151 protein-coding genes, 29 tRNA genes, 1 rRNA gene, 1 pseudogene and 1 riboswitch (1 of these 183 running past the window's edge) are annotated in these 173,478 nt (G+C 37.4%); of the genes and pseudogenes, 157 read left to right on the top strand and 25 right to left on the bottom strand.

Features of this window, described 5'->3' with window-relative positions; genetic code table 11:
* The first annotated feature begins 7 nt into the window (after window positions 1–7).
* From rrf to AC2JF9_RS03195, 37 genes are all read left to right on the top strand, one after another.
* Window positions 8–124 (top strand): 5S ribosomal RNA (rrf, locus tag AC2JF9_RS03375).
* 5 nt (window positions 125–129) lie between these two features.
* Window positions 130–202, top strand: a tRNA-Val gene (locus AC2JF9_RS03370).
* Window positions 203–206: 4 nt separating this feature from the next.
* Window positions 207–279, top strand: a tRNA-Lys gene (locus AC2JF9_RS03365).
* 12 nt (window positions 280–291) lie between these two features.
* Window positions 292–373 (top strand) — tRNA-Leu (locus AC2JF9_RS03360).
* A gap of 31 nt (window positions 374–404) precedes the next feature.
* Window positions 405–477, top strand: a tRNA-Thr gene (locus AC2JF9_RS03355).
* 12 nt (window positions 478–489) lie between these two features.
* Window positions 490–561: transfer RNA gene (locus AC2JF9_RS03350), tRNA-Gly, on the top strand.
* Between the two features lie 10 nt (window positions 562–571).
* Window positions 572–657, top strand: a tRNA-Leu gene (locus AC2JF9_RS03345).
* Between the two features lie 9 nt (window positions 658–666).
* Window positions 667–740 (top strand) — tRNA-Arg (locus AC2JF9_RS03340).
* 5 nt (window positions 741–745) lie between these two features.
* Window positions 746–819 (top strand) — tRNA-Pro (locus tag AC2JF9_RS03335).
* Between the two features lie 37 nt (window positions 820–856).
* Window positions 857–930, top strand: a tRNA-Met gene (locus AC2JF9_RS03330).
* Window positions 931–942: 12 nt separating this feature from the next.
* Window positions 943–1,016, top strand: a tRNA-Ile gene (locus tag AC2JF9_RS03325).
* 29 nt (window positions 1,017–1,045) lie between these two features.
* Window positions 1,046–1,119 (top strand) — tRNA-Met (locus AC2JF9_RS03320).
* Window positions 1,120–1,122: 3 nt separating this feature from the next.
* Window positions 1,123–1,196: transfer RNA gene (locus AC2JF9_RS03315), tRNA-Asp, on the top strand.
* A gap of 6 nt (window positions 1,197–1,202) precedes the next feature.
* A tRNA-Phe gene (locus tag AC2JF9_RS03310) sits at window positions 1,203–1,275 on the top strand.
* Between the two features lie 13 nt (window positions 1,276–1,288).
* Window positions 1,289–1,359 (top strand) — tRNA-Gly (locus tag AC2JF9_RS03305).
* Window positions 1,360–1,364: 5 nt separating this feature from the next.
* A tRNA-Ile gene (locus AC2JF9_RS03300) sits at window positions 1,365–1,438 on the top strand.
* Between the two features lie 5 nt (window positions 1,439–1,443).
* Window positions 1,444–1,533: transfer RNA gene (locus AC2JF9_RS03295), tRNA-Ser, on the top strand.
* 273 nt (window positions 1,534–1,806) lie between these two features.
* Window positions 1,807–1,878: transfer RNA gene (locus tag AC2JF9_RS03290), tRNA-Glu, on the top strand.
* 35 nt (window positions 1,879–1,913) lie between these two features.
* Window positions 1,914–2,000: transfer RNA gene (locus tag AC2JF9_RS03285), tRNA-Ser, on the top strand.
* Between the two features lie 10 nt (window positions 2,001–2,010).
* Window positions 2,011–2,084, top strand: a tRNA-Met gene (locus tag AC2JF9_RS03280).
* A gap of 3 nt (window positions 2,085–2,087) precedes the next feature.
* Window positions 2,088–2,161: transfer RNA gene (locus AC2JF9_RS03275), tRNA-Asp, on the top strand.
* A 6-nt stretch (window positions 2,162–2,167) separates the two neighbouring features.
* A tRNA-Phe gene (locus AC2JF9_RS03270) sits at window positions 2,168–2,240 on the top strand.
* A gap of 7 nt (window positions 2,241–2,247) precedes the next feature.
* Window positions 2,248–2,329: transfer RNA gene (locus AC2JF9_RS03265), tRNA-Tyr, on the top strand.
* 4 nt (window positions 2,330–2,333) lie between these two features.
* Window positions 2,334–2,404 (top strand) — tRNA-Trp (locus AC2JF9_RS03260).
* An 11-nt stretch (window positions 2,405–2,415) separates the two neighbouring features.
* Window positions 2,416–2,488: transfer RNA gene (locus AC2JF9_RS03255), tRNA-His, on the top strand.
* Between the two features lie 7 nt (window positions 2,489–2,495).
* Window positions 2,496–2,567, top strand: a tRNA-Gln gene (locus AC2JF9_RS03250).
* 21 nt (window positions 2,568–2,588) lie between these two features.
* Window positions 2,589–2,659: transfer RNA gene (locus AC2JF9_RS03245), tRNA-Cys, on the top strand.
* 44 nt (window positions 2,660–2,703) lie between these two features.
* Window positions 2,704–2,788 (top strand) — tRNA-Leu (locus AC2JF9_RS03240).
* Window positions 2,789–2,908: 120 nt separating this feature from the next.
* Window positions 2,909–4,081 carry a glycosyltransferase family 4 protein gene (locus tag AC2JF9_RS03235; protein ID WP_500725373.1) on the top strand — a complete coding sequence of 391 codons (1,173 nt, stop codon included), beginning with the start codon at window positions 2,909–2,911 and terminating at the stop codon, window positions 4,079–4,081.
* Window positions 4,074–5,117 (top strand): glycosyltransferase family 4 protein, encoded by a 1,044-nt coding sequence (locus AC2JF9_RS03230; protein WP_500725372.1) that lies wholly within the window; start codon window positions 4,074–4,076, stop codon window positions 5,115–5,117. Before AC2JF9_RS03235 ends, AC2JF9_RS03230 begins: the two co-directional genes overlap by 8 nt.
* On the top strand, window positions 5,117–6,142 hold the full coding sequence (locus AC2JF9_RS03225) for a lysylphosphatidylglycerol synthase transmembrane domain-containing protein (protein WP_500725371.1): 1,026 nt from the start codon (window positions 5,117–5,119) through the stop codon (window positions 6,140–6,142). Before AC2JF9_RS03230 ends, AC2JF9_RS03225 begins: the two co-directional genes overlap by 1 nt.
* A 69-nt stretch (window positions 6,143–6,211) precedes the next feature.
* On the top strand, window positions 6,212–8,287 hold the full coding sequence (locus AC2JF9_RS03220; RefSeq protein ID WP_500725370.1) for an LTA synthase family protein: 2,076 nt from the start codon (window positions 6,212–6,214) through the stop codon (window positions 8,285–8,287).
* A 57-nt stretch (window positions 8,288–8,344) separates the two neighbouring features.
* On the top strand, window positions 8,345–8,578 hold the full coding sequence (gene secG / locus AC2JF9_RS03215; RefSeq protein WP_500725369.1) for a preprotein translocase subunit SecG: 234 nt from the start codon (window positions 8,345–8,347) through the stop codon (window positions 8,576–8,578).
* A gap of 72 nt (window positions 8,579–8,650) precedes the next feature.
* Window positions 8,651–10,963, top strand: a complete 2,313-nt coding sequence (gene rnr / locus AC2JF9_RS03210) for a ribonuclease R (RefSeq protein ID WP_500725368.1) — start codon at window positions 8,651–8,653, stop codon at window positions 10,961–10,963.
* A gap of 9 nt (window positions 10,964–10,972) precedes the next feature.
* Window positions 10,973–11,431 carry an SsrA-binding protein SmpB gene (gene smpB, locus AC2JF9_RS03205; RefSeq protein WP_500725367.1) on the top strand — a complete coding sequence of 153 codons (459 nt, stop codon included), beginning with the start codon at window positions 10,973–10,975 and terminating at the stop codon, window positions 11,429–11,431.
* A gap of 436 nt (window positions 11,432–11,867) precedes the next feature.
* Entirely contained in the window at window positions 11,868–12,524 is a 657-nt protein-coding gene (locus tag AC2JF9_RS03200) for a nitroreductase (protein ID WP_500725366.1), read from the top strand.
* Between the two features lie 81 nt (window positions 12,525–12,605).
* Window positions 12,606–13,958 (top strand): hemolysin family protein, encoded by a 1,353-nt coding sequence (locus AC2JF9_RS03195; RefSeq protein WP_500725365.1) that lies wholly within the window; start codon window positions 12,606–12,608, stop codon window positions 13,956–13,958.
* A gap of 49 nt (window positions 13,959–14,007) precedes the next feature.
* Here the strand turns inward: AC2JF9_RS03195 and hpt are convergent, their stop codons facing one another.
* A complete protein-coding gene (gene hpt / locus AC2JF9_RS03190; protein WP_500725364.1) occupies window positions 14,008–14,577 on the bottom strand; it encodes a hypoxanthine phosphoribosyltransferase in 570 nt (189 codons plus the stop codon).
* A gap of 242 nt (window positions 14,578–14,819) precedes the next feature.
* On the opposite strand from hpt, the gene AC2JF9_RS03185 reads away from it, so the two are divergent.
* The 4 genes from AC2JF9_RS03185 (at window position 14,820) to AC2JF9_RS03170 (ending at window position 18,070) form a co-directional block, all read left to right on the top strand.
* The gene (locus AC2JF9_RS03185; protein WP_500725363.1) at window positions 14,820–15,905 is read left to right on the top strand and encodes a M42 family metallopeptidase; all 1,086 of its coding nucleotides are present in this window, start codon (window positions 14,820–14,822) and stop codon (window positions 15,903–15,905) included.
* A gap of 68 nt (window positions 15,906–15,973) precedes the next feature.
* Window positions 15,974–16,065: riboswitch (TPP riboswitch) on the top strand.
* Between the two features lie 43 nt (window positions 16,066–16,108).
* Window positions 16,109–16,687: an ECF transporter S component gene (locus AC2JF9_RS03180; RefSeq protein WP_500725362.1), complete on the top strand. Its 579-nt coding sequence runs from the start codon at window positions 16,109–16,111 to the stop codon at window positions 16,685–16,687.
* Window positions 16,688–16,809: 122 nt separating this feature from the next.
* Window positions 16,810–17,556 (top strand): tyrosine-protein phosphatase, encoded by a 747-nt coding sequence (locus AC2JF9_RS03175; RefSeq protein WP_500725361.1) that lies wholly within the window; start codon window positions 16,810–16,812, stop codon window positions 17,554–17,556.
* 25 nt (window positions 17,557–17,581) lie between these two features.
* Window positions 17,582–18,070 (top strand): cupin domain-containing protein, encoded by a 489-nt coding sequence (locus tag AC2JF9_RS03170; RefSeq protein WP_500725360.1) that lies wholly within the window; start codon window positions 17,582–17,584, stop codon window positions 18,068–18,070.
* Window positions 18,071–18,123: 53 nt separating this feature from the next.
* Here AC2JF9_RS03170 and udk read toward each other — a convergent pair whose 3' ends face one another.
* Window positions 18,124–18,765, bottom strand: a complete 642-nt coding sequence (gene udk, locus AC2JF9_RS03165) for a uridine kinase (RefSeq protein ID WP_500725359.1) — start codon at window positions 18,763–18,765, stop codon at window positions 18,124–18,126.
* Between the two features lie 180 nt (window positions 18,766–18,945).
* On the opposite strand from udk, the gene AC2JF9_RS03160 reads away from it, so the two are divergent.
* The 9 genes from AC2JF9_RS03160 to AC2JF9_RS03120 all read left to right on the top strand — a co-directional run bounded on the left by AC2JF9_RS03160 (window position 18,946) and on the right by AC2JF9_RS03120 (window position 27,963).
* The gene (locus AC2JF9_RS03160; RefSeq protein WP_500725358.1) at window positions 18,946–19,812 is read left to right on the top strand and encodes a LysR family transcriptional regulator; all 867 of its coding nucleotides are present in this window, start codon (window positions 18,946–18,948) and stop codon (window positions 19,810–19,812) included.
* A gap of 101 nt (window positions 19,813–19,913) precedes the next feature.
* Complete coding sequence (locus tag AC2JF9_RS03155; RefSeq protein ID WP_500725357.1) at window positions 19,914–21,389, top strand: FAD-binding protein; 1,476 nt, start codon at window positions 19,914–19,916, stop codon at window positions 21,387–21,389.
* Window positions 21,390–21,401: 12 nt separating this feature from the next.
* Window positions 21,402–22,136 (top strand): SDR family NAD(P)-dependent oxidoreductase, encoded by a 735-nt coding sequence (locus AC2JF9_RS03150; RefSeq protein WP_500725356.1) that lies wholly within the window; start codon window positions 21,402–21,404, stop codon window positions 22,134–22,136.
* A 15-nt stretch (window positions 22,137–22,151) separates the two neighbouring features.
* Window positions 22,152–23,588 (top strand): vinyl phenol reductase, encoded by a 1,437-nt coding sequence (gene vprA, locus AC2JF9_RS03145; protein WP_500725355.1) that lies wholly within the window; start codon window positions 22,152–22,154, stop codon window positions 23,586–23,588.
* Between the two features lie 10 nt (window positions 23,589–23,598).
* The gene (locus tag AC2JF9_RS03140) at window positions 23,599–24,786 is read left to right on the top strand and encodes an MFS transporter (RefSeq protein ID WP_500725354.1); all 1,188 of its coding nucleotides are present in this window, start codon (window positions 23,599–23,601) and stop codon (window positions 24,784–24,786) included.
* A gap of 122 nt (window positions 24,787–24,908) precedes the next feature.
* On the top strand, window positions 24,909–25,379 hold the full coding sequence (locus AC2JF9_RS03135) for a Dps family protein (RefSeq protein ID WP_500725353.1): 471 nt from the start codon (window positions 24,909–24,911) through the stop codon (window positions 25,377–25,379).
* Between the two features lie 124 nt (window positions 25,380–25,503).
* Window positions 25,504–26,196 (top strand): ribose-5-phosphate isomerase RpiA, encoded by a 693-nt coding sequence (gene rpiA / locus AC2JF9_RS03130; RefSeq protein WP_500725352.1) that lies wholly within the window; start codon window positions 25,504–25,506, stop codon window positions 26,194–26,196.
* A 108-nt stretch (window positions 26,197–26,304) separates the two neighbouring features.
* A complete protein-coding gene (locus tag AC2JF9_RS03125) occupies window positions 26,305–27,225 on the top strand; it encodes a nucleoside hydrolase (RefSeq protein WP_500725351.1) in 921 nt (306 codons plus the stop codon).
* A gap of 12 nt (window positions 27,226–27,237) precedes the next feature.
* Window positions 27,238–27,963: a GntR family transcriptional regulator gene (locus tag AC2JF9_RS03120; protein WP_500725350.1), complete on the top strand. Its 726-nt coding sequence runs from the start codon at window positions 27,238–27,240 to the stop codon at window positions 27,961–27,963.
* A 44-nt stretch (window positions 27,964–28,007) separates the two neighbouring features.
* Here the strand turns inward: AC2JF9_RS03120 and AC2JF9_RS03115 are convergent.
* Both AC2JF9_RS03115 and AC2JF9_RS03110 read right to left on the bottom strand, forming a co-directional pair.
* A pseudogene (locus tag AC2JF9_RS03115) lies at window positions 28,008–28,386 on the bottom strand (bacteriocin immunity protein).
* A 4-nt stretch (window positions 28,387–28,390) separates the two neighbouring features.
* Window positions 28,391–29,155, bottom strand: a complete 765-nt coding sequence (locus AC2JF9_RS03110; RefSeq protein ID WP_500725349.1) for a DeoR/GlpR family DNA-binding transcription regulator — start codon at window positions 29,153–29,155, stop codon at window positions 28,391–28,393.
* 287 nt (window positions 29,156–29,442) lie between these two features.
* On the opposite strand from AC2JF9_RS03110, the gene AC2JF9_RS03105 reads away from it, so the two are divergent.
* Window positions 29,443–31,842 carry a phosphoketolase family protein gene (locus tag AC2JF9_RS03105; protein ID WP_500725348.1) on the top strand — a complete coding sequence of 800 codons (2,400 nt, stop codon included), beginning with the start codon at window positions 29,443–29,445 and terminating at the stop codon, window positions 31,840–31,842.
* Window positions 31,843–31,912: 70 nt separating this feature from the next.
* On the opposite strand, the gene AC2JF9_RS03100 is transcribed toward AC2JF9_RS03105, so the two are convergent.
* The gene (locus AC2JF9_RS03100; protein WP_500725347.1) at window positions 31,913–33,274 is read right to left on the bottom strand and encodes a PTS transporter subunit EIIC; all 1,362 of its coding nucleotides are present in this window, start codon (window positions 33,272–33,274) and stop codon (window positions 31,913–31,915) included.
* A gap of 306 nt (window positions 33,275–33,580) precedes the next feature.
* Here AC2JF9_RS03100 and AC2JF9_RS03095 point away from each other — a divergent pair, with 306 nt between their 5' ends.
* Window positions 33,581–36,250 (top strand): calcium-translocating P-type ATPase, PMCA-type, encoded by a 2,670-nt coding sequence (locus AC2JF9_RS03095; protein WP_500725346.1) that lies wholly within the window; start codon window positions 33,581–33,583, stop codon window positions 36,248–36,250.
* A gap of 85 nt (window positions 36,251–36,335) precedes the next feature.
* Here AC2JF9_RS03095 and AC2JF9_RS03090 read toward each other — a convergent pair whose 3' ends face one another.
* Window positions 36,336–36,782 carry a GAF domain-containing protein gene (locus AC2JF9_RS03090; RefSeq protein WP_500725345.1) on the bottom strand — a complete coding sequence of 149 codons (447 nt, stop codon included), beginning with the start codon at window positions 36,780–36,782 and terminating at the stop codon, window positions 36,336–36,338.
* 327 nt (window positions 36,783–37,109) lie between these two features.
* Between AC2JF9_RS03090 and AC2JF9_RS03085 the strand changes: the two genes are divergently transcribed.
* The 12 genes from AC2JF9_RS03085 to AC2JF9_RS03030 all read left to right on the top strand — a co-directional run bounded on the left by AC2JF9_RS03085 (window position 37,110) and on the right by AC2JF9_RS03030 (window position 49,832).
* Window positions 37,110–37,847 carry an amino acid ABC transporter ATP-binding protein gene (locus AC2JF9_RS03085; RefSeq protein ID WP_500725344.1) on the top strand — a complete coding sequence of 246 codons (738 nt, stop codon included), beginning with the start codon at window positions 37,110–37,112 and terminating at the stop codon, window positions 37,845–37,847.
* An 11-nt stretch (window positions 37,848–37,858) separates the two neighbouring features.
* Window positions 37,859–38,674: a transporter substrate-binding domain-containing protein gene (locus AC2JF9_RS03080; RefSeq protein WP_500725343.1), complete on the top strand. Its 816-nt coding sequence runs from the start codon at window positions 37,859–37,861 to the stop codon at window positions 38,672–38,674.
* Window positions 38,671–39,309 carry an amino acid ABC transporter permease gene (locus tag AC2JF9_RS03075; RefSeq protein WP_500725342.1) on the top strand — a complete coding sequence of 213 codons (639 nt, stop codon included), beginning with the start codon at window positions 38,671–38,673 and terminating at the stop codon, window positions 39,307–39,309. The genes AC2JF9_RS03080 and AC2JF9_RS03075 overlap by 4 nt, the downstream gene beginning before the upstream one ends.
* A gap of 15 nt (window positions 39,310–39,324) precedes the next feature.
* On the top strand, window positions 39,325–39,978 hold the full coding sequence (locus AC2JF9_RS03070) for an amino acid ABC transporter permease (protein ID WP_500725341.1): 654 nt from the start codon (window positions 39,325–39,327) through the stop codon (window positions 39,976–39,978).
* Window positions 39,979–40,270: 292 nt separating this feature from the next.
* Window positions 40,271–41,893 carry a peptide ABC transporter substrate-binding protein gene (locus AC2JF9_RS03065; protein ID WP_500725340.1) on the top strand — a complete coding sequence of 541 codons (1,623 nt, stop codon included), beginning with the start codon at window positions 40,271–40,273 and terminating at the stop codon, window positions 41,891–41,893.
* A 79-nt stretch (window positions 41,894–41,972) separates the two neighbouring features.
* Window positions 41,973–42,905: an ABC transporter permease gene (locus AC2JF9_RS03060; protein ID WP_500725339.1), complete on the top strand. Its 933-nt coding sequence runs from the start codon at window positions 41,973–41,975 to the stop codon at window positions 42,903–42,905.
* Window position 42,906: 1 nt separating this feature from the next.
* Window positions 42,907–43,815, top strand: a complete 909-nt coding sequence (locus AC2JF9_RS03055; protein WP_500725338.1) for an ABC transporter permease — start codon at window positions 42,907–42,909, stop codon at window positions 43,813–43,815.
* Window positions 43,816–43,823: 8 nt separating this feature from the next.
* Window positions 43,824–44,903 (top strand): ABC transporter ATP-binding protein, encoded by a 1,080-nt coding sequence (locus AC2JF9_RS03050; RefSeq protein WP_500725337.1) that lies wholly within the window; start codon window positions 43,824–43,826, stop codon window positions 44,901–44,903.
* Window positions 44,893–45,792, top strand: a complete 900-nt coding sequence (locus AC2JF9_RS03045) for an ABC transporter ATP-binding protein (RefSeq protein ID WP_500725336.1) — start codon at window positions 44,893–44,895, stop codon at window positions 45,790–45,792. The genes AC2JF9_RS03050 and AC2JF9_RS03045 overlap by 11 nt, the downstream gene beginning before the upstream one ends.
* A 136-nt stretch (window positions 45,793–45,928) precedes the next feature.
* Window positions 45,929–46,462 carry a ClbS/DfsB family four-helix bundle protein gene (locus AC2JF9_RS03040; protein WP_500725335.1) on the top strand — a complete coding sequence of 178 codons (534 nt, stop codon included), beginning with the start codon at window positions 45,929–45,931 and terminating at the stop codon, window positions 46,460–46,462.
* Between the two features lie 684 nt (window positions 46,463–47,146).
* A complete protein-coding gene (locus AC2JF9_RS03035; protein WP_500725334.1) occupies window positions 47,147–47,581 on the top strand; it encodes a transcriptional regulator in 435 nt (144 codons plus the stop codon).
* A complete protein-coding gene (locus tag AC2JF9_RS03030) occupies window positions 47,553–49,832 on the top strand; it encodes an ATP-binding cassette domain-containing protein (protein ID WP_500725333.1) in 2,280 nt (759 codons plus the stop codon). Before AC2JF9_RS03035 ends, AC2JF9_RS03030 begins: the two co-directional genes overlap by 29 nt.
* A gap of 56 nt (window positions 49,833–49,888) precedes the next feature.
* Here AC2JF9_RS03030 and AC2JF9_RS03025 read toward each other — a convergent pair whose 3' ends face one another.
* Genes AC2JF9_RS03025 through AC2JF9_RS03015 form a run of 3 tightly spaced genes read right to left on the bottom strand, consistent with a single transcriptional unit; the run spans window position 49,889 to window position 52,396 of the window.
* On the bottom strand, window positions 49,889–50,509 hold the full coding sequence (locus tag AC2JF9_RS03025) for a TetR/AcrR family transcriptional regulator (RefSeq protein WP_500725332.1): 621 nt from the start codon (window positions 50,507–50,509) through the stop codon (window positions 49,889–49,891).
* Window positions 50,510–50,531: 22 nt separating this feature from the next.
* Window positions 50,532–51,671 carry an ABC transporter permease gene (locus tag AC2JF9_RS03020; protein ID WP_500725394.1) on the bottom strand — a complete coding sequence of 380 codons (1,140 nt, stop codon included), beginning with the start codon at window positions 51,669–51,671 and terminating at the stop codon, window positions 50,532–50,534.
* Window positions 51,671–52,396 (bottom strand): ABC transporter ATP-binding protein, encoded by a 726-nt coding sequence (locus AC2JF9_RS03015; RefSeq protein ID WP_500725331.1) that lies wholly within the window; start codon window positions 52,394–52,396, stop codon window positions 51,671–51,673. The genes AC2JF9_RS03020 and AC2JF9_RS03015 overlap by 1 nt, the downstream gene beginning before the upstream one ends.
* A gap of 236 nt (window positions 52,397–52,632) precedes the next feature.
* Between AC2JF9_RS03015 and AC2JF9_RS03010 the strand changes: the two genes are divergently transcribed.
* The 18 genes from AC2JF9_RS03010 (at window position 52,633) to AC2JF9_RS02925 (ending at window position 72,146) form a co-directional block, all read left to right on the top strand.
* The gene (locus AC2JF9_RS03010; RefSeq protein ID WP_500725330.1) at window positions 52,633–53,481 is read left to right on the top strand and encodes an aldo/keto reductase; all 849 of its coding nucleotides are present in this window, start codon (window positions 52,633–52,635) and stop codon (window positions 53,479–53,481) included.
* Between the two features lie 116 nt (window positions 53,482–53,597).
* Window positions 53,598–54,740 carry a CDP-glycerol glycerophosphotransferase family protein gene (locus AC2JF9_RS03005; RefSeq protein WP_500725329.1) on the top strand — a complete coding sequence of 381 codons (1,143 nt, stop codon included), beginning with the start codon at window positions 53,598–53,600 and terminating at the stop codon, window positions 54,738–54,740.
* 10 nt (window positions 54,741–54,750) lie between these two features.
* Window positions 54,751–56,181: an oligosaccharide flippase family protein gene (locus AC2JF9_RS03000; protein ID WP_500725328.1), complete on the top strand. Its 1,431-nt coding sequence runs from the start codon at window positions 54,751–54,753 to the stop codon at window positions 56,179–56,181.
* A 2-nt stretch (window positions 56,182–56,183) separates the two neighbouring features.
* Window positions 56,184–56,882 (top strand): glycosyltransferase family 32 protein, encoded by a 699-nt coding sequence (locus AC2JF9_RS02995; protein ID WP_500725327.1) that lies wholly within the window; start codon window positions 56,184–56,186, stop codon window positions 56,880–56,882.
* 1 nt (window position 56,883) lies between these two features.
* A complete protein-coding gene (locus AC2JF9_RS02990; protein ID WP_500725326.1) occupies window positions 56,884–57,345 on the top strand; it encodes a SprT family protein in 462 nt (153 codons plus the stop codon).
* 96 nt (window positions 57,346–57,441) lie between these two features.
* Window positions 57,442–58,131, top strand: coding sequence for a MarR family winged helix-turn-helix transcriptional regulator (locus tag AC2JF9_RS02985; protein WP_500725325.1), 690 nt, complete (start codon window positions 57,442–57,444; stop codon window positions 58,129–58,131).
* 75 nt (window positions 58,132–58,206) lie between these two features.
* On the top strand, window positions 58,207–59,958 hold the full coding sequence (locus tag AC2JF9_RS02980; RefSeq protein WP_500725324.1) for an ABC transporter ATP-binding protein: 1,752 nt from the start codon (window positions 58,207–58,209) through the stop codon (window positions 59,956–59,958).
* Window positions 59,959–60,512: 554 nt separating this feature from the next.
* Window positions 60,513–60,599: transfer RNA gene (locus tag AC2JF9_RS02975), tRNA-Leu, on the top strand.
* 160 nt (window positions 60,600–60,759) lie between these two features.
* Window positions 60,760–61,407: a glycoside hydrolase family 73 protein gene (locus AC2JF9_RS02970; RefSeq protein WP_500725323.1), complete on the top strand. Its 648-nt coding sequence runs from the start codon at window positions 60,760–60,762 to the stop codon at window positions 61,405–61,407.
* Between the two features lie 80 nt (window positions 61,408–61,487).
* A complete protein-coding gene (pcrA, locus tag AC2JF9_RS02965) occupies window positions 61,488–63,731 on the top strand; it encodes a DNA helicase PcrA (RefSeq protein ID WP_500725322.1) in 2,244 nt (747 codons plus the stop codon).
* A 44-nt stretch (window positions 63,732–63,775) separates the two neighbouring features.
* On the top strand, window positions 63,776–65,788 hold the full coding sequence (ligA, locus tag AC2JF9_RS02960) for an NAD-dependent DNA ligase LigA (RefSeq protein WP_500725321.1): 2,013 nt from the start codon (window positions 63,776–63,778) through the stop codon (window positions 65,786–65,788).
* 13 nt (window positions 65,789–65,801) lie between these two features.
* Window positions 65,802–66,941: a CamS family sex pheromone protein gene (locus tag AC2JF9_RS02955; protein ID WP_500725393.1), complete on the top strand. Its 1,140-nt coding sequence runs from the start codon at window positions 65,802–65,804 to the stop codon at window positions 66,939–66,941.
* A gap of 12 nt (window positions 66,942–66,953) precedes the next feature.
* A complete protein-coding gene (gene gatC / locus AC2JF9_RS02950; RefSeq protein ID WP_500725320.1) occupies window positions 66,954–67,256 on the top strand; it encodes an Asp-tRNA(Asn)/Glu-tRNA(Gln) amidotransferase subunit GatC in 303 nt (100 codons plus the stop codon).
* Window positions 67,256–68,695, top strand: coding sequence for an Asp-tRNA(Asn)/Glu-tRNA(Gln) amidotransferase subunit GatA (gene gatA, locus AC2JF9_RS02945; RefSeq protein WP_500725319.1), 1,440 nt, complete (start codon window positions 67,256–67,258; stop codon window positions 68,693–68,695). Before gatC ends, gatA begins: the two co-directional genes overlap by 1 nt.
* 3 nt (window positions 68,696–68,698) lie before the next feature.
* A complete protein-coding gene (gatB, locus tag AC2JF9_RS02940; protein ID WP_500725318.1) occupies window positions 68,699–70,129 on the top strand; it encodes an Asp-tRNA(Asn)/Glu-tRNA(Gln) amidotransferase subunit GatB in 1,431 nt (476 codons plus the stop codon).
* A 30-nt stretch (window positions 70,130–70,159) separates the two neighbouring features.
* Window positions 70,160–71,080, top strand: coding sequence for a diacylglycerol kinase (locus tag AC2JF9_RS02935; RefSeq protein WP_500725317.1), 921 nt, complete (start codon window positions 70,160–70,162; stop codon window positions 71,078–71,080).
* A 323-nt stretch (window positions 71,081–71,403) separates the two neighbouring features.
* Window positions 71,404–71,784 (top strand): YbgA family protein, encoded by a 381-nt coding sequence (locus tag AC2JF9_RS02930; RefSeq protein ID WP_500725316.1) that lies wholly within the window; start codon window positions 71,404–71,406, stop codon window positions 71,782–71,784.
* The gene (locus tag AC2JF9_RS02925) at window positions 71,781–72,146 is read left to right on the top strand and encodes a TIGR02328 family protein (protein ID WP_500725315.1); all 366 of its coding nucleotides are present in this window, start codon (window positions 71,781–71,783) and stop codon (window positions 72,144–72,146) included. Before AC2JF9_RS02930 ends, AC2JF9_RS02925 begins: the two co-directional genes overlap by 4 nt.
* A 152-nt stretch (window positions 72,147–72,298) precedes the next feature.
* Here the strand turns inward: AC2JF9_RS02925 and AC2JF9_RS02920 are convergent, their stop codons facing one another.
* Both AC2JF9_RS02920 and AC2JF9_RS02915 read right to left on the bottom strand, forming a co-directional pair.
* The gene (locus AC2JF9_RS02920) at window positions 72,299–73,306 is read right to left on the bottom strand and encodes a choloylglycine hydrolase family protein (protein WP_500725314.1); all 1,008 of its coding nucleotides are present in this window, start codon (window positions 73,304–73,306) and stop codon (window positions 72,299–72,301) included.
* A gap of 289 nt (window positions 73,307–73,595) precedes the next feature.
* Window positions 73,596–74,300, bottom strand: coding sequence for a Bax inhibitor-1/YccA family protein (locus AC2JF9_RS02915; protein WP_500725312.1), 705 nt, complete (start codon window positions 74,298–74,300; stop codon window positions 73,596–73,598).
* A gap of 174 nt (window positions 74,301–74,474) precedes the next feature.
* Here AC2JF9_RS02915 and rlmD (AC2JF9_RS02910) point away from each other — a divergent pair, with 174 nt between their 5' ends.
* The 8 genes from rlmD (AC2JF9_RS02910) to AC2JF9_RS02875 all read left to right on the top strand — a co-directional run bounded on the left by rlmD (AC2JF9_RS02910) (window position 74,475) and on the right by AC2JF9_RS02875 (window position 83,058).
* Window positions 74,475–75,827 carry a 23S rRNA (uracil(1939)-C(5))-methyltransferase RlmD gene (gene rlmD / locus AC2JF9_RS02910; RefSeq protein WP_500725310.1) on the top strand — a complete coding sequence of 451 codons (1,353 nt, stop codon included), beginning with the start codon at window positions 74,475–74,477 and terminating at the stop codon, window positions 75,825–75,827.
* 24 nt (window positions 75,828–75,851) lie between these two features.
* Window positions 75,852–76,421 (top strand): DNA-3-methyladenine glycosylase I, encoded by a 570-nt coding sequence (locus tag AC2JF9_RS02905; RefSeq protein ID WP_500725309.1) that lies wholly within the window; start codon window positions 75,852–75,854, stop codon window positions 76,419–76,421.
* A 411-nt stretch (window positions 76,422–76,832) separates the two neighbouring features.
* Window positions 76,833–77,585, top strand: coding sequence for a GntR family transcriptional regulator (locus AC2JF9_RS02900; protein WP_500725307.1), 753 nt, complete (start codon window positions 76,833–76,835; stop codon window positions 77,583–77,585).
* Window positions 77,586–77,697: 112 nt separating this feature from the next.
* Window positions 77,698–78,474: an SDR family NAD(P)-dependent oxidoreductase gene (locus AC2JF9_RS02895; protein ID WP_500725305.1), complete on the top strand. Its 777-nt coding sequence runs from the start codon at window positions 77,698–77,700 to the stop codon at window positions 78,472–78,474.
* 10 nt (window positions 78,475–78,484) lie between these two features.
* Entirely contained in the window at window positions 78,485–79,915 is a 1,431-nt protein-coding gene (locus AC2JF9_RS02890) for a PTS mannitol transporter subunit IIBC (protein ID WP_500725303.1), read from the top strand.
* Window positions 79,905–80,336, top strand: a complete 432-nt coding sequence (locus AC2JF9_RS02885) for a PTS mannitol transporter subunit IIA (RefSeq protein WP_500725301.1) — start codon at window positions 79,905–79,907, stop codon at window positions 80,334–80,336. The genes AC2JF9_RS02890 and AC2JF9_RS02885 overlap by 11 nt, the downstream gene beginning before the upstream one ends.
* Window positions 80,336–82,333 carry a transketolase gene (gene tkt / locus AC2JF9_RS02880; protein ID WP_500725299.1) on the top strand — a complete coding sequence of 666 codons (1,998 nt, stop codon included), beginning with the start codon at window positions 80,336–80,338 and terminating at the stop codon, window positions 82,331–82,333. The genes AC2JF9_RS02885 and tkt overlap by 1 nt, the downstream gene beginning before the upstream one ends.
* A gap of 278 nt (window positions 82,334–82,611) precedes the next feature.
* Window positions 82,612–83,058, top strand: coding sequence for a DNA-3-methyladenine glycosylase I (locus AC2JF9_RS02875; RefSeq protein ID WP_500725298.1), 447 nt, complete (start codon window positions 82,612–82,614; stop codon window positions 83,056–83,058).
* A 295-nt stretch (window positions 83,059–83,353) separates the two neighbouring features.
* Here AC2JF9_RS02875 and AC2JF9_RS02870 read toward each other — a convergent pair whose 3' ends face one another.
* Together AC2JF9_RS02870 and AC2JF9_RS02865 are read right to left on the bottom strand one after the other, a co-directional pair.
* Complete coding sequence (locus AC2JF9_RS02870) at window positions 83,354–83,836, bottom strand: DUF3021 domain-containing protein (protein ID WP_500725297.1); 483 nt, start codon at window positions 83,834–83,836, stop codon at window positions 83,354–83,356.
* Window positions 83,833–84,267 (bottom strand): LytTR family DNA-binding domain-containing protein, encoded by a 435-nt coding sequence (locus AC2JF9_RS02865; RefSeq protein WP_500725295.1) that lies wholly within the window; start codon window positions 84,265–84,267, stop codon window positions 83,833–83,835. The genes AC2JF9_RS02870 and AC2JF9_RS02865 overlap by 4 nt, the downstream gene beginning before the upstream one ends.
* A gap of 378 nt (window positions 84,268–84,645) precedes the next feature.
* Here AC2JF9_RS02865 and AC2JF9_RS02860 point away from each other — a divergent pair, with 378 nt between their 5' ends.
* The 14 genes from AC2JF9_RS02860 to wecB all read left to right on the top strand — a co-directional run bounded on the left by AC2JF9_RS02860 (window position 84,646) and on the right by wecB (window position 101,740).
* Window positions 84,646–86,223: a type I restriction-modification system subunit M gene (locus tag AC2JF9_RS02860; RefSeq protein WP_500725293.1), complete on the top strand. Its 1,578-nt coding sequence runs from the start codon at window positions 84,646–84,648 to the stop codon at window positions 86,221–86,223.
* 20 nt (window positions 86,224–86,243) lie between these two features.
* Window positions 86,244–87,446 carry a restriction endonuclease subunit S gene (locus AC2JF9_RS02855; RefSeq protein ID WP_500725291.1) on the top strand — a complete coding sequence of 401 codons (1,203 nt, stop codon included), beginning with the start codon at window positions 86,244–86,246 and terminating at the stop codon, window positions 87,444–87,446.
* Between the two features lie 17 nt (window positions 87,447–87,463).
* Window positions 87,464–90,472 (top strand): type I restriction endonuclease subunit R, EcoR124 family, encoded by a 3,009-nt coding sequence (locus AC2JF9_RS02850; RefSeq protein WP_500725290.1) that lies wholly within the window; start codon window positions 87,464–87,466, stop codon window positions 90,470–90,472.
* A 158-nt stretch (window positions 90,473–90,630) separates the two neighbouring features.
* Window positions 90,631–91,173 carry a DUF7010 family protein gene (locus tag AC2JF9_RS02845; RefSeq protein ID WP_500725288.1) on the top strand — a complete coding sequence of 181 codons (543 nt, stop codon included), beginning with the start codon at window positions 90,631–90,633 and terminating at the stop codon, window positions 91,171–91,173.
* Between the two features lie 21 nt (window positions 91,174–91,194).
* Window positions 91,195–92,082 carry a restriction endonuclease gene (locus tag AC2JF9_RS02840; protein ID WP_500725286.1) on the top strand — a complete coding sequence of 296 codons (888 nt, stop codon included), beginning with the start codon at window positions 91,195–91,197 and terminating at the stop codon, window positions 92,080–92,082.
* Between the two features lie 196 nt (window positions 92,083–92,278).
* Window positions 92,279–93,487, top strand: coding sequence for an MFS transporter (locus AC2JF9_RS02835; RefSeq protein ID WP_500725285.1), 1,209 nt, complete (start codon window positions 92,279–92,281; stop codon window positions 93,485–93,487).
* The gene (locus AC2JF9_RS02830; RefSeq protein WP_500725283.1) at window positions 93,480–93,965 is read left to right on the top strand and encodes a prolyl-tRNA synthetase associated domain-containing protein; all 486 of its coding nucleotides are present in this window, start codon (window positions 93,480–93,482) and stop codon (window positions 93,963–93,965) included. Before AC2JF9_RS02835 ends, AC2JF9_RS02830 begins: the two co-directional genes overlap by 8 nt.
* Before the next feature lie 355 nt (window positions 93,966–94,320).
* A complete protein-coding gene (locus tag AC2JF9_RS02825; protein ID WP_500725281.1) occupies window positions 94,321–95,505 on the top strand; it encodes a metal-dependent hydrolase family protein in 1,185 nt (394 codons plus the stop codon).
* Between the two features lie 180 nt (window positions 95,506–95,685).
* Window positions 95,686–96,687 carry a D-2-hydroxyacid dehydrogenase gene (locus tag AC2JF9_RS02820; RefSeq protein WP_500725280.1) on the top strand — a complete coding sequence of 334 codons (1,002 nt, stop codon included), beginning with the start codon at window positions 95,686–95,688 and terminating at the stop codon, window positions 96,685–96,687.
* 132 nt (window positions 96,688–96,819) lie between these two features.
* On the top strand, window positions 96,820–97,527 hold the full coding sequence (locus AC2JF9_RS02815; protein ID WP_500725278.1) for a GH25 family lysozyme: 708 nt from the start codon (window positions 96,820–96,822) through the stop codon (window positions 97,525–97,527).
* Window positions 97,524–98,762: a DEAD/DEAH box helicase gene (locus AC2JF9_RS02810; RefSeq protein WP_500725392.1), complete on the top strand. Its 1,239-nt coding sequence runs from the start codon at window positions 97,524–97,526 to the stop codon at window positions 98,760–98,762. Before AC2JF9_RS02815 ends, AC2JF9_RS02810 begins: the two co-directional genes overlap by 4 nt.
* Window positions 98,759–100,087 (top strand): PTS sugar transporter subunit IIC, encoded by a 1,329-nt coding sequence (locus tag AC2JF9_RS02805; protein ID WP_500725276.1) that lies wholly within the window; start codon window positions 98,759–98,761, stop codon window positions 100,085–100,087. Before AC2JF9_RS02810 ends, AC2JF9_RS02805 begins: the two co-directional genes overlap by 4 nt.
* Before the next feature lie 53 nt (window positions 100,088–100,140).
* Window positions 100,141–100,213, top strand: a tRNA-Arg gene (locus tag AC2JF9_RS02800).
* 384 nt (window positions 100,214–100,597) lie between these two features.
* Window positions 100,598–101,740: a non-hydrolyzing UDP-N-acetylglucosamine 2-epimerase gene (gene wecB, locus AC2JF9_RS02795; RefSeq protein ID WP_500725274.1), complete on the top strand. Its 1,143-nt coding sequence runs from the start codon at window positions 100,598–100,600 to the stop codon at window positions 101,738–101,740.
* Between the two features lie 34 nt (window positions 101,741–101,774).
* On the opposite strand, the gene AC2JF9_RS02790 is transcribed toward wecB, so the two are convergent.
* Together AC2JF9_RS02790 and AC2JF9_RS02785 are read right to left on the bottom strand one after the other, a co-directional pair.
* Window positions 101,775–102,308, bottom strand: coding sequence for a GtrA family protein (locus AC2JF9_RS02790; RefSeq protein ID WP_500725271.1), 534 nt, complete (start codon window positions 102,306–102,308; stop codon window positions 101,775–101,777).
* The gene (locus AC2JF9_RS02785; RefSeq protein ID WP_500725269.1) at window positions 102,301–102,747 is read right to left on the bottom strand and encodes a flavodoxin; all 447 of its coding nucleotides are present in this window, start codon (window positions 102,745–102,747) and stop codon (window positions 102,301–102,303) included. The genes AC2JF9_RS02790 and AC2JF9_RS02785 overlap by 8 nt, the downstream gene beginning before the upstream one ends.
* A gap of 140 nt (window positions 102,748–102,887) precedes the next feature.
* On the opposite strand from AC2JF9_RS02785, the gene map reads away from it, so the two are divergent.
* From map to AC2JF9_RS02755, 6 genes are all read left to right on the top strand, one after another.
* On the top strand, window positions 102,888–103,715 hold the full coding sequence (map, locus tag AC2JF9_RS02780; RefSeq protein ID WP_500725267.1) for a type I methionyl aminopeptidase: 828 nt from the start codon (window positions 102,888–102,890) through the stop codon (window positions 103,713–103,715).
* Window positions 103,716–103,720: 5 nt separating this feature from the next.
* On the top strand, window positions 103,721–104,638 hold the full coding sequence (locus AC2JF9_RS02775) for a YihY/virulence factor BrkB family protein (RefSeq protein ID WP_500725265.1): 918 nt from the start codon (window positions 103,721–103,723) through the stop codon (window positions 104,636–104,638).
* A gap of 65 nt (window positions 104,639–104,703) precedes the next feature.
* Window positions 104,704–105,603: a UTP--glucose-1-phosphate uridylyltransferase GalU gene (galU, locus tag AC2JF9_RS02770; RefSeq protein ID WP_500725263.1), complete on the top strand. Its 900-nt coding sequence runs from the start codon at window positions 104,704–104,706 to the stop codon at window positions 105,601–105,603.
* Window positions 105,604–105,736: 133 nt separating this feature from the next.
* Window positions 105,737–106,879 carry a thiolase family protein gene (locus AC2JF9_RS02765; RefSeq protein ID WP_500725262.1) on the top strand — a complete coding sequence of 381 codons (1,143 nt, stop codon included), beginning with the start codon at window positions 105,737–105,739 and terminating at the stop codon, window positions 106,877–106,879.
* Between the two features lie 3 nt (window positions 106,880–106,882).
* A complete protein-coding gene (locus tag AC2JF9_RS02760) occupies window positions 106,883–108,094 on the top strand; it encodes a hydroxymethylglutaryl-CoA reductase, degradative (protein ID WP_500725261.1) in 1,212 nt (403 codons plus the stop codon).
* The gene (locus AC2JF9_RS02755) at window positions 108,094–109,257 is read left to right on the top strand and encodes a hydroxymethylglutaryl-CoA synthase (protein ID WP_500725391.1); all 1,164 of its coding nucleotides are present in this window, start codon (window positions 108,094–108,096) and stop codon (window positions 109,255–109,257) included. The genes AC2JF9_RS02760 and AC2JF9_RS02755 overlap by 1 nt, the downstream gene beginning before the upstream one ends.
* Before the next feature lie 180 nt (window positions 109,258–109,437).
* On the opposite strand, the gene AC2JF9_RS02750 is transcribed toward AC2JF9_RS02755, so the two are convergent.
* The gene (locus tag AC2JF9_RS02750) at window positions 109,438–109,722 is read right to left on the bottom strand and encodes a hypothetical protein (protein WP_500725259.1); all 285 of its coding nucleotides are present in this window, start codon (window positions 109,720–109,722) and stop codon (window positions 109,438–109,440) included.
* Window positions 109,723–109,854: 132 nt separating this feature from the next.
* Here AC2JF9_RS02750 and AC2JF9_RS02745 point away from each other — a divergent pair, with 132 nt between their 5' ends.
* A complete protein-coding gene (locus tag AC2JF9_RS02745; RefSeq protein WP_500725390.1) occupies window positions 109,855–110,748 on the top strand; it encodes an alpha/beta hydrolase in 894 nt (297 codons plus the stop codon).
* Window positions 110,749–111,041: 293 nt separating this feature from the next.
* On the opposite strand, the gene rlmD (AC2JF9_RS02740) is transcribed toward AC2JF9_RS02745, so the two are convergent.
* The gene (rlmD, locus tag AC2JF9_RS02740; protein WP_500725257.1) at window positions 111,042–112,418 is read right to left on the bottom strand and encodes a 23S rRNA (uracil(1939)-C(5))-methyltransferase RlmD; all 1,377 of its coding nucleotides are present in this window, start codon (window positions 112,416–112,418) and stop codon (window positions 111,042–111,044) included.
* A 125-nt stretch (window positions 112,419–112,543) separates the two neighbouring features.
* Here rlmD (AC2JF9_RS02740) and recX point away from each other — a divergent pair, with 125 nt between their 5' ends.
* Both recX and AC2JF9_RS02730 read left to right on the top strand, forming a co-directional pair.
* Window positions 112,544–113,359 carry a recombination regulator RecX gene (recX, locus tag AC2JF9_RS02735; RefSeq protein ID WP_500725255.1) on the top strand — a complete coding sequence of 272 codons (816 nt, stop codon included), beginning with the start codon at window positions 112,544–112,546 and terminating at the stop codon, window positions 113,357–113,359.
* A gap of 8 nt (window positions 113,360–113,367) precedes the next feature.
* Window positions 113,368–113,844, top strand: a complete 477-nt coding sequence (locus AC2JF9_RS02730; RefSeq protein WP_500725254.1) for a hypothetical protein — start codon at window positions 113,368–113,370, stop codon at window positions 113,842–113,844.
* On the opposite strand, the gene AC2JF9_RS02725 is transcribed toward AC2JF9_RS02730, so the two are convergent.
* Window positions 113,845–114,306 (bottom strand): hypothetical protein, encoded by a 462-nt coding sequence (locus AC2JF9_RS02725; protein ID WP_500725252.1) that lies wholly within the window; start codon window positions 114,304–114,306, stop codon window positions 113,845–113,847.
* 99 nt (window positions 114,307–114,405) lie between these two features.
* Between AC2JF9_RS02725 and AC2JF9_RS02720 the strand changes: the two genes are divergently transcribed.
* Complete coding sequence (locus tag AC2JF9_RS02720; protein ID WP_500725250.1) at window positions 114,406–115,275, top strand: hemolysin family protein; 870 nt, start codon at window positions 114,406–114,408, stop codon at window positions 115,273–115,275.
* Window positions 115,275–116,846: a peptide chain release factor 3 gene (locus AC2JF9_RS02715; protein WP_500725248.1), complete on the top strand. Its 1,572-nt coding sequence runs from the start codon at window positions 115,275–115,277 to the stop codon at window positions 116,844–116,846. The genes AC2JF9_RS02720 and AC2JF9_RS02715 overlap by 1 nt, the downstream gene beginning before the upstream one ends.
* 45 nt (window positions 116,847–116,891) lie before the next feature.
* Here the strand turns inward: AC2JF9_RS02715 and AC2JF9_RS02710 are convergent, their stop codons facing one another.
* Both AC2JF9_RS02710 and AC2JF9_RS02705 read right to left on the bottom strand, forming a co-directional pair.
* Complete coding sequence (locus AC2JF9_RS02710) at window positions 116,892–117,173, bottom strand: DUF1827 family protein (protein ID WP_500725246.1); 282 nt, start codon at window positions 117,171–117,173, stop codon at window positions 116,892–116,894.
* 124 nt (window positions 117,174–117,297) lie between these two features.
* Complete coding sequence (locus AC2JF9_RS02705; protein ID WP_500725245.1) at window positions 117,298–119,496, bottom strand: ATP-dependent Clp protease ATP-binding subunit; 2,199 nt, start codon at window positions 119,494–119,496, stop codon at window positions 117,298–117,300.
* 171 nt (window positions 119,497–119,667) lie between these two features.
* On the opposite strand from AC2JF9_RS02705, the gene ykzS reads away from it, so the two are divergent.
* The 6 genes from ykzS (at window position 119,668) to AC2JF9_RS02675 (ending at window position 124,346) form a co-directional block, all read left to right on the top strand.
* The gene (ykzS, locus tag AC2JF9_RS02700) at window positions 119,668–119,859 is read left to right on the top strand and encodes a protein YkzS (RefSeq protein ID WP_500725243.1); all 192 of its coding nucleotides are present in this window, start codon (window positions 119,668–119,670) and stop codon (window positions 119,857–119,859) included.
* Between the two features lie 114 nt (window positions 119,860–119,973).
* On the top strand, window positions 119,974–120,240 hold the full coding sequence (locus AC2JF9_RS02695) for a phosphocarrier protein HPr (RefSeq protein ID WP_046306433.1): 267 nt from the start codon (window positions 119,974–119,976) through the stop codon (window positions 120,238–120,240).
* Window positions 120,240–121,973: a phosphoenolpyruvate--protein phosphotransferase gene (ptsP, locus tag AC2JF9_RS02690; RefSeq protein WP_500725241.1), complete on the top strand. Its 1,734-nt coding sequence runs from the start codon at window positions 120,240–120,242 to the stop codon at window positions 121,971–121,973. Before AC2JF9_RS02695 ends, ptsP begins: the two co-directional genes overlap by 1 nt.
* A gap of 208 nt (window positions 121,974–122,181) precedes the next feature.
* Window positions 122,182–122,580, top strand: a complete 399-nt coding sequence (gene spxA / locus AC2JF9_RS02685) for a transcriptional regulator SpxA (RefSeq protein WP_500725239.1) — start codon at window positions 122,182–122,184, stop codon at window positions 122,578–122,580.
* A gap of 107 nt (window positions 122,581–122,687) precedes the next feature.
* On the top strand, window positions 122,688–123,410 hold the full coding sequence (locus tag AC2JF9_RS02680) for an adaptor protein MecA (protein WP_500725237.1): 723 nt from the start codon (window positions 122,688–122,690) through the stop codon (window positions 123,408–123,410).
* A 90-nt stretch (window positions 123,411–123,500) separates the two neighbouring features.
* The gene (locus AC2JF9_RS02675) at window positions 123,501–124,346 is read left to right on the top strand and encodes a competence protein CoiA family protein (protein ID WP_500725235.1); all 846 of its coding nucleotides are present in this window, start codon (window positions 123,501–123,503) and stop codon (window positions 124,344–124,346) included.
* Here the strand turns inward: AC2JF9_RS02675 and AC2JF9_RS02670 are convergent.
* Window positions 124,332–124,967, bottom strand: coding sequence for a DsbA family protein (locus tag AC2JF9_RS02670; RefSeq protein WP_500725233.1), 636 nt, complete (start codon window positions 124,965–124,967; stop codon window positions 124,332–124,334). The two genes, AC2JF9_RS02675 and AC2JF9_RS02670, sit on opposite strands and share 15 nt — an antisense overlap.
* Window positions 124,968–125,031: 64 nt before the next feature.
* Window positions 125,032–125,655 (bottom strand): CYTH domain-containing protein, encoded by a 624-nt coding sequence (locus AC2JF9_RS02665; protein WP_500725231.1) that lies wholly within the window; start codon window positions 125,653–125,655, stop codon window positions 125,032–125,034.
* A 394-nt stretch (window positions 125,656–126,049) separates the two neighbouring features.
* Here AC2JF9_RS02665 and yjbM point away from each other — a divergent pair, with 394 nt between their 5' ends.
* The 3 genes from yjbM to AC2JF9_RS02650 are packed head-to-tail and all read left to right on the top strand — an operon-like array spanning window position 126,050 to window position 128,362.
* Complete coding sequence (gene yjbM, locus AC2JF9_RS02660) at window positions 126,050–126,685, top strand: GTP diphosphokinase (RefSeq protein WP_500725230.1); 636 nt, start codon at window positions 126,050–126,052, stop codon at window positions 126,683–126,685.
* On the top strand, window positions 126,682–127,488 hold the full coding sequence (locus AC2JF9_RS02655) for an NAD kinase (RefSeq protein WP_500725228.1): 807 nt from the start codon (window positions 126,682–126,684) through the stop codon (window positions 127,486–127,488). The genes yjbM and AC2JF9_RS02655 overlap by 4 nt, the downstream gene beginning before the upstream one ends.
* Window positions 127,475–128,362, top strand: coding sequence for an RluA family pseudouridine synthase (locus AC2JF9_RS02650; RefSeq protein ID WP_500725227.1), 888 nt, complete (start codon window positions 127,475–127,477; stop codon window positions 128,360–128,362). The genes AC2JF9_RS02655 and AC2JF9_RS02650 overlap by 14 nt, the downstream gene beginning before the upstream one ends.
* 109 nt (window positions 128,363–128,471) lie before the next feature.
* Here AC2JF9_RS02650 and AC2JF9_RS02645 read toward each other — a convergent pair whose 3' ends face one another.
* On the bottom strand, window positions 128,472–129,506 hold the full coding sequence (locus tag AC2JF9_RS02645; protein WP_500725225.1) for a lactonase family protein: 1,035 nt from the start codon (window positions 129,504–129,506) through the stop codon (window positions 128,472–128,474).
* Window positions 129,507–129,674: 168 nt separating this feature from the next.
* Between AC2JF9_RS02645 and AC2JF9_RS02640 the strand changes: the two genes are divergently transcribed.
* From AC2JF9_RS02640 to AC2JF9_RS02570, 15 genes are all read left to right on the top strand, one after another.
* Window positions 129,675–132,431, top strand: a complete 2,757-nt coding sequence (locus AC2JF9_RS02640; RefSeq protein WP_500725224.1) for a cation-translocating P-type ATPase — start codon at window positions 129,675–129,677, stop codon at window positions 132,429–132,431.
* Between the two features lie 81 nt (window positions 132,432–132,512).
* Window positions 132,513–132,893 carry a PTS glucitol/sorbitol transporter subunit IIA gene (locus tag AC2JF9_RS02635; protein WP_500725222.1) on the top strand — a complete coding sequence of 127 codons (381 nt, stop codon included), beginning with the start codon at window positions 132,513–132,515 and terminating at the stop codon, window positions 132,891–132,893.
* Window positions 132,894–132,906: 13 nt separating this feature from the next.
* Window positions 132,907–134,106 carry an AI-2E family transporter gene (locus AC2JF9_RS02630; protein ID WP_500725221.1) on the top strand — a complete coding sequence of 400 codons (1,200 nt, stop codon included), beginning with the start codon at window positions 132,907–132,909 and terminating at the stop codon, window positions 134,104–134,106.
* A 51-nt stretch (window positions 134,107–134,157) separates the two neighbouring features.
* Window positions 134,158–134,715, top strand: coding sequence for a tRNA (cytidine(34)-2'-O)-methyltransferase (locus AC2JF9_RS02625; RefSeq protein ID WP_500725220.1), 558 nt, complete (start codon window positions 134,158–134,160; stop codon window positions 134,713–134,715).
* A 3-nt stretch (window positions 134,716–134,718) separates the two neighbouring features.
* The gene (locus tag AC2JF9_RS02620; protein ID WP_500725219.1) at window positions 134,719–135,111 is read left to right on the top strand and encodes a DUF1149 family protein; all 393 of its coding nucleotides are present in this window, start codon (window positions 134,719–134,721) and stop codon (window positions 135,109–135,111) included.
* 19 nt (window positions 135,112–135,130) lie between these two features.
* Window positions 135,131–137,566, top strand: coding sequence for a DNA translocase FtsK (locus AC2JF9_RS02615; RefSeq protein WP_500725217.1), 2,436 nt, complete (start codon window positions 135,131–135,133; stop codon window positions 137,564–137,566).
* A 173-nt stretch (window positions 137,567–137,739) separates the two neighbouring features.
* Window positions 137,740–138,468 carry an elongation factor P 5-aminopentanone reductase gene (gene ymfI, locus AC2JF9_RS02610; RefSeq protein WP_500725215.1) on the top strand — a complete coding sequence of 243 codons (729 nt, stop codon included), beginning with the start codon at window positions 137,740–137,742 and terminating at the stop codon, window positions 138,466–138,468.
* Window positions 138,469–138,535: 67 nt separating this feature from the next.
* Complete coding sequence (locus AC2JF9_RS02605) at window positions 138,536–139,591, top strand: helix-turn-helix domain-containing protein (RefSeq protein ID WP_500725213.1); 1,056 nt, start codon at window positions 138,536–138,538, stop codon at window positions 139,589–139,591.
* Window positions 139,592–139,621: 30 nt separating this feature from the next.
* The gene (gene pgsA, locus AC2JF9_RS02600) at window positions 139,622–140,182 is read left to right on the top strand and encodes a CDP-diacylglycerol--glycerol-3-phosphate 3-phosphatidyltransferase (RefSeq protein ID WP_500725211.1); all 561 of its coding nucleotides are present in this window, start codon (window positions 139,622–139,624) and stop codon (window positions 140,180–140,182) included.
* 238 nt (window positions 140,183–140,420) lie between these two features.
* A complete protein-coding gene (recA, locus tag AC2JF9_RS02595) occupies window positions 140,421–141,533 on the top strand; it encodes a recombinase RecA (protein ID WP_500725209.1) in 1,113 nt (370 codons plus the stop codon).
* A 130-nt stretch (window positions 141,534–141,663) separates the two neighbouring features.
* Complete coding sequence (rny, locus tag AC2JF9_RS02590) at window positions 141,664–143,295, top strand: ribonuclease Y (protein WP_500725207.1); 1,632 nt, start codon at window positions 141,664–141,666, stop codon at window positions 143,293–143,295.
* Window positions 143,296–143,438: 143 nt separating this feature from the next.
* Window positions 143,439–144,434 carry an AraC family transcriptional regulator gene (locus tag AC2JF9_RS02585; RefSeq protein WP_500725205.1) on the top strand — a complete coding sequence of 332 codons (996 nt, stop codon included), beginning with the start codon at window positions 143,439–143,441 and terminating at the stop codon, window positions 144,432–144,434.
* Between the two features lie 29 nt (window positions 144,435–144,463).
* Window positions 144,464–146,275, top strand: a complete 1,812-nt coding sequence (locus AC2JF9_RS02580) for an FAD-dependent oxidoreductase (protein ID WP_500725204.1) — start codon at window positions 144,464–144,466, stop codon at window positions 146,273–146,275.
* A 14-nt stretch (window positions 146,276–146,289) separates the two neighbouring features.
* A complete protein-coding gene (locus AC2JF9_RS02575) occupies window positions 146,290–148,086 on the top strand; it encodes an FAD-dependent oxidoreductase (protein WP_500725202.1) in 1,797 nt (598 codons plus the stop codon).
* 170 nt (window positions 148,087–148,256) lie between these two features.
* Complete coding sequence (locus AC2JF9_RS02570; protein ID WP_500725200.1) at window positions 148,257–149,414, top strand: glycosyltransferase family 4 protein; 1,158 nt, start codon at window positions 148,257–148,259, stop codon at window positions 149,412–149,414.
* 13 nt (window positions 149,415–149,427) lie between these two features.
* Here AC2JF9_RS02570 and AC2JF9_RS02565 read toward each other — a convergent pair whose 3' ends face one another.
* Window positions 149,428–150,090 (bottom strand): YigZ family protein, encoded by a 663-nt coding sequence (locus AC2JF9_RS02565; protein WP_500725198.1) that lies wholly within the window; start codon window positions 150,088–150,090, stop codon window positions 149,428–149,430.
* A 45-nt stretch (window positions 150,091–150,135) separates the two neighbouring features.
* Here AC2JF9_RS02565 and AC2JF9_RS02560 point away from each other — a divergent pair, with 45 nt between their 5' ends.
* The 17 genes from AC2JF9_RS02560 (at window position 150,136) to whiA (ending at window position 171,001) form a co-directional block, all read left to right on the top strand.
* Window positions 150,136–151,419 (top strand): helicase-related protein, encoded by a 1,284-nt coding sequence (locus tag AC2JF9_RS02560; RefSeq protein ID WP_500725196.1) that lies wholly within the window; start codon window positions 150,136–150,138, stop codon window positions 151,417–151,419.
* Window positions 151,416–152,105, top strand: a complete 690-nt coding sequence (locus AC2JF9_RS02555) for a ComF family protein (RefSeq protein ID WP_500725195.1) — start codon at window positions 151,416–151,418, stop codon at window positions 152,103–152,105. Before AC2JF9_RS02560 ends, AC2JF9_RS02555 begins: the two co-directional genes overlap by 4 nt.
* A gap of 83 nt (window positions 152,106–152,188) precedes the next feature.
* Window positions 152,189–152,737: a ribosome hibernation-promoting factor, HPF/YfiA family gene (hpf, locus tag AC2JF9_RS02550; protein WP_500725193.1), complete on the top strand. Its 549-nt coding sequence runs from the start codon at window positions 152,189–152,191 to the stop codon at window positions 152,735–152,737.
* A gap of 131 nt (window positions 152,738–152,868) precedes the next feature.
* Complete coding sequence (secA, locus tag AC2JF9_RS02545; protein WP_500725191.1) at window positions 152,869–155,268, top strand: preprotein translocase subunit SecA; 2,400 nt, start codon at window positions 152,869–152,871, stop codon at window positions 155,266–155,268.
* Window positions 155,269–155,342: 74 nt separating this feature from the next.
* Window positions 155,343–156,459, top strand: a protein-coding gene (gene prfB, locus AC2JF9_RS02540; protein ID WP_500725190.1) for a peptide chain release factor 2 whose coding sequence is annotated in 2 segments (ribosomal slippage) — window positions 155,343–155,414 and window positions 155,416–156,459 — 1,116 coding nt in all. Because the reading frame shifts where the segments join, the coding sequence is not laid out codon by codon here.
* Window positions 156,460–156,467: 8 nt separating this feature from the next.
* Window positions 156,468–156,740 (top strand): hypothetical protein, encoded by a 273-nt coding sequence (locus AC2JF9_RS02535; RefSeq protein WP_500725188.1) that lies wholly within the window; start codon window positions 156,468–156,470, stop codon window positions 156,738–156,740.
* A 17-nt stretch (window positions 156,741–156,757) separates the two neighbouring features.
* Window positions 156,758–157,720, top strand: a complete 963-nt coding sequence (gene hprK, locus AC2JF9_RS02530; protein WP_500725187.1) for an HPr(Ser) kinase/phosphatase — start codon at window positions 156,758–156,760, stop codon at window positions 157,718–157,720.
* Entirely contained in the window at window positions 157,717–158,553 is an 837-nt protein-coding gene (gene lgt / locus AC2JF9_RS02525; protein WP_500725185.1) for a prolipoprotein diacylglyceryl transferase, read from the top strand. The genes hprK and lgt overlap by 4 nt, the downstream gene beginning before the upstream one ends.
* 40 nt (window positions 158,554–158,593) lie before the next feature.
* Window positions 158,594–159,613, top strand: coding sequence for an NAD(P)H-dependent glycerol-3-phosphate dehydrogenase (locus tag AC2JF9_RS02520; RefSeq protein WP_500725183.1), 1,020 nt, complete (start codon window positions 158,594–158,596; stop codon window positions 159,611–159,613).
* A 56-nt stretch (window positions 159,614–159,669) separates the two neighbouring features.
* Window positions 159,670–160,596 carry a thioredoxin-disulfide reductase gene (trxB, locus tag AC2JF9_RS02515; RefSeq protein ID WP_500725182.1) on the top strand — a complete coding sequence of 309 codons (927 nt, stop codon included), beginning with the start codon at window positions 159,670–159,672 and terminating at the stop codon, window positions 160,594–160,596.
* Between the two features lie 187 nt (window positions 160,597–160,783).
* Entirely contained in the window at window positions 160,784–162,463 is a 1,680-nt protein-coding gene (locus AC2JF9_RS02510; RefSeq protein WP_500725389.1) for a phospho-sugar mutase, read from the top strand.
* A gap of 99 nt (window positions 162,464–162,562) precedes the next feature.
* Entirely contained in the window at window positions 162,563–164,605 is a 2,043-nt protein-coding gene (uvrB, locus tag AC2JF9_RS02505) for an excinuclease ABC subunit UvrB (protein ID WP_500725181.1), read from the top strand.
* Window positions 164,595–167,447 (top strand): excinuclease ABC subunit UvrA, encoded by a 2,853-nt coding sequence (gene uvrA, locus AC2JF9_RS02500; protein ID WP_500725180.1) that lies wholly within the window; start codon window positions 164,595–164,597, stop codon window positions 167,445–167,447. Before uvrB ends, uvrA begins: the two co-directional genes overlap by 11 nt.
* A gap of 50 nt (window positions 167,448–167,497) precedes the next feature.
* Window positions 167,498–168,040: an HdeD family acid-resistance protein gene (locus AC2JF9_RS02495; protein ID WP_500725179.1), complete on the top strand. Its 543-nt coding sequence runs from the start codon at window positions 167,498–167,500 to the stop codon at window positions 168,038–168,040.
* A gap of 103 nt (window positions 168,041–168,143) precedes the next feature.
* The gene (gene rapZ / locus AC2JF9_RS02490) at window positions 168,144–169,022 is read left to right on the top strand and encodes an RNase adapter RapZ (RefSeq protein ID WP_500725177.1); all 879 of its coding nucleotides are present in this window, start codon (window positions 168,144–168,146) and stop codon (window positions 169,020–169,022) included.
* A gap of 5 nt (window positions 169,023–169,027) precedes the next feature.
* Complete coding sequence (locus tag AC2JF9_RS02485; RefSeq protein ID WP_500725176.1) at window positions 169,028–170,062, top strand: gluconeogenesis factor YvcK family protein; 1,035 nt, start codon at window positions 169,028–169,030, stop codon at window positions 170,060–170,062.
* A gap of 3 nt (window positions 170,063–170,065) precedes the next feature.
* Window positions 170,066–171,001 carry a DNA-binding protein WhiA gene (whiA, locus tag AC2JF9_RS02480; protein WP_500725174.1) on the top strand — a complete coding sequence of 312 codons (936 nt, stop codon included), beginning with the start codon at window positions 170,066–170,068 and terminating at the stop codon, window positions 170,999–171,001.
* Between the two features lie 47 nt (window positions 171,002–171,048).
* Here whiA and clpP read toward each other — a convergent pair whose 3' ends face one another.
* Window positions 171,049–171,633 carry an ATP-dependent Clp endopeptidase proteolytic subunit ClpP gene (clpP, locus tag AC2JF9_RS02475; protein WP_500725173.1) on the bottom strand — a complete coding sequence of 195 codons (585 nt, stop codon included), beginning with the start codon at window positions 171,631–171,633 and terminating at the stop codon, window positions 171,049–171,051.
* A gap of 360 nt (window positions 171,634–171,993) precedes the next feature.
* Between clpP and AC2JF9_RS02470 the strand changes: the two genes are divergently transcribed.
* On the top strand, window positions 171,994–173,478 hold the 5' portion of the coding sequence (locus AC2JF9_RS02470) for an SH3-like domain-containing protein (protein WP_500725388.1). 81 nt of this gene lie beyond the right edge of the window; only the first 1,485 of its 1,566 coding nucleotides appear in the window; its start codon is at window positions 171,994–171,996; its stop codon lies beyond the right edge, outside the window.

The raw sequence follows: 173,478 nt of genomic DNA, 5'->3' as shown, positions 1-173,478 counted from the left end.
GAAAAAGTACGGTGGCAATAGCAAGAAGGAAACACCTGTAACCATGCCGAACACAGCAGTTAAGCTTCTTAACGCCGAGAGTAGTTGGTGGGAGACTGCCTGCGAGGGTAGGAAGCTGCCGTGCTTTATGGAGGATTAGCTCAGCTGGGAGAGCATCTGCCTTACAAGCAGGAGGTCACAGGTTCGAGCCCTGTATCCTCCATACCGAGTCGTTAGCTCAGTCGGTAGAGCATCTGACTTTTAATCAGAGGGTCGACGGTTCAAGCCCGTCACGACTCATGGCCCCATTTTGCGGGTGTGGCGGAATTGGCAGACGCGCTAGATTTAGGTTCTAGTGTTTTCGGACGTGTGGGTTCAAGTCCCACCACCCGTATTCGCCAGTGTTATTTACATATTTACATTATGCCGATTTAGCTCAGTTGGTAGAGCATCTGTCTTGTAAACAGGGGGTCGTACGTTCAAGTCGTATAATCGGCATTTCATAATAATGCGGAAGTAGTTCAGTGGTAGAACATCACCTTGCCATGGTGGGGGTCGCGGGTTCGAATCCCGTCTTCCGCTTTCATTAAATGCCGGGGTGGCGGAATTGGCAGACGCACGGGACTTAAAATCCCGCGATTGGTTTCAATCGTACCGGTTCGACTCCGGTCCTCGGCATCTAATGATGCGCCCTTAGCGCAACTGGATAGAGTGTCTGACTACGAATCAGAAGGTTGAAGGTTCAAATCCTTCAGGGCGCATATCACGGGAAGTGGCTCAGTTTGGTAGAGCACCTGGTTTGGGACCAGGGGGTCGCAGGTTCGAATCCTGTCTTCCCGATTTGTAATTACCTGTTTGGTGGGTTATTACATTTGTTGGCGGTGTAGCTCAGCTGGCTAGAGCGTCCGGTTCATACCCGGGAGGTCGAGGGTTCGATCCCCCCCGCCGCTATTTCTAGAGCTCGGACCTTTAGCTCAGTTGGTTAGAGCAGACGGCTCATAACCGTCCTGTCGTAGGTTCGAGTCCTACAAGGTCCATAATTGGGTTTTGTATTTTTTAATAACATCGCGGGATGGAGCAGTCTGGTAGCTCGTCGGGCTCATAACCCGAAGGCCGGTGGTTCAAATCCACCTCCCGCAATATGGTCCATTGGAGCAGTGGTTTATCTCGTCTCCCTGTCACGGAGAAGATCATCAGTTCAAATCTGATATGGACCGTAAGATGGCTCGGTAGCTCAGTCGGTAGAGCAAAGGATTGAAGCTCCTTGTGTCGGCGGTTCGATTCCGTCCCGCGCCATTTTTTTAATAGTGCGGGTATAGTTTAGTGGTAAAACGAAAGCCTTCCAAGCTTTAGTCGCGAGTCCGATTCTCGTTACCCGCTTTTTGGGGCCTATAGCTCAGCTGGTTAGAGCGCACGCCTGATAAGCGTGAGGTCGATGGTTCAAGTCCATTTAGGCCCATTTATGGAGACTTACTCAAGTGGCTGAAGAGGCGCCCCTGCTAAGGGTGTAGATCGGGTTATTCCGGTGCGAGAGTTCAAATCTCTCAGTCTCCGTAATATGAGAGAACCTATGAACTGAAGTTTGTGGGTTCTTTTTAATTGCAACTATCTTAGAATTCATGGACTATTTAAGTAGTGTGCTGAAGTTCTTGAGAAAACTGTTTTCTCTTAAAAAGGTCTTGCAAGATACTTTATAATCCTGTATGATAAATAGCGTTGTGACTTAGGTCATTGCGCAAATGTTGAGTTTAAAGATATAAGTAGTTGACTTTTTATATCAGATTCGATATTATAATTAGGCGTCTTATGGCATAAGAGCAGTAATATGACCCGTTGGTCAAGTGGTTAAGACATCGCCCTTTCACGGCGGTAACATGGGTTCAAATCCCGTACGGGTCATTACCACATATATTGTATTTGGTATTTTTACATTTGGAGGATTACCCAAGTGGCTTAAGGGGACGGTTTTGAAAACCGTTAGACGGTCTTGCCGTGCGTGGGTTCAAATCCCACATCCTCCTTTAATAACATCGCGGGATGGAGCAGTCTGGTAGCTCGTCGGGCTCATAACCCGAAGGCCGGTGGTTCAAATCCACCTCCCGCAATATGGTCCATTGGAGCAGTGGTTTATCTCGTCTCCCTGTCACGGAGAAGATCATCAGTTCAAATCTGATATGGACCGTAAGATGGCTCGGTAGCTCAGTCGGTAGAGCAAAGGATTGAAGCTCCTTGTGTCGGCGGTTCGATTCCGTCCCGCGCCATCAGCCTGGAGGAGTAGCGAAGTGGCTAAACGCGGCGGTCTGTAAAACCGCTCTCTCTGAGTTCGGCGGTTCGAATCCACCCTCCTCCATAATAGGGATATAGTATAAAGGTAGTACATCGGTCTCCAAAACCGCTAGTGTGGGTTCAATTCCTACTATCCCTGTTTACCTCATGGCGGAATTGGTGAAGGGGTTAACACACCGGTTTGTGGATCCGGCATACATGGGTTCGAATCCCATATTCCGCCCTAGCATTGGGATATAGCCAAGCGGTAAGGCACTAGACTTTGACTCTATTATGCGCTGGTTCGAATCCAGCTATCCCAATCTATTAAAATAATATTCAATGGCGGTGTAGCCAAGTGGTAAGGCAGAGGTCTGCAAAACCTTAATCGTCGGTTCAAATCCGATCCCCGCCTTATATGGTTCATTCGTTGAACTTTTTATTTTATAATTTTATTATGGCGGTGTGGCGGAATTGGCAGACGCGCCAGACTCAAAATCTGGTGTCCGTTTAGGACGTATCGGTTCGACCCCGATCACCGCTATTAGGTTGGCAGCTCTTTTATCGGAGCTGCTTTTGTTTTATAAAAATTACGCGATTTCTTTTGTATAAATTGCACAAGCAAGGCAGAATCTTTATAATACCTTTATACGGAGGTATTCAAATGAATATTGGTATATTTACCGATACATATTTTCCACAGATTAGTGGAGTAGCAACATCGATTAAAACTTTAAAAGATGCACTTGAAGAACAAGGCCATAATGTATTTATTTTTACTACGACGGATCCACATGTCGAAAAAGGAACTGTTGAGGCCAATGTTTTTAGATTTAGCAGTTTACCTTTTATTTCATTTACTGATCGAAGGGTAGCATTTAGAGGCTTTTTTGAAGCTACTAAGGTTGCTCGAGAAGTTAATCTGGACGTTGTGCATACACAAACCGAATTTGCTCTAGGAATGATTGGCAAGTACGTAGCTCACCAATTGAAAATTCCAGCTATCCACACTTACCATACAATGTATGAGGATTATTTGCATTATGTTTTAAACGGCCATTTGTTGCGACCATATCACGTTAAGCAATTTACAAATGTTTATCTTAAAAATATGGACGGCGTGATTGCCCCTAGTAAGCGCGTAGAAGCTCTTTTAAAGCGATACAAGGCAACTATCCCTATGAAGGTCATTCCGACCGGTGTGGACGTCGAGAAGCTGGAAAAACCGGCAACGCATGATGTACGTCATGAATTAGGGATTCAACCTGATGCTCCGGTGCTTTTAACACTGAGCCGCATTGCTGGTGAAAAAAAGATCAATCGCATTTTAAATGTCATGCCAGAAATTGTTGATGAGTTTCCAAATGTTCAGCTAGTAATTGCTGGTGACGGACCTGACATTGAAACTTTACAGGAGCAAGTTGAGCGTTTGACTTTGGAAGATAACGTTATTTTTACAGGTGATGTACCTCATGATGACGTTGGTGCTTTTTATAAAATGGCCAATCTTTTTGTTTCAGCCAGTGATACGGAAACACAGGGATTAACCTACATTGAAGCCTTAGCTGCTGGTACCAGATGTGTGGTTTATGATACCGACTATACTGAAACAGTCTTTGATGACCGGTGCTTTGGTATGGTTTTTACCCGTCCTTCAGACATGCGTGATGCCATATTGTCGTACTTGAACGAGGATCCACAGCCGATTCCTGAAGATAAGTTAAAAGCAAAGCTCAGTCAAATTTCTGCCAAGCAATTTGGCCTAGAAGTTTACAAGTTTTACGAAGAAGTAATTGAAAATTACCAAGAAGACCTTGAAGAGGATACCAATGATTAGAATCAATATGTTTTCGCAGGCGGATTCAGTAAAGGGTCAAGGAGTTGGTTCAGCTTATAAAGAACTAATTGGCTTACTTAGAACACATTTAGTTGACGAGTTTTACGTAACTAATAACAAGTATGGTAACAGCGATTTGACACATTACCATACTGTCAATCCAACTTATTTTGCTAATAGTTTCTCGCTAGCGCGTGGAAGAAAAATTGGTTATGTGCACTTTTTGCCGGAAACACTTGAAGGTTCGGTTAAACTTCCGCCATATGCAAAAAAGATCTTTTATCAATATGTAATTGATTTTTATAAGCGAATGGATGAGATTGTTGTTGTTAACCCAATCTTTATTGATAAGTTAGTCAAATACGGCATTAAGCGTGAAAACGTAAAGTATATTCCTAATTTTGTTGCAAAAAACGAATTCTATCCTGAACGTCAGGAAAAGAAAAATGCTTTTCGCCACCAGCTTGGTATCCCCCTTGATAAATTTGTTGTTTTTGGTGACGGCCAAGTGCAGGCGCGTAAAGGTGTGGATGATTTTGCCAAAATGGCCGAAGCTAATCCCGAAATGCAGTTTATTTGGGCTGGTGGTTTTTCATTTGGCAAAATTACTGATGGTTATGAGCATTTTAAAGAACTTGTCGACAATCCACCTAAGAACTTAACATTTACTGGCATAATTGACCGCTCAAAATTAGTTGATTACTTAAACATTGCTGATTTATTCGTTTTACCGTCATATGACGAACTTTTTCCAATGTCTGTACTCGAGGCGTTCAGCTGTGGGACACCAGTTTTGTTACGAAACCTTGACTTATACGAAGCGATTATCAGTGGTTACTATTTGATGGGTAATGATTTTGCCGAAATGAATGCCCAATTACGTAACGTGGCTAGTGATCAGACGGTGTTAAAAAAATACAGTAACTTATCAAATTTAGCCAGCGAAAAATACTCGGAAGATAACTTAGCCAGAATTTGGAATGAATTTTATCACGAGCAATATGAGCTTGGCCGTGAGCTTGGACAAATTCGCTAATGAACAAAAAACATTTTTGGGGAATTGCTGTTGTACTACTGATTAGCTGCGTTGTCTTATATGTCGATTTAAAAGACACACCAGTGACGCAATTGCTTACCGCCGCAAGGAATATCAATATTTGGGCATTGGTCTTAGTTTTTGCCTTAATGGTACTTTCTTATGTTTTTGAAGCAAGTATTTTAGCAGTGTTAGCCCAGCGCAAAAATGAACCAAAGCGATCGAAATGGTCTTTTTTAAGAATACCAGTCGTTCAGGCATTGTTTAACGCAATCACACCAATGTCTACAGGTGGTCAACCATCACAGCTAGCTGCTATGGTTCAAATGGGAATAGAAGGCGGCCGGGCTACGTCACTTTTATTAATGAAATTTATCATTTACCAAATTGTGGTCTTTTTAGCTTATGTAGTAACAATTATTACTGGTTTTCATCTGGTTGCAACCAAGTTTGCTGGTTTAGCTTTTTTTATTGGCGTTGGTTTCTTAATTCATGTTAGCTCAATTATTTTCTTGCTCGCGATTTTGTTTGCCTATAACTGGACAAAAAAAGCAGCAAATTGGTTAATGGATTTTTTAGCGAAGTTCATCAAACCCAGTCGGGTTGAAGTTTGGCGCAAAAATACTGTAGAGAAAATTGATACATTTTACAATGAGAGTCAAAAGTTAAAAAAAGAAAAAAAGAAGTTGTTACTTAGCGGAATTTTAACCATCTTACAGCTACTGTGTTACTATTCCATTCCGTTCATGATTTTGATAACTTTGGGAGTGCCAGCTGACTGGGCTAGCGTGACGCAGATGAATATTATGATTATCATGTTTATGGCTATTATTCCAATTCCTGGAGCTTCTGGCGGTGCTGAGTATAGTTTTCAAACACTTTTTGCCACATTTGTTTCTTCTAAAGGGGCCTTAATCCTAGCGATGTTTCTCTGGCGTTTTGTTACTTATTTTTTAGGGATGATATTTGGAATTTTTGGTTGGATTTTCAAACCCAAAAAAATTACTAGTCCTACAATTGATTAATTTTTACTAAAATCACTATGTTTTATTCAGTTTAAGGGTAATATACTAGCATAGTGAGAGGAGATTAGAATGACACGGATTAAGTCTTTCTTGCAATGGCTAACTACCACTAAATTAGGCTTTTTTGCAATTGTTTTAATAACTTTTTGGCTAAAAACTTATGCAATTTACTTAACAAAATTCAATTTGGGTGCCGTTGGCGCGATGCAGAACTTCCTTTTGTTTCTCAACCCACTGCCAACTGCGATGCTTCTTTTAGGAATAGGCTTGTTTTCTAAAGGACGTAAGTCCTATTGGATTATTATCGCAATCGATTTGATTCTAAGTACTTGGCTATTTGCTAATATCCTGTATTATCGCGAGTTTTCCAATTTTTTGTCCCTGTCAATTATTAAAACTTCGGGCTCAACTGCTGATAATCTTGGCAAGAGTATTGTTGGAATTACCAGATTTACTGATTTTTTAGCCTTTTTAGACGTGGCAATTATCATCGGTTTGATGATTGGAAAAGTAATTAAATACGACCTACGCCCCCTTAAATTGAGATTTAATCTCTTATTTGAAGGTCTAGCTGCTGCCTTAATCTGTATTAACTTAATGATGGCCCAAAAGGACCGCTCGGGTCTTTTAACCAGAACTTTTGATAACAGTTACATTGTAAAGTATCTTGGAATGAATCAGTACGCTGTTTATGATGGTTTTAAAACAGCTCAAACCAGTGAGCAGATGGCTAAAGCTAATGTTTCTGATTTGCATTCGGTCAAGCGATATTTAAAAATTAACTATGTTAAACCCAATTCGCAATACACTGGGGTAGCAAAAAGCAAAAATGTAATGGTGATACATCTTGAGAGCTTCCAACAGTTTTTAATTGATTACAAGTGGAAGGGCAAAGAAGTAACACCTAATTTAAACAAACTATATCATTCAAAAAATACTTTGAGCTTTGCCAACTTTTATAATCAAGTTGGTCAGGGTAAAACTTCCGATGCTGAAATGATGCTTGAGAACTCGCTTTATGGTCTACAATCTGGTTCTGCTATGTCCAGTTATGGAACTTCAAATACTTTTGAGAGTGCACCAGCGATTTTAACACAAGAAGGTGGCTATACTACTGCCGTAATGCATGGTGGAGCTGGCTCATTTTGGAACCGTAATAATGCTTATAAGCAATTTGGCTATCATTACTTTATGCCACTTTCTTATTATGAAAACAAGCCTAAGTACTACATCGGCTATGGCTTAAAAGATAAAATTTTCTTTTCACAATCAATTAAGTACATTGAACGCTTACCACAGCCTTTTTACCTTAAACTGATTACCGTTACTAACCACTATCCGTATGATCTAGATAAACCAAACCAGTCAATTGAACGAACCGATACTGGGGATGAAACGGTTGATGGATATGTGCAAACTGCTCATTATTTAGATCAAGCGATTGGTGAACTGCTCAGCTGGATGAAAAAAACCGGTCTTGACAAAAAAACCATGTTAGTACTTTATGGTGATCATTATGGTATTTCTGGTAACCACCATAAGGCTAGTGCAGAGTTACTTAAGCAAACTGAATTTACCAATTTTGACAACCTTAAGTTTCAGCGTGTGCCTTTAATGTTTCATATGAAAGGACTTAAGGGAGGGGTTAAAAATACATATGGCGGTGAAATTGATGTTTTACCGACGCTATTAAATCTCTTAGGTGTTAATAATAAAGGCATGATTCAGTTTGGTCATGATTTGCTTAGCCCTAAGGCGCCGCAAATTGTAACACAACGTAATGGTGATTTTATTACTCCGGAGTATGCTAAAGTTGGAAGTACATATTACGATGCAAAAACTGGCGAGGAGATTATTGATCCCGATAAAAAGCTTAAGTCCGAACTGGTTGCCATTTCCAACAAGGTAACCACCCAGTTGTCATTATCTGATCGTGTAATTGCTGGAAACTTGTTACGTTTTTATAAGCCAAAATGGTTTAAAAAGGTCAAGCCGCATGATTACGACTACAATAAAGATAAAGCATTGACGAATTTATATTCTTCTAAAAATAAAACTTCCCTGTGGTATAAGAACCATCAGAAGACGACGCAAAAGAAGTTTAGGACAGATGCGCCGGAACTAGAAAATAAAAGCTCGAAATAAATCTTATTTTGTGCTAGAATTTAGCAGTAATCGTATCTGAATATTGGAGGCAGCGTATTGTATAGTTTATTTATGACGCTACTAATTATTGTTTCAATTTTAATCGTTATTGCGACAATGATGCAGCCGCAAAAGCAACAAGATGCATTGAATGCCTTATCTGGCGGTGCAGTTTTTAGTGGTCAAACGAAGAAACGTGGTTTTGAAGCATTTATGGAAAGAGTAACTTCGGTACTATTAGTTCTCTTTTTCGTTTTTGCTATTGTATTAGCTTATTTGTCTTCAAAATAGTATTGGTTCCTCCCGCTCAAACGATGGAGGGACTTTTTTTATCTTTTTTATTAAGAAATGGAGATTAAGTGCATGGCCCAAAACGAGAAAATCTTAGCTAGTGTTTTAGAGATCTTTCGCCATAATCCCAAAAAAGAATATCAAGTTGAACAAATTGATCGAATGCTACGGCGTGATCGCCTTGGTAGTTTTTCTGATATAGTTAAAGCTCTTTCTTTTTTGGAACAGGAAAAGAAAGTTATTACTGATGGTAAAGGACGCTATCAACTAGCTCAAGAAAACATCGTTGTTGAAGGAATATTTAAAGCTAATAGCAAAGGATTTGGTTTTGTCAAAGTCGAAGATGAATCTACGGATGACATCTTTGTTGCTAGTGACTATACTGCTTATGCCGTTGATGGAGATCAGATTCGCGTTAAAATTACTGCTGGCGGCAATCCATGGAACGGTAAGGGACCTGAAGGCCAGGTTGAGAAAATAATTGCACGCGGCACAACGGCATTAGTGGGTGAGTTCCATCCCATGACGGATGAACAAGTGAAAGCTAGTCATTTTGTTGGTTACGTTTTAAGCAATAATAAAAAGTTAGCAAATTATCGTGTTTATGCTAGTGAAGACGGTTTGCGTCCACAAAAAGGCGATATGGTTAAAATCGCCATTAGCAATTATCCTGATAAAGACAATCCGGAATCAATGACTGGTCATGTTATTAACATCATTGGTAATAAGAGTCTTCCTGGCGTTGATATTATGGCAATTGTATCTGCTCATGATGTCCGCACGGAATGGGATCAAGAAGCCATGGATCAAGCTAATGCTATTCCTGATCATGTTACTCCGGAAGAAATAGCCAATCGCGAAGATAATCGGGACCAGCCAGTGGTTACGATTGATGGTGATGATTCAAAGGACTTTGACGATGCCGTAGTATTATCAAAGCTACCAAACGGAAATTATCATTTAGGGGTTCATATTGCCGATGTTGCACATTATATTAAAGAAAATACTCCTCTTGATAAAGAAGCCTTTACACGTGGCAACAGTACTTATTTAGTTGATCGAGTAATTCCAATGCTACCGTTTAGACTTTCAAATGGAATTTGTTCTTTAAATGAGGGCGTAGATCGACTCGTATTATCTTGTGATATGGAAATTTCACCGGAAGGTGAACGGATAAACTACCGTATTTATCCATCTGTCATACGTTCTCACGGACGTATGACTTATAACAATGTTAACAAGGTTTTGGATCCGGACAACCATGATGTTTTGGAAGACAAGTATGTCAAATTAGCACCTATGTTGAAAGACATGGCTGAATTGCATAATGCCCTCTATCAGAAACGGCATCAACGCGGAGCAATTGACTTTGAAGAACCGGAAGCAAAAATTTTGGTTAACGATCAAGGCAAACCAACTGATATAGTTTTACATGATCGTGGAACTGCGGAAAAGATGATTGAGTCTTTCATGTTGATGGCCAATGAAACAGTTGCGGAAGACTTTTACAAAAAACATGTACCGTTCTTGTATCGGGTGCATGAAACCCCAGATGGAGAACGAATCAAGAACTTTTTTGAGTTTTGCAGCGCCTTTGGATTGAATATTACGGCAGACCCAAACCATATTAAACCAGTCGACTTGCAAAAAGTTGTGGCCAAAACCACTGGTACGCCTGAAGAGGCTGTAGTCCAGATGATGATGCTTAGAAGCTTAAAACAAGCGCATTATTCTGAAGAGCCTCTGGGTCACTTTGGTTTGGCTGCTAAGTTTTATACCCATTTCACTTCACCAATTAGAAGATATTCAGATTTAATGGTTCACCGTATGATTCATGCATATAGTGAAGAGGGCACTAATAAAAAGGTACAAGATCATTTTGCAAGTTGTTTACCTGAAGTAGCTGATCAAACTTCAACCCAAGAACGTGTTTCTATCGACACAGAGCGGGCAACTAATGACTTGAAGATGACGGAATACATGGCTGATCAAGTTGGCCAACACTTTGAAGCAGTTGTATCTTCAGTAACTAGTTTTGGGATGTTTATTCAGTTACCCAACACAGTTGAAGGTTTGATTCACATATCAAATTTAAACGATGATTTTTATAGTTTTAACGAAAAAAGTATGACGCTGACCGGTCGGGGGACGCATAAACAATACCATGTGGGGATGCCAATTAAGGTAACTTTGACTAATGCCAACGTTGAGCAACATCAACTTGACTTTGAAGTTTACGATCCAAATGCGCCTAAATCGCAACACAATAACCGTGGCAATAATAATCGTCGTCATGGTAATCGCGGCTTTCATAATGACCATGGTCACCGTGGTGGCTTTAATAAAAGTAATAATCATCCTCATTTTAGTAAATATAAACATTAGGATAAAAAATTGAAGAAAGAAAACAATGAGAACTTAATTGCTCAAAATAAAAAAGCTCATCATGACTATTTCATCAAAGATACCTATGAAGCTGGCATTGCCTTAACTGGAACCGAAATCAAATCAGTTCGTGCCCGTCGTATCAACTTGCGCGATGGTTATGTTCAAATTGTTAATGGTTCGGCCTTTTTAGAAAATGTGCACATTAGTGAGTATAAAGAGGGTAATCGCTATAATCACCAGCCACTACGCAACCGGCAGTTACTTTTGCATAAAAAAGAAATTGCTCGTTTAGCTAAAGAGCAAGCTGAACGAGGCACTGCAATTATTCCGCTCAAGGTTTACCTTAAGCATGGATTTGCTAAAGTTTTAATTGGTGTTGGTCAAGGTAAAAAGAAATATGATAAGCGAGAAACAATTAAGAAACGGGACCAAGAACGAGAATTACGTCGGCGATATAAAGTATAAAAACAGTTTGATTACGGTTTAATCAAGCTTTTTTTTAATATAAAATAATTATCTATACATGACACATTTTACTGGCGTTAATTTGTGTCTTCAGTTAATATATTTTATTAGAGTACATGAATAGCTATAAAGCCAATTTTATATTTGCGACGTAGATATTACTCACAATATCTTATTAAAACCATTTCTTTAGGGTGTTTTTAACCTTTGCAATATTGCTGATTATTTATTAAGATAAATGATGTATACGTAATTTGTTAAATTAAGTAGTAATACTCTCACTTATTGCTCTTTGACAAAAAGATATAAATGAGTAAACATTAGAAGTATATTCAGTAGATAGTACTTTTGTTTAAATTAGACTGTTTAAAGAAATTTTTGTTTAATGGGATTTAGTGTTAAAGTGCAGGTTTAGTATTTAAGGATCTGAATTGTAATGGAATTTAAAAAAGTATACGACAAGGAACGAGTAACTCGTAAATTTACTAATAGAAAGGTCAATGAGAAACTGCTTGCTAAGATAATTGAACAGGCCCAGCAGTCACCATCATTATTAAATTCTCAACCCTGGAAAGCCTACGTGTTGACTGGGGAAGCACTCGAGAATCTTAAGCATGATGTAGCAAAAGAAATTGAAGATGATGTTGATCCTCATGAAGATTTTGCTACCACGTTATCACTTAAATGGGATCAGTATCCTAGTCAAAGCATAGCAGTAGTTGGTGCATCGCAACCGTACTTTTTCCATAATAGAATGGAAATGTTTACGGAAGCAAATGATACCATGTTTAATGCGCAAGACATTATTTTTTTGACTATTCCCAAGGCTTCTCCTGCGTGGTCGGTCTTCGATTTGGGGATTTTTTCTCAGAGTATTATGCTTTTGGCTATTGATGAAGGCCTAGCTGTGATGCCGGCTCATTCAATGGTTGCGTATCCAGAGCTCGTGCGTAAATATGCGCAAATTCCCGGAGACGAGCTCGTTGGAATGGCGATTGGACTTGGCTATCGTGATAATGCTGCCGAAGTCAATGATCCTAAGTATATTCCGGCGCGATTACCACTTAAGAAAATCTATAAAATAATTAAATAAAAAGGGACTTTTAGGTCAATAAAGCGCTTTTGATGGTAAGATGTATATCATAGAATTTTTTATTTAAAGGTGATATAAATTTTGAGTACGCCCCAAGTGATTACTAATCTAATAGCAACTTTAGTAATTTTTGTTTTTGCAGCTTTTTTTGTGGCTGCTGAATTTGCTTTGGTCCAGACTAGATCAAGCCAGCTAGAAGATATGCTGGCAAATAATAATGGCAGCCGTCGTAAAATAAAACGTGCTTTGCACATGACACACAATTTAAACGAATACTTGTCAACAACCCAAGTTGGAACAACTTTAGTAGGGGTTGTTTTAGGTTGGTTTTCGGCAGATACATTTGCTGCCTTATTTGTCTATTTGTTTAACTTAACCCAGCTTAATCACTCGATTGTGCGCTCAGTAAGTGCAATTTTAGGGGTGATTTTGCTGACCTACTTAGAGGTTGTAGTTACGGAAATCGTCCCTAAAAATATTGCAATTGATATGCCAGTCAAGATTCTGCTGAAAATTGTTACACCTTTGCAGATCTTTCATACTTTAGTATATCCATTTGTCTGGTTGCTTAACACTAGTTCTAATGGTTTGTTGAAGTTATTAGGCTTTGAGCCAGCTGATGAGGAAAATCAAGTATATTCACAATCCGAAATTATCAAGTTATCACGTAAAGCTGTTCATGGTGGTTCACTCGATAAAAACGATTTAACCTATATGAAGCGTGCATTTGAGCTTAATGATAAAGTCGCCAAGGATATTATGACGGATAGAACCAGACTAATCGTTATTAATTCAACCGATTCTATCAAGCAAGCGCTAAAAATGTATCTGGATGAGGGCTCAAGCCGGATTCCGGTTGTTCGTGATAATAATAAAGATGATATTGTGGGCTATATTTATGCTTTTGATGTAGTTCAGCAGAGTCAAATTGATGAAAATGTACCAGTCACAAGAATCATTAGAACAATGATTACAGTTCCGGAGTCAATGCAGATACAAGATATTCTACATTTGATGATTAAAAAGCATACACCGATTGTTTTGGTTGTAGACGAATATGGTGGAACAAGTGGAATTGTAACTGATAAGGACATCTACGAAGAACTGTTTGGCACAGTTAAAGATGAAATTGATGATGTTTCGGATGACTATATCATAAAAGATCAGGCTAGCAATATACATGTTTCTGGGAAAACGACCTTATATGACTTTGCTCGCTATTTTCGTAGTGACCTAAAGAGTTTTCAAGATAGTGACATCATAACTATTGGTGGTTATATGATGGAACATTATCCGGATCTAAAAAAAGATGAATCCGTTGAACTTGAAGGTTTTGAATTTAAACTAGAAGAAATTGAACAAGGCTTTATGCGCTGGTTTATTGTTAAGCCCTTAAATGACGAAACAAAAACGCTTGAACCCGAAGCTGAATAAAAAAGTTAAATTAAAAAGAGCTGTCTATATTAGACAGCTCTTTTTATAGTTATTTATTGGTTGCAAGTTTAATTGCTTCCGGTTTTAAAACACCGATATAGTTAAGGTTGCGATAAAAGCCCATGAAGTCAAGCCCATAGCCAACAACAAACTCATTGCCAACTTTTGAACCATAGTATTCAACGCTGACCTCATTTTTCCGATTAGCTTCTTTATTCAACAGTACGCAACACTTAACGCTTTTAGCGCCACGCTTATTGAGTAGCTCTTTCATGTAATTCAAGGTGAGGCCGGTGTCAACAATATCTTCAACGATTAAAACATCTCGGTTTTTAACATCAGTTGCCAAATCAGAAATAATCTTGACTTTGCCAGATGATTCAAATTCGTTGCCATAGCTGGACACATCCATGAAGTCGATTTCGGCTTTAACATCCATTTCCCTTACTAAATCGGTTAAAAAGAAAATTGCTCCTTTGAGTGCTCCAACAATTAGTGGATTTTTCCCAGCATAATCTTCAGTCAACTGTTTACCAAGTTTGATACACATTTTATGTATATCATTTGTAGTAAACAATTTATGATCAATAATACTATCAATGTTGTCACTTTTCGGCATTTATCTACCCTTCAATTTAAAAACTAAAATTTTCTAATAATTTCGATTATAGCATTTTTATCTAAAAAAACCACGTTTTTCAACATTTTTGCCCCATTTTTGGCTAGATTACGTACAAAAACTACTTATTGAAAGAAAGTAGTAAGATTATCTGAAAAATAGCTTAAATTGATGGTTTAATTAGCAGGGTTTTTGCTACAATGGAAATTAAGAATTTAGTCTAATGAAAGGTCAATACACTAATGGAAAAAGAACAAGAAATAAAAATGCTTAAAGCTTTTTCAGATGCTAATTCAACTTCTGGCTTTGAAGAAGAATTCGTTAAACTATTTACTGATACTGTAAAAGATTTTGCAGACGTTAAAGTAGATGGAATGCTTAACGTTTTTGCTTCCAAAAAAGATAATCAACCTGATCGTCCAGTTATTCAACTTGATGCTCATTCGGATTCGGTTGGTTTCATTGCCCAAGCTGTTAGACCAAATGGTATGATCAAATTCGTGCCACTTGGTGGCTGGGTTAAATACAACATTCCCGCTTTACGTGTACGAATTAAAAACCGCGCTGGCGAGTATATTCCTGGAGTTGTGGCGACCAAACCACCGCACTTTATGACTGATGCTGAGCTTGACAATGTGCCAGATGTTGCTGATATGTCAATTGATGTTGGTTCATCTTCGCGAGAAGAAACAATTAATGACTACAAAATTGATACTGGCTGTCCGATTTTTGTTGACGTAAAATGCGAATATAACGAAAAATCAGGCTTGTTCTTTGGCAAGGATTTCGATGATCGTTTCGGAGCTGCCGCAATGGCAGACGTTCTTGACAATTTAAATGGTGAAAAGACTGATTTCAATGTTGTTGCAGCGTTATCAAGCCAAGAGGAAGTGGGACTGCGCGGAGCCTATGTTACTGCAAGAGCCGTAAAGCCGGATTTAGCGATTGTCCTTGAGTCTTGTCCTGCTGACGATACTTTTACACCAGAATGGCTTTCTCAGACTGGACTAAAACGTGGACCAATGTTGCGAGACATGGATACTTCATTTTTACCGAATCCGAAGTTTCAGCAATACGCCTGTGAGATTGCCGATAAGAACAATATTCCTTATACGCGTTCGGTTCGAACTGGTGGTGGACAAGATGGTGCGGCGATTTACTATGAAAATGGTGCACCAACAATTGTTATTGGCATTCCAGTTCGTTATGAGCATTCAGCATATTGCTTTAGCGCCTATCAGGACTTTAAGGCATCCGTCAATTTAACTCTTGCTATTATTCGTGACTTAACGAAAGAAAAGCTAGCTGGTTTTAGTCAGTTTAAATAGTCAGCGCGGTATGTCAGAATCGGCAAATGAAATTAGTAATGTATGTTATAATGTATAAAACTTAAAAAAAGAGTCGCTAGGGGTGCCACATTAAGCTGAGAAATACCCTCTGAACCTGAACGGGATAATACCTGCGCTAGGGAAGTGTTAAAAAGTACTTATGATGCTCCTACTGACTTTATTAGTTGGTTAGGAGTATTTTTATGTTTACAAGATCGTCAAAATGGAATGTTAAATCGATTATTTTAATTGCCTTAATTGCAATTGTTATGGGAGTAATATATACGTATGGTTTTAATTGGGCTTTTAACCTAGTTAAGATGGCTTTGCTACCCACTGGCTATGCTCCGGTAACGGATACCGTTTTTTCTGGATTGTGGTTAATTGCTGGACCATTGGCAATGTATTTTGTGCCTACGACTGGTTCGGGTACTATTGGGGAATTGCTGGCAGCCGTTGTTGAGATGGCAATTGGAGGACAATGGGGTGCGACCACTATTCTCTCTGGGTTCATTCAAGGAGCCACTAACGAGATTGGTTTCTTTCCTAAAAAAGAGCGTTACCAGAGGTTTTCATGGCAAAGCGTATTAACTGGTGCTTTCTTTGCAGGTTTAGGTGGTTATATACCATCTTACTTCTTATATGGATGGAGTAAATACAGTGTTCAACTTCGTGTAATTATGTTTATTACTGCTATTATTTCAGCATTAGTTTTTGATGGTGTTTTGGTCAAGCTGATAACAAACTTATTTGATCGAGCACTAAAGCCAAAATTAGACTAAAATAAAAAGCACTTCATTTTGGAGTGCTTTTTATTTTGGAATAAATGGACGGCAACGGCGATAAAACTTATAATAGTAATTTATAAGGAAAAATTAGCTTTTTTATAAATTTGAGGAGAACTATGGCAAAAGAGATTACAAATTGGCGTTCTTTAGGTGGCTATATTAGTGCAAATGGGCAAAAGGTCAAAGAAGGCTTGCTTTTTCGCTGCGGTCAGTTGTTTGACTTAACTGCTGAACAAAAGGATGCTGTGCAAAATCAGTATCAGATTAAACGGCTAGTTGACTTCCGTGGATCGGACGAACGTGCAGAATATCCTGACTATCTCTGGCAAGGTCTTGATTATGTTGTGCTTGACGTTTTAAAAGACAGTGGAACAAACCAAGCAAGTGTAGATGAAATTATTTCTGCCAATAGCCACGTAGAAGAAGATATGCTTAAGACATATGAAGAACTGGCATTATCTAAATCAGCTAAAGAGGGCTATCGTCAATTTTTAATGAGCTTAATTGAAAACCCCGTTCCAACTGCTTTTCACTGCTTTGCTGGAAAGGATCGTACCGGAGTGGGCGCGGCCTTAATTTTAAAAAGTTTAGATGTTAGTGATGATCAAATCTTTACTGACTACTTAAAGACAATTGATGCTCGTAAAGAAGCCAATGAAGAAATTTTAAATTATTTAAAAGATAAAGTGACTTCTGCTAACTTAAAGGATGTTGCTATTGCATTAACTGTTGAACGTCAATACTTAGAGCGCTATTTCCAAACAGTTGCTAAAAATTATGGTGACTTTAATCGTTACTTTACTGAGGGCTTACAATTACCAACTGACTTTAAAGCTCGAATGCAAGAAATTTATCTTGTTTAACTCAATAGTAGGAGAAAATTCTAAAATGAAACGTGAAGATTATATTGAAAAACTGCACCTTGAACCTCATCAAGAGGGTGGCTGGTTTCGGCAAATTTATACAAGTGACGAACAGTTTTATGCTGAAGATAGTCAAGGTCAACGCTATTATTACACCTCAATCTACTTTTTATTAGACGATACTAGTTGTTCACATTTCCATCGTCTAAACCATGATGAATTGTGGTATTACCATGATGGCGAGCCAATTACTATCCACTGTATTTCACCTGAAGGAAAATACTCGGCTGTTAAGCTAGGGAAAGATGTTACTAAAGGCGAAGTGATGCAATTCAAGGTGCCAAAGAACACAATTTTTGCTTCCGAAGTGACTAAGTCGGATAGTTTTTGTTTAGTTAGCTGTGTTGTTTCTCCCGGCTTTGATTATCATGACTTTGAAATGATGAACAAAATTCAATTGTTAAAGCAATATCCTGACTACGCGGAAGTGATTAGTCGGTTAGCAATTGACTAACACTAAAAAGAAAAAGGAACCAAATCTGAAAAGTAGATTTGGTTCCTTTTTTGCTATCTAGTATTTTGACTTAAAACCGAGTGAACTTTTGTGGTCAACATGTCAATTGCCACATCATTTTCACCACCTTCAGGCACAATAATGTCGGCATAGCGTTTAGTTGGCTCGATAAATTGATGATACATTGGTTTAACTGTATCAAGATATTGTTCAATAACTGAATCAATTGATCTACCACGCTCTTTAATATCACGTTCAAGTCGTCTAATAAAGCGAATATCGTCGTCCGTGTCAACATACACTTTAATATCCATTAAATCGCGAATTTCTTGGCTTGCAAGTACTAAAATTCCTTCAAGAATAATAATATCTGCTGGCTCAATGTGAATCGTTTTTTGACTTCTAGTGTGTTCCTTAAAATCGTAAACAGGCATTTCAATTGACTCATATTTAAGCAATTTACCAATTTGCTCTTCCAGCAAAGGAACATCAAATGCATCCGGATGATCATAATTGATGTTTTCTCGGATGTCCATAGGAATACCAGTATTATCCTTGTAATAAGAATCTTGCGTCATAATTAAGACGTGTTCATTTTCACGCATCTGATCAACGATTTTACGAGCAATGGTTGTTTTACCACTACCTGAACCACCGGTAATGCCTATCACAATAGGCTTTTCTAGTTTAGACATGAAGACACTCCTTTTTATCAAGTAACATTTTACTGTAAATTCCCTTGAATTACCAACATTGAGGGTAAAATTGATGTTTGTCGTAGAATTGTTAATCATACTATTTAATTCATGAGAATATTTCGATAACATAATATGTGAAAATAATAATTTGATTGTCTAGAAAAATTGGTGAAAAAAATGAATTATAATCTAATGCCAGTTAAATACTTTATCGATGTTGTCCAAACTCGTGGTTTTATATCTGCTGCTAAAAGAAACTATGTATCTGAAACTGCGGTTAGCTCGGCAATTAAGAAGTTAGAAAATGAATTAGGGCAAAAGCTATTAAACCGCTCAGCTGGGAAGTTTTCGTTGACGCCGACTGGCAAAGAATTTTATCGTCGAGCTGTAGAAGTTGTCAATTTATATACTGAAATATGGCGTCACCCAGATCCGCATGTAGATCAGCTTATAAGGATACATTTTCTTCAGGGACTTGAAAATGAGGCTGCGATGTTTGCATCCAAGCTTCCTAAGGAATGTTGGACAAGTTTTGATGAAGAAAATTTTGATTCAGGAATTAGCAGATTAATTAATGAAAATTATGATTTGCTTATAGGTTTTCAGCTTGCGTTTACAAATAACAACAAGATTGAGTATTTGCCACTTAAAAAAGTCAGTTTTGACCTACTATTTAATCAGATGGAAGTTGATAAATATCAGAATAATATAAAAGAATTGGCTCAAAGCAGTGTTTTTTATACTCAAAACTGGAAATCAACAGGAATAACGGATGTTCAAACCTCAATTATTAATACTTATTGCAAAGAAGGATGGAAATACAGTCAAATTGCTGAAGTAAATAGTTTTGCTGCGGCATGTTTAAATGTTAACTTTAAAGGAGGTATAACAATGGTGCCAAAATCATTTGTAGTACCACCCTTTTGCAAAAATACATACCGTGTTTCGCCCAAACATTTAGCAAATGCTTTTACTACTGTAGTTGCATTTAATTTGAGTGCGTCAAGTGAGTTAAAGAAGTTGGTAAAAGTGGCAACAACTTAAGCTTATTGACAATAACTTAAATATGTTAGCGCTTACTTAAAAAATGCTTTAAAATCCAATTGTAAATAAAATCACAAAACCGATGAAAGGATGAGATTACATTGGATTTTTTTTCTACTAAAGTTGTTGTTGTAGGTTCTGGTTCATCAGGAATTTCTGCATGCTTTGAACTATATCAAAAGAAAATTCCGTTTGTTTTATTAGAAAAAGGCAATAAAGTTGGGGGTGCAGGAAAGTTTGGTGCCCACGGGGTTTTCGCTATCAACTCGGAGGAGCAAAATAAAAAAGAAGTTGACTACGGCTACCAAGAAGCCTTTAACGGCTTGACGGATTATAATCATTACTTCGTAAATGGTGAATTATTGAGCCGCTTTTTGAAAATGTCTGGTGAAAATATTAAAAGATTAGATGAGATGGGTTTACCAGTAACAGTGGAACAGAGCGAGCAAAAAGCCCACATAGATGATCCTCTCGTTTATCATAAATTTAATAGTTTTAAAGAGAAAATGACTAATTGGGACAAACTTTCTGAAAAGTTTGAAGCCGCTGGGAATAAAGTTTTTCTTGAAGCTGCCGCAGTCGACATTGAATACAACAATGGTTTAAAAGCAGTAATTGCTGAAAATGCTGAGAAGCAAAAGTTTAAAATTCAAGCTCAAAAAGTAATTTTTGCAGATGGTGGATACTGTGGTAATGAGTGTATGCTCAAGGAAAAATACTCTGATGAATCTGAGTTTTTAAATTTAGGGGAACGCAAGTCTGTTGGCACAGGCATTGAGCTTTCTCATAAACTTGGTGCTGATATTCGTCACTCTCCAGTGTTATTTGCTCATGGTTGTGCCCCTAGCATGAACATTAATCCGATGAAACGTGACAGTTCAGTTGAAGCTTTAACAAATTTGCCACTTTTGTGGCTAGACCAGACTGCCAATCGCTTTGTTAACGAAGACATTGTTTATGACTTTGCAATGTGGGGAAATGCGGCACATAACGTTCATGGCAAATACTATGTTTTGCTAGACCAAGCTACTTTAGATACTTTTAAGTCAACTGAAGTAAACCTCGAAGATACTTTCGAACGGCAATTTTGTGATGTGGGTGAAACACCAAAAGCTACGGTTGGGCCATTACCAAATATTCAAAAAGATTTTGATGCCGCTGTCGAATCTGGTGAGGTGGTTAAAGCAAGCAGCCTTGAAGAATTGGCGCAAAAACTGCATTTACCGGTTGATTCACTCAAACAAAGCGTAGCTAAGTATAATAATGCAGTTGATCAGCATAATGATGAAACATTTTTAAAGTCGTCCGATGAATTGCTGTTTGGAGTACACGATGGTCCTTTTTATGCGATTATTGAGCATTGTGCTATTTTAGGCACTTTGGATGGCGTTAATGTTGATCGCAATTGCCAGCCAGTTAGGGAAGATGGGTCACCAATCAGTGATTTATATATTGTTGGCAATAATGTTAATGGACTTTACTCAGATGGCTATCCAAGTTATGAAGGTATTGCCAACGGCTTTGCCTTTGTTTCAGGTTGGATTGCTGCGCAAGAAGCTATTAAAAGCTTGAATTAGGAGGATATAAAAATGTTAGAAGGAAAAGTTGCTGTTGTTACTGGGGCTGCCCAAGGAATTGGTTTTGCAATTAGTGATGAATTTGCTAAACAGGGTAGTGACGTGGTATTAACAGATTATAATCCAGAAGTTATTCAAGTCGCTTCCAAGTTGAATGATAAATATCAAAGTAAAATATCAGGTCTTGTTTTAAACGTAATGGATAAAGAAAGTATCAAAAGTAGCTTGAACCAAATAGTTTCAGAGTATGGCAAAATTGATTACGTTATGAATAATGCAGGTGGTGGTATACTGAAACCATTCGCCGAGCTTACTGACGATGACTTTGATAAAACAGTCAATTTAGATCTTCGTGGGACTTTTCTGTGCATGCGCGAAGAAATTAACTTGTTTTTAAAACAAGGATACGGCTCAATAGTTAATACCACCGCTTTGGGTAGCATTTACAATCCCGGTGGCATGGGTGCTTATAATGCAGCTAAAAATGGCATCATTGGTATGACCCAAGCTGCAGCCGTTGATTATGCTGATAAAAATATACGCGTTAATAGTGTTGCTCCTGGTCTAACCAAAACTGCATTAAATGAAGGCGGCTTTTTGGAAAAGGTCTTGCCAACGGTTCCGATGAAACGTGCTGAAACTGCCGCAGAAGTTGCTAAAGTTTTCGTTTTTGTAGCTAGTGAAGCCACATTTATGACTGGACAGACCATTTTAAGTGATGGTGGCGTTTCCGTTGGCTTGAAGTAAGGAGGAGGCTACAAAATGTTTCCTAAAGAAAATAAATACGATTTAGTAATTGTGGGTGGGGGTTTAGCAGGACTTTCTGCTGCTGTCAGCGCAGGTGAATACAATCTTCATACTTTGGTAATTGAAAAAGGCAGAACACTCGGCGGCGACGGCAATTACGTTGAAGGAGCCATGGGTGTTGATAGTTATTTGCAAAAAAAGGAAGATATCAAAGTTAATTCTACTAAGCTTTTACAGGATGAGCTTAACTATTCACACTATGAAGCCAATGCTCTTCATTTGAAAAAGTATATTTCGGCCAGTGGTAGAACAATTGACTGGCTCCATTCACTTGGGGTTGAATTCAGCAAAGTCGGTCCCCAGGGCAAAAGCTGGCCAACAATTCATACTTTTTCAGGCGGTGGTCACGCAGTAATTGAGCAGCTAAAACAAACGGCTAAGCAGTATGAGATTGAAATTGTAACCAGTGTCAGTGCGCAGAAGATTTTGCAGGAAAATGGTCATGTTAACGGTCTACTTGTGCAAAGTGAGGCTACTGGACAGGAAAGAGAAGTTCTAACGCACAATGTCATTCTGGCAACTGGTGGTTATGTCGATAATCCAGATTTAGTTAAGAAAAGGTCACCGTTTACTGCTCGTTTGTTATCAGTTAGCGATGGCAAGTCAACTGGTGACGGCATGCAGATGGCCTGGCAAGCTGGCGCTGAGCATTACCAAATGGGAGCAATCCAATATGGTGGCGGAGCAATTTTGGATAAAACACGGCCAGCATATGTTCATATGCCTGCACAGCTTGCGGCTGCGGCAACTCAGGAAGCCATTTTATGGGTTAATGAACGTGGTGAACGTTTTATTAATGAAGATGTCAATGACAATATGTGTCACGCAGGAAGTGCAATCCTAACTCAGTCACGAACTTTTTCAATTTTAAGTCAGAAGGCTGTGGATTATTTAACTAATGTGGGCTTATATAAGGAAGTTGGTAATTCGCCAGTTTCGCCAGATAAATTTGATTGTTTGGTTGAGGAAATCAATCGTGATTTAGCTAATAATGAAAAGTACCTCACCAAAGGAGATACTGTTGAGGAGTTAGCTCAAAAGCTTAATCTGCCAAACTTGCAAGCTACAATCAGTCACTATAACAAGCTAACGGCTCGGGGAGAAGATACTGATTTTGGCAAGAATCAAAAGTATCTTACCCCAGTTGAACAAGGCCCATTTTATGCTGTTGAACTAGGTGTTGGCATGGCTTGTGCTATTGGTGGAATTCGTGTTGACAATGATAATCAGGTCTTGAATAAGTATGGGTACCCTGTTTCTGGTCTGTATGCGGCTGGCAATGATTCTGCTGGAATGCTGGTTGGTGATACCTACGCGGTAACTTTACCGGGAAGTACTGCTGGTTATGCAGTATTTTCTGGCCGGAACGCGGTAGAAAGTATCGTAAAGTGAGGCCTGATTGATGGATAATCAGGAAAAGACATATGTAACCAAAACTAGGATTGGGGTTCTAGCTGTTAGCTTGATGGGCATGGCTTCTTTAGCAATCACACCGTCGTATGCCGCGCTAGCAAAGGTATTTGCTTTGAGTAATACAGGCGTGCAGATGTTGACGTCTTTACCTAACCTATTTATGATGGTTGCCGGAATTCTAATTGGCAAGCTAACTGCAAGCAAGGTTAACTTGAAAAGTCTGACGGTTTCATCAATTATTCTGGTTGCAGTCGGTGGGTTGTTACCGTTATTGTTTCATAATAATTTTATCTTTTTAGTATTTTGCTCCTGCATGGTCGGTTTAGGCCAAGGGGCGTGTACTAATTTGACCCAAGTTTTGATTTCCCAAATTTTACCGAAAAAAGAACGAGAATCAACGATGGGGTTATCAACCACTTTTATTAATATCGGCGGAGTCGTATTTATTATGGGTGGCGGACAGTTTGCGGCAAAGAGTAGTTGGGTCAACAATTATTGGATATATCTTTTTTCACTCTTGATTCTTGTCGTTGTGATAGCGTTATTACCGTTTAAGCCAAAAATTTTGGATCAGGAAAGAAAAGATGCTTCTAGTGCAAAAATAACTTTAAGTAAATATATTTTTTACTGTGCTGGTTGGGCGTTTTTGACCATGCTGTTAAACAATGTCTTGAATAATAATATCGCATTATTCGTGGTCCAGGAAAATCTGGGTGCGACTTCGCAAGCGGCTCTTACTTCGACAATTTCGCTAATTGGTGGCATGCTTTGTGGATTAGTTGTTGGCATTATTGGCAAGAAATTCAAATACTCCTCAATTGCACTTTCATTCTTAATGTATGGCGTAGCGTATTTGTTAATTGGGCTGTTTCATTCCCTCTTAATTGTTTTTATTGGCAGTTTTTTAGTAGGAGCAGCGATGAGTATTGCAATGGGACAATTCCCTTATTTGATTTCAATTTCAGTTGATGACAATAGCGTTTCTATGGCACTGGGCGTATACGTCGCAATATATTCGGTTGGTGGCGTAATTAGCCCCTTGATCATCAATCCGTTAACAAATTTAGTTAAAATACTTGGCTTAAATGTATTTTCTGCTAGTGGAATTTTGGCCTTATTTATTGGAATAATTTGCTTAATGACGAGATTTCAAAAAAACATAGTAAGAAATAATTAGTGGCGTCTGAAGGTTCAGCTATCGGTTTTTAAAAAAGCAATCAAACATTATTTTAGTAATTAATTGCACTACTGGATATAATTAAGATGTAACAATAGTTTTTATTTGGGAGGCATTTTTATATGAAATATCCAAAGACTAAAGAAATCTTGAATCAACTAGTTGCTGATTTAACGCAAATGCACATGGTAGTGCATCAACACCATTGGTACATGCGTGGTAACCGTTTTTTGAAGTTGCACCCATATTTAGATAAAGTGATGGATGAACTTGCTGATCAACTTGATCAAGTCTCTGAGCGCTTGATTACTCTGGATGGTTCCCCAGTTTCAACTTTGAGTGAAATTGCTGAAAAAACTCATATTAAAGATGAGAAGGGCAACTGGAATGAAACAATTGATGAACGTTACGCGAAGATTATTGATGGCTACCATTATCTTGACGACTTATATAGGGAAGGCATCAAGGTAAGCGATGAAGAAGGCGACTACGCCACTAATGATATGCTAACTGGATTCTTAGCTGATGTTGAGAAACGAATTTGGATGATGTCTGGTGAAATTAATAAAGCACCTGAAATTGATCCCGAATAATAATTTTGAATGAAAAGGCAGTTTTAAAACTGTCTTTTTTTGCTGTCTTCATTTAAGTTGATCTTTGCTATAATGTAGTTGATTTGCAGAATATAGATAATTATTATATGAAGAAAGTAAAAAAATGGATAAAAAAGAACAAGACAAATTAAAACAGCAGGCCGCTGAGAAAGCAGCCAGTTTGGTAACATCCGGAATGAAGCTTGGCATTGGTACGGGGTCGACAGTAGCTTTTTTAATTGATGCACTAGGCAAACGAAAAAAAGAAGAGGGACTCGAATTAGCTGCAGTTGTAACAACTTCAAGTCGCAGTAAGAAACAGCTCGAGAGTTGGGATTTCAAAGTTAATGAGCTAGCTGAAGTGGATCAACTAGATCTTACAATCGATGGAGCGGACAGATTTGCTACCAATTTTGATGGCATTAAAGGTGGCGGTGGTGCTTTGACCATGGAAAAAAATGTCGCTGTAAATTCTGAAAAAGTAGTTTGGATTGTTGACGAATCCAAATTGGTTGATCGTTTAGGCGGTTTTCCGCTACCAGTAGAAGTTCTTCCCATTTCCTGTGAACAGAACTTTCGCTTGTTTCATGAAGATGGATTAAATCCCAAGTGGCGTATTGATAATGGTAAACGATTCGTTACGCACTATGGCAACTACATTATTGACCTAGACATTGATCCTATTCCTGTACCTTATGGCTTAGAAGACTATTTAGATAAAGTTGTTGGAGTAGTCGAAAATGGACTGTTTCTAGATATGTGTGATGAAGTCATTATTGCTCATTCAAACGGGATAATCGAAGACCGTAAACGTTAAAGTTAACCGTGAATTTGGTGAATACTTATCAGCATTTTCGTAATTGAGAGCATCAATATATTATCTTTGGTATGATGGTCTTATATTTTTAAAAAAAGAGGAATTTCAATGAATAAAAAACCTTTGATCATCAGCACTGATCCGGGCATAGATGATGTTGTTGCGCTGACTATTGCTTTGTTTGCGCCTGAACTTGACGTAAAGCTAATTGTTCCAACTTGGGGTAATGTCCCTCTAGATAAAACTCTGGTCAATACTTTGAAATTGGAAACTTTTTTAGGAACTAGAGTACCAGTGGTTTCTGGAGCTAGTTGCCCATTAATGCGTCAGTCAATTGATGCCTCGGATGTTCATGGTAAAAGCGGAATGGACGGTTTTGAGTTTCCCGATCCGGACATGTCGTTGCTTAAACCAGGAATTGCAGTTGAGGCAATTCATGATGTAGTTGCCAATAGTGCTGAAAAGGTTACATTGATGCAAATTGGTCCAGCTACTGATTTTGCTTTGTATTTTAGACAATATCCGCAAGACCTATCAAAAATTGAAAAGTTGGTAATTATGGGTGGAGCGATTGGTAGAGGAAACTGGGGACCGTACAGTGAATACAACGTTGCTGGTGACCCGGAAGCCGCTCAGATTGTTTTTTCAAGTAGCGTAAAAATTATGCTAGCACCGCTGGAATTAGGTCATCAAGCATTCGTAACTCCGCAGACGCTTGAAGAAGTTAAGCATATGGGCAAGATTGGAGATATGCTATATCACATTTTAACTCACCTACATGATAAAACTGATACTAATGGACGTGAGATCTACGATGCACTGGCTGCGGGGATGCTACTTAATCCCGAAATGTATACGTTCAAAGATGCGTATGTTGTTGTAGATACTAAGAGTCCTTATGCTTATGGTGCTTCTTTGATTGATTTTGATAATTTCTTTGAACACTCCGCTAATGCAAAAGTCGGTGTAGAAGTTAATCAAGCTACTTTTGTTAAGTGGTTTATTGACCAAATTAAGCAAACAAGATAATTGAGGTAAAAAATGACAGATTTCGTTTATCGAACAGTAATGCGCGATATAAAACAAAATATTTTAAATAATAAATATAAAGGAATGCGTCTTCCCGATGAACGAAGTCTTGCCGAGCATTACCAAGTTAGTCGTTCTTCAATGAAACGGGCGATGGAGCTATTATCTCAGCAAGGAATCGTATTTAAGAAACGAGGAAGTGGCACTTTTATTAATCCACTTTATTTAAAAAATCAGTCTTTATTTCGGTATGAAGGTTCTAACTTGGGGTTAACTGATAGCTTGAAAGTTCCCGGTAAAAAGCAAGGAATTAAACTATTAGATTTTAGTGTAATAAAGGCTCCTGAAGCAATTAAGCAGGACTTGTTTTTGAATGAAGATGATTTTGTTTATGAATTTAAACGTTTGCGTTTACTTGATGAACAGCCGTTTTTAATTGAAACCGGCTATTTACCTATTAAAATTGTTCCGGAGTTAAAGCCCGATCACCTGCAGAAATCACTGTTTAATTATCTAGAAGATACGCAGAATAAAGTTGTCACCAAGGCCTTTCTCAACATCACGGTTGAATCTTCCAGTGAGGAAGATCAGAATCGTCTCAGCCTGAAAAGAACGGAGCCAGTTGGAGTCATTGAAGGGATATTTTTCCTTGACGATGGAACGCCGTTTGAAGTTTCAACGATGAGAATACACTATCAGTACATGAAGTTTAATACTTTCGTTAACTTAAATAAATAAAAAAGACGAGCAACAGCTCGTCTTTTATCTTGGATACATTTTGTCTAAAGGAAAAAACTAAATATTTGTAAATTGACAGAAATCTGTGATTCTTCCGAATATACATAATTTAAATTAATATGCTTTATTTGGTAGGACAAGCTTTGTAACAGTTTCTGTTGATTAGCGGTTAATGCAGTTGCTGAAAAACAACGCTTGCTTGAATATACATCACTAATTTTCCTATATAGGATAGGGGATGATCGTCGCTTTCAAATTTGCGCATTACTAAACTAATTGCATCACGAATTGGCCGATATTTTACAATATTCAATTCATTATAGATATCACTAAAAAACTATCATAGAATTGATCTAATTCTTGCGGTACTTTTTTAGTTAGTTGTTCTTTTTTCTTAAGAAAAAAGAACAAAAAATTTATCATAACCTCACTTCCTTAGCACCGAAATAATCTGGGTATGCGGTGAAAATTTTTGTTTAATCTCTTGAGACAAGGAGCTATCTGTTATTAAAACATCTACTTTGCTTAAGGGAATCGACATAAATGGAGAAGTAATCTGACTGTTGAACTTATATTGCTCGGCCACAACAACTACCTGCTTTGCTCGTGTCGCAGCAGTTCTAATAAGTTCAGAATCGCTCATCCTATTTGAATAAATGCCATCACTCTTGACACTTGATGCCCCAATAAAGGCAGTATTAAAACTCAAACGTTCGAGTGTTTTTAATGAGGTCACCGAATAGCTGAATCGATGCTCTTTATCAATCTTCCCACCCAGTAAACGTACGCTTGGCTGCCTTGATTGCATTAACTCTAATGAGTTATCAATTGAATTAGTTACAATTTGCAAATTAATCCCGTTAATGAGCTCACACAGTTTTTTAAGTGTAGTAGATGGACCGATAAAATCACACTGATTAGGATGGACAAAGCGTAATGCCATTTGCGCCATTTTAGTTTTGACTGGGGAATCAATTTGGCTTCTCATTAAAAAATTAGGTACACCATCTTGATTATTTGCCAATAAACCACCGTGAACACGAATAGCTTGACCAGTTGAAGTTATTCGCAATACATCTCGACGAGCAGTATCAAAGGAAATATTAAAGTGTTCGGCTATATCTCGAGTAACTAAATGGTGACGTTTATTTAATAGCTCTTTTATTTCGCGGATTCGTTCTTCTTGAGTCATTTTACTTCTCCTAAAAATAATTTAGCACTCTTTTCAGTAAGTTTAAGTAAATTATCCAATATTTTGATAACAACTTAAGTGTTTGTCTGTATTTGACCATATGTTTGCTGATCTGTAAACCGAAAACGTCAAAGCAAACGCATTTTTTGTTTCTCTATCTTAAGTAAATGCTTAAATAAAAAAATTGGAACGAACCAATTTATAAAATGGTTGAACTTAATAGATAAATTGGTATAATACTCGTATAAAGTGAATTTAGAAAATAAATAATTATCAGGAGAATTAAAATGACAGTTGATTATGATTCAAAAGAGTTTCTTAAAAGTGTTGACGCCCACTGGCGTGCAGCCAATTATTTATCTGTTGGACAGCTCTTCTTAATGGGCAATCCTTTGTTAAAACACGACCTTGTGGCAAGTGAAGTGAAGCCAAAGCCAATTGGACACTGGGGTACAATTTCACCTCAAAACTTTATTTATGCGCACCTAAACCGTGTCATTAAAAAGTATAATTTGGATATGTTTTATATTGAAGGCTCTGGTCATGGTGGTCAGGTAATGGTCTCAAATTCATACCTAGATGGTTCATATAGTGAGCTTTATCCAGATATCCAACAAGACGAGCAGGGGATGGCAAAATTATTCAAGCGCTTCAGTTTTCCCGGTGGTTCAGCTTCTCATGCTGCGCCTGAAACACCAGGATCTATACATGAAGGTGGGGAATTAGGTTATTCAATTTCTCATGGTGCTGGTGCAATTTTAGATAATCCCAATGTGATTGCTGCCGTTGAAGTCGGTGATGGAGAAGCTGAAACTGGACCATTGGCGGCAAGCTGGTTTAGTGATAAGTTCATTAATCCAATCAAAGATGGTGCGGTCTTACCAATTTTGCAGATCAATGGTTTTAAAATATCTAATCCAACCATTGTTTCAAGAATGTCTGATGAAGAGTTAACCAAGTATTTTGAAGGAATGGGATGGGATCCATACATTATCTCGGCATACAATGGCGGTGAATTTGATGGTTACAAGGATCACATGCAAGTTCACGAAGAAATGGCTCAATTGATGGATACAGTCATTGAAAAAATTCAAGCTATTCAAAAGAACGCTCGTGAAAATAATGATGAGACTTTACCGCATTGGCCAATGATTATTTTCCGCGTGCCAAAAGGCTGGACAGGTCCAAAATTTGATGTTGATGGTAACCCGGTTGAAAACTCATTTAGAGCTCACCAAATTCCAATTCCGGTTACACAAGATTCTATGGAACACAAAGAAATGTTGATTGACTGGCTGAAGAGTTATAAGCCGGAAGAACTATTTGATGAAAATGGTGTTCCAACTGACATTGTTGTAAAAGATAATGTTGAAGGTGACAGCAGAATGGCTACGAATCCTATCACTAATGGAGGTAAAAATGCTAAGCGCTTGAACATGCCTGATTACCGTAAATATGCGATAAAATTTGACCAACCAGGTTCGGTAGAAGCTGAAGATATGACGGAATGGGCTAAATATCTGAATGAAATTGCTGAACTCAATCCAGAAACATTCCGCGGTTTTGGTCCGGATGAAAGTAAATCTAACCGTTTATTCAAGTTTATTGATGAACAAAAGCGTCAATGGGAAGGCTCAGTTCACACTCCAAATGATGAAAATCTAGCTCCAAGTGGTCGACTAATTGATTCCCAGTTGTCGGAACACCAAGCTGAAGGGTGGCTTGAAGGATATGTTTTATCTGGTCGTCACGGTTTCTTTGCAACCTATGAATCATTTGGACGTGTCGTCGATTCAATGCTGACTCAGCACATGAAATGGTTAAGAAAAGCTAAAGAGCAATATTGGCGCAAGGACTATCCTTCACTTAACTTTGTTGCTACTTCAACAGTTTTTCAACAAGACCATAACGGATATACTCATCAAGATCCAGGTATTTTAACCCATATGTACGAGAAAAACCGCCCAGATCTTGTTCACGAATATTTGCCCGCTGATACTAACTCGCTACTAGCAGTTTCCGAAAAAGCCTTTAATGATCGTGAGTGTATTAACATTTTAGTAACTTCAAAACAGGAACGTCCACAGTGGTTTTCGGTTGAAGAAGCCGCTCGACTTGCAAATCACGGTTTATCTTATATCGACTGGGCTTCAACAGACGGATGTGAGAAACCAGATGTGGTTTTTGCGTCAACCGAAACTGAACCAACTATGGAATCTTTGGCAGCGATTGATCTTTTACATCAAAATTTCCCTGATTTGAAAATTCGTTACATTAATGTTGTTGACGTGATGAAGTTGGTAAACACCAAAGATAATCCCGAGGCAATTTCTGATGAGGAATTTAACCGTCTCTTTCCAAGTGATGTGCCCGTAATTTTTGCTTGGCACGGATACAAAGCAATGATGCAGTCAATTTGGTTTGATCGTGGACGCAGCAACGTTCACATTCATTGCTATGAAGAAGAAGGCGATATTACTACTCCATTTGATATGCGGGTTGTAAATGAACTTGATCGTTTCCACTTGGCAAAAGATGCTATTTTAAGTGTATCTAGATATGCTGAGAAGAGTGCGAAGTTTGTTAACGAAATGGATCGACTTCTTTCTAAACATCACCAGTATATTCGTGACAATGGTAAGGATATGCCTGAAGTTACAAATTGGAAATGGACAAGCTTAAAGTAAAACTAATTTATCACCGAAAACAAAAAAGCCGACTTTTAAAGTTGGCTTTTTTATGATCCACTTAAATAATTTAATCTTGTTTATCCGATTTAAATCCAAAGAAATAAGTTAGTAGTGTTGCTGAAATTAATGAAATCCCTGAGCCTAATACCATGAATCCAATAGGCTTATACATCATCATTAAAATTGAAAAAATATTATCAATTAAAAAGGAAGTTACCATTACGTGTAAAGATGCGTTAATTGCACCGCCAATTCCTCCAGCAATTGCTGTGATGATAATCAATCGCTTTGAAGGCATAATTAAGCCATATAAAATTGGTTCGGTTACGCCGGCGAAAATTCCAGTAACCGTAATTGAACCAGATAAACCTCGTAGTTTAGTATCTTTATTTTTAAATAAACTGTATAAAAAAGTTCCTAATGCGACACCAATTTGTGCCCAGACTGCACAAACACCGACACCGCCAATTACATCACCACCATACATTTTTAAATTTTGTAGTGTGATTGGAACAAATCCCCAGTGTAATCCTAAAACGGTTAAAAATGAATATGCTGCTCCTAATATTAAACCTGCAATCAATCTACTCTTGCTAAACAGCCACATGATGATTGTTGAAATCCAGTTTCCGACTGTATTTCCGAATGGTCCAAAAATTAAAACGGTAGCGGGTACAAGAATAATTAAACAAATCATCGAATTTAAAAAAATTTGTAATTGTTGAGGAATAATTCGTTTTAACAATCGGTTCAATAGGACATAGGCTCCAATAATAATGAAAATTGGAAAAACAGTGGTCGAATAGTCAATCGGATCAAGCGACATTCCCAAAAGGTTAAGCCCGTGTTTGCCAATTAATTGAGTAAAATTAGGTTCAAGTAATGCTGCTCCCAGTGCACCCCCAACAAATGGGTCGGCCTTAAACTCTTTTGCTAAAGTTATTCCTACAAAAACCGGTAGGAAATAAAAAATTGAATTTCCAGCAGCTGATAAGACAAAATATGTTGTGCTGGTGGCTGAAAGCCAGTGAATATTAGTTAAAACGGTCAAAATCGCTTTTACCATACCTGCACCGGCCATCACCGACAATAGGGGCATAAAAGCACCGGAGATGATTTTTGTTAAGGAAATTTTTGATTTGCGCTTAGTTTCAGTTTGACTTGACTTTGCAATTTTAGAACTACTTAGTTCTTTTTGAATCACATTGTAATAGTCTGCAACATTAGTGCCAATTACAACTTGTTCCTGTCCGCCGCTACTAACTACGCTGATAACACAGCCAAGCGAATTTAATTTATCCTTTTGAACTTTGCTATTGTCTTTTAGCTCAAATCTCAAGCGAGTTACGCAATGAACCAAACTAGTTACGTTTTCTGGGCCGCCAACATATTTTAAAATTGCTTTGGAATCTTGTTTTAGATTACTCATACGCTCTCCTTAGTTAATGTATTATGAGTTTATATTTAATTAATCCGCTAAATATCTCATATAATTTTAAAATAGCAATATTATAATCTTAGATATACTATTATGTCAATGTGCTATATTTAAATAAATACATTAGTTGGGCTTGTTAAAATTAAAAATTTTATTTATAATAAATACCATCATAAGGGAGTAACAGCAATTACTTGCGATAAGCCCAACAACCGAAGATATACTTCTGGACTTATCTTAATTAGTGAGACTTGTGTGTGTTAAACGCATAAGTCTTTTTTGTTTTAGGAGGTCAAAATGCCCCAGAGCTTTTACAATCAATCAGTTAAGGAAGTTGAAAAAGAACTTTCAACATCTTGTAGTCAAGGATTAACTACAGAGCAAGTTAGCCAACTTCAGGAAAAATATGGTCCCAATAGTTTAGCTACCAAAAAGAAGACGAGCATGTTGCAAAGATTCATCGCTCAGTTTAAGGATTTTATGATTATTGTCTTAATCATTGCCGCTCTTCTATCGGGTTTTGTTGCTCAAGAATGGACTGATGCTGCAATTATTATGATTGTGGTACTTCTTAATGCAGTTTTGGGAGTTATTCAAGAAGCGCGCTCTGAAGAAGCAATTAATGCGCTAAAGAAAATGGCGACTCCTAATGCTCATGTGCGCCGCAGCGGTCAAGTAATTGAAATTCCAAGTACAGAAATTGTACAAGGCGATATTGTTTTGCTCGAGGCGGGAGATGTTGTTCCGGCGGACTTACGGCTAACTGTTACCAAGAGCTTAAAAGTCGAAGAATCTGCTTTAACTGGTGAGTCAGTTCCTGTCGATAAAGAAAATGATCAAATCAATGAAGATAAAGTTGCGCTTGCTGATCAAGTAAACATGGCTTTTGCCAATACGAATGTTACCTATGGTCGTGGTGAAGGTATCGTAACGCAAATTGGGATGAACACCGAAGTTGGTAAAATTGCTACCATGCTTAACGAAACTGACGAAACCGATACTCCTTTGAAACGTAACCTTAATCAACTAGGTAAAACTTTAACCATTATGATTTTGGCAATCTGTGCAGTTGTCTTTGTGGTAGGCTTCTTTACTAAGAGAGGAACTGAACCAACTGATAAGTTGGCAATCGACATGTTTTTAGTAGCAGTTTCCTTAGCGGTTGCTGCCATTCCGGAAGGATTACCAGCAATTGTTACGATTATTCTAGCGCTAGGAACGCAAGTAATGGCAAGACATAAGTCAATTGTCCGTAAATTACCAGCGGTAGAAACCCTAGGAGCAACAGACATTATTTGTTCTGATAAAACTGGTACCTTAACACAGAATAAAATGACAGTTGAACAGGTATATTATGACAACCAGCCACACAAAGCCATTAACGAAATTGATGCTGATAGTCATGTACTAATGTCAATGGTGCTTGCAAACGACTCCAAGATTGATGATAATAATAAACTGCTAGGCGATCCAACTGAAACTGCCCTAATCCAATATGCTCTTGATCAAAAAATTGATGTGCATCTGTTAATTGCTAATCATGAACGAGTTCAAGAAGTACCGTTTGATTCGGGTCGTAAGTTGATGAGCACTATTAGTCGCGATAACGACAATTACTTTGTTGCGGTCAAGGGTGCTCCGGACCAATTACTTAAGCGAGTAACTAAAATTGAAATTGATGGCAAAATTGAACCAATTTCTGAAAAACAAAAAGAAGAGATTTTAACGGCCAATCAAAATATGGCTAGAAAAGCACTACGTGTTCTAGGTCTTGCCTATAAAATGGTCGACGGGTTATATGATGACCCAGCAACCGATAATGTTGAACAAGATTTGATTTTTGCTGGATTAGTAGGAATGATTGACCCTGAACGGCCGGAAGCTAAGAAGGCAATAGTTGAAGCTCATGAGGCTGGTATCAAAACGGTGATGATTACTGGCGACTTCCAAGTTACTGCCCAAGCGATTGCGGAGCGACTAGGAATTTTAAAGCCTGGTCAAGATGAACGTGTTGTAACTGGGGCTCAACTTGATGAGTTTAGTGACGAGTATCTGCAAGAACATGTTCCTGACTTTAGTGTATATGCTCGAGTTTCTCCAGAACACAAGGTGCGAATTGTTAAGGCTTGGCAACATAGAGGAAAAATTGTTGCTATGACTGGAGATGGAGTTAATGATGCTCCGAGCTTGAAACAAGCTGATATTGGAATTGGCATGGGAATTACTGGTACCGAGGTTTCTAAAGGCGCTAGTGACATGATTTTAGCTGATGATAATTTTGCGACTATCGTTGAAGCTGTTAAACAAGGACGTAAAGTTTTCAGCAATATTCAAAAGGCAATTCTTTACTTAATGAGCTGTAATGTCGGTGAAGTCCTAACAGTTTTCATGATGACAATGCTAGGCTGGGATATTTTAGCTCCGGTTCAGTTGCTCTGGATTAACTTGGTTACGGATACACTACCTGCAATTGCACTTGGACTTGAGCCAGTTGAAAAAGGCATTATGAAACGCGAACCACGTGGTAAAAAGTCCAACTTCTTTAGTGGCGGTGTTTCCAGTTCGATTATTTACCAAGGTATCTTAGAAGGTATTTTAGTGTTGACTACGTACCAACTTGGTTTGAACTTTGGTCCGCACATGAATAACGCCGACTTGCAGCATGCTGATGCATTAACTATGGCCTTTTTAACTCTTGGTTTAATTCAACTATTCCATGCCTTTAATTCGAAATATATTCACCAATCAATTTTCTCAGCGCACACATTCTCTAATAAGTGGTTTAACTGGGCAATTTTGATTTCAGCAGTCGTTATGGCAGCAGTTGAACTACCATTTATGACCAAATTCTTTGATGTAACTGAGTTAAACGGTATACAATGGTTAATTGTCTTAGGTGCGGGAGTATGTATGATAATTATTGTCGAAATTGTTAAGCTATTCCAACGTTTAGCTGGCAAAAAGTAACAAATAGCAAATATAAATATAAAAATAAAAACTGATAAACTAGCGTTTTTACGAAGTTTATCAGTTTTTTTGCTTATTTGACTTATTAGAAGATGCATTTGGCAATCTTAGTTAAATACTTGCTATCAATGTCATCAAAACGATTAAAGTTTTTACTGTCAAGATCTAGTACAGCAATCAAGCTATTGTTTTGAATTAGCGGAATTACAATTTCAGAATTAGTCGCTTCATCACAAGCAATATGTCCAGGAAATTCATGAACATCAGCTACGATTTGGGTTTGTTTAGTCTTAGCGGCAGTTCCGCAAACACCATTTCCAATTTTAATATGCATACAGGCAATGGGTCCTTGGAATGGTCCGAGAATTAATTCGTCATTTTGGTACCGGTAAAAGCCAGCATAACTAACATTAGGTAGATTGTTGAACAATAAAGCACTGATGTTACTCATATTAGCAATCAAATCGAATTCATTTTCCAGTAAACTTTTTGCTTGTTTGACAAGTAGTTGATAATTTTCAATTTTATTCATGGGATTTCTCCTTTGTTAACCAGTGTAAACTAACTTGTTTTCTTTTGAAAGTGGTACCAGGGTATTTACAATTATTTTTGAAGTGTGTAGTATTGAACAAGTCGTTTTAAATTTAGCGAATTTGAATGACAAGCAATTGCAAATAAGTAAATTAAGCTATTGGTTTTAAGACGTTTAAAAGCTATTTTGGCACTATTTTATCTAAAAAACACATTATAATTTTTCATTAAAAAGAGTGTATAATTTTTAAATTTCTTAACTGCTATAGTAAAATGGAGTCAAAGACTTATATTATCTTATTGCAATGATTATGAAAGGGGCGATAAAATGTCGATGATAGAGTTCCATGACGTGCAAAAATATTATGGCCATTTTCATGCACTGCACGACATTAATTTAGAGATTGATGGAGGCGAAACGGTGGTTCTTATTGGACCATCAGGTTCAGGTAAAAGTACTTTAGTACGTACTGTAAACGGCTTAGAATCAATCCAAAAGGGTAAGTTAATAGTAAATGGACATGACTTGTCTGATCCAAAAACTAATTTAAATATTTTACGTAGTGATGTTGGAATGGTGTTCCAGCACTTCAACTTGTATAAGAACAAAGATGTTCTCGAAAATATTATGTTAGCGCCAAGGATCGTCAGTCATATTCCCGAAGAAGAGAATAAAAAGCGAGCAATGGAATTGCTTGAAATGGTTGGCTTGGAAAAATGGGCACACAATATGCCATCGCAAATTTCAGGTGGTCAAAAGCAACGTGTCGCTATTGCGCGGACGCTTGCTATGCGTCCTAAGCTCATTTTATATGATGAACCAACGAGTGCTTTAGACCCCGAAATGATCGATGATGTTTTACAAGTTATTAAAAAAGTTACTAACGAGAGTGGTATGACTTCTTTAATCGTAACTCACGAAATGGGTTTTGCTAAAGAAGTGGCTAATCGCGTAATCTTCATGGACCAAGGTCAAATTGTTGAAGATGATGATAGTAGCACTTTTTTCAAGCAGCCTAAGACCGTGCGGGCGCAACAATTCTTGAGTAAAATTATCTCTCACTAAGGAGGTCAATTATGAAAAAGAAATTTTGGCTACTTCCGTTATTAGTGTGTGTGTTGATGTTAACTGGCTGTGGGAAAAGTTTGAGTGATCAATCTGTTCTTAATAATGTTAAGAAGTCAAACACAATTACTTGGGGTGTAAAAGGCGACGTTAGACTATTTGGACTAATTGATGTTAAAGATGGTCAGCAAAAAGGGTTCGATGTTGATATGGCTAAGGCCATTACTAAACACATTTTAGGACCGAAAGGACGAGCAGAATTCGTAACAACAACTTCTCAGTCAAGAGTACCGCTATTAAAGAATGGTAATGTTGATGCCGTAATTGCTACTATGACTATCACTCCTGAACGTGAAAAGGTAATTTCATTTTCAAAGTCCTACTTTGATGCTGGTCAATCCCTACTAGTTCCAAAAAGTTCAAAAATAAAGAGTGTTAAAGACTTAGCAGGTAAAACTGTTATTGGCGTTGTCGGTTCAAACTCGGTGGACAACATTAAAAAAGCTGCCCCAAAGGCTAAAATTATTGAACTTCAGGATTATGCTCAAGCCATGAATGCCTTAAAATCTGGGCAAGGTGACGCTTTGACAACTGATAATGGTATCTTGTTTGGTTTAGCAGTTCAAAATCCAAATTATGAAGTTCGTGGTGGTACCTTTACAGTTGAACCATATGGTGTTGCGGTTAATAAGGGACAAACCGGATTTACCAAAGCTGTTGATAAGGCTGTTCTTGAAATGCAGCGAAGTGGTGAATATAACCGCTTAATTAAAAAGTGGTTTGGCGATGTTCCAGGATTTAATTATAAGGAGCTGTATCGCCGATGATTAATATTTTTACAAAGTTCAGCAGTCAACTTTTTGTTGGACTAGGCTGGACCGTTCTTTCTAGTGTGATTGCGCTATTTTTCAGTTTAATCATTGGAACAATATTTGCAATCATGGAAGTACTTCCAAGCAAGGCAATGCGTGTAATTGGTCGCGCTTATGTGGAAATTTTTCGTAATATTCCCTTGCTTGTAATTACTATGTTCTTCTACTTAGTTGTTCCTATGTATGTGGTCAAAATCAATGGTTTTGCAGCTGGTACAATTGGCTTAACTCTTTATACTTCTGCCTTTATTGCGGAAACAATTCGTTCAGGTATCCAGTCTGTATCTGGGGGCCAAATGGAAGGAGCTCGCTCAACAGGGATGAGCTATTGGCAAGCGATGCGTTACATTATTTTACCGCAGGCCTTTAAGATTGTGATTCCGCCGTTGGGTAACCAATTTGTTAACTTGGTTAAAAATTCCTCAATTCTGGCATTTGTGGCTGGATTTGACTTAATGTATCAAGCTAACTCAATTGCCTCTACGACTTTTGATACCATTAACAGTTATTTAGTTGTTGGTGTCCTATATTTGATTATCACTTTGCCATTAAGTTACTACATGCAACATTTGGAAAAGAAAGCATCATAGAGGAGGGATAGTAAAATGCAAAATTGGGTTAATGCCTTTTCATGGCTAAACATGCGCTTTTTATTGATGGGCCTCTGGGTAACTATCTATATTTCAGTGATATCAGTTATTTTGAGCTTTATTTTTGGTTCGATTTTAGGGATAATCAGATATTCAAAGATAAGGTACGTTTCGAAGTTTGTTGGTTTTATAATCGATATTATTCGTAATGTTCCGTTACTGCTAATTATCTTCTTTACCTATTTCGGCTTACCTAACTTTGGCTTGAGACCGGAAACTATTCCAGCCGCAATTATTGCGATGACTGTTTTTGAATCGAGCATGATTGCTGAAATTGTTCGTTCCGGTATTCAGTCAGTTTCCATTGGTCAAATGGAAGGTGCAAGATCAACGGGAATGTCGTTTGTTCAAGCTTTATGGCATGTTGTACTACCTCAAGCTTATAAAAATATGATTCCAACAATTATCAGTCAGTTTGTTTCATTAATTAAGGATACATCATTGGCAACAATCATCGTTGTGCCGGAAATGATGCAGCATGCGCAGGTTATATATGGGCAAAATGCTAATTATATTTTGCCGATGTTTGCTGCTTTAGCGTTTCTTTACTTCATTGTGTGCTTTACTTTATCAGTAATTGGTAATGTTATCGGTAAGCACTTGACGTAGTCTAAAAGCAAAATTAAATTTGAAGAGAACCTCACAGAGATGTGAGGTCTTTTTTTGTCGATTTTTTCATTCAGAAATTTTAAATATTATGGTTTTTGGAAAAATATGAACTATATTAAAATAAATTTAGATAGTTAGGTTGACAGATTAAAAAATTACAATTATCTTAGTATATAGCTTTCCTAGTAGCTAAGCATCAGAAAGTTATTAACGGGAAAAGCAGACCTGATAGCGTCTACAAACCAATTGTAAAACCAAAAATTCCATGATCTTTTAGAAAAGAGTGAAAATTATGAAAAAAGGTGCAATACTTGCTACCGCTGTAATTGCATGTTTCGGCATGTTATTAACCGGTTGTCAAAATAAATCAGATTCGTCTTCTAGTAAGCAAGATAAAATCACCGTTGTTCAAAATGTCCCAGTTGACTCGCTGGATCCAACAATTGCTTATCAAGTTACTTCGTGTTTGACAGTGGCTAATACGACAGAGGGTCTATATAATATAGACCCCAACGATAAGCCTCAACTAGGGTTGGCTTCAAAAGTTGAAACAAGCAATAATGGTTTGACCAAGACTTATACTATTCGTAAAAATGCTAAGTGGTCAAATGGCGATCCAGTCACAGCTAATGACTTTGTTTTTAGCTGGCGGCGTTTTTCTGATCCCAAAATAGGTTCACCATATAACTTTGAGCTTGTTGCTTCAGGAATAAAAAACGCTAGCGCAATTATTGCGGGAAAAAAGCCGATTACTTCGCTTGGAGTTAAGGCTGAAGGTGATAGAAAACTAGTTGTTGAATTAGAACATGCTGTACCTTATTTGAGCAAAATACTATCATTCAGTACTTTTGCGCCAATTAATCAAAAATATTTCGAAAAGAATGGTAGAAAATTTGCTCAAGATTCAGCTCATCTAATTGCTACAGGTCCATACATGATTAAGGATTGGAAGCTAGGCGACAATACCGTTCAGCTGGTGAAGAATCCAAAATACTGGGATGCTAAAAATGTTAAAGTTAAAGAAATCAAGATTGATGTGATTACTGATCCGGAAAAGGCTGCAATTGCTTTTGAGAATGGTAGTGCCGACTACGTACGCTTAAGTGGACAACTTATTTCTAAATATCGTAATAATAAAAATCTTGAAAAAGAAGCAAGTAATTTTATTCATTACTTAATGTTCAACTTGAAAAAGCCGGGTCTTAACAATCCGGACTTACGAAAAGCAATTTCATATAGTGTTGATCGTAACGAAATCACTAAGCATATCTTAAAGGATGGTTCAGTCCCAGTCCATTCAATGGTAATCAAGGGTTTAGAAAAGAATCCGACTAGTGGCAAGGATTTTGCTGATGAATCAACAACTGATTTTTCGCAATATTCACCTACTGAAGCAAAAAAATATTGGAATAGAGCAAAAGCAAAAACTAAGTTGAGATCAATCACTTTACTATATGATGATAGTGATCCAGTTTACTCAAACATTGCTGCTTATGTGAAAGCACAAGTAGAAAAGAATATGCCAGGAATGAAGGTTGACTTACAACAGGTCGCTAAGAAAACTAGACTAGACAAAATGGCTAAGTCTACATTTGATGTTGCAATTACTAGATGGGCTCCCGATTATGCAGATCCGACAGCAATTTTAGGAATGTACACGACTAATAATGCAAGTAACTACGGTAAATGGTCAAACTCTGAATTTGATAAATTGGTAGATCAAGCGGGCAGAACGTCAAATCAAGCAAAAAGATACCAAATGTTACTCAAAGCAAACAATATTTTAATTGATAGTGCTGCTTGTCCGCCGCTGTACCAAAATAGTGCCCCATCATTAAAGAGGTCAAACATAAAAGATATGCCAATGCACTTATCTGGAATTCCATATTTCTTTAAGTATGTATCAATTAAATAAACTAAAAATTAGTTATAAATAGGAGCTGAGATATTGTCTCAGCCCTGTTTGATTAAAGAGAAAGTGAGGAGAAACGAGTGTGAAAAAATATGTCTTTAAGAGAATTTTGATTGCTATCGTAACCTTGTTTTTAATTACATTAATTCTGTTTGTGATGGAGAAGGCCATGCCGGGTTCACCTTTTAATGATGAAAAAATGTCTCGTGCTCAAGTTGCAGCTTTGTATCGCAAATATGGTTTAGATGGTCCAATTCCACTGCAGTTCTTAAATTATCTAAAAAATATGCTGACTGGCGATTTTGGGGTGTCTTATACTGTTCAAGTTAATACCCCGGTTACAACAATGATTTTTCAGCACTTTAAAGTTTCATTGCAGATAGGCTTGCAGGCCACTGTATTAGGCTCAATTTTAGGCTTTTTTATGGGTGTCCTTGCTGCAATCAAAAAAGGTTCCATTTGGGATAATCTAATGACTGGTATTTCAGTATTAGGAATCAGTTTGCCAAACTTTGTAGTAGCTTTAATTGTTTCCTTACTATTTTCATATAAATTAATGGTTTTTCCAGGTACTTATCAACAGACACAGCCATTTGTTTCCAGCATATTACCGACAATTGCGCTAAGTACTTTTACGATGGCCAGTATTGAACGGTATGTCCGTAATGATATGATTACCATTATGGATTCAGATTACTACCGGTTGGCAGATTCTAAAGGAATTAAAAGGTATCAGTTAATCTTGCACCACGTAATCAGGAATACTCTAATTTCTGTAATCACAGTTTTAGCACCATTAATGATTGATTTAATCGCGGGTAGTATGGTAATCGAAAAAGCCTTTGCTATTCCAGGTTTAGGTACCCTATATATAAGTGCAATCCAGGCTAATGATTACAATGTTGTACTTGGCATTACTTTCTTTTATGCAGTTTTGTTTATCGGCATTATGCTGGTTGTTGACATTCTATACGGTTTAATTGATCCACGAATTAGATTAGATGAGGGTGAATAAAATGACAGATAATACTAACAATGATTTTGAATTTGCCCAAAATCCAGAAGTCGAAGACCATTACACCGGGAAATCATATACATACGGTCAGCTTATCTGGCGCCGCTTTTTAAGAAATAAAGGGGCAGTCGTAAGTGCAGTGGTATTAATCATTATTGCCTTAATTGCTTTTCTAGCTCCTTATATTAGTCAATATTCACCAACTACGCCATATCCAAGTCAGTCGAATTTAGCTCCTGGAGTTAATGGTCACTGGTTTGGTACCGATAACTTAGGAAGAGATATCTTTGTTAGGGTAGCAGCCGGAACTTCGGTTTCACTGCGTGTTGCATTAGTAGCAATGGTAATTGACCTGATTATTGGTACTAGTTACGGTCTTATATCAGGCTATTTTGGCGGCAGGGTTGATCTATTTATGCAGCGAATTACTGAAATTTTGAGTACCATTCCGATGATTATCATCGTTACGCTCTTAGTGCTAGTTATGAAACCCGGACTAATTAGTATTATTGTCGCAATGATGATTGTGGGATGGATAAACATGAGTCGAATAGTCAGAGCTCAGGTTTTGGAGCTTAAGTCGCGGGAATATGTTTTATCCGCTAGGACAATGGGTGAGTCAAACTTTAAGATCATTTTCTCTCAGATTTTGCCCAATACTTTAGGTCAGATTATTACTACGTTTATGTTATCCATTCCAAATGCTATTTTCCTTGAAGCGTTTTTAGCTTTTATAGGATTAGGTGTTCCCGCACCACTTGCTTCGTTAGGAACAATGATTAACGATGGTTATACGCAAGCAATTGTATATCCTTATATGGTATTTTTCCCAGTACTATTTTTAGCTTTAATAATGCTAAGCTTTAACATTATTGCTGATGGACTGCGTGATGCGATTGAAGGAAGCTAGGTGACACAATGTCTGAAACAGTTTTAGAAATTAAAAATTTGCAAATTGAGTATCACACCGAGCATGGCGACGTTCAAGCAGTAAGAGGAATTGATTATCAAGTCAAAAAGGGTGAAACTGTCGCCTTAGTTGGTGAATCTGGTTGTGGAAAATCAGCTAGTGTTAAAGCCATTATGGGCGAAAAAGAAGCTAATCAGGTGATTAAAGCTGGTGAGATTAACTTTACTTATCAAACTACCGCTGGCGAAAAGACAGTCGATTTGCTAAAGATCCCGCAAAAAGAAATGCAAGGCCGGATTAAAGGTAAGGAAATTGCTATGGTCTTTCAGGACCCGATGACTTCACTTGATCCTACAATGAAAATTGATAAGCAAATTGCTGAAGCGATTAAAGCTTCAAATCCAGAAATGGATAAGGATAAAGTCAACAAAAGAGTCTTGGAGTTAATTGAAACAGTTGGAATCCAAAATGCTGAAATAGTCAAAAATCAGTATCCGCATCAACTTTCTGGTGGAATGAGGCAAAGAATTGTTATTGCAATTGCTTTATCAGGTAATCCTAGCTTGCTTATTTGTGATGAGCCTACAACAGGTCTTGATGTGACGATTCAAGCTAAAATTTTAGATTTGATTAAAAACATTCAAAAAAACAGAAAATTGTCAGTAATCTTTATTACTCATAATTTAGGCGTGGTTGCTAACATTGCGACGAATGTTAATGTGATGTATGCCGGTAAAATTGTCGAAACTGGAACTAGTGAGGACATCTTTTTTGATCCTCGTCATCCTTATACCTGGGGATTATTAGAGTCAGTTCCAGATATCAACGAGTCCGTTAAAAAGTTACCAACCATTGCTGGTACAATCCCTAATCTTACTCAGCCAATTGTCGGAGATGCCTTTGCGCCGCGTAATAAGTATGCCCTGAACATTGACTTTAAAAAGCAACCACCAATGTTTAAAGTTAATGATCACCATTATGCTGCCACTTGGCTTCTCGATAGTAGAGCACCTAAGGTACAAATACCGGAAATACTCCAAAAGAGAATTGAAAAAATGAAGAAAGAAGCTGAAGCAAATGGCGAATAATATTCTTGAAGTACACCATTTAAAACAGTATTTTCCAATTGGAAAGAACAAAGTTGTTAAAGCCGTAGACGATGTTTCTTTTAATATTGCAAGTGGTGAGACTTTCGGGCTTGTAGGTGAATCTGGCAGTGGTAAGACAACAATTGGTCGCTCAATCATTCGTTTATATAAGCCAACCTTTGGCGAAGTACTTTTTGAAGGAACACAGATTGGTGGAAATTTAGACAAAAAGCGTACTGCTAAATTACGTAAAGATATGCAGATGATTTTTCAGGACCCGATGTCTTCTTTAAACCCACGCAAGAAGGTTGGCGATATTGTTAAGCTCGGCTTGGATATTCATTATCCAGAATTGAGCAAAGACGAAAAAATGAATCGTGTGGTTGAAATGCTAAAAGTCGTTGGACTTGATAGTTCATTTGTTAACCGCTATCCGCAAGAATTGTCAGGAGGGCAACGTCAAAGGGTTGGAATCGCTCGGGTTGTAATCATGAATCCGAGATTGATTATTGCCGACGAAGCGATTTCGGCTTTGGATGTTTCGGTTCAGGCTCAAGTAGTTAACCTGCTTCAAAAAATTCAAGAAGAAACTGGGAGTGCAATGCTTTTTATTGCACATGATTTGGCGATGGTCAAGCATATTTCCAGTCATATTGGAGTAATTCACCTAGGTCATATCGTTGAATCAGGTCCAACTGATGAGATTTTTGATAATCCGGTTCATCCATACACTCAGAGTCTTTTGACAGCTATTCCGATGACTGATCCGATTGCTGAACAGAACAAGCAGCTTTCGAACTATCACGCTATGCGTCATCAGTATGTTGATAAAGCCATGACTGATTTAGGTAATGGGCACCTAGTTTTAGATGATGGTTCGTGGTCTTAGGCTTATTTTTTCTGTCTTAACTAAATTACCAAGTTGCAAAAGCTTTTGTTTTCATATATCCTTTTTTGGTAGTTATATAGCATAAGATATGAAGATGATCATATCTGACAGTGTTTTTGATTAGGAGAAATAGATAATGGCTAGACCAACAAATAAGACCGACTTGATTGAAGCAAGTAGCACAGCTTACGACAAGCTAGTTAAGTTGATTGCTTCTTTACCAGAAGAGGCTCGCATTGCAAATTTTACTTTTGATACTAGTAAGCTGAAGGAAGCACACTGGGAACGTGATCATAATGTGCGCGATGTATTGATTCATTTATACGAGTGGCAACAATTATTGATTAATTGGATAAAAAATAATGAATCCGGCAAGCCTCAGGAATTTTTGCCAGACGGCTATAATTGGCGTAATTACGGTGAAATGAATCAAAAGCTCTGGGAAAAACATCAAGCAACTAGCTTAAAAGAGGCTGAACAATTACTAGAAAAGAGTCATGAGGAAACAATGCAACTACTTGAAGACTTCTCAAATGAAGATCTCTTTAACAAGAATGTTTTTTCTTGGACTGGAAATAATGCTTTAGGAACTTATTTTATTGCTAATACTTCTAGTCACTATGAGTGGGCATTAAAGAAATTGCGTAAATATAAAAGATCTTTGAAATAAATATAAAAGAAGAGTCTGTAAAGTAGCTCTTAAAATTAATAAAGAGGTAGGTAGAATACTGGAAAAGGTGTTGTACCTTGATCATTTATTTTGACCTTAATCAGATAATTAATATAACAATACTGTATCTACATGATTTAAATGACTAAAACTAGCAAACTTGAAATAGATATTATTATGTAACCAAGTTAAAAAGTCTGTTTGTTAAATTCTGTTGATTGAGTTTTATAATTTTTAAAAAGAGTATCAAGCTGCTAATTAGCTTGGTACTCTTTTCTTGGCCACAATTTTTGTCTTTTCTAGCTTAGTCAAGCCTGAATTCAGGTGGATAAGTTGTGTTCGCGGGCGAAGTCTCTGATAGCCATGTAATCAATGCCATATTCTTTGTTTAAATCGGTCAAAGAACCATGGTTCGGTAACTATTTACAGATAACTTCAATTTTCAAAGCAGTAGAATATTTAGTCATGAAAAAGTGCTCCATAATAGTTAGATTAATATCTATCTCTTATGGGGCACTTCAATATCATTAAAAGTAAAAGATAATTTATCAACAGAACTTAGTATAGTGCGATTTTTACTAGGATCTTTTTTAATCAAGTTATTGGTTAAAATCAATCTAGTCTTGACAAATGCTAATAATAATTTTATTCTTAAAAAGAAATATTTACTAAAAGGAAATTATAATGAAAAAGAAACTATACGAGACCCTGATGAATTTACAATGTGAATTAGTAGCAGAAAGAAATTTAGTTAATCCAGAACAAATTAGTTGGTTGCAGTATGATATTTTAACCGTTTTGCAATGTCAAGCAACCAGGCCGACAGATTTAAGCAAGCGACTAGGTATTACGCAAGTAAAACTATCAAAAAATTTGAAGAAATTGCTCGATTTAGATTATATTAGGCAATCAACTGCTTTAAAAGATCGACGAGAAGTTAACACAGAAATTACACCAAAGGGACGGCAATTTATGATTGAAATTGCCAATAAGCATGATGAATTATTTCAAACGACCGAGCGTGCATTAACTAAAGAAGAACAAGCGTATTTTATGATTGCTGCTAATAAGCTAATTACTGAGTTAAGAAATGAGCGTATGGCAAGTGTTAACCGATAAAATTAATGTAAAAGGAGCACGTACAAATAATTTAAAAAATATTTCTGTTACTATACCGAAAGGTAAAATTACAGTTCTGGCTGGTGTTTCTGGCTCCGGAAAATCTTCATTGGCATTTTCCACAATTGCTGCTGCGGCGCAACGACAAGTTAATAAAACTTATAGTGCTTATGTTCAACAACTTCTTCCTCAATATAGAGAGCCTGAAGTAGATAGTATCGAAAATTTACCGTTCACCATTGTTGTAGATCAAAAGGGAGTAGGAATCAATAAGCGTTCAACTTTAGGCACATACACAGATTTATATTCAGCATTAAGATTATTATTTTCGCGAATTGCTAAGCCGTTTATCGGTTATTCAATGAACTATTCGTTTAATAATCCTGCTGGGATGTGTTCGACTTGCGACGGACTGGGAAAAATTCGAAAAATTGTTCCACATAAACTATTAGATTTTAATAAGTCACTGAATGCTGGTGCAATTAGATTTCCAACTTTTCAACCTGGTGGCTGGCGTTTATTACGATATACGGAGTCAGGGTTTTTTGATAATAATTTACCTCTCAAAGAGTGGCCTGATAGCAAAATTAAACTGTTGTTAAATGCGAATAAGCAGATTCCACCACATCCGACTGCTAAGTGGCATAAAACGGCAAAATATATGGGCATAATTCCTCGAATTGAACAGACCTTTTTGAAAAAGGATAGTGCAAAATATCAAACTGAACTAAAAAGGATAGTTAAAGTAAGTATTTGTCCATCATGTAACGGAAAGCGATTAAACTCCAAAGCGCTTTCAGCTAAAGTCCTTAATAAAAATATTGCTGACTGCAGTGAAATGAGTTTGGAAGATTTAAGTGCTTGGCTTGATGTAATTTCTGGTTCACAGGTGCAAACGATTATTCAAGAATTAAAAGAAAAGATAGCTAATTTAATCGAAGCCGGTCTCGGATACTTGAATCTAGCTCGAACAACTTCGTCATTGTCTGGTGGAGAAGCACAACGAGTAAAGATGGCTAATTATCTAAATAGTAATCTAAACAACGTGTTATATATTTTTGACGAACCAAGCGTTGGACTCCATCCTTTTGACTTAATTAAAATCAAAAAAATATTTCAGCTTTTACGTCAAAAAGGAAATACAATTATTATTGTTGATCATGATCCCCAAATGATTGAGTTAGGTGATCAGATTATTAATTTGGGTGAGTTAGCCGGTGAAGCAGGCGGGTATGTTACTTTTAATGGCACTTTTCAACAATTAAAGCAGAGCAATACCTTAACTGGCAAAAGTCTGCGTAACTTGGGCAAAATCAAAAAAGCCAAACGATCAATTACCGGCTTCTTACAAATAAATGATGCTCACAAAAATAATTTGAAACATGTCAGTGTAAAAATTCCCAAACAAGCTTTAACGGTAATTACCGGGGTTGCCGGTTCAGGAAAGAGCAGCCTGGTTTCAGCAATTGAAGAACAATATCCAGGAGCTGCGGTTTTAAATCAACGTCAAATCAATGGCAGCAATCGCTCTAACGTTTTAACTTATCTAAACGTATTTGATCGGTTACGGCAATATTATGCTAGAGCAACTAAGCAAGATCTGAGTTTGTTTTCATTCAATAGTAAAGGGGCCTGTCCAGTATGCAAAGGCAAAGGATTAATTAAGTTAGATTTAGCGTATCTTGGAGAATCAGACTCATTATGTGAAGCTTGTCACGGTTTGCGATACTCATCTGAAGTCTTACAGTTTAAAGTAAGTGGCTTAAATATTGCTGAAGCAATGGACTTAAGTGCTGGGGAATTTTTAAAGAAATTCACGATCTTTAAAAAGGAAATGCGGATTCTGCAATTAGTTGATTTGGGCTATTTAAAATTAAAACAGTCTTTGGATACATTTTCGGGAGGAGAATTACAAAGATTAAAACTGGCAAAATTTCTGTTAAATAAAGAAAGCAATATTTTGATTTTGGATGAACCAACTAATGGTCTTCACGAATACAATATCCAGGAACTAATTAATCTCTTAACTAAGTTAATTAGCAAATTTGGCATATCGATTATTATGATTGAACATAATTTACGTGTGATGGGGCAAGCTGATTGGCTTGTTGATATTGGACCATATGCTGGTAATAAAGGTGGCAAAGTCTTGTTTTCTGGGCATCCTCTGGATTTACTTAAGCGTGGGAATACATTGACAGCCAAGGCCTTAAAAAAATATTATCAAAATAGTGATATTGAAAAAGGGTAAGCTTGGAGTAGCTTACCCTTTTTGTATACTTATTTTGAATAAAATCGTTCTGCGAGTTATTGAGTTAATCCAAGGTAAATTTGTTTTTTGATTAAGGCTAAATCAGTGGTTTTATTGCTAGAGTTAATGCCAAATATTTTGACTTGAACTACGTACAAAAAAATTGGACTAATAAAAATTCGTAAGAGTTGAATTGATGTCAGCTCAGAATTGATTTCGTCAAAACGCTCTTTTAAGTCGTCAAAATAAGCAAAAACACCATTTTTACCTGTAACCTCAGTTTTAATCAGGGCGATAATCTTATCATTCGTTAATAACTCTTGGATAAATAATTTTAGAAAATCAAAATTAATTAGTAAAAACTGTATGCGATCCTCAACTAAAAATGAAATCAATTTTTTTAAATCATGATAGTCATCCAGTTGCACGAAGAAACTATCTTTAATTTCAGTTAGCATTGGGCTTAATAATTTGGCCAATAAATCATCCTTAGATTTGAAGTATTTGTAAATTGTTCCTTCACTAACGCCAGCTTCATGAGCAATTTCTGCTGTTGTGGTCGCATGAAAGCCTTGCTTTGAAAATAGCTTCAAACCTGCTAATAAAACTTTCTTTTTACCAGAAGGAATCTCTTTGCTTTCAATTTCTCCTTGATAGCTTGCTAAAACTCTTACCATAACTTTATCTCCATTATTTAGTTTAAACTTTACGATACCGTTTCAAACCGACAATATTCAGGTACAACAATATTACCAAAAAAATCATTAAAGCTAAAATATCGCCAGTTATACTCGACAAGCCTTTGCCATACATCATGATTTTAGTTAGAGCATCGCCAGTATACGTTAGAGGTAAGATTTTTCCAATATATTGAACCCAATTTGCCATCGAATCAAGTGGAATAATGCCAGAAAAGAAGACTTGTGGCACGATAATTACGGGAATCAGTTGCATCATTTGAAATTCGGAACTTGCTAAAGTTGATAAAAGCAGTCCAAAAGCCAAAGCTACAATTGCCAAAAGGAAGCTAATTAGTATAACGTCAAAAATACTGCCGACTACCTCAATATTTAATAACCAAATTGTTGCGACTACAATTACAGTTGCCTGAGCAATTGAAATTAAACCATAGCCAATCATATAGCCAAAGACGATTTCACTGCGTTTAACAGGCGTTGCTAACAACCGATCTAAAGTTCCACTAGTACGTTCTTTTAATAAAGCCATACCAGAAATCAAGAAAACAAATAAAAAGACAAAGAAACCTAATAAGATTGGTACCATCTTTGCAAAGAAACCTGTGTCCTTATTACCGTATTGATAATGATTAACAATCTTGACTTTTTTAACCTTGGAACTTTGCTTTGGCTTAGACAGCTTCTGCGCAAGCATTGGATTTTCTTTAATTAGCTGGACTTGCACTTTTTGCAAACTGGTTAGTTTTCCAGTTAGTACCTGAAAGTTCTCTTTTGTCAAAGCTGCGTTTAAGGCCTGTTTGGTTATTGCAGTTTTACCGGAGTCAGTATTGGCGTATGTAACATCGTATTTATTTTCGTGATAATAAATTACCGCATCTACTTTATTCGTTCTCAGCTTTTTATCGGCTCGATTTTTGGACTTATAGCTTGTTACATCAATGCCATCAATTTTTGCTAACTTTTGGTTTACTGATTGAGTGACGTTAACGGTAGCTAGTGTTGCTTCTGATTTCGAATTAGCCGAAAACATTACATTCATTAACCACATGACCAGAATTGGAGCAAGAAACATCAAAGCTAGTGATCGTTTATCCCGAAATAATTCTGTCAAGACTTTTTTGGCAATAGCTAAAGTTCTCATCATTTTTGTTCCTCACTTTCTGCTTTTAAAAAGACTGATTCGATGTTGTCAACACCATATTGCTTTTCTAATTCTTTTGGTTTAGCAAATGCGATAATTTTACCTCCCAAAAGAAGTGCCACTCGATCGGTTAATTCAGCTTCATCCATAACGTGGGTGGTGATTAAAATGCTGCGCCCCTGATTACGAATTAATTTTAATTCCTGCCAAATTTTGCGCCGCAAAGAGGGGTCGATTCCTACTGTTGGCTCATCTAAAACCAATAAGTCAGGTTTACCAAGCAATGCAATTGCAAGTGATAAACGACGTTTCATCCCACCAGAATAATTACTTACTCGTTTGTTTAAGTCATTTTCTAATTCAACAACTTTAGCTGTATATTCAATTTCTGCGCTTAGTTCATTACCAAATACACCTTTCATATTGCCAAAAAACTCGAGATTCTCCTTGGCAGTTAATGTTTCATATAGTGCGTCGGACTGAGCCATGTACCCAATATCTCTGAGAATTAAACGATTGGGCATTTTGGTATTTAAAACAAGCGCTTCACCTTGACTGGCTTTTTCCATTCCGAGCATGGTCATTATTGTGGTAGATTTTCCAGCACCGGAAGGTCCAATTAATCCGACTATTTCCTTTGGTTTAACGTTTAAATTAATATCATCTAAAACCAGTTGTTTTCCATAAGACTTGTGTAAATGGTTTAGTTGAATTAGATTTTCCATATTTTCCTCCTTTTGGTGAGTGTACACTCACTTTGTATTTTAGTATTCTAGTGAGTACATACTCACTTGTCAAGGAAAAATATGAAAGTTAGTTTACGGTTTGTTATTTTGAACTTAATTTAGTAATATTTAAATAACAAAAGGGTGCTGTGATGAATACTGATAAATTAAATGATGCTGTGATATCGCAAATCTGGGCTGATAGTCACATTTAGTTTACAGAAAGGAAAAATCCGATGAAAACAGTAACTATTAACCATCATGAACTGCCATCTTTAGGAATTGGCACTTGGGAAATGGGTGATAATCCTAAAGCCCTAAATGAAGAAATCGAGGCTATTCAAGCGGGGTTGAATGCTGGCCTTAGGGTGATTGACACTGCAGAAATGTATGGCAACGGTCGCTCAGAAAACTTGGTAGGCGAAGCAATCAAACCCTTTAAACGAGATGACTTGTTTTTAATTTCAAAAGTTTTACCGCAAAATGCTTCTGTCAAGCGAATGCGTCAAAGCGTAGAAGCAAGTCTTGAACGTTTACAAACTGACTATTTAGACTTATATCTTTATCACTGGCGTGGAACTGTTCCTTTAACCGAAACAATCAGTATACTTCAGCAATTGCAAGAAGAAGGATATTTTCGCGCTTGGGGTGTTTCAAACTTTGACCTTGACGATATGGAGGAGCTTTGGCAGGTACCGGCAGGTCGCAATGTTGCAGTTAATGAGGACTTATATAATCTTGAAACAAGAGGAATCGAGTACAGTTTATTACCCTGGCAAAGAAAACACTTCATTCCGTTAATTGCTTATAGTCTCCTTGGTCGTGGGCCTAAAATGGGTACTGCGATGATGGACAATCCGGCTGTTTTACAGGTGGCTGAAAATCATGCCGCAACCGCTTATCAAGTTTTACTAGCGTGGGTGATGCAGCAGTCTGATGTGTTAGCAATTCCAAAAAGTAGTAGTGCAGCGCATGTTTTGTCAAACATCAAGGCGCTAGACCTTGAATTAACACCTAATGATCTACAGATATTGGAAAAAGCTTATCCCAAACCAACTAAAAAAGAACCTTTAGCTATATATTAATGAAAATGCGTTTGCTAGCTAATAGTTAAAAAATAGAAAAATCAGGGAAAAAAGCTTGAGTTATCTCAGGCTTTTTCTGTACTCTTATACTTAGTAAGAATTTGGGAAGTTAAATAATGAAAAATTTTTTATTTCGATTATATATGGACCTCATGAAATTTGGTGCCCATTTTACAAAAATGCAAAATAATAAAGTTGTAGTTTTAAATGGAGCTGGGCGCTCCGGCTCTAATGGATATTTATTTGCAAAGTATCTTAAAACTGAGCACCCAGAATATGAAGTAAGCGTGATTGAACCGTGGCCGTCTTCGCACTTGTCATTTGCTACTTGGCGTGAGATTGGTCGAGCTAAGTTTGTTTTAACTACGCACCAACCGTTTAAAATTCGTAAAAAGCAAGTCAATATACAATTTTGGCATGGGATTCCCCTTAAGCGTATGGGCATCATGGCTAAAAATACGAACCGCAAAACTGATCTTCGTAATGAGAATTTATGGCAAAACAACACCGACGTTGTAACTTCGACTTCTGATCTCTACGAGACTCTTATGAGTTCTTGCTGTGCAATTGAAACAAATAAGTATCAAAAGGTTGGTTTCCCGCGACTTGACAGTTTGCAGCATCCGGTAATTTCTAAAGAGCAACTTATGCAAGACTTTTTTAAAACTGCTGACGAACAAGCTCAAGTAGGGATATATTTACCAACATTTCGCTATGAAATAGAAGATAATCAAGCTATGATCCAGCTAAAAAACGGCAATTTTTTAACGGTGCCAGATTTTGATGCCGAGAAGTTAAATAGTGACTTAAAACAGCGACATCAATATCTGCTAGTTAAGCTGCATCCATATGAAACGCGTCTTTTTAACCACTTATCCAGTCAGTTTTCCAATATTGCTTTTCTCAATAATGATTATTTATTAGAACATGACTATGATTTATATGAACTGTTAGGAGATACAGACTTTCTGATTACTGACTTTTCATCAGTTTACTTTGACTATTTAAGCTTAAATAAACCAATCATTTTTATCACTAACTATTTAAAACAATACGAGAAAGCTCGTGGTCTGCTTATTGGTCCGTATGAGCAAGTTGTACCCGGTATTTGTGTGAAAAACCAAGAAGAGCTACAGACAGCTTTAGGCGGTCCAGATAATTATCATTCCCAAAGAAAGTACTGGCTTGATTTAACTAACCAAATTCAAGGACATTCTTATTGCGATGATGTTTTTACCTTAATGACAACGAAGTATTAGAGGGAAAATTGTGAAGAAAACATTTCTAAATATTTTATACAATGCGGTCTACCAAATTTTCCTTGTTTTGGTACCGCTAATCACGGTCCCCTACTTATCGAGAATTTTGGGACCGAAAACATATGGTATTTATAGTAACGTTAATAACATTGTCCAATTTTTAATGATTTTTTGTACCCTATCTGTTTCGTACATTGGCATGAGAACAATCTCGCAAACGCGTGCATTTGGCAGCCAAGCAGATTTAACAGAAGCCTTTTGGGGCTTATGGTATTTCCAAGCTTTAGCAGGTTTTGTAACGATTGTAATCGTAGTTTGCTTAACGAGCTTTTTTCACATTAAATATTGGAACTATCTTCTTTTGATGGTACCATACCTTATTTCAGCTCAGGTTGATATCTCTTGGTTTTTTCAAGGACTTGCTGATTTTGGTAGGGTAGTACTTAAAAATACTGCGGTGAAATTGGTATCAGTTGTCCTGATTTTACTTTGGGTAAAACAACCTAGTGACCTGTGGAAATATATGCTCATTATGTCAGTTTCTACAATGCTAGGCTCATTTGTATTTTGGTTAGATATTCGTCGCTATGTTGGTCGACCAGTAAGACACTTTTACCAATATAAGACAACTGTCAATGCGATTATTACTTTGCTTATTCCGCAAATTGCAACTCAAATTTATACCTCTTTAGATAAGCCAATTCTGGGTCTTTTTCAAAATTCAACTCAAGTGGCATATTATGACAATTCGCAAAGAATTTCTAATATGGTTTTGGGTATTGTAACTAGTATTTCCTTAGTAATTATGCCTAAAATGGCTGGTGAAGGTAAAAGAGAACAACGCGTGATTTTGAAAAAGTCGCTTGAAGCAACTGTAATGCTGGGGACCATGTTTGCAGTAATTATTATGGCTAACACCAAAGAATTTGTGCCATTCTTTTTCGGCAGCAAGTTTATTCCCATGACTCCGCTAATGTTCTTTTTTGCTTTGACTATTGTAATGATTCCAACTGGGGGCGTTTTTGCCAATCAGTTTGCACTTGCTAACCACCGCGACCGTGATTACGCAATACCAGTAATTATTGGTGCATTTTTAGAAGTGATTTTGAGCTATTTTTTGGATCGCTGGTACGGTGCAACTGGCGCGATGATAGCAATTTTAGTAACTGAGTTCATTGTATTGTTATTACGTCTGTGGATTGTTCGTGATGGCTATGATTTTAAGTATTCATTTAAAGAAATTCCCAAGTACTTAGTAATTTCTGCGATTGTTCTTGCGGCTGGGTTATTTATTCCGCAAATCGTCTCGTCTGCCTTTTTCAATATGGTACTAAAGTCAGCTATCATGTTTGTATTATATGTGGCACTGATGTTTTTAATGAAACTCGACTTTAACCAAGATATAATTATGCTGCTAAAAAAGTTTTTTACACGAGGTTAAATATGATTCCAAAAATTGTTCATTATGTGTGGGTTGGTGGCAATCCGAAACCCAATAATATTCAGCGCTGTATGAAGACTTGGGATAAGCACTTGCAGGACTATCAAATTATTGAATGGAATGAAAGTAATTTTGATATTCATGAAAATAAGTATGTCGAACAAGCTTATCAGGCGAAAAAGTGGGCATTTGTTTCAGACTACATTCGTGCTAAAGCTGTTTACGAGATGGGCGGTATCTATTTGGATACCGATGTCTTGGTTCTTGATAACTTAAGTAGTCTCCTTGAAAACCGTGCTTTTGTTGGCTTTGAAAATAAAGAAAATCCGTTTACGGCCACCTTTGGTGCGGAAAAAGGACATCCATTATTAAAAGATATGCTGGCATATTACGATGACCGAAACTTTACTTTTGATCAAAAAGATCAACTGGCAGGTGTCAATACGGTTTCGGTTTCCGATATTTTAAAAAATAAGTATGGTGCTAGGCCTAACAATCAAGAACAAGTGCTTAAAGAAGATATTCATGTGTATCCGGACGGCGTTTTGTGTAATCCGTCAGCTAATTCAAAAACAATTCACGTTTTTACCGGAACATGGATGGAAGGGGAAAAACCACTTAAACGTAAAGTTGTAACCGCACTTAAAGTTAGAATTAAAACACCCAAAGAAGCAGCGTTATATGCTAAGTTAATTAGGTAAAATGACCGAGCAAGAACTACAAAAATTGGTGGAAGCAATCTCTCTTGAGTATTTTAAAAAAACCTTTTTACATCAGGTAAAGATAAACCGCAGAATGCGAACAACAGGTGGTCGTTATCACTTAAGTGATCATCATCTTGAAATTAATGCTCATTTTTTAGCACCGCAGTATCGTAAAGAGCTAATTGGTGTTATCAAGCATGAATTAACGCACTACCATTTACATCTTACTATGCGTGGATACCGGCATCGCGATTCTGATTTTAAGGTTTTGCTAGCAAGAGTAGGCGGTAGCCGTTATGCTCCAGACATTGGATTGCAGCGTAAAAAGACTCCTAACTATGTTTATTCGTGTCAGAAATGCGATCGTACCTTTTATCGCGTTCGTCGCCTTAACTTGCAACAATATGTTTGTGGAAATTGTGGTGGCAGGTTAAAGCTGGTTTCAATGAGTCAGAAATAAAATAAAAACTGTTTGACAAGTTATTAGGTACCAAACTATAATTTTGATATAAATATTAGGTACCTAACAAATATATGAAGGGAAGGAGTCTTTATCATGAGTCAAGCAAGTGACAATTTAATGGATCAGCTTCATTTCATCATGCGAGCTAGTCGCTACTTTATGTTTGAAAATAAACAGCCTGTTTCTGGGCAAAAGCGTGTGTTAGCGGTTCTCAAGCTTGAGGATGGGTTAACCCAAAATTACTTAGCGGAAATCTTAGCGCTTAAGCCAGGTTCACTGGCCGAATTATTGAAAAAGATGGAAATCAAGGGCGAAATTAACCGTCAGACTGATGAGCAGGACAAACGCGTAAAACGCGTTTATTTGACTGAAGATGGGAAAAAAGCAGCTGCTCAGTTGGATGAACTACAGAAAAAGCATGACACTTCAGCCTTTTTTGCTGGTCTTGATACCAAAGAGCAAGCACAATTAAGCAAGTATCTTGAAAAAATCGCAAATGGTTGGAGCGACGACTTTAAGCAAGAAGCACAAAAATTCGTTGATCCTGCTTTCAGAATGAAAGTTTATTCTAAGTGGCGTAAATACGCTCAAGCGCATGATTACTCTGAAGAAGAGATTAAGGAAATGTGTCACAAAATGCATCGACAGCACCATCATCCTAGGTACTGGTCTGATCACCATCATGAGTACTTTAATAAAGATTATTGTGAATTTGATAAGAATAGTGAAGATGAGAGCGACTTTTGGCGCAAATTTTGGCATAATAAAGATGAAGAAATGTAATTAGAATATGATAAAGAGTTTTTCATTAATTGAAAAACTTTTTTATTTAGACTAAGAGGGAAAGCCGGTATTATTATGGCATTCAAGTCTCGAAAAGATGAGACTAAACCAGTCAAGCTAAGTGACTTTTTTCATCTACTAAAAGAATTAAACTTAAAAAAATCGTTATTCGTGTTAGGAATAGCTTTTAGCTTAATTACTAGTGTGACTAATTTAGCTTTACCACTTTTAACAAGAGATTTGGTAGACACCAGTCGCTGGGACAAGTTTAATTATTCTACTATGGTTATTATCATTGTGATTTTTATTGTCCAACTTGTTTTAGGTACGCTGGGCGGTTATGTTTTACGTTATTTTGGCGAAAATGTAGTGAAAAGTTTGCGTGAAAAACTGTGGAATCACTTGCTAACCCTGCCGATTTCCTATTTTGATGAGAAAAAAGCTGGCGAAACTAGTTCACGGTTAGTCAATGATACGGGTGTAATCAAGGACTTAATTGCTTCACAATTTCCTAATTTTATTACTGGAGCTATTCAGTTATTCTTTTCATTGATTATCCTCTTTGTAATGGACTGGCAAATGGCTTTATTAATGTTTACTATTGTGCCATTTGTAGTCTTAATTTTATTACCAGTTGGAAGAATCATGGCTCGACTTGGACGTAGACTACAGGGAGCTACCGCTGAATTTAATGGTGATGTTAGTGAAAAACTCTCAGAAGTTCGCCTCATTAAAGCAAGCAATGGCGAGAAGTTTGAACGTAAACGCGGTCAAAGTATGATTCAAAAAATCTTTGATATTGGGGTAATTGATGCTCGCGTGGAAGCGATCCTGCAACCAATTATGACCACCTTAATGATGGCAGCCTTTGCGGGAATTTTAGCTTTTGGCCTTATTCGTGTTGGTAAAGGGAGTTTGACCAGTGGATCACTAGTTGCTTTTCTCTTATATTTATTCAACGTTATCACACCAGTTGCTAATTTTGCGACCTTTTTCTCTCAAATTCAAAAAGCTTTGGGATCCACTGAACGAATTCAGGAAATTTTGCAAATTAAGCCGGAAAAGGGTTTGACCAACCAGAAAACGGACTTGACTAATAAAACTCTAACTGCTGAAAATTTGAGTTTTAGTTACGAGCCAAAAGAACCAGTTTTGCAGTCGGTTTCGTTCGTTTCAAAACCTAACTCGGTGATAGCTTTTGCTGGCCCTAGTGGCGGTGGTAAGTCAACAATTTTTGCCTTAGTTGAACGATTTTACCAACCTGATAATGGGAAAATCATGGTTGGTGATCAAAACATTAATGATATTGATTTAGAAAATTGGCGCTCGCAAATTGGTTATGTTTCGCAAAACAGTGCCATTTTTTCCGGTACTATTCGAGATAATTTAACGTATGGTCTGCCGCAAAGTCTGACAGATGAGGAACTTTGGCACGGATTATCGCTGGCTTATGCTGACAAATTTGTCCGTGAGTTCCCTAATCAGATGGAGACGGAAATTGGCGAGCGCGGTATCAAGTTATCCGGTGGTCAAAAGCAACGCCTTGCTATTGCTCGGGCTTTTTTACGTAATCCCAAGATACTGATGCTTGATGAAGCAACTGCTAGCTTAGATTCTGAGTCCGAAAGTAAAGTGCAACAAGCACTAGATAAGCTAATGGTTAACCGTACAACATTAGTGATTGCACATCGGCTAGCAACTATTGTCAATGCTGATCAAATTTACTTTATTGATCACGGCAAAGTGACGGGGCATGGCACGCACCATGAACTTATGAAAACTCATCCGTTATATGCCCGTTATGTCAATGAACAAATGGTCGACTAAGCTAGTAATAATTATTTTGGTATTTCATCGATAATGAACTTTAGCATCGCTATAAGCAATTAAAGATGCTCTTCAAGATACGCATTCACAGTTTATTGAGCTTGCACCGCTTGCCTACCTTTACCAAAATGGTACCGAAATTAGCCAAGTTGACATATCAAGGCAATCAAAAAGCAATGTAATGATCGTTTCCACAATTTTAAAAAATCTGGAAAAGCAAAATATAATTAAGCAACAAGTTTCATTTGAAAAAACCGTACTAAGACAACTGAATTAACTATTTAGAGTCTAGAGAAAGTTAATTACGCAACCCTTGCTGAACACTTGATCAACAGTTCTTTGCAGTTTTAGGAGGCAAGCAAGCTAAGTTGAGTATGACTTTATTGAATTTGTCCGTATATAAATAAAATAATAAGATAGTGACTTATTTAATCCAATACTTTTTTGTTTTAAATTAGCAACTTTTTGTAGTGACTTGGCTTTAATTCTCAACTAATTGTTTTAGAAAAAGTCTTGTGCTAGAACCAATTTTGGGTTATAGTATTGAATGTGCTGCGGGCATGGCGGAATTGGCAGACGCGCAAGACTAAGGATCTTGTGATCGCTTTTAGATCGTGGAAGTTCGAGTCTTCTTGCCCGCACTTATTCAATGGAGCTTCGGCTCCATTTTTTAATTGATTAAAAAGACATTCCGCGTTTGAAGAGTGTCTTTTTTATTTTAAAAATTAATTACATTACATAAATTCAGCTCGGAAGAGTTTATACTTAAAGATAGTAATCTAAAGAGTAAGGAATATTTTTATGGCAAAAAGACGTAGGGGCAAAAAACAATCTAATTTTGTTATTATACTGCGTACATTTATCATTTTATTTTTGTTAATTATCGCGTTTGCAGCGTTTAGATATTATCGGCGTCAGGCAATTTTGTCTGAGCAAACCAGACAAGAGCAGATTGCACGTGAAGAGGCTCGACAAAAAATTATTAGACAGCACAAGGCATTTATTAAAGAAATTGGACCAATTGCCCAAGAAGTTGACAAGGAATTTGATCTCTTGCCAAGCATTACAATTGCCCAAGCTTGTTTAGAAAGTGACTATGGAAAAAGTAGCCTTTCTCAAAAATACAACAATTTATTTGGGGTTAAGGGTAATAATCCAAATACTTCAGCCATTTTAACGACAAAGGAATATGAAAAGGGAAAATGGGTTGTTGTCAAAGCCCGTTTCCAAATTTACGATTCATATGAGGCATCAATTCGTGCTCACGCTCGGCTTTTTCAAAAAGGTACCACCTGGAATTCAGAGCAATACGAGCACGTTAAAGCAGCCAAAAATTATAAAAAACAAGCACGCGCACTGGTTCAAGATGGTTACGCAACTGATCCTAACTATGCCGATAAGTTAATTAAGTTAATTGAACAGTACGACTTAGATCGGTTTGATAAATAAAAGGCAAGTCACTCAGAATGTTGCCCTCATTTTTGGTACAATAATGTAGTTACAAAATTAAATTTGTGAAGGGAAATAGAATGAGCGAAGAATCAATATTAGCTGGATTAAATTCACAGCAAGCACAGGCCGTCAAGACAACTGAAGGTCCACTTTTGGTTGTTGCCGGTGCTGGCTCAGGAAAAACTTCGGTTTTAACCAGGCGCATTGCGTACTTAGTTGAAGAAAAAGGTGTTTTGCCCTGGAATATACTAGCCATCACGTTTACTAATAAAGCTGCTAGCGAAATGCGTGATCGGGAGCAGAAACTGCTTGGACCTAAAGCCAATGATATTTGGATGTCGACATTTCATGCCCTTTGTGTGCGAATATTACGCCGTGATTCCGAGCAAATTGGTTACGGACGTAATTTTTCAATTGCTGATTCTGCCGAGCAATTAACCCTTGTTAAACATATTGAAAAAGAGTTGAACATTAATCCTAAAATGTATGATCCGCGTGGGATTTTGTCAGCTATTTCAAATGCTAAAAATGATCTGTTAACGCCCACTGCATTTGAGGCTAGTGCTGCATCACCATTTGAAAAGATGGCGGCAAGTGTTTATCAAGAATACCAGAAGCGCTTAAAACATGATCAAATCATGGACTTTGATGATTTGATTATGCAAACCTTGGTTTTATTCAAACAAAATTCAGAAGTTTTACACTATTATCAAAATAAGTTTCGCTATCTACTGGTTGATGAATATCAAGACACAAATCAAGCTCAATATGAGCTTTGTCATGCATTAGCTGCCCAATATAAAAATATCTGTGTAGTTGGGGATGCCGATCAATCAATCTATGGTTGGCGCGGTGCTAACATGGAAAATATCATGAACTTTGAAAATGACTACAAGAAGGATGGTGTTCAAACTGTTAAGTTGGAACAAAATTACCGTTCAACTGGTCATATTTTAGCCACTGCAAATGCGGTAATTAAAAATAATCGTAATCGAAAAGCAAAAAGACTTTGGACCGATCAGGGCGAAGGTGAGAAAGTAACTTACTACCGAGCTCAGAGCGGGGATGACGAAGCGCATTTTATTATTTCAAAGATTCAAGAAGAAGTTGCTGATAATAAGCGTTCTTATCATGATTTTGCCGTTTTATATCGTACAAATGCGCAGTCAAGAACAGTCGAAGAAGCTTTCGTAAAATCAAACATTCCTTATCAAATTGTTGGTGGACACAAGTTCTATGATCGTAAAGAAATCATGGATATTATGGCCTATCTTAAATTAGTTGCTAATCCCAATGACTCAATGAGTTTTACCCGCATTATTAATACGCCTAAAAGAGGTTTAGGTGGAGTTAGTGTGACAAAATTCACCGATTTTGCTCAAGGAAATGAGCTATCATTGCTTGAAGCGTTTAATCACATTAATATGTCGGGAATTGCTTCTCGAGCAGCGACAAAATTAACTGATTTTGGTGCAAAATTAACTGATGCTATTGCTTACGCCAAGGATCATAGTGTGACAGGTTTAACTGAAAAGTTACTGCAAGATTTTGGTTATATTGATGCACTTAAAGCTGAAAAAACAATTGAGGCTGAAACTCGTCTCGAAAACTTAGACGAATTTTTATCTGTCACAAAGCGTTTTGATGATCAATATGAACCCGAAGACGATGATTCAGATGCGTTGAGCGACTTTTTAGCGGAAGTTTCTTTATTAAGCGATCAAGATGACTTGGCTAATAATGATGATCAGGTTGCTTTAATGACGCTACATGCGGCAAAAGGTCTTGAATTTCCAGTAGTCTTTTTGGTGGGTATGGAAGATGGACTATTTCCTTTATCACGTGCACTTTTAGAAGATGACCAGTTGGAAGAAGAACGCCGGTTAGCATACGTGGGCATTACGCGTGCTAAGCAGAAACTATTTTTGACTAATGCATACTCCCGAATGATGTATGGCCGAATGCAAAACAATCCTCCGTCAAGATTTTTGGAAGAAATTGAACTGACTGACCTTGATACTGAAAATTCAGTTCCCGAAAATGTTGCAAATGGCAATTTTCAAGTACAAACTGCGCCGTTTGCTAACGCTGATGAACGTGCTCGGGCCCAAGTTTATACGCCGAAAGTTAAACCTGCTGGTGCCGTTGGTGCTGAAAAGAAAGGCTGGAACGTTGGCGATCAAGTTGAGCATAAAGCGTGGGGACGCGGCGTTGTAGCTAAGGTCAGCGGTAAAGGCGAAGACATGGAGCTTGATATTGCCTTTCCAAATAAAGGAATCAAACGACTTCTGGCAGCCTTTGCTCCAATTAAAAAGGTATAATGAAATTGATAACCATAAAGTGATTTTTAATCAGGAGGAACGAAATGGCAGAAATAACTCTTGATGAAGCCAGAAAAGAAGTTGCTTCGCTTAGAGATAAGCTTGACGAATGGGCCAATGCGTATTATTCCAATGATGCCCCAGAAGTTGAAGATAATGTTTATGATCGAAACTATAGTCGCTTAGTCGAACTCGAACAGAAATTTCCGCAGTTAGTAACGCAGGATTCAATTACACAGCGAGTAGGTGGGAAAATCGATAGTGAGTTTGCAAAAGTTACTCATAAAGTACCGATGCTGTCGATGGGCGATGTTTTTTCTAAGCAAGAATTACGTGAGTTTGATGACCGTGTTCAAAAGCAAGTTGGTCATCCGGTAGACTATAATGTTGAGCTGAAAATTGACGGTTTGTCAATAAATCTTGAATACACCGATGGAAAATTAACGCGGGCTTCTACTCGCGGCAATGGTCAAGTTGGTGAGGACGTAACGCCGAATGCACGCTTCATCGCAGATATTCCGCAAACTTTGCCTGAAAGGCTGACAACAGAAGTTCGTGGTGAATGTTATATGGGAAAAGCGGCTTTTGCCAAGTTAAATAGCGAGCGAGATGAAAAAGGTGAGGCAGTTTTTGCTAATCCCCGCAACGCAGCGGCTGGTTCTTTGCGCCAACTAGACGCAAGTATTACCAAGCATCGTAACTTAAGTACTTTTATTTATACATGGGTCAACCCACCCGAGGAAATTACCAGTCAGCATCAAGCAGTTGAAAAGATGGCCGATTTAGGTTTTCACACTAATGAAACTGGGAAAAAACTGTCTAGTATGGATGATATTTTTGCCTTCATTGATGAGTACACTGCTAAGCGTGACTCACTTTCATACGGTATTGATGGGATTGTGCTTAAAGTAGATGAACTAAGTTTGCAAAGTGAACTGGGAAATACCGTCAAAATACCACGCTGGGAAATTGCGTATAAATTCCCACCGGAAGAGCAAGCAACAGTCGTACATGAAATCAAGTGGACTGTTGGTCGTACTGGCGTTGTAACGCCAACCGCAATCATGGATCCGGTTCAACTTGCGGGAACAACCGTCTCCCATGCTGTTCTGCATAACGCCGATTTGTTAAAACAAAAAGATGTCCGGATCGGCGACACCGTTATGCTGCACAAAGCAGGCGATATTATTCCAGAAATATCTGAAGTAGTTATGTCCAAACGTCCAAAAGACGCCAAGCCATATCCAATTCCAACTAAGTGTCCTTCATGTGGCGAAAAGCTGATCCACTTGCAAGAAGAAGTTGCATTGCGCTGTGTTAACCCATCTTGTCCAGCTCAAATTGAAGAAGGTATTACACATTTTGCTTCACGACCAGCAATGAACATTGACGGACTTGGTCCTAAAATTGTGCGGCAGTTGATTACTAACAAATTAGTACATAATATTGCTGACTTATATCAGTTGCAGTATGACGACTTAGCTCAGCTTGATCATTTTAAAGACAGGTCAATTAACAATTTGCTGACAGCAATTAATAATTCAAAAAGAAATTCCGTTGAATTGTTGTTAACGGGGCTTGGAATCGATCATGTTGGTGCGAAAGCAGCTCGTCTAATTGCGCAAAAGTTTAAAAATATGACAAAGATTATGCAAGCGGACGTGCAAGAAGTCGCTGCAATCGATACAATAGGAATGACAATTGCCGAATCGTTAACAACTTATTTTGCTCAAGACGAAGTAGTTGAATTAGTCGATCAGTTGCGAACAAGTGGCGTAAACATGGATTATCTTGGTGAAACTGCGGAGCAAGTTGCGGAAATTCCTGATAATTACTTCAAGAATAAAACTGTTGTTTTGACGGGAACACTATCTCATTTTACGCGTAGCGATTTTACCAAACGGCTTCAATCTCTGGGTGCGAAAGTAACTAGTTCAGTTTCTAGTAAAACTGACTATGTTATCTATGGCAAAGATGCTGGTTCAAAATACACTAAAGCGCAAAAACTGGGCGTACCGTTATTAACTGAGGAAGAAGCAGTTGCTCAAGTTAAATAAAGGAACAATTAAATTGAAGAAATACTTGCAGATTATGGCGGTTTTAGGAGCTTCATTATGTCTAACAGCTTGTGGAAACCTAAAAAACTCTAACTTGGCCAATAATGCTAAAACATCATCTAATAACAACACTAAAACTTTTCAAACTGCCGAAACTGGCAATAATGGTTACACCGTTTTATTAAAAAATGGTCATTATGTTACTAGTCAAATTACTGGTTTAACCGCAACAGGCAATGATAATTCGGTTGATACCAGAGAACTTGAACGTGGACTAGTCCAAATCTCTAAAGGTGTTTATTCACCTAATTCTTATGTTTTTCAAGAAGGTCAATATATCAATTCGACAGTTGCTAACGACTGGTTGAAAAGAAAGTCAAAGTCTAATCCGCTTGGTTTAAATCCAGTACTAGGTACTAAGGAAAAATATCAACCATACTATTTAGAGGAAATTCTTGAACAAGACTTTTTAACAGGGTCAGGATCAAACTATCGTATCGGTGGAATAAGTATTGGTTTAGCATTAAACTCGATTGATTATTATCAAAAGAAAAAAGACGGTCCGGAATACCAAATGGCTATCTCGCGGTCAAAACAAAAGCAATATGGGCAAAAAATTGCCCAAGAAGTTGTAGCCCGTTTGCGTAAAAAAAAGGCACTCAAAAATGTACCAATTACAATCGGTCTTTTTTCTAAAGAAAGTAAAGACTCCCTTGTTTCCGGAACTTACTTTTTGAGCGGGACAGCGAATGCTAATAGTAGTAGAATATCTAAATGGAAAACTATTAATACACAGACCGAAGTGTTGCCGACCATTAATAATAAAAAGGCAATCAATAGTAGCAATGCGTCGAGTTTTAACAGTTTTAAAGAATCAATTCAAAACTACTTCCCTAATATTAGTGGTGTTACGGCAACTTTGCGCTATGAAAATGGTAAATTAGTGCAAGAGAATATTTCAATCACTACCCAATTTTATGGGTATGAACAAATTCAAAGTTTTACGCGATTAGTGTTAGCAACAGCGAAGAAGTATTTAGCTAATGATGTTCCAATTGAAATTAAAATTGGTTCAGTAAACGACATTCAGGCGCTGGTTGCCAAAGAAACAAAAGACAGTAGTTATCAAGTCCATATTTATGGCGGTGAATAAGGAGGTATATGAGTGGAAATTACGGAAGAAACAATTAAGCACGTTGCAGCTTTGTCACGGCTTGAAATTAATGAAAAAGATATCAGTAAGGTTACTGAGCAAATGAGTTCAATTATCAACATGGCTGATCAGCTATCACAAGTAGATACTGAGGGCGTTGAGGAAACTGTTCAAGTTGTAGATCGCGACACAGTTTTTAGAGAGGATAAACCTGAACACTGGCAAGATCGGACTGAATTAATGAAAAATGTTCCTGAACAAGCTAACGGTTTTATCAAGGTTCCTGTGATTATTAATAAGGATGAGGACGAGTAATGAACTATTTAAATGAAGACATTGACTCATTAAATGAAAAGCTTGCCCAAGGAACTTTGTCAGCTGACAAATTGGCGCAAGATACTGTTGCTAATATTAAGAAAACTGATGGTAAGCTGAATGCTTGGATTACGGTTCAAGAAGATGCCAAGCCTGATCAGAATCTGGATTTTGCGAACAATAAACTGGCCGGTATTCCCATTGCTATCAAAGATAATATCATCACTAAAGATGTTAAAACAACTGCAGCTAGTCATATTTTGGATAACTATATTCCAGTTTATGATGCAACAGTTATTGAACGCTTAAAGAAAGCGCAAGCCACTTTTGTTGGTAAAACTAACATGGATGAATTTGCAATGGGTTCATCAACTGAGCACTCATACTTTGGCGCAACTCACAACCCATGGAACTTAGACAAGGTACCAGGTGGGTCATCTGGTGGTTCTGCAGCAGCAGTTGCTGCTGGACAAGTTGTTGCCGCACTAGGTTCTGATACTGGTGGCTCGATTCGTCAGCCATCTGCCTTTAACGGGATTTTTGGTATTAAACCAACTTATGGGCGTGTATCTCGTTGGGGTCTAATTGCATTTGCATCGTCTCTTGATGAAATCGGTGTGATGAGCAAACGTGCTAAAACTTCTGCTCAAGTATTAAATGCAATTGCTGGAGCGGATGATCATGACTCCACTTTATCGACTAGAGCTGTTCCTGACTTTACTGAATCAATTGGTAAAGACATTAAAGGAATGCGTGTTGCGGTTGTAAAGGAATATATGGCTGCCGTAGACGGCGAAATGCGTGAAACAATCCAAAAACAGATTGATACTTTAAAAGATGCTGGTGCAATTATTAATGAAGTCTCACTGCCACTGACTAAATATGTTGTTCCAGATTATTACATCATTGCTTCCAGTGAGGCATCATCTAACTTGCAAAGGTTTGATGGAATTCGCTACGGTTATCGTTCTGAAGATGCTAAAAACTTGCTTGATGTTTACGTTAAGTCTCGTTCTGAGGGCTTTGGTGAAGAAGTTCAGCGCCGGATTTTGCTTGGCTCATTTGCTTTGTCAGCTGGATCTTACGATCGTTTCTTCAGACAGGCTTCTAAGGTTAGAACTTTAATTTGCCAAGATTTTGATCGGATTTTTGTAGAAAATGATGTTATTGTTGGGCCAACAACTACTACGCCGGCGTTTGACATCGGTAGTGAAATATCTGATCCTATTAAAATGTACAACAATGATATTTTAACGATTTCTGCCAACTTAGCTGGCGTTCCATCAGCGAGTGTACCAGCTGGTCTAGTTGACGGTATGCCAGTCGGCTTGCAAATCATGGCTAAGCGTTTCGACGAAAGCAGTATTTTCCAAGTGGCTGACTTTATCGAGCGCAGCAACCGGTTTTATGAAAAAACACCAGCTGGAATGGAGGATTAATTGATGAATTTTAAATCAACGATTGGGTTCGAGGTTCACTTCGAGCTAAAAACAAAGAGTAAGATTTTTTCTCCTTCACCAGTAAGTTATGGTGCTAAGCCCAACACAGAAACAAATGTTATTGACTGGGGTATGCCAGGAGTTTTGCCTTATGTAAACAAGGATGTTTACCGCTTAGGTATTATGGTCGCTTTGGCAACACACTCCCATATTTTACCAACCACTCATTTTGATCGAAAGAACTATTACTATCCTGATAGTCCCAAAGCTTATCAGATTACACAGTTCTTCCAACCACTTGCTCGCGATGGTTATGTCGAAATAGAATCTCATGGTAAAAAGAAGCGTATTGGCATTCACGAAATGCACATCGAAGAGGATGCCGGCAAAAATACCCACGGAACCAACGGCTTTTCCTATGTTGACTTAAACCGTCAGGGAGTTCCGCTACTTGAAGTTGTTTCGGAACCTGAAATTGAAGATCCAGATGAAGGCTATGCTTACCTTGAAAAACTGCGTAAGATTGTGCAATTTACCGGAGCTTCTGACGTCAAGATGGAAGAGGGTTCAATGCGTGTTGACACCAACATCTCTATTCGTCCCGCTGGACAAAAAGAACTTGGTACTAAAGTTGAAATGAAGAACTTAAACTCATTTGAGCATGTCCGTAAGTCACTTGCTTATGAGGAAAAACGGCAGGCTCAAGTACTGCTTTCGGGTGGTCGAGTTCAAATCTCGACTCGTCGTTTTGACGAAGCAACCGGTAAAACTGTTTTAGAACGGGTCAAGGAAGGCGACGCTGATTATCGTTACTTCCCTGAACCTGATATTGCACCTGATCATATTAGTCAAGAATGGATTGACGAGATTGAGTCATCTTTGCCACGTTCGGCTGAAGAACGTTATGATCAATATGTTAACGAGTTTGGGTTAAAAGAATACGATGCTAATGTCCTTTTGCAAACTAAGGAAAGTTCTGACTTCTTTGATAAAACAGTCGCTGCCGGTGCAGATCCTCAACTTGCAGCTAACTGGATGAACACGCAAGTTAACGGTTATTTAAATGATAATCGTGTTGAACTGGCTGACATTAAGCTAACGCCAGAGAACTTAGCTGCAATGATTAAACTGATTAAAGACGGGACAATTTCATCTAAGATTGCCAAGAAGGTTTTTTCTGAAACAATTGCTAATGGCACTGATCCTCAAAAATATGTTGAGGATAAGGGCATGGTTCAATTATCTGATACCAGCGTATTGGCACCAATGGTTAAAGAAGTTGTTGACAACAACCCGCAATCCGTTGAAGACTTTAAGAATGGAAAAGACCGAGCAATTGGTTATCTTGTTGGTCAGATTATGAAACAAACTCGTGGTAAGGCCAACCCAAAGGTGATTAACCAACTTTTAAACCAAGAATTACAAAACCGTTAAAGTAAATTTAAATATAATAAGGTAGTAACTATGACTAACAAAGCAAGATTGATTTATAATCCTGTATCTGGTCACGAACAGATGCCTAAAAATGTCGCTGGTATTTTAGACATTTTGGAACAAGCTGGTTATGAGGCTAGTGCTTTTAAGACAACACCGGATGAACAGAGCGCGCAAAAAGAAGCTACTCGGGCTGCTAAAGAGGGTTTTGATCTGATTGTTGCCGCTGGTGGTGATGGCACAATCAATGAAGTGGTTAACGGTATTGCTTTTTTGGATGAAAGACCCAAAATGGCAATTATTCCAGCCGGCACAACTAATGACTATGCTCGGGCACTGCATATTCCACGTGATGATATTGAGGACGCAATTAAAGTTGTTCTTAATAATAAAACGCGCAAAATGGATATCGGTGAGGCGATTTTTGCTAACAAAAAGCAATATTTTGTTAATATTGCAGCTTGTGGTTCTTTGACAGAATTAACTTATGGAGTTCCTTCTGAAGTTAAATCGGCACTAGGCTATACGGCTTATCTAATTAAAGGAGCAGAAATGCTGCCACATTTGACTGAAAATGAAATGCGCCTAACTTATGATTCAGGTGTTTATGAAGGTAAACTGTCAATGCTGCTGTTGGGAATGACTAATTCAATTGGTGGCTTTGAGCAAATTATGCCTGATGCTGAACTTAGTGATGGCTTGTTCCAGTTAATCGTTGTAAAACCAGCTGATCCAGTTAAATTGTTGAAGCTCTTGGCATTAGCATTGAATGGTAAACATGTTGATGACCCAGATATTATCTATACCAAAACTAGTAGTTTGAAGATTGATTTAGTTGGTAAGAGTGCTGGTACAAAATTACCAGTCAATTTGGACGGTGAAATTGGCGATTATTGTCCAGTTACTATTAATAATTTACAACAACGCATTGAATTTTTTGTTGGTGAATAATTAAAATCAAAAAAAGGAGCAATTACTTCTACGAGTAATTACTCCTTTTTGTTTGTCGCTATTACAGTTAATTTTTCTGACCGGTTACTTCCATATAAAACCAATAATATTGGTATTCAATTTCAACTTTATGTCATTTTTAATTATGATTTACTCAAAAAGGTAAAAATCTTTGCAAGAACCAACTCAAATCCTTGAACGTTTTTCCGAACTAAAATTTGCTAGGTAAGGGTAAATTATTTGTTTGAAGATGGTACTTAGTAATAAAATGCAATTAAAGTTAGTTTATTACTAAAATCATATAAAAAGCCGAGGCAAGAAAAATGGATAAATGGCAAGAAGAGTGGGCTTATAACAAATATTGGGTGATGGCTCGTTCCCAACAGTATTACGAGCAGATCAGACTGCTAGCCAAAGACAACGAATGGTCAACCGCAAAAAATGCTGAATTTGAGAAATTATTGGCAAAAGCTGCCAATGAGCCGCCAACAGTTAAAACGCTAACTAATGCTTACCAGCATGTCTGGGGTTATTTTAAGAAAATTGCAACGACTGAAGGAAAACAAACTTATTTACGTTTGTTGCAAGAATTATCACCGCAAACTGATAAATTAGGGCCGTTTTTAAGCCATTTAACTGAAAAGTATCAAGTTACTTATTTATTAAACTCACGTTTACTTCAGGAGTGTAATGAAAAACCATGAGATTATGGCATCAAGATTTAATTTGGCAATTGCCACGCCAACAATTATTAGGACAGCATCGTGAAATTACCGCTTTACGTGGACGTGGTTGGGGCAAGCCTCATGCCACCGTTAATTATGTTTTCCAATATTCGGCTTATAAATTGTATCAATATCATTTGCTGGTATTAGCGGAAATGGAACGACGCCATTATCACCCGAATGTTAATTGGTTTGATCCATACTATCGCGGACAATATTGTCCTAAGTATGAAAATTTAGCAGCTATCCCTTGGGCTAATCCCATTTATCCCGAACATGACGCTACTTATTTACAAAGTTGCTTGGATAATTTGTCCCAAAAAGGAATTATTTTAAAGTAGGCTAGGATTTATAAAAAAGGTAAATTTACTAGCGTGTGCGTTTTTACAAAGATAACTACTTAAGTCATACGCGAAATAATAAAAAAAGATGAACATTCTTGTTCATCTTTTTAGCTAAATTTGGCAATGTCAATGCTTTTTTGGGTTAAGTGTCAATTTAGTCGTTCAATGTCTTCTTTAGGATTTACTTTAAATTCCCGGTAATCAGTTTCGGCTTCAAGCTCTGGGGTTAGTTGAACACATCGGATGCGCTGATTACCATAAGTTGAGTAATAATAAGTCTTTGATTCAGCACAAATATAAGCACCATAACAAGTGAAATCAAGGGTCTTATCCGGTGTCACAACGATGCCACGCGGAATGCTGACTGATTCCAAGATATGGTGAGCTAAACTAACCGCAGACAACTCGTCTTTTGGCTGTTCAGCATTGTTTTTCATAAAGGCAGTCCGAACAAAACGTGAAGTTGGAGTATAGTCACCTGGCAAGCCAAAGGTTCCAGAACCTTGACTAAATGGCATCAAGGTTTTATTGATAAATTCAACGTTTTCATGTTGATTAGGAGATACTACAAGATAGTTGCGCAAGTTCGTTTCATGCCAGTGGTAATCTGGACTGTTAGTCATTACACCGATTGAGTCTTCAATCACGTGTACACCATCTGTTTGAGGCTCAACAATCAAGCTGTCGCCAGTTGTATCGGAAAAAATAAAGTGTAATGGCGGAATAACTTTCAAAGTTGGGTTACCTTCGCTAACAATGGTCAGTTTTTTAGCAAACAATTCTTTAACTTCTTCAAGGTTTGCAGCTTGAGCTAACACAGCCGAAATAACCTTATCAGGAGAAACAGCAAAAGTATCTCCTGCTGGCTTTTCTTCGTAGCTTGCATAACCAGGGAAATACAAAACTGCCCCCGTTACACCCGCATCGTTGACGCCGTCACAGGTAATTGGAGCATCATCGAGTTCTTGAATACTACCCATACCAATAAAAGAGTGTTTACTCGTAAATTCTTGTTTAACATTGTAAGAAATAGAAAAAGCCTTGTTTTTAGGAACAAAAACAACTTGTTCTGCCATTTCAATCATGAAATCCATCGTTCGTGATAAAAAGTGTTTTTTATCTTTAGTTTCCATTGTAAAACTGCTACAACCAATCATGTTAGTACCTCCACTCGCTTGAGTAAAAAATGTTTATATATATGATAAAAAGTATAAGTGGGTTTGTAGCATATTTCAAGCTATTTTTGATAAAAATATTAAATGATGAGTATTAATTTAAAGAGCATTTAACTAATAAAAATAAAACATTTAGCAATTAAGTGAATAAATAAGCTATGACTAAAAAGCAAAAATTAAATAAATTTATAATTTTATTGCAAGAAAAACCCCGCTTTTGGATTAGACGTTGCTAATCAAAAGCAGGGGAATTTCGCTTAACTATCTGGTTTTAATTATTATTGCTACCTGTACCACCGAAAATTTCCAGTAAAAACATAAAAATGTTCACAAAATCAAGGTAGAGCTGTAAAGCGCCTAAAACGGCCAAACCGTTAGTTGATACTTGATCACCATAGTTATTGTAAATAACTTTCATTTTGTTGGCATCGCTGGCAACTAGACCAGTAAAGATGATTACACCAATAAATGAAAAGACATAGGTTATAGTTGGGTTATTCATAAACATGTTGACAATCCAGGCAACTAAAAAGCCCAGTAGTGCTGCACTTAAATATGAATTCCAATTAGACAAGTCTCTCTTAGTAAAGGTTCCAAACAAGGCCATCGCAATGAAAACAGCGGCTGAGGAAATAAAAGCGGTCGTAATTTGTGTGCCAGTGTAAAAACCAGCAATCAGAGCAAATTCAAAACCATAAATCGCTGCTAAGATGCCAAGCATGACTAAACTAGCTACTGGACTTCTGTCAGCTCGGAAACTAATACCCATTGATAGTCCAAACGGAACTAACAAAATGAGCCACATAATGCTAACTGGCATATTCATAACTGCTGACCTAAAAACAGTCATGGTTAAATAGGCCATCAAAGCTGAGACAAGCACAGCTCCACCCATTAAAGCGTACATTTTTGTTAAAAAACTGTTCGTCTCCGAAATGGTGTGGATTTGTCGTCTATCTGAATCAAAATTATTCATAAAAACGTCCTTTCTGTTGATATGATTAGTAATAAAACTAACACATCTAAAGCCAAGTGTGAAGAATAATACGTGAAATTAAATCAAAGTTAAGAATAGTTTGCACAGTTACTTTTACCGTTGTTTTTAGTAAAATAGATATGTTAACTAATTGTTTGTAAAAAAGGACAAAAGATGGAAAAAAACCAAATTATTGAATTAGAAATTACTGACTTATCATACGAGGCCATGGGTGTGGCTCACTACGAAGGGATGACCGTTTTTGTCACCAATGCTTTGCCAGATGAAACGGTCAGCGCTAAAGTCTTAAAGGTCAAAAAGAATTTTGCTTTTGCTAAAATTGAACAGATTATCAAAGTAAGCCCAGATAGGGTGAATATTGAACTTAATCAGTGGGTGCAAACTGGTCTGGCATCGCTTGCGCATATTAAATATGATAAACAACTAGAATTTAAGCGTGACCAAGTAGTTAACCTATTGAACAAAGCGCACTTAGACGACATAGAAGTTGGTCAAACGCTGCCAAGTCCGGAAGAAACCGGCTACCGTAATAAAGCACAAGTTCCAGTGCGCGAAGTAAATGGTGAACTTGAAATCGGCTTTTTCAGACGCCATTCACATGACCTTGTGCCGTTAACTAATTTCTTTACGACTGATCCCGAAATTGATCGGGTTTTAGTAGCTGTGCGTGATGTTTTGCGTCAAAATCGTGTTCCAGCTTATGATGAAATTCATAATCAAGGTGAAGTTAGGTATTTAGATGTGCGTCGCAGCAAAGCTACCGGTGAAATTATGGTAATTTTGGTTTGTCTGCATAAAGACTTTCCGCAATTGCCAAAAGTTGCGGAAGCGATTAAAGCAATCAAAGGCGTGACTAGCCTGATTCTAAACTACAATTCCAAGAAAACTAATGTCATTTTAGGTAAAGTTGACTACCTGATTTTTGGTAAGCCGCAGATTACTGATCAAATTGGTGACGTTAAATTTAGAATTTCACCAGAAAGTTTTTTCCAAATCAATTCCCTGCAAACACCGCGTTTGTATGATTTAGCTATTGAAAAAGCTGATCTTAAGAGTGATGATGTTGTCGTCGATGCCTATTCCGGCATTGGCACGATTGGTTTGACCGTTGCCAAACATGTCAAATCGGTTCGCGGAATCGAAAGTGTGCGTGACGCCGTGAAAGACGCCAACAATAATGCCGAAATAAACGATATTCATAATACCAAATATGTGACTGGTAAGGCCGAAGAAGTGATGCCCAAGTGGGCAGCCAAAGGGATGAAGACCGACGTCATTTTTGTCGATCCACCAAGAAAAGGACTGACGCCGGAATTTATTAAGGCAGCGGTTGAAACTGGTCCCAAGAAGATTGTTTATATTTCCTGCAATCCTGCCACCATGGTGCGCGACTTACAAGAATTTCAAAAACATGGTTATAGCTTCAACCATATTGATCCTGTTGATATGTTCCCGCAAACGCCTCATGTAGAAGCGGTGACGGTGCTGGAAAGATCTGACTCATAGTACTATTTAAAGAGAGCGTTATAGATGACAAATGAAATTAAGCGTTGCGATTGGGCAACCAAAAGCCAAATCGAACAAGACTATCATGACAGGGAATGGGGCATTCCCGTACATGACGATCACCAGTTGTTTAAAATGTTAGTATTAGAAGGTAAACAAGCCGGTCTTAGCTGGTCAACAATTTTAGCTAAAAGAGATACACTTTGTGAAGCTTTTGATGATTTTAATCCAGAAATTATGGTTACTTACGATGATAATAAAGTCGCTGAATTGTTACAAAACAATGGCGTAATTAAAAACAAGTTGAAAATCAAGGCTGCTATTAGTAATGCACAAGCATATTTTAAAATATGTGAAGAATCTAACTCCCTTGATAACTATCTTTGGTCATTTGTAAACCAAAAGCCAATTATTAATTCATGGACAAGTACGGAACAGGTACCAGCAAGTACAGAATTATCTGATAAAATAAGTAAAGACTTAAAGAAACATGGTTTTAAATTTGTTGGCTCTACCACGGTTTATGCCTTCATGCAATCGGTTGGGATGGTCAATGATCATTTAGTTTCATGTGCTTTTAGGAATGCGGATTAGATATGAAACTTTTTTATGAGATAGTGTAAAAGCCATTAATTTAAGTACGTTTGCGCTTTTGCGACAAGTAATTGCTAGTGTTTACCAGCAATAAAATAATTTTTTATATACATATACTAAATTTATGATTGCTAAAGTTTGATTAGATATATATGACGAGAAACCACCTTCTCGAAAAAATAGTCTTCATAACTTGTAAAACGTATTGCTGACTCCATACGTCCGGATTACCTAATGGAGTTAATTTCATGAGAAGAGAGACAATTTTTTTAAAAGTTGTCTAGCTTAATTTCTTTCTATAAGAGACAACAATATTTGATGCTATTAGAAATGTACTATTCTATTTTCTTTTTTTTATGGTGTAATTTTGTTATGATATCACTATTAGTAAAAAGGAGGGTTAACTTGCAAGTGAAGAAATTTCAAGCTGATATAAATAGTCCAGTTCCTTTATACTATCAGTTACAACAATTTATGATAGAAGAAATAAAGGCGAGTAGGTTCACAGATGACAATCCTTTTCCTTCTGAAAAAGAGTGGATTGAGTATACAGGACTAAGTCGCACCACTATTAGACAAGCAATAGAAAACCTTGTTTCTGAAAATATATTGGAGAAGCGTAGAGGTATAGGTACATTTATTAAAAAAAATGATTTTAAAAATACGTGGAATTTTGAACGATTAAGAAGCTTTCGTGAAGAGGTTGAAATGAATGGTGGGTCATGCGCCACCGAGCAACTAAGTATTAATACTATAGAAATTTCTGAAAAGGACAAATTGTTTGAAGTATTTAATAAGAAATATAAAATTTTCTATAAATTACGTAGACTTAGATATCTAGATAATACCCCTGCAATATATGTAACCACTTATGTACCTCAAAAATTAACACCAAATATAGATAAGTATAACTTTAATGAAAGATCATTGTTTGAAACAATGGTTAAAGAATATAAAATTAATATCGGTTTTGCAGAAAAAGAGTTACATGCTAGTTTAGCTACAGCTGAGGAAGCTAAACTATTAAATATTAAAAAGAATTCTCCAATACAGATGGTAAAGACCAGGACTTTAGATGTAAAGGAATCACCAATTGAATATTCGGTTTCTCGTGATAGAGGAGACATTAGTTTATATACTTTTAGACTAACATATCGTGGATGAGAAAAAGACAATCTCTTAAAAGATTGTCTTTTTTTTCTTGAGTTTTAAAAAAACAACGATATAATGATGTTGAGATGTAATGATGTCTTAATAAGAGATTAGGAGGAAAGCTATGAATTTTAGCAAAAAGGTTGCTATTGTAACTGGTGCTGGTAGCGGTATCGGAAGAGAAATTAGTTTGGAACTAGCTAAGGAAGGAGCCTATGTCGCATGTACAGATGCAAATGAGAAAAGTGTTTCAGAAACGGAAAAGCTGATTTCTGAAGCAGGAGGCACTTCTATTTCTTTCGAGATTGATGTAAGAGTTAAGAATGATATAGACAAAATGGTTGATTCGGTTGTGAATAAATTTGGTACTATTGATTATTTAATTAATTGTGCTGGTATTTCAACTATCACCCCATTTTTACAGCATTCAGAAACTTTATGGGACAATACGCTTGATGTTAACTTAAAAGGACAGTTTTTGATGTGTCAGGGAGTTATTCCGATAATGTTGAAGCAGCGAAGCGGAAGTATTGTTAATATGTCCTCGCAATCGGGAAAAGTTGGAACAACGCAATATGCTGCTTATTGTTCTAGTAAATTTGGGGTTATTGGTTTGACACAGTCGTTAGCAAAAGAATTTGGACCTGATGGTATTAGAGTAAATAGCATAGCCCCTGGAGTAGTCTATACACATATGTGGGAAAAACAAAAGTTTGATTATGCGAAAAAGAGGAATCTTGACCCAGATCATGTTATGGATTATTTCAAAGAAAAAATTCCTTTAAGACGTTTGGGAACTGAAGAAGATGTTGCTAAATTAACAAAGTTTCTTTTAAGCGATGATTCAAGTTATATTACCGGACAAACTATAAACTTAAACGGCGGAGACATTATGTTTTAGGAGAGAAAAAATGGATGATTTTAAATTAAAAATACAAAAATTTGGCGGTTTCTTGGCTGGAATGGTTATTCCAAATATTGGAGCATTTATAGCTTGGGGACTAATTACTGCTATGTTTTTGGATTCTGGATGGTTTCCTAATAAGCAACTAGCAACATTAATTTCGCCAATGCTACAATACTTGCTACCAACGCTAATCGCTTACACGGGTGGAAAAATGGTTTATGGCCAAAGAGGGGCTGTAGCTGGCGTAGTAACCGCTGCAGGAGCTATTTTTGGGTCCAAGATTCCGATGTTTTTAGCAGCAATGATTTTAGGCCCTCTTGGCGGCTGGGTTATGAAAAAAGTAGATAAATTACTTGATGGTAAAGTAATGACAGGCTTTGAAATGTTGGTCAACAATTTTTCAATTGGAATAGTCGGATTATTGTTAGCTGTTATTTCTTTCTACGTAATAGAACCAGTTATAGCCTCTGCTACGCAAGCTGCAACGGTTGGAGTAAATTATCTAATTAAGGCTAATTTATATCCTTTACTCGCAGTAATTATTGAGCCAGCAAAGGTGCTTTTCTTGAATAATGCTATAGATCAAGGAATTTTTGTTCCATTAGGATCCGCTGAAATTTTGAAACACGGAGGAAAGACACTTTTTTATATGCTCGTTTCAAGTCCCGCTCCTGGCGCTGGAATTTTGTTAGCATATAGTTTATTTGGCAAAGGAAATAGTAAAAAGTCTGCTCCTTCTTCATTAATTATCGAATTTATTGGGGGAATACATGAAGTGTACTTCCCATACGTTCTTATGAAACCGCTTATGTTTTTGGCTGTAATAGCTGGTGGTGTATGTCAAATTGTAGTTTGGGTTCTTTTGAAATCAGGATTAGCCGGATATCCTCATCCTGGAAGTATAATTTCTTTTCTAATTATGCTTCCTAAAGGTGGAGCTTTATCTGTTCTTTTAGGATTAGCAGCTGGAATCTTAGGAAGTTTAACAGTTGCATTCTTTATATTAAAAGCGGATCACTCGGATCAAGAAGGTGATGTTTCTCTGGCTGGTGATATACAAGATATGCTTGGAGTGAAGCAAGAAGACAGTGGTTCGGATAAGAGCGTTTCCCAATCTTCTAAGAGAATTAATGCTTCTGATGTTAAAGAAATTATATTTGCTTGTGATGCTGGTATCGGCTCTAGTGCAATGGGAAGTGGTATTTTAAAGAAAAAAATCAAAGAAGCTGGGTTTGATATTAATGTTACAAATTGTGCAGTGGATCGATTAAGCAAAGACGCGCAAATTGTTGTTACTCATGAGAATTTACTTGAAAGGGCCCAACAGGCAGCACCTAATGCAGCTATTTACACAGTTAAAGACTTTTTAAATGACCCAACATATGATGAAATTGTTGATGACTTAAAAAAGGGAGTGTTATCTGGTGAAAATTGATGAAAGTCAAATTTTGCTTAATGAGAAGGCTAAATCCAAAAATGAGGCAATTATTAAAATTGGAGAGCGCATGCTTTCAAATGGTCTAATTGAGTCTGAGTATATAGATTCAATGCTAAACAAAGAGAAAACTGATGTAACTTTTATTGGCAATGGAGTAGCTATACCTCATGGATTAGACAACGATAGAGTTTATGTTAAAAAGCCGGGAATAATTATAGCTCAGTTTCCTTATGGCGTAGATTGGGGAAATGATAAAGCCTTTTTAGTTATCGGAATTGCTTCAAAGAATAATGAGCATTTGGAACTCCTTCAAGATTTAGCTATTAAGCTTTCAGATATTAACTACGTTAATAAACTCGTTAATTGTACTTCGATTCAATCTTTTTTAGAAATTTTTAACAATGGTGAGGTTAGTTAATGTTTAATCAAACAGATCAATTGGCGGTTAATACCATTCGTACACTTAGTATTGACATGATTCAAAAAGCAAATTCTGGACACCCTGGTTTGCCAATGGGTGCTGCACCCATGGCATATGTCTTATGGACGCGGCATTTGAAAATTAATCCTACAACTTCGCGACGCTGGCCCGATCGAGACCGCTTCATTTTATCCGCTGGACATGGTTCAGCTTTATTGTATAGCTTGCTGCATTTAGCAGGTTATCAGGTCAGTTTGGACGATTTAAAGCAATTTCGACAATTAGGATCTAAAACGCCAGGTCATCCAGAAGTGTTTCATACCGATGGAGTAGAAGCAACAACAGGTCCACTCGGTCAAGGAGTGGGCATGAGTGTAGGCATGGCAATGGCCGAAGCTCATTTGGCATCAATGTATAATAAACCTGGTTTTCCAGTCGTTGATCATTATACCTATGCGTTATGCGGGGATGGTGATTTAATGGAAGGAATCTCTCAAGAGTCAATTAGTTTAGCTGGTCATTTAAAATTAGGCAAATTGATTCTGTTATACGATTCAAACGATATTTCACTTGATGGCCCACTGAATAAAGCGAATACAGAAAGCACAAAAGGGCGGTTTGAAGCAAGTGGGTGGCAACACCTTCTTGTAAAGGATGGTAATGACTTAGAAGCCATTAATGCTGCGATTGAAGCAGCAAAAGGAGAAACAGAAAAGCCAACCATCATCGAAGTTAAAACGGTGATTGGCTTTGGTGCTCCTAATGCGGGTACAAATAAAGTGCACGGAGCTCCATTAGGCGAAGAAGGGGTAATGGCAGCCAAAGCAGCGTATGGTTGGAATTATCCACCATTTACCGTACCAAAAGAAGTAGCCCAACTGTTTAAGGAAACTATTGGTGAAAAAGGAGCTTTAGCGGAAGAAAAATGGCAACAATTATTTGCCAAATACCAAGTTGCTTATCCAGCTTTAGCAAAGCAATTTGAAACAGCATTTGCAGGTAAATTACCAGCTAATTGGAACGAAGATTTGCCAACTTATACTTCGGATTATAATAAAGCAAGTAGGGTTACAAGCAAGGAAATAATCCAAGTGCTTGCGAAAAACAATCCAGGCTTTTGGGGTGGTTCTGCTGATCTCTCTAGTTCAAACAACACGTTGATTGCCAATGAAAAAGATTTTGAACCTGGTCATTATGAGGGACGAAATATTTGGTTTGGAGTACGTGAGTTTGGCATGGCGGCGGCAATGAACGGAATTGCTTTACACGGCGGAACCCGAGTTTATGGCGCAACATTCTTTGTGTTTGTTGATTACCTAAGACCTGCTGTTCGTTTGGCAGCGTTGCAAAAATTGCCAGTTACTTTTGTGCTAACCCATGATTCGGTTGCAGTAGGAGAAGATGGTCCAACGCATGAACCTATCGAACAACTATCAAGTTTGCGGGGAATACCCAACCTTTCTGTACTTCGTCCTGCTGATGCAAATGAAGTAGTTGCAGCTTGGAAATTGGCAATGGAAGCTCAAGATCATCCTACCGTTTTAGTCTTGTCGCGCCAAAATCTTCCGGTGCTAGCTGGTACAGCTGAAAAAGCTGCTTCGGGAGTTGCAAAAGGTGGCTATGTGGTTTCGCAAGAAAAAGGGGAGAAACCAGATGGTATCTTGATTGCAACAGGATCTGAAGTATATTTAGCTCAAGTAGCGCAAGAAAAATTACGTGCCAAAGGGAAAGATGTACGAGTGGTTTCTTTACCAAGTTTTGATTTGTTCGAAAAACAGTCAGAAGTCTATCGCGAAAGCGTTTTGCCAAAAGCCGTGTCCAAGCGGGTAGCTATCGAAATGGGAGCATCCTTCGGTTGGAAACGCTATGTGGGAGAACAAGGTGTGATTATCGGTATTGATCGCTTTGGAGAAAGCGGAAAGGGAAACTTAGTTGTTGAGTCATTTGGCTTTACGATTGAAAATATCGTTGCGGTTTATGAGTCAATAAACTGATGCTCCTAAAATAAATTCCAATAGATGTTTACTTGGAGACACACTCTAAAATGCAAAGAAACACTACTTTCTGTTCTTTGTCAAATTGTGTTGGCTTTCAAAAATCAATAGAGGAAGCGTTTCGGCGTTTCCTTTTTTTGTCCAATTTTTGTACTTATTTCGCTATGCTGTTTACATTCGTAGTGGATATGGAAGCCTTACCGATAATAAAAAAACTGATTCGTAAGAGTTTATTTAATGAAGAGAGTTTAGATGACAAATGAAATTAAGTGTTGCGGTTGAGTAAGCAAGCTCGTCTTAGCTGGTCAACAATTTTAGCTAAAAGAGATACACTTTGTGAAGCTTTTGATGATTTTAATCCAGAAATTATGGTTACTTACGATGATAATAAAGTCGCTGAATTGTTAGAAAACGATGGCGTAATTAAGAACAAGCTGAAAGTCAAGGCTGCCATTAGTAATGCACAAGCATATTTTAAAATATGTGAAAAATTTAGCTCCCTTGATAACTATCTTTGGTCATTTGTAAACCAAAAGCCAATTATTAATTCATGGACAAGTACGGAACAGGTACCAGCAAGTACAGAATTATCTGATAAAATAAGTAAAGACTTAAAGAAACATGGTTTTAAATTTGTTGGCTCTACCACGGTTTATACCTTCATGCAATCGGTTGGGATGGTCAATGATCATTTAGTTTCATGTGCTTTTAGGAATGCGGATTAGATATAGTTAATTAATGTTTTAAATTAAAAATGCCGAGTTATGCAGTAGCTTGGCATTTTTTAGTAATCCAAGGTATATTGTTTTAGTCCAGTTATTGCTTTTTAGTTTAATAAATATAGATATAAAATCGATAAACTACAAAGAAAAGTGCGTGGGCAAAAACGGATGTTTTGTCATAAATTTCTGTTCTTGTAAAAAGCACAATCAATCGCTGGCGGTTCTTGAAAGGGAGTAATTTAGACGTAAAAAAAGTTGAACATCCTAGTTAAGGGGGTGCTCAACTTTTTATTTCCTCTTAATTCTTTTTATTCTTGATTTTTTGATTAATTTCTCTGATTTCTCTAGCTGCCTTCCAGTAATAAAAAGTCCAAATTATCAAAAAGATTGCAATGAACTCAGCTGTGAAAATAATCATGTTTACCCAGCTTAAGGGAAACCAACCTGCAAGAATAGCCAAAGGAGTGAAACCGACATAATAGATAATAAAACTAGTTATTGTTTGCTTCAGGTATGACCATTTTCTGATGGCATAAACCATGCTGCCAAAGCCGAAGACCATTCCCATTAGAGCCCAAAGCAAAATTGAAACTGTAAACGCGGTTAGAGGACTGAAAAATTTTTTAACAAATGTTGGCGTTGAAGGATAATAATATAAGGGATAGTAATATAAATCTGGTCTTGCCAAATAGTTGCTAATTAGTGAAATTACTAAGCCGATAAAAACGCCAATTGCGGCGAACCGAAAAGCGTAAGATAAATATTTAACGATTTTTTTCATATGCCAAGCCTCTCTTTCAGGTTTTTGATATTACGTCTGGAAATTTGGATTCGATGATCATTAATCAAAACGACATCAATCAGTCCGTTGTCAAGTAGCTCCAAATGGTCAATATAGTTATAATTAAAAATTGCACTACGCGAAGCTTCAATGAAGTAGCTGGGTAAGTTGGCCTTCATGTTTGCCAAATGGTCGTTATACGAAAACAGTTGGTTTTCGGTAAAAATGTTCGTTTCCCTGCTGGCCACCTCTAATGAATAAATATCCTGATATTTGACGGGAATAATTTGGGATTCATAATGACACCATAGAACATCATCGTTTGAGGTCATTACTTGTAAAAAGTCATTGATCTTGGGTGTCATTTTTTTAATCCAAAGCTCGCCGTGTTCCTCTTCCAAATTCGGATCCACATGACAATTAATTTTCATTTCTTTGCCTCCTTTGAACTTTAGTATAGATGATAAACAAGATTTTTTTCTCTTTCTACATGAAATGGTCGAAAAATTGTCATAAATGGTTTTCAGGAATGTAATTGCGGCAAAAATTTTTGATCGGCTAGTTGAATGAATAAATCGGGTTTTTGAGAGTATAGTTAACTATTTAAAATAATCTTATTTGGATTTTGAGTAGGACCAAAAAAAGCAATTTTTAGAATTTTAATTTGTGTAAATTAAAGAATGGTACAATTAATGATGGTTATATATGTTATCTACATAAAATTACGGTTCATTTAAAAAAACTGTATATCATAACTTTTACTAAGTGTAAGTTATTAAGTTAAGGTCATGGCAAAAGGCGGAGGAAAGATGTCAAATACAACTACAAGCTTGCAGCAAGGGCTATTTAGTGCTGCTGACTCATTGCGCTCGAAGATGGACGCTAATCAATACAAAAATTATTTATTAGGAACAGTTTTCTATAAATATCTTTCTGACCATATGCTTTATTATGTTTTGGAGCTGTTAACTGATCAGTCGGATGGAACGCTTGAGCAAGCTCAGGAAGTATATGAAGAAAACGCTAATGAGCAGGACCTGATTGATGAGCTAAAAATGTCCTTGGGCTATGTAATTGAGCCAGAATATACATATAATAGTATTTTAAAAGCAGTAAATGATCATTCTTTCCAAGTGAAGCAAATGCAGGATGCTTTTAATAAACTTGAAAGTAGTGATCAAGACTTTGAAGGCCTGTTTGACGACTATGATCTGTATTCTAAGAGCCTGGGAAGCACGGCGCAGAAGAGAACGGACACGGTTGCGAACGTAATTCAAGCGATTGGCAAAATTGAATTAGTAAAAACTCCTGGTGATAGCTTAGGCGATGCTTACGAGTATTTGATTAGTCAGTTTGCTTCAGAGTCTGGTAAAAAAGCGGGCGAATTTTACACGCCGCAACAAGTTTCTGAATTATTAACACGTTTAACATTAGTCGGTAAAGATTACACTAATGGCATGGCAGTTTACGATCCGGCAATGGGGTCAGGCTCTTTACTATTAAACTTTAAAAAGTATGTTCCCAACCATGACCGTATTACCTATTATGGTCAGGAAATTAATACTTCAACTTATAATTTGGCCAAAATGAACATGATTCTGCACAATATTGACCAAGCTAATCGTCACCTTCGTAACGGTGATACATTAGACGAAGATTGGCCGGCTGAAGAAGTTAATAATTTCGATGCGGTCGTCATGAATCCACCATATTCGTTAAAGTGGTCTGCAAACAAGGGCTTTTTGGATGATCCACGCTTTTCTCCTTATGGCGTTTTGCCGCCAAAATCGAAAGCCGATTATGCCTTCTTATTGCATGGACTTTATCATTTAAAGCACAGTGGGGCAATGTCAATCGTTTTGCCACACGGAGTTTTATTCCGGGGAGCTGCTGAAGGTAAAATTAGGCAAAAGCTGCTTGAGAATGGTTCTATTGATGCAGTAATTGGTCTGCCAGCAAACCTGTTCTACAGTACCAGTATTCCAACGGTGATTATTGTGCTAAAGAAAGATAAGCAGGATCGTGACGTCTTGTTTATTGACGCTTCTAAGGACTTTGAAAAGGTCAAAACGCAAAACAAGTTACGTGAAGAAGATATTAACCGAATCTTGGATACATATGCCAAGCGGACAGATGTCGAAAAGTATGCTCATAAAGCCAGTTATGACGAAATTAAAGAAAATGACTTCAATTTAAATATTCCACGTTATGTAGATACATTTGAAGAAGAGCCTCCTGTAGATGTGCAAAAGGTAGCTTCTGATATGCAAGCTATTAAAAATGAAGAAGCACAAGTAACTGATGAAATTATGCAAGCGATGGACGAGCTGACTGGAACGGATGAAGAGGCTCAAAAAGTACTTGACCAGTTGAAGGATATTTTGTAGAAGTTAGTAAGGTTAGATAAATGACTGAACGTAAATTAATGCCACATATCAGATTTAAAGGATTTGAGGATGTGTGGAAGAAAGACCAAATAAATAATGTAACTTCTACTAAATCTGGTGGAACTCCCAGTGTTAGTAATAAAGAATTTTATATTGGAGAAATACCATTTATTAGGTCTTCTGATATCAACAAGACTAACACGGAATTGAAAATTAACAATGAAGCTATAAATAGCTCAGCTACTTTTATTGTAAAAAAGGGTAATATTTTATACGCTTTATATGGAGCTACAAGTGGTCAAGTAGCTATTTCAAAAATCACTGGTGCAATCAACCAAGCAGTATTAGCTATTTTTCCAAAACCTTTTATTGATAAATATTTTCTGATGTATTGGCTTGCGAAAAATAAACAAAAAATCATAGCAAAATATTTACAAGGTGGCCAAGGAAACTTATCTGCTAAATTAATAAAAAAGCTTATACTCATATTTCCAAGTGGACCTGAACAACAAAAAATTGGCGCTCTTTTTGCTAAGTTAGACCGACTACTTGATTTACAGCAGCAAAAGCTCGATCAGCTGGAATTGCTGAAAAAAGCTCTGCTGCAAAAGCTATTTCCAAAGCAAGGCGAAAAAATACCGGAATTGCGGTTTAAAGGCTTTGCGGAGGAATGGAAAAAAGACACAATCGGTGAAATAGCAAGAACAAAGTCTGGCGGAACACCAAGTGTGAATAATAGAAAATATTATGATGGGAATATCCCATTTATAAGATCTTCTGATATAAATAAGACAAATGTTGATTTAAAAATAAATGATGAAGCAGTTTCATATTCATCTGCTTTTGTTGTTGAAAAAGGAAATATACTATATGCATTATATGGGGCAACAAGCGGACAAGTTGCGATTTCAAGAATTACTGGTGCAGTGAATCAGGCAATATTAGCTATATTTCCTAAACAATATATAAATAAAATGTTTCTTATGTACTGGCTTTCATATAACAAAGAAAAAATCACTACAAAATATTTGCAAGGGGGGCAAGGTAACCTATCTGCAAAATTGATAAAAAAGTTACTAATTACATTTCCACTAAAAGATGAACAACAAAAAATTGGCAACCTTCTCGCAAAAGTGGATCACTTAATTGAACTTGAAAATAAAAAATTGCACAATTTAAAACAGGTTAAAAAGTCCTTATTGCAAAATATGTTTGTTGAATAATTGGGAAGGAGAATGGCATGGTATTGACTTCGGTAAAAGAATCCCAAATGGAAGAAGCACTGATTGATCATCTGACGCAAGGGACGAATCAGTGGCACCTTCGGGAAGATTTAAGAACGATTCCACAATTGTGGGCTAATTTTTTTAAAATTCTGGAAGATAATAATCGTGATCAACTTCATGATGTTCCTTTGACGACTAATGAAAAAGAGACCATTCGGACACAAATCACGCAGTCCAATTTTTATCAAGCTGCCAAATTTTTGTCAGGTGCCAATCGGCAAGTGCGGCACCATTTAAAGCGCGATAATTCGGCTTTGCCAGACGCTGATTTATTAATTTTAGACAATACTAACGTTTCTGGTGGTTCATCCGTATACGAAGTTGTTCACCAAGTTGAAGTCAATGCTTCTGGCATGTCAGCTCTTGATCAGGATCGACGCTTTGATGTTACTCTGCTTATCAATGGTTTGCCTTTGATTCATATCGAATTAAAAACACCCAATTTTCCTTATATGGATGCCTTTAGACAAATTCAAAAGTACATTGATGAAGATAAATTTGGCGATATTTATAACTTTGTTGAAATGCTTGTTGTGACCAATGGCACCACGACGCGCTATATTGCAGCGGGACAGAAGTTGAATGCCAATTTTTTGACCACTTGGATCGATCTTAATAAAAAACCGGTAGATGATTATCTTCAGTTTGCACAGGTAGTTTTATCAATTCCTATGGCACATCATCTGATTGCTGATTACACGGTTTTAGATGATAAAGCACAAAAGATCATTTTGCTTAGACCGTACCAAATTCAAGCCATTCAAGCAATTTTTAATGCTTCAAAATCCCGTAAGTCTGGCTTTGTTTGGCATGCTACTGGTTCAGGTAAAACCTTAGCGTCATATAAAGTGGCGCGTAATTTATTACAAATTCCTGCCATCGATAAGACAATTTTTTTAATTGATCGTAAAGACTTGGACATGCAAACTACGACTGCCTTCAAAACCTATGCCAACAACGATACGATTGATGTCGACGATACAGCAAATAGTTTTGAGCTGGCAAGGCAACTGGGTGATGGCAATCGCAGTATGATTGTGACCACTAGACAAAAAATGCACGCAATTTTTAAACGGATGGAGAATTCACCTGAGATTGCGACAAAATATGCGAAACTAAAAGATTTGCAGTTAGCTTTTATTGTTGACGAGTGCCATCGAGCTGTTACGCCAGCGCAAAAACGTGAACTAGATAAATTTTTCAATCGTCAACCGTTATGGTATGGCTTCACTGGCACGCCTATTTTTGACGAAAATGCTCGAACAGAAAATGGCCAGGAGGCCAGAACAACGGAGCAATTATACGGTCCGGTTTTACACACTTACACCATTGAAGATGCGATTCATGATAAAAAGGTTCTAGGGTTTAAAATTGACAATCAAGGCGATAGCAATCAAAGTGATAACGACGACATTTATTTGACCGATGCTCACATGAAGGCGGTAGTTAAACGAGTTTTGGACTTGGCATATCGTAAGCAGGGCCTTAGCAACGGTCACCGCTATTCGGCGATTTTTTCTACTTCGTCAATCAAACAAGCGCAAAAATACTATCGCATTTTTAGCGAGACTATTGATAAAGGTGAAGTTCCCCGTCGGATTCAAAAAGTAGCCCCTGATTTTCCACGAATAGCTATTACCTATTCAATTTCGCAAAATGAAGCTGAATCGGCTGCTAATCAAGAAGAGATGAAGGCATCATTGCGAGATTACAATAAGATGTTCCATACTAGTTTCTCTATGTCTGAATTAGGTGGTTATAACCACAATGTTAACGATCGCTTAGCTTGTAAAGATAAGGCATATCAAAAGCCCAATCAGCAACTTGATATTGTAATTGTGGTTGACCGACTGTTAACTGGTTTTGACGCACCGCGTCTTTCGACCTTGTACCTTGACCGGCCACCGATGAATCCCCAAAATCTCATTCAAGCTTTTTCAAGAACTAACCGGATTTATGATGCGGGTAAAACTTGGGGGCAAGTGGTTACTTTCCAATATCCTGATCAGTATAGTGACGCTATTGATACTGCACTGACGCTGTATGCCAAGGGTGGCACGAATGATGTTTTAGCGCCAGATTGGACAACTTCTAAAAAACGTTATCAAAGTGCTCGGAAAAAGCTTGATCAGTATGTGCAAAATCCGGAAGCACTAGAACAGCTTGCAAATGTACCGGAAAAAGAAAAAAAGGAGTTTCTCAAAGCCTTTCAAGAATATGATAAGTCGCTTGCAGCCATTAAAACCTATGATGAACTAGACAAGCAAGAAGATCTTCCGTCGACTGAACAGGTAGATATTAATGATATTCCTTCTGCAATTCTTGATCGACTTGAGGGCATTTACAATAACATTATTGATGAACTCAAGTCTGACAATGCTGATAGCGGTGAACCAATTGATATCGGGGTTGACGAAGACTATGAGCTGGAATCTTTCCATACCAAAGAAGTAGATGAAGGTTACATTATGGGTTTGATCAAAAGCTATATTTCTGATGCTAATAATGAAGTGGAGCGGCAGGCTTTACCGCAAGACTCAGGTAATCAAGCGCAAGTCGACGATTATATTGATCAATATGCTAAGACTAATAAACCGCGCGCCGATCATATTCGGAGTCTTTGGAATGACGTTCAACGTGAGTCTCAAAAATTTTCTGCTCAAAAAGTTGAAGAAATCTTGCAGGAGGAAATTGATCAAGAAAGCCAGAAAATTTTGCAAGGATTTGCGAAAAACTATGGCTTAAATTATAGTAATCTCCAATATGTCGTTAAGAACTATGATCCTGATGTTAAAAATACGAAGGGGATGGGCGATTTAACGAGTAAGAAGTTTTTTGACCAATATAAAGAAGAACATCCTAATAGCGATTTAACTAACTGGTTGAAATGGAAATCCGAGGTTCGTGAACAGGTGAAGGCCGTCTACACCACCAAGATTAAGCCTTTAGAAAACGAAAACTAAATAGTTAACAAGTGAAGTAGCCCATACTGGTAAAAATAGTATGAGCTTTTTTTATCAATTTGCAGTTTATGGCCCTTATTGAATGCATGTAATTTCTAATATATAATTTATATTTAGATACGGTTGTGAATTAAAAGTACGGTTTTGGGAGTATTTACATGCAAAAGATCAACCAATTACAACTAGATTGTGCAATCAAGCAAAAAAAGGGTCTTCATATTATTTTAGCTTCTGTTTTAATCTGGATGGCAATCACCTGTGTTCACCTAACAACGTGGCCGATTTTGACTAAAAACTTATTCACGTTTGTTTGTGCAGCTTTTTTGCTGCCAACTTCCTTTATAATTTCAAAACTAATTAAAGTGGATTTTCAAAATAAAGCAAATCCATTAACTGAGTTAGGAATTATCTTTTCAGTCAATCAGGTGCTTTACCTTTTAATTGCAATGTGGATCTATCCAACAATTCCTGACAAAATGCTAATGGTTATCACCATTATTTTTGGTGCACATCTATTGCCTTATGGTTGGCTATATCGATCTCAAGCTTATTTTATTTTTTCATGTGTAATTCCCTTCTTAGCTTTAATAGTTGGACTCAATTTTAATCCGTCAACTTTAGCAGAAGCAATGATCGTATTAGAAATATTATTTTGCTTGGCTTTAGTATGGGAAAACAAAAAACTAAAAAACAAAAGATAGTTAAAAGTGGGGGTTTTTATTTTGGCAAATAATAATATTACAAATCAAAATTTAGCAATGAAAGAAGTTTTAATTGCTATGCATAAACTTGGCGGTCAAGTGACAAGAAAAGATATACGTAATGAAATTCGTGATAGCTCTAAAGTCTTTTCCGAAGCTGAAGTTGATAAAACACGGGTATCTAAAAAAAGTGGTGAAAAATATCATCCTTTTGATTACACAATAAACTTTGCCGTTAAATATTTGATTTTAGTTGGTTTTATTAATACGGATGATAATAGAATACTTGAACTGTCAGAAAAAGGGCGCAAGATTGACCTTGACACTTTTGATGCAGAAAAAGATGTTCGTCCGTTTTTGGAAGACAACAATTCAACTGAATTAAAGGCAAAAAGTTTAGATGAAGTTGCTGCAAGTAATATTTCAACTGATGAAGAAACAGAAGAGGACCAGTGGAGAGAAGACTTGCTCGATGCCTTAATGAAAATGAATCCCAAGAAGTTTGAACTGTTTTGTCGGGGTCTTTTAACCAAAATGGGTATTGACGTCGACGACAAAATTGGTGTTAGGTACGTAGCTGATGGTGGCTTAGACGGTTTTGGTTATGTTCGTTCAAATGATTACCGTACAACTAGAGTTGCTCTACAAGCAAAGCGTTGGCAAGGCAAAGTTTCTTCTCCTGAAATTGATAAATTTAGAGGAGCCATGGATAAATATAATGCGGAATTTGGCATTTTTATTACTAATTCTGACTTTACGCGTGATGCTGTGAGGACTGCTCGTCAGGGAACAAGAATCATCACCTTGATCAATGGCGATGAAATCTGTGATTTAGTTGCTAAGTATAATTATTACGTTGAACCTGTGACCACATATCGTTTAAAGGACTTTTACACTAAAAAAGACTAACTACTAATGCGCAATCTGAAATAAATTAGTGGATGTATTATTTTGTAGTTAAAGATGAAAAAAACGACCGTTTTTTGAGTTGATATCCATTTTACAGCATGCCTCAATCTTGTTAACCAAAATTTTAATACAAAACCAATGTACCATTTATTGAAATGTTATCCATTAACTATCTAATAACTACCGGACTTTAAAAATGACCAATACAATTAAATATTATCTTTATACAGCCTTCAAAAATACACGCTTTTCTCGAATAATTAGCGTGTTATTTGTTGTTCAGGTTTTAAAACTAAATTTAGTTCAATTCTCACTATTAGAATCAATTTATATGTTCGCACAGTTTTTCTCAGAAATTCCTAGCGGAATCTTAGGTGACCTATTTCAAAATAAAAAGGTGGTGCTTTCCGGACTACTGCTATCAGTGCTAACACCGTTGATTACAATTTCCACTCTCTTTCTGCCTAGGAGTCTAGTTTTTCCAGTATTGGTACTTTCCTTTGGACTGGAAGGAGTGGGCAATGCTTTAACTAGTGGTGCTGATGATGCTTTATTTTATGAAGGTATCCGCAACGATGGCGAAGAAAATAGTTATGGTAAAATTCGCGGGAATATGCAGCTGATTAGTTCAATTATTCTAGGCATAGCCACGGCTGTCGGGGGCTACTTATTCACTGCTAGCACAAAATTGCCATACCTTTTTCAATCATTATTTTTACTTGGTGCAGTATTCATTATTGCTACAACTAAAGAACAGAAAAATGTTGAAATAGCTAATCATGAAGAAAAAGAATCATATTCAAGTATGTTGAAAAGTATTTTGTCAGTTTTCAAGGATATGGCTCATTCTTCAAATATTCTATTTTTGTTTATTTTTATGATTATCATTACGGCTGTAGTCAATGCGATTTTCATGTTACTGCCCAACTATCTTTCACAGCTAGGCTTTGATGCTTCGACAAATGGCGGTGTTTTTATGATTTATAGTTTTGCAGGCGGGCTTGTGGCCACACAGGCTTATCGCTTAATTAAGTTAAAGTTTTCGACGTTAACAATTCTGATTGCGGGCTTATTGTTAGTTTCAACCGGCCTGCAATTACAAAGCAACAAGTATTTCTTTTTACTGGGTGCCGGGTTACTGTACATTACCTTAGATATTTTAGATCCGGTGGTCATGCAAATGCTGAATTTATGGGTTAGTGATAAATCGCGTGCAACATTTATTTCTGGCTTATCATTTGCAACTAGCTTAGTCACGATGATAATCAATCCGATTATTGGTGCAATCGTACAAAAATTTGGAACAATTAGTATGTTGACATCGACGACAATAGTTACAGTCATGATGATCGGAATTGCCTATATCCTAATTTTACGAACCAAAAAGAGTTCTAATCATGAATAAAACTGAAACATTACGTTACCTTGACCAACATCAAATCGATTATGAAAAAGTTGATCATCCAGCTATCTATAACATGCTAGATTTAGCCGAACTTCATTTGCCACATCCCGAAGCCGATGCAAAAAATTTGTTTATTTGTGATGATAAGAAAAAGCAATATTATTTACTGACTGTTAAGGGTGATAAAAAAGTCAATCTAAAAAAGTTTCGTCAAGAAAACGGTACTCGAAGACTAACATTTGCAACCCCGACTGACTTGATGACTATGCTGCAACTAGAGCCGGGAGCGGTAACACCGTTAGGACTATTAAATGACCAAAGTAAGCAAATTCCACTTTACTTAGATTCGTATTTTATTGCTCAGCCTTTAATTGCAGTGCATCCAAATGAAAATACCGCAACAGTTTGGCTTAAAAGTGAAGATTTAATTGCTTTGATTAAGGAACACGGTAATCCGGTTTACATTACTAAAATGTAAAAACTCAAATGAATGCTCCATTTTCTTATTGACAACCTTAAATCTTGGTGATAAATTAAAGATTAATTAAATAGTTTCATCTTGAAAAGCAGAGTAGTTATTGTAGTTGTCAATAAAGAGAGCTGGCAAAACGGTGAAAGCTAGTAGGCAAACAGTAATGAACATGGGCTTCTAATTGATGACTATTGGCGAACTAACTGAGCCAGTGGCGGAATTGCATCCGATAGCATTGCAAGCTATTGTTAGATAGCTAATGAGTTTTATTACGTGAGTAATAAATAAATTTAAGGTGGTAACACGAAGCACTCGTCCTTGTATAAGGGATGAGTGCTTTTTTATTTTTGGAGGTATTCTAATGACACAGACGGTTTTTACAAATGTCAATTTATTTAATGGTGCAGATGAAGAAATTAAACCGGATACTTTTTTGCTAGTGGACGATAATAGTGGGAAAATCACTAAAATAGGCAATGGGCAAATTCCTCAAGCTGATAAAACGGTGAATCTTGAAAGTAAGTACGTGATCCCTGGTCTGATTAACTGTCATACTCACATTATCATGGATCCGCTGACACCAGATGGCGGTACTGATACTGGCGAGGTTGCAGCCGTAGTGCAAGCACTGAGTAACTTGCATGACTTGCTAAAATCAGGTGTTACTTATATTCGCGAATGTGGCAGTACCTATGATATTGATATCGATTTGAGTAAGTTGATTCAACAGGGAAAAATCACTAAAGTTCCCGAAATTATGCCATCTGGTCGACCGTACTCGATGACTGGGGGACATGGCGACATGCCCAATTTTGGACATTTGGTTGATTCACCAGATGAGATGCGCAAGTTGGTACGTCAGGGAATTAAGCGCGGTGCTAAAGCAATCAAAGTCATGGCTACTGGAGGCGTAATGACCGAAAATGACTTCATGGATGATCCGCAACTTAGTGAAGACGAAATTCGGGTAGCTGTAGAGGAAGCTCATCACAAAGGTTTTATTGTTGCTGCACACGCCGAAGGTAACCCGGGAATTTTAAATGCTATTAAAGCTGGCGTCGATAGTATTGAGCATGGCTTTTACGTTAATGATGAAGAAATTAAGCTGATGCTAGAAAAAGGCACCTATTTGACACCTACGATTGTTGGTGCTTGGGCATTTATTGAATACGCTCCGGGTAAAATTCCTGATTGGGAAATGAACAAAATCGCTGCTGCTTGGAAAGATTTGCGCGGTAATATTACCGCCGCTAAAAATGCGGGAGTTCCGATTACTTTAGGCACGGATGCTGGTACTCCGTTTAACGACTTCAAAATGACGCCGGAAGAACTACCATTACTGGTCGAACAAGGCTTTACTAACTTTGAAGCGTTGCAAACCAGTGTGAATTCAGCTAAATTAATGAAAATTGACAATGAGTATGGCACTCTTACAGAAGGTAAATACGCTGACTTTTTAGTGCTTGATGAAAATCCTCTAGAAAAAATTACTGCAGTGGTTCAAAAGGACAAGGCCGTTTATAAGAAGGGGCATCGGGCATATTAAAAAGACAGTCCAAAGAAGCTATCGTAAAGATGGCTTTTTTAGTTAAAAAATAGTAATGCAGTATTGAAAAGTATAAGTCAGTCAAGTTTAAAACATCCTTCAAATAAATCTTTAATCTTTACCTAATTTTAGGTAGAATATTAAGTATACAGTTTAATCCAAAAAAGGAGGATTTATTTAATGAGAGCATTACTATACAACATGACCCCGGAGCAAAAGATCTATGTTGATAAATGGAATGAAGATCATCCCGAAGATGACTTGGTAACTACTGACGATGAGCTTGAAGCCGACACTGTCGATCAGGCTAAAGGCTTTGATGTGGTTAGTGTCTTGCAGATTTTTGACATCGACGATGAAGTAGTTTATCAAAAATTAGCTTCATTTGGAATTAAACATATTGCTTTACGTTCGGTTGGTTTCAATATTATTAACTTTGACTATGTAAAAAAATATAACATGTTGGTAACCAATACGCCGGCATATTCACCACGTGCCATTGCCGAAAACACTTTGACTTCGGCAATGTACTTGTTACGTAAATGGGGGCCGATTTTTAAAAATGAAAAAGAGGACTTGAACTTCGTTCGTGAAGAAAACCTGATGAGCGATGAAATTTACAACCAAACTGTCGGTGTTCTTGGCGTTGGCCGGATTGGTGGTGCAGTTGCTGAACTTTTCCATGCCATAGGTGCACGGGTAATTGGTTACGATGTGGTTGAAAATCCCGCTAACGAAGTTTTTCTTGAATATACTGATTTCGATACGGTAATTGAAGAAGCCGATATTCTGACTTTGCATACACCGTTAAGCCCTGAACTTGAAAATATGATTAGTGCCAAGCAGTTCAAACAAATGAAAAACACCGCTTATTTAATTAATGCTGCGCGAGGTCCACTTGTTAATACTGAAGACTTGATTGATGCATTGAAAAAACAAGAAATTGCGGGTGCTTCCCTTGACGTTATGACTGGTGAAGAGGCAATTGTCATGAAGAAATTCAAGGATATTTCTGAATTACCTGAAAATTATCGCGAGCTTGCTGCCATGCCTAATGTAATCTTTACCCCGCACTCTGCTTACTATACTAAGACTTCGGTCAAGAATATGATTAAGCAGAGTATGACCGATGCCAAAAGGGTTTTAGCTGGAGAAAAGCCAGTTTACCCTGTAGAAGGTTAATTGAGTTGATAAAAAAGACGACTAGCTAAATTAGCTAGTCATCTTTTTTGCAAATTATTTAAATTTAACTTTTATCAATTATAAGCTGATGTTGGTATAATAGACTAGTATATAAAAAGGCGGAGGAAAAAGATGAAGAGATTTCATCACAAGTACACACTGCCTGCAATTATTATACTGTTAATGGTTGCGGTTGGAATACTCATTGCCGGAGTATACAACTTACGTAGCCAAACAACACTCCCACCTGATTCTAATTCAAGCGCAATTGGGGTGGAACTCAACCAGAATTTTGGTTATATTGATTTACATGAATTGCAGTCAAATGGTGTCTCATTTGTTTATTTAAAAAGCACGCAAGGGCGGTCATATTTTGATGATGACTACTTGTCATACCGGGATCAAATTTTGGGCACTAAATTAGCTTTTGGTACGAGTATTGCTTATAGTAATGAATCAACCCCGTTAGAGCATTATCAATATTTTATGAAAAAAGTAGGTTTTAATACAGGCTCCTTACCGATTCTAATCGAACCGGCCGTTGATGATCGTAGTTTACGTTATATTAAGCAGATGGCTGAATTTGCGCGTATGCTGCAGAGTCAAAACAAGTTGGTTATGGTGGAAATAGAAGTTAAATATAAAAAGCACTTTCCGCCTAACGTACTCTTTATGACTAGCTGCAGGCGAGCCCCTAATAGAATGCAATATTCATTTTGGCGTTATACGAATGATGGCCGGGTAAAATCTGTCAAGGGGTTGGAAGATGGTGTTACGATGCTAGCATATAACGGTACCGTATCGCAGTATAAACAGAAATATGGACAGCTAACACAATAATGAAAACAGAAATTCAAACAGTTTTAACTAAATTAGGACTAACTAAGCCGACTCTAATTCAAGCAAAAGCAAGTGATCCAATTCGTAATGGTGCTAGTTGTATTGCTTTAGCTAAAACCGGTACGGGAAAGACTTTAGCGTATGCGCTGCCCGCGCTTGAACGGTTAACAGTGGGACAGCCAAATAGCTTAGTAATTTTTGCACCAACTACGGAACTTGCAGTGCAAATCCGGCATGCCATCAATCCTTTTATTCATGCACTGGGTCTGACTGGTATTACTCTAGTTGGTGCGGGCAATCGTAAGCGCCAAGAAGATAATTTGAAGAAAAAACATCCTGAAGTTGTGGTTGCAACGCCAGGAAGATTTTTCGACTTTTTCTCTAGTAATCGAATTAAGGTTAATCAAATTAAGACTCTGGTTATTGATGAAGCCGATGATATTCTTGAGTTCAATAAAATGGAACTGCTTAGTTCACTTGGTCAGAATATGCTTCCTGATTCACAAATTTTATTATTTGGTGCCACTGAGTCTGAGATTACCCAAAATGCCGCAGATATCTTTGCCCGTGAGTTCATGCTAATTGATGTTCGTTCTGAGCAAGAAACTACTGTGAAAAATTACTTTTTGCAGATTGATAATGCTCATAAAATTGACTTTTTGCAGCGTTTGATGCGACTTGATCGTTTTAAAGGAATTCTGTTTTTTGACTCTAATCAGACTATGATGCGTTTTGCGGGTATTCTTGCCCACACTAAAACTAAGTTCGGACTATTAGCAAACGAATTTGGTAAGCAAAAGCGTGAGGCTGCTTTGCGTGACTTTAAAGTTGGTTACACTCGACTGTTGGTTGCTACTGACTTAGCTGCTCGCGGTCTTGATATTCCAGGTGTTACTTATGTAGTCAATTACGATATTCCAAGTGAGACTAATACATATTTGCATCGCGCGGGGCGAACTGGCCGTATGGGGGCTAAAGGATACGTAGTTACTTTAGGTGATGATCACGACTTGCGCGACTTGAAAAAGTTATTGGGTGAGACGGTTAGTATTGAGCGAGCCTATTTTGCCGGCTACCATTTAACAACTGAGCTACCACAAAAGAAAACAGTTGAAGATAATTCTGAAAAAAAGAATACCAATCCCGTGCCAGTAAAAAAGAAAAAGCATAAAAAACACCAAAATAAAAACAAAGGCTACCATCCACACTATCTAAAGAAAAAGGAGCAAAAATGAGTCGATTAGTGGCTTGGCTAGAAGACTATATCTTACCTTTAGCCAACAAATTAGCCCAGACCAGCTGGTTAGTGGCATTGCGAGATGCATTTGTCTCGGTAATGCCGATTACGATTGCTGGTTCTATTGCGGTTTTAATCAAGAGTTTGATTGAAGCAGCCCGAATCAATTTGGGCTGGCAAACCTTTGCCTGGATAATGCAGCCTCTGACCTTAGTCAGCAATGTGGTTTGGCGAGGAACGTTTGCCTTATTTGCCCTGTTTTTGTCTATGTCGCTAGGCTACCATTTGGCTAAAAGCATGGAAGTTGACCCGATTGCAGGGTCAATTGTTTCCTTATCTTCTTTTGCCATGAGTATTGCCAATCTAACAAAACTTAAAATCAATGGCAAAAATGTGTCAATTCATCATGCATTTGATATTTCGCAATTTTCGACTACCGGTATTTTTACAGCAATTTTGTTTGGGACGATTGGTGTTTCGGTTTTTGCACTATGCTTGAAAGCGCGAATTAAATTTAACCTTTCGGCAACCTTGCCATATGCTGAGCAAATGGCGCTTGATTCGCTTATCCCAGCAATTATTGCAATTTTTGTTGTTGGAATAATCAATTTCATTTTTCAGACAGTTACCGGGACTTATTTTGGCAATTGGTTACTCAACTCAATCCAAACGCCGCTAGTAAAACTAGGTCAGGGTTTTGGCATGGTTTTATTAGTGACCTTGCTGGTTCAGATTTTTGGTTTTTTTGGTATCAACGGACTTGGTGTTTGGGCACCGCTGCTTGATTCAATTTGGCTGACTGCGCAAAACGTTAATGTCACTAATGTCCGAAACGGCCATGAAGCTTCATATATTTGGGTTCGCGGCTCCTTTGATGCTTTTGCATGGTTTGGCGGAGCAGGTGGCACGCTGATGTTAATCGTTGCGATATTACTATTCTCAAAACGTAGTGATTATCGAACGATTGCCAAAGTTGCTTTGGCACCAGGAGTTTTTAACATTAATGAGCCTATTGTTCTAGGTCTTCCTGTTGTTCTTAACCCAGTTTACTTTATTCCTTTTGTTTTAGCGCCATTAGTTAACGTAGCTTTTTCGTACTGGGTTACTTTAATGGGACTAGTAAATCCGGTACAAGTGGCTGTTCCGGGGATTGTACCGCCAATTATTGGACCGTTTTTAGCCTGCAATTATGATTGGCGTGCGATTGTTTTAAGCATTATTAATATGTTAATTGCTTTAGCTATCTGGACACCATTTGTTTTTGCAGCTGATAAAATTGCCGATTCAAACAATTCGGATCCATATTTTATGCGTCAGTTTTAGTTACTAAAAAAATTGGCTTTTAGCCATTAAATTTGGTAAAGTTAATTTACTGTGACCCTGTAGTTCATCTGGATAGAACAATGGTCTCCTAAACCGTAGAGGTGAGTTCGAATCTCACCGGGGTCATCAAAAAGCCTAACCGATTTCTAAAAAGGTTAGGCTTTTTAGTTATGCTTGAATTAATATAAAAAATGATTGCTAAGCAAAAAAACTAATTATCTATAGACGCTTTTACATTGGCCATTTCATTAATATAGCAGTTAGAATTCCGATAATGATGAATAGTAATATTGCTAGCAAAAGCAAGATCTTGCGGCTTTGAGTAGTGCGCTTACGATCAAAGGAAAAAACTAGAGAAAAGCTTGCTATAACAATAAGCGGAGCGGCAATTAATAATAAGATAAAATTATGGTCCATTTCTTCACCATTTTCTTGTTTTTACTAATTATTAAAACATAATAGCTTGAGTTTTTCTTACGAAATTAATATTATATAGAAATGGAGGCAGTTATGACAAAAGTAAAAGTAATGATGGTTTTTGGCACGCGCCCAGAAGCAATCAAAATGGCACCGTTAGTGCTAAAGTTGCAGACCGATGAGCGTTTCGATGAGGTTACGGTTGTTACTGCCCAGCATCGAGAGATGCTGGATCAGGTGCTCAAAATTTTTAAGATAACGCCTGACTATGATTTTAATATCATGAGAAAAAATCAATCACTTGAGAGTATTACTTCCAAAGTGATGATTGACATGGCAGAAGTTATCCAGAAAGAAAAGCCTGATATTGTTTTAGTTCATGGTGATACGACAACCAGTTTTGCCACTAGTTTAGCTAGTTACTATCAGCAATGCCCAATAGGTCACGTGGAGGCTGGTTTGCGCACTTGGAATAAGTATTCGCCTTTTCCCGAAGAAATGAATCGGCAGATGACTGATGATTTAGCTGATCTCTATTTTGCTCCTACCAAGTTGAGCAAAGCGAACTTGTTAAAAGAAAATCATAGTGCAGAAAATATCTTTATTACTGGTAATACTGCAATTGATGCCTTGCAGCAAACGGTTCAAGCTGATTATCATCACGAAGTGCTTGATTTAATTGAACCAGGAAATAAAGTGATCTTGGTAACAATGCATCGGCGTGAAAATCAGGGTGAACCGATGCGCCGTGTATTCAAGGTAATGAAGGAAGTTGTTGATAGTCATGATGACGTGGAAATTATTTATCCCGTGCATATGTCACCCAAGGTGCAAACCGTTGCAAATGAAGTTCTGGGTAATGATCCCCGAATTCATTTGATTGCACCGCTTGATGTGGTTGACTTTCACAACTTGGCTAAACGCAGCTACTTCATCATGACTGACTCTGGTGGTGTTCAAGAAGAAGCACCAGCGCTTAATAAACCAGTTTTGGTTTTACGTGACACAACAGAGCGTCCCGAAGGTGTTGCAGCTGGCACGCTTAAGTTAGTTGGAACCCAAGTTGATGAAGTTCGCTCAGCCATGTTGGAATTGTTAGAAAATAAAGCAGTTTATGAGCAAATGGCTAGTGCTAAAAATCCATATGGTGACGGTCATGCTTCGGAGCGTATTATGGATAGCATTGCTTATTATTTTTCAGATAAAAAGGGTAAGCGCCCAACAGATTTTGAATAAAAAAACCTGAATTCGTCGGTTCGAATTCAGGTTTTTATTTATTCAGTTTATCTTTTTGGGATTTAATTTTCGCTTTGGCCCGTTGAATCATCGTTGTTTCTTGAGCTTGAAAGACGGAACGGGTCGTTAAATAGTTAAAAATACCGACCAGAACTTGGTCTATTATCTTAACCAATAGAGCATTTAACTTTAGCCATGAAAGACCAACTAGCATAATTAAACTGTCTGGGATCAAGCTGATGATTCGATAGGTAAAGAACACTAGCAATTTTTGCCAAGTTGAGTGTTCCTGGTCAACATTATTAGTGAAAACAGCTTTTTGGTTAAAGAAAAAAGATGCCAAGTTGGAGACGACAAATGCCGTTGTATTAGAAATTAATACCGGGCTATGTAAGTATTTATGAATAACCATAAAAACTATAGTATTAATTAATGCTGCAATAAAGCCAAAAATCATATAGACAAACAAATTGCGATGTCTTTTGATCAGCTTTTGGCCCAAACGACGGATTGCCGGATCCGACCGCGAATTAAACTTGGCTGAACTGTCATTCTTTTCCTTAATCATTTAACTGATCAGCCATTTCTTTTGCGGCATTGTCAATTGCAGCAATTGCCTCATCATCAGGTGCATTTTCAATTGTTACTGCTTTAGTAATCTCTTTTGCACCAACCTGTTTAAACATTTTTTCGAAGTCAAACACATTTTCGCAAAAATGGTCAGCATAAATCATATCGCCGCTACCCATAACAGCAAAATATTTACCACTTAAGTCAAGTTCTTTTAGTTGCTCATAAAAATCAGCAACATCGTCGGTCATTTTACCTTCGCCATAGGTATAAGTAATGAAGATGCAAAGGTCACTGGTTAAGTAGTCGCTAGCATCGGTAAATTCTGCTTCACTAGTTTCAACATCAAAGCCATAATCTTGCAAATCTTCTTCTAAAATATCTGCAATATCCGCATCGTTGCCGGTCATACTGGCATAGACAATTCTAGCTTTCATCCTACTCCATACCCTCCATTTTCATTGGTTCATCATAATATTATACATAATTTATTCGGGTTGATGAAATTCTTTAGTAAAGTTTTTAAAAAAAGCTATAATATTAGTAAATATGATTTTACTACGAGGAGAAGTTAATTTTGATAACAATTAAATCCGTTCGGGAACTTAAAGGTATGCAAGCTTCAGGACGACTTTTAGCATCAATGTTTGAAGGACTACGTGAGGTAATTAAACCAGGAATTACGACTTGGGAAATTGAAGAATTTTGTCAAGAGTTTGTCAAAAGTAGAGGTGGACGTCTCTCAGAACAAGGCTTTGAAGGATATAAGTATGGTACTTGTATTTCAGTTAATGACCAAATTGCCCACGCCACGCCACGCAAAGATACAATTTTAAATGAAGGCGATTTGGTAAAAGTTGATGTTACCTGCAACCTTAATGGTTTTGAAACAGATTCCTGCACAACTTATGCAGTTGGTCAGATTTCTGATCAAGATCGTGATTTAATGGATGTAACCGAAAAAGCAATGTATCTGGGCATTGATCAAGCTGTTTTAGGTAACCGAATTGGTGACATTGGAGCGGTGATTCAGCATTTCGTAGAAGATGAGCACCACTATGGTGACGTGAAAGAACTAGTGGGTCACGGTATTCAGCCAAGTATTCATGAAGATCCTGAGGTTCCGCATTGGGGCAAGGCCGGTCATGGCTTGCGTTTGCGTGAAGGCATGACTATTACCGTTGAACCGATGGTTGAGGCTGGCGGTGACTGGCGCATTGCGCAAAAATCGGTTTCGGATCCTAACGATGACTGGGTATTTTATGCAACTCCTGACGGTTCGAAGTCGGCTCAATTCGAGCACACTTTTGCAATTACTAAAGACGGTCCTAAGATTTTGACTTTACAAAAGCCTTATGATGGTTATGAAAAGTACTTGCCTCATTTTGACGAAATGGATGACTAAATTGAATGGGTAGAAAAGCTGCCGCAGCCAAACGACGTGTTGCTTTGTTTTATAAAACACTATCAGTTAAATTCTCCCAAGGGGAAGTTCTGACTAGTGCAATTGCAATTGCTTATTATGTGCTATTCTCAATATTCCCACTGATAATTATCATCGGAAATATTTTACCTTTATTTCATATCGATACGGGTCCAATTGCTAGTTATTTAAAACTGATTTTTCCTGATCGAATTGCCAAATTTATCATGCCGATTATTGATTCATTGCTAAAAAGTAATTCTACCGGATATATTTCCTTTGGTATTTTGCTGGCCCTTTGGTCAGTATCGTCACTGGTTAACGCAATTCGTATTGGGATGAACCGAGTTTACGGGGTTCGAGAAGTTGAACTGCGCCAAAAGTGGCAGGTTACTGTATGGACGAGGTCAATTACCATTATCTTGACTAATGCAATGATTTTGGTGTTCACTTTGCTTAACTTAACCTTGATTTTTGGACAACAAGTTTTGAATTTTTTGCGACCGATTTTTTCGTTTTCAGTTGGAGAAATTGAAAGAGTATTCAGTTACCGTTATCCCGTAATTGTAATTACGTTGATGGCGGCACTGTATTATTTTAATTACTTTTTGCCAAATATTAAGCTGAAAAAAAGGGTTATTTGGCCGGGAGTCTTTACTACCTTGATTGGATGGTTACTTTTGTCATGGCTATTTAGCTTTTATCTGCACAATTTCCATATTAGTTGGGAAAACTACGGCATTATTGGCACCTTTATCATTTTCATGTTATGGCTCAATATTTCGTCAATTCTCTTTTTACTTGGAACTTGTGTTAATGCTGCAATTGTTTCGATGAATTACGGTGAAGTACAGTATTCGGTGGGACATTTGGCTGAATATGTCCAAAGAAAGCGCCGCCAATAAAACTGGCATCAAACCACTGAATTTGATATATTAGGTTCTAAGATTTAAAAGAAAGTGTATAAGGGATGAAAGTAAGGAAAGCCATTATTCCGGCAGCTGGACTGGGTACCAGATTTATGCCAGTCACTAAGGCGATGCCTAAGGAAATGTTGCCGATTGTCGATAAACCAACGATTCAGTTTATCGTTGAGGAAGCCAAAAAATCTGGAATTGAAGATATTCTAATTGTTACTGGTAAAAATAAACGCTCGATTGAAGACCATTTTGATTCGAACCCGGAGCTAGAACAAAATCTCCAAGAAAAAGGCAAAACGGGGCTGCTTAAAATGTCTCAGGAAATTACTCATTTAGGGATTAACATTTATTACACCAGACAGCCATATCCTGCCGGATTAGGTGATGCTATTGCACGTGGTCGCAGTTTTGTCGGAGATGAGCCTTTTGTAGTCATGTTGGGCGATGATTTGATGATGGACAAAGAGCCACTGACTAAGCAGCTGATTAACCGTTATAATGAAACTCACGCTTCGACTATTGCGGTAATGCCTGTTCCCCATGAAGAAGTTTCTAAGTATGGTGTAATTGAACCTGCAAATGAAATTGTACCTGGCTTAATTAATGTTAAATCATTTGTTGAAAAGCCTGATGTTGATCAAGCTCCAAGTGATTACGCAATTGTTGGTCGGTACTTACTGACTCCGGAAATTTTCGCAATTTTGCGTGACCAAAAACCGGATAAGGGTGGAGAAATCCAACTGACTGATGCAATTGATACCATGAATAAGACGCAGCGCGTTTTTGCTCATGTCTTTAAAGGTGTGCGCCACGATGTTGGTAACAAGGAAAATTATCTTGAAACTTCAATCGAATATGGTTTGCAGCATCCGGAAACTAAAGAGCAATTACGCCAATACATTATTGACTTAGGTCAAAAATTACAAGCGCAAGACAAGAAGAATAAATAGTTATTTTTCGAAACCATAATTTAATGGTTTCTTTTTTTGTCTAAATTTTTTCTAAATGTGGTTCGAATTACTATTCTTGAGCAGAAAATTTCGGTAATATGCAACATGAATATTTCGCTAGGAGAATAACTTAATGAAAAATATTTATGTTGTTGCGGCTAAAAGAACACCTTTTGGCCGTTATCGTGGTCTTTGGAATCAGAAAAACGCTATTGAGTTAGGTAAAATCACCTTAACCGAGACTTTGAACAGCATCAATTTGGATCCGCAAAAAGTTGACGCTTTATATATGGGTAACGTCTTGAGTGCAGGTCTGGGACAAAATATGGCGCGCCAAATTGCCCTTGGTGCTAGTATGAGAAAGCAAAGCAGCTGCGTAACCATTAATGAGGTCTGCGGTTCCAGTTTAAAGGCAATTCGGCTTGCACAAGGCCAGATGGAGCTCGGTGATTTTGGTATTGTTGCCGTTGGTGGCTCAGAGAGCATGACTAATTCGGTATATTTGGCAAAAGACAAAAGCGGTCAGGACTTGCAGAGTGAAATGATCAAAAATGGTCTGACTGATGCTTTTTCCGGTAAACATATGGGATTAACAGCTGAAAATGTTGCTGAAAAATATCAAATTTCGCGATCGGAAATGGATGAGTTTAGTGTTTGGTCTCACCAAAAAGCAGCTCAGGCCAAGCTTAATGGTTATTTTGATGATGAATTGATTAATGTTGCGGGCGAAAGAGTCTTTGATGAGAACATTCGCGATGATACTAGTGTTGAAGCCTTAAACAAGTTAAAACCAGTTTTCAAAGCTGATGGCTTAGTTACCGCTGGTAACGCTTCACCGCTAAGTGATGGGGCCAGTATCGTGGTGTTGGCAACAGCGGAAAAAGTTCAAGAACTAAACTTGAAGCCATTAGCGCGGATAGGTGAATTTGCCGAATCAGGAAATGATCCAGAATATATGGGATTTGCTCCATATTATGCCGTACAAAAGCTACTTGCAAAGACCAACGGTACCATTAATGACTACGATACCATTGAAGTAAACGAAGCTTTTGCAGCGCAATGTTTGGCTTTGAAAAACGCACTTGCAATTCCAGAGGATAAGCTAAATATGTTTGGTGGTGCCATTGCGCTTGGTCACCCATTAGCCGCAACTGGTACTCGCCTTGTTGGAACAGCTATTAACACATTGAACCGGGTTGCTGGTCAAAAGGCGTTAGTTACCCTTTGTATCGGTGGTGGACAGGCAATCGCTTGTGAACTGATTAGAGATTTTTAACTAATGAAATTTTACGAATTATCTCCAGAAAAAAGGCGCGCTATTTTAAGCGAGCAGGGAATAGAACTGGAAGAAGTAGAACCGCAAATTTTAAACGAACTTGATCAGTTAAGCGAAAATGTTATAGGTGAATTGCGCTTTCCAGTTGGTTTGGTGCAGAATTTACGGGTTAATGGCCAAAATTATCAAGTACCACTAGCAACTGAAGAGCCTTCAGTTGTGGCGGCGGCTAATCATGGAGCCAGTGTTTTTGCTCAAAATGGTGGCGTGAAAGCATCAGGGCAGCGTGATGGAATTTACGGTCAGATTATTTTGCAAGTTAATGCCGCTTTTGCTGCTGATGATTTGCAGTCGGCTTTTCCTCGGCTAATTGAACAAACTAATGCCGAATTTCCTAGTTTAATTCGGCATGGTGGTGGGGTCAAGACGGTTGAAATGACCCAAGCCGATGAACTGGTATATTTAAAAATTTTGATTGATCCAGCAGAAGCAATGGGTGCCAATCGAGTAAATTCAATTTTGGAATTTATGGCTACTGAAATGGCTGCTTTTCCAGGTGTTATTAGCAAACTTTTTGCAATTTTATCCAACTATCCTAGTCAATTTGCGCAAGCAGAAGTAAAAATAAACATTGCTAGTATTGGGGGGTTAAAAACTGCCAAGCAAGTTGCATTGCTTAGCGAAATTGGACAACATGATCCATATCGTGCAGTGACCAACAATAAGGGCATTATGAATGGTGTCGATGGCGTTTTAATGGCTACTGGCAATGACACTAGGGCAATTGAAGCAGCCTGCGGAGTTTGGGCTAATCAAGATGGACATTATCGCAGCTTTAGCAACTGGTCAGTTAAAAATGATCAATTAGTTGGCAAATTAAAATTGCCACTAGCAATTGGCACAGTTGGTGGTTCAATTAATTCGCGCCAAGATGTGCAACAAAGCTATCGAATATTAGGTAAAAAAATCACTAGTCAGGAACTAGCGAATGTAGTTGTGGCAACAGGCTTAGCCAATAACTTTGCTGCGCTTTTAGCTATTGCCACTACTGGCATTCAAGAGGGACACATGAAATTACAAGCCAAAAATATGGTGGCTAGTCTTGATGCAACACCCTCAGAAAAAGAAGCGGTACGCCAAAAAATGATTGCCCACAAGTTATATACATTAGATAGCGCAAAACAATTTTTAAAAGAAATGAGAGCAGGGAAATGATGCAAGTTGGAATTGATCGTATCGGTTTTTATACACCAAATAAATATGTAGACATTGCGGATTTAGCACGTGCGCGCGACGTAGATCCAAACAAGTTTTTGATCGGAATCGGTCAAAGTAAAATGAGTGTGGCTGACCAAACGCAAGATGCTGTTTCAATGGGCATCAACGCAACGCTGAGTTATATTGATGAAATTGAACGTGAAAGAGTTGGCTTGCTAATTTTGGGAACAGAAAGTGGCGTTGATCAATCAAAATCAGCTTCACTGTTTGTTAAAAGTGCACTAGAGCTTGCACCTGATGTGCGAACTTTTGAAGTTAAAGAGGCTTGTTTTGGTATGACAGCGGGAATTATGATTGCGCGTGATTATGTCCGTTTGCATCCGCATCATAGCGCAATTGTGATTGGTAGTGATATTGCCCGTTATGGTGTTAAAACCGGCGGAGAAGTAACCCAAGGTGCCGGTAGTATCAGTATGCTTATTAAGGCTAAGCCACAGATTATGGCGTTAAGAGATGGTCACAGTGCTTATAGTGCTGACATTAACGATTTTTGGCGTCCCAACGATTCTGCGGTTGCAATGGTTAATGGTAAGTATTCAAAAGAAGTATATTTAGACTTCTTTAAACGCACTTTTACAGAATACCAAAAAAAGACAGCGCTCCAAACTAGTGCTTTTACTGCTTTGATTTATCACCTTCCATTTGTCAAAATGGGTTTTAAGGCTAATCAGTTGGCTATTGAAGGTCAAGATGAAGTAACCACCAAACGGCTCGATAATAACTTTACTGCTGCAGCAAAATATAGTCGGGAAGTAGGAAATATTTATACGGCTTCACTTTACTTAAGTTTACTTAGCTTGCTGGAAAATGGTGCTTTACCTTCTGATGCTATTATTGGTTTATTTTCCTATGGTTCAGGTGCAATGGGTGAATTCTATGCTGGTCAAGTTATTTCTGGCTATGAAAATGCGCTTGATGTAAAAGCAGACCAAAAAATGATTACTCGGCGGCAAAAATTGTCGGTCGCTGAATATGAAGAAATTTTTAACCAAGCTCTGAATTTACCATTAGACAATCTTGAACTTACAAGTGACGAAGAACAAGGCTATTGGTACTTTGCCGGCACTAAAGATCACGTTCGTCAATACAAACAAAAGTAGTCTTACGCAGTTTAACTATAAAAAGGTCTCAAATGATTGATTTCTTTGAGACCTTTTTTGATATTCTAGTTTTTTAGAAAGTTTAACTTGCTTATCAAGAACTGGTAGCTTAGATTCAGCAAAATATTTTACGTCGTAAGTTTTTGATGGAAATTTCAACGGGAATTAAAAAATAGGTTTTTATGTTAGTCTAATTGAATTGCTTTCCGGTAATATTTGAATACCGTAAACCGGAATTTTCTCATCATTATTTTGAATAAATAATGGAATACTGCGACCATGTAAATTTTTAACTAAATAAGTCATTTTTGCCTTAGTCATGGGCTTTTGACCGGGGTAAACCAAGCACTCACTACTTGAAATTTTTAATTTTGCTAGAGGCTGAATTTGGTCATGAACTGTTAAAAATAGGGTGGTTTCATTACTTAAGTCACTCGTTAATTGCAATAGATCAGTTAATCTCATCTTATCATTCCTATACAAATTTTAAGTGTTATACTATTCTTTATTATTATAAAAAAGGTGGCTTTATCATTGAGACAATTAAAACATAAAAAATTGTGGCTTTCACTAGTCATTTTTGTTTTATTAATCTGTATGTTGTTCACTGGAGCGGGCATCTACTTCTTTAAGATGGCCTGCGTGCCTGGACCTAAGAGCTTTTTAAGTTCTTCTAGTAATGTAATTAAGAAATCTGATCCGCTATATAAGGAAAAAACATGGTTTAAAAAGACAGCAAAACAAAAATGGTATATCCAATCAGCTGACAACCAATACAAGTTGGCTGCTAACTATATTCCCAGTCGTGATTCGAAAAAAACTGTTGTTGTTTTACCGGGCTACATGGATACCAAAGAAGATATGGGCGAGTACGATGCGCTTTTCCACGAGCTAGGTTATAACACATTGACTCCTGATCCTCGTTCGCAAGGAAAAAGTGAAGGTAAGTACATTGGCTATGGTTGGCCCGAAAAAGAAGACGTTAAAAAATGGATTAATTTATTACTGCAAAAAAATGGTTCTGATCAGCAAATTGTGGTTTATGGTTTAAGCATGGGTGCCGCTACTGCAATGATGGTTAGTGGACTTAAACTACCTGCGCAAGTTAAGGCATTTGTTGAAGATTGTGGTTATACGAGTGTTAAAGACGAAATCGAGCACGAGGCCAAAGAGCTTTACAATATGCCCGCATTTCCACGTTTTCCGCTAGTCGAGATTTTGAGCGGAATTAATAAGCTAAAAGTTGGTTACTTTATGGCTGACGGTTCAAGTATCAATCAGCTTCATAAAAATCATCGACCAATGCTCTTTATTCATGGTGATAAAGATACTTTTGTTCCAACCAAAATGGTCTATCAAAATTATCATGCTACTAACGGCCCCAAAAAACTCTGGGTCACTGAGAACTCTAAGCACGCAAAATCTTTTTCTAATCATCCTAAGGCATACCGCAGGCATATTGAAACTTTTCTAAACAAGTACATTAAGTAGCTAAAGCAAATATATTGCAAGCGTTTACATAAAGCGCTAAGATATGAATGTGGCAAGAGGTGTATCGCGTACCAGGTTTTATCTCCATAATTCGTAAATTATTAAAATAAAGCTCATTGCATAACGAAATAGTTTGCTTTTTCTGACTATTGGAAACTAGTACTTCCAAAGTAGATTATATTTATCAGGCATTGACCACTATGAATCCCGATCAATAATATCTATACCCAAGATAAAACGAATCCTTGTCCACAAAAAATAGTTGTCGTTAATCCGGCAACTATTTTTAATTATTAGCGTAAAGTTAACTTAACTACACTTTCACATCGTGGCGTCTGAGGCAGCATATCGACATTTTCAATCAAGCGAACATCATAAACTTCGCTAAGTAAAACTAGATCTTGAGCAAGTGTTGATGGGTTACAAGAAATATAAACAAAAGTCTTTGGTTTGATTTTAAGCAGGGTTTTAATTAGGCTTTTTGCTAATCCCGTTCTTGGTGGATCAACAATTAATGCGTCAATTGGCACACCATTTCTCTCCAATTCAGGTAAGACTTTTTCGACGCTACCTTGAATATAATTAGCATTTTTAATCCGATTCAAATCAACATTATGCTTAGCATCTGCCACAGCTTCGGGAATAGTCTCAATTCCAATTACCTGTTTAACTTGTTCTGCTGCTAAAATTCCCAATGTACCCACGCCACTATATGCATCAATCAGTGTATCTTCAGGAGTTAAGTCAAGAAACTTAAGGGCTTCGGAATATAAAGTTGAAGTTTGGACTGGATTTAATTGGAAGAATGCTCTAGGTGATAATGCAAACTTTTTACCCAAAATTTCGTCAGTAATCTGGTTTTTACCAGCTAATTTTTCAGTTTTATTTCCCCAAACTTGCGGATTGCGCCAATCAGTTTCGTTTTGATAAACGCTAGCCACATTTGGTAATTTCATTATTTCTTTACTTAGGGCAATCAAATTTTTAATTACATGACCAACTGTAATTAAGGTAACTTGAATTTCCTTAGTAGCATGTGCTTGCCGCACTACAATGGTCTTTAAACCATCAAAATGACGGTAAGGATCAGCGACTGGAACGTGGAGTTTTTCTACTAAATCTTTGATTTCGCGTTCAGTTTTTTGACTTGCTTCATTTTGTGTTGGCATAATCGGCAAATCATATAGTTCATGAGAGTTTGGTGCGAATAACCCTAAACTAGTTTTACCGTGGTCTTGTTCAATTTGGTATTGCGCTTTGTTGCGATAATGCCATTCAGCTGGCGCAGGAATAGTCTTTTTAACCTTATATTTACTGAAATCACGAGGATGATATTTCTTTAGCGCCGCTAAAACATTATCACGTTTAAATTCCAGCTGCTTTTCGTAGGATAAATGTGCCAGCTCTAATCCGCCGATTGCAGGATCAACTCCCTTAGGGAAAGGAACCCGATCGGGACTTTTTTCTTTAATTCGAATAAGTTCTGCTTCGATGTAGTGTGGATACTCTTGGATAATCTTAGCAACCACAACTTCATTAGGCAAAGCGCCGGGAATAAAAATGATTTTCTTACGGTAATAGCCGATGCCCTCGCCGTTGATACCCAGACGCTTAATTGTAATAATTACGTCTTTTTCTTTAGTTTCGTTTTGTTTAAAATTCTTGTACATAATTTTTCTTTCTACAATAAAACGTTAAAATGATAACAATTTATTGTACTACCTAGGAAAAGTTTTTAGCAAGAAGGAAAGAAATTTGCTAGCATGTACTTATACCATAAGAAAGGTGAACTTAAATGCCAATTATTACTAAAGTGAGCAGTCAAAAAAGACCTGGTCGTTATAACGTTTATTTAGATGGCAAATACGCTTTTTCAGCTAGTGAAAAAACGGTGGCGGAATTTATGCTTTTAAAAGGGCAGGAACTAACCGCTGAAAAAGCTGCCGAAGTCAAACAGTTTGATGAAGATGCTAAGGCAACTAACTTGGCTTCAAGCTACTTAAACTTTGAGCCTAGAACAGTATTTGAAGTTTTGCAATATCTAAAAGAGCATAATGTAGCAAATGAACCAGCTCAAAGAGCAGTTGCTCAGTTAACCGAAATGGGATTTTTGGATGATCAAAAGTATGTTGATTTAGCTATTAGGCAAAATTTACGGATTGGCACCGATGGTCCGTTAAGTTTGTCAAAAAAGCTCACCCAAAAAGGCATTGATCCAGAAACTGTCCAATTAGGACTTGAGCAAGTTGCTGATGATGACTGGCAGGATGCGGGGAAGCGTGTTCTTAAGTCAATGAAGAGCAAAATTGGTCGCCTATCTCAGCGTGAGCTAGAGCAAAAAATGCGTACTAAGTTATTAAGCCACGGTTTTTCAGGTGCAATTGCCAGCGCAATCATTGAGGGACTCGGTTTGGAATCCGATGAAGATGAGCAACTTGAGGCTTTAAAAAAGCAGGGTGTGAAAGCATATAAGAGATTTCGTCGTTTTTCAGAAAGTGAACGAGAAAGCAAAATGCGCAATTATCTTTATACTCATGGCTTTTCAAGTGATGAGATTGACGCTTTTCTTGCTGGCGAGATCATTCCGCTAGATGAATTGGCAGAATATTAGGAGTTTTTATGAAGAGACAACAAAACGAAATAACATTTATTGGTAAACCATTTGCTGATCAACTGATGGATGAGCAAAAAACTTTTAACGGTTGCAATTTAGAAATGGAACAAGATCAGGTTTTTCAAAGTTTTTTAGCAACTAACCAGCTACAAAATTATCGCAGTAGCATGATTGTTTTTGGACCAGAAAACTTCATGTACTGGTACGGAGTAGTTGTACCAAATAAAGTAGAAGTGCCAACTGGATTAATGAAATTTGTTTTACCTAAAGCTCTGGTTGCCGTAGAAGAAGAGCCCCAAACGATGACCTTTTTTAGTCAGCCGCTTAATCAAGTTGTACCAAAATTGCTTGAAAAAGTTAGAGCTGAAGGTATACAAACTTATGAGAATCCAGGTGATAGTTTAACGCCATACCTTGTTCAGAATCTTAATTTAGAGACTAAAAAACTGACCCAGATGCTCTATCTTGAGGTCAGTAATTAGTTAATGTTGTTTAGGGTCAATCGATAGGTTATCGTATTCAACATAGGCTCCCAAACAAGTTGATAAAAGCATTACCAAGAAGACAAAGCCAACCGATTTTCCAACAATTTGGTCTAAAGTGAGAAATTCTCGCACTACAAAAGTAGCAGCAAAGCAAAGAATAAAGTCTAAAACAACGTTGGCAAGCTGAATAAGAGGCCGGCGTCTAATGCTGAAAAAGCGTAGTAGTTGTTTAAGCAGGCCATCGTTAACTTCGACTGCTAGTAAATCAACGGGTCGCTGAATGGTAGCTTTAATTGCAAACATGATTAGCGCGCCAACAAAAGCACCAATTGAGGTTCGAACCAAGTCACCAGAATGCAAGACTAGGGCATTGTAGCCAATTCCGATAATGGTCAAGCTGCATAAGTACGGTATTAAAAGTAAAAATGTAAATACAAGTAAGACGTGACTTTTTTTCATTGATTAAACCTCATTTCTTACGTGCTATTCTAACATATCATTTAAGTACATGATATAATAGAAATATTAAACTTGCTATTTAAGAAAGAGAGAAAAAATATGACTAGCGACCCTGATAAGGGGAATTTATTTAATATTCTGAAAAATAAATTATCCCCTTCAAGCGATGAAGAAACCAAAGAGCATTTAACTGAGGAAATTCAAGCACTTCATGATAAACAAAAAATCAGCGATACGGAATTTTCCATGTTAAATAATGTTTTGGATTTTCAGGGACGGATGGTTCGTGAGGTCATGGTACCGCGAATCGATGCCTTTATGGTTGATTGTGAGGAGAGCTTACAAGATAACTTGGAAGAAATCCTGCGTGAACCATATTCGCGGATTCCGGTTTATAAGCAAGATAAAGACAAAACTGTCGGCGTTATCCATATTCGAACTGTTTTACGAAAAGCTTGGGAAAAGGGCTTTGATAAGATTGATTATGATGATGTGATGAATCCGCCATTGTTTGCACCTGAAACAACTGACTTAAGCGAGCTTTTAGTTGAAATGCAAAAAACGCAGCAACAGCTTGCCATTTTAACCGATGAGTATGGTGGCATTGTCGGAATCGCTACAATCGAAGATTTAATTGAAGAAATTGTCGGTAATATTGACGATGAAGTTGACCGTACTGAGGTTTTATCTAAGCAAATTGCGCCAAATAAATATGTCATTTATGGTAAAATGCCCCTCGATGATTTTAATGAACAATTCGGCACCGATCTTGAAATGGAAGATGTTGACACCATTGCTGGTTATGTGATTACTAAGCTTGGTATTATTCCAGCCAAAGGCGAAAAACTATCAGTCAAACTTGACAACGGCATGATTTTAACCACGCGCAGGATGATGCGTTCAAGATTGCTGACAGTCTTATTGACAATTCCAGAAAAGGAACAAAAGGAAGAAGAGCAAAGTAATTAATGAGTGAAAAACTTATTGACAAAGTTAAAAAAAGAAGAACATTTGCGATTATCTCGCACCCTGATGCTGGGAAAACGACGATTACAGAGCAAATGCTTCTTTTTGGTGGCGTTATTCACAGTGCAGGTACAGTAAAAGCCCGTAAAACTGGGCATTATGCAACTAGTGACTGGATGGAAATTGAAAAGCAACGTGGAATTTCAGTTACCAGTTCAGTAATGCAGTTTGAATATGATAATAAGAGAATCAATATTTTAGATACTCCTGGACATGAAGATTTTTCAGAAGATACCTATCGAACATTAATGGCTGTTGACTCAGCTGTGATGGTAATCGATTCGGCTAAAGGAATTGAGCCGCAGACAAAGAAGCTGTTCAAGGTGGTCAAACAACGCGGTATTCCAATATTTACTTTTATGAATAAGCTCGATCGTGATGGTCGTCCGCCTTTGGACTTGATTGCAGAGCTAGAAGACTTGCTTGGCATTGAAGGGGTGGCGATGAACTGGCCAATTGGTTCAGGTCAAACTTTGCAGGGATTATATGATATTGCTAATAACCAAGTTGAATTGTATCGTAAGTCAGGCTCAGAACGCTTTTTACCACTTGACGAGAAGGGTAAACTACCTGAAAGAGATCAACTCAGCCAAAATCCCCAGTATCAAGACACACTAGATGAGATTGAACTGATTAAAGAAGCTGGCAACACTTTTGATGCCGAAAAAATTGCTAAAGGTGACCAAACTCCTGTCTTCTTTGGTTCAGCTTTGACTAACTTTGGTGTGGAAACGTTTTTGAAGAGCTTTGTTAAACTTGCACCTTCGCCGGAAAGTCATACCGTTAATGAAACTGAAACATTAAGTCCGGAAGATTCTGAATTTTCTGGCTTTGTTTTTAAAATTCAAGCTAATATGAATCCTAACCATCGTGACCGAATTGCCTTTATTCGAATTGGTAGTGGAGAATTTAAAAAAGGGCTAGATGTTACCTTAGCAAGAACTGGCAAACCAATTCGTCTCAATAATGCAACTGAATTTATGTCTAGTGAGCGAGTGCAAGTTTCCGATGCTGTTGCTGGTGATATCGTGGGTCTTTATGATACTGGTAATTTTCAAATTGGTGATAGTATTTATGCTGGCAAAAACGAAATTATTTATCCGCCACTTCCGGAGTTTACGCCAGAGCTTTTTGTACGTGTAACTGCTAAAAACGTAATGAAGCAGAAATCGTTTCATAAAGGCATAAACCAACTAGTCCAAGAAGGTGCGATCCAGCTTTACCGAAATTACCAGACGGATGATTATATTTTAGGAGCGGTAGGACAATTACAATTCGAAGTTTTCAAGTTTAGAATGAAGAACGAATACAACTCAGATGTTGAACTAGATAGTATTGGCCATCGAGTAGCGCGCTGGATTGATCCGGAACAACTTGATCCGGCGATGTCAAACAGTCGTAACTTATTGGTTAAAGATCGCTATGATCAACCTTTATTCTTGTTTGAAAATCAATTTGCGGAGCGTTTTTTCCAAGACAAATATCCAGATGTTAGATTAACCGAAAAATTATAAATGAAAAAACAAACAAAAAAGCTGACAGATTGTCAGCTTTTTTGTCTACTTGTCAATGTGGATTTCGATTAAACGTTGACTTTTGTCAAAAGTTACCACGTACGAAGGATCTTTCTCCTTAACTAGTCGCTTAATGACAAACTCCGCTTCTTCCTTACGGATTCGACGATCGTGATTTTCTAAGGCAATTCCAATTGCTTCGTTGCTTTCGGTGTAAATAACACTGGTATTGCCCAAAGAATATACCTTGACGTAATTAACGTTTGTCGAATTTAGTTGGCTATGAACTAGGTCCTTATAACTATTGGTTACATCTATTAAATGCATGGATTTCACCCGTTTCTTCTAGTAGTTCTTTAATATTAGTATAACGCTAATTTTGACATTTTTCTCTAATAAAAAACTAGATTGTTGTAATTTGTTACCTATGTGTTTTAGCTAAAACTCAGTACTACTCTTTTTCATTGTCATCGGTTACTATATTAGCTTTTTCTTGCTCGCTAATCACAATTTTACCGTCAGCAACACTCACTAAAAGGTTCTTAGCAGCTGGGTGGTCAAGCTTATAGTCTGCTACATTATCTTCAACTTCTTCTTGAATTGTTCGACGTAGCGGCCTTGCGCCCATTGCTGGATTGTAGCCTTCTTCAACAAGTTGTTTTTTAGCGTCATCAGTTACGGCGATTTGCATACCTTGATTCTTTACCATGCCATTTACTTCATCAAGCATCAAGTTAACTATCTTGATTAAATCATTCTTAGATAGTTCATTGAATTCAATTACATCGTCTAAGCGATTTAAAAATTCTGGCTTGAAAAATTGATTCATTGACGCTCTGGCGGAATCTGGTTTCTCAGTAGAATTTTCAGCGGTGAAACCAACGCTAGTTTCTTTAATTCCTTGACCAGCATTTGAAGTCATAATAATGATTGTATCCTTAAAAGAAACGGTTCTACCTTGTGAATCGGTTAAACGACCGTCATCCAAAATTTGTAAGAATAAGTTCATTACTGAAGGATCAGCTTTTTCAATTTCGTCAAGTAAAATTAAACTGTACGGGTTACGCCGAACCTGTTCGGTTAACTGTCCAGCTTCTTCGTAGCCAACGTAGCCAGGTGCCGAGCCAATTAATTTTGAAACTGAATAAGACTCCATATATTCTGACATGTCAATCCGAATTAGCGCTTCCTCAGACCCAAACATTTGCTTAGCAAGTTGTTTAGCAAGTTCAGTTTTACCTACACCAGTAGGCCCAATAAAGAGGAATGAACCAATCGGCCGACCAGATTTGTTAAAACCGATTCGATTGCGCCGAATTGCGCGTGCCACTTTGTCAACGGCCTTATCCTGACCAATTACATGGGCTTTTAAGTTAGTTGCTAAATTTTGCAATTGATTTTCTTCTTGCTTTTGCAAGTCACCAACCGGAATCCCAGTTTTTTCTTCAACAATCTTGTTCATAATTTTGCTAGTAATCGTTGGTGACTTGTCAGGATCTACTTTTTGATCCTTCATCTGGCTATACTTCTCAATTTGATCGCGATAATATGCGGCTTTTTCATAGTCTTCGTTTTTCAAAGATTCTTGTTTTAACTGTTGTGCAGCGTCAATTCGTTCTTTTACCTTTTCTTTATCAACGTAAGGTATAGTTAAGTTCATGCGCGATCCAGCTTCATCTAATAAGTCAATTGCCTTATCGGGTAAAAATCTATCTTGAATGTAGCGCTCAGATAACTCAGCTGCAGCTTTAATTGCGTCGTCAGTATAGTGGACATGGTGGTAATCTTCATAGCGCTTTTGAATACCTTTTAAAATCTGAATTGTTTCAGCTATTGAAGGCTCTTTTACGTCAACTGGTTGGAAACGACGTGCTAATGCGGAATCTTTTTCAATTTCGCGGTACTCATTTAAAGTAGTAGCACCGACTAATTGCAGATCTCCACGGGCAAGAGCTGGTTTAATGATATTTCCAGCGTCCATACCACCTTCAGCATTACCAGCCCCGACAATTTCGTGAATTTCATCGATGAACAGGATAATATCATTATGGTCTTGTAATTCTTTAATTAATTGCTGCATACGTTGTTCAAATTGTCCCCGGATGCCAGTTCCTTGCACAAGTGAAACGACATTTAGTGAAACAATGCGCTTATCTTGTAATTTCGCAGGTACCGATCCGTCAACAATCTGTTGAGCAAGTCCTTCTACAACTGCAGTTTTACCTACACCAGCTTCACCAATTAAAACTGGATTATTTTTAGTTCTTCTATTTAAAATTTCGATTACTCGAGCAATTTCTTTATCGCGTCCAATAACCGGATCAATTTTGCCTTTTCGAGCTAGAGCAGTCAAATCGGTTCCATATTGATCAAGTAGGGAGCGGTTATTGCCACCGCCATTAGGTGTGCCATTGCCACCATTCATACCAGGGTCATTTGGATTGCCGTTCATTCCGTTATTTCCGTTGAAACTAAAGAAATCACCGAGATCACCGAAGGGTCCGTTGTTTTCATTATTCATATTAATATTTCCTTGTTGCTTAAGTTCTTGATAGCATTGTTGACATAAATTAATTTCGCGGCTTTGCCCATTAACCTTTGCGTACAGGTGAATAGAAGCAGGTCGCTTTTGACAGTTTTGACAAAGCATTATTTTACCGCCTTTCTTTTCAATGATTAAATTATATAATTAGCACTCGCAATATGCAAGTGCTAAAACTGAAAAAACTTATTTTTTGTAAGAACCAAATATGCTAAAATTGACCTTGGCAAAAAGCCGGAATTTGCTAAGAACAATGCAGGTTAGTGTATTTAGGAAACGGTGGTATATTTGGATTATCAAGAAATTCTCAAGCAGTTGGCAAATGGAGAATTAGATCATTATGAAGTTGAGCCAGATAAAGCATTTGACTTCCAAGCTGCCTTGAGATCTTTTGGCAAACGACAGAACATAACTGGTAAAGCTCTACGTGGTGGAAAAATAGTTTACAGTCAGTCAAAGTCAGAACTTTAATGATGTAAACTGTTACATTTTTGTTGTCTATTTCACAAAAAAATGATAGTCTAAATACACGAATAGGTATTTATTACCGGTTTGATTTTTTCAATTCAAAGGAGATATTTTATAATGGAAAAACGCGATTTTCATGTTATTGCAGAAACAGGTATTCATGCTCGTCCAGCTACTTTATTAGTACAAGCAGCTTCAAAGTTTGGTTCAGACATCAACTTGGAGTACAACGGCAAGTCAGTTAACCTGAAGTCAATCATGGGTGTTATGTCACTCGGTGTTGGTAAAAATGCTGATGTTACTATTAGTGCTGATGGCGACGACGAAAAAGATGCAATCAACGCTATTTCTGAAACAATGAAAAAAGAGGGTTTGGCTGAATAATGACCAAGACATTAAAAGGAATTGCTGCAAGTGATGGTATTGCTGTAGCTCCAGCCTACCTCTTGGTTGAACCGGATCTTTCGTTTTCAAAAACTACTGTGAGTGATGTTGAAAGTGAATTGGCTCGCTATAAAAAAGCAGTTTCAGTTTCAATCGCTGAAGTTGAACAAATTCGTGATAGCGCGAAGAAGAGTTTAGGTGAAGACGAAGCTCAAGTTTTTGAAGCTCACTTGATGATTTTAAATGATCCAGAATTCACTGGGGCCATTGAAAACGAAATCAAGGAACAAAAGATTAATAGTGAAGCTGCGCTTGATGAAACTTCTCAAAAATTTATTGAGATTTTTGAAGGTATGACTGATAACGCATATATGCAACAACGTGCTGCTGATGTTCGCGATGTTTCAAAGCGAATCATGGCTCACTTGTTAGGTAAGGAATTACCTAATCCGGCAGCCATTGACCGCGAGGTTATTGTTGTTGCTCACGACTTGACGCCAAGTGACACTGCGCAATTAAACAAGAAATTCGTTAAGGGCTTTGTTACTGATATCGGTGGACGAACTGCCCACTCTGCAATTATGGCGCGTTCGCTTGAACTGCCAGCTGTTGTTGGTACTGAATCAATAACTCAAGACGTTGAAAGCGGTCAGCCATTGGTTGTTGACGGTTTAAACGGTGATGTTGTTATTGAACCAACTGATGAACAAGTTGCTGACTATAAGAAGAAAAGCGATGCCTTCCTAAAGCAGAAAGCAGAATGGGAAAAGCTAAAGAATGAACCATCAGTCACGGCCGATGGTAAGAAGTTTACTATTGCTGCTAACATTGGTACACCGAATGATATGTCAGGTGTTCACGAAAATGGTGCTGAAGCTATTGGTTTGTACAGAACTGAATTCTTGTACATGAATTCTAAAGACTTTCCAACGGAAGATGCCCAGTTTGAGGCTTATAAAGAAGTCATCGAAGGTATGAATGGTAAGCAAGTTATTATCAGAACCATGGATATTGGTGGTGATAAGCATCTTGATTACTGGGATTTACCTGAAGAAATGAACCCATTTTTAGGTGTTCGGGCAATTAGATTATCCCTGCAAAATGAAGACATTTTCCGTACTCAATTACGTGCACTTTTACGTGCTTCGGCATTTGGAAAACTTGGAATCATGTTCCCAATGGTAGGTACACTAGACGAATTACGCAAGGCTAAGTCAATTTTAGCTGAAGAAAAAGATAAGTTGACTGCCAAGGGTATAGAAGTTGGTGACAATCTTGAAGTTGGGATGATGATTGAGGTTCCAGCGGCAGCTGTTTTGGCTGACCAGTTTGCTAAGGAAGTTGACTTCTTCTCCATTGGTACTAACGATTTGATTCAGTATACAATGGCTGCGGATCGTGGTAATGATAATGTTTCTTATCTGTACCAACCAGCTAATCCATCTGTTCTTAGGTTAATTAAGCACACTATCGACGCAGCCCATGAAAATGGTATCTGGTGTGGTATGTGTGGTGAAGCTGCTGGTGATAATACGATGTTCCCTATTTTACTTTCAATGGGGCTTGATGAGTATTCAATGAGCGCAACTTCAATCCTGCGAATTAGAAGTTTAATGAAGAAGCTAAATACTGAAGACATCAAAGAGTTAGCAAACAAAGCATGTTTTGTTTCAGAAACTGCTGAAGAAAATGAAAAATTAGTTGACGACTTGATGAAAAAAGTGAATAATTAGGTTTGTAAATAAAAAGACACATTAATTTAGGTTGGTGTGTCTTTTTCAATTTCTTTACCTTTTCTTGAGACAATATTCACAGTTTGTTCACTATTTGGATCTATCATAATGATATAGATAGTGTTATTGAAGTTACTTACAAAAAGAAAGTGCTATGATATACTATTTGAGGTAATGAAATAGTATTTTTCAAAGGAGCGTGAAATATATGGTTAATTTATATATATCTCCAAGTTGTACCTCATGCCGTAAAGCTAAGGCGTGGTTAAAGAAGCACAATATTGACTTCAAAGAAAGAAACATCTTTTCGGAGCCTCTCTCTAAAGAAGAGCTTATTCAAATTTTACGAATGACTGAAAATGGTACTGAGGAAATTATTTCTACCCGTTCGAGAGCGTTTCAACAATTAAAGGTTAATTTAGATGATTTATCAATTGATCAATTACTTGATTTAGTTGAAAAGAATCCTAGCCTGTTAAGAAGACCAATTATCATGGATGATCGTCGACTTCAAGTTGGATATAACGAAGACGAAATCAGAAGATTTTTGCCAAGGAAAGTTCGTCGCTTAGAACTTGAAGAAATGCAAAAAATTGCTGATTTATAGTACTTAGTTCTTCTGGAGAAAAAAGCGTTAGTTTTTGAACTAACGCTTTTATTTTATTTGCAAAATACGCTACAATAGAACAAAGGATCTGACGGAGGTGAGAACTCATGCAAGTAGAACACATTAACGAAAATACTATCCGCGTGAGAATTGATAAAGTTGAATTAGCTAAACGTGGTCTCAAAGTTCTAGATTTGCTGGGCGATAAAAATAAGATCCAACACTTCTTTTATTCAATTTTGGATGAAATTGATACTGACCATTCTTTTAGCCAAGATGCCCCGGTAACATTTCAAGTAATGCCAAACAATGGTGGACTAGATTTATTAATTACAAAAGCAACTGAAAAAGATCACGATAGTTTATCGAAATTGTTTGATGGCAACTTAAACGATTTAAAAAGCGATGTCACTGAAGACACGCGCAGATCATTCTTAGATTTAGAAGATGATGACGATGAAGATAGTGGCAAAGAGCTTAATACAGACGATGCTAAGCCAAAGGTAAAGAAACAATTTTGGAAGTTGCAGAAACGGCAGGCTTATAGTTTCGATGACCTTGACAAGGCTATCGAATTAGCTGAAAGCTTGCGCGTTAGTGATTTAGCCTCGAGCCTGTACTTTGAGCGTGGCAAGTTTTACTTGGATTTAGCATTTGAAAGCGAGAATTATTCAGAGCTTAAGCCAGCTGATGCCTGGACAATTGCTAATGAATATGGGATTAAGGTTAAACAAAGTGAAATAGCACGAGTCAGAACAACCGGTAAGTGCTTAATGGAAAGAAATGCTCTGCAGAAACTGCGCCACTATTTTGGCAAGATTGAGCACTAAAAATAAAGGACCCTATAGTTAATTTGGGGTCTTTTTGTTTGTTTGAAAATTAGCCGTATTTTTAGCGTACTTAAATTGTGGGTGATAAATTTGTACGCAGCGCTGTTAAATAATGAACTAGTTTTGGCAACGGAACAAGCTAAAATAGTAAAAAATAGTTCGCGGCTATTTAAAAAGCACTATTTATGTCCGCATTGTCAGCAAGAAGTGCAGCTTATTGTAAAAAAGCAGACAGCTTATTTCAAACATATACCGCTAATAATTAATCAAGTTGGCGAAAAGCAGGAACATGCTTTAAGCAAAAAACTGCTAAAAAAGGCGTTGCTTGCCGCTAATTTTGCTGCTGAGACTGAAGTTGTTTTGGCTAATAAACAATTACGGGCAGATGTTCTCGCAGGCACTGATTTAGCTTTTGAAATACAATGTGCTCCTTTAAATCGCTCCGAATTTCGGCACCGCCATTTGCTATATGGACAAATAGGGATAACGGACATTTGGATAGTAGGTCAGCGTCACTATTTGCAACATAATATCAAAAAATCGCAGCTTATTTTCTTTCGTCAAAACAAACAGTGGCATGATTATTATTTAGAAATAAACCCTTTCCAAAAGATAATTAGCTTGAAATTCAATGTTTTACTTGAGCCGATAACCAATCAAGCACACTATCAAGTAAAAGCATTCGCACTAAATGGCACGGGAATAGCTGAACTATGGCGTTTCTTGCCTAAGTTCAAAAAATATCAGATAAATCCAACTTTACAAAAAAATTATTTGCAAATGCAATTAAAACAAAAAAGCATTGAAGGATTGCAAGTTGCCTCAATGCTCTATCAAAATCATTTAACTGTTGAAGATTTGCCAAGTTGGGTTTTTAGGAAATTTCGTTCAGTTAATTCATGTAACAATGCTATTTCATTTTTACATAAGACGTAAGTGATTTGCCTCAAAATAATTTTTTTCTTCCGCTTCTTCTGGCTCAAAAAGATGCAGACACTTATTATTTTGGAAAATTTTAACTAACTTGTCTTGACTAATCAAGCCTTCAAGTAGAATGCCATAATTGTTATTTTCGTTGAAAATAACTGTTGTAGGAATATTCTGCACGTTAAATTTTTGAGCAAGCTCCTTATCTTGTTCTGTGGAGTCATCAATATACTTACTAATGCGGGGATCAATTATTCTTTGGAAGTTTAGCCCTAAGTCTTGTGCAACTTGCTCTGGCAAGTCTTGCGAATATACATTAAAGTCTGCACTTATAGCTTTTTGCAGGTTAACTAAATAAGAGCGCGCTTTTTTGTTGCCGTATTCGAATTTAATTGCATGATAATTGCGCAAAGCCTGATAGGAGGCCATAGTGTATTGCGGAATGTCATTAACAGTCTGACCAATAGTTTTTCTTCTTATAATATCTTCCTTAATGACCTTGGCGTTAGTAATAGGAATAAAACGAAAACATGATTCAACGCCGAGTTCATCGATTGCTCCCTTAATTGCCATTTCAGCATCATAACAATGAATGCCAATTGGATTGACAAAAAGAAAAATCTCAAACATGTTCAGGCTCCTTAATAAGGTGATTAATTTAAGTAACACTTAAAATCACAAAATACTCATTCGGTTATATTTTACCACGATGACTGAAAGCGCGTGCAATTTTTGCTTGGTTTGTGGTTAATGAATTTTGCCGGAAGCCATATTTTTCCTTTAAAACTGCTAGAACTTTCTTAATCAGATTGGGGTTAGAATTTTCAATTTCTAACTCAAAATCTTCAGATTGATCTGGATAACTTGTTTTGTCGAAGGTTAATTCACAGTTTTTAGGACCATTGGCTAAAATTCGATGAGTTTTGCTATAAGTTTGAAATTTTAGGTTAATATTATTGCCAAAATAATCTTGAAGAAATTGACCTACATTTCCTTGAAAAGCAAAATAAATATTTTGTTGGCCTTTTTCAATTAAACTACGCGCTTGAGATAATGATAAATTGTCATTAATTTCGATGGCTTCATGAAATTTTTGTTGTACTTGATTTTTGTTGGGCACTTTTAAAGTTTGTTCGGCATGGTCATCAAATAAGCGAATGCGGCAGCTGATTTTTTCTTGCTTTAATAAAGCGTTATCCGTGTCGAAATAGTAGTTTTCTTGGTTGAAACTGCTTTTTACGACAAAATCACGGCACATTTTTTGATAAGTGCTTTTAGGCAAAAGAATTTTAGCTTCTATTTCATCATTTTTTGACATCAAATTTCTCTCCAAATTTGCAATCTAGGTAACCAAAAATAAATAGGTTTTCTAAAAGAACTTAAGTATAAAGCTCTAACTGGTACTATTTTGTATCATTACTACCTAAATAGTCAAAAAAAAGGTTTACAAACTTAAAAAGATATAGCAAAAGAGTTTTTTATCAATATTTGTAGTATAGAAACGAGTTAACTTGTTGCTTTTATGTTGACCGTAGTTAGTTAATTTATCATAATCTTAGCATATTAATAGCGGTAGCAGACAATTGGTACTTGGATTCTTAGTGTTACAGCAATTTATTCCTAAATAAAATCATCTAAAGATACACCTAAAAAAATTGCTAGCATTTGTTTTATGTTAAAATAAGTGTGCTGCAAAGAAAGGAATTATTTCTATGAATGATATTGAATGGGATAATTTTTTATGGCCTTATAACGAGGCTGTTCGAGAATTAAAAGTAAAGTTTCGCTCCCTTAGACAGAGTTTTTTAACTAAAGGGGAACATTCTCCAATTGAATTTGTGGTTGGACGAGTAAAAACGGTTGATTCAATCAAGGAGAAAATGCAGCGTCGGGTAATTAGTCAAGACGTGATTGAAACTGATATGCAGGATATCGCCGGAATTAGAATCGTTTGTCAATTTGTAGATGATATTTATAAAGTGGTTGACTTGATTCACGAACGTGACGACATGGAAGTTATTGAAGAACGTGACTATGTCCAAAATGCTAAGCCATCTGGCTATCGTTCATATCATATGGTTATCTCTTATATCGTTTATTTACCTGAAGGTTCTAAAAAAATACTGGCTGAGATTCAGATTCGCACCTTAGCAATGAACTTTTGGGCAACAGTTGAGCATACTTTAAATTACAAGTATCAAGGATCATATCCTGATGATATTTCTAAGCGGCTTAAGTCAACGGCTGAGACAGCATATAAACTTGATGAAGAGATGTCGCTGATAAAAGATGAAGTACAAGAGGCGCAAAAAGTCTTCACGAAAAACAAAGGTAAGGAAAAACAATGAGGATTACGATTGCTCATAACGCCAATCCAGAAACACTCAAGGTTGTGGCGCATCTCAAAAATGTGCTCGAATCAAAAGATGGCGTCGTTTTTGATGCTAAATATCCTGACGTTGTAATTACTGTTGGGGGCGATGGCACATTAATCAGTGCTTTTCACCGCTATGAAAGTCAAATTAGTTCAATTCGCTTTATTGGCATCCATACTGGGCATTTGGGTTTTTATACTGATTGGCGTGGCCCTGAAGTAGATAAAATGATTGATGCTCTATTTTTGCGTGAACCAGAATCGGCTAAGTATCCGTTGCTTGAGGCCGAGTTGGTCACTGAATTTGGCGAAAAAAAGTATTATTTGGCTCTAAATGAGTCGGCTGTGAAGAGAATATCGCATACGCTAGAAGCTAGTGTATACATTGATGGTAAATTTTTTGAGAGTTTTCGTGGGGACGGATTGTGCGTTTCAACTCCAACAGGTTCGACAGGATATAATAAGTCATTGGGTGGGGCGGTAATTCACCCCCGTTTAAAAGCTCTTCAAATGGCTGAAATTGCTTCGCTTAATAATCGGGTTTTTAGGTCATTATCTTCGCCAATTGTGATTGCACCTGAACAATGGATAACAATTGTGCCTAATTCAGACCATTTTGTGATGACAGTTGATGGTAAGAGGATCGATGTTCATAATGCCAAGCAAATAAATTACCGTATTTCAAATAAGGAAATTCGGTTTGATCGTTTCGGACATACGCATTTTTGGTCGCGCGTGCAAAGTGCATTTATTGGTGACAAAGATGACCCTATTTAAAATTATTGTTGAAAAGAATGCTCCCAAGGAATTAGGAGCTTTTTTAATGAAAAATGGTTTTTCTAAGAAAGCCATTAATAGTGCTAAAAGCAATGGTGGCATGATTTTAGTCAATCACAAACGGCGCTATACTAACTATCGTCTTCATTTGGGAGATGAAATTATCTTTGTTCCCGGAAAAGAAAGAGTTAATTCTTGGCTACAACCCTCTCGGAGGCCCTTAGAAATTATTTTGGAGACAGAAGAGTATCTAGTAGTAAATAAACCAGCTGGAGTTTTATCAATTCCTTCGCGCTATAATGATAACGCTTTAGTTAACCAGGTTTTGGGTTATTTTGAAAAAGAAAAAATAACGGAAACTAAGCCGCATGTGATAACTCGACTTGATCGCGATACTTCCGGTCTCGTATTAATTGGTAAAAGTGCGATTGCGCATGCACGTTTTAGCAAAATAAGTAAGGAAAATTTCGAAAAAAAATACCATGCAATAGTACATGGAAATTTTCCTAAAGATCAATTAGAAGGAATAATTGATGCACCAATTGGCCGAAAGGGTAAGGCAGTTGAGCGCTGTATTGATTCGCAAGGCAAACGCGCCCTCACGGCTTACCGCGTGCTTGAACAGGCATCAGGTATTAGTTTAGTTGAGCTGCGTCTTTTTACTGGACGCACTCATCAAATTCGTCTACATATGCAATATATTGGGCATCCGTTGTTTGGTGATTCCTTATATGGTGTAGAAGATGAATTCAACCGACAAGCACTCAATTGCTTTTATTTGGCTTTTCCTGATCCTTTTATTGAGGGAAAGCAAGTTGCAGTGACGGTTGAGGATCCAGCTGATATGCAGAAGCTGTGGCAAAGTAATCGATAGTGAATTGTTAGAAGTAATGATATATTTTGGAAACAAAAAACTTCGTAATTTCTTAGATTTTAGATCAAGAAATTACGAAGTTTTTTACTGGATTAGTTAAAAGAATCTTTTATTCGCTGAATAAAACTCGTGTTCCTTCTGGAACATAAATATTTTTTTGGATAGGTGTCAGGCAGCCATCTTTTGCACTGCGCTTATACAGTGTAGCATTGTCAGTATTTTGGTTAGTAGCCACAACAAACTGCTCACTTTTATCCCAGTTGAAATCGCGTGGAAATTCACCAAAAGTTGAGATGCGCTGTCGAAGTTGTAACGTATGGTCACTCTTAACCGCAAAAACAGTTATTGAATCATGTCCACGATTTGAAACATAAATAAATTTACCATCATGACTAATTTTAATCGCAGCAGCACCGTTGTGATCAGAAAAGTCGTCAGGAATGGTTAAGTATGTAGCAATACTGGTAAATTTCCAGTTAGTTTCATCAAATTTTACAACATTGACTTTGCTTGCCAATTCTCCAACTACGTAAAAGTAGTTGCCATCAGAACTGAAAACAATGTGGCGGGTTCCAAAACCAGGTTCATTTTGGTATTTTGCCAAGTGTTTTAACTTATTATTTTCCAAGCGATAAAAATCAACGCAATCATTTCCTAAATCACAACTGACAAGGTTGCCTTTGGGAGTCTGATCGAAAAAGTGAGGGTGAGGGCCATCAGTCTGTTCGGACTTTGGTCCGATAGTGTCAGCAGTGTGGGTCACTGAATCAATCAAATTTAGCTGACCATCATCATTATATGAAAAAACTGCTAAAACGGCAGTGTGATAATTAGCTGTATAAAGTAATTTTTGCCTCCGATTGATGCCAATATAGGCTGGAGAAGAACCTTCAGTTAAGTAGGAATCCCTTTCTTCATAGACATCATTTTTTAATTCAAACGCGCTAATTCCGCCTTTATTGCCAGCATTGTTAATGGTAAAAATCAGGTTGCCATCTTGAACAAAGTAGGTTGGACCTCCCACCTTAATTACTTCACGGGCTTCTCCAACTTCAACTTCTAATCCCCTTTTAGAATTATAAAGTGGCAGTTCATAAATACCCGTGGCTTTTTTCTTGGTATAACCGCCAATTAGTAGCTTCATTACTAATCCTCCATTTTTTAAACTCTGGTAATATTACTAATTAATCTAGTATAGCATGACAATTGTTAACTAAGTTCTTTATTGATGACAGAAAAAGAAAAAGTGTTAAAGTATGTTGTTAGCTTTAGTGGTAAAATAAGAAAAATTAAAAATTAAGAGGTAAGGTGAATGGACGAAAATAAAATTCGCGAGCTTTATGCTCAGAATAATGTTTCTGATGTTTTTGCTAATTTACAGTCTTCCGCTGATGGATTAAGTTCTGAAGAGGCAGATAAACGACTGCAAAAATACGGTCCTAATGAAATCAAAAAGGCTGCTGAAGAATCAGAATGGAAATCATTTTTCAAGAATTTTATCAGTATGATGGCTATCTTGCTGTGGATTTCTGGTGCGATTGCGATGTTTAGTGGCACGGTGCAGTTAGGGATAGCAATTTGGTTGGTTAATATTATTAATGGACTATTTAGCTTTTGGCAAGAGCGTGCTGCTAAAAAAGCGACTGATGCTCTGAACAATATGTTACCTACTTATGTACAAGTAATTCGTGACGGAAAAAAAGTGCAAATTGATTCGAAAACTCTAGTTCCTGGAGATGTTTTTGTTTTACAAGCTGGGAACTCTATTCCGGCCGACGCGCGACTAATTTCTGCTAGTTCAATGCAGGTTGATCAAAGTGCATTAAATGGAGAATCAGTCCCCGAGTCGAAAACAACTGAATATGCACCAGGTGAAGGCAGTTATGCTGAAACTAATTTAGTATATTCAGGAACAACTGTTGGTGCAGGTACAGCCCGCGCCATTGCATTTGCCACTGGAATGAATACGGAATTTGGTAAAATTGCGCAACTGACGCAAAAGCAAAACCAAGTTGATAGCCCACTAACTCAGGAACTTAATCGCTTAACTAGACAGTTATCAATAATTGCTGTTTCAATTGGCTTGGTTTTCCTGATTGCGGCAATTTTCTTTGTTAAATATCCATTTGCCAAGGCATTTATTTTTGCTTTGGGTATGATTGTAGCCTTTATCCCTGAAGGGTTATTGCCAACAGTCACTTTGAGCTTAGCTCAAGGCGTTAAACGAATGGCCAAAAAGCACGCCCTGGTCAAAGAACTGAATTCGGTTGAAACATTGGGCGAAACAACGGTTATCTGTTCTGATAAAACTGGTACGTTAACTCAAAACCAGATGACTATTCATTATATTTGGACACCTAAAAATGAATTTACTGTTACCGGGAATGGTTATGTTAACAATGGTCAAATCGAACTAAATAAGAAACAATTATGGTATGAGGAAAATCCTGATTTGCGTAAATTGGTTCAAATTGCCTCGTTAGATAATGATACCGAAGTTCAGCCAAGTAAAGAAAAAGGTGGCAAACCTAAAATTTTAGGAACACCAACCGAAGCTTCATTAATTATCATGGCTGAAAAGGCTGGCTTTGATCGGCAAAAAGTGCTGATTAAATATCCACGTTTGCGTGAATTGCCGTTTGATTCAGACCGAAAAAGAATGTCATCAATTCACAGCTGGAATGATACGCAAAATATTATTTTTACCAAAGGTTCATTTAGCGATGTGATTAAGCAATGTGATCAAGTGCAAGTTGATGGTGAAGTTCGACCAATGACTCAGCAAGATCGCGATTTGGCTGAAAAAAGCAATGCTGATTATGCTGCTAAAGGACTGCGTAGCATGGCAATGGCTTATCGAATCATCGATAAAGAAGGTACGGATGTCAATAAGTTAACCATTGAAACTGCCGAAAACCACCTTGTTTTTGTAGGTTTGACTACGATGAGTGATCCTCCTCGTCCTGAAATTTACAGTGCAGTTAAACGTTGTCATGAAGCCGGCATTAAAATCATTATGGTTACCGGTGATTCAAAATTGACTGCCAAGACAGTTGCGGTTCAAATTGGCCTGACCTCCGATCAAGCTCGGGTTATTTCCGGAGATGAACTTAATAAGCTGAGCAATGAGGAACTTCGTGAAGCATTAAAAGGTGAGGTAATTTTTGCTCGAGTTGCGCCGGAGCAAAAGTACAAGGTTGTTAAAACTTTACAAGAAAATGGAGAAATTGTTGCTTCAACTGGTGATGGTGTTAACGACGCTCCGGCATTAAAACAAGCCGATATTGGTATAGCCATGGGGATGACAGGTACAGATGTTGCTAAAGATGCGGCTAATATCATTTTGACTGATGACAACTTTGCCTCAATTGTTGCAGCAATTGAAGAAGGTCGTGCAGTATACAGTAACATTCGAAAATTTTTAACTTATATTCTGACTTCGAATGTGCCTGAAGCTTTTCCATCAATTTTATTTTTGTTTTCCGGTGGCTTGATTCCGCTTCCGATGACAGTTATGCAAATCTTAACGGTTGACTTAGGAACAGACATGTTGCCGGCGTTAGGACTTGGTGAAGAACCTGTTGATCCAGATGTGATGAAACAGCCGCCTAGAAAACGTAGTGAGCACTTATTGAACCGAAGCGTAATTATCAAAGCATTTTTATGGTACGGTTTGATATCAAGTATCATTTCCATTGGTGCCTATTTCTTCGTGAATATGCAAAACGGTTGGCCAAGTGTTGCGCTGGCTTCTAAGGGCGCAGTATATATGCGCGCGACAACGATGGTATTGGGAGCAATCATTTTCTCTCAAATTGCCAATGTCTTGAATTGCCGGACAAACAAGGTTTCGGTATTTAAGAAAGGCTTGTTTTCTAATCGAAGCATCTGGTTCGGCATTATTTTTGAAGTTATCTTGTTCTTGATCTTGACCATAACCCCAGGTTTGCAGGAATTATTTAATACCACGCCACTACTGCCAGTGGACTGGCTATTCCTCTTCTGCTTACCAATTCCTTTGGTTATTATTGATGAAATTAAAAAATGGGTTCTTTACCATAAAAAGTAAAGATCTGACAAATAAAACCGCTTATATAATAGTTAAGCGGTTTTTGTTATGCTAAAATGAAATTCTAAGGAGAATGACAAAATGAAGTGGATTTCAACGATTTCAAAAATTGGCAAACAGGCAATTGAACCAAAAGGTGAAATGGTGATTTTATTCAGTGAAAATATCACACCAGAATTAGCTGAAGTTTCAATAATTCAAAAGTTTGATTCCAACACACCACTTAGTAGCTTTGTTTTTAAAAAAGGTGATACCATTACAATTGATGGACAAACGTTTATTGCTGACTATGTTGGTGCAATGGTGGTCAGTGATATGAAGGCAATGGGACATTTAACTTTGTTTTTTAATCAAAAAAAGCCGAAGAATCCCTTAGCTAATGCTGTCTATTTACCATTAACAGAAGAGCAGAGCATGCCAGAATTTAAAATCGACGATGACATTGTATATGAACATATTTGATTAGGATGATTTGATGGACTTGGAAAAAAAGCACAGAAGACAAACCATTTTTCAAAAATGGTTTTTAAACAATCGCTTTAGCATTGCTTTGGTAAATATTTTATTATTCTTCCTAATTATTTGGGTGTTTAATAAAATTTCCTTTGTGATGAACCCAGCTAGAATGTTTGTTAGCGCGATTTTGCCCCCGTTGGTGCTCGCGTTAATTCAGTACTATATTATGAATCCGCTAGTTGATTTATTAGAACGCAAGTATAAAGTGCCGCGGGTTGCGACAATTATTGTCTTGTTCCTCTTAGTAGCTGTTTTGTTAGTTTGGATTGTTAATACACTACTGCCAATTGTTCAGGCCCAAATTGATTCGCTAATTAGGCACTGGCCACACATATGGAATGATGCTACTTTGGCAGTGCAAAACCTCTTAAGCGATCCGCAACTGCATAGCGTAAAAAATAATATTAACGATGCAATTACACGTGCTCAGGACATGATTTTTAAATCAGGGCAAGACACAATTGATGCTACGCTGGATAATATTTCGTCTGCTATTAGCATTGTAACTGTGATTTTTATGACATTGTTAACAGCACCATTTATTTTGTTTTTCATGCTTAAAGATGGTCATAATTTGCGACCATATCTTACACAATTTGCTCCCAGAAAATGGCAAGATGGCTTTGGTCAACTTTTGTATGATATCAACTCTGCACTATCTTCTTACATTCGTGGTCAACTGACCGTTGCTTTTTGGGTAGGAATTATGTTTGCGATTGGCTATAGTGTAATCGGGTTACCTTATGGTATCGCACTGGCAGTTCTAAGTGCTTTCTTAAATTTGATTCCGTATTTTGGTACCTTTATTGCTTTTATTCCGGCAATCGTGGTTGGAATCATGATTTCAGTGCCAATGGTAATCAAAGTTTTGATTGTGTTCATGCTTGAGCAAACAATTGAGTCTCGAATCATCAGCCCACTCGTTATGGGTAATAAGATGGAGATGCACCCAGTAACAACAATTTTACTCTTAATTGGATCTAGTTCGGTTTGGGGGCTTTGGGGAGTTATCTTTGGGATTCCTATTTATGCTATATTAAAAATCATCACAATGCGTGTTTATAATTACTACCGTAAAGTTTCAAAGGTTTTTGATGAAGATGAAGCTGCCGCTTTAGCTAAAGAGGATACTGATAAAAACAAAGAAGTGACAGATTAAGAAAAAAGTGTGGTCACAAAACCACGCTTTTTACATTAAGGAGAAAGTAAATTGACCAATCATGTCGTTTTATACGAACCATTAATGCCAGCTAATACTGGTAATATCGCCCGGACTTGTGCTGGCACTGACACAGTTTTAGATTTAATTGAACCACTTGGTTTTCAAATTGATAACAAAAAGATGAAGCGAGCTGGTCTTGACTATTGGGACAAAGTGAATGTTCGTCGGCATGATGACCTTGAGGCTTTTCTTAATAGCTTGACGTCTAAAGACGAAATGTACTTAATTTCTAAATTTTCGACTAAAAATTATGCCGAGATTGATTATACCGATCCAAACAAAAACTATTATTTTGTTTTTGGTAAAGAAACCACTGGTCTACCGGAAACGTTTATGCGAAAATATTATGAACGTAATTTACGAATCCCAATGTCGGATAATATTCGCTGCTATAATCTTGCAAATTCAGTGGCAATTGTACTGCTTGAGGCACTACGTCAACAAGGCTTCCCTCATTTGGAAACAGCGCATCATTATGAAAATGATAAGCTTAAGGATAATTACGACCGACCGCAGCGCTACGAACGAAATTTAAAAGGAGAATAAAAATTGGACTTTAATAAAGAGACACCAGTAATTGTTAAGAACTTTCATTATGACATTAATGAAGAACTTGAAACTAAGGATAATGTCAACTTCGGCTTGAAAAAGGTTGAAAAGCAAAATGAAGATGGTTCAACTGACCCAGGAGCAGAGGGAAACTTTTTTGATGTGACCGTCGTTTTTGAGGTTGCTCCTGCTCCGGGTGAATTTACGGTTAGTGGAATGATTAGCCAAGTCGTGCAAATTAAAGACTATTTTGGTGAAGGTGACGACTTATCAAAAGCAGATTATAAATTGTTAAGCCGTCCGTTAGTTGAATATATTGAAACTTTGACTTATGAAGTTACCCAGATTACGCTGGAAGAACCAGTTAATTTGAACTTCCAAGCCAACTTTTAGTTTTTGATTAGGTGCAGTTATGCCTAAGAAAAAGAAAACAGCTAAAGCGCGTAAGAAAGCGCAGAATACAGGATTAACTTGGGCAATTATTGGTCTTATCCAAATTATTATTGTGGGCTTAGCAGCTTCAAGGTTTGGAATTTTAGGTAAACAAATTGCTAATGTTTTTCGTCTGTTTTTTGGCGACTCATATTTACTGATTGTAGGCCTGTGTGCAATTTTTGGTTTAATAATGCTGATCTATAATAAACCAATGCATTTTAAATTTAAGCGTAGCTGTGGATTACTGCTAGCCATATTGGGCTTTTTACTAATTCAAAGCAGCATCTATTTTGAACGTGAACTGGTTAATAATGCTTTTATGAATGCATTTTGGCATGAAATGTCAGCGGAATTTAGTAGAGCAGCGATTACTAAGTCAATTGGCGGTGGTGTGATTGGTGCACTATGCTATCAAGCTTTTTACCCACTACTTGGGCATATTGGTTTACGGGTATTTGCTGTTTTGTTCATTCCTATTGGCATTTTAATGTTCTTTGATGTTAAATTTGCTGATGTAATCAGAAGATTTCAGTCGTTTAGCCAGCTTTTTATCAATAAAAATAAAGAAGCTGGTTCAAAGTTGAAAAACAAATATAGCTCAATTCGGGAAGAACATGCACAAAAAGAAGCAGTAAATAACGACTTAATTGACCAGCACTCTGCTGAATCTTCAGTTTTTCCTAATGTTGATGATTTTGCAGTTAAAGACGAAAATGAGGAAACTGATCAGCCTACAGAAGTAAATCAAACTGATTTTCCAGAGGCTGAATTTGAATATAGCGAACCAGAAAATGATACTTCTACAGTGCAGTTTTCAAGTCATGATGAACCAAAAATTGATAAAGTTGATGCTGGACACTTTAACGATGAGTTGCCTAAGTCTCATTCTTTTTCGGATGAAGATCGGAAAATGGAATTGGAACTGGGCTCAGTAGATCATGGAGAATTCAAGCAAGATCAGAAAGTTAATCCAGAATACAAAAAACCGCCATTAACATTACTTGATCCGATTAAAAATACCGATCAAAGCACTGACAAAGCCTTAGTTAGAAAAAACACGCAAATCTTGCAGTCAACATTTAAGAGCTTTGGTGTTAATGTCATTATTAAAAAAGCAATTTTAGGGCCAACAATTACTCGTTACGAAGTTCAGCCTGCTGTTGGGGTTAAAGTTAGTCGAATTGTTAATTTAGCTGATGATCTTGCGTTGGCTCTTGCTGCTAAAGATATCAGAATTGAAGCGCCGATTCCCGGGAAGCCTTTTATAGGTATCGAAGTTCCCAATCGTTCGAATACTGTAGTTACCTTTAAAGACGTGATGCAAAATCAAGATGCCAAGGCAAAAAAGGATCCAATGGAAGTTCCGCTTGGAAAAGATGTTAGTGGTAAGATTATTTCGGCTAACCTAGCTAAAATGCCGCATCTTTTAATTGCTGGTTCAACTGGATCTGGTAAGTCAGTTGCTATTAACACCATTTTAACTAGCATTTTGATGAAAGCTAATCCTGATCAAGTTAAACTGATTTTAATTGATCCTAAAATGGTTGAATTATCAGTTTATAATGGTGTTCCGCACTTGTTAATTCCAGTAGTAACTGATGCCAAGCTTGCTGCTAACGCATTGAGTAAAGCAGTTAAGGAGATGGAGCGTCGCTACAAGCTCTTTGCTGCAAGTGGTGCCCGCAATATGGCAGAGTACAACGAAAAAGTTCGCATTAATAATCAGGATAAAACTAAACCGGTCATGAAACAGCTGCCTTATATTTTGGTGGTGGTTGATGAATTAAGTGATTTGATGATGGTTGGTGGTCATGACGTTGAAGGAGCAATTGTTCGGTTAGGACAAATGGCTCGTGCTGCCGGAATTCATATGATTTTGGCAACGCAAAGGCCGAGCGTTGATGTTATTACCGGATTAATTAAGGCCAATGTTCCTTCAAGAATTTCATTTGCGGTTTCTAGTGGCATAGATTCGCGGACAATTTTAGATCAAATCGGAGCAGAGAAGCTGCTTGGCCGTGGAGATATGCTTTATATGCCAGTGGGTGCTTCTAAACCTGACCGGATTCAAGGTGCTTATATTGCTTCGCACGAAGTTGAAAAAGTTATCTCATGGGTTCGTGAACAACAAAAGCCAGAGTATGATGAGGGTATGATTCCGCAAAAAAGTGAAGAAACTACTGACAGTGCTGATGATGAACCAGAAGATGAATTTTACGACCAAGCCGTTGACCTAGTTCGGCGCCAGCAAGCTGCTAGTGTTTCTATGTTGCAAAGAAGGTTCCGAATTGGTTATAATCGAGCGGCTCGAATTGTAGATGAAATGGAGGCCAAAGGAGTTGTTGGTCCTTCTGAAGGCTCGAAGCCACGACAAGTGCTTTTACCGCCGCTAAAGAATGATGAGCATAGTTAAAATATTTAAGAAAGTTTAGCATGTCAAGTTTTTATTCTATATTGCTGTTAAAAAATGGTAAAATTAAACCGAAATCTGAACTCATTTAGATATGACCACTAATGAAGAGTATGCGATAATTTTATGATTTTTGAAATATCCGTTAGTAGAGTAAGTAAAAGAGGAAAATCATAATGCAGCGAGCGATTATATTTGGCGCTACCGGTGGAATAGGGCAAGCAATTTGCTCTGATTTAGCCCAAGCTGGCTGGTCTTTATATATTCATTGCAGTCAAAATTGGCAAAAAGCTTGTGATCTGGGAAAACGGTTAAGTCTGGAATATCCTCAGCAAGACTTTATTCCAATTAAGATGAATTTTTTGGCGGAAAATGACGCTTTGGTGAACTTTGTCAATAACTTGCTGCCAGTTAACGCTGCTGTTTTTGCTCAGGGAATTACAGATTATCACTTCGTTAATGGGCAAGCGTTAAGTAAAATTGATGAAATAGTGCAGGTAAATCTCACTACGCCGGTTAAGCTAACCGGTCTGCTTGAATCGTTGCTGATTAAAAATGATTTTAGTCGAGTTGTTTTTTTGGGATCCGTGTACGGAAACCAAGGTAGTGCAATGGAAGCTGTTTATAGCGCAACCAAGGCAGGATTAACTCGTTTTTGTCAAAGTTATGCGCGCGAAGTAGCGTCAGCTAACTTAACTGCCAATGTGATTGCTCCGGGCGCTGTTGATACGGCAATGAATGCAGCTGTGGGAACCGAAGCGATGACTGAAGTTAAAAATGAAATTCCACTGGGACGCTTAGCTACCGGCAATGATGTTTCTTATTGGGTTAAGATGTTACTTGATCCGCGTTCAAGCTATTTAACTGGCCAAACAATCTATGTGAGTGGTGGATGGCTAATATAAATGGTAAAAGTAATTAGTAGTATATGTTATACTCATTGTAGAAAATTATTAATTAAAAGAGGTTACTATGGCAGATATCGGAGACAAATTACGCAGTGCCAGAGAGGCAAAGGGACTTTCAATTGAGGATATTGAAAAAGCAACCAAAATTCAAGGTAGATATCTGACGGCAATTGAGCAAGATGATTTTGATAAGCTACCAGGTGATTTTTATGTGCGTGCTTTTATCAGGCAATATGCCCAGATTGTTGGTTTAGACGGAAAACAGCTTCTTAGCGAATATCACAGTGAAATTCCTCAGTCTGAACCAGATGAATATGTTGAAGATTCTATTGATAATAAGAGTGAAGAGATTCATAAGACAACTAATAGTAAGAAAAAACTATGGCGTGATTATCTTCCTCGCATCATCATTGGGGTTGGAACTGTCGTTGTAGTATTAGTTTGCTACGTAGTTTATGCACATTTTTCGTCCAATAATCAAGCTGATAATTCTGCCAATGATGTAGCTGTTTCATCCGATGATACCAGTAAACCGAAAAAGAAGAAGATTAAGAAAAAATCTGTTAAAATTAAAGAGTTGGCCACGGGACAATATCAAATTACTGGTTTAAAGGATAATCGTAATTTTGTAGTACGTGCTGGTGATCAGGCTACTAATGTTTCTATTACAATTAATGGAACTAGCAGAACTGATTTGAGTTTGGTTGCTGGACAAAAGCACACGATGTATATTCCTGAAAACACGCAGTCAATTGTGGTTACCTTTAGTAATGCACTAGGAACTTCTATTTCTGTAGGTGGCAAAAAGGTGCCATATAATGCGCAAGCAGCATACACTACAATGACGTTCTACATCGGCAAACGCCATACAAATAGTCAGACAACCAATAATAACACTGGTCAAACCGACAACTCAAATTCTGGTCAAACTTCTACTAATCAACAGAATCAAGGTCAACAGCAAAATAATGGTACGACTGATAATTCTCAACAAAATGGTCAGAATAATCAAAACGGCCAAAATAATACTGGTCAAGGTAATACCGGAACCAACGAAACAAATAATAATGGACACACTGGACAAACTAACAACTCTACCGGTAATAATAGTGGTAGATAAGTGGTTACCAAGTAGGAGGAAAAATTTAGTATGAATTTACCTAATAAGTTAACGGTTTTTAGAATCATTTTGATTCCAGTATTTATGTTGATTGTGATTTTTGGTGGCGATGCAAATGTTAAAGTTGCCGGTACAACTGTTTACTGGAGATTAGTGATTGCAGCAATTGTGTTTGCTATTGCGGCAGCTACTGATTGGTTTGATGGTCACATTGCCCGCTCCCGTAATTTGGTAACTAACTTTGGTAAGTTTGCCGATCCGTTAGCAGATAAGATGCTGACTATGACTGCGTTTATTATGCTTATTTCCTTGAAACTAGCTCCGGCTTGGGTTGTGGCTATCATTGTTTGCCGCGAATTAGCTGTTACTGGTTTACGCTTAATTCTTGCTGAAAACAAGGGTCAGGTTATGGCTGCTGAAATGCCAGGCAAAATTAAAACAACTTGCCAGATGTTATCAATTATTTTCTTGTTAATTGGTGACTTCTACCATATTGGAACCATCTTGCTTTACCTCGCTTTACTCTTTACTATTTACTCTGGTTGGGATTATTTCCATAGTTCATGGGATGTCTTTAAAGGTTCAATGTAATAGCTATTAAAAAATTTAATCCTCTAAGCTAGAATAATCTGGTTTAGAGTTTTTTAATGTTGAAGAAAAATAAATTAATTTGGCTGTTTTAAAGAAACAAGAACATTTTGCGTACTTAATTAATGCAAACCAGAAATTTTAAAACATTTGTTCGTATATTCCTTGCAAATATATACTAAATCAAAGTATAATTAGTGAGTATTAAATTGAGGACTATCTGCTAGAGGAGGAAAAATTCTTGGCCAAAGATGAAAAACAAGCTGCATTGGAAAATGCACTAAAAAAAATCGAAAAGAATTTTGGTAAAGGTGCCGTTATGCGCATGGGTGATAAAGCAAATACCAAGATTTCGACGGTTCCATCCGGTTCGCTTGCACTTGATGCAGCTCTTGGAGTTGGCGGTTATCCGCGAGGTCGAATTGTAGAAATCTATGGTCCCGAATCATCAGGTAAAACGACAGTTGCTCTTCATGCAGTAGCTGAAGTACAAAAACGTGGAGGCACTGCCGCTTATATCGATGCGGAAAATGCAATGGATCCAGCATATGCAGAAGCACTAGGGGTTGATGTTGACTCACTTATTTTGTCACAACCCAATACTGGTGAAGAAGGATTGCAAATTGCTGATACACTGATTACTAGTGGAGCAATCGATATTTTAATTGTCGACTCTGTTGCTGCATTGGTACCTCAGGCTGAAATTGATGGCGAAATGGGTGACAGCCATGTTGGTTTACAAGCTCGTTTGATGAGTCAGGCTTTACGTAAGCTTTCAGGTAATATCAACAAAACAAAAACTATTGCAATTTTTATTAATCAAATTCGTGAAAAAGTTGGAATTATGTTTGGCAATCCAGAAACCACTCCTGGTGGAAGAGCGCTAAAATTCTATTCAACCATTCGTTTGGAAATTAGAAGAGCGGAAAAGATTAAGCAAACTGGTGGAGAAATTACAGGTAACCGCGTTAAAATTAAGGTTGTTAAAAATAAAGTTGCCCCGCCATTTAAAGTTGCTGAGGTTGATATGATGTATGGTAAGGGTATTTCGCAGAGTGGCGAATTACTTGATATGGCAGCTGAAAAGGACATTATTGCCAAAGCTGGCTCGTGGTATTCTTACCATGATGAGCGTATCGGACAAGGCCGGGAGAATGCCAAACAATATTTAGAAGATCACCCCGATGTTTATGACGAAGTTCAGCATCTAGTTCGACAAGCATATGGAATTGATGAAGAGTCAATTGCTGATCGTGAAGACCCGGAAAAAGTGAAAGCTAAAAAGGCTACGGCAACAAAGAATACGGAAAAGGAGGCTTCTGATCAAAAAGAAGCCGATAACAAAAGTAGTTAATGTTGAAGAGATTAACCTTGATCTGTAATTCAGATCAAGGTTTTTTCTTGTCGTTTGACATAATTCCAGAAGATTATTATTATTAATAATGTGTTAATAATCTAGAAAAATAAAAAAGGCGATAGTAATCATGACAAATACAATTTTGATTCCCGTTGCGATTGCTATTATTTCAATTTTACTGGGCACAGTCGTTGGTTACGCGGTTCGCAAGAACATTTGGGAGAAGAATGCCCGAAATGCACAAAGCGATGCTGACCATATTTTAACCGAAGCAAAAGCACAAGTAGATGCTGCAAAAGCTGAAGTCAATGCTCAAAAACAGGCAGCAGATGCTTTAAAACAAAGTGCACAAAATACCAAAAAAGAAAAAATTCTTGAAGCTCAAGAAAAAATTCAAGAATATCGACAAAAGGCTGAAGACGACTTAAACGTTAAACGCGACATAATTGCACGTGATAATAATCGTTTGCAACAACGTGAAGATACTCTTGATCATAAAAGTTCTTTGTTGGCGGAAAGAGAAAACGGACTTACTGAAAAAGAAGATCAATTAAAAAAGCAGGAATCTGAACTAAATGAAAAGCTGCAAGAAGCCGATCAACTAGTTGAAAAGAATCAGCAGAAACTCTATGAGATAGCTAATTTGAACAAAGACCAAGCTAAAAAACTGGTCCTTGATCAATTAACCGATGAACTAGTCAAAGAACGCGCGGAAATGATTAAAAATAGTAATGAAGAAATTCAAACTAAAGCTGATCATTATGCTCGCAAGATTATTATTGACGCAATTCAAAGCAGTTCGGCTGATACTGTCGCTGAGACAACTGTTTCAGTGGTTGACCTACCAAATGAAGAAATGAAGGGCCGTATTATTGGCCGTGAAGGCCGTAATATTCGTTCTTTTGAAGCTCTTACTGGAGTTGATTTGATAATTGACGATACTCCTAAAGTAGTTACGCTCAGTGGCTTTGATGCCATTAGACGTGAAATTGCCAAACGGGCAATGGAGCGCTTAGTTAAAGACGGCAGAATTCATCCGGCTCGAATTGAAGAGATGGTTGATAAAGCGCGTAAAGAAGTCAACGACGACATTTATGAAGCTGGGGAAAGTGCCTTAATGGAACTTGGAATCCATAAGATGAATCCAGAGTTAGTTAAGATTCTTGGTCGATTAAAATATCGGACTTCGTATGGTCAGAATGTTCTTGGCCATTCAATTGAGGTTGCTAAACTGGCTGGTACAATGGCAGCTGAGTTAGGTTTAAATGAAAAATTAGCGGTTCGCGCGGGATTATTACACGATATAGGAAAAGCCATCGATCATGATATTGAGGGGTCACACGTTGAAATTGGTGTAGAATTAACCAGAAAATATCATGAACCCGATGTAGTTATTAACGCAATTGCGGCACACCATGGAGATGTTCCGAAGTTATCGTTTATTGCTGAACTAGTTGTTGCAGCCGATACGATTTCATCAGCTCGTCCTGGTGCAAGAAGTGAGAGTTTAGAAAATTATATTAGACGATTGACTGAACTTGAACAAATTGCAAATAAATATGATGGAGTTAAACAAGCTTATGCCATTCAAGCAGGACGTGAAGTTCGCGTAATGGTAGAACCAGAAAAGATTTCGGATGATCGGATTACCGTTTTGGCTCGAGATATCCGTAATCAAATTGAAAAAGAACTTGATTACCCTGGAAATATTAAAATTACAGTAATTCGCGAGAAACGGGTAGTAACTGTTGCAAAATAAATAAAAAGTTGAATCTGAAAGATTCAGCTTTTTTTGTTTTGTGCTATTTATTTTGTGGCGTAAATGAACATAAAATATCGTAATTAAATATATTTTAGTAAAATGAAAGGGTATACAATACGAATTAGTTAGGGGGAGCCGAAATGAAATTAAGGGTATCTCGGGAATTAAAGAGCTTTTTGCATGATTTAGGCTATCCGTTTGATTCCATTTCAGGTTTGCTCAATTCCAGTGTTATGGACAAATACCTTAATTCAAAGTGGATTAAAAATTCTCGTACATTTGAAATACTGGATAAAGAAGCAACCAACGAACAACTTTTAGCATGTAGTGATGTCAGCAATTTTTATCAGTTTGTTCCTCCTTACTTTGCTGCACTATCTAGTAAGAATGGAATGCAGGCAATTTCAAGATTGGCATCATATGAACAACTAATTGGTCCAATTGAAATGGGTACATTTAAAGAGGGTGAAAATCTAAGAATTCACATTAGCTATCTTGATCAATACCGTAAAGGTTCTCGTTTTAGCTTGTTAGTTGATCAGATTTCGCTAATTAGCTTACTTAGAACGGGTACCAACAAAACAATCATACCGCTCTCAATTGGTAGTAGATTTAATTATGGGCCCGAAATTACAAAATACTTGGGAATTGAGCCGCAAAAAAGCCAAGATAATTATTTAGTTTTTGGCAAACAAGATTTACTTCGCCCCTTTTCTACTCAAAACGATGTTATCTGGAGTTTTATGGAACCAGGGCTCAAAAAATACATTAGGGAGCTGAATATTGATCCGCCTTTTTCAGCGGTAGTCCAAAACACTTTGTTTAAACTGATTGCTGGTGGCAATTTTCAGTTAAAAAATGTAGCCGATGAATTAGGAATTTCTTCTCGAACTGTTCAAAGGTGGTTAAGAAAAGAGCATACCAGTTTTAACGAGCAACTTCAAACTGTTCAAAAAGTTCTGGCATTGAATTTATTACAAGATATGACTCTTACCACTGCAGAGGTTAGTTTTTTAGTCGGTTTTAGTAATGTAACTTCTTTTTATAAGTCATTTAAAAAATGGACAGGAAAGACAGTTTTAAAATACCGTCATCAAATGATTTTGACAAAAAATAGTATTAACTCAACCATATAAATAATGCTCAAAATGAAAGGAGCAAAAAAATGATTTTAAAAAATGATGCATCATGGAATGCAACTTATGACGTAGTGGTAGTTGGTTTTGGTGGAGCTGGTGCAACTGCTGCTCGCTTTGCCGCAGATAACGGAGCAAAGGTTCTATTAGTCGATAGTGCACCCGAAGGACATGAAGGTGGCAATACGCGCTACTGTGGACAAATAGTTCAGGCAGGCTATGACTTTGATAAACTTAAAAAATATTATCAGCAAATGACTGCTCCGCTAGATTTAGATGAAAAAGTTCTTGACACTTTTGTTAAAGGAATGGTTGATTTACCAGATTACTTTGAAAAGTACTTAGGAGGAAAAGCATTCAGCGTTCGAAATAATCCAGGAAATAAGAATGTAGCCCTTTTAGCATATATGATTGCCGAATATCCAGAATTTGAAGGTGCTGAAACAAATGATGATTTGCTTATTCATGATCATATTTTTGATGCTGCCTTATGGAAAAAATTGCGCCAAAATGTACTGGATCGCAGTGACAAAATTGATGTTTTATATTCCACTCCAGCTAAGCACTTAATCCAAGATGATGATAAGACAATTGTTGGAGTTCAAATTGAAAATAATCATAAGGTATTTAATGTTAGAGCAAAAAACGGAGTCATTTTAACTCTAGGTGGTTTTGAAAATAACGAAGAAATGATTCAAGACTATCTCGGTGAAACAAAGCTCTTGCCGTATGGAACTTTATATAATAACGGCGATGGCATTAAGATGGCAATTGAAGTGGGTGCTGATCTGTGGCACATGAATAATTATGAACCAGGTGGTCCGGTTAATATTGCCGCACCAAAAGGTCAGCGTGCTCATAGTACTATGGCTTGGAAATCACTATTTACTGGTTCTCTTATTACAGTAGGGGATGATGGTACGCGTTATATCGCTGAAGATGATCCAACTCGTCACGGGCATCGATATAATCATGGTATTTGGAGAATTCCATTGGCGCAAGTTCATCCACATATGATTTTTGATCAAAAGAAATATGATGAATTTATGGCCGAAAACCACGATAATTTCCAAAAAGAAACAATGCAAAAAGTCGTAAAATCTGACACAGTTGAAGATCTAGCAAAAGAAATTGATGTTGATTCAGCAGTTTTGCAAAAAACTCTTGAAACATATAACTTCTTTGTTGATCAAGGCATTGATTATCAATGTGGTAGAAAGCCAGAATCAATGGTTAAAATTTCACTTGCTGGCCCGTTATACTCGCTGGCCCAACAACACACTATGCTTAACACGCAGGGTGGACCTAGGCGTAATGAAAAAGCTGAAGTTCTGGATACTGATCATAAGGTATTGCCACATTTATATGCCGCAGGTGAACTCGGTCACATTGGTGCAAATCAATATAACGGTGGTGGTGATATTGCTGATTGTCTCATTTTCGGGAAAATTGCGGGTGAAAACGCAGCTAAAAGTAAAAACGAAGATGTAAATACCGGTGCTAGTGTGAGTGCTAGTCAAATAAGTACTGACTTTCCGCGTTCAGACCTCGAAGAAAAAGAATATCCAACAGGTCATAACCAATATATCGGAAGATCAAATAATGGTATGGGTAATGAAATCGTTGTTCGTGTAACAGTTGATAATCATCAAAAGCTAAGTGAAATCGAAGTTCTAAAAGAGAGTGAATCACCTGACTATGGTGGAAAAGCGATTAAACAGCTCCAAGAAAAAATGCTTCAAGAAAAATCAGCGGATGTAGACGTCGTGTCAGGTGCTTCTGCTACTAGTCGAGCATTTAAAGAAGCTGTAAGTTCTGCAATTAAAAAAGCTCAAAATTAAAGGAGGCAAATTTTATGGCTAATCTAAAGGACGGAACATACCAAGGCACAGGCTCCGGTAATCGCGGTGAGGTTAAGGTTTCGGTTACCGTTAAAGATAATGTTATTAAAGATGTCAAGATTGACTACCAAGATGAAACTGAAGGTATTAGTACAGCTGCGCTTGAAAAAGCACCCAAGCTGATTATTGAAAATCAATCATATAATATCGATGCTGTCACAGGTGCGACAATTAGTTTTCAAGCAGTTGAGAAAGCCGTTAAAAATGCTCTTCTTAAAGCTGGTGATGCCCGCGGCTTCGATAAAAAAGTTGATTTGAGAACAGTTGCTAAAAATGATGAAATAAAAGATTTTCGGTATATGGATCCGTCTAAGGTCAAATTTGAAGATGAAGCTGATGTTTTGGTAATTGGCTCAGGTGCTGCTGGCTTGTCAGCTGCAATTTCGGCTCGCCAAGAAGGAGTATCAGTGCTTTGTCTAGAGTATACTTCTAGTTACATGTTATCGGACATGACCTTATCCGGAGGCTACTACAATGCCGGAGGCGGCACTAGTTTACAAAAAACACAAGGAATTAAAGACACAAAAGAAAACTGGAATAATTATTTGAAAGCAGTTGGTCAAGGATATGAAGACGCCGATATGCGTGAAGAAATCGTTGAACATGGAGCAGAAGACTATGAGTGGCTAGCAAACGATGTAGGTGTTAATTTCCAAGAAGTTCAGCAAATCGGCAATGAAGAAGCAATGAAAGAATATGCCGTGCCAGCTGCTCGTTCACACTTAACAGTTGAAAAAAGTGGTTACGGATTATCCCAACCTTTGTTTAATAAAGCAAAAAAACTAGGAACTAAATTCATTTTCAATATCACTGCAGAGAATCTGATTACTGATAAAAATAATGACGTAATCGGTGTCCATACCAACAAAGGAAATTTTAAAGGTCAAAGTGTAATTATCGCTACTGCGGGATTTTCACGCAATAAAGAAATGCTAAAAAGTTTCGCACCTGATTTTGCGGTTGGCGAATCATATGGCTCAATTAGACAAATGGGCGATGGCATTACAATGGGCGCGCAAATTGGAGCGAAACTAAAGGATATGTGGATGCCAATCGCAAATTCAATTGGCACGCAGTCCGGTGATAATGTTTGTATCGGACCCTTGTGTGCGGCATGGACCAAACCATATATATGGGTTGGAACTGATGCTAAAAGACATTTTAGAGAAGATATGTACTTTGAATTTGCTTCAAAGAAGATTGCTGCCTTAAATGGTGGCTATGTTTGGCTTCTTTTCGACGAAGGAATGGCCAATGAAATGCCAACTGAATTTTCGGCTCCCGCAGCATCTCCTCATCTAAAGCGCGAAGTAGAAGATGGATATTTTAAAAAAGCCGATACAATTGAAGAATTAGCTCGACAGACTAACTTAGACCCAACCATACTTAAAGAAACAATATCTCGCTGGAATACAGATGTTAAAAAAGGCAAAGACACCGAATTTGGGCGTAAAAAAGACCTAACTGCTTTTAAAGCACCATATTATGCTGCCAAACTAGCACCGTCTACTCCCGATATGGCTGGTGGATTAAGTATTAATAGAAAAGCTGAAGTTTTAGATAATCAAAATCAACCAATTACTAACTTATATGCCGCCGGTAGTACGACTGGTGGCTGGCGCGGTATGACCTATCCAGGATGCGGTATGGGAATTACTAATGCAGTTGTTTTTGGTAGAATTGCTGGCGTAAGTGCTGCTCAAAATTCGCTTGCCACTAATGATACTAGCTCAGGTGCTTCGCAGCAATAAGCTTAAGCTATAAAAAATTGGATTTGAAAAAGTCCAATTTTTTATTTAGTAATGATGACTATCATTTGTCAGAGTTTTTTACATTAGCTTAAAGCAGCGCAAGGAGTGATTTGTACATTTTTAAACAAGTCGGTATAATTAAAGCAATTAATTGATGAAAGTAGCCGACTATGTTTAAGATTATTGTTGAATTATTCTTCTTAGTGATTATTCAAGCCTCAATTACCCCGTTTATTCGGAGACTGGCCTTTGTTTTGGGCGCAGTTGATGTTCCTAATAAACGTCGAGTTAATAAAAAGCCAATGCCAACTTTGGGTGGACTGGGCATTTTTGTGACATTTAATATTGGTGTTTTTATCCTTTTACGAGAACAATTTCCCACACATGAAGCGTTTAGTATTTTATTGGGCTCAAGTGTAATTGTTTTAACGGGAATAATTGATGACATCATGGAGCTTAAGCCTCGTCAAAAAATGTTTGGTATTTTTATCGGCGCGTTAATTATTTATTTTTTAGCGGGAATCAAAATGAATGTGCTTAATCTGCCATTTGTTAATAAGCAAATTGACCTAGGTTGGTGGAGCTTACCTATCACTATCTTTTGGATTCTTGCCTTGACTAATGCCGTTGATTTAATTGACGGATTAGATGGATTAGCCACTGGCGTATCAATGATTTCCTTAACTACAATGGGAGTTGTTGGTTATTTTTTCTTACATACTGGTCAGCTTTATATTCCAATTGGCTGTTTTATGTTGGCAGCTTGCCTACTAGGTTTTTTGCCTTATAACTTTCACCCTGCAAAAATGTTTTTAGGTGACACAGGGGCGCTTTACATCGGCTTTATGATTGCTGTATTTTCGCTCAAAGGCTTAAAGAATGTGACTTTCATCTCAATGCTTGTGCCCGTAACAATTTTGGGAGTGCCAATTGCTGATACGATTTATGCGATGATTCGGCGTAAACTTAATAATCAACCAGTTTCACAAGCCGATAAGCATCACTTGCATCATCAGTTAATGAAAATGGGTTTGACACATCGCCAGACAGTATTAGCAATTTATGCGTTATCACTAATTTTTTCATTTATTGCCTTGCTGTTCCTACTTTCTCCAACTTGGGGCATGTGGTTACTGATTGCCGGTTTATTAGTAGCAGTTGAACTTTTTGTGGAATCAATTGGTCTATTAGGCGAAAAATATAAACCACTGTTGCAAATAATACAGAAGATAATTAATTCGCGTAGTCGCAAAGATCCAAATGTAGAGGTTTGGCATTTAGGCCAAGAAAAACCAGAACAACTAAAAAACAAAAATAAAAAGGACTAATTTCAGTCCTTTTTTATTTTTCACGATAGTTATGGTCAGTAACTAAAATTTCGTTATACCGCTTTTGGCCAGTAGAGATTGTTATTTTTTCATTTAAAAGATTAGTCAATTTTTTCTCGAAAACCGTTTGTTCATTTTCATCAACAAAAACCCGAAAAACTATATCAATTCCATATTCAATTTTTTTAACAAAAATTTCGGCTTGGCTTAAAAAATGATTCACTTCGTCTAAGCGTTTATAATCCACATGAAAAATCAGCTCTTGTTGCAAGACACATTTAACCACGCCAATAGCTTCTACACCTTTTGTTACACTGTTGGAATAGGCGCGAATCAACCCTCCGGCACCAAGTTTAGTTCCGCCAAAGTACCTAGTTACAATAGCAGTAACATTCTTTATGCTCATCAATTGCAGAGCCTTTAATTCAGGAACGCCGGCTGTTCCTGCCGGTTCACCATTGTCGCTAGCTTTGACATGTTCGTCATTTAAACCGATTGTATATGCAAAAGTATTATGAGTAGCATCACGGTATTTTTTGGTAGTTTCTATAATTGCTTTTTCCGCTTCTTGGACGGTATTAGTTCGCACTAGAGTAGTTATAAAACGGCTTTTTTTGATGATAAGTTCATTATTGCCATTTGCTTTAATGGTTAAAAATTTTTTTGCTTCTGCCAAAAAGTTTTCCTCGTTTTTACGTAATTAAAATTGGAGGACAAAGAAATGAAAAGTACATCGTTTCTCGTCGGTCGCCAGTGGCTTAGTAGTCAAGAGGATTTTAACACAATTAAGAACGTAACTAAAATCAAGGCGATTGAAAATAATCACTGCAATCGATGTGGCAGTTTGATTTCTGCCAAACTGCCAAATGGAAAAAAATACTGTCGCGGATGTATTGAGATTGGAAGAATTGTAGAAGGGGATTATTTGATTCGTTATGATCAAGAATTTACTTTTCCAAAAAGAAAAAATGGTGCCCTAACTTGGACAGGTAAACTAACTGATGATCAGGCCAAATTGTCCTATAAATTAGTAGATAATTTTGAAAATGAAAAGAACACACTTGTGCATGCCGTAACTGGAGCTGGTAAGACGGAAATGCTTTTTCCTGTAACTGCAAAATGTATCGCTAAAGGCAAAAGATGCGGTATTGCAACTCCAAGAATTGATGTCGTTAATGAACTCTATCCCCGATTTCAGGCAGCATTTAGTACACTGAAAATTGGCAAATATCACGGTCGTGATTATAAAGAGCCACAAATAGAGCAACTAACTATCTGCACAACACATCAATTATTAAAGTTCTATCATGCTTTTGACTTGTTAATAATTGATGAAGCTGATTCGTTTCCATATGCAAATGATTCTCAACTTCACTTTGGTGCTGTAAATGCAGTTAAAACAAAAGGGGTGCGAGTCTATTTAACGGCAACGCCACCACCTGATTTATTGCAGGAAGTTAAAAGAAAAAAATTAACAATTTTGCAACTGAATCATCGTTTTCATGGTGGTCTTTTACCTGTTCCCAAAGAGCAATTGTTTCTACGTCCGTTTATTAAAAAAGGCCAACTTCACTCTCAATTATTAAAGGAGATAATTGACGTAATTAGTAAAGGCCATCCGCTTTTGCTGTTTGTTCCAAGAGTTGAGCAAATTACTCAGTATTTAAATGCTCTTCAAAAAGAGCCCCAATTAAGTAATATCAACATGGACGGAGTTCATGCAGATGACAAGGAAAGACTTGATAAAGTGCAAAAATTTCGTGATGGAGAATTGCAACTGCTTGTTACCACTACAATTTTAGAACGTGGGGTAACCTTTAAACACGTTTGGGTTATTGTTGTAGCAGCTGACGACCAAATTTATACTACATCAAGTCTGGTTCAAATTGCTGGTCGAGTGGGCCGTGCTAAAGATGACCCAGATGGTTTGGTATTATTTTGTTATCACAAGTATACTGAGAGCCTTCGCAGTGCAGTGAAACAAATAGCAGGTTTAAATCAATGAAAAAATGCTTACTTTGCGGTCAAAATTTTGTGCCTGAGCTATCTTTTAGGCGTATTTTTTCATTTCGTAATTATCGAGAACAGTGTCTGTGCCAGTATTGTCTGGCAAGATTTGAGCGTTTAACGGGGCGTAGATGCAATTTTTGTAGCAAAGAAATTAGTGTAGGAGCAACGTGCCGTGACTGCCTGGAATGGAAGCAAAAGTATAACGGTTTCTTATTAAAGCATCAGGCAGTTTATCGCTATAATATAACTTTTCACGAGCTAATGGTTAACTACAAACGTTATGGAGACTACATTTTGAATCAGGTTTTACAGGAACTTTGTTATCAGGAACTTTATAAAATAAAAGCAGATTTTTATGTTCCGCTTCCAACTGCACCAGAACACATCAAAAAACGTCAGTTTGATACGGTTAGAGCAATTTACGATGATTTATTACCACTTACACTAGCTTTAGGTAAAAATAGCGGCTTTGACGCTCAGGGTGAAAAAAATCGAAAACAAAGGCTAAAGAGTAGACAGAGTTTTTTTGTTAAAGAAAATCTTAATATTGATATGAATTTTAAAAGAATACTGTTATTAGACGATATTTATACCACGGGACGAACGCTCTACCATGCGCGAGATGCGCTCTGTAAGGCTTTTCCCCAAGCTATAATAGCTAGTTTTTCAATTTGTAGATAAGACGAATCTTGTTCAGCGCTTACAAGTTTTGTTATAATAAATATAAGAAAAGACTGCATAAGCAGTTGAAAGGAGAATCTCATATGTTAAAGTATAACGTTCGTGGCGAGAATATTGAGGTAACCGATTCTTTAAGAAGTTACGTTGAGAAACGTCTAAAAAAATTAGAAAAATATTTCGAATTAAATCAAGATATGGTCTCCCATGTTAATTTGAAAGTCTATCGAGATCACACTGCTAAAGTTGAAGTTACTATTCCACTGCCGTACTTAGTATTGAGGGCTGAAGAAACAACAGATGATATGTATCGTAGTATTGACTTTGTTTCCGAGAAATTAGAAAGACAAATAAGAAAATATAAAACTCGCGTTAATCGTAGAAGTCGTGAAAAGGGCATGAGTGATTTCTTTGTTGGAGGATCAGATGATCTGGCTAAAGAAAAAGATGCCGGTGAATTTACAATTGTTCGTAATAAGCAGATTGGCTTGAAACCAATGAGTCCTGAAGAGGCTATTTTACAAATGAATATGTTAGAGCATGATTTCTTTGTTTTCTTAGACGCGGAAACGAATGGCACAAGCGTTGTCTACCGCAGAAATGATGGTCGTTACGGTTTGATTGAAACCAAATAGAATAAGTTGCTACTTAAGTGAAGACCTCACATTTAGTGTGAGGTCTTCGTTTCGTTTATTTTTCATTTAGGCCCAATCATGTTAAAATTATTATGTGTTTTTATACTTAAGTACATATAAGGATCGATTAAATGGCAAACATTTTAAAGAAACTATACAACAACGATAAAAGAGAGCTAAGAAAATTCGAAAAACTAGCTGCTCAAGTTGAAGGTTACGCTGATGAATACAGCAAACTTTCTGATGAACAATTAAAGGCTAAAACTCCTGAATTCCGTACTCGTTTGAATGACGGAGAGTCATTGGATTCGCTTTTGCCTGAAGCTTTCGCAGTTTCCCGTGAAGGTGCTAAACGTGTGCTGGGGTTATATCCTTTCCACGTTCAAGTTTTGGGAGGTATTGCCTTACATTTTGGTAATATTTCAGAAATGATGACTGGTGAGGGTAAAACTTTAACAGCAACTATGCCAGTTTATCTGAATGCACTGACAGGTAAAGGTGTTCATGTTGTTACTGTTAATGAATATTTATCTAGCCGTGATGAAGAAGAAATGGGTCAGTTATACAGATGGCTGGGCTTAACCGTGGGCTTGAATCTTAACTCTATGTCACCGGATGAAAAACGTGAAGCGTACAGCTGTGACGTAACTTACTCGACTAACTCGGAACTGGGCTTTGATTACTTGCGCGATAACATGGTAGTTTACAAAGAACAGATGGTTCAGCGTGAACTTAATTATGCTATTATCGATGAAGTCGATTCTATTTTGATTGATGAGGCTAGAACTCCGCTAATTATTTCGGGCGAAGCCGAGCAAGCTAATGGTGACTATATTCGAGCAGACCGCTTTGTTAAAACTTTGAAAGAAGACAAAAGTGACGACGACGTTGATGATGACAAAGACTATGGTGATTACAAGATTGATTGGCCAACAAAAACTATTTCTTTGACCAGAACAGGTATTCAAAAAGCTTGTGATCATTTTGGTCTGAAAAACTTGTATGACATTGAAAATCAAAAGTTGGTTCACCATATTGATCAAGCCTTACGTGCTAATTACATTATGCTGAAAGATATCGATTATGTTGTTCAAGATGGAGAAGTATTGATTGTCGATTCATTCACTGGTCGTGTGATGCAAGGTCGTCGCTATTCTGATGGTCTTCATCAAGCAATTGAGGCTAAAGAAGGCGTTAAGATACAAGAAGAGTCCAAGACTCAAGCCACGATTACTTACCAGAACTTCTTCAGAATGTATAACAAGCTTTCAGGGATGACCGGTACTGCTAAAACGGAAGAAGAAGAATTTCGTGAAATCTATAACATGCAGGTTATTACTATTCCAACTAATCGACCAAATATTAGAGAAGATAAATCAGATATTTTGTATCCAACTTTAGATTCTAAGTTTACTGCGGTGGTAAACGAAATTAAGGAACGCCACGCAAATGGTCAACCAGTTTTGGTAGGTACGGTTGCGGTTGAAAGCTCAGAGAGATTGAGTAAGTTACTCAATCAAGAAAGTATTCCGCATGCTGTTTTGAACGCAAAAAACCATGCCAAAGAAGCGCAAATTATTATGAATGCTGGACAGCGTGGTGCAGTAACAATTGCAACCAACATGGCTGGTCGTGGTACTGATATCAAGTTAGGACCTGGAGTTAAAGAGCTGGGCGGATTATCGGTAATTGGTACCGAACGTCACGAATCGCGAAGAATTGATAATCAGCTTCGTGGACGTTCAGGTCGTCAAGGTGATCCCGGTGTTACACGTTTCTACTTATCACTTGAAGATGATTTAATGAAACGTTTCGGTGGCGATCGAGTTAAGGATTTCCTTGATCGCTTATCTGATGATGTTGATGATAAAATTATCGAAAGTCGCTTAATTACTCGGCAAGTTGAATCAGCTCAAAAACGTGTTGAAGGTAATAACTACGATACGCGTAAGCAAACTCTACAGTACGATGATGTTATGCGTATTCAGCGTGAAATTATTTACGGCGAACGTATGCAAGTTATTGGGGAAGAAAATTCACTTAAAGATGTCTTAATACCAATGATTCGCCGAACAATTAATAGCCAAGTTGATATGTTTACCCAAGGTGATCGTAGTAAGTGGCGCTTGGATTCTCTGCGTGATTTCATTAGTTCTAGCATACTTTCAGAAGAAAAGACTAATGAGATCGACTTTAAGAAGATTACAGTTCCTGAATTAAAAGAGAAATTGTATGATGAAGTTGAAAATAATTATAATGAGAAGGCTGAAGTTTTAGCTGATCCTTCACAAATGTTGGAATTTGAAAAAGTGGTCATTCTCCGAGTAGTCGATGATCGCTGGACTGACCATATCGATGCTATGGATCAGTTGCGTCAATCGATTAGTCTTCGTGGATATGGACAGCTTAATCCACTGGTTGAATACCAAGATTCTGGTTACAACATGTTTGAAGAAATGGTTTCGAATATTGAGTTTGATGTAACTCGCTTATTTATGAAAGCTGAAATCAGACAAAATCTTAGTCGGTAAAAAGTTAAGATTGAAGAGAAAGCAGCGAGCTTTCTCTTTTTTACTTTATAATCTTCAGGAGAAATTTTAAATAAATGGAAATTAGTGAAATTCAGAACCAATTAGACGAATTAAAAAAGCGGCTTGACCACTTTAGGGGGTCTCTTTGACTTAGATTCAATTGACGAAAGCATTGCTGTTAATGACAGCAAAATGCAAGAACCGACTTTTTGGAATGATCAAGAAAAAGCGCAAGAATTAATTAGTGAAAACAACTTTCTAAAAGAAAAACGCGACTCCTTCTTGAAGTTAGAGGAAGACTATCAAAATGAAATAATTACAATGGAATTATTGCGAGAAGAACCTGATGATGATTTACAAAAAGAAGTTGTTGAAGACTTAGACCATTTACAAGCCGAATTTCATAATTACGAAATGGATTTGCTGCTATCTGGCAAATACGATAGTCATAATGCTTTGCTTGAAATTCACCCTGGTGCTGGCGGAACTGAGGCGATGGATTGGGGACAAATGCTGCTGCGGATGTACCAACGCTATGCCGATATTCGTAATTTTAAGTTTGAAATTAATAATTATGAACCAGGCGAAGAAGCTGGTCTGAAGAGTGTCAGTGTGCGAGTTAGTGGAAAAAATGCATACGGGTTACTTAAATCTGAAAATGGTGTACACCGTTTAGTAAGAATTTCACCATTTGATTCGGCCAAAAGAAGACATACTTCTTTTGCATCAGTTGAAGTAATTCCAGAAATTGATGATAGTATCAAAATTGACATTAATCCCAAAGATTTGCGAATTGATGTTTATCGCTCTAGTGGTGCTGGTGGTCAGCATATTAATAAAACTTCTAGTGCAGTTAGAATAACTCACTTGCCTACTGGCTTTGTTACTACTTCGCAAGCACAACGCTCGCAACTGCAAAACCGCGAAACTGCAATGAATGAACTGCGAGCAAAACTTTTCCACTTGGAAGAAGAAAAAAAGCGTCAGCACAAGCAAGAACTTAAAGGTGACCAAAAAGAAAATGGCTGGGGTTCTCAAATCAGGTCGTATGTTTTTCATCCTTATAATTTGGTTAAAGATTTAAGAACAGGCTATGAAACTTCTGACACAAGTGGTGTAATGGATGGAAAGTTGCAACCATTTGTGTATTCATATTTGCAATGGTTGCTAAGTCAGGATAATCCAGAATAGGTGGAAAAATGAGTTTTTGGGGAATCGTTGGCATTGTTATATTGGCAGTGGTAATTTTGAGTATAACTTTTGCTTTCTTTCACATTTTGTTCATGTTATTACCAGCTGTATTGGTAATAGCGGGAATTTTATGGTTGATTAATCATTTTACTAAAAAAGATGATCATCAACCAAGCAATGGTCCTAATTATAAAACTTGGAATGACTGGTCAAATAGCAATAGAGTTAGACCAAGACGTAAAAAAGTTCGTGACGCCCATACTAAAGATGTAGATAAGTAGTCTATGAGGCAAAAAAGATGGTAAATGCAGTTAAATTAAAAAATTTAGTGCGCGATAATAAAATTGCGTATGTTGTACAAGGAAAACAGTATGTTGATAACCACGAAATCAAAGTTTCTGACATCTATCGTCCTGGGCTTGAATTAACTGGGTATTTTGACTTCTATCCAAAAAATCGGATTCAGCTTTTAGGTCGAACAGAAATTTCATATGCGGCCAGACTAGATCACGAGAGTTTGGTACAAGTTTTTCGAAAATTATGTACTCCGGAAACTCCCTGCTTTTTTGTTTCGCGCTCGCTTCCGATTCCTAAAGAGTTGAAAGAAGCCGCTGAACTGGCAAAAATTCCGATATTGTCCTCGAATGAATCAACAACTTATGTTTCAAGTATTCTAACTGAATACTTACGGGAACGTTTAGCTGTTAGAGATTCTATTCATGGTGTTTTGGTTGAAGTAAAAGGGATGGGTATCCTGCTTACTGGTGACTCTGGAGTAGGAAAATCTGAAACAGCGTTAGGACTAATTCACCGTGGTCACCGGTTAATTGCCGATGATCGGGTTGATATTTACCAAAAAGATGTTGAAACCGTTGTGGGAGAAGCTCCTCAGATATTAAAGCACCTGATGGAAATACGTGGTATCGGAATTATTGATGTTATGGATCTTTTTGGAGTTGGTGCAGTCAAAAATCGAGAAAGCATCCAGTTAGTGATTAAGCTTGTTAACTGGGACAATAATGTTAATTATGATCGCTTAGGCTTTGAAGAAAGTAAACGCGAACTATGTAATGTTGAAGTACCGCAGATAACTATTCCAGTTAAAGTGGGACGGAACATGGAAGATATTATTGAAATTGCGGCCATGAACTTTAGAGCTAAAAAAATGGGCTATAATGCAACTACTACATTTGATAATAACTTAACTGCTTTAATTGCTGATAATTCAAAGAACAAATCAACAAAGGATATAGATAAATGATTTTAGCAATCAGTCCAAATGCCTTTAGTATAGGCGGTTTAAGTGTAAAGTGGTATGGCATTATCATGGCGGTCGCTATCATATTAGCTGTTTCAATGGCAATTGTTGAAGGTAGAAAACGCCAGATTGAAAGTGAAGACTTCGTAGATCTTCTTTTATGGGCTGTCCCGTTAGGCTACATCGGAGCACGTATTTACTACGTTGCCTTTGAATGGGGCTATTATTCGCAGCATCCGGATCAGATTATTGCAATTTGGAATGGTGGAATTGCAATTTATGGAGGCTTACTAGCAGGATTGGCAGTTTTACTAGTTTTCTCATACAAAAGGATGCTGCCACCATTTTTGATGCTTGATGTGATTACTCCCGGAGTTATGGCAGCGCAGGTTTTGGGGCGCTGGGGTAACTTCTTTAACCAAGAAGCTCACGGCGGACCGACCACTTTGAGTTTTTTGCAAAGCCTGCATTTACCGGATTTTATTATTAGTCAAATGAAAATAAATGGAGTATATTATCAGCCAACTTTTTTATATGAATCTTTCTTTAACTTAGTGGGTTTGATATTAATTTTAGCTTTGCGTCACAGAAAACACTTGTTTAAGCAAGGTGAAGTATTCATGCTGTATCTTGGATGGTACTCTGTGGTGCGGTTCTTTGTTGAAGGCTTAAGAACTGATAGCTTGTATTTAGTTGGCAGTATTCGTGTGTCACAATTGCTTAGCCTGATATTATTTGTTGCAGTTATTGCATTGTTTATATATCGTCGTCAAGTTGTGAAACCGAAATGGTATCTTGATGGTAGTGGATTGAAATATCCGTATTCAAGAGATTAAGATAGTAAATAGTTTTAAATATAGAAAGTATGGAAAAAATATGACAAAAATTGCAGTTTTAGGAGCAGGTTCATGGGGTACGGTTTTAGGTTCAATGCTTGCTGATAAGGGTAATGAAGTTATTCTATATGGTAACAATGAAGATGTTAATATTGAAATTAACGAGCATCATACCAATGAGCTTTACATGAAAAACTGGAATGTTAATCCGGAAGCTACAGCTACTGGTGATTTAAATGTTGCACTTGACGGGGCAGAGGTTGTTTTATTTGTATTACCAACGCAAGCAATTCGCATTGTGGCAAAGCAAGCTGGCCAAATTATTGCTAAATCAGGACGTAAGCCATTAATTGTTACCGCAACTAAGGGTATTGAGCCGGGTACTAAGAAACTAATTTCGGAAATTTTGACGGAAGAAATTTATCCTAATGATGCTGATCAAATTGTTGCAATTTCTGGTCCAAGTCACGCGGAAAGTGTTGCCCAAAAAGACTTAACTGCGATTTCTTGTGCGTCAACTAGTATGAAAAATGCGGAAAAAGTCCAAGAAATGTTTTCTAATGATTACTTCCGTTTATACACTAATAGTGACTTAATTGGTGTTGAAGTTGCCGGTGCTGTTAAAAACGTTATTGCAATTGCGGCTGGAATTTTGGTTGGTAAAAAATATGGTGATGACGCCAAGGCAGCGCTAATGACTAGAGGCTTAGCTGAAATCACACGATTAGGCGTTAATTACTTTGGTGCTGAACCGATGACCTTTAGTGGTTTGTCTGGAATTGGCGACTTAATTGTCACTTGTACTTCAGTTAACTCCCGTAACTGGCGTTGTGGTAAGCAACTTGGGGAAGGTAAAAGTCTTGACTACGTATTGAAAAATATGGGACAAGTAGTAGAAGGAGCGACAACAGTCAAAGCTGTTCATGAATTATGTCAGGAAAAACGAATCGATATGCCGATTAGTGAAGCTATTTATCGTGTTCTTTATGAAAATGCTAATGTTGATGATGAAATTACAAAAATGATGGGCAGAAGTCCTAAACAGGAAATTAGACTTTAATCTACTTCCATTGTAATATTTACTTACGAAAAATAAGAAATTCATAAGGTGGAAATATGACCAAAAAATATGACGTAATTGTTATTGGTGCAGGTCCGGGCGGACTCACTGCTGCACTATATGCTTCCCGTGCTAATTTATCAGTATTAATACTCGACCGTGGCCTCTACGGTGGCCAAATGAATAATACTGATGCTATTGACAATTATCCTGGCTTCTCAGAAATTAAGGGTCCAGAATTAGGCGAAAAAATGTATAACTCAATCATGAAATTTGGTTCTGAGTTTGAGTATGGTGACGTACAGTCGGTTTCTGTTCAGGGCAACGAAAAAATTGTTAGAACTGATACTGCTGAATACAGTACCCAAGCTTTAATTATTGCCACTGGAGCTGATCATCGCCATTTAAACGTTCCCGGAGAAGAAGAGTATTCCGGCAAAGGTGTTTCATATTGTGCTGTTTGTGATGCAGCCTTTTTCAAAGATGAAGATATTGCTGTCATTGGTGGTGGTGATTCCGCTATTGAAGAAGGAATTTACTTAGCTCAAAGCGCCAAATCAGTGACGGTTGTTCACCGTCGTGACCAATTGCGGGCACAACCGACTTTACAAAAGCGTGCCTTTGCAAATGATAAAATACACTTTATTTGGAATGGGATTACCAAGTCTATTGATGGTGATGGCAACCGGGTAACTGGAATAACATATGCAGATAAAGAAACTGGTACGGAAAAGAAACTTGCTGTTCGTGGCGTCTTTATCTATGTTGGTGTTAATCCACAAACTCAACCTTTTAAAGATTTAGGTATTACAGACGATCAAGGCTGGATTCCCACTGATGAACATATGCGTACAAAAGCTGACGGAATTTTTGCATTAGGTGATGTGCGTGCCAAAGATCTTAGACAAATTGCTAATGCGGTTGGTGATGGCAGTATTGCCGGTCAGCAAGCATATAACTATTTACAGAGTTTAAACGATTAATAATATTCTTAAAAAAGGATTCACTTGAGTTGAATTCTTTTTTTATTAATGCGGAATGACTAGAAGATAAATGCTAGAATAAGAACTATGATATTGAGTTTGTTTAGAGGTTTTATCTTAGAAAACGAGGTTTAATACTGTGACTGACGCAGAGAAGATTTTTCAAAATTGGCAAAAAGCACCAAACATGCCCGACTATTTAAAGGAAGAGTTAACGAAATTAGGTAAAAATTCTAAATGGGTTAGTGATGCCTTTGGACAGGACATTAACTTTGGAACTGCTGGTATGCGTGGACAACTTGAACCGGGTACTAACCGAATTAACTTATTTACGATTGGGCGGGTAACCGAAGGACTTGCTCGTTTAATTGATGAAAATGGAAGCGCAGCGCAAAAACGTGGGGTAGTAATTTCGTTTGACTCGCGCTACCATTCCCGTGAGTTTGCGGAACATGCTGCGCGAGTTTTAGGCAAACATCATATTCGTGTTTATCTTTTTGACGATTTACGACCAACGCCAGAATTATCATTTGCCGTGCGGTATTTGCACACTTTTGCGGGTATTAATATTACGGCTTCACATAATGCTAAACAATATAATGGCTATAAAGTATATGGTGAAGATGGCGCTCAAATGGGGCCAGAAGATGCTGCTCGGGTTTTTGAATACACTCAAAAAGTGGAAGATATATTTGCTGTAAAAGCTGCTCCTGTTGAAATTTTGCGAGCTAATGGAAATTTACAATTGATTGGTGAAGACATTGATGAAGCGTACCTTGCGGAATTGAAAAAAGTCAATGTTAATAAAGAACTGATTAAGGCTAATGCGAAGCAACTAACAATTATTTATACACCTTTGCATGGTACGGGAAAGATGCTCTATGAACGGGCATTCAAACAAAATGGTTTTACCAATATCGTTCCCGTACCTAGTCAGTCAATTCTTGATCCAGAATTTCCAACAACCAAAAAACCAAATCCCGAATATCGAGACGTTTTTAATCCGGGAATTAAGCTTGCAAATGAAAAGAATGCTGACTTAATCATTGCTACAGATCCGGATGCTGATCGAATGGGTGCCTGTGTAAGAACCAAAAACGGTGGTTTTCAAGTTTTAACGGGAAATCAGATTGCCACATTAATGATTTACTACCTGCTAGTTAATCTGAAAAGTCGTGGTAAGTTGAGTAGTGATTATGAACTAGTTACTTCGATTGTTTCTAGTAGTATGCCAATAAAAATTGCTCAGGATTTTGGTATTAAAACTAAGTCAGTCTTAACAGGCTTTAAGTTTATTGGTGAAGAAATTGATCGGATGAATAAAGAGCATGATGGTAAGTTTTTGATGGGATTTGAAGAGAGTTACGGCTATCTGTTTAAACCCTTTGCACGTGATAAGGATGCTATGCAGGGAGCAATCATGTTTGGCGAGGTGGCTTCATATTATGCTTCACGGAAGATGACCGTTCTTGATGGATTAACTGAAATTTGGCAAAAGTATGGAACATCTTACGAAATTACTCGGGCAATTGAAATGCCGGGAATTGGTGGTCAGAAAAAGATGGCTGACTTAATGGAAAAACTACGCTCCGAGCATTTGAACACAGTTGCTGGCGTCAGGGTAGTTAAAATTCAAGATTTTCTAAAGCAAGAAGAAGTCGCTAATGGGAAAACTAAAACTATTTCTGGATTACCAAAATCAAATGTCTTGAAGCTTTATTTAGCCGATGAGACTTGGCTCGCCCTAAGACCATCAGGAACTGAACCAGTAATTAAAGCCTATGTTGGAGTTAACAAGCCAACTATTATGGCAGCTGAGCAGTCTGCTGAAGATTATCAAGCAGCTCTGGCAAAACTCTTAAAATAAAGACAAAACGCGTGCGAAAATACGTTCGATATAGTAGAATAGAATACGTGAAATATAAGTTGGGCTTTTCTGTCCAACTTTTTTACGAGGAGCCTTTCTATGATTAAACGACAAGATAAACGTAAATTTGAACTTGTCTCAAAATTTAAGCCAGCTGGTGATCAAGAGCAGGCAATTAATAAATTGACAAGTGGATTTAAAAAAGGCTATAAAGAACAGATTTTGGAAGGTGCTACCGGTACAGGTAAAACCTTCACTATGGCCAATATAATTGCAAATTTAAATAAACCAACTTTGGTTATTTCGCACAATAAAACCCTAGTTGGTCAACTTTATGGTGAATTTAAGGAGTTCTTTCCGAATAATGCGGTTGACTACTTTGTTTCATACTATGACTATTATCAACCTGAAGCCTATGTTCCTCAGTCTGATACTTATATTGAAAAAGACTCGGCAATCAATGATGAAATCGACCAGTTGCGTCACCAGGCAACCAGTGATTTGATTGAGCGTAATGATGTTATTGTGGTCGCTTCTGTTTCTTGTATTTATGGTTTAGGTGATCCTAATGAATATGCAACAAGTGTGATTACGGTACATGAAGGCGATGATTATGGTAGAAATACCTTGCTGCGCAACTTAGTTAATATTCAATATGATCGTAATGATATTGATTTCCAGCGAGGACGTTTTCGAGTTCGAGGTGATGTAGTTGAAGTCTTTCCTGCTGGTAACTCCAATCATGCCTACCGAATTGAGTTTTTTGGAGATGAGATTGACCGCATAGTCGAAATCGATGCGCTAACTGGTGAAGTCATTGGTGAACGAGAGAGTATTTCCTTATTCCCGGCAACGCATTTCATGACTAATGAGGAACAAATGCGGCGTGCACTTAAGGCCATTTCACAAGAAATGAAACTGCAAGTTAAAAAATTCGAAGGTGAAGGCAAACTGCTAGAGGCCGAACGTATTAAGCAGCGTACCACTTATGACATGGAAATGATGGGTGAGGTAGGATTTACCAGCGGTATTGAAAACTACTCTCGTCATATGGAAGGACGTAAGGAGGGTGAACCACCTTTTACACTACTTGATTTTTTTCCAGATGATTTTTTAATTTTGATTGATGAGTCTCATGCGACAATGCCTGAAATTCGCGCTATGTATAACGGTGATCGTAACCGAAAGAAGACCTTAATTGATTATGGCTTTAGGCTGCCATCAGCGTTAGACAATCGCCCGTTAAAAATTGAAGAGTTTGAAAAGCACGTTAACCAAATTTTGTATGTTTCCGCAACTCCAGGTGACTATGAGCTTGCCAGAACCAATCATAAGGTTGAGCAAATTATTCGACCTACCGGACTGCTTGATCCCAAGATTGAAGTTAAGCCAGTTGAAGGACAGATCGATGATCTGGTTGGTGAAATTAATCAGCGAATTGAGCGTAACGAGCGCGTCTTTGTCACTACTTTGACTAAAAAAATGGCAGAAGATTTGACTGATTATTTGAAAGATCTAGGAATTAAAGTGCAATATTTGCACTCCGATGTAAAAACGCTGGAACGAATGCAAATTTTACGGGATCTACGATTAGGTAAATATGATGTTTTAATCGGAATTAATTTGTTACGTGAGGGGATTGATGTACCTGAACTTTCCTTAGTGGCAATTTTAGATGCTGATAAAGAGGGATTTTTACGAGCTTATCGGCCCCTTGTTCAAACCATGGGACGGGCATCGCGTAATTCGAATGGCGAAGTGATTATGTATGCTGATACGGTTACTGATTCAATGCGTCAAGCAATTGATGCCACCCAAAGACGACGTAAATTACAAATCAAGTTCAATAAAGAACATGGAATAACACCAAAAACAATTGTTAAACCTATTAGAGATGTTATTTCGGCCACTAAAGTTGCTGATGAAGTGGTTGAAAAAGACAGTTTTGCCGACTTGAATTTTGATGAGTTGACCAAGAAGCAAAAGCAGACGATGATTAGTGATCTGCGTAAGCAAATGCAAGAAGCAGCAAAGAAGCTTGACTTCGAAGGAGCTGCTACTTTGCGGGATGCAATTATGGAATTAGAAAGTTCCACTAGAAAACCAGTTACTAAAAAAGGAAAAACGCTAAATGGTAAATAATAAGATTGTTATTCGCGGAGCCCGCGAGCACAACTTAAAAGATATAAATTTGTCAATTCCAAAAGATAAAATGGTCGTGATTACTGGATTGTCTGGCTCTGGCAAGAGCTCTCTAGCTTTTGACACACTATACGCAGAGGGTCGTAGGCGCTACGTTCAATCACTGTCTAGCTATGCACGGCAGTTTTTGGGGCAAATGGATAAGCCAGCAGTTGACTCAATTGATGGCTTAAATCCAGCAATTTCGATTGATCAGCGAACAACTTCGCATAATCCGCGCTCAACGGTTGGGACGGTAACTGAAATTAATGATTATTTACGACTTTTATGGGCAAGAGTAGGTCATCCAATATGTCCAAATGACGGAACTTTGATTGAGCGTCAATCAGTTGAGCAAATGGTTGATCGAATTTTGGCATTGCCAGAACGGACACGCATTCAACTTTTATCGCCAATTGTAAGGTCAAAACGTGGTGCTCACAAAGATGTGTTCAAGCGTATTCAACGGGCAGGTTATGTTCGGGTAATCGTAGATCAGGAAATGCATGAAATTGGTGATGATTTTGCTTTAGACAAAAATAAACAGCATACCATTGACATTGTTGTTGATCGATTGGTTGTTAAAGAGGGAATTCGTTCACGCCTTTTTGATTCGGTTGAAGCTGCTTTACGCTTATCGGAAGGTTATATGGACGTTGATATTATTGATGGCGAAACGCTTAATTTTTCGGAATACTATGCATGTCCGAAATGTGGCTTTACCGTTGGTGAAATGGAACCCAGATTGTTCTCTTTCAATGCCCCTTTTGGTGCCTGCCCAGAATGTGATGGCTTAGGAGTTAAGCGTTCAGTGGATGAAGACCTGCTTGTTCCTGATAAGAGTAAGACGTTGGCCGAAGGTGCAATATTACCGTGGAAAAATTCTAAATACTATGGTGGAATGCTTGAACAAGCTTGTAAAGCACTAAAGATTCCAATGAATAAACCATACGGTAAACTGACCAAAAAACAAAAAGAAATGTTATTGCATGGAACTGATAAGGAAATTAATTTTCATTTATCAGGTGAATTTGGAGTTAAGGATACTAAGGCACCTTTTGAAGGAATTATGGCAAACGTTGAACGGCGTTACATGAATCCAATGTCTAAATTTATGCGTGATGTCATGGGCAAATACATGACGGAAATGACTTGTTCCACTTGTCATGGTAAGCGCCTTAGCCCTAAAGCTCTAGCAGTTAAGGTAATGGATAAAGACATTTCCGAAGTATCGGAATTATCAATTAATAAAGCTCTGGAGTTTTTCCAAAATCTTAAATTAGATAAGCAAGAGGCAGTCATTGCTAAACCAATTTTAAAAGAAGTTCGTGATCGATTAACTTTCTTAAATAGTGTTGGACTTGACTACTTGACCTTATCGCGATCAGCCAATACACTTTCTGGTGGTGAAGCACAACGGATTAGATTAGCAACCCAAATCGGATCAAATCTCTCGGGTGTTATGTATGTTTTGGATGAGCCTTCAATTGGGCTACATCAACGTGATAATGATCGCTTAATTGCTGCACTCAAGCGTATGCGTGATTTGGGCAATTCTTTGATTGTTGTTGAGCATGACGATGAAACGATGAGACAGGCCGACTATCTGATTGATATGGGTCCAGGTGCTGGCGAATACGGTGGCGAGGTAATGGCTGCTGGAACACCTAAAGAGGTTGAGCAAAGTACTAAATCGTTGACTGGGCAGTATTTAGCTGGCAAAAAGTTTGTTCCTGTTCCTTTAAAACGCCGTAAAGGAAATGGTAAAAAAATAACAGTTACTGGCGCTGCTGAAAATAACTTAAAGAACCTGAAAGTTGATTTTCCACTAGGCGAATTAATTGTAGTTACCGGTGTCTCTGGATCTGGTAAGTCAACGTTAGTAAACATGATTTTAAAACGGGCTTTAGCTCAAAAACTGAATCGTAATCAAACTAAGCCTGGAAAGTATAAGAGCATTTCTGGCTTCCAAAATCTTGAAAAGATTATTGATATTGATCAAAGTCCAATTGGACGGACACCAAGAAGTAATCCTGCTACGTATACTAGTGTCTTTGATGACATTAGAGGACTTTTTGCTCAGACAAATGAATCAAAACTGCGTGGTTATACTAAGGCGCGGTTTTCATTCAATGTTAAAGGCGGCCGCTGCGAAGCTTGCAAAGGGGACGGAATCATTAAAATCGAAATGAATTTTTTACCCGATGTTTACGTGCCATGTGAAGTATGTCATGGCAACCGCTACAATTCTGAAACGCTTGAAGTTACTTATCGCAAAAAAAATATTGCTGAAGTGCTCGATATGACAATCAGTGAAGCCTGTGAGTTCTTTAAAAACATCCCTAAGATTGCTCGTAAGATGCAAACAATAGTAGATGTAGGTCTAGGATATGTAAAACTTGGACAATCTGCTACAACTTTGTCGGGTGGGGAAGCACAGCGAATGAAGCTGGCATCTGAACTACAAAAAATTTCAACTGGCAAAAACTTTTACATTTTAGATGAACCAACAACAGGTCTGCATACTGATGATATTAGAAGATTGCTTGATGTTATGCAGCGCCTTGTTGACCAAGGAAATACAGTTTTAATTATTGAGCACAACCTTGACGTAATTAAAAACGCCGATTGGTTAATTGATCTTGGTCCTGATGGTGGAGAAGGTGGGGGTAACATTGTGGCCACCGGAACGCCCGAAAAAGTTGCAAAAGTTAAAGGCAGCTATACTGGTCAGTATCTCGCTCCAGTATTAAAAAGAGATACAGCGTTAACCAAGCAAGCGTCTAAAAAAACCGGCAAATAGTGTTTATTTATTTTTAAAAAGAGTAAAATAACGGTCAAGGAGGAAAACAAATGAATAATTTTTCTAATTACAAAGAAAATCGAGGCTTTAATTGGGCTGCACTTATTTCAGGTGTTTTAATGATAATTGCGGGGCTATTTTTAATTAGACACCCTGGTAAAGCTTTGCACGCATTCGTATTGTTATTTGCAATTGTTTCAATTGTTCAAGGTTTTGTCTGGTTAACTTTTTATAGTCGCTTTCATTATTATGTTCCGGTTAGCTGGCTCTCAATTGTTTCAGGAGTTTTGGATATTATTGTGGGAGTACTATTTCTATATTCCTATGATGCTGGAGGACTTACGATTGCGTATTTATTCGCATTTTGGTTTTTGTTTGATTCAATTTCTGGAATTACTTTCTCATGGCATTTACGCGACTTATCAAGTTTTTATTTTTGGATAAATATAATTTTGAACATTCTAGGACTATTAATTGCAATTAGTTTAATGTTTAATCCTGCTTTGTCTGCTTTAACATTAATTTGGCTTGTTGCTTTTTGGCTGTTGATTTTCGGTGTAGCTGAAATTGTTGCGGCATTTGCTCGTAGATAACAAATGAATAAGATAAAAAAGTTCCTTTTCGGGCTTTTTTTTTGCCAAAAAACTTAAGAAACACCCGGTATGATATAATTGGCTTAAAAGGGGGCTAATGAAAATGGCTGACAGTAAAAAACAATTACTAATCGTCACGGGGATGAGTGGCGCTGGTAAAACAGTTGCCTCGCATGCCTTAGAAGATATGGGCTATTATGTAGTCGATAATTTACCTCCAACTTTACTTTCAAGTTTTTGGGATTTAATTGTTAATTCAAACGATTTTAAGAAAGTTGCTGTGGTGGTTGACCTTAGGATTAAAAATTTTTATAAGGACTTAGTTAATGAGGTTAATTCGCTTGAAGATAATAGTAGAGTGCAGACTAGAATTGTCTTTTTAGAGGCCTCAAATGACTGTTTAGTAGCTCGTTATAAGGAAACTCGGCGTATTCCTCCCCTTGGCCATGATGGTCGATTACTTGATGGTATTTTGGAAGAACGGCAAATTTTAGAAGGAATAAAAAATCGTGCAAACGATATTATCGACACCTCAAATTTGAAACCAAAAGAGTTGAGACAGAAGCTTTTTGATGAACTAGGTGATCATAATAATCAAACATTCTCCGTTGAAGTTATTTCCTTTGGCTTTAAGTATGGTATTCCGATTGATGCTGATATTGTGATTGACGTTCGTTTCTTGCCTAATCCGTTTTATCTTCCTGAACTGCGCCCGTTTACCGGGTTAGACAAACGAGTTTTTGACTACGTAATGGACAAAAAAGTTACAAAAACCTTTTACAGTAAATTGTTGGATTTGATTGAAACTGCTTTGCCAGGCTATATTCAAGAAGGTAAGGGAAAGTTAACTGTGGCAATTGGTTGTACAGGCGGTCAGCATCGTAGTGTTGCAATTGCCAGGCAGCTTGCTCACGATTTAGCAGAAAATTATACAGTAGATATCACTCACCGTGAAATTAGTCGGTATACTAGAAAAAGGTGATAAATATGACTTATGATAATTCAAAGACAATTCGAGTAACTAAAAGCCGGAGACCACAAGTAGTCGTGATTGGTGGTGGTACAGGGCTTCCAGTAGTTCTGAATGCATTAAAGGACCAAAATGCCGAAATTACCGCAATTGTGACAGTTTCAGACGATGGAGGTTCATCTGGTTCGATTAGAAACTTTATTAATGTTGTTCCTCCTGGTGACATCAGAAATGTTTTGGTTTCATTAAGCGAGATTTCGCAAGAAGAAAAAGACATTTTTCAATATCGTTTTGATTCTTCGGATTCATTCTTTTCTGGTCATGCAATTGGGAATCTTATCATTGCCGCTTTAAACGAAATGCATGGCAATATTTTTGACGCAGTTCAATCGTTATCCAAAATGATGCGAGTTGATGGACATGTTTTTCCAGCTTCAAATGAACCGTTAACTTTAAATGCTGAGTTTATCGATGGTACTACTCAAGCGGGCGAAAAAGAAATTACCAATATGGATAAGCGTATTCAGCGAGTTTGGGTAACTGATTCTAGTTCAACGGCAGAACCTCAAGCTGTTTTACCTGTTTTAGATGCAATTATGAAAGCTGATGCAGTAGTTTTAGGGCCAGGAAGCCTATTTACTTCAATTCTACCTAATCTGATGATTCCCAACTTAGGCGAGGCAGTTAGAAAAACTAAAGCAGAAGTAATTTACATCTGTAATATCATGACCCAGTTAGGAGAAACCGATCATTTTTCTGATTGTGATCATGTTTCGGTTATTAATAAACATCTTGGTGGTCATTACATTAATACTACTTTGGTTAACGGGGCTAAGATTGATATGTCTAAATTTGATCCAGACGACTATGATGCTTATATAGAGCCTGTAAAGAATGATTACCAAGGTTTGCGTGAGCAAGGGTGCCGAGTTATTACTGATGATTTTATCGACCAAAGAAGTGGCTTGGTTTTTCACGACGGACAAAAAGTAGCACATGAAATTATTAATCTTGCTTTCGCCGCGATGGCTCGTAGAAAGAGGCTTGAGTAAACAATGGCAAGTTACGCAAGCAAAGTTAAGAAAGAGCTAACGTCGCTTTCAATTTTGCCCGAGCATGCTAAGGCAGAGCTGGCGGCTTTTTTACGAATGAATGGTGTCTTAAACTTTCATGATCATATGTTTAGTTTGGATATAACAACTGAAAATCCAGCAATCGCACGTAGAATTTTTTCTTTAATTAAAATAGCGTATCACGTTGAACCACTGTTAATTGTCTCTCGCAAAATGAAGTTAAAGAAAAATAATCAGTATCTTGTGCGATTACAAAATCATGTGCGAGAAATTTTAGCTAATTTGGAAATTTTAACTGAGGATTCGGGTTTGATCACTCGCATTCCGACTCGAATTATTGAATCTCGTGAAGGTGCAATGTCGTATTTACGTGGTGCTTTTTTAGCAAGTGGAAGTGTTAATAATCCGGAAACAAGCCGATATCATCTTGAAATCTATTCAGCATACGAAGACCATAATGATGATTTACTTGAACTAATGAATCATTATTTTAGCCTAAATGCTAAAACGACTAAACGTCGTCGGGGCTATATTGTCTATTTAAAAGAAGCTGAAAAAATTGGTGATTTTTTGCATGTTGTTGGTGCCATTAACGCAATGCTTTCATTTGAAGACTTGCGCATTATGCGTGACATGCGAAATTCAGTGAATCGATTGGTTAATTGTGACACTGCTAATCTTAAAAAAACTGCTAATGCTGCCGCCAAGCAAGTCGAAGATATTGAGGCCATTGACCGCAGAATCGGATTAGACAATATCCCAGAAAAGTTGCAGGGAATAGCACGTTTGCGCTTAGATAATCCTGAATTATCTTTAAAAGAAATTGCTCAGCAGGTACCTGATGGACCAATTTCAAAGTCTGGTGCTAATCATCGTTTTGCCAAGTTACACGAAATGGCAAAAAACTTAGCAGACTAAAAAAGCTCCGAAAGATAATTCGGAGCTTTTTTAATGTGGATTTTTAGTTATTTCTTTTGATTGACCATAATTTCGTCAATTAGGCCATAGTCTTTTGCTTCTTGTGCAGTCAAGTAATTGTCGCGCTCAGTATCCTTTTGAATCTTTTCAAGTGGTTGACCGGTTGTTTCATGTAAAATCTTGTTGATTTTTTCACGACTCTTTAAAATTTCGTTGGCTGCGATTTGGATATCAGTTTGTTGCCCTTGTGCTCCGCCAAGTGGTTGGTGAATTAATACGGTTGAGTTTGGTAGAGCAAAACGCTTGCCCTTAGCACCACTGGTCAAGAGGATGGATGCCATTGAAGCAGCCATACCAATAGCGATGGTTGAAACGTCCGATTTGATAAAGTTCATGGTATCCATGATTGCCAAGCCGGAAGTAATTACACCACCAGGTGAGTTGATGTAAAGGGAAATGTCCTTAGTATTGTCTTGCGCATCAAGGAATAATAATTGGGCAATAATTGTATTTGCCATATCATCATTAATTTCACCACTAAGCATAATAATTCTATCTTTTAATAAACGCGAATAAATATCATAAGCACGTTCGCCACGAGCCGTTTGCTCGATAACTGTAGGTACAAGCATATTTCTGCCTCCTGATTTTACTTTCATATCTTTTAGCACTCAATTAAGTACAGTGCTAATTAAATCACTTACATTAAAAGCTGTCAATGAAAGTGTATTAATTTTGTATTCTAAGTTTCACTGTTTTTATTATATAATGTCAAGAGTAAACTAAATTTTGGAGGAATAATTTTGAAGCTTTTTAAGAAAATAGCGACGATTACGATCACGTTGATTGTTGGTTTATCTGTAGCCACCGGACTATTTATTTTGCCAGTTGAGGCGGATACAACTACTCAACCACCTGTTCAAGAGGATTCAAGTAAAACAAAGACGATCACTAATTCTGATAATGAAAACAATGGTGAAGAAGCAGAAGACATCGACGGCAATAATAATGGTGATTCAACTTCTCAGAATCCGACTGATGATAAAAAGCCGGTTAATCCCGATGATAACACTAAAAACAACAAGAAAAAGAAGCCTAAGCAAGTAGTTACTGGTTATTCAATGATGACTAAGGTAGCTGGTAATAAAAACTATAAGGTTTGGCAAGATGTAAAAAATGGTAAAGTTACCAAAAAAGTAGCAGATGGAATCAGTTTTCAATATAGTCACATTCAATCCGATCAATTAATTGAAACAAAAAATGCTCGTTATTGGCGTATCTACGTTAATGGCCGCTTAGTTGGCTATGTTAATGAAAACTACTTTGCTAGAAATCAAATTGCTGTTCCCAAGACTGTCTCTTTAGTTCGTAACGATTTCTACCAATTTTCTTCTAGGGATGCTATTTCTTATGTAACAAACTCAATGGGAACAGTTATCAATAATAGTAATGTCAAAATTTCTCGCGAGTATATTTCTTGTTCAAAACCAAAAACCTACAATGTTAAATATACATATGGTAATGCGACAGCAACTGTTAAAGTCACAATAAGAAAAAGTACAAAAGAGGGTATTGCGGATCCAGATGTAACAAATTCATTCCCATCCCAAAGCGGTACTAACGAGCACCAAGCATGGAAGACACATTATGGTTCTTCAGTTAATTATATTAGTCCAACTGAATATACTCCAGAAACCGACACACACACTTTAACTAGTGGTAATTTGACTTTAAAGACCAGATTTTATCAACCAGTTCTTCTTAGTGTAAAAGACCCAAACGATGACAATATCAACCGGGTTGGCCATATTCCTGAAGGTGTGACTGTTTCAAACGGTTGGGCCTATACAAGCCTGTTAAGTCATACTTATTTAACTTCTGGTCATATTGTTGGTTATAACTTAAATAAACTTACAAACCCATACAATGCGCAGCATTTACTTGATATGTCTCAAAAGGACTTTAACAACTATGTTAAACATATTAAAGTAAGTCCATACATTCCGATTGGTCATGGTCAGGCAATGGGTGCTAGTGATAAGTATATTTATGTTTTGAACAATGATAATACTTTGAAAGAAACTACTGACTCAGAAGAACTCATCCAAATTCGAAAGAGTGATTTACAAATTAACAAGATTTGGACAATTAAGACTTGGGTTGGAGATGAAGCCAATTCGCGCTATTTCCACAATGGAGTAATGATGTCTGATTACGAAATGTACACGGTTTACCATGATACTAAGAACAATTGCTATGAATACTGGCAGCTGACTCGTACCGGCGATAATTGGTATCCAAAATTAGTTGGTAAGACAGATGGCAACTTTGTAAACAATAATTCACCTGTTCAAGGCTTTACTTATGATCCTGAAAACAAGAACTTCTATTTAGCCTTTAACGATTTAATCTTTAAGATTGGTCGTGATGGTACTTTGAAGGACCATTATTCCTTTGATACTGGTCGCGAGATTGAA

The sequence above is a fragment of the Lactobacillus sp. C449L genome (assembly GCF_059900815.1).
The sequence above is the reverse complement of the archived record's forward strand: the minus strand, read 5'-3'. Positions and strand labels throughout refer to the sequence as shown.

Excerpts from the sequence above, each read along its gene's own strand:
- AC2JF9_RS03235 (WP_500725373.1), top strand. The coding sequence starts at position 2,909 with ATGAATATTGGTATATTTACCGATACATATTTTCCACAGATTAGTGGA.
- AC2JF9_RS03230 (WP_500725372.1), top strand. The coding sequence starts at position 4,074 with ATGATTAGAATCAATATGTTTTCGCAGGCGGATTCAGTAAAGGGTCAA.
- AC2JF9_RS03225 (WP_500725371.1), top strand. The coding sequence starts at position 5,117 with ATGAACAAAAAACATTTTTGGGGAATTGCTGTTGTACTACTGATTAGC.
- AC2JF9_RS03220 (WP_500725370.1), top strand. The coding sequence starts at position 6,212 with ATGACACGGATTAAGTCTTTCTTGCAATGGCTAACTACCACTAAATTA.
- rnr (WP_500725368.1), top strand. The coding sequence starts at position 8,651 with ATGGCCCAAAACGAGAAAATCTTAGCTAGTGTTTTAGAGATCTTTCGC.
- AC2JF9_RS03200 (WP_500725366.1), top strand. The coding sequence starts at position 11,868 with ATGGAATTTAAAAAAGTATACGACAAGGAACGAGTAACTCGTAAATTT.
- hpt (WP_500725364.1), bottom strand. The coding sequence starts at position 14,577 with ATGCCGAAAAGTGACAACATTGATAGTATTATTGATCATAAATTGTTT.
- AC2JF9_RS03185 (WP_500725363.1), top strand. The coding sequence starts at position 14,820 with ATGGAAAAAGAACAAGAAATAAAAATGCTTAAAGCTTTTTCAGATGCT.
- AC2JF9_RS03180 (WP_500725362.1), top strand. The coding sequence starts at position 16,109 with ATGTTTACAAGATCGTCAAAATGGAATGTTAAATCGATTATTTTAATT.
- AC2JF9_RS03175 (WP_500725361.1), top strand. The coding sequence starts at position 16,810 with ATGGCAAAAGAGATTACAAATTGGCGTTCTTTAGGTGGCTATATTAGT.
- AC2JF9_RS03170 (WP_500725360.1), top strand. The coding sequence starts at position 17,582 with ATGAAACGTGAAGATTATATTGAAAAACTGCACCTTGAACCTCATCAA.
- udk (WP_500725359.1), bottom strand. The coding sequence starts at position 18,765 with ATGTCTAAACTAGAAAAGCCTATTGTGATAGGCATTACCGGTGGTTCA.
- AC2JF9_RS03160 (WP_500725358.1), top strand. The coding sequence starts at position 18,946 with ATGAATTATAATCTAATGCCAGTTAAATACTTTATCGATGTTGTCCAA.
- AC2JF9_RS03150 (WP_500725356.1), top strand. The coding sequence starts at position 21,402 with ATGTTAGAAGGAAAAGTTGCTGTTGTTACTGGGGCTGCCCAAGGAATT.
- vprA (WP_500725355.1), top strand. The coding sequence starts at position 22,152 with ATGTTTCCTAAAGAAAATAAATACGATTTAGTAATTGTGGGTGGGGGT.
- AC2JF9_RS03140 (WP_500725354.1), top strand. The coding sequence starts at position 23,599 with ATGGATAATCAGGAAAAGACATATGTAACCAAAACTAGGATTGGGGTT.
- AC2JF9_RS03135 (WP_500725353.1), top strand. The coding sequence starts at position 24,909 with ATGAAATATCCAAAGACTAAAGAAATCTTGAATCAACTAGTTGCTGAT.
- rpiA (WP_500725352.1), top strand. The coding sequence starts at position 25,504 with ATGGATAAAAAAGAACAAGACAAATTAAAACAGCAGGCCGCTGAGAAA.
- AC2JF9_RS03125 (WP_500725351.1), top strand. The coding sequence starts at position 26,305 with ATGAATAAAAAACCTTTGATCATCAGCACTGATCCGGGCATAGATGAT.
- AC2JF9_RS03120 (WP_500725350.1), top strand. The coding sequence starts at position 27,238 with ATGACAGATTTCGTTTATCGAACAGTAATGCGCGATATAAAACAAAAT.
- AC2JF9_RS03110 (WP_500725349.1), bottom strand. The coding sequence starts at position 29,155 with ATGACTCAAGAAGAACGAATCCGCGAAATAAAAGAGCTATTAAATAAA.
- AC2JF9_RS03105 (WP_500725348.1), top strand. The coding sequence starts at position 29,443 with ATGACAGTTGATTATGATTCAAAAGAGTTTCTTAAAAGTGTTGACGCC.
- AC2JF9_RS03100 (WP_500725347.1), bottom strand. The coding sequence starts at position 33,274 with ATGAGTAATCTAAAACAAGATTCCAAAGCAATTTTAAAATATGTTGGC.
- AC2JF9_RS03095 (WP_500725346.1), top strand. The coding sequence starts at position 33,581 with ATGCCCCAGAGCTTTTACAATCAATCAGTTAAGGAAGTTGAAAAAGAA.
- AC2JF9_RS03090 (WP_500725345.1), bottom strand. The coding sequence starts at position 36,782 with ATGAATAAAATTGAAAATTATCAACTACTTGTCAAACAAGCAAAAAGT.
- AC2JF9_RS03085 (WP_500725344.1), top strand. The coding sequence starts at position 37,110 with ATGTCGATGATAGAGTTCCATGACGTGCAAAAATATTATGGCCATTTT.
- AC2JF9_RS03080 (WP_500725343.1), top strand. The coding sequence starts at position 37,859 with ATGAAAAAGAAATTTTGGCTACTTCCGTTATTAGTGTGTGTGTTGATG.
- AC2JF9_RS03075 (WP_500725342.1), top strand. The coding sequence starts at position 38,671 with ATGATTAATATTTTTACAAAGTTCAGCAGTCAACTTTTTGTTGGACTA.
- AC2JF9_RS03070 (WP_500725341.1), top strand. The coding sequence starts at position 39,325 with ATGCAAAATTGGGTTAATGCCTTTTCATGGCTAAACATGCGCTTTTTA.
- AC2JF9_RS03065 (WP_500725340.1), top strand. The coding sequence starts at position 40,271 with ATGAAAAAAGGTGCAATACTTGCTACCGCTGTAATTGCATGTTTCGGC.
- AC2JF9_RS03055 (WP_500725338.1), top strand. The coding sequence starts at position 42,907 with ATGACAGATAATACTAACAATGATTTTGAATTTGCCCAAAATCCAGAA.
- AC2JF9_RS03050 (WP_500725337.1), top strand. The coding sequence starts at position 43,824 with ATGTCTGAAACAGTTTTAGAAATTAAAAATTTGCAAATTGAGTATCAC.
- AC2JF9_RS03045 (WP_500725336.1), top strand. The coding sequence starts at position 44,893 with ATGGCGAATAATATTCTTGAAGTACACCATTTAAAACAGTATTTTCCA.
- AC2JF9_RS03040 (WP_500725335.1), top strand. The coding sequence starts at position 45,929 with ATGGCTAGACCAACAAATAAGACCGACTTGATTGAAGCAAGTAGCACA.
- AC2JF9_RS03035 (WP_500725334.1), top strand. The coding sequence starts at position 47,147 with ATGAAAAAGAAACTATACGAGACCCTGATGAATTTACAATGTGAATTA.
- AC2JF9_RS03030 (WP_500725333.1), top strand. The coding sequence starts at position 47,553 with ATGAGCGTATGGCAAGTGTTAACCGATAAAATTAATGTAAAAGGAGCA.
- AC2JF9_RS03025 (WP_500725332.1), bottom strand. The coding sequence starts at position 50,509 with ATGGTAAGAGTTTTAGCAAGCTATCAAGGAGAAATTGAAAGCAAAGAG.
- AC2JF9_RS03020 (WP_500725394.1), bottom strand. The coding sequence starts at position 51,671 with ATGAGAACTTTAGCTATTGCCAAAAAAGTCTTGACAGAATTATTTCGG.
- AC2JF9_RS03015 (WP_500725331.1), bottom strand. The coding sequence starts at position 52,396 with ATGGAAAATCTAATTCAACTAAACCATTTACACAAGTCTTATGGAAAA.
- AC2JF9_RS03010 (WP_500725330.1), top strand. The coding sequence starts at position 52,633 with ATGAAAACAGTAACTATTAACCATCATGAACTGCCATCTTTAGGAATT.
- AC2JF9_RS03005 (WP_500725329.1), top strand. The coding sequence starts at position 53,598 with ATGAAAAATTTTTTATTTCGATTATATATGGACCTCATGAAATTTGGT.
- AC2JF9_RS02995 (WP_500725327.1), top strand. The coding sequence starts at position 56,184 with ATGATTCCAAAAATTGTTCATTATGTGTGGGTTGGTGGCAATCCGAAA.
- AC2JF9_RS02990 (WP_500725326.1), top strand. The coding sequence starts at position 56,884 with ATGACCGAGCAAGAACTACAAAAATTGGTGGAAGCAATCTCTCTTGAG.
- AC2JF9_RS02985 (WP_500725325.1), top strand. The coding sequence starts at position 57,442 with ATGAGTCAAGCAAGTGACAATTTAATGGATCAGCTTCATTTCATCATG.
- AC2JF9_RS02980 (WP_500725324.1), top strand. The coding sequence starts at position 58,207 with ATGGCATTCAAGTCTCGAAAAGATGAGACTAAACCAGTCAAGCTAAGT.
- AC2JF9_RS02970 (WP_500725323.1), top strand. The coding sequence starts at position 60,760 with ATGGCAAAAAGACGTAGGGGCAAAAAACAATCTAATTTTGTTATTATA.
- pcrA (WP_500725322.1), top strand. The coding sequence starts at position 61,488 with ATGAGCGAAGAATCAATATTAGCTGGATTAAATTCACAGCAAGCACAG.
- ligA (WP_500725321.1), top strand. The coding sequence starts at position 63,776 with ATGGCAGAAATAACTCTTGATGAAGCCAGAAAAGAAGTTGCTTCGCTT.
- gatA (WP_500725319.1), top strand. The coding sequence starts at position 67,256 with ATGAACTATTTAAATGAAGACATTGACTCATTAAATGAAAAGCTTGCC.
- gatB (WP_500725318.1), top strand. The coding sequence starts at position 68,699 with ATGAATTTTAAATCAACGATTGGGTTCGAGGTTCACTTCGAGCTAAAA.
- AC2JF9_RS02935 (WP_500725317.1), top strand. The coding sequence starts at position 70,160 with ATGACTAACAAAGCAAGATTGATTTATAATCCTGTATCTGGTCACGAA.
- AC2JF9_RS02930 (WP_500725316.1), top strand. The coding sequence starts at position 71,404 with ATGGATAAATGGCAAGAAGAGTGGGCTTATAACAAATATTGGGTGATG.
- AC2JF9_RS02925 (WP_500725315.1), top strand. The coding sequence starts at position 71,781 with ATGAGATTATGGCATCAAGATTTAATTTGGCAATTGCCACGCCAACAA.
- AC2JF9_RS02920 (WP_500725314.1), bottom strand. The coding sequence starts at position 73,306 with ATGATTGGTTGTAGCAGTTTTACAATGGAAACTAAAGATAAAAAACAC.
- AC2JF9_RS02915 (WP_500725312.1), bottom strand. The coding sequence starts at position 74,300 with ATGAATAATTTTGATTCAGATAGACGACAAATCCACACCATTTCGGAG.
- rlmD (WP_500725310.1), top strand. The coding sequence starts at position 74,475 with ATGGAAAAAAACCAAATTATTGAATTAGAAATTACTGACTTATCATAC.
- AC2JF9_RS02905 (WP_500725309.1), top strand. The coding sequence starts at position 75,852 with ATGACAAATGAAATTAAGCGTTGCGATTGGGCAACCAAAAGCCAAATC.
- AC2JF9_RS02895 (WP_500725305.1), top strand. The coding sequence starts at position 77,698 with ATGAATTTTAGCAAAAAGGTTGCTATTGTAACTGGTGCTGGTAGCGGT.
- AC2JF9_RS02890 (WP_500725303.1), top strand. The coding sequence starts at position 78,485 with ATGGATGATTTTAAATTAAAAATACAAAAATTTGGCGGTTTCTTGGCT.
- tkt (WP_500725299.1), top strand. The coding sequence starts at position 80,336 with ATGTTTAATCAAACAGATCAATTGGCGGTTAATACCATTCGTACACTT.
- AC2JF9_RS02870 (WP_500725297.1), bottom strand. The coding sequence starts at position 83,836 with ATGAAAAAAATCGTTAAATATTTATCTTACGCTTTTCGGTTCGCCGCA.
- AC2JF9_RS02865 (WP_500725295.1), bottom strand. The coding sequence starts at position 84,267 with ATGAAAATTAATTGTCATGTGGATCCGAATTTGGAAGAGGAACACGGC.
- AC2JF9_RS02860 (WP_500725293.1), top strand. The coding sequence starts at position 84,646 with ATGTCAAATACAACTACAAGCTTGCAGCAAGGGCTATTTAGTGCTGCT.
- AC2JF9_RS02855 (WP_500725291.1), top strand. The coding sequence starts at position 86,244 with ATGACTGAACGTAAATTAATGCCACATATCAGATTTAAAGGATTTGAG.
- AC2JF9_RS02850 (WP_500725290.1), top strand. The coding sequence starts at position 87,464 with ATGGTATTGACTTCGGTAAAAGAATCCCAAATGGAAGAAGCACTGATT.
- AC2JF9_RS02845 (WP_500725288.1), top strand. The coding sequence starts at position 90,631 with ATGCAAAAGATCAACCAATTACAACTAGATTGTGCAATCAAGCAAAAA.
- AC2JF9_RS02835 (WP_500725285.1), top strand. The coding sequence starts at position 92,279 with ATGACCAATACAATTAAATATTATCTTTATACAGCCTTCAAAAATACA.
- AC2JF9_RS02830 (WP_500725283.1), top strand. The coding sequence starts at position 93,480 with ATGAATAAAACTGAAACATTACGTTACCTTGACCAACATCAAATCGAT.
- AC2JF9_RS02825 (WP_500725281.1), top strand. The coding sequence starts at position 94,321 with ATGACACAGACGGTTTTTACAAATGTCAATTTATTTAATGGTGCAGAT.
- AC2JF9_RS02820 (WP_500725280.1), top strand. The coding sequence starts at position 95,686 with ATGAGAGCATTACTATACAACATGACCCCGGAGCAAAAGATCTATGTT.
- AC2JF9_RS02815 (WP_500725278.1), top strand. The coding sequence starts at position 96,820 with ATGAAGAGATTTCATCACAAGTACACACTGCCTGCAATTATTATACTG.
- AC2JF9_RS02805 (WP_500725276.1), top strand. The coding sequence starts at position 98,759 with ATGAGTCGATTAGTGGCTTGGCTAGAAGACTATATCTTACCTTTAGCC.
- wecB (WP_500725274.1), top strand. The coding sequence starts at position 100,598 with ATGACAAAAGTAAAAGTAATGATGGTTTTTGGCACGCGCCCAGAAGCA.
- AC2JF9_RS02790 (WP_500725271.1), bottom strand. The coding sequence starts at position 102,308 with ATGATTAAGGAAAAGAATGACAGTTCAGCCAAGTTTAATTCGCGGTCG.
- AC2JF9_RS02785 (WP_500725269.1), bottom strand. The coding sequence starts at position 102,747 with ATGAAAGCTAGAATTGTCTATGCCAGTATGACCGGCAACGATGCGGAT.
- AC2JF9_RS02775 (WP_500725265.1), top strand. The coding sequence starts at position 103,721 with ATGGGTAGAAAAGCTGCCGCAGCCAAACGACGTGTTGCTTTGTTTTAT.
- galU (WP_500725263.1), top strand. The coding sequence starts at position 104,704 with ATGAAAGTAAGGAAAGCCATTATTCCGGCAGCTGGACTGGGTACCAGA.
- AC2JF9_RS02765 (WP_500725262.1), top strand. The coding sequence starts at position 105,737 with ATGAAAAATATTTATGTTGTTGCGGCTAAAAGAACACCTTTTGGCCGT.
- AC2JF9_RS02760 (WP_500725261.1), top strand. The coding sequence starts at position 106,883 with ATGAAATTTTACGAATTATCTCCAGAAAAAAGGCGCGCTATTTTAAGC.
- AC2JF9_RS02755 (WP_500725391.1), top strand. The coding sequence starts at position 108,094 with ATGCAAGTTGGAATTGATCGTATCGGTTTTTATACACCAAATAAATAT.
- AC2JF9_RS02750 (WP_500725259.1), bottom strand. The coding sequence starts at position 109,722 with ATGAGATTAACTGATCTATTGCAATTAACGAGTGACTTAAGTAATGAA.
- AC2JF9_RS02745 (WP_500725390.1), top strand. The coding sequence starts at position 109,855 with ATGTTGTTCACTGGAGCGGGCATCTACTTCTTTAAGATGGCCTGCGTG.
- rlmD (WP_500725257.1), bottom strand. The coding sequence starts at position 112,418 with ATGTACAAGAATTTTAAACAAAACGAAACTAAAGAAAAAGACGTAATT.
- recX (WP_500725255.1), top strand. The coding sequence starts at position 112,544 with ATGCCAATTATTACTAAAGTGAGCAGTCAAAAAAGACCTGGTCGTTAT.
- AC2JF9_RS02730 (WP_500725254.1), top strand. The coding sequence starts at position 113,368 with ATGAAGAGACAACAAAACGAAATAACATTTATTGGTAAACCATTTGCT.
- AC2JF9_RS02725 (WP_500725252.1), bottom strand. The coding sequence starts at position 114,306 with ATGAAAAAAAGTCACGTCTTACTTGTATTTACATTTTTACTTTTAATA.
- AC2JF9_RS02720 (WP_500725250.1), top strand. The coding sequence starts at position 114,406 with ATGACTAGCGACCCTGATAAGGGGAATTTATTTAATATTCTGAAAAAT.
- AC2JF9_RS02715 (WP_500725248.1), top strand. The coding sequence starts at position 115,275 with ATGAGTGAAAAACTTATTGACAAAGTTAAAAAAAGAAGAACATTTGCG.
- AC2JF9_RS02710 (WP_500725246.1), bottom strand. The coding sequence starts at position 117,173 with ATGCATTTAATAGATGTAACCAATAGTTATAAGGACCTAGTTCATAGC.
- AC2JF9_RS02705 (WP_500725245.1), bottom strand. The coding sequence starts at position 119,496 with ATGCTTTGTCAAAACTGTCAAAAGCGACCTGCTTCTATTCACCTGTAC.
- AC2JF9_RS02695 (WP_046306433.1), top strand. The coding sequence starts at position 119,974 with ATGGAAAAACGCGATTTTCATGTTATTGCAGAAACAGGTATTCATGCT.
- ptsP (WP_500725241.1), top strand. The coding sequence starts at position 120,240 with ATGACCAAGACATTAAAAGGAATTGCTGCAAGTGATGGTATTGCTGTA.
- spxA (WP_500725239.1), top strand. The coding sequence starts at position 122,182 with ATGGTTAATTTATATATATCTCCAAGTTGTACCTCATGCCGTAAAGCT.
- AC2JF9_RS02680 (WP_500725237.1), top strand. The coding sequence starts at position 122,688 with ATGCAAGTAGAACACATTAACGAAAATACTATCCGCGTGAGAATTGAT.
- AC2JF9_RS02670 (WP_500725233.1), bottom strand. The coding sequence starts at position 124,967 with ATGTTTGAGATTTTTCTTTTTGTCAATCCAATTGGCATTCATTGTTAT.
- AC2JF9_RS02665 (WP_500725231.1), bottom strand. The coding sequence starts at position 125,655 with ATGTCAAAAAATGATGAAATAGAAGCTAAAATTCTTTTGCCTAAAAGC.
- yjbM (WP_500725230.1), top strand. The coding sequence starts at position 126,050 with ATGAATGATATTGAATGGGATAATTTTTTATGGCCTTATAACGAGGCT.
- AC2JF9_RS02655 (WP_500725228.1), top strand. The coding sequence starts at position 126,682 with ATGAGGATTACGATTGCTCATAACGCCAATCCAGAAACACTCAAGGTT.
- AC2JF9_RS02650 (WP_500725227.1), top strand. The coding sequence starts at position 127,475 with ATGACCCTATTTAAAATTATTGTTGAAAAGAATGCTCCCAAGGAATTA.
- AC2JF9_RS02645 (WP_500725225.1), bottom strand. The coding sequence starts at position 129,506 with ATGAAGCTACTAATTGGCGGTTATACCAAGAAAAAAGCCACGGGTATT.
- AC2JF9_RS02640 (WP_500725224.1), top strand. The coding sequence starts at position 129,675 with ATGGACGAAAATAAAATTCGCGAGCTTTATGCTCAGAATAATGTTTCT.
- AC2JF9_RS02635 (WP_500725222.1), top strand. The coding sequence starts at position 132,513 with ATGAAGTGGATTTCAACGATTTCAAAAATTGGCAAACAGGCAATTGAA.
- AC2JF9_RS02630 (WP_500725221.1), top strand. The coding sequence starts at position 132,907 with ATGGACTTGGAAAAAAAGCACAGAAGACAAACCATTTTTCAAAAATGG.
- AC2JF9_RS02615 (WP_500725217.1), top strand. The coding sequence starts at position 135,131 with ATGCCTAAGAAAAAGAAAACAGCTAAAGCGCGTAAGAAAGCGCAGAAT.
- ymfI (WP_500725215.1), top strand. The coding sequence starts at position 137,740 with ATGCAGCGAGCGATTATATTTGGCGCTACCGGTGGAATAGGGCAAGCA.
- AC2JF9_RS02605 (WP_500725213.1), top strand. The coding sequence starts at position 138,536 with ATGGCAGATATCGGAGACAAATTACGCAGTGCCAGAGAGGCAAAGGGA.
- pgsA (WP_500725211.1), top strand. The coding sequence starts at position 139,622 with ATGAATTTACCTAATAAGTTAACGGTTTTTAGAATCATTTTGATTCCA.
- rny (WP_500725207.1), top strand. The coding sequence starts at position 141,664 with ATGACAAATACAATTTTGATTCCCGTTGCGATTGCTATTATTTCAATT.
- AC2JF9_RS02585 (WP_500725205.1), top strand. The coding sequence starts at position 143,439 with ATGAAATTAAGGGTATCTCGGGAATTAAAGAGCTTTTTGCATGATTTA.
- AC2JF9_RS02580 (WP_500725204.1), top strand. The coding sequence starts at position 144,464 with ATGATTTTAAAAAATGATGCATCATGGAATGCAACTTATGACGTAGTG.
- AC2JF9_RS02575 (WP_500725202.1), top strand. The coding sequence starts at position 146,290 with ATGGCTAATCTAAAGGACGGAACATACCAAGGCACAGGCTCCGGTAAT.
- AC2JF9_RS02570 (WP_500725200.1), top strand. The coding sequence starts at position 148,257 with ATGTTTAAGATTATTGTTGAATTATTCTTCTTAGTGATTATTCAAGCC.
- AC2JF9_RS02560 (WP_500725196.1), top strand. The coding sequence starts at position 150,136 with ATGAAAAGTACATCGTTTCTCGTCGGTCGCCAGTGGCTTAGTAGTCAA.
- AC2JF9_RS02555 (WP_500725195.1), top strand. The coding sequence starts at position 151,416 with ATGAAAAAATGCTTACTTTGCGGTCAAAATTTTGTGCCTGAGCTATCT.
- hpf (WP_500725193.1), top strand. The coding sequence starts at position 152,189 with ATGTTAAAGTATAACGTTCGTGGCGAGAATATTGAGGTAACCGATTCT.
- secA (WP_500725191.1), top strand. The coding sequence starts at position 152,869 with ATGGCAAACATTTTAAAGAAACTATACAACAACGATAAAAGAGAGCTA.
- AC2JF9_RS02535 (WP_500725188.1), top strand. The coding sequence starts at position 156,468 with ATGAGTTTTTGGGGAATCGTTGGCATTGTTATATTGGCAGTGGTAATT.
- hprK (WP_500725187.1), top strand. The coding sequence starts at position 156,758 with ATGGTAAATGCAGTTAAATTAAAAAATTTAGTGCGCGATAATAAAATT.
- lgt (WP_500725185.1), top strand. The coding sequence starts at position 157,717 with ATGATTTTAGCAATCAGTCCAAATGCCTTTAGTATAGGCGGTTTAAGT.
- AC2JF9_RS02520 (WP_500725183.1), top strand. The coding sequence starts at position 158,594 with ATGACAAAAATTGCAGTTTTAGGAGCAGGTTCATGGGGTACGGTTTTA.
- trxB (WP_500725182.1), top strand. The coding sequence starts at position 159,670 with ATGACCAAAAAATATGACGTAATTGTTATTGGTGCAGGTCCGGGCGGA.
- AC2JF9_RS02510 (WP_500725389.1), top strand. The coding sequence starts at position 160,784 with ATGCCCGACTATTTAAAGGAAGAGTTAACGAAATTAGGTAAAAATTCT.
- uvrB (WP_500725181.1), top strand. The coding sequence starts at position 162,563 with ATGATTAAACGACAAGATAAACGTAAATTTGAACTTGTCTCAAAATTT.
- uvrA (WP_500725180.1), top strand. The coding sequence starts at position 164,595 with ATGGTAAATAATAAGATTGTTATTCGCGGAGCCCGCGAGCACAACTTA.
- AC2JF9_RS02495 (WP_500725179.1), top strand. The coding sequence starts at position 167,498 with ATGAATAATTTTTCTAATTACAAAGAAAATCGAGGCTTTAATTGGGCT.
- rapZ (WP_500725177.1), top strand. The coding sequence starts at position 168,144 with ATGGCTGACAGTAAAAAACAATTACTAATCGTCACGGGGATGAGTGGC.
- AC2JF9_RS02485 (WP_500725176.1), top strand. The coding sequence starts at position 169,028 with ATGACTTATGATAATTCAAAGACAATTCGAGTAACTAAAAGCCGGAGA.
- whiA (WP_500725174.1), top strand. The coding sequence starts at position 170,066 with ATGGCAAGTTACGCAAGCAAAGTTAAGAAAGAGCTAACGTCGCTTTCA.
- clpP (WP_500725173.1), bottom strand. The coding sequence starts at position 171,633 with ATGCTTGTACCTACAGTTATCGAGCAAACGGCTCGTGGCGAACGTGCT.